204 protein-coding genes, 2 tRNA genes, 3 rRNA genes and 15 pseudogenes (2 of these 224 running past the window's edge) are annotated in these 230686 nt (G+C 69.8%); 124 read left to right on the top strand and 100 right to left on the bottom strand.

Annotation, left to right across the window (positions count from 1 at the left end):
- A pseudogene (locus OG819_RS12415) lies at positions 1-244 on the top strand (molybdopterin-dependent oxidoreductase) (it extends 232 nt beyond the left edge of the window).
- Between the two features lie 393 nt (positions 245-637).
- On the opposite strand, the gene OG819_RS12410 reads toward OG819_RS12415, so the two are convergent.
- The 6 genes from OG819_RS12410 to OG819_RS12385 all read right to left on the bottom strand — a co-directional run bounded on the left by OG819_RS12410 (position 638) and on the right by OG819_RS12385 (position 7395).
- On the bottom strand, positions 638-1033 hold the full coding sequence (locus OG819_RS12410) for a molybdopterin-binding protein (protein WP_266432296.1): 396 nt from the start codon (positions 1031-1033) through the stop codon (positions 638-640).
- 55 nt (positions 1034-1088) lie between these two features.
- On the bottom strand, positions 1089-1508 hold the full coding sequence (locus OG819_RS12405; RefSeq protein WP_266432294.1) for an XRE family transcriptional regulator: 420 nt from the start codon (positions 1506-1508) through the stop codon (positions 1089-1091).
- A 356-nt stretch (positions 1509-1864) separates the two neighbouring features.
- Positions 1865-2584: an RES domain-containing protein gene (locus OG819_RS12400; protein ID WP_266626687.1), complete on the bottom strand. Its 720-nt coding sequence runs from the start codon at positions 2582-2584 to the stop codon at positions 1865-1867.
- 259 nt (positions 2585-2843) lie between these two features.
- Positions 2844-3734 (bottom strand): hypothetical protein, encoded by an 891-nt coding sequence (locus tag OG819_RS12395; protein WP_266649400.1) that lies wholly within the window; start codon positions 3732-3734, stop codon positions 2844-2846.
- Between the two features lie 5 nt (positions 3735-3739).
- Positions 3740-5215 carry a WD40 repeat domain-containing protein gene (locus OG819_RS12390; protein ID WP_266649398.1) on the bottom strand — a complete coding sequence of 492 codons (1476 nt, stop codon included), beginning with the start codon at positions 5213-5215 and terminating at the stop codon, positions 3740-3742.
- Positions 5212-7395, bottom strand: coding sequence for an ATP-binding protein (locus OG819_RS12385; RefSeq protein WP_266649397.1), 2184 nt, complete (start codon positions 7393-7395; stop codon positions 5212-5214). Before OG819_RS12385 ends, OG819_RS12390 begins: the two co-directional genes overlap by 4 nt.
- A 115-nt stretch (positions 7396-7510) precedes the next feature.
- Here OG819_RS12385 and OG819_RS12380 point away from each other — a divergent pair, with 115 nt between their 5' ends.
- Together OG819_RS12380 and OG819_RS12375 are read left to right on the top strand one after the other, a co-directional pair.
- Positions 7511-8884, top strand: a complete 1374-nt coding sequence (locus OG819_RS12380) for a hypothetical protein (RefSeq protein ID WP_266652679.1) — start codon at positions 7511-7513, stop codon at positions 8882-8884.
- A 108-nt stretch (positions 8885-8992) separates the two neighbouring features.
- A complete protein-coding gene (locus OG819_RS12375; RefSeq protein WP_266649396.1) occupies positions 8993-10546 on the top strand; it encodes a serine/threonine-protein kinase in 1554 nt (517 codons plus the stop codon).
- Positions 10547-10582: 36 nt separating this feature from the next.
- Here the strand turns inward: OG819_RS12375 and OG819_RS12370 are convergent, their stop codons facing one another.
- The 4 genes from OG819_RS12370 to OG819_RS12355 form a co-directional block, all read right to left on the bottom strand.
- Positions 10583-11119 carry a universal stress protein gene (locus OG819_RS12370; protein ID WP_266626695.1) on the bottom strand — a complete coding sequence of 179 codons (537 nt, stop codon included), beginning with the start codon at positions 11117-11119 and terminating at the stop codon, positions 10583-10585.
- A 243-nt stretch (positions 11120-11362) separates the two neighbouring features.
- Positions 11363-11872 carry a hypothetical protein gene (locus OG819_RS12365; protein ID WP_266649395.1) on the bottom strand — a complete coding sequence of 170 codons (510 nt, stop codon included), beginning with the start codon at positions 11870-11872 and terminating at the stop codon, positions 11363-11365.
- Positions 11869-12381 (bottom strand): SigE family RNA polymerase sigma factor, encoded by a 513-nt coding sequence (locus OG819_RS12360; protein ID WP_323139384.1) that lies wholly within the window; start codon positions 12379-12381, stop codon positions 11869-11871. The genes OG819_RS12365 and OG819_RS12360 overlap by 4 nt, the downstream gene beginning before the upstream one ends.
- Before the next feature lie 370 nt (positions 12382-12751).
- A complete protein-coding gene (locus OG819_RS12355; protein ID WP_266649391.1) occupies positions 12752-13648 on the bottom strand; it encodes a Cof-type HAD-IIB family hydrolase in 897 nt (298 codons plus the stop codon).
- 335 nt (positions 13649-13983) lie between these two features.
- On the opposite strand from OG819_RS12355, the gene OG819_RS12350 reads away from it, so the two are divergent.
- Positions 13984-14784: a L,D-transpeptidase family protein gene (locus OG819_RS12350; RefSeq protein ID WP_266626708.1), complete on the top strand. Its 801-nt coding sequence runs from the start codon at positions 13984-13986 to the stop codon at positions 14782-14784.
- Between the two features lie 25 nt (positions 14785-14809).
- On the opposite strand, the gene OG819_RS12345 is transcribed toward OG819_RS12350, so the two are convergent.
- Both OG819_RS12345 and OG819_RS12340 read right to left on the bottom strand, forming a co-directional pair.
- Positions 14810-15346 carry a hypothetical protein gene (locus tag OG819_RS12345; RefSeq protein WP_266649390.1) on the bottom strand — a complete coding sequence of 179 codons (537 nt, stop codon included), beginning with the start codon at positions 15344-15346 and terminating at the stop codon, positions 14810-14812.
- Between the two features lie 234 nt (positions 15347-15580).
- Positions 15581-16900 (bottom strand): hypothetical protein, encoded by a 1320-nt coding sequence (locus OG819_RS12340; protein WP_266634519.1) that lies wholly within the window; start codon positions 16898-16900, stop codon positions 15581-15583.
- 242 nt (positions 16901-17142) lie between these two features.
- Between OG819_RS12340 and OG819_RS12335 the strand changes: the two genes are divergently transcribed.
- Complete coding sequence (locus tag OG819_RS12335; RefSeq protein ID WP_266649389.1) at positions 17143-18381, top strand: molybdopterin-dependent oxidoreductase; 1239 nt, start codon at positions 17143-17145, stop codon at positions 18379-18381.
- A 382-nt stretch (positions 18382-18763) separates the two neighbouring features.
- Here OG819_RS12335 and OG819_RS12330 read toward each other — a convergent pair whose 3' ends face one another.
- Genes OG819_RS12330 through OG819_RS12320 form a run of 3 tightly spaced genes read right to left on the bottom strand, consistent with a single transcriptional unit; the run spans position 18764 to position 21002 of the window.
- Positions 18764-19639 (bottom strand): methyltransferase domain-containing protein, encoded by an 876-nt coding sequence (locus tag OG819_RS12330; RefSeq protein WP_266649388.1) that lies wholly within the window; start codon positions 19637-19639, stop codon positions 18764-18766.
- Positions 19636-20256, bottom strand: a complete 621-nt coding sequence (locus OG819_RS12325) for a DUF2064 domain-containing protein (RefSeq protein WP_266584106.1) — start codon at positions 20254-20256, stop codon at positions 19636-19638. The genes OG819_RS12330 and OG819_RS12325 overlap by 4 nt, the downstream gene beginning before the upstream one ends.
- The gene (locus OG819_RS12320; RefSeq protein WP_266652677.1) at positions 20253-21002 is read right to left on the bottom strand and encodes a glycosyltransferase family 2 protein; all 750 of its coding nucleotides are present in this window, start codon (positions 21000-21002) and stop codon (positions 20253-20255) included. The genes OG819_RS12325 and OG819_RS12320 overlap by 4 nt, the downstream gene beginning before the upstream one ends.
- A gap of 229 nt (positions 21003-21231) precedes the next feature.
- On the opposite strand from OG819_RS12320, the gene OG819_RS12315 reads away from it, so the two are divergent.
- Positions 21232-22002 (top strand): response regulator transcription factor, encoded by a 771-nt coding sequence (locus tag OG819_RS12315; RefSeq protein WP_266649387.1) that lies wholly within the window; start codon positions 21232-21234, stop codon positions 22000-22002.
- A 56-nt stretch (positions 22003-22058) separates the two neighbouring features.
- Complete coding sequence (locus OG819_RS12310) at positions 22059-23189, top strand: sensor histidine kinase KdpD (RefSeq protein ID WP_266634523.1); 1131 nt, start codon at positions 22059-22061, stop codon at positions 23187-23189.
- Positions 23190-23206: 17 nt separating this feature from the next.
- Here OG819_RS12310 and OG819_RS12305 read toward each other — a convergent pair whose 3' ends face one another.
- From OG819_RS12305 to OG819_RS12295, 3 genes are all read right to left on the bottom strand, one after another.
- Positions 23207-24202 carry an NAD-dependent epimerase/dehydratase family protein gene (locus OG819_RS12305; protein ID WP_266649385.1) on the bottom strand — a complete coding sequence of 332 codons (996 nt, stop codon included), beginning with the start codon at positions 24200-24202 and terminating at the stop codon, positions 23207-23209.
- Between the two features lie 185 nt (positions 24203-24387).
- Positions 24388-25125 carry a TIGR03943 family protein gene (locus OG819_RS12300; protein ID WP_266626719.1) on the bottom strand — a complete coding sequence of 246 codons (738 nt, stop codon included), beginning with the start codon at positions 25123-25125 and terminating at the stop codon, positions 24388-24390.
- Positions 25122-26195, bottom strand: a complete 1074-nt coding sequence (locus OG819_RS12295; protein ID WP_266626721.1) for a permease — start codon at positions 26193-26195, stop codon at positions 25122-25124. Before OG819_RS12295 ends, OG819_RS12300 begins: the two co-directional genes overlap by 4 nt.
- A gap of 281 nt (positions 26196-26476) precedes the next feature.
- Here OG819_RS12295 and OG819_RS12290 point away from each other — a divergent pair, with 281 nt between their 5' ends.
- From OG819_RS12290 to OG819_RS12270, 5 genes and pseudogenes are all read left to right on the top strand, one after another.
- Positions 26477-28216, top strand: coding sequence for an LCP family protein (locus tag OG819_RS12290; protein ID WP_266626723.1), 1740 nt, complete (start codon positions 26477-26479; stop codon positions 28214-28216).
- 154 nt (positions 28217-28370) lie between these two features.
- On the top strand, positions 28371-28916 hold the full coding sequence (locus tag OG819_RS12285; protein WP_266626725.1) for a hypothetical protein: 546 nt from the start codon (positions 28371-28373) through the stop codon (positions 28914-28916).
- A 155-nt stretch (positions 28917-29071) separates the two neighbouring features.
- Positions 29072-29434, top strand: coding sequence for a metalloregulator ArsR/SmtB family transcription factor (locus tag OG819_RS12280; RefSeq protein WP_266626727.1), 363 nt, complete (start codon positions 29072-29074; stop codon positions 29432-29434).
- Positions 29427-30308 (top strand): annotated as a pseudogene (locus OG819_RS12275) (cation-transporting P-type ATPase); the annotation flags it as partial. The gene OG819_RS12280 and the pseudogene OG819_RS12275, both read left to right, overlap by 8 nt.
- 234 nt (positions 30309-30542) lie before the next feature.
- Complete coding sequence (locus OG819_RS12270; protein ID WP_266649383.1) at positions 30543-30764, top strand: hypothetical protein; 222 nt, start codon at positions 30543-30545, stop codon at positions 30762-30764.
- Positions 30765-30814: 50 nt separating this feature from the next.
- Here OG819_RS12270 and OG819_RS12265 read toward each other — a convergent pair whose 3' ends face one another.
- From OG819_RS12265 to OG819_RS12255, 3 genes are all read right to left on the bottom strand, one after another.
- Positions 30815-31282, bottom strand: coding sequence for a DUF5990 family protein (locus OG819_RS12265; protein WP_266649382.1), 468 nt, complete (start codon positions 31280-31282; stop codon positions 30815-30817).
- Positions 31283-31335: 53 nt separating this feature from the next.
- Positions 31336-31890 (bottom strand): hypothetical protein, encoded by a 555-nt coding sequence (locus tag OG819_RS12260; protein WP_266649380.1) that lies wholly within the window; start codon positions 31888-31890, stop codon positions 31336-31338.
- 89 nt (positions 31891-31979) lie between these two features.
- Entirely contained in the window at positions 31980-32573 is a 594-nt protein-coding gene (locus OG819_RS12255; RefSeq protein WP_266626743.1) for an ATP-binding protein, read from the bottom strand.
- A 222-nt stretch (positions 32574-32795) separates the two neighbouring features.
- On the opposite strand from OG819_RS12255, the gene OG819_RS12250 reads away from it, so the two are divergent.
- The 3 genes from OG819_RS12250 (at position 32796) to OG819_RS12240 (ending at position 34838) form a co-directional block, all read left to right on the top strand.
- Positions 32796-33392 carry a TetR/AcrR family transcriptional regulator gene (locus OG819_RS12250; RefSeq protein WP_266649379.1) on the top strand — a complete coding sequence of 199 codons (597 nt, stop codon included), beginning with the start codon at positions 32796-32798 and terminating at the stop codon, positions 33390-33392.
- Positions 33393-33560: 168 nt separating this feature from the next.
- Positions 33561-34034, top strand: coding sequence for a VOC family protein (locus OG819_RS12245; RefSeq protein ID WP_266626747.1), 474 nt, complete (start codon positions 33561-33563; stop codon positions 34032-34034).
- A 48-nt stretch (positions 34035-34082) separates the two neighbouring features.
- Complete coding sequence (locus OG819_RS12240) at positions 34083-34838, top strand: SDR family oxidoreductase (RefSeq protein WP_266626749.1); 756 nt, start codon at positions 34083-34085, stop codon at positions 34836-34838.
- 17 nt (positions 34839-34855) lie between these two features.
- On the opposite strand, the gene OG819_RS12235 is transcribed toward OG819_RS12240, so the two are convergent.
- The gene (locus OG819_RS12235; protein WP_266649378.1) at positions 34856-35113 is read right to left on the bottom strand and encodes a hypothetical protein; all 258 of its coding nucleotides are present in this window, start codon (positions 35111-35113) and stop codon (positions 34856-34858) included.
- Between OG819_RS12235 and OG819_RS12230 the strand changes: the two genes are divergently transcribed.
- Entirely contained in the window at positions 34994-35245 is a 252-nt protein-coding gene (locus OG819_RS12230) for an aldo/keto reductase (RefSeq protein ID WP_266652675.1), read from the top strand. The two genes, OG819_RS12235 and OG819_RS12230, sit on opposite strands and share 120 nt — an antisense overlap.
- Positions 35246-35353: 108 nt before the next feature.
- On the opposite strand, the gene OG819_RS12225 is transcribed toward OG819_RS12230, so the two are convergent.
- Entirely contained in the window at positions 35354-36742 is a 1389-nt protein-coding gene (locus OG819_RS12225) for a hypothetical protein (protein WP_266634527.1), read from the bottom strand.
- 381 nt (positions 36743-37123) lie between these two features.
- On the opposite strand from OG819_RS12225, the gene OG819_RS12220 reads away from it, so the two are divergent.
- From OG819_RS12220 to OG819_RS12190, 7 genes are all read left to right on the top strand, one after another.
- On the top strand, positions 37124-38329 hold the full coding sequence (locus OG819_RS12220) for an Ig-like domain-containing protein (protein WP_266626753.1): 1206 nt from the start codon (positions 37124-37126) through the stop codon (positions 38327-38329).
- A 315-nt stretch (positions 38330-38644) separates the two neighbouring features.
- On the top strand, positions 38645-41023 hold the full coding sequence (locus OG819_RS12215; protein WP_266649376.1) for a nitrate- and nitrite sensing domain-containing protein: 2379 nt from the start codon (positions 38645-38647) through the stop codon (positions 41021-41023).
- The gene (locus OG819_RS12210; RefSeq protein WP_266432218.1) at positions 41020-41490 is read left to right on the top strand and encodes a roadblock/LC7 domain-containing protein; all 471 of its coding nucleotides are present in this window, start codon (positions 41020-41022) and stop codon (positions 41488-41490) included. Before OG819_RS12215 ends, OG819_RS12210 begins: the two co-directional genes overlap by 4 nt.
- Positions 41487-41879, top strand: coding sequence for a DUF742 domain-containing protein (locus OG819_RS12205; RefSeq protein WP_266626757.1), 393 nt, complete (start codon positions 41487-41489; stop codon positions 41877-41879). Before OG819_RS12210 ends, OG819_RS12205 begins: the two co-directional genes overlap by 4 nt.
- Positions 41860-42498, top strand: a complete 639-nt coding sequence (locus OG819_RS12200) for an ATP/GTP-binding protein (RefSeq protein ID WP_266626759.1) — start codon at positions 41860-41862, stop codon at positions 42496-42498. The genes OG819_RS12205 and OG819_RS12200 overlap by 20 nt, the downstream gene beginning before the upstream one ends.
- A gap of 90 nt (positions 42499-42588) precedes the next feature.
- The gene (locus tag OG819_RS12195) at positions 42589-43557 is read left to right on the top strand and encodes an ATP-binding cassette domain-containing protein (RefSeq protein ID WP_266626761.1); all 969 of its coding nucleotides are present in this window, start codon (positions 42589-42591) and stop codon (positions 43555-43557) included.
- Positions 43554-44348 (top strand): ABC transporter permease, encoded by a 795-nt coding sequence (locus OG819_RS12190; RefSeq protein ID WP_266626763.1) that lies wholly within the window; start codon positions 43554-43556, stop codon positions 44346-44348. The genes OG819_RS12195 and OG819_RS12190 overlap by 4 nt, the downstream gene beginning before the upstream one ends.
- Here the strand turns inward: OG819_RS12190 and OG819_RS12185 are convergent.
- Both OG819_RS12185 and OG819_RS12180 read right to left on the bottom strand, forming a co-directional pair.
- Positions 44326-47580, bottom strand: a complete 3255-nt coding sequence (locus OG819_RS12185; RefSeq protein ID WP_266649375.1) for a BTAD domain-containing putative transcriptional regulator — start codon at positions 47578-47580, stop codon at positions 44326-44328. The genes OG819_RS12190 and OG819_RS12185 overlap by 23 nt on opposite strands.
- Positions 47581-47589: 9 nt before the next feature.
- On the bottom strand, positions 47590-48174 hold the full coding sequence (locus OG819_RS12180; RefSeq protein ID WP_266649374.1) for a FlgD immunoglobulin-like domain containing protein: 585 nt from the start codon (positions 48172-48174) through the stop codon (positions 47590-47592).
- A 149-nt stretch (positions 48175-48323) separates the two neighbouring features.
- On the opposite strand from OG819_RS12180, the gene OG819_RS12175 reads away from it, so the two are divergent.
- Positions 48324-49109 carry a hypothetical protein gene (locus OG819_RS12175; protein WP_266649373.1) on the top strand — a complete coding sequence of 262 codons (786 nt, stop codon included), beginning with the start codon at positions 48324-48326 and terminating at the stop codon, positions 49107-49109.
- A 127-nt stretch (positions 49110-49236) separates the two neighbouring features.
- Here OG819_RS12175 and OG819_RS12170 read toward each other — a convergent pair whose 3' ends face one another.
- Positions 49237-50337, bottom strand: coding sequence for a nuclear transport factor 2 family protein (locus OG819_RS12170; RefSeq protein WP_266626771.1), 1101 nt, complete (start codon positions 50335-50337; stop codon positions 49237-49239).
- A 150-nt stretch (positions 50338-50487) separates the two neighbouring features.
- Between OG819_RS12170 and sigJ the strand changes: the two genes are divergently transcribed.
- The 9 genes and pseudogenes from sigJ (at position 50488) to rrf (ending at position 63852) form a co-directional block, all read left to right on the top strand.
- Positions 50488-51426 (top strand): RNA polymerase sigma factor SigJ, encoded by a 939-nt coding sequence (gene sigJ / locus OG819_RS12165; protein WP_266626773.1) that lies wholly within the window; start codon positions 50488-50490, stop codon positions 51424-51426.
- Between the two features lie 156 nt (positions 51427-51582).
- Positions 51583-52452: a PP2C family protein-serine/threonine phosphatase gene (locus OG819_RS12160; RefSeq protein ID WP_266649371.1), complete on the top strand. Its 870-nt coding sequence runs from the start codon at positions 51583-51585 to the stop codon at positions 52450-52452.
- Positions 52453-52522: 70 nt separating this feature from the next.
- Positions 52523-53539, top strand: a complete 1017-nt coding sequence (locus OG819_RS12155; RefSeq protein WP_266626776.1) for an MASE1 domain-containing protein — start codon at positions 52523-52525, stop codon at positions 53537-53539.
- Between the two features lie 136 nt (positions 53540-53675).
- A complete protein-coding gene (locus OG819_RS12150) occupies positions 53676-55370 on the top strand; it encodes a hypothetical protein (protein ID WP_266626778.1) in 1695 nt (564 codons plus the stop codon).
- 679 nt (positions 55371-56049) lie between these two features.
- Positions 56050-56679, top strand: a pseudogene (locus tag OG819_RS58565) (trypsin-like serine protease); the annotation flags it as partial.
- Positions 56680-57714: 1035 nt separating this feature from the next.
- A pseudogene (locus OG819_RS58560) lies at positions 57715-58012 on the top strand (DNA-binding response regulator); the annotation flags it as partial.
- Between the two features lie 665 nt (positions 58013-58677).
- Positions 58678-60203: ribosomal RNA gene (locus OG819_RS12140) — 16S ribosomal RNA — on the top strand.
- A gap of 317 nt (positions 60204-60520) precedes the next feature.
- Positions 60521-63643, top strand: a 23S ribosomal RNA gene (locus OG819_RS12135).
- Positions 63644-63735: 92 nt separating this feature from the next.
- Positions 63736-63852 (top strand): 5S ribosomal RNA (gene rrf, locus OG819_RS12130).
- Together the 16S, 23S and 5S rRNA genes form the textbook arrangement of a ribosomal RNA operon.
- Before the next feature lie 172 nt (positions 63853-64024).
- On the opposite strand, the gene OG819_RS12125 is transcribed toward rrf, so the two are convergent.
- The 3 genes from OG819_RS12125 to OG819_RS12115 form a co-directional block, all read right to left on the bottom strand.
- Positions 64025-64786 (bottom strand): hypothetical protein, encoded by a 762-nt coding sequence (locus OG819_RS12125; protein ID WP_266649367.1) that lies wholly within the window; start codon positions 64784-64786, stop codon positions 64025-64027.
- Between the two features lie 87 nt (positions 64787-64873).
- Positions 64874-65506, bottom strand: coding sequence for an RNA polymerase sigma factor (locus tag OG819_RS12120; protein ID WP_266626790.1), 633 nt, complete (start codon positions 65504-65506; stop codon positions 64874-64876).
- A 250-nt stretch (positions 65507-65756) separates the two neighbouring features.
- On the bottom strand, positions 65757-66170 hold the full coding sequence (locus tag OG819_RS12115; protein ID WP_266649365.1) for a hypothetical protein: 414 nt from the start codon (positions 66168-66170) through the stop codon (positions 65757-65759).
- A 170-nt stretch (positions 66171-66340) separates the two neighbouring features.
- Between OG819_RS12115 and OG819_RS12110 the strand changes: the two genes are divergently transcribed.
- From OG819_RS12110 to OG819_RS12095, 4 genes are all read left to right on the top strand, one after another.
- Entirely contained in the window at positions 66341-66835 is a 495-nt protein-coding gene (locus OG819_RS12110) for a DUF1877 family protein (RefSeq protein WP_266626794.1), read from the top strand.
- A gap of 299 nt (positions 66836-67134) precedes the next feature.
- Complete coding sequence (locus OG819_RS12105) at positions 67135-69438, top strand: transglycosylase domain-containing protein (protein ID WP_266649363.1); 2304 nt, start codon at positions 67135-67137, stop codon at positions 69436-69438.
- Positions 69439-69754: 316 nt separating this feature from the next.
- The gene (locus OG819_RS12100) at positions 69755-70333 is read left to right on the top strand and encodes a TetR/AcrR family transcriptional regulator (protein WP_266626806.1); all 579 of its coding nucleotides are present in this window, start codon (positions 69755-69757) and stop codon (positions 70331-70333) included.
- 415 nt (positions 70334-70748) lie between these two features.
- Positions 70749-73838 carry an FG-GAP-like repeat-containing protein gene (locus OG819_RS12095; protein WP_266649361.1) on the top strand — a complete coding sequence of 1030 codons (3090 nt, stop codon included), beginning with the start codon at positions 70749-70751 and terminating at the stop codon, positions 73836-73838.
- Positions 73839-74000: 162 nt separating this feature from the next.
- Here the strand turns inward: OG819_RS12095 and OG819_RS12090 are convergent, their stop codons facing one another.
- Together OG819_RS12090 and OG819_RS12085 are read right to left on the bottom strand one after the other, a co-directional pair.
- On the bottom strand, positions 74001-74759 hold the full coding sequence (locus OG819_RS12090) for a polysaccharide deacetylase family protein (RefSeq protein ID WP_266626810.1): 759 nt from the start codon (positions 74757-74759) through the stop codon (positions 74001-74003).
- Positions 74760-75050: 291 nt separating this feature from the next.
- Complete coding sequence (locus OG819_RS12085; protein ID WP_266649359.1) at positions 75051-77204, bottom strand: serine/threonine-protein kinase; 2154 nt, start codon at positions 77202-77204, stop codon at positions 75051-75053.
- A 388-nt stretch (positions 77205-77592) separates the two neighbouring features.
- Between OG819_RS12085 and OG819_RS12080 the strand changes: the two genes are divergently transcribed.
- The gene (locus OG819_RS12080) at positions 77593-78966 is read left to right on the top strand and encodes a phosphatase PAP2 family protein (RefSeq protein ID WP_266649357.1); all 1374 of its coding nucleotides are present in this window, start codon (positions 77593-77595) and stop codon (positions 78964-78966) included.
- A gap of 260 nt (positions 78967-79226) precedes the next feature.
- Here OG819_RS12080 and OG819_RS12075 read toward each other — a convergent pair whose 3' ends face one another.
- Positions 79227-79505, bottom strand: a complete 279-nt coding sequence (locus OG819_RS12075; RefSeq protein WP_266652944.1) for a VCBS repeat-containing protein — start codon at positions 79503-79505, stop codon at positions 79227-79229.
- On the opposite strand from OG819_RS12075, the pseudogene OG819_RS12070 reads away from it, so the two are divergent.
- Positions 79455-80063 (top strand): annotated as a pseudogene (locus OG819_RS12070) (alpha/beta fold hydrolase); the annotation flags it as partial. The gene OG819_RS12075 and the pseudogene OG819_RS12070 sit on opposite strands and share 51 nt — an antisense overlap.
- Positions 80056-80619 carry a TetR/AcrR family transcriptional regulator gene (locus OG819_RS12065; protein ID WP_266649355.1) on the top strand — a complete coding sequence of 188 codons (564 nt, stop codon included), beginning with the start codon at positions 80056-80058 and terminating at the stop codon, positions 80617-80619. The pseudogene OG819_RS12070 and the gene OG819_RS12065, both read left to right, overlap by 8 nt.
- Before the next feature lie 626 nt (positions 80620-81245).
- Here the strand turns inward: OG819_RS12065 and OG819_RS12060 are convergent.
- From OG819_RS12060 to OG819_RS12050, 3 genes are all read right to left on the bottom strand, one after another.
- A complete protein-coding gene (locus OG819_RS12060) occupies positions 81246-81668 on the bottom strand; it encodes a PIN domain nuclease (RefSeq protein WP_266626822.1) in 423 nt (140 codons plus the stop codon).
- On the bottom strand, positions 81665-81880 hold the full coding sequence (locus OG819_RS12055; protein WP_102932945.1) for a type II toxin-antitoxin system VapB family antitoxin: 216 nt from the start codon (positions 81878-81880) through the stop codon (positions 81665-81667). The genes OG819_RS12060 and OG819_RS12055 overlap by 4 nt, the downstream gene beginning before the upstream one ends.
- A gap of 118 nt (positions 81881-81998) precedes the next feature.
- Entirely contained in the window at positions 81999-82409 is a 411-nt protein-coding gene (locus OG819_RS12050; RefSeq protein WP_266626825.1) for a hypothetical protein, read from the bottom strand.
- A gap of 752 nt (positions 82410-83161) precedes the next feature.
- Here OG819_RS12050 and OG819_RS12045 point away from each other — a divergent pair.
- Positions 83162-87313 carry a CHAT domain-containing protein gene (locus OG819_RS12045; protein ID WP_266649353.1) on the top strand — a complete coding sequence of 1384 codons (4152 nt, stop codon included), beginning with the start codon at positions 83162-83164 and terminating at the stop codon, positions 87311-87313.
- Complete coding sequence (locus OG819_RS12040; RefSeq protein WP_266649351.1) at positions 87310-88053, top strand: hypothetical protein; 744 nt, start codon at positions 87310-87312, stop codon at positions 88051-88053. Before OG819_RS12045 ends, OG819_RS12040 begins: the two co-directional genes overlap by 4 nt.
- 292 nt (positions 88054-88345) lie before the next feature.
- Here OG819_RS12040 and OG819_RS12035 read toward each other — a convergent pair whose 3' ends face one another.
- The 6 genes from OG819_RS12035 to OG819_RS12010 form a co-directional block, all read right to left on the bottom strand.
- Positions 88346-88810: a hypothetical protein gene (locus tag OG819_RS12035; protein WP_266649349.1), complete on the bottom strand. Its 465-nt coding sequence runs from the start codon at positions 88808-88810 to the stop codon at positions 88346-88348.
- 1052 nt (positions 88811-89862) lie between these two features.
- Complete coding sequence (locus OG819_RS12030; RefSeq protein WP_266649348.1) at positions 89863-91167, bottom strand: hypothetical protein; 1305 nt, start codon at positions 91165-91167, stop codon at positions 89863-89865.
- 302 nt (positions 91168-91469) lie between these two features.
- Positions 91470-91847 carry a hypothetical protein gene (locus OG819_RS12025; RefSeq protein ID WP_266649344.1) on the bottom strand — a complete coding sequence of 126 codons (378 nt, stop codon included), beginning with the start codon at positions 91845-91847 and terminating at the stop codon, positions 91470-91472.
- The gene (locus tag OG819_RS12020; protein ID WP_266649342.1) at positions 91844-92191 is read right to left on the bottom strand and encodes a hypothetical protein; all 348 of its coding nucleotides are present in this window, start codon (positions 92189-92191) and stop codon (positions 91844-91846) included. Before OG819_RS12020 ends, OG819_RS12025 begins: the two co-directional genes overlap by 4 nt.
- Positions 92185-92613, bottom strand: a complete 429-nt coding sequence (locus OG819_RS12015) for an ATP-binding protein (RefSeq protein ID WP_266649337.1) — start codon at positions 92611-92613, stop codon at positions 92185-92187. The genes OG819_RS12020 and OG819_RS12015 overlap by 7 nt, the downstream gene beginning before the upstream one ends.
- A gap of 46 nt (positions 92614-92659) precedes the next feature.
- Positions 92660-93067, bottom strand: coding sequence for an NUDIX hydrolase (locus tag OG819_RS12010; protein ID WP_095854126.1), 408 nt, complete (start codon positions 93065-93067; stop codon positions 92660-92662).
- Between the two features lie 107 nt (positions 93068-93174).
- Here OG819_RS12010 and OG819_RS12005 point away from each other — a divergent pair, with 107 nt between their 5' ends.
- From OG819_RS12005 to OG819_RS11955, 11 genes are all read left to right on the top strand, one after another.
- Entirely contained in the window at positions 93175-93963 is a 789-nt protein-coding gene (locus OG819_RS12005) for a GntR family transcriptional regulator (RefSeq protein ID WP_010985167.1), read from the top strand.
- Positions 93964-94140: 177 nt separating this feature from the next.
- Positions 94141-94497, top strand: coding sequence for a hypothetical protein (locus OG819_RS12000; RefSeq protein WP_266649334.1), 357 nt, complete (start codon positions 94141-94143; stop codon positions 94495-94497).
- Complete coding sequence (locus OG819_RS11995) at positions 94497-95876, top strand: FtsK/SpoIIIE domain-containing protein (protein ID WP_266649333.1); 1380 nt, start codon at positions 94497-94499, stop codon at positions 95874-95876. The genes OG819_RS12000 and OG819_RS11995 overlap by 1 nt, the downstream gene beginning before the upstream one ends.
- Positions 95877-95970: 94 nt before the next feature.
- A complete protein-coding gene (locus tag OG819_RS11990) occupies positions 95971-96591 on the top strand; it encodes a DUF2637 domain-containing protein (protein ID WP_266649332.1) in 621 nt (206 codons plus the stop codon).
- Positions 96592-96603: 12 nt separating this feature from the next.
- A complete protein-coding gene (locus tag OG819_RS11985) occupies positions 96604-96795 on the top strand; it encodes a mobile element transfer protein (protein WP_266649330.1) in 192 nt (63 codons plus the stop codon).
- Positions 96796-96811: 16 nt separating this feature from the next.
- The gene (locus OG819_RS11980) at positions 96812-96997 is read left to right on the top strand and encodes a hypothetical protein (RefSeq protein ID WP_266649329.1); all 186 of its coding nucleotides are present in this window, start codon (positions 96812-96814) and stop codon (positions 96995-96997) included.
- Positions 96998-97027: 30 nt separating this feature from the next.
- On the top strand, positions 97028-97273 hold the full coding sequence (locus tag OG819_RS11975; protein ID WP_266649328.1) for a SpdD protein: 246 nt from the start codon (positions 97028-97030) through the stop codon (positions 97271-97273).
- A 148-nt stretch (positions 97274-97421) separates the two neighbouring features.
- On the top strand, positions 97422-98735 hold the full coding sequence (locus OG819_RS11970; RefSeq protein WP_266652673.1) for a replication initiator: 1314 nt from the start codon (positions 97422-97424) through the stop codon (positions 98733-98735).
- Positions 98728-98940: an excisionase family DNA-binding protein gene (locus tag OG819_RS11965; protein WP_099921537.1), complete on the top strand. Its 213-nt coding sequence runs from the start codon at positions 98728-98730 to the stop codon at positions 98938-98940. Before OG819_RS11970 ends, OG819_RS11965 begins: the two co-directional genes overlap by 8 nt.
- Positions 98940-100079, top strand: coding sequence for a tyrosine-type recombinase/integrase (locus OG819_RS11960; protein WP_266649326.1), 1140 nt, complete (start codon positions 98940-98942; stop codon positions 100077-100079). The genes OG819_RS11965 and OG819_RS11960 overlap by 1 nt, the downstream gene beginning before the upstream one ends.
- A gap of 162 nt (positions 100080-100241) precedes the next feature.
- Complete coding sequence (locus OG819_RS11955) at positions 100242-100961, top strand: DUF5677 domain-containing protein (protein ID WP_266649324.1); 720 nt, start codon at positions 100242-100244, stop codon at positions 100959-100961.
- A 102-nt stretch (positions 100962-101063) separates the two neighbouring features.
- Here OG819_RS11955 and OG819_RS11950 read toward each other — a convergent pair.
- Positions 101064-101137, bottom strand: a tRNA-Gly gene (locus OG819_RS11950).
- Positions 101138-101638: 501 nt separating this feature from the next.
- On the opposite strand from OG819_RS11950, the gene dcd reads away from it, so the two are divergent.
- Complete coding sequence (gene dcd, locus OG819_RS11945) at positions 101639-102214, top strand: dCTP deaminase (protein WP_266432096.1); 576 nt, start codon at positions 101639-101641, stop codon at positions 102212-102214.
- 31 nt (positions 102215-102245) lie between these two features.
- The gene (locus OG819_RS11940; protein ID WP_266626831.1) at positions 102246-102761 is read left to right on the top strand and encodes a phosphoribosyltransferase; all 516 of its coding nucleotides are present in this window, start codon (positions 102246-102248) and stop codon (positions 102759-102761) included.
- Between the two features lie 100 nt (positions 102762-102861).
- Here OG819_RS11940 and OG819_RS11935 read toward each other — a convergent pair whose 3' ends face one another.
- The 3 genes and pseudogenes from OG819_RS11935 to OG819_RS11925 form a co-directional block, all read right to left on the bottom strand.
- Positions 102862-103770 (bottom strand): Yip1 family protein, encoded by a 909-nt coding sequence (locus tag OG819_RS11935; protein WP_266649322.1) that lies wholly within the window; start codon positions 103768-103770, stop codon positions 102862-102864.
- Between the two features lie 190 nt (positions 103771-103960).
- Complete coding sequence (locus OG819_RS11930) at positions 103961-105463, bottom strand: VCBS repeat-containing protein (RefSeq protein WP_266649320.1); 1503 nt, start codon at positions 105461-105463, stop codon at positions 103961-103963.
- Positions 105464-105752: 289 nt separating this feature from the next.
- Positions 105753-106837: pseudogene (locus OG819_RS11925) on the bottom strand (FG-GAP repeat domain-containing protein); the annotation flags it as partial.
- Between OG819_RS11925 and OG819_RS11920 the strand changes: the two are divergent.
- Entirely contained in the window at positions 106818-107222 is a 405-nt protein-coding gene (locus tag OG819_RS11920; RefSeq protein ID WP_323139338.1) for a hypothetical protein, read from the top strand. The pseudogene OG819_RS11925 and the gene OG819_RS11920 sit on opposite strands and share 20 nt — an antisense overlap.
- Before the next feature lie 353 nt (positions 107223-107575).
- Here OG819_RS11920 and OG819_RS11915 read toward each other — a convergent pair whose 3' ends face one another.
- Positions 107576-109843 carry a (Fe-S)-binding protein gene (locus tag OG819_RS11915; protein ID WP_266649318.1) on the bottom strand — a complete coding sequence of 756 codons (2268 nt, stop codon included), beginning with the start codon at positions 109841-109843 and terminating at the stop codon, positions 107576-107578.
- Between the two features lie 280 nt (positions 109844-110123).
- Between OG819_RS11915 and OG819_RS11910 the strand changes: the two genes are divergently transcribed.
- The 5 genes from OG819_RS11910 (at position 110124) to OG819_RS11890 (ending at position 115456) form a co-directional block, all read left to right on the top strand.
- Positions 110124-111191, top strand: coding sequence for an MraY family glycosyltransferase (locus tag OG819_RS11910; RefSeq protein WP_266626839.1), 1068 nt, complete (start codon positions 110124-110126; stop codon positions 111189-111191).
- Positions 111192-111286: 95 nt separating this feature from the next.
- Entirely contained in the window at positions 111287-113137 is a 1851-nt protein-coding gene (dnaK, locus tag OG819_RS11905; protein ID WP_266432088.1) for a molecular chaperone DnaK, read from the top strand.
- Positions 113134-113787, top strand: coding sequence for a nucleotide exchange factor GrpE (gene grpE, locus OG819_RS11900; protein ID WP_266649316.1), 654 nt, complete (start codon positions 113134-113136; stop codon positions 113785-113787). The genes dnaK and grpE overlap by 4 nt, the downstream gene beginning before the upstream one ends.
- Positions 113788-113820: 33 nt before the next feature.
- Positions 113821-115005 carry a molecular chaperone DnaJ gene (dnaJ, locus tag OG819_RS11895; protein ID WP_266584230.1) on the top strand — a complete coding sequence of 395 codons (1185 nt, stop codon included), beginning with the start codon at positions 113821-113823 and terminating at the stop codon, positions 115003-115005.
- A 4-nt stretch (positions 115006-115009) separates the two neighbouring features.
- Complete coding sequence (locus OG819_RS11890; protein ID WP_266432085.1) at positions 115010-115456, top strand: helix-turn-helix domain-containing protein; 447 nt, start codon at positions 115010-115012, stop codon at positions 115454-115456.
- A 64-nt stretch (positions 115457-115520) separates the two neighbouring features.
- Here OG819_RS11890 and OG819_RS11885 read toward each other — a convergent pair whose 3' ends face one another.
- A complete protein-coding gene (locus tag OG819_RS11885) occupies positions 115521-117248 on the bottom strand; it encodes a PA14 domain-containing protein (protein WP_266649314.1) in 1728 nt (575 codons plus the stop codon).
- A 274-nt stretch (positions 117249-117522) separates the two neighbouring features.
- On the opposite strand from OG819_RS11885, the gene OG819_RS11880 reads away from it, so the two are divergent.
- Positions 117523-118650, top strand: a complete 1128-nt coding sequence (locus OG819_RS11880) for a substrate-binding domain-containing protein (RefSeq protein WP_266649312.1) — start codon at positions 117523-117525, stop codon at positions 118648-118650.
- 97 nt (positions 118651-118747) lie between these two features.
- Here OG819_RS11880 and OG819_RS11875 read toward each other — a convergent pair whose 3' ends face one another.
- The 6 genes from OG819_RS11875 to OG819_RS11850 are packed head-to-tail and all read right to left on the bottom strand — an operon-like array spanning position 118748 to position 122877.
- Complete coding sequence (locus OG819_RS11875; protein WP_266649311.1) at positions 118748-119002, bottom strand: hypothetical protein; 255 nt, start codon at positions 119000-119002, stop codon at positions 118748-118750.
- Positions 118989-119225 carry a hypothetical protein gene (locus OG819_RS11870; protein ID WP_097225262.1) on the bottom strand — a complete coding sequence of 79 codons (237 nt, stop codon included), beginning with the start codon at positions 119223-119225 and terminating at the stop codon, positions 118989-118991. The genes OG819_RS11875 and OG819_RS11870 overlap by 14 nt, the downstream gene beginning before the upstream one ends.
- Positions 119222-120115, bottom strand: coding sequence for a peptidoglycan-binding protein (locus OG819_RS11865; RefSeq protein ID WP_266649310.1), 894 nt, complete (start codon positions 120113-120115; stop codon positions 119222-119224). The genes OG819_RS11870 and OG819_RS11865 overlap by 4 nt, the downstream gene beginning before the upstream one ends.
- A gap of 10 nt (positions 120116-120125) precedes the next feature.
- Positions 120126-120770, bottom strand: a complete 645-nt coding sequence (locus OG819_RS11860; RefSeq protein WP_266649308.1) for a hypothetical protein — start codon at positions 120768-120770, stop codon at positions 120126-120128.
- A 47-nt stretch (positions 120771-120817) separates the two neighbouring features.
- A complete protein-coding gene (locus OG819_RS11855; protein ID WP_266432078.1) occupies positions 120818-120961 on the bottom strand; it encodes a hypothetical protein in 144 nt (47 codons plus the stop codon).
- Complete coding sequence (locus OG819_RS11850; RefSeq protein ID WP_266649305.1) at positions 120958-122877, bottom strand: hypothetical protein; 1920 nt, start codon at positions 122875-122877, stop codon at positions 120958-120960. The genes OG819_RS11855 and OG819_RS11850 overlap by 4 nt, the downstream gene beginning before the upstream one ends.
- A gap of 32 nt (positions 122878-122909) precedes the next feature.
- Here OG819_RS11850 and OG819_RS11845 point away from each other — a divergent pair, with 32 nt between their 5' ends.
- On the top strand, positions 122910-123365 hold the full coding sequence (locus OG819_RS11845) for a hypothetical protein (RefSeq protein ID WP_266649304.1): 456 nt from the start codon (positions 122910-122912) through the stop codon (positions 123363-123365).
- Here the strand turns inward: OG819_RS11845 and OG819_RS11840 are convergent.
- The 3 genes from OG819_RS11840 to OG819_RS11830 are packed head-to-tail and all read right to left on the bottom strand — an operon-like array spanning position 123325 to position 125885.
- Positions 123325-124167, bottom strand: a complete 843-nt coding sequence (locus OG819_RS11840; RefSeq protein WP_266649302.1) for a hypothetical protein — start codon at positions 124165-124167, stop codon at positions 123325-123327. The two genes, OG819_RS11845 and OG819_RS11840, sit on opposite strands and share 41 nt — an antisense overlap.
- A 10-nt stretch (positions 124168-124177) precedes the next feature.
- Positions 124178-125155, bottom strand: a complete 978-nt coding sequence (locus OG819_RS11835; RefSeq protein ID WP_266649301.1) for a hypothetical protein — start codon at positions 125153-125155, stop codon at positions 124178-124180.
- Between the two features lie 34 nt (positions 125156-125189).
- On the bottom strand, positions 125190-125885 hold the full coding sequence (locus OG819_RS11830) for a hypothetical protein (protein ID WP_266649300.1): 696 nt from the start codon (positions 125883-125885) through the stop codon (positions 125190-125192).
- A 942-nt stretch (positions 125886-126827) separates the two neighbouring features.
- Between OG819_RS11830 and OG819_RS11825 the strand changes: the two genes are divergently transcribed.
- Positions 126828-127223 carry a DUF3592 domain-containing protein gene (locus tag OG819_RS11825; RefSeq protein WP_266649299.1) on the top strand — a complete coding sequence of 132 codons (396 nt, stop codon included), beginning with the start codon at positions 126828-126830 and terminating at the stop codon, positions 127221-127223.
- Positions 127224-127378: 155 nt separating this feature from the next.
- Here the strand turns inward: OG819_RS11825 and OG819_RS11820 are convergent, their stop codons facing one another.
- From OG819_RS11820 to OG819_RS11790, 7 genes are all read right to left on the bottom strand, one after another.
- Positions 127379-127714, bottom strand: coding sequence for a hypothetical protein (locus OG819_RS11820; RefSeq protein WP_266652671.1), 336 nt, complete (start codon positions 127712-127714; stop codon positions 127379-127381).
- Between the two features lie 65 nt (positions 127715-127779).
- On the bottom strand, positions 127780-128070 hold the full coding sequence (locus OG819_RS11815; protein ID WP_266649297.1) for a hypothetical protein: 291 nt from the start codon (positions 128068-128070) through the stop codon (positions 127780-127782).
- Between the two features lie 96 nt (positions 128071-128166).
- Positions 128167-128760: a phage tail protein gene (locus OG819_RS11810; RefSeq protein WP_266649295.1), complete on the bottom strand. Its 594-nt coding sequence runs from the start codon at positions 128758-128760 to the stop codon at positions 128167-128169.
- A 38-nt stretch (positions 128761-128798) separates the two neighbouring features.
- Positions 128799-129200 carry a hypothetical protein gene (locus OG819_RS11805; protein WP_266626868.1) on the bottom strand — a complete coding sequence of 134 codons (402 nt, stop codon included), beginning with the start codon at positions 129198-129200 and terminating at the stop codon, positions 128799-128801.
- A 248-nt stretch (positions 129201-129448) separates the two neighbouring features.
- Entirely contained in the window at positions 129449-129643 is a 195-nt protein-coding gene (locus OG819_RS11800) for a helix-turn-helix domain-containing protein (protein ID WP_266634535.1), read from the bottom strand.
- On the bottom strand, positions 129637-130179 hold the full coding sequence (locus OG819_RS11795) for a hypothetical protein (RefSeq protein WP_266626870.1): 543 nt from the start codon (positions 130177-130179) through the stop codon (positions 129637-129639). Before OG819_RS11795 ends, OG819_RS11800 begins: the two co-directional genes overlap by 7 nt.
- Complete coding sequence (locus OG819_RS11790; RefSeq protein ID WP_266649293.1) at positions 130176-130373, bottom strand: hypothetical protein; 198 nt, start codon at positions 130371-130373, stop codon at positions 130176-130178. Before OG819_RS11790 ends, OG819_RS11795 begins: the two co-directional genes overlap by 4 nt.
- 524 nt (positions 130374-130897) lie before the next feature.
- Here OG819_RS11790 and OG819_RS11785 point away from each other — a divergent pair.
- Positions 130898-131266, top strand: coding sequence for a helix-turn-helix domain-containing protein (locus OG819_RS11785; protein WP_266652669.1), 369 nt, complete (start codon positions 130898-130900; stop codon positions 131264-131266).
- A gap of 202 nt (positions 131267-131468) precedes the next feature.
- A complete protein-coding gene (locus tag OG819_RS11780; protein ID WP_266626874.1) occupies positions 131469-131945 on the top strand; it encodes a hypothetical protein in 477 nt (158 codons plus the stop codon).
- Positions 131946-132076: 131 nt separating this feature from the next.
- Here the strand turns inward: OG819_RS11780 and OG819_RS11775 are convergent, their stop codons facing one another.
- The gene (locus OG819_RS11775; RefSeq protein WP_266626878.1) at positions 132077-132928 is read right to left on the bottom strand and encodes a hypothetical protein; all 852 of its coding nucleotides are present in this window, start codon (positions 132926-132928) and stop codon (positions 132077-132079) included.
- 107 nt (positions 132929-133035) lie between these two features.
- On the opposite strand from OG819_RS11775, the gene OG819_RS11770 reads away from it, so the two are divergent.
- The gene (locus OG819_RS11770; RefSeq protein ID WP_266649291.1) at positions 133036-133566 is read left to right on the top strand and encodes a hypothetical protein; all 531 of its coding nucleotides are present in this window, start codon (positions 133036-133038) and stop codon (positions 133564-133566) included.
- Here the strand turns inward: OG819_RS11770 and OG819_RS11765 are convergent.
- Positions 133544-133732, bottom strand: coding sequence for a DUF397 domain-containing protein (locus OG819_RS11765; RefSeq protein ID WP_266649289.1), 189 nt, complete (start codon positions 133730-133732; stop codon positions 133544-133546). The two genes, OG819_RS11770 and OG819_RS11765, sit on opposite strands and share 23 nt — an antisense overlap.
- A 9-nt stretch (positions 133733-133741) precedes the next feature.
- Positions 133742-134617 (bottom strand): helix-turn-helix transcriptional regulator, encoded by an 876-nt coding sequence (locus OG819_RS11760; protein ID WP_266649287.1) that lies wholly within the window; start codon positions 134615-134617, stop codon positions 133742-133744.
- A 250-nt stretch (positions 134618-134867) separates the two neighbouring features.
- Here OG819_RS11760 and OG819_RS11755 point away from each other — a divergent pair, with 250 nt between their 5' ends.
- Positions 134868-135329, top strand: a complete 462-nt coding sequence (locus OG819_RS11755; RefSeq protein ID WP_266649285.1) for an ATP-binding protein — start codon at positions 134868-134870, stop codon at positions 135327-135329.
- Between the two features lie 102 nt (positions 135330-135431).
- Complete coding sequence (locus OG819_RS11750) at positions 135432-136091, top strand: Uma2 family endonuclease (protein WP_266649283.1); 660 nt, start codon at positions 135432-135434, stop codon at positions 136089-136091.
- A gap of 279 nt (positions 136092-136370) precedes the next feature.
- Here the strand turns inward: OG819_RS11750 and OG819_RS11745 are convergent, their stop codons facing one another.
- A complete protein-coding gene (locus OG819_RS11745; protein ID WP_266649281.1) occupies positions 136371-136646 on the bottom strand; it encodes a hypothetical protein in 276 nt (91 codons plus the stop codon).
- Positions 136647-136675: 29 nt separating this feature from the next.
- On the opposite strand from OG819_RS11745, the gene OG819_RS11740 reads away from it, so the two are divergent.
- Complete coding sequence (locus tag OG819_RS11740) at positions 136676-137707, top strand: LuxR C-terminal-related transcriptional regulator (RefSeq protein WP_266626888.1); 1032 nt, start codon at positions 136676-136678, stop codon at positions 137705-137707.
- Here OG819_RS11740 and OG819_RS11735 read toward each other — a convergent pair.
- Both OG819_RS11735 and OG819_RS11730 read right to left on the bottom strand, forming a co-directional pair.
- Positions 137670-138659: a helix-turn-helix transcriptional regulator gene (locus OG819_RS11735; RefSeq protein WP_266649279.1), complete on the bottom strand. Its 990-nt coding sequence runs from the start codon at positions 138657-138659 to the stop codon at positions 137670-137672. The genes OG819_RS11740 and OG819_RS11735 overlap by 38 nt on opposite strands.
- A complete protein-coding gene (locus OG819_RS11730) occupies positions 138656-139648 on the bottom strand; it encodes a helix-turn-helix transcriptional regulator (RefSeq protein WP_266649277.1) in 993 nt (330 codons plus the stop codon). Before OG819_RS11730 ends, OG819_RS11735 begins: the two co-directional genes overlap by 4 nt.
- A gap of 143 nt (positions 139649-139791) precedes the next feature.
- Between OG819_RS11730 and OG819_RS11725 the strand changes: the two genes are divergently transcribed.
- Both OG819_RS11725 and OG819_RS11720 read left to right on the top strand, forming a co-directional pair.
- On the top strand, positions 139792-139974 hold the full coding sequence (locus OG819_RS11725) for a hypothetical protein (protein ID WP_266634537.1): 183 nt from the start codon (positions 139792-139794) through the stop codon (positions 139972-139974).
- A gap of 40 nt (positions 139975-140014) precedes the next feature.
- Positions 140015-140311 carry a (2Fe-2S)-binding protein gene (locus tag OG819_RS11720; protein ID WP_266433989.1) on the top strand — a complete coding sequence of 99 codons (297 nt, stop codon included), beginning with the start codon at positions 140015-140017 and terminating at the stop codon, positions 140309-140311.
- Between the two features lie 200 nt (positions 140312-140511).
- Here the strand turns inward: OG819_RS11720 and OG819_RS11715 are convergent, their stop codons facing one another.
- Positions 140512-140925 carry a TIGR03618 family F420-dependent PPOX class oxidoreductase gene (locus tag OG819_RS11715; protein ID WP_266649275.1) on the bottom strand — a complete coding sequence of 138 codons (414 nt, stop codon included), beginning with the start codon at positions 140923-140925 and terminating at the stop codon, positions 140512-140514.
- Positions 140926-141057: 132 nt separating this feature from the next.
- On the opposite strand from OG819_RS11715, the gene clpB reads away from it, so the two are divergent.
- Positions 141058-143643 (top strand): ATP-dependent chaperone ClpB, encoded by a 2586-nt coding sequence (clpB, locus tag OG819_RS11710; protein WP_266626894.1) that lies wholly within the window; start codon positions 141058-141060, stop codon positions 143641-143643.
- Positions 143644-143816: 173 nt separating this feature from the next.
- Positions 143817-144350 (top strand): YbjN domain-containing protein, encoded by a 534-nt coding sequence (locus tag OG819_RS11705; RefSeq protein WP_266432058.1) that lies wholly within the window; start codon positions 143817-143819, stop codon positions 144348-144350.
- A gap of 15 nt (positions 144351-144365) precedes the next feature.
- On the opposite strand, the gene OG819_RS11700 is transcribed toward OG819_RS11705, so the two are convergent.
- Positions 144366-145565, bottom strand: coding sequence for a hypothetical protein (locus tag OG819_RS11700; protein WP_266626895.1), 1200 nt, complete (start codon positions 145563-145565; stop codon positions 144366-144368).
- Between the two features lie 105 nt (positions 145566-145670).
- Positions 145671-146885, bottom strand: coding sequence for a pyridoxal phosphate-dependent aminotransferase (locus tag OG819_RS11695; protein ID WP_266626896.1), 1215 nt, complete (start codon positions 146883-146885; stop codon positions 145671-145673).
- A gap of 128 nt (positions 146886-147013) precedes the next feature.
- Here OG819_RS11695 and OG819_RS11690 point away from each other — a divergent pair, with 128 nt between their 5' ends.
- The 8 genes from OG819_RS11690 to OG819_RS11655 all read left to right on the top strand — a co-directional run bounded on the left by OG819_RS11690 (position 147014) and on the right by OG819_RS11655 (position 155217).
- A complete protein-coding gene (locus OG819_RS11690) occupies positions 147014-147334 on the top strand; it encodes a hypothetical protein (protein ID WP_266432056.1) in 321 nt (106 codons plus the stop codon).
- Between the two features lie 408 nt (positions 147335-147742).
- The gene (locus tag OG819_RS11685; protein WP_266626898.1) at positions 147743-148264 is read left to right on the top strand and encodes a DUF2617 family protein; all 522 of its coding nucleotides are present in this window, start codon (positions 147743-147745) and stop codon (positions 148262-148264) included.
- 95 nt (positions 148265-148359) lie between these two features.
- On the top strand, positions 148360-150003 hold the full coding sequence (locus OG819_RS11680) for a polyamine aminopropyltransferase (RefSeq protein WP_266649273.1): 1644 nt from the start codon (positions 148360-148362) through the stop codon (positions 150001-150003).
- A gap of 68 nt (positions 150004-150071) precedes the next feature.
- Positions 150072-150899: an SRPBCC family protein gene (locus OG819_RS11675; RefSeq protein WP_266649271.1), complete on the top strand. Its 828-nt coding sequence runs from the start codon at positions 150072-150074 to the stop codon at positions 150897-150899.
- Between the two features lie 50 nt (positions 150900-150949).
- Complete coding sequence (locus OG819_RS11670) at positions 150950-151762, top strand: aldose 1-epimerase (RefSeq protein ID WP_266649269.1); 813 nt, start codon at positions 150950-150952, stop codon at positions 151760-151762.
- Between the two features lie 10 nt (positions 151763-151772).
- Positions 151773-152321: an orotate phosphoribosyltransferase gene (pyrE, locus tag OG819_RS11665; protein ID WP_266626904.1), complete on the top strand. Its 549-nt coding sequence runs from the start codon at positions 151773-151775 to the stop codon at positions 152319-152321.
- A gap of 185 nt (positions 152322-152506) precedes the next feature.
- A complete protein-coding gene (gene fbaA, locus OG819_RS11660; protein ID WP_266432050.1) occupies positions 152507-153529 on the top strand; it encodes a class II fructose-bisphosphate aldolase in 1023 nt (340 codons plus the stop codon).
- An 80-nt stretch (positions 153530-153609) separates the two neighbouring features.
- Positions 153610-155217 carry an MFS transporter gene (locus OG819_RS11655; RefSeq protein WP_266649267.1) on the top strand — a complete coding sequence of 536 codons (1608 nt, stop codon included), beginning with the start codon at positions 153610-153612 and terminating at the stop codon, positions 155215-155217.
- A 162-nt stretch (positions 155218-155379) separates the two neighbouring features.
- On the opposite strand, the gene OG819_RS11650 is transcribed toward OG819_RS11655, so the two are convergent.
- On the bottom strand, positions 155380-155799 hold the full coding sequence (locus OG819_RS11650; protein ID WP_266626906.1) for a DUF3151 domain-containing protein: 420 nt from the start codon (positions 155797-155799) through the stop codon (positions 155380-155382).
- 77 nt (positions 155800-155876) lie between these two features.
- Positions 155877-156392 carry a DUF2231 domain-containing protein gene (locus OG819_RS11645; protein ID WP_266649265.1) on the bottom strand — a complete coding sequence of 172 codons (516 nt, stop codon included), beginning with the start codon at positions 156390-156392 and terminating at the stop codon, positions 155877-155879.
- Between the two features lie 710 nt (positions 156393-157102).
- Here OG819_RS11645 and OG819_RS11640 point away from each other — a divergent pair.
- The 15 genes and pseudogenes from OG819_RS11640 to OG819_RS11570 all read left to right on the top strand — a co-directional run bounded on the left by OG819_RS11640 (position 157103) and on the right by OG819_RS11570 (position 172031).
- A complete protein-coding gene (locus OG819_RS11640; RefSeq protein WP_266647383.1) occupies positions 157103-158452 on the top strand; it encodes an ISL3 family transposase in 1350 nt (449 codons plus the stop codon).
- A gap of 268 nt (positions 158453-158720) precedes the next feature.
- A complete protein-coding gene (locus OG819_RS11635) occupies positions 158721-159281 on the top strand; it encodes a ferric reductase-like transmembrane domain-containing protein (protein ID WP_266626910.1) in 561 nt (186 codons plus the stop codon).
- Between the two features lie 65 nt (positions 159282-159346).
- Positions 159347-160987 (top strand): FAD-dependent oxidoreductase, encoded by a 1641-nt coding sequence (locus OG819_RS11630; protein ID WP_266649263.1) that lies wholly within the window; start codon positions 159347-159349, stop codon positions 160985-160987.
- Positions 160984-161247 (top strand): hypothetical protein, encoded by a 264-nt coding sequence (locus OG819_RS11625; protein ID WP_266649261.1) that lies wholly within the window; start codon positions 160984-160986, stop codon positions 161245-161247. Before OG819_RS11630 ends, OG819_RS11625 begins: the two co-directional genes overlap by 4 nt.
- A gap of 1 nt (position 161248) precedes the next feature.
- Positions 161249-161392 (top strand): annotated as a pseudogene (locus tag OG819_RS11620) (DUF3151 family protein); the annotation flags it as partial.
- Positions 161393-161573: 181 nt separating this feature from the next.
- A complete protein-coding gene (locus OG819_RS11615; protein WP_266626916.1) occupies positions 161574-162422 on the top strand; it encodes a tryptophan 2,3-dioxygenase family protein in 849 nt (282 codons plus the stop codon).
- Complete coding sequence (gene kynU, locus OG819_RS11610; RefSeq protein ID WP_266649259.1) at positions 162415-163689, top strand: kynureninase; 1275 nt, start codon at positions 162415-162417, stop codon at positions 163687-163689. Before OG819_RS11615 ends, kynU begins: the two co-directional genes overlap by 8 nt.
- A 279-nt stretch (positions 163690-163968) precedes the next feature.
- Positions 163969-164847: an alpha/beta hydrolase gene (locus tag OG819_RS11605; protein ID WP_266626920.1), complete on the top strand. Its 879-nt coding sequence runs from the start codon at positions 163969-163971 to the stop codon at positions 164845-164847.
- A gap of 302 nt (positions 164848-165149) precedes the next feature.
- Positions 165150-165701: pseudogene (locus OG819_RS11600) on the top strand (alpha/beta hydrolase); the annotation flags it as partial.
- Positions 165702-165898: 197 nt separating this feature from the next.
- Positions 165899-167530 (top strand): annotated as a pseudogene (locus tag OG819_RS11595) (IS200/IS605 family accessory protein TnpB-related protein).
- Between the two features lie 6 nt (positions 167531-167536).
- A pseudogene (locus tag OG819_RS11590) lies at positions 167537-167728 on the top strand (alpha/beta hydrolase); the annotation flags it as partial.
- Between the two features lie 116 nt (positions 167729-167844).
- The gene (locus tag OG819_RS11585) at positions 167845-168519 is read left to right on the top strand and encodes a response regulator transcription factor (protein ID WP_266432045.1); all 675 of its coding nucleotides are present in this window, start codon (positions 167845-167847) and stop codon (positions 168517-168519) included.
- Between the two features lie 111 nt (positions 168520-168630).
- The gene (locus OG819_RS11580; RefSeq protein ID WP_266649255.1) at positions 168631-169980 is read left to right on the top strand and encodes a histidine kinase; all 1350 of its coding nucleotides are present in this window, start codon (positions 168631-168633) and stop codon (positions 169978-169980) included.
- The gene (locus OG819_RS11575; protein ID WP_266649253.1) at positions 169977-170651 is read left to right on the top strand and encodes a response regulator transcription factor; all 675 of its coding nucleotides are present in this window, start codon (positions 169977-169979) and stop codon (positions 170649-170651) included. The genes OG819_RS11580 and OG819_RS11575 overlap by 4 nt, the downstream gene beginning before the upstream one ends.
- 105 nt (positions 170652-170756) lie before the next feature.
- Positions 170757-172031, top strand: coding sequence for a cytochrome P450 (locus tag OG819_RS11570; RefSeq protein ID WP_266649251.1), 1275 nt, complete (start codon positions 170757-170759; stop codon positions 172029-172031).
- Between the two features lie 39 nt (positions 172032-172070).
- On the opposite strand, the gene OG819_RS11565 is transcribed toward OG819_RS11570, so the two are convergent.
- Positions 172071-173687 (bottom strand): ABC transporter permease, encoded by a 1617-nt coding sequence (locus tag OG819_RS11565; protein WP_266649249.1) that lies wholly within the window; start codon positions 173685-173687, stop codon positions 172071-172073.
- Positions 173684-174637 carry an ABC transporter ATP-binding protein gene (locus OG819_RS11560; protein WP_323138155.1) on the bottom strand — a complete coding sequence of 318 codons (954 nt, stop codon included), beginning with the start codon at positions 174635-174637 and terminating at the stop codon, positions 173684-173686. Before OG819_RS11560 ends, OG819_RS11565 begins: the two co-directional genes overlap by 4 nt.
- 74 nt (positions 174638-174711) lie before the next feature.
- Here OG819_RS11560 and OG819_RS11555 point away from each other — a divergent pair, with 74 nt between their 5' ends.
- Positions 174712-175227 carry a GbsR/MarR family transcriptional regulator gene (locus tag OG819_RS11555; RefSeq protein WP_266626931.1) on the top strand — a complete coding sequence of 172 codons (516 nt, stop codon included), beginning with the start codon at positions 174712-174714 and terminating at the stop codon, positions 175225-175227.
- A 32-nt stretch (positions 175228-175259) separates the two neighbouring features.
- Here the strand turns inward: OG819_RS11555 and OG819_RS11550 are convergent, their stop codons facing one another.
- Positions 175260-176780 (bottom strand): APC family permease, encoded by a 1521-nt coding sequence (locus tag OG819_RS11550; RefSeq protein WP_266626933.1) that lies wholly within the window; start codon positions 176778-176780, stop codon positions 175260-175262.
- Positions 176781-176996: 216 nt separating this feature from the next.
- On the opposite strand from OG819_RS11550, the gene eutB reads away from it, so the two are divergent.
- Positions 176997-178391: an ethanolamine ammonia-lyase subunit EutB gene (gene eutB, locus OG819_RS11545; protein ID WP_266432037.1), complete on the top strand. Its 1395-nt coding sequence runs from the start codon at positions 176997-176999 to the stop codon at positions 178389-178391.
- Entirely contained in the window at positions 178388-179152 is a 765-nt protein-coding gene (gene eutC / locus OG819_RS11540) for an ethanolamine ammonia-lyase subunit EutC (protein ID WP_266649247.1), read from the top strand. The genes eutB and eutC overlap by 4 nt, the downstream gene beginning before the upstream one ends.
- Before the next feature lie 137 nt (positions 179153-179289).
- On the opposite strand, the gene OG819_RS11535 is transcribed toward eutC, so the two are convergent.
- A complete protein-coding gene (locus tag OG819_RS11535; protein ID WP_266626937.1) occupies positions 179290-180204 on the bottom strand; it encodes a diacylglycerol kinase in 915 nt (304 codons plus the stop codon).
- A gap of 191 nt (positions 180205-180395) precedes the next feature.
- On the opposite strand from OG819_RS11535, the gene OG819_RS11530 reads away from it, so the two are divergent.
- On the top strand, positions 180396-181679 hold the full coding sequence (locus OG819_RS11530; protein ID WP_266432034.1) for an adenylosuccinate synthase: 1284 nt from the start codon (positions 180396-180398) through the stop codon (positions 181677-181679).
- Between the two features lie 80 nt (positions 181680-181759).
- Here the strand turns inward: OG819_RS11530 and OG819_RS11525 are convergent, their stop codons facing one another.
- The 4 genes from OG819_RS11525 to OG819_RS11510 form a co-directional block, all read right to left on the bottom strand.
- Entirely contained in the window at positions 181760-181981 is a 222-nt protein-coding gene (locus OG819_RS11525) for a Uma2 family endonuclease (RefSeq protein WP_266652666.1), read from the bottom strand.
- Positions 181982-182227: 246 nt separating this feature from the next.
- Positions 182228-182533 carry a hypothetical protein gene (locus OG819_RS11520; protein ID WP_266649245.1) on the bottom strand — a complete coding sequence of 102 codons (306 nt, stop codon included), beginning with the start codon at positions 182531-182533 and terminating at the stop codon, positions 182228-182230.
- 21 nt (positions 182534-182554) lie between these two features.
- Entirely contained in the window at positions 182555-182803 is a 249-nt protein-coding gene (locus OG819_RS11515) for a DUF397 domain-containing protein (RefSeq protein ID WP_266649243.1), read from the bottom strand.
- Positions 182800-183639, bottom strand: coding sequence for a helix-turn-helix transcriptional regulator (locus tag OG819_RS11510; protein WP_266652664.1), 840 nt, complete (start codon positions 183637-183639; stop codon positions 182800-182802). Before OG819_RS11510 ends, OG819_RS11515 begins: the two co-directional genes overlap by 4 nt.
- Positions 183640-183763: 124 nt before the next feature.
- Here OG819_RS11510 and OG819_RS11505 point away from each other — a divergent pair, with 124 nt between their 5' ends.
- The 5 genes from OG819_RS11505 to OG819_RS11485 all read left to right on the top strand — a co-directional run bounded on the left by OG819_RS11505 (position 183764) and on the right by OG819_RS11485 (position 188089).
- Positions 183764-184189 carry a hypothetical protein gene (locus OG819_RS11505; protein ID WP_266649241.1) on the top strand — a complete coding sequence of 142 codons (426 nt, stop codon included), beginning with the start codon at positions 183764-183766 and terminating at the stop codon, positions 184187-184189.
- Between the two features lie 136 nt (positions 184190-184325).
- On the top strand, positions 184326-185189 hold the full coding sequence (locus OG819_RS11500; RefSeq protein ID WP_266649239.1) for a hypothetical protein: 864 nt from the start codon (positions 184326-184328) through the stop codon (positions 185187-185189).
- Positions 185190-185315: 126 nt separating this feature from the next.
- Positions 185316-185582 (top strand): hypothetical protein, encoded by a 267-nt coding sequence (locus tag OG819_RS11495; protein ID WP_266584321.1) that lies wholly within the window; start codon positions 185316-185318, stop codon positions 185580-185582.
- A complete protein-coding gene (locus tag OG819_RS11490; RefSeq protein WP_266649237.1) occupies positions 185579-186025 on the top strand; it encodes a hypothetical protein in 447 nt (148 codons plus the stop codon). The genes OG819_RS11495 and OG819_RS11490 overlap by 4 nt, the downstream gene beginning before the upstream one ends.
- A 240-nt stretch (positions 186026-186265) precedes the next feature.
- Complete coding sequence (locus tag OG819_RS11485; RefSeq protein ID WP_266649235.1) at positions 186266-188089, top strand: 5'-nucleotidase C-terminal domain-containing protein; 1824 nt, start codon at positions 186266-186268, stop codon at positions 188087-188089.
- Between the two features lie 96 nt (positions 188090-188185).
- On the opposite strand, the gene OG819_RS11480 is transcribed toward OG819_RS11485, so the two are convergent.
- From OG819_RS11480 to OG819_RS11470, 3 genes are all read right to left on the bottom strand, one after another.
- Positions 188186-188836 (bottom strand): hypothetical protein, encoded by a 651-nt coding sequence (locus tag OG819_RS11480; protein WP_266584327.1) that lies wholly within the window; start codon positions 188834-188836, stop codon positions 188186-188188.
- A 159-nt stretch (positions 188837-188995) separates the two neighbouring features.
- Complete coding sequence (locus OG819_RS11475) at positions 188996-189691, bottom strand: GntR family transcriptional regulator (protein ID WP_266649233.1); 696 nt, start codon at positions 189689-189691, stop codon at positions 188996-188998.
- A 308-nt stretch (positions 189692-189999) separates the two neighbouring features.
- Entirely contained in the window at positions 190000-191355 is a 1356-nt protein-coding gene (locus tag OG819_RS11470) for an aspartate aminotransferase family protein (RefSeq protein ID WP_266626955.1), read from the bottom strand.
- A 258-nt stretch (positions 191356-191613) separates the two neighbouring features.
- Here OG819_RS11470 and OG819_RS11465 point away from each other — a divergent pair, with 258 nt between their 5' ends.
- Positions 191614-193545, top strand: coding sequence for a serine/threonine-protein kinase (locus tag OG819_RS11465; protein ID WP_266649231.1), 1932 nt, complete (start codon positions 191614-191616; stop codon positions 193543-193545).
- Positions 193546-193655: 110 nt separating this feature from the next.
- A pseudogene (locus tag OG819_RS11460) lies at positions 193656-195220 on the top strand (substrate-binding domain-containing protein).
- Between the two features lie 179 nt (positions 195221-195399).
- On the opposite strand, the gene OG819_RS11455 reads toward OG819_RS11460, so the two are convergent.
- A complete protein-coding gene (locus OG819_RS11455; protein WP_266649229.1) occupies positions 195400-196140 on the bottom strand; it encodes an SLATT domain-containing protein in 741 nt (246 codons plus the stop codon).
- 315 nt (positions 196141-196455) lie between these two features.
- Between OG819_RS11455 and OG819_RS11450 the strand changes: the two genes are divergently transcribed.
- From OG819_RS11450 to OG819_RS11440, 3 genes are read left to right on the top strand one after another with little or no spacing between them, the layout of a single operon-like run.
- Complete coding sequence (locus OG819_RS11450) at positions 196456-196797, top strand: YbaB/EbfC family nucleoid-associated protein (RefSeq protein WP_266432024.1); 342 nt, start codon at positions 196456-196458, stop codon at positions 196795-196797.
- A gap of 57 nt (positions 196798-196854) precedes the next feature.
- Complete coding sequence (gene recR / locus OG819_RS11445) at positions 196855-197454, top strand: recombination mediator RecR (RefSeq protein ID WP_266432022.1); 600 nt, start codon at positions 196855-196857, stop codon at positions 197452-197454.
- Entirely contained in the window at positions 197447-198106 is a 660-nt protein-coding gene (locus tag OG819_RS11440; protein ID WP_266432021.1) for a DUF5063 domain-containing protein, read from the top strand. The genes recR and OG819_RS11440 overlap by 8 nt, the downstream gene beginning before the upstream one ends.
- Positions 198107-198531: 425 nt before the next feature.
- Here the strand turns inward: OG819_RS11440 and OG819_RS11435 are convergent, their stop codons facing one another.
- Positions 198532-199239, bottom strand: a complete 708-nt coding sequence (locus OG819_RS11435) for a sulfite exporter TauE/SafE family protein (RefSeq protein ID WP_266652662.1) — start codon at positions 199237-199239, stop codon at positions 198532-198534.
- Positions 199240-199630: 391 nt separating this feature from the next.
- On the opposite strand from OG819_RS11435, the gene OG819_RS11430 reads away from it, so the two are divergent.
- The 4 genes from OG819_RS11430 (at position 199631) to OG819_RS11415 (ending at position 204471) form a co-directional block, all read left to right on the top strand.
- Positions 199631-200908, top strand: coding sequence for an aspartate kinase (locus OG819_RS11430; protein ID WP_101399547.1), 1278 nt, complete (start codon positions 199631-199633; stop codon positions 200906-200908).
- 34 nt (positions 200909-200942) lie between these two features.
- Positions 200943-201998: an aspartate-semialdehyde dehydrogenase gene (locus OG819_RS11425; protein ID WP_266626961.1), complete on the top strand. Its 1056-nt coding sequence runs from the start codon at positions 200943-200945 to the stop codon at positions 201996-201998.
- Between the two features lie 593 nt (positions 201999-202591).
- Positions 202592-203260 (top strand): SigE family RNA polymerase sigma factor, encoded by a 669-nt coding sequence (locus tag OG819_RS11420; RefSeq protein WP_266649227.1) that lies wholly within the window; start codon positions 202592-202594, stop codon positions 203258-203260.
- A 116-nt stretch (positions 203261-203376) separates the two neighbouring features.
- A complete protein-coding gene (locus OG819_RS11415) occupies positions 203377-204471 on the top strand; it encodes a hypothetical protein (RefSeq protein ID WP_323139337.1) in 1095 nt (364 codons plus the stop codon).
- 6 nt (positions 204472-204477) lie between these two features.
- On the opposite strand, the gene OG819_RS11410 is transcribed toward OG819_RS11415, so the two are convergent.
- Positions 204478-205320, bottom strand: a complete 843-nt coding sequence (locus OG819_RS11410) for an SURF1 family protein (protein ID WP_266649224.1) — start codon at positions 205318-205320, stop codon at positions 204478-204480.
- A gap of 132 nt (positions 205321-205452) precedes the next feature.
- Here OG819_RS11410 and OG819_RS11405 point away from each other — a divergent pair, with 132 nt between their 5' ends.
- A complete protein-coding gene (locus OG819_RS11405; protein WP_266649222.1) occupies positions 205453-207300 on the top strand; it encodes a prolyl oligopeptidase family serine peptidase in 1848 nt (615 codons plus the stop codon).
- A gap of 300 nt (positions 207301-207600) precedes the next feature.
- Here the strand turns inward: OG819_RS11405 and OG819_RS11400 are convergent, their stop codons facing one another.
- The gene (locus OG819_RS11400; RefSeq protein WP_266652660.1) at positions 207601-209556 is read right to left on the bottom strand and encodes an NAD(P)-binding protein; all 1956 of its coding nucleotides are present in this window, start codon (positions 209554-209556) and stop codon (positions 207601-207603) included.
- 654 nt (positions 209557-210210) lie between these two features.
- Here OG819_RS11400 and OG819_RS11390 point away from each other — a divergent pair.
- The 3 genes from OG819_RS11390 to OG819_RS11380 all read left to right on the top strand — a co-directional run bounded on the left by OG819_RS11390 (position 210211) and on the right by OG819_RS11380 (position 214195).
- The gene (locus OG819_RS11390) at positions 210211-210738 is read left to right on the top strand and encodes a hypothetical protein (RefSeq protein WP_266649220.1); all 528 of its coding nucleotides are present in this window, start codon (positions 210211-210213) and stop codon (positions 210736-210738) included.
- Between the two features lie 449 nt (positions 210739-211187).
- Positions 211188-211814 (top strand): hypothetical protein, encoded by a 627-nt coding sequence (locus OG819_RS11385; RefSeq protein WP_266649218.1) that lies wholly within the window; start codon positions 211188-211190, stop codon positions 211812-211814.
- A 386-nt stretch (positions 211815-212200) separates the two neighbouring features.
- Entirely contained in the window at positions 212201-214195 is a 1995-nt protein-coding gene (locus OG819_RS11380; RefSeq protein WP_266649216.1) for an Ig-like domain repeat protein, read from the top strand.
- Positions 214196-214580: 385 nt separating this feature from the next.
- Here OG819_RS11380 and OG819_RS11375 read toward each other — a convergent pair.
- Positions 214581-214865, bottom strand: a pseudogene (locus OG819_RS11375) (hypothetical protein); the annotation flags it as partial.
- A gap of 62 nt (positions 214866-214927) precedes the next feature.
- On the opposite strand from OG819_RS11375, the gene OG819_RS11370 reads away from it, so the two are divergent.
- Both OG819_RS11370 and OG819_RS11365 read left to right on the top strand, forming a co-directional pair.
- Positions 214928-215503, top strand: a complete 576-nt coding sequence (locus tag OG819_RS11370) for a sigma-70 family RNA polymerase sigma factor (protein WP_266649215.1) — start codon at positions 214928-214930, stop codon at positions 215501-215503.
- Complete coding sequence (locus tag OG819_RS11365; protein ID WP_266649213.1) at positions 215500-216105, top strand: hypothetical protein; 606 nt, start codon at positions 215500-215502, stop codon at positions 216103-216105. The genes OG819_RS11370 and OG819_RS11365 overlap by 4 nt, the downstream gene beginning before the upstream one ends.
- Positions 216106-216210: 105 nt before the next feature.
- On the opposite strand, the pseudogene OG819_RS11360 reads toward OG819_RS11365, so the two are convergent.
- The 4 genes and pseudogenes from OG819_RS11360 to OG819_RS11345 all read right to left on the bottom strand — a co-directional run.
- Positions 216211-216362, bottom strand: a pseudogene (locus tag OG819_RS11360) (IS3 family transposase); the annotation flags it as partial.
- Between the two features lie 310 nt (positions 216363-216672).
- Positions 216673-216822, bottom strand: a complete 150-nt coding sequence (locus OG819_RS11355; protein WP_266626977.1) for a DUF4291 family protein — start codon at positions 216820-216822, stop codon at positions 216673-216675.
- 504 nt (positions 216823-217326) lie between these two features.
- Positions 217327-217811: pseudogene (locus OG819_RS11350) on the bottom strand (RHS domain-containing protein); the annotation flags it as partial.
- Positions 217812-217873: 62 nt separating this feature from the next.
- Positions 217874-218255: pseudogene (locus tag OG819_RS11345) on the bottom strand (hypothetical protein); the annotation flags it as partial.
- A 199-nt stretch (positions 218256-218454) separates the two neighbouring features.
- Here OG819_RS11345 and OG819_RS11340 point away from each other — a divergent pair.
- Positions 218455-221538 carry an FG-GAP-like repeat-containing protein gene (locus tag OG819_RS11340; RefSeq protein WP_266649211.1) on the top strand — a complete coding sequence of 1028 codons (3084 nt, stop codon included), beginning with the start codon at positions 218455-218457 and terminating at the stop codon, positions 221536-221538.
- Between the two features lie 672 nt (positions 221539-222210).
- Here OG819_RS11340 and OG819_RS11335 read toward each other — a convergent pair.
- From OG819_RS11335 to OG819_RS11325, 3 genes are all read right to left on the bottom strand, one after another.
- Positions 222211-222284 (bottom strand) — tRNA-Pro (locus OG819_RS11335).
- A gap of 28 nt (positions 222285-222312) precedes the next feature.
- Positions 222313-223113: a Pr6Pr family membrane protein gene (locus OG819_RS11330; protein WP_323138158.1), complete on the bottom strand. Its 801-nt coding sequence runs from the start codon at positions 223111-223113 to the stop codon at positions 222313-222315.
- A 252-nt stretch (positions 223114-223365) separates the two neighbouring features.
- Positions 223366-224292: a metallophosphoesterase gene (locus OG819_RS11325; RefSeq protein WP_266627061.1), complete on the bottom strand. Its 927-nt coding sequence runs from the start codon at positions 224290-224292 to the stop codon at positions 223366-223368.
- A 153-nt stretch (positions 224293-224445) separates the two neighbouring features.
- On the opposite strand from OG819_RS11325, the gene OG819_RS11320 reads away from it, so the two are divergent.
- Positions 224446-224910, top strand: a complete 465-nt coding sequence (locus OG819_RS11320) for a GatB/YqeY domain-containing protein (protein ID WP_266627063.1) — start codon at positions 224446-224448, stop codon at positions 224908-224910.
- A gap of 207 nt (positions 224911-225117) precedes the next feature.
- On the opposite strand, the gene OG819_RS11315 is transcribed toward OG819_RS11320, so the two are convergent.
- Positions 225118-227415 (bottom strand): transglycosylase domain-containing protein, encoded by a 2298-nt coding sequence (locus tag OG819_RS11315; protein ID WP_266649209.1) that lies wholly within the window; start codon positions 227413-227415, stop codon positions 225118-225120.
- A 407-nt stretch (positions 227416-227822) separates the two neighbouring features.
- Between OG819_RS11315 and wblA the strand changes: the two genes are divergently transcribed.
- A complete protein-coding gene (wblA, locus tag OG819_RS11310; RefSeq protein WP_028799159.1) occupies positions 227823-228161 on the top strand; it encodes a transcriptional regulator WblA in 339 nt (112 codons plus the stop codon).
- A gap of 193 nt (positions 228162-228354) precedes the next feature.
- Here wblA and OG819_RS11305 read toward each other — a convergent pair whose 3' ends face one another.
- Both OG819_RS11305 and OG819_RS11300 read right to left on the bottom strand, forming a co-directional pair.
- The gene (locus OG819_RS11305; RefSeq protein ID WP_266649207.1) at positions 228355-229764 is read right to left on the bottom strand and encodes an ArsA family ATPase; all 1410 of its coding nucleotides are present in this window, start codon (positions 229762-229764) and stop codon (positions 228355-228357) included.
- Positions 229761-230686, bottom strand: partial view of an ArsA-related P-loop ATPase gene (locus OG819_RS11300; protein ID WP_266627069.1) — the 3' portion only. The gene runs 52 nt beyond the window's last position; the window shows 926 of its 978 coding nt (coding positions 53-978); its start codon lies beyond the right edge, outside the window; it ends in the stop codon at positions 229761-229763. Before OG819_RS11300 ends, OG819_RS11305 begins: the two co-directional genes overlap by 4 nt.

The following is a 230686-nucleotide window of genomic DNA, read 5'->3' as shown; positions in this document are numbered from 1 at the left end:
GCAAGGACCGGCTGCGCTTCCTCATCGCGGTGACCGGGGCGGACGGCCATCACGCGCTCCTCACCTGGGCCGAGATCGACCCGGACTTCGCGCACGCTCCGGTCCTTCTCGCGGTCGGCATCGACGACACCCCGCTGGACCGGGCGGGCCCCGGCTCGTACTGCCCCAGGACCGCTGCGGTGCCCGGCACATCAGCGGCATCAACGCGATCCGGGTGGACGGGCGTTACCCGTCATGGAAGTAGCAGCCGCGGAAGGAGCGGACATGGCTGCGGAAGCTGTGGAGGGCATGGATGTGACGTCCGGGCGCCTGCGAACCTGACCCGGTCGAACGGGAGCTGTGCAGTGGGCAGTTGGTGGGGTGCGCGGGTGACGTCCGGTATCCGCGGCCCGCGCCGGCCGACCACCCCTGGCGCACCGTGCCGTGGCAGGCAACGTTTGCCCGTCAAGGAGCGGCGTCCGGTGCGTGCTCTGGGGGTCCCCCGGCCGAAGGCTGGGGGAGTGCCGGCCGGAAGTCCTTGTACTGGACGTACTTGGGCTTTCGGCCGGTGCGGCGAGTGGGGGCACCTCCCACGCCCTTGAGGCAGTGGGGGAGCGTGCCGGGCGTCGCGACGGGGCGAACGTTGCCTGTCGGGGCACTAGGCCCGGTCGATGTGCACGTTCGTCGACTTCACGCGGGCGGTGGCCTCCATGCCGACCTCGAGGCCGAGTTCCTCGACGGCCTCCCGGGTCAGCAGGGAGACCAGTCGGTGCGGTCCGGCCTGGATCTCCACCTGGGCCGCCACGTCGCCGAGCTTGACGGCGGTGACGATGCCCGGGAACGCGTTGCGTACGGAGGTGTAGGAGGCGTCCTCCTCACCGCTGCCGCTCTTGGCGAGCTCGACGGAGAACGCGGCCAGATCCCGCCCGTCGATCAGCCGCCGCCCGCCCTCGTCCCGGTGCGTCGCCACCCGCCCGGCGTCCGCCCACCGCCGTGCGGTGTCCGGGCTCACGCCGAGCAGCCGGGCCGCCTGACCGATGGTGTAGGACTGCATACGCGCCAAGATAGGCGCGAAATCCTTGCATATGCAAGCAAGCTCGTGGGGCGCGTCAGAGATCGCCCTTGACGTACGAGCGGGCCGCCGCCATGACGTCCTTGTGCCGGTCCTCGGCGATGGCCTGCAGCGGTGAGTCGTCCTCCAGCTGCGGATTCATGCCGATCATCCAGGCGCGTGCCGTGTGGCAGTTCTCCTGGAGCTCGATGATCTGGAACACCTGGTAGGCCGCCCGCAGGCGCAGCTCGGAGTCGATTCTCGGGCTGTTCTGGGCGCTGGACCACTTGCCGACCTGCTTCGGGTCCTCGATACCGGCGATGAACGCGGTGAGTTTCTGCCCGAAGTTGTCCTGGAGGAAGCGCGCTATGTCGGCGATCGACTTCTGGACCGTGTTGGCGTGCGCGGTGGTCTCGGTGACCGCGTCGACGGCGCTCCTGGTGACCGTATTGGTCGCGGGCTCTCGCAGTGGCTGCATGATTCCTCGCTTCCTGACGGTCATGAAACGGGTAAGACGCGGGATGGCGCGAGGGGTGACAGACAGGGTGTCAACATGGCGTCTCCTCAGTTGTGTTGAGGGAAGTCTACCCGTCGGAGGGTCTCTCACTCCACCGTTTTCCCCCCTTGAATCCCCTGCGAAATCCCACCTCGAAAGTGGTGTGGGGGACCTGACCAGGGGTTTTCTCCGGTGCCGCCGGTGGGTGCGGGAGGGAGCACCGCTCGATCGGGCGACGCGGGTGCGGCCGAACGCCCGGGGGCGGGCGCCGTTCGGCGGACCCGAAGGCCCCGTCCAGGAGATCCGAAGGCCCCGTTCAGGAGATCCGCAGGCCCCGTTCAGAAGATCCGAAGGCCGTACTCCGCCGCGACCGCGCGCAGTTCGGGGGACTCCGGCTGGATGGGGCGCCGCTCGGCCTCGACGAGATCGACGTCGTGGAAGATGGCCCAGCAGGTGCGTCCGCCGTATCCGGAGCGGTAGGCGATGCCCTGGGCCAGCCGGTGGCCGGCGTGGTTGCGCTGGGCGACCGTCCAGGCCGCGATCTGCCGGGCGAGCCTGCGGTCGCGTCCGTGGATGTGGGGGTCGGTGAGCGGGGGTTCGATGGCCCACGCGGCCAGCTCGCCTCGGAGTTCGCGGGCGAGGACGGCCCGGGTGGACTCGGCGTCGACGTCGAGGAACTGGGCGTCCTTGGCGGGTTCGAGCCGGACCAGGATGTGGTCCTCGCGCCAGCCCGAGGCCAGGTGGCCGAGCCTCATGTGGCTGGGTCGCTCGTCCCACTCGTCGCCGATGAGCCCGCGCAGCTTGGGATGGACGCGGAAGGGCGCGAGTGCCTCGGCGTAACAGCCGGCCGGATCGCTGGCGCAGTACAGCATTCCGTAGGTGGCGAGGCTGAAGCGGCCCGCGCTGGAGCTCTGGCTGGAGCCTTGGCTGGTCTCGGGGTCGAGCCGGTTGTACTCCTTGGGGTGATCCCTCTTGCCCAGCCGCCACACTCCGCGTTCCGGAGCGGGGACGAGGGACGGTAAGTGGGCTGTGGTCACCGCCGAAGGGCTGTTGTTCATCGTGGTCCTCGCTGCTGAGCCGATGGTTCGCGGCCGCTGCCGCGCGGTCCGCACGGGGCACGCGATCCCTGTGTCCCGCAGGTTCCCGAGCCCGTACGCGCCCCGAGCCCGTATGTTCCGCCGGAACATGCGGGCGATCATTCTCCCGTAGCGGGCGCCCGGGGATGTCCGCTTCCACGCCGTGGCGGGGGCGCGCGTGGGGGGCGCTGGGGCACACAGGAGGCGCACACGCGCGTTCGGCGGCCCGGCGGGCGCCGGATCAGCGGCCCTCCATTCGAACGTCGAACACGCATACGCCAGCGACCCCGGCCGCGAGGAGGACGGGGTGTCGCGGGTGCGGGCCGCCCGGCTGCCGGGCGCCGAGCGCGTCGAGGGTGCCGAGCGGGCTGCCGGTCACGATCCGCAGCAGGTGCGAGCCGGTGTCGATGTCCCACAGGTGGATGGTTCCGGCGGGGCCCGTCGCCGCGAGGCACGGGCGGCCGGCCGCGGTCCGGAAGAACGCCAGCGCGGCCACCGGCCCGTCGCCGATGTCCAGCCGCCGCCCGGCCGGCTGTCCGGTGTCGGGATCCCAGAGCCGGATCGTGCCGTCCTCCCCGCCGGACGCGACGAGCACGGCACGGTCGGGCTCGTCGACGGGCACGGCGGCGACGGCGTTGACGACCCGCTGCCCGCAGTGGAGCGGCGGCCCCACGGGTCGAAGGGTGGCCGGATCCCAGAGCCGTACGGTCCCGTCGGTGCCCGCGGAGACGATCCGCGGACCTCGTACCGTGTCGAGCACGGCGACGTCCCGGACGCTGAGCAGATGGTCCTCCCGGCAGGCCAGTGCGCGCGGCCGGTCGAGGTCCCAGAGGCGTACGGTGCCGTCCTCGCCCCCGGTGACCAGCAGGGTCCGTCCGTCGCGGGGGAAGGCGGCCATCGACCGCACCGGCAGGCTGTGGCCGAGGAGCCCGGCCAGTCGTGCGGGGGCGGCGTGGGCGCCCCGGTCCAGGGACCACAGCTGAATCCCGGCGTCGCTGTGCGCGGTCACCAGCAGGGGCTCGCCCCGGACGAGCGCCGAGGTGAAGGCGGTCACGGTGGCGTGGCCCGCCGGGAGGACGGCCGAGCGGCCGGTCCCGGTGTCCCACAGCGCCGTACCGGACTCGTCGGCCACCGCGATCAGCGGCGCCCCGGCGGAGGATCCGGGACCGGCGAGCGCGGCCGCGGTGACGGGCCGCCGTACGGGCGGTCCGGCTTCCAGCGCCGCAGGGTGTGGTCGGCGCCGGCCGAGACGAGGAGCGGCTGCGGGGTGCCCGGCAGCGTGGTCAGAGCCACCGGAGCAGCGGTGTGCCCCTCCAGGGCGCCGCCGATCGCCGCGCCCGTCCGCGCGTCCCAGACCCGCAGGGTGTGGTCGCTGCCCCCGGACACCACCGCCGCCCGGCCCGCCACGGTCAGGGCGGTGAGGGCGATGGCGGGCCCCGCGGGCGGAGCCGGTGCGGCGGCCGTCTCCCGGCCCGTCGAGGCGTCCCGGAAACCGACGTACCCCGAGTCGTCGCAAAGCGCGTACCGCCCCGGCGCCGCGAGGTCCACCAGGGCCCGCACCGCCCCCTCGTGCTCGTGCTCGTGCGCGTACCCGCCGCCCTGCCGCGGATCCCAGACGCGCACCCGCCTGCCCTGGGCCACGGCCAGCGCCATCCCCTCCGTCCCGCCCAGACCGACCCCGCTCAGCAGGGCCGGCGCGCGATCGAGGGAGGGCAGCGGGGTGTCGACGGGCCGGAGGGTGACGGGATCCAGCGCGCCGAGACGGCCGTCGCTGTGGGCGACGAGGACGACCTCCGGGGCGTCCTTCGCCGCGAAGAGCGTGAGGGCGCTGACCCAGGTGCCGGGGCGGTGGACGGGTTCGGCGAGCAGCTGGCCCCGGGTGAGGTGCCAGACACGCACCGAACCGTCGGTGCCCGCGGAGAGCAGCAGGTCGCCCGGGAGCGGCAGCAGATGCTGGACCGCGCCGCCGTACGTGTGCAGCGGTGCCATCGCCGGTACGCCGTGCGGCTCCCAGGTGCGGATCGTGCCGTGGCTGTCGCCGGTGACCAGCAGGCAACGGCCGTCGGCGGTCGTGGTGCGGGTCAGCGATTCGAGGCGGGTCTCGGAGACGGCCAGTACGTTGTCCTGCGCCGTCCAGTCGCTCCACAGCGGGGTGACGCGTGAACCGGACACGCGCGTGGCGGACGTGTCGAGCGGAGCGCGGGGGCGGGTCGCGGCGTGATGGGCCAGATGCAGGCTCGTCAGCCGGGAGTCCGGACCGGCGCCGCCGATGAACGGCTCGACGCGGGCCCACGCCTCCAGCCACTCCTGGCGCCGCGCGGCGCTCGCGGCGCCGCTCTGCCGCAGCAGCGTGCGCACGTTCGCGCTGGACTCCCAGGGCAGCACGGCGAGCGGCACATGGGCGTCGTCGAGGACGTCGCCCCGGGCCGCGTGGTGGGCCAGATGGCGGCTGAGATACGGGTGGGGCGGGATCGTCGGATCGGTGGCGACGAGCCGGGCCAGCGCCTCGGCGATGAGCCGGTGCGCGTCCTTCGTGTCGGCCCACGTCTTCGCGTCGCTCGTGTCGGAGCGGCCCGGACGGGGCGCGCGGTACGGGTTGTCCGCGTCGCTCATACGGCGTCGCTCCCGACGCCGGCCAGCAGGTCCTGCCGGGGATCGCGCAGGAGCTCGGCCAGGGCTTCGTGGGCCGGCCGGTACACCAGCCGGTCGTCCTCGTCGTCGTGGGCCAGATATCCGGCGAGTCTGCTCTTCAGCAGGCTCTCGATCATCCGGTCCGGCTCCTCGAGGGGCCGGCCGAGCAGTGCCCCGGCGACCGCCGGCCACACGTCCGACCAGGGGATGCCCGCGCCCAGCGCGAACGCGGCGGCCCGCAGCAGCGCGAGGGCGACCTCCGCGGGCAGCCCCTCGTCCTCGACGAGCGCCAGATCGCGCCGGAGCAGACCGATGGTGCCCGCCTGCAACAGGTCGAGCCAGTCGGGGTTGTCCGCGAGCGCGCCCGGGTCGGACGCGTGGTGCAGCTGCTCGCCGGCCAGCCGGGCGTCCAGGAACGAGGGCCAGACCCGCTTGGCGACGGTCTCGGCCGCCTGCCGGGTGCTGTCGCCGCCGGACGTCTCGGCGCCGACCAGCGCCTGGACGTAATCCGCGATGTCGCTCTCGCTGTCCGTCTCGTCGGTGCGCAGCACGGACGCCGCGGGGAAGACCTCCCGGAGCGCGCCGAGCAGCCCCGCCTCCCGCCCCGCCGCCCCGGCGGGGGCGGCGCGCTCCGTGCGGGGACGGCTGCTGCGTACGCCGATCAGCAGCCGCAGGGACCGCTGCCGCTCCGCCCTGCGGGGGCCGGGCAGGGCGGGGGTGATGCCGCAGTGGGCGGTCAGCGGGGCAAGTACGTCCCTGACCACGCGGAAGGGTTCGACGGACTCGTCCAGGCCGTCGAGGACGAGCGTGACCGGGTCGCCCGGCTCGTCCAGGTGGGCCAGCAGCTGGGCGCGGCGCAGTTCCACCGGGTCCTCGCTCGGCCCGGCCGGGCGCGGTCGCAGTTCCAGGGCGCGCAGCAGGTCGCCGAGCACGTCGGAGGCGGTGCGGTGGCGGGCCAGTACGGCGGCGGTGACGGAGCCCTCGGACGGGACGGTCTCGGGTGCGGCCGAGCGCAGCGCGGGGCCGTAGCGTGGGTCGTCGCGGAACAGCGGGTCGCTGAGCGTCACGGCCCGCGCCAGCACGGCCGACTTGCCGCTGCCGGCGGTTCCGGTCAGCAGCAGGACACCGCGGGGACGGCCGAGGAACGCGGTGACCGCACGGCCCAGCCCTTCGCGACCGCTGAAGTACCAGCCGGGGTCGGTCTCATGGCGTCGGCCGCTGGCGCGGTCGAGCCAGTGGTCGACCTCGTCGGCCGGGGTGGCGACCTGGCGGCGCGCGGGCCCCACCAGTTCCCGCACCGGCCGGTAGCCGGGGTTCGGCAGACAGGGCGTCAGGGCGGTCTGGCCGCCGCCGTCCAGGACCCGCTTGAGCCGGTGCTTGCGCCGCTCGGTGTCGGTGCCGAGCTCGCTCTCGAACTCCGTCATCAGATGCGCGACGCTCAGCCAGGGCGTGGTGATCTGCGCGGTGGTGCGCAGCCGCTCCAGCACGCGGCGCATCACCGAGGGGAACCGGCGTACCTGGACCAGCTGGTCGTGGGCGCAGGTGGCGACGACGTCCAGGCTGCCGCCGGTGCGCCGGCTCGGCAGGATCTCCTGGTGCAGCTTCTCCAGCTCCTCGGCGATCCCGGCCGCGTAGCAGGTGTTGATGACGACCAGGACGTGTTCGGCGCGGGAGTCGAGGGCCGCGGCCACGATCTCGCTGGTGCGGATGGCCGTGGCCAGCTGGCGCCGGGGTTCGGTCCTCGGCAGCTGGAGGAAGTGGGTGCGGGAGGCGCCCAGTTGGCCGTGGCCCGTGATGAAGACGACCAGGGCGCGGCCGCGCGTCTCGCGCACCTTGCTCTCGTGCAGGAAGCGCTCGACGTCGTAGCGCTCGCGCAGTTCCGGCGCGGGGAGGTGCGTGAAGGGCTCCGGTGCTCCCGGGGCGCACCACCAGTCGGACACGACGGAGAGCTGTTCGTCGATGCCGGCGGTGAACTCCGCGTCCCCGTCGTCGTAGTCGCGGACGGCGAGGGTCAACAGCGTGCGCCGCTCGGCGTCCTCGGCCACGGCGTTCACCGGCGCACGGCCCGCCGTGGCCCGCCCCGTATCACCGGCGTCCCCCGGCTCCCCGATCCTGACAAGCCCGCCCGCCCGCCCTCGCATGCTCTCTATTCTTCCCGCCATGACCGAGCCGTCGCAGCCCGATACCGCAGGCCGCCGCCTGGCCGAGCGGCCCCACCGCCTCCCCGGCCTCTCCCCGAACACGACGCAGGACGCCGTCGTCGTCGTTCCCGGCATCATGGGGAGCGAGTTGTACGACACCGAGTCCGGCGACGTCGTCTGGGGCCTCGCGAGCGCCGGATGGCTGCTGAAGGCGTGGACGGCGCCCCGGGGCTTACGCGCCCTGCACCTCACGCCCGACGAACGCGAGGGCCGCCTCGGCCGCATCCGGGCCCGGCGCCTGCTGCGCACCCCCGCCTGGAGTCCCTTCCTGCGCGGCATCGAGCCCTACAACGACCTGGTCGCGACGGTCACCCGGAGCGTGGCCGACCCGGCGGCCGTGCTGCCCTTCGCCTACGACTGGCGGCTGTCCGTCGCCACGAACGCCCGGTTCCTCGCCGAGGCGGCGCGCGAACACCTGGAGCGGTGGCGGCTCCACCCCGCACACGTGCTCGCCCGCAAGCACCGGGTCGACGAACGGGAGGGGCGGCTCGTCTTCGTCGCGCACTCCATGGGCGGACTGCTCACCCTCGCCGCTCTCACCGACGGCCCCGACGGCGACCTCGCGGCGGACACCCGTGGGGTGCTCACCCTCGGTACGCCCTTCCAGGGGGCGGTGGCCGCCGCCGCGATCCTCAACACCGGGCAGGGCACGCCGGTTCCGCTGCCGCACGGCAGGCTGAGGAGACTCGCGTACACCATGCCGGGCCTGCACGACCTGCTCCCGACGTTCCCCTGTCTCGACGAGGGCCTGAACATCCGCAGGCTCAGCCCCCCGGACATCGCCGACCTGGGCGGCGACAAGGATCTGGCCGTCGACTCCCAGACCCTGCACGACACCCTGCGCGGGCGGGCGCTGCCCGGGCACCGGGCGCTGGTGGGCATCAGCCAGCCGACCCTCCAGTCCCTGACCATCCGTCAGGGCGTCGTGACCGCCTCCGAGCACTGCTACCGCGAGCACAGCGACGGCGAGCTGATGCGCGACGAGACCGGCGCCCCGCGCCGCTTCGACGTGGGCGGCGACGGCACCGTACACAAGGAGTCCGCATCCCCGATCCGCGCCACCGTGCCCCTCGCGCTGCAGCACGGCGCGCTGGCCAAGGGGGAGGCCGCGTTGGAGGCGGTGACCTCGTTCCTGGAGGAGGACGAGCACCTCGGGCCCGCGCAGGCCGGGGCACGGGTCGGCCTGGAGATCCCGGACCTCGTCGCCCCCGGCACGCCCTGGACGGTCCGGGTGCGTGGCGTCGACAGCCCCGCGGGAGTGGACCTCGCCGTCGAGGAGGTGGGCGGAGCCTTCGCCGGACCCGCCCGGCTGTACGGCGACGACGACCAGCTCGCGGCCCGTGTCACCGTGCCCGCGCCCGGCCTCTACCGGGTCACCCTGGACACGGGCGATCCGACCCCGCTGACCCAACTCGTCCTCGCGGCCCCGGACGAGCGCGACGACGGCTGAGATTCCTCCGCAACCTGCGCCGACTATGGTGTCGACACGAATCGAACGCGCAAGGGTTCGAACCCGGTCCGGAGCGGGCGGTCCGGAAAGAACGGCAAGGGGCACGCGGTGGCGGACGAGGGGCGGCTGGTCGCCGGGCGTTATCGGCTGATCGAACAGATCGGCCGGGGCGGCATGGGCACGGTGTGGCGTGCCGAGGACGAGGTCCTCAGCCGCGAGGTCGCGGTCAAACGGCTGCACATCCAGCGGCACCTGACCGACGACGAGCTCGCCACCCTCCACGAACGCACCCGCCGCGAGGCGCGCAGCGCCGCCCGGATCGCCCATCCCCATGTGGTCGGCGTGCACGACGTGGTGGACGACGAGGGGCTGCCCTGCATCGTCATGGAGTACGTGCCCTCCACCACCCTCGCCGCACTGCTCACGGACGGCGGCGCGGTGTGGCCCACCGAGGCGGCCCGGATCGGCCTCGGCATGGTCGCCGCGCTGCGGGCCGCGCACGCCGCCGGGGTGCTGCACCGTGACGTCAAGCCGGGCAACGTCCTGCTGGGCGCCGACGGCCGCGTCGTCCTCACCGACTTCGGCATCGCCATGGCGACCGGCACTTCGACGCTGACCAAGACCGGCGAGATCATCGGCTCGATCGACTACATCGCGCCCGAGCGGATGCGGGGCAAGAAGCCCGGGCCCGCCGCGGACCTGTGGGCGCTCGGGGCGACCCTCTACCAGTCCGTCGAGGGGCGGCCCCCGTTCCGCAAGGCCACGGCCGTGGAGACGGCGTACGCCATCGCCGTCGACCCGGTCGACCCCATGAAGCAGGCCGGGCCGCTGGAACCCCTCATCGAGGCGCTGCTCGCGAAGGAGCCGGAGGAGCGGCCGTCGGCGGAGGAGGTGGAGCGGGTCCTGAGGGACGTGGTGTCGGGGGCACCGACGCAGCTGACGCCCACGCGCCCCGTACCGGCGCCGATACCGGCATCGATACCAGGACCAGTACCGACACCAGCACAGTCTTCGCTGACCGCGACGACGGTGGCACCGGCGCGGGATGCGGCACCGCCCCGGGCCCGTGGGCGGCGGCGCGTGGCCGTCTGGGGCGCGCTGGCCGTGGTGGTGGCCGCCGCGACGGTGGCGGGCGGGTGGTTCATGACCCGGGGCGACAAGAGCGGCGGCACGCACCACAAAGCCGCCACTTCCGCTTCCGCCTCCGTGCCCCCGGCCGTCCCCGCGGGCTACCACCTGGTCACGGAGAAGGAACTGGGCGTCTCCTTCCCGGTCCCGGACGGCTGGAAGCGCGGCGAGGCGAGCTCCGAACAGGTCACCTACGCCGACGAGACCGGTCTCGCGGGCCTCACGATCGGCATGGTCGAGCCGGCGGGCGCGAACCCCGAGTCGCACTTCACGAACATCGAGGCGAACACCAAGGTCAACTACCCCGACTCGTACCGGAAACTGCGTATGCAGCGCACCACGTTCCAGGAGAAGCCCGCCGCCGTGTGGGAGTTCACCTTCGAGGGCCGGGTCCGGGCGTTCCGCGCCATCGACCTGGGCTTCGGCCGGGAGGGCGGCAGGGAGTACGACATCTACCTCTCGGCCCCGGACGCCCAGTGGGACACCTTCCGCCCGGTCTTCGACACGGTCTCGGCGGGCTTCCGGGTCGGCTGAGTCCGGACGGCGGGGCCAGGACGGCGCAGCGGCAGGTCAGGACCTGCCGTCCGTCAGTTCGCTGGCGTCGAGCGGCAGGCGCAGGCTGACCCGGCGGCGTACGGAGGCGAGTTCGCGGTGCAGGGGTGAGCGCGGTACGGCCAGCACCGGGCAGGCGGCGTGCGCGAGGCAGTAGCGCGCGACGGACGGGAACAGCACCCGGCGCATCCGCCCGCGCCGCCCCCCGCCGATCACCAGGAGGTCGCCGATCCGGTCGGCGGTCCGCACCAGGGCGCGCCCCGGCCGGTCCCACACGATCACCACCCGGCACGGCACCCCGGGTCCGCCGTCGCCGAAGGCCGTACCGAGCGCGGTGAGCAGCCGGTCGTCCGCCATCTGCCGGAACTCGGCCATCGGCGGCGCGAGCATCGAACTCGGGTGGGCGAGCGCGCCGCGCGGCGGTTCCCACGCACCCACGGCCAGCAGCACGGCGCCGGTGCGGCGCGCCTCGAACGCGCCCCGGTGCAGCGCCGCCAGACTCCCCGGCGAACCGCTCACCCCCACGACGACCCGCCGCCGCTCTCCCTCGCCCATCGCTCGCTCACCCCTCGGCGTACGTCGACACGGGTATCCGCGTTCCATCGAACGCGGGGGGAGGGCGGCGGGCCAGGGGGTTGGCGTCGACCTGACGCGGTCCCGACCGTTCATGACACTTCGGCACACTCCTCTGTCCTTGGCGGCTTTCGCGCAGTCGCTCGAGAACGAAGCCCGCCCCGGTCGTGGGGGATCTCCGGAGATCCCCCACGACCGGGGCGGGAACGGCAGGGGCGGCTCGGATCAGCCGGCGCAGAGGGTCAGGTTGATCGTGTCGCCGATGGACACCGTCTTCGGGCTGTGCGGGTCGACCGAGTGGACCGAGCCCGGCTTGCCGTTCTTGCCGCAGTCCACCTTGCTGACCGTGCCGAGCTTGAGCTGGGACTTCATCAGCAACTGCTTGGCGAAGTCCAGGTCGAGGCCCGCGAAATCGCGCTTGATTTTGCTGCCGTTGACCAGAACGGTGGTGGCGTCGTCGTCGTCGGTCACGGTGGTCGCGGCGGCGGGCCTCGGGGCGTTGGAACCGTGGGAGACGGCGGTGGCGAGGGCGGTGCCGCCGCCGGCCACGATCAGGGCGGCGGCGAGACCCGCGATGGCCGTGACGCGCTTGCGGCGGGTCTTGCGCAGGATGCCGACGGTGTCGACGGACGGCGCGTCGGCGGAGTTCGCGAAGTCGTTCATGGCGTTCACCAGTTCCTCTTCGAAGGGTGTGTAACCGGTGCGGCCGGAAGGCCGTGCATCGTGTGAGGTCATCGGTTTCCTTCCGCGGGCCGCTGCGGAGAAGGGGCGGAGAGCGTGGGGAACTGGCTTCTCAGCTTCTCGATCCCACGAGCGAGCTGGGACCGCACGGTACTCGCCGAGATCTTCAGATCGGCCGCGATCTCCGCGTCCGACAGATCGTGGAAGTACCGCAGGACCACGACCGTGCGCATCCGCATCGGCAGCTGCTGAAGAGCGCGAACGAGCTGGTCCCTGCTGTCTATCTGCCCGTACTCGTCCCCCGGAGCGGCCCGGTCGCCGCCGCTGTCGGGGTGCGGGGTCGTGCGACGGAATCTTCGCCAACGGTCGTTCGCCAGGTTCACCATGATCCGCCGCACATAGGCGTCGGGGGCGTCCTTGGCGGCGATCGTGCGCCACTTGCGGCAGGCCCGTTCCAGGGTTTCCTGGAGCAGGTCCTCCGCGGCTTCGCGGTTTCCCGTCAAGACGAGGGCGCCACGGAACAGGGCGGCCGACCGGGCGGCGACGAAAGCGGGAAAGTCCATGTCCAGCGACTCGCTCCCGCCGCGCTCGGCGCCCAGCTTCCACTCGGTTGCCAGATCCACACGCTCCTCCCTTCCTGTCACCCCTCCTCGACGGGGAAGCCCCCTCATCTGCTGCACGACGGGGATGAGAGCTGGGTCACAGGGAGGGGGGCGGGCTTGACGGTGGAGGCCGTCCTTCGTCAAAGGGCGACCAGGATCCGGCCAAGCGGGCGTATCCTCGCCGGCCGCGTCCTCTTCCTTGTCGCGGCGCCCGTCCTGCCCGCTCTGCTCGCGTGCACCGTCGGCTGGTTGGCCGCGTGGCTCACCGTCCGCGAGTACCCCAGCGAGGTCGGCGCGCGGCGGGTGGTGGAGGCTGGTCGGGCGGGTGCGGTCACATGGGTGGCAGGTCGAGGACGCGGGTGATCGTGCGGAGGACGCCGTTGTCGTTGTTGGACGGGGCGATGTGGCGGGCCCGGTCGATGATGGCGGGGTGGGCGTTGGCCATGGCGAACGACCACTCGGCGGTGTCGAGCATCTCGAGGTCGTTGAGGTAGTCGCCGAACACCATCGTCTGGGCGGGTGTGATGCCCAGGTCGTGCTGGAGACGGCGTACGGCCGTGCCCTTGTCGGCGGTGACGTTCATGATGTCGACCCAGTGTTCGCCGGAGACGACGACCTGGTGGGTCGAGGTGAAGGGGTGCAGGGCCGGGGCGGTGGTCCGCTCCACCGGTCCGAAGTCGAAGAGCGCGACCTTGAGGATCTCGTCGTCGTCGACGGCGGTCGCGTCGGGGACGGGCTGGAGCCGGGTGTAGTACTTCCGGACCTCGGCCAGAAACGCCTCGTCGGTCCGTTCGACGTACGCGGACCGCTTGCCGCAGACCACCGCGCCGACGTCCACGCCCTCGGCCCGCAGTCCCCGTGTCGTGGTGACGATCCGCGCGGCGACGGACGGGTCCAGCGGGTCGGAGCTGAGCTCCACGCCGTCCCGTACGACGTATGTGCCGTTCTCGGCGATGAACACCATGCCCTGCCCCGCGTCGGCGAACTCCTTGGCCAGGGTCGCGTACTGGCGGCCGCTCGCGGGGCAGAAGAGCACGTCCCGGTGGCGCAGCTCGGTCAGGAGCGACCACAGACCGTCGGGTATGCGCTTGGCGTCGTCGAGGAGTGTGCCGTCCATGTCGGTGACGATGAGCCTGATGTCGGCGACGGCTTCCTCCGAGGGCCGGGGCGCGGAGACGGTCAGGGGGGTGGTCGCGGCGGTGGCGGTCGCGGGGTGAGGAAGGGGCATGTTCTTTCCTGTGGCGGGGGTTGCGGGGGCGACGGGCAGTGGTGCGGCGTCGCCCAGCGCCCCGGCCTCGACCGGCGGCGGCAGTGGGACCGGCGTGTTCACGGCTTGCGGAACGGCGTCGTGCAGGGCAGGGCGGCGCCGGCCGTCGCTTGGCGGATGTCCATTTCCGCCACCCTACCTGGGGCATGAGTGAGGGCTTTTGCCCTGCCGAAAAGGGGTATTTCAGGATTGTTTGTGCTCGCTTCGGGCTCGCCCGGGGTTCGGTTTCTGAAGCGGGAACGGTCCGTGGAGCGGAGCTGACCAGTTCCTCACAAGTCACCCCCAGGCTGACGATCATGGCTTTCTTCACCCGTCGCCCGGCCTCTCCCCGACGGCGTCCGCGTACGCCGTCGATCGCCGCCGGGGCCCTGGTCCTGTCCGTCGCACTCGCCGGATGCGGGGGCACCGGCGCCGAACGGCTCGCCGACGCTCCTGATACGACTGATACGACGCAGGCCAGGCCCGGGCAGCCCGCACCGGACCCCACGGAGTCCGCCACGCCGGTCGCGCCGGCGCGGCTGGCGGGCGTCGGCCCCGCGACGCTGGCCGGGATACCCAAGAACGCGCGGCAGGTCGTCCTGGTCACCGGCCGGGGCAAGGACTCCCCGGTGTCACAGGTGGTGCTGTACCGGCGTACGAGCGCGGGCTGGGAGCCGGGAGCGACCTGGCCGGCCCACAACGCCCTCAAGGGCTGGACGGACGACCATCACGCCGGTGATCTCCACTCGCCCATCGGCGTGTTCACCCTCACGGACGCGGGCGGGCTCAGGCCCGACCCCGGTACCAAGCTGCCGTACGACCGCTCGCGCGGGTTCACCATCGCCGGCACGGGCTTCGAGGGGGAGCCGCTGGCCGGCTCCTTCGACTACGTCGTCGCGATCAACTACAACCACCAGCCCGGCACTTCACCCCTGGACTGGACCCGCCCGCTCGGCGCGGGCAAGGGCGGCGGCATCTGGCTGCACGTCGACCACGGAGGCCCCACGCACGGCTGCGTGAGCCTGCCCCAGGAGCACATGAAGGAACTGCTGCGCGCGCTGGACCCCGCCCAGCACCCGGTGATCGTCATGGGCGACGCCAAGTCCCTCGCCCGCTGACGCCTCCGCGGCCCCGGGGCGCTTGTCAGCGCGGGGGTGTCGCCGGACTTCCGGCGGTGGGCAGGGCCGGAAGCGTGGACAGGCCGCCGCCGAGGAGCCCCGTGACCACTCCGACCACCGGCGACAGCAGGCCGGTCACCGTGCCGAGCGTCCCTGTCAGGGCCTTGACCAGCCCGTCGACCGTCGACTGGAGTTGGGCCAGGAGATCCGAGACCGGATCGACGACCGAGACCGAGACCGAGACCGCGACCGCGACCGGGACCGGGACCGGGACCGTGACCCCGGCCTCGGTCCGCTCCTTCCGTCGCCGTTCGAGGGACGCGTTCGCCGTCTCCAGGGCCCGCGCGTACCCGGCCGCCTCGGCCGCGTCGAGACGGCCGCCCCGTGCGGCGACGGCGGACAGCACGTCCAGCAGGGGGCGGAGTACGGCGTCCCGCTCGGAGGAGGCCTCCTGGCGTACGTCCACGGCCGCCGCGGCCGTGCCGACCGGACCGCGGACCGGCGCGGCGCCGGCCGGGGGAGGCAGGAGGAGTGGGCGAGAGCTGGATATGAGGGCGGGCATGCGCGGTCCTTTCGACGGGTGCTTCTTCCTGGGCCCACCGTGAGATCCACCCACCTCCACCGCAACCCGCCCCACGCCCCCGCCGCGCGCCTCGATCCCTCCCCGGCACAACGCTGAACAGCGCCTTTCTCCCGATGCGCGGCCACCGCCCCGGCCCGCCGCCGTTCGGCTGTCAGGGGAGTCCGTGAGGAGTCCGTACTCCTGAGTCCGTACTCCTGACCCGTACCCCTGGCGTCACCAGCCGGTCAGCAGGAGGTGGTTGAGGAGCAGGGCCAGGGTGGCCTGGGCGGTGAGCCAGGCGCGGGGGCGGGGCAGGAACGCGCAGGCCGGCAGGAGCCACATCGCGAACGGCAGCCAGATCCGTTCCGTCTCCGCCTTGCTCATCCCCGAGAGGTCGGCGGCCAGGAGGGCGAGCAGGGCGGCGAGGGCGAGGAGGGCGAGGCGGGACTCGGGGGAGAGGGAGCGGGGGCGGCGGAGGGCGCGGGGCTTTATGTGCACGGCCGTCGCGGCCGTCCGGCGCAGGCCCGCCACCGTCGCCGGGCCGACGATCAGCGCCGTACAGGCGAGGTTCGCCCAGATCCAGTAGCCGTACGGCCGTACGCCGCCGACCCCTTCGTAGTAGCGCGTGACCAACAGGCCGTACGCCTCCCACCAGTTGAAGCCGAGCAGCGTGAACAGAAGGGGGAAGACGGCCAGCCCGGCGAGGACGTACGGGAGGGGGCGGAGTCGGCGGGAGCCGAGCGGCAGGACGGCGGCGACGATCACGGCGAACAGCGTCAGGCCGTAGGAGAGGTACGCGGTGAGGCCGAGGAGGAGCCCGGCGGCGAGGCCCGTCGCCCGGGGCCGGGGTCCGGTCACCGCGAGGGCGAGGAAGGCGACGGCCCAGGCGGCGACCGCGGCGAAGTAGCCGTCCGCTGAGGCGCCCACCCACACGGCGGCCGGGGCGAGGGCCAGGAAGGGGGCGGCGCGGCGCGCCAGTTCCTCCGCGGCGAGCGCCCGTACGGCGAGCAGGACCGCGGCCGGTGCCGCCGCCCCGACCACGATGCACCACACGCCCGCCCAGCCGCCGCCCCCCAGCCCGACCCGGTCGAGGAGCACGAAGGTGACGGTGGCCCCGGGCGGGTGGCCGGCGATGTGCGCGGGCCAGGGCGCCGGGGAGTGGCTCACGATGTGGTGGGTGAAGTCCCGCAGGGCGGCGGGGATGTCGTGGAAGCGGTCGATGACCTGGAGGTACTCGTTCGTGGCCGTCAGCCGCCCGGCGATCCCCCGCTGCCACCCGTCGACCAGCGCGAGGGAGAACGTCCAGGCGGTGGCGGTTCCCCAGGACGTCCACAGCAGCGTCCGCCACGGCAGACGCGAGGCGAGGGGCGGCCCGTACGCGACGACGGCGACGGCCACGGCGAGCGCGGCCGGGGTGCCGGGGCCGAGGTGCGGCTCCCACTGGGCGAACAGGGGAGGCCACCGGACGAAGAGCGTGTGGTGGCGGCGTTCGATCGACGTGCCGACCAGTGCGGCCGCCGTGACGAGCAGGGCGGCCGCCAGGACGGCGGACAGGTCGAGAAGCGGAGCGTGGCGCCGGTCGTGGAGAGGGTCGTGGATCCGGTCGTGGGGAGGGTCGGGGAGATCGCGGGGACCGTCGTGGGGAAGGCCCGGGGGAGAGCCCGGGGGAAGATCGTGGTTCACATCGGCACGCTAGGCCGCGGACCGGTCTCCGGAGCCGACGCAGGGGCGGACGTCAGAGTTTCGTCATGGTTCGCGGACCCGTTCGGGGGGTGTTCCGGTCCTACGGTCGGGGCATGCCATGGTCCCCCTCCTCCCCCGCGTTCTGGCGCAGCCCCCTGCGCGGCCCCTGGTTCACCTCGGTGCTCGGCGTCGTCCTGCTCGGCGGGATCACCGTGTTGTTCGTGACGGGTCTCGTGTCGTACGCCGCCTACAACCCGAACCTGTCGCCGGTCAACGACATGACCCCGGACAAGGGTCTGCTCGGCTTCTACCTCTTCTCCTGGCCCACCACCCCATCGTGGTTGTACCGCCTCACGCAGGGCGTCCACGTCACGCTCGGGATCGCGCTGATCCCCGTGCTGCTGGCGAAGCTGTGGTCGGTCGTGCCGAAGCTGTTCACACTGCCGCCCGCCCGGTCGCTCACGCACGCGCTGGAGCGGATCTCGCTGCTCCTACTGGTCGGGGGCGCCCTGTTCGAGTTCACGACAGGTGTGCTGAACGTCCAGCTCGACTACCTCTTCCCGGGCTCCTTCTATCCGCTGCACTTCTACGGGGCCTGGGTGTTCTTCGCCGCGTTCGTGGCGCACGCCGTGCTGCGAGTACCGGCGGCGATCCGCAATCTGCGCCACCTCCGGGACGAAAACACCACGGAGGAAGGGGAGTTGGTCTCGCCGGACCCCACCCCGCCCACCGTCTCGCGGCGCGGCGCACTCGGGTTCGTGGGCGGCGGATCGCTGGTGCTGCTCGCCACCACGGCGGGCCGCAGCTTCGACGCGCCGCTGCGGGAGACGGCCGTCCTCGCGCCCCACGGCGGCTCCGAACCGGGCTCCGGCCCCGGCGGCTTCCAGATCAACAAGACGGCCGCGGCGGTCGGCATCGACATGCGGGAGACGAGCGAGGAGGCATGGCGGCTGGTCGTCGAAGGGCGCGGGCGCACGGTCCGGCTGAGCCGGGACGAGTTGCTGAAACTCCCGCTCCGCAGCGCCGCGTTGCCCATCGCCTGCGTGGAGGGCTGGTCGACCTCCGACCAGTGGTGGCGGGGCGTACCGCTGCGGGACCTGGCGCGGCTCGTCGGATACGAGGAGGGCGCGGCGCCTGACGTACTGGTGGAGTCGTTGCAGCGGCACGGGGCGTTCCGGCACGCGGCCCTGCGCTACAACCAGGTGCGCGACCCGCGCTCGCTGCTGGCCCTGTTCGTCAACGGCGAGGATCTGACCCCCGACCACGGTTACCCCGCGCGGATCATCGTCCCCGCGGCGCCCGGCGTGCTCAACACCAAGTGGGTGGCCCGGATGACGTTCGGAGACCTGTGATGCGACGACCTGTGATGCGACGACCTGTGACGCGACGACCCGTGACGCGACGACCTGTGACGCGTCGGCCGTTCGGGAAGCCCGTTCTGGGCAGTCCGTTCCAGATCCTGCTGCTGGCCTGTTCGTTCGCGCTCGCCGGGTACGCCGGGGTGCGGCTGCTCGCCGGGGACCGGTTCGGGGTGGTGCTGTGGTTCGTGGGCGCGGCGGTCCTCCACGACCTGGTGCTCGTCCCGCTGTACGCGGGGGCGGACCGGGCCGCGGCGAGGGCGCTGGGCGCGGTCGGCCACCGGGAGTGGACGGTGTACGTCCGTGTCCCGGCGGCGTTCTCGGCGCTTCTGCTGCTGATGTGGTTTCCGCTGATCAGTGGGCAGATGGCGGAGCACTACCGGTTGGCCACCGGGCTTTCGGGCGACGGCTTCCTGGCCCGCTGGCTGCTGATCACGGCGGTGCTGTTCGGGGGCTCGACGGCGCTGCTCGTCCTGCGGCTTTCCCGGTCGTCGCGGTCGTCCCGAACGTCGCCGTCGTCCCGAACATCGCCGCCGCCGCCGTCGCCGTCGTCACGGTCGTCGCTGTTGCGCAGGGCGACGAACGAGCGGCCCCCAGCCGACCACTGACCCTCCCGGCACCAGCCCGCGTGTGCCGCGTGCCGGAGCAGCGCCGGGGTGCCGAGGCGGGCCCACGGGAAGACCGGCCCGGCCGTGCCCCGGGGGTCGGTGACCCGGACGATATCGACGCTGACCCGCTCGTCGACGTCCACGTCCGCGAGGGTCTCGACGATCAACAGCCCGGCGGGAGCGAGGAGTTGGGACACCCGGCGGAGCAGGGCGGCCGGATCGCCGCCGATGCCGACATTGCCGTCCAGGAGGAGGGCGGTGTCCCAGCGGCCCTCACCGGGGAGCGGCTCGAAGACGGAGCGCCGCAGGGCCTGGCCGCCGAGTCGGGCGGTGTGCTCGACGGCGGCCTCGCTGACGTCGATGCCCAGCGCGGGCCGGCCCCGGGCGGCGAGTTCGGCGACGAGCCGCCCGGGCCCGCAGCCCACGTCGAGCACGGTCCCCTCGCAGCGCGCGAGCACGGTCAGGTCCACCGCGTCGGCCCGTGCGCACCAGCGCTCCACCTCCAGGGGCAGCAGCCAGCCGTCGGTGCGCCGGAGGAAGAGCGGGCCCCGGCCGGTGACCAGGGCGTCCGCGTAGGGGTCGGTGGACCAGGGGCGCGGACCGGGCACCCCTGGCGGGGTCGTCGTGTCGTGCGCGGTGCTCATCGTCCGGTGGCCGTCCGCAGACGTCCGAGCTCGGCGGCGAAGCGGCTGCCGGGCGGCGCGACGGCGGCGACCGCCTCCGCGTCGGCGGCCGTGTCGACGTCCCGGAGGCGGGGCAGATCCCGCACGCGCAGCCCGGCGGCGACGAGCCGCTCCCGCTGCACCGCGCCCGTCGTGGGCGTCGACATGGGCACGCCCCGCAGCAGCTCCGGATCGGGGGCGGCGAGCCCGAGGGCCCAGAAACCGCCGTCCTCGGCCGGCCCGAAGTACGCGTCGCAGCCGTCGAATTCCACGGTGAGCAGCGCGGGTGTCACCTGCGGTGTGTCCATGCCGATGAGCAGGGCGGGTCCGGCGCAGCCCGCGAAGGCGGCGGCCAGCCGTTCGTCGAGGCCGCCCGCGCACTGCGGTACGACGTCGAAGCCGGGCGGCAGCCAGTCGCCCGCCGCTCCGTCGAGCACCAGCACCCGGCGCCGTGCCGGGGTCGCCGCCACCGCGCGCAGGGTGTCCGCGAGGGACGCCTCGGCGAGCAGCGCCGCCTCCCGGGGTGTGAACGGCGGGGTGAGACGGGTCTTGACCCGTCCGGGGCGCGGTTCCTTGGCGATGACGAGGAGCGTCGTCACTGGGTGGTTCCTCCCTGGGAACGGGAATCCGTGGAGATGCGGGAAGCGGTGAGGGCGACGTGGGCGTGGTGCGAGGGCACGGGCGGTTCGGCGAGGACGCGGCGCATGTCCCGTACCGCCTGCCAGGTGCCGCGCCAGGTGCCGGTGACCTTGGAGGCTCCGGTGCGCGGCAGATACGGCACGTCGTGCTCGGTGACGCGCCAGCCGGCGTCGGCGGCGCGCACGACCATCTGGAGCGGGTAGCCGCTGCGGCGGTCGGTGAGGCCGAGGGCGAGCAGCGGTTCGCGGCGGGCGGCACGCAGGGGGCCGAGGTCGTGCAGGCGCAGGCCGGTGCGGCGGTGGAGCATCCGGGCGAGGGCGAGGTTGCCCGCCCGGGCGTGCGCGGGCCAGGCGCCCCGGCCCTGCGGGCGGCGCCGCCCGAGCACGAGGTCGGCCTCGCCGCCTCGCACCTCGTCGACGAAGGGCAGCAGTCGGGCCGGGTCCAGCGAGGCGTCGCAGTCGCAGAAGCACACGATGTCCGCGGTGGCGGCCCGCAGGCCGGCGTGGCAGGCGGCGCCGAACCCGCGGCGCGTCTCGCGCACGACGGTGGCGCCGAGGCCGCGGGCCAGTTCCGCCGAGCCGTCCGTGGAGCCGTTGTCCACGACGAGCGCGCGCCAGCCGGCGGGGATGCGGGCGAGGACCCAGGGGAGGGCCTCGGCCTCGTTCAGACAGGGGAGGATCACGTCGACCGGACAGGGCAGGACCACGTCGACGGGCGCCGGGTCCGGGGCGGCGGCCGCGGCCGTGTTCCGGGCCGGGTCCGGGGCCTTGTGCGGTGCTGGGTCCGGGGCCTTGTCCGGTTCCGGTGCGGGAGAGGTCGTCACGGCTTTCACCCTACGAACGCGAAAGGGAGATATCGGACTTCAGGTCCTTACGAAACACGGACGTCGCGGCGGGATCGCGGCACACGGGTGCGGCCGGTGGGACGCTGGATCCATGCAGCAGCCGTACGAATCCGCAGGTGCCGGACCTGCCCCGGGCGGGCCCGGACAGAGGGCCCGCGTCCTTGTCGTCGACGACGATCCCACCGTCGCCGAGGTGGTCTCCGGCTACCTCGACCGCGCCGGGTATGTCGTGGACCGTGCCGGGGACGGACCCGCCGCGCTCGCCCGTGCCGCCGCGCACTGGCCGGACCTGGTGGTGCTGGACCTGATGCTGCCCGGGATGGACGGCCTGGAGGTGTGCCGCAGGATGCGCGGGCACGGGCCCGTGCCGGTCATCATGCTCACCGCGCGCGGTGACGAGGACGACCGGATCCTCGGCCTGGAGGTGGGCGCCGACGACTACGTCACCAAGCCCTTCAGCCCCCGCGAACTGGTCCTCAGGGTGGAGTCGGTACTGCGCCGCACCCGCCCCGCCGCAGGCGCCCGCCCCCTCCGGCTGGCCGGTCTCGTCGTGGACCCCGAGGCCCGCCGCGCCACCAGGAACGGCGAGGAGCTCGCCCTCACCATCCGCGAGTTCGACCTGCTCGCCTTCTTCCTGCGCAACCCCGGCCGGGCGTACTGCCGCGAGGACCTGATGCGCGAGGTGTGGGGCTGGGACTTCGGCGACCTGTCGACGGTCACGGTCCACGTGCGCCGGCTGCGGGGCAAGGTCGAGGAGGATCCGGGCAGACCGCGGCTGATCCAGACGGTGTGGGGGGTCGGTTACCGCTTCGAGGAGCCCGCGCCCCGCGAGGCCCCGACTCTCCGCGAGGAGGCGGTCTGACCATGCGAGCCATGCCCCTCACGTACGCCGTGCGGGCCACGCACACCGTCCACGCCATGCAGACCGTGCACTCCACGCGCGACACGCTGCTCATCGCCCTGTACTCCTTCCTCGGCGCCGCAGCGGCCGGGCTGCTCGGCGCTGTGGCGCTGCGGCTGATCCGGCGGCGGTCGCTGACCGTGTCCCTCGCCGTCGTCGCCGCCGTGGCGGTCACCGCGATGCTCGCGGGAACGCTGGCCGTCGCCTGGGCGATGTTCCTGTCCGCGCATGACCTGGGCGTCGTCACGACCGTCGTGGCCATGGCGGCAGTGGTCTCCCTGGCGACGGCCCTGTTGCTGGGCCGTTGGGTGGTGGCGCGCAGCAAAGCCCTCACGCTCGCCGCGCGTTCCTTCGGCGACGGCGGTGACTTCGCGGCCCCCGACGGCCCGGCGACCGCCGAACTCGCCGCACTGAGCCGGGAGTTGCAGGCGACCAGCGCGAAGCTCGCCGAGTCCCGCGATCGTGAACGCGCGCTGGAGGCCTCCCGCCGCGAACTCGTCGCCTGGATCTCGCACGACCTGCGCACCCCGCTCGCCGGACTGCGGGCGATGTCGGAGGCGCTGGAGGACGGGGTGGCCGCCGACCCGGACCGCTACCTCCGGCAGATCCGGGCCGAGGTGGAACGCCTCAACGACATGGTCGGCGACCTCTTCGAACTCTCCCGCATACACGCCGGGACCCTCGCCCTGTCCCCCTCCCGCATCTCCCTCTACGACCTCGTCGGCGACGCCCTCGCGGGCGCGGACCCGCTCGCCCGCGAGCACGGCGTACGCCTGGTCGGGGGCCGGGTCGAGCCGGTGCCGGTCGAGGTGGACGGCAAGGAGATGAGCCGCGTGCTGGGCAATCTCCTCGTCAACGCGATCCGCCGGACACCGGCCGACGGCACGGTCGCGGTCGCCGCCGAGCGGTCGGACGAGGGGGTCGTCCTGTCCGTCACCGACGGCTGCGGGGGCATCCCGGAGGAGGACCTCCCGCGCGTCTTCGACACCGGCTGGCGCGGCACCCACGCCCGTACGCCCCCCGCCGGAGCGGGCCTGGGCCTCGCCATCGTCCGGGGCATCGTCGAGGCCCACCAGGGGCAGGCCGCCGTCCACAACGTCCCCGGCGGCTGCCGCTTCGAGGTCACGCTGCCCACGGCGGGGGTGTGACGCGCGGGCCCGGCTCGCTACTCCCCGCGCAGCCCGGCCGCCGCGAACTCCCGCATTCCCTCGGTGAAGCCGGTCTCGGGCTTCCAGTCCAGCTCGGCGCGCAGCCGTGCGGAGTCGGCCGTGATGTGGCGTACGTCGCCCAGCCGGTACTCCCCGGTCACCACGGGCTCGGGGCCGCCGTGGGCGGTGGCCAGGGCCCGGGCCATCTCGCCGACGGTGTGCGGCTCGCCGCTTCCGGTGTTGTAGGCGGTGAGGACTCCGCCGCGCGAACCCGCCTCGAGGGCGGCGACGTTGGCCGCGGCCACATCCCGTACGTGGACGAAGTCCCGTCGCTGTCCGCCGTCCTCGAAGACACGCGGCGCCTCGCCACGGGCCAGCGCGGACCGGAAGAACGAGGCGACCCCCGCGTACGGGGTGTCGCGGGGCGTCCCAGGCCCGTACACGTTGTGGTAGCGCAGCGACACCGCCGAACCGTCCGTCGACCGGGCCCAGGCCGCCGCCAGATGTTCCTGGGCGAGCTTGGTCGTCGCGTACACGTTCCGGGGGTCGGCAGGGGCGTCCTCGCGCACCAGACCGGGTGTCAGTTCCTCGCCGCACCGCGGGCACCGGGGCTCGAAGCGACCCGCGTCGAGGTCGGCGACGGTCCGGGGCCCGGGGCGTACCGGCCCGTGCCACTCACACGCGTACGCGCCCTCGCCGTACACGACCATCGACCCGGCGAGCACGAGGTGGCGCACCCCCGCGTCGGCCATCTCGGCGAGCAGCACCGCCGTACCGAGGTCGTTGCGCGACACGTACTCGACCGCGTCGCCGAACCCCTTCCCCAGCCCCACCATCGCCGCCTGATGGCACACGGCGTCCACGCCCGCCAGCGCGCCGCCGACCGCTGTGGCGTCCCGTACGTCCAGGCCGTCGCGCAGGTCGAACACGACCGCCTCGTGTCCCCGCGCGGTCAGCGCCTCGACGACATGGGACCCGATGAACCCGGCACCGCCGGTGACCAGTACTCGCATACGCCGAACGCTAGGACCACGACCGCACCGCGGGGCAGCACCGCGCCCGTCACGTCACGGGTCCGTAAGACCCGCCGTACACCGGCCGGACGTACTCGACCCCGGGGCAGCGACACGCATCCCGGCGTACGGGACCGGGTCCAGGCGGTGATCTTCGCCTATGACGTGGGTCTGGTACGGCCGGCCTAGAACAACGGAAGGGCGTCCGTGTAGGCGTTCACCGGCTTGGCGACCTTCTTGACGGTACGGGCGTCGAGCGCGGCCGGGGCGGAGCTCGTGCCCAGCGTCCCGCCGGGATGCCACGTTCCCGTGACGGCCACCCAGGTGTCGGCGGGCAGGGCCGCCGCCCCGTGGATCCGTACCTTGACGGACTGGGCGTCCGCCGCACAGCAGGTGAAGATGATCCGGGTCAGGTACCAGCCGTCGCCCCCCTTGTCGGGTGTGACGAAACCGGTCATCCGGATGCTGCGGTCCCTGATGTCCCGCTTGTGGTCCTGCTGCACCCGGCTGGTGAACTGGGTGAGCGTCAGCGGGACGGGCGAGGTCGCGGGCAGCGGCTCGAAGTACCGCTGCTCGGTGACGGCCTTGGGCGCCTCGCGCGCGGCGGTGTACGCGCCGAGGGCCGGCGGGGCGTAGAAGAGCAGACTCAACGCGGGGAGGAACAGCAGCCATGCGATGCGCGGCACGGTGGAGTGGTCGTGTCCGTGTCCGTGACCGTGGCTGTCGGCGGCTTCGCCGCTGTCCGGCTGCTGGTTCGACCACGCCTCCGCCACGCCCAGCACGAGCAGCAGCACCCCCGACGCGACCAGCATCGGACGCATCCCCTCCTTGACGAACCTGAGGCTCAGGTCGGTGAAGAGCGAGGCGTGCAGCAGGCCGAGGCCGCTGAGGACGAGCAGGGTCACCTGGAAGGGGCGTCTCACAGCAGGACTCCTCCGATGAGCGCGCTGCACAGGATCGCGACGACCGTCGTGGCCGTGGAGAAACGGACCGCGAAGGCCCGGCCGAAGGTGCCTGCCTGAAGGGCGATCAGTTTCAGGTCGACCATCGGTCCGACGACCATGAACGTCAGCCGGGCGACGGGCGAGAAGCCGGTGAGCGAGGCCGCGACGAACGCGTCGGCCTCGGAGCACACCGCGAGCAGGACGGCGAGTGCCGCCAGGAACAGCACCGACAGCCAGGGCGAGCCGGAGAACGCGTCGAGCACGGTGCGCGGGACCGCCACGTTGAACGTGGCCGCCGCCATGGCCCCGAGGACCAGGAAGCCGCCCGCGTGCAGGAAGTCGTGCTGGAAACCGCGTCGGAACTCCCGCAGACGGCTCTGCTCGGGCTGGTGCCCGGTGTGCCGTACGGCAGGCTTGAGCCACTTCTCGCGGCCCAGGAAGAGCCACAGCCAGCCCATCACCGCGGCGGTGGCGAGCGAGGCGAGGAGCCGGGCCAGCACCATCTCGGGGTGGCCGGGGAAGGCGATGGCGGTGGCGGTCAGCACGACCGGGTTGATGGCGGGCGCCGAGAGCAGGAACGCGAACGCGGCGGCCGGGGTGACTCCCCGGCCGATCAGGCTGCTCGCCACCGGAACCGACGCGCATTCGCAGCCGGGCAGGACGACTCCGGCGACTCCGGCGACCGGGACGGCGAGCACGGGTCGCCGGGGCAGCACCCGGGTGAACACCCGCGCCGGTACGAACGCGTTGATCGCGCCGGACAGCGCCGTGCCGAGCAGCAGGAACGGCAGCGCCTGCACGGTGACGGCGAGGCAGACGGTCCGCCAGGCCTGCATGGCCGGCTGGTCCATCCACCGGCTGAGGACGTAGAGCACCGGCCCGGACAGGGCGCACGCTCCGAGCAGAAGGGGCCAGTGGCGGGGCCAGTCGCGCCGGGTGCCGGTGGCACTCGTCTCCGCCGCGGGAACCGCGACAGCCGCCTCCGCCTCCGTTTCCGCTTCCGTGGAGGGTACGTCCGCCCCCACGGCCCGTTCATCTGTCTTCTGCACGCCCGCTCCGAATCTCGGATGATCGCACCGAACATAGCGGGCCTCGGCCCCACGGCTCACCACGACTTCACCACTTCTCAGTCATGAGTGGGACCACTGCGGCGAACGGCGACTCAGGACGTCGGAACGCCCGTGCGTCCGGAGCCCTCTCTAGGGGTGGTGGGCGGGAGCCGCGCCGGGTCTCGGGCCGGGTTGTTATATTGCGCAACCATGCAAGCGAGGCGTCCCCGCAACGCCTGACATATGCCTGAACGGCCCGACCGTTTCGTGGGAGTGCGAACATGACTGACCCTGGGGACGGCCCCGCCGGAAACGCCACACGCATCCACGCACGCGGGGTGCCCCGGCAGCGCCACACCTCCGGTTCCGTGACCTCCGGTTCCGGGGCCTCCCGTTCCGCGCCCTCCCGGACGGGGTCCCGTGCGCGGCCCAAGGTCGGTGCCGGCGGGCGCCGGGCCCGGCCCGCACGCCGGGGCGGGCGGATACTGCGGACGGCCGCGATAACGCTGTCGGTGCTGGTGTTGGCCACCTCGGGCGTGGGGTGGTGGTTCTACGAGCATCTGAACGGCAACCTCCACAGCGTCCCGTTGACCGACGGCACGGGCAGCGACAGCGCCGGCAAGGAGAAGCCCGACGCCTTCGGCAGGACCCCGATCAACCTGCTGGTGATGGGCAGCGACGGCCGTACCGACGCGAGCGACTGCAAGCTCGGCGGCGGCTGTTCGAAGACCGGTGTGCAGTCCGGGTCCAACGCGGACGTGGAGATGGTGATGCACATATCCGCCGACCGCTCCAACGCCACCGTGATGAGCATCCCCCGCGACACCATGACCACCGTCCCCGCCTGCAAGGACTCCGAGACCGGCATGTCCACCAAGGGCTACACCGGCATGGTCAACAGCGCCCTGGAGTATGGGCCCGCCTGCCAGGTGGCCACCGTCCACCGGCTCACCGGCATCCCCATCGACCACTTCGTCAAGCTCGACTTCTCCGGCGTGGTGAAGATGTCCGACGCGGTGGGCGGGGTGTCCGCCTGCGTCGACAAGGACGTCTACGACACCTACTCGCACCTGAAGCTCGCCGAGGGCACGCACACCCTCAAGGGGGTCGCCGCCCTGGAGTTCGTCCGCTCCCGGCACGGCTTCGGCGACGGCAGCGACCTGGGGCGCACCTACTCCCAGCACATCTTCCTCAGTTCGATGATCCGCAAGTTCAAGAGCGCCGGGACCCTCACCGACCCCACCGCCGTGTACCACCTGGCCGACGCCGCCACCAAGGCCCTCACCGTCGACACCGGCCTGGGCAGCGTCAGGAAGCTGATCGGGCTCGCCGCCGACGTGGACAAGGTCCCGGCGAAGCGCATCACCTTCACCACCATGCAGACGGCGCCGGACCCGGGCGACAGCAACCGGCTCGTGCCCGCCGCCACCGCCCAGAGCCTGTTCGCCACCATCGCGGACGACCGGTCCCTGACCGGCGCGTCCGGCGAGAAGACGGCCGCTGCCTCCGCGACGGCCAAAGACACGCCCACGGCCACCGCCTCCGCGATCCCCGCCGCACGGATCGCGCTGACCGTGGAGAACGGCACCACCGTCGCCGGCCGGGCCTCCGCCGTCGCCACCGCCCTGATCGACAAGGGCTTCAGCTCCGGCACGACCACGGGCAACGCCGCCGGCACCACGTCCAGGACCACCCTCACCTACGGCAGCGGGCACAAGGCCGAGGCCCAGACCGCCGCCAAGGCCCTGGGCCTGCCCTCCTCCCATCTCGACCAGAGCGGCGCCGCCGGCACCGGCCTGACCCTGGTCATCGGGACCGACTGGACGAGCGGCACCACCTACCCCGCCACCGCCCCGGCCGACACCAAGGCCGCCACCGCCGACGCCCATGCCGAGACCGCCGACCAGTCCAAAACCTGCGCCAAGGTCAGCCCCTACAGGACCGTCGAACTCAACGGCGTCGCCATGACCCCCAGCCAGGCCTACCGAGCGGCCACCGGCACCAAGGACTCGGCACCCTGAGCCGGTGCTCAAAACCTTTGGAGGCCGCGCAATCCGGGAATCACCACACTGGCACGCCGGCCACCCCGTGTTCTGGTCCCTCGACCGGTCACTGGCTCGAGCCTTCTAAGGAGACGGTGTGACCTATGCGCCCGGCCTCCGGCAGGAGGATCGAGTGGAGTTCGAACGAGTGCTGCAGTGCGCGCTCGACGTCACCGACATCCGTTCCGCACTGCTCCGCGACCCCACCGGAAGAGCCGCGAGACGGCTGCGGGACCTGGCGCTGGAAGCCACGGAGGAGATCGCGGCCGCCGTCGGCGACGAGTACCGCGACTACCTCGCCGCCCTCGAGACCCGGGACGCCCGTGAGGCAGCCGGGGGCGAACTGTGGCCCGTTCTCGCCGTGCTCACCCCCCTGGTGGCGGCCGCCGCGTCGGCGGTGCTCCTGCTGATGGGGTACGGACTGCGTCTCATCGAGGCGGCCCCCCGTTTCGCCGCGTCGGTGATCACGGCGGGCTGGGTACTCGCACTCACCGCGGCGGTGACCGTGAGCATCGGTCTGTGGGCCCTGTTGCGCACGGCCCTGCGCCGACGCGAGAGCACGTGCGACGGCCGGGGGTCTGCCGGTGGAACCGATGTGGACCGGGCCCGGGAGAGATGGCGGCAGGCCCTGCTGGAGCGGGGTTTGCTGCCCTACCTGCGAAGCCACCTGCCCGAGTAGCCGGCCGGACGACGGGAGCAGCCGGTTCGAGGGCGGGAGCGGCGGGTTCGACGACGGGAGCGGCAGATTCGACGGCGGCGCCCTGGTGACCCACGCCTAAACTGGGTCGGCGCGAACGTGGGCACGGATGCCCGGGGCGGGACGGGAGAAAGACTGTGACGGCAGACGTCGGTGGCTTCGAGGATCCGCCCGCCGAGGTGCTGGCGGACGCGGCCGCCGCGTTCGGACTGCTGGCCTCCTCGCCCCGACTGCACATCATGTGGGCCCTCGCACAGGGGGAGAGCGACGTGACCCACCTCGCGGAGCGCGTGGGCGGGGCCCTGCCCGCCGTCAGCCAGCACCTGTCGAAGCTGAAGCTCGCGGGCCTCGTCCGCTCCCGCCGCGAGGGCCGCCGGCAGGTCTACTACGTCGACGATGCCGACGTCGTGACCGTGGTGCGCGTGATGGTCGGACAGTTGGCCGCCCGGACCGAGGAGGCATCGGCACCGGTACGCACGCTGCGCGGGATCGGTGGCTGAGACGTCCACGACCGCGGGAGGGGGCACCGAGTGCCCCGCTTCCGCGGACGCCCCGGCGGCGGGGAAACCCCGGGCCGTCCCACCCGCTTCGGGCGGGGGACTCGGCGACCCGACCGCGCTCCAGCTGCTCCGGCGGCTGGACAGCGGTCCGCGGGGGCTGACGGAGACGCAGGCCGAGGAACGCCTCGCCCGGTTCGGGGAGAACACCCTGCCCGCCCGGCGGCCCGTGCCCTGGGCGTGGCGGTTCCTGCGCAGTCTGCGGGATCCGTTCACCGCCGTACTGCTCTGCCTCGGCCTGGTCTCGGCGCTCGTGGCCTCCTGGGGCACCGCGAGCGTGATCACCGTACTGGTGGTGGTCAGTTGTGTGCTGCGGTCGTCCGGTGAGCACCGGGCGGACCGTTCGATCACGGCGCTGCGCGAACTGGTCGCCGGCACCGCCACCGTGCTGCGCAGGACCGATGCGGACGCGGTGCCCACGGACCGGGACCTCCCGGTCGACCAGCTGGTGCCGGGGGATGTGATCCGGCTCGGTCCGGGCGACCTGGTCCCCGCCGACGTACGACTGCTGCGGGCCAGTGGGCTGACCGTCTACCAGGCCGCGCTCACCGGCGAGTCGGCGCCGGTCGCCAAGTACCCCGTCGACGCGCCGGGCGCCGGCGCGGGTCAGCTGTTCGAACAGCCACAACTGTGCTTCCAGGGCAGCGGCGTCGCCTCCGGCAGCGGCACCGCCCTGGTCGTGGCGACCGGCGCGCACACACGGTTCGCGGCGAGCCACCGGGACCTGGGGCGGCGGGAGGCGAGCGCCTTCGACCGGTCCGTGCACGGCATCTCCTGGATCCTCGTCCGGTTCACGCTGCTCCCGCTGCTCGCCGCCGTCCTCGGCCTGTACGCGGCCGGACTGGTGGTCACGCGGTCACGTTACGAACGCCGTCGCGCCGAGGACGAGGCCGAGGACGGCCGCGGGTACGGGTTCGAGCATGAGTTCACGCACAGTGATCGGGGTCGGCGCGGCGAGCGCAACCACGACGGAGGGTGACGCTGGCTTACTCTTCCCTCCATCGATTCGCCTCGGCGCACCGGTGAACGGGCGGAAGAGAGAAGGCGGGACATGGCCGCATCCTGGACGCGGTGGCGGTGGCTCACTCTGCTGGTTTTCGGCCTGGCCCTCTACGTCATCGTGCGGGCGGCCAACACCCCGCAGGCCACTCCTTCGCACGTCCCCCCTCCGCACGCCACTCCTTCGCTCGCCACCACGCCGTCCGGGAACGCGCCGTCCGGGACCACTCCGCCCGGGACCACTCGGACTCCGGCAGATGTGGTCTATCCGTAGGACAGGGCGGAGTGTGGTGAGAACGAGGCCGAGGCCCGCATCCCGGCCGTCTACGAGGCGGGTTCGGCGGTCCACGTGATGTGCGGGGGTTCGACCCGCGCGCACAGGGGGTTGCCGTACGCGTCGGTCAGACCGAGGCGTCCGACCAGAAGGCCCGTGTGCGCGGCGGCGGCCAGCACCTCGGCGGGGATGACGTCGAGCATGAGCTTGGCGCGGCGGAACATGCTGAAGACGCCCGACCCGTCGACCGTGCCCCACGACAGGTAGATGAACCGGCGGCCCAGACGGTCCTGCACGTAAGGCCCTTTGACCTCCGTGCCGGCCGGCGAGGTGACCGCGGTGCACTCCAGGGTCCAGGTCGCGGACGCGGCGTCACCGGGCTGCGGTTCGAGGAGCTCGGCCGGACGGTCCCGGCGTTGTACGGCGACGTGGATGTTGCCGTACGTCGGCACGCCGCGGTCGGCGGGGGCCGGACAGGTGCGGCCGGGCAGGTCCACGGCGTCGATACGGATGCGCATGCCGACCATCATCCCGCCCTCCCGTCGGTGTCGTTGATGGAGTCGACCTCCGTTCAGCAGCCGGTGGCGGTCGGGGTGAACTCCATGCGGGTGTGCTCGTCCGCGCCGCGGGCTTCGTCGTAGGTGGCCGGGGTGACCTGGTACCAGACGTCGTCCTTGGCGGTGTCGCCGTCGACGTTGTCCAGACTCACGCACCACCGTTGCGACCGAACGGTTCGTGTGTACGTCTCGGTGCCGCTGCGGACCTTCTTGCAGGTCCGGTACCGCTCCGTCGTGTACCAGGTGCGGGTCGTCCTGCGGGTGCCCGTGCCCGTGCGTTCCGTGTGCCTGACCCGCCTGGTGGCGGACGTGCACTTCTTGACCAGGTGCGGGCGGGTGGCCCTGGTGGTCTTCTTGGCGAGGCGGCGGACCGAGTCCCTGAGCCCGGAGACGGTGTCAGGGCTCGGCGCGGCCTGCCGGACGGTGCCCGTATCGCTTCGGCCGACGTCGGTCACGGCTCCCGGGTCCTCGCCGCCTGTACCGCCCCCACCGCCCTCACCGCCGCAGGCGCCCAGCCCCGCTATGAGAACCGCGGTCGCCGCGGCCACTATCAGTCGCTTGCCGAACATGTCTCCCCTTGAGGTCAGCGGCGGTCAGCGTAACGGATCATGCCGAATCCCATCGGTCCCGGAGACCAGTGCCCAGTGCCCGCACCGGCTCAGTCAAAGGCGGGTGACGCCTCCGGCGAGGATGCCTTCGCCGGCAGTTGGAACCACATGGTCTTGCCGGTCGCCGTACGGGTGCTGCCCCAGGCCTCGGCGAGCAGATCGAGCAGGTCGATGCCACGTCCGCCCTCCGCGTCGGCGTCGACGAGGCGCCGTACGGGCCCGGTGGGGTCGGTGTCCTCGACCTCGCACCGCAGCCGGGAGTCGCGCGCCTGCAGGTTGAGCCGCAGCGGGCCGCGCGTGTGGCACAGGGCGTTGGTGACCAGTTCGCTGACCAGGAGCTCGGCCGTGTCGGTCAGGTCCCGCAGACCCCAGTCGTCCAGCTGTGCGGTCACCAGGCGTCGGGCCCGGCGGGCCGAGGTCAGGTCGCGCGGCAGGGGCCAGGACGCGTCCCGGTCGGTGGCGCGGCCGCGCGGGGCGTCAAGGGGCCGTACGGGGGCCAGCGCGCGCGACCAGAGAGCCTGGTGCCGGGTGATCCACGAGCTCGGTGCGGCCTTGTGCCCCGGCTCTGCCTGTCGGCGGCGGTACAGCCGGGCAACGAATCCCCCGCGGGAGGTCACGGTGAGGCCGATGGCCTGGAAGGCCATGGAGAATCAGTCCCTTCTGGAGTGTCGGCGGCCATGGTTGCCGCGGCGGCGGAGGTCCGCCGGTGACCGGGCCGTGCGTGCCAGGTCCCGCATTCATTCACGTAGCACTCGCTACATTTCAAATATACGTGTAGCGGGCGCTACAGTAAATACCCGAGCTAAGGCAAACAAAATGGACATGCCGGTCCCGACCGGCAACCCCGACCGCACTTGGGAGCCCCCATGCCGCGCCCGCCCGACCCGGCCAAACGGCGCGACCTGCTGGACCAGGTCCGCGAGTACATGATCCGCAACGGCCTGGCGGACCTGTCCCTCCGCCCGCTGGCCCGGGCCCTGGGCACCAGCGACCGCATGCTCCTGTACTACTTCGGCACCAAGGAACGCATGGTCGCCGAGGCACTCGCCCTGGACGAGCGACGACCGCTCCTGCGTGCCCGGAGCCTGCTCGACGCCGTCGACGGTCCCAGGGGCCCGGAGTGGCTCCGCGGCTTCTTGGAGGACGTCTGGCAGCAGTTCGACGACCCCTACCTGCGCGCCGCGTTTCCCCTCTACGTCGAGATCCTGACCGCGAGCCTGTTTCACCCCGACCGGTACGGGCCCGTCATGCGCGACGTGCTCACCGAGTGGACGGACCGGCTCACCTCCGTCTTCCGGGACATGGGCCTGCCGGAGGCGCGAGCCCGCACGGAGGCCGTCCTTCTGGTCGACTCGGCCTTCGGTCTGCTCGTCGCACCCCTGACCGGCGGCGACTGGGACGAAGCCGACGCGGCCTTCCATGCCCTCCTCGACCGCCTCGAACCCGGCTGGCGAATCGCATAGCGAACGCCGCCGTGCCGTTCGTGACGCCGCGCGAGGGGTCGTACGAGCCGGTATGTTGTGAATGAAGGGCATATGTCCGCCCCCTGCGGGAGACCCACCACGCGCAGGATCACTGCTTCCGCACATCGGAGTGGGCGATGCGTCGACGTCGAGAAGAAAGACATCCGCATGGACCTGAAACTCGAAGTCATCGTGTTGCCCGTCTCCGACGTCGACCGGGCCAGGAGTTTCTACGAGGCGGCGGGATTTCGGATGGACGCCGACCACGCCGCCAATGACGAATACCGCGTGGTGCAGTTCACGCCGCCCGGCTCCGAATGCGCCATCATCTTCGGCAAGGGGGTCACCTCCGCCGAGCCCGGCTCGGTCCGAGGCCTGTACCTCATCGTCCCGGACATCGAGAAGGCCCACGCGGAACTCAGCGGCCGAGGCGTCGAGATGAGCGAGGTGTTCCACGACGCCGGAGGTATCTTCCAGCACGGCCACGGCGCCCAGGGGGTCACCTACCAGGGTGGCGAGGCGGAACGGGTGCCCGGCCCGCACCCCGACCGCGCCGACTACGGCTCCTACGCCACCTTCAGCGACCCGGACGGCAACGGCTGGGTGCTCCAGGAAGTGAGGAAGCGGGCCCCCGGCCGCTGACAGCACGTGCCCATGACAGGAGAACAGGGCTGATACCCGGAGGCGGAGATGACGGGCAGCGAACCCGACCACGGCCACGGCCATGACCTCGCCGGCCGGACGGTCGTGGTCATCGGCGCCAGCGCGGGAATCGGACTCGAGACCGCCCGCCAGGTACGTGCGGAGGGCGGCGCGGTGGTCCTGGTCGGCCGCAACCCCGAACGGCTGCGGCAGGCCGCGCTGGAGCTGGACCCCGTGGGCGCGGCCGCGTTCGACGCCACCGACACCGACCGCCTCCAGGAGTTCTTCCAGGATCTGCCCGGCCCGGTCGACCATGTGCTGGTCACCGCCGGCCGCCCCTACTACATGCCGTTGGAGAGCATGGACCTCGCCGCCGCCCGCCGCGCCTTCGACGAGCGCATCGGCATGACCCTCGGGGTCGCCCTCCACAGCCGTGACAGGATCCGGGCCGGCGGCACCCTGCTGTTCATCGGCGGCACCGGCGGCCGACGCCCCGGTGTCGGCCTGGCCATCGCCTCGGCCGCCACCGCGGCCCTGCCCGCCCTCGTCGCCAACCTCGCGCTCGAAATGGCGCCGGTCCGGGTGAATCTCATCGCCGCCGGATTCGTCGACACCCCCCTGTCGGCCTCGCTGCTGGGGGACGAGGTCGACGCCCGGCGCGAGGAACTGCGGACCACGCTTCCCATCCGACGGGTGGTCGGCCCGGCCGACGTCGCCGCTCTCGCCGTACACATCATGTGCAACGGCGCGCTGACCGGCGCGACGTACGACATCGACGGCGGCCAGCAACTCCTCTCTCACTGACACAGGGTCGGGTACCGCTACGACGGTGCGCGCAGCGCGTCGACCGGTTCCATGCGGGCGGCGCGCAGTGAGGGGTAGAGGCCCGCGAGCAGTCCGACGAGGGCTCCGGCGAGCGGGGCCCCGAGCGCGAGCCGCAGGTCGAGCACCGGCGTCCACTGCTTGACGACGGCGACGCTCACCACGACCGCGATGCCCAGGGCCGCGACGTCGCCGACCGGATCGGCGCCACCCCCGCGCGGGTCGCCCTCGCCTGGCTCGTCGCCCAGGGCCCGCACGTCGTCCCCATCCCCGGCACCAAGACCCCGAAGTACCTCGCCGACAACGCGGGCGCCGCGGACGTCCAGCTGTCCGCGGCCGACCTCGCCGACCTCAACGCCATCCCGGCCCCCGTCGGCGCCCGGTACTGACCGGCCCACGCGGGCGGCGGGCGGTCGGCCGACTCCGACCGGCGACGACCCCGAGGGCACGGTGACGTCGCGCCCTCGGGGTCGTGTCCGCCCAGCCGGGTCCAGGGTTCAGTCCACCGTGAAGTAGTAGTCGTATGCCGCCAGTTGGATGCCGGAGCGGGTCGTGGCGTACACCGTGAGGTAGTGGTAGCCGTCCGAGGCCGGGGTCCAGTCGACGCTCGCGGCGTGGTGGGCGCCCGCGGGGACCGTGACCTCCGGGTCCCCGTCGAAGGAGTACGTGTAGCTCGCGACGCCCTTCACCTTCGGCGTGAACGTGAAGGTGCCCGGGACGCCCACACCACCGCCGGAACCGTTCTCGGGGTAGATGTCCGAAGCGACGGTGGGAGTGGTGTCGTAGCTGATGCCCCACGATGCCGCGTCGGTGACCCAGCCGTTCGCGCTCTTGCTGGTCACCCGGAGATGCTCGCCGTAGATGCCGTCCAGCGCGAGTTTGATCTTCGCCGTGCCATCGGCCGCCGCCGCGACGTCGATGGTCTTGTCGCCGCCCTGACCGCCGATGGTCTGCACGGAGTAACTGACGACCGGGCTCTTCGACTGGAGCGCGGCGTCGGGCCGGAGCGTGAACGTGGTCGGCTTGCCGTACTCGGGCGACGCGACGGCCGGGGTGACGGTGGGCGCCGTGGAGCCGACGCGGAACGAGTAGCTGGTGATCGCGGACCCGTTGAAGGCGCGGTCCAGGCTTCGGACCCACAGGGTCATCAGACCTGCGCCGCTCGGCGGGACCAGACTGAGCGTGGCCGAACCGCCGGGGGCGTCGGCGCGCGTGAAGTATCTGGGGTCCGAGTAGGGGTCTTCGGGCTGCGGAATGCCGTGGTCGCCGATGTTGGTGCCGATGACCGGGAGGTCCTGCTGCCAGGAGTACTCGAACCCGGTGACATCGTCGGCGCCGTTGGCGTTCAGCGTGAACGTGACCGGCTCGCCGCCCTGGTTCCACACGTCCGGCGGGTAGTTCGGCGAGGAGATGGTGGGCGTGCTCGCCGGACGGGTGTTGTCGATCGTGACGTAGCAGGGAGCGGACCAGTCCGAGGCCGCGGTCCCGGCCACCGTCTGCGCCCGCCACGCGTAGCTCTGCCCGTCGGTGAGCGCGTCGGCGGGCAGGTTCGCGACGGCCTCGAACCCGGGGGTGGCGTAGGTACGGGTGACCGTCGTGGTCTGCGTCGGGTCGGTGACCGGCCACACCTGATACCGCACGCTGACCGGGGAGTTGCCGGTGGTGTCGGTGGTCCCGGGGATGCCCTCGACGTCAAGGCCGTTGCGTGCCCAGAGGTAGGTGGGTCGGTCCGCGTCGGTCGAGCAGTTCCGGTAGCCGTTGAAGAGCTGGGTGGGTGTGGTGGGCGTTGCGTCGGCCGCGCTCGCGGGCGACACGGCGGCGGCCAGTGACAGGCCGAGGGTTCCCAGAGAAGCGAGGACGACGCGCGAGCGCGCGCCGAAGGACATGGTCAAGTGATCCCTCCCGTTTGGATGCCCGCACACGGCGCCTGGATACGCACTGGCGTACGGGCGGCGGGGGGATCGTATGGGGTGGCGCAGGCCGAACGCATGAGAATTTAAGGGGCAGTTGAGGGAACAGCGCGAGCCTTGCCGAGCGGGCACGCCGGACAGGCCCCGTCCGCTGCTGTCGGACAGGCCCAGTCCGCTGTCGCCGGGATCCGCACTCTGACAACTTCCTGATATCCGCGATCCAGGCTGGGTCCATGCCCCTGGGCGCTTCGGCGCCGGCGTCACGCCGGGCCGCGTCGACACCGCGCCGCTTCTCCCCGGGGCCGACTTCCCACGACTCGGTGGCAGACACCACCCGACGCGAACGACGGAGATCCCATGCACCGCACCCGCCCGGCCGTCGCCCTTGTCGCCCTGTCCGTCGCGGCCTGCCTTCTGGCCGGCTGCAGCACCGGACCAGGCGACGAGAGCGACCGTACGAAGGCGTCCACCGCCGCGGCCCGAGCGGCGAGCGCACCGCACATACGACTGAACGCGACCGACGGGCAGCAGCACGTCTCCGTCCGGCGCGGTGGCCGTGTCACGGTCGAGGCCGGGAAGATCACCCAAGTGTCCCTGGCCACGGCGAACGGCGGGGTCGTACCCGGCGCCGTGTCCTCGGACGGCAGGACCTGGGCACCGGATGCCGTCCTCGACCACGGCACCGCCTACCGGCTGACCGTGGTGGCCGCGGGCGCCGAGGGACGCAAGGAGACGAAGAAGATCGCCTTCACGACCGTCGCCGAGACCGACCGTTTCACCGGCGCGTTCACCCCGGACAACGGATCCACGGTCGGTGTGGGGATGCCGGTCTCGTTCACCTTCGACAAGGCGATCACCGACAAGAAGTCGGTCGAGTCGGCCATCGAGGTCAGCTCCAGCAGCGGACAGGCCGTCGTCGGCCACTGGTTCGGCGCGCAGCGCCTCGACTTCCGTCCGCAGCAGTACTGGAAGGCCCGCTCCACCATCACCGTCAAGATCCGTCTCGACGGGGTGAAGGGCGCCAAGGGCGCCTATGGCGAACAGGACAGGACGGTCCGCTTCACCGTCGGCCGCGGTCAGGTCTCCACCGTGGACGCCTCCACGCACCGGATGACGGTCGTCCGCGACGGCAAGACCCTGAAGACGCTGCCCATCACGGCGGGCGCCCCCGACTCGACCACCTGGAACGGCCAGATGGTGATTTCCGAGAAGCTGATCAGCACCCGGATGAACGGAGCCACGGTGGGCTACGCCGGTCAGTACGACATCCCCGACGTCCCGCACGCCATGCGTCTGTCCACCTCGGGCACGTTCGTCCACGGCAACTACTGGGCCCCCGACTCGGCGTTCGGGCGCTCCAACCTCAGCCACGGCTGTGTGGGCCTCAACGACGCCAAGGGCGGCAACGACTCCCAGCAGGACGCCGCCTGGTTCTACGACAACTCCCTCATCGGTGACGTGGTCGTGGTGCGCAACTCCGACGACCGGACGATCGCCCCCGACAACGGCCTCAACGGCTGGAACATGCCGTGGGATCAGTGGAAGGCGGGCTCCGCCGGCTGAGGCGAACTTACCTTTCTCATAGGCGACTTGGCTGAATCGAGGCGGCAGAACGGCCGCTTCTGAACGCCTTCGGTGCGGTGCGTGCGCGAATGATTGCTCAAAGTGTTGTGGTCAATTTGAACGATCAAACTATTGAGATCATTTGTGTGATGAGTAGGTTTCCCCTGACATCGCGCGGACCTCATATCGGACCAGTCCGCCATTGCTAGCATGGCGGGAACTTTCGTGGCACTTCACGCGCGAGCGGCAGAACAGCAGACAAGCCGCGAAACGGAACCGCGGCAAGGCGGCCAGGAGACGGTTTCGAAGCGCGGGTTGTCGCTGCGTACGACCCTGCTCGTCCTGGCCCTGGTTCCCACCATCGCCCTGGTCGCCCTGTGGGCGATGAACTCGGCCCAGCTCTACGGCAACTGGAAGACCGTCCACGACCGCAACGAAGCGGGCAAGCAGGTCGGGCAGCCGATCGCCGTCGTCTTGTACCAATTGCAGGCGGAGCGGCAACTGAGCGCTGCGGCGCTCGCCGACCCCAAGGCCTACCAGTCGAGACTGGCGAAGCAGCGTGCGCTCACCGACCGGTCCGTCCAGGGTCTCAAAGCACTCTCCGACGCCATGCCGGCCGCTCTCGCCGAGGGTTACCAGCGGGTCGGCCGGGGCCTGGACCGACTGCCCGCGTACCGTCAGGCGGTGGACGAGCGGGACGCCACCCAGGAGCAGACGTTCGACCACTACACCGATGTCATCGCCTCGGACATGCAACTGTTCGAGGACTTCACCAACGTGGGCTTCGGCGAGGTCACCGTCCTCACCAAGCCGCTGATCGACTCGCAGTGGGGCGCGGAGATGCTCTCGCGCGAGAACACGATCTTCACCGCCGCAACGGTGAGCGGCCACTTCACCAGTGCGCAGCGCTCCCAACTCGCCCAGGCGATCGGCGGTCAGCAGCACATCTACGACAACAAGGTCGTACCGCGGCTGCCGAGCGGGCCCGCCAAGACGTACCAGGGCATCCTGTCCGGCGCGGCCTGGAAGCAGAAGACCCGGATCGAGCAGACGGTCCTGACCGCCGAGAACCCCGGGGAGGACGGCCGGACCCCGGTATCGGCACGGCTGGGCAAGGAGTGGCAGCAGAGCTACGGGGCGATAACACCCCAGCTGACACAGGCAAGCGGCTCCTACGCCGAGTACCTCGTCAGCGCCACCGAGGACCAGCTCGACGGCATGATGACGGACCTGATCGTCAACAGCGCCGTGGGCGGCGCGGCCGTACTGCTGGTGTTCCTGGTCTCGCTGCGGCTCACCGGAGTTCTGCGCCGCCGCATCTTCGGGCTCCGCTCCGCGGCGCTGGAGCTGCAGACCCGGCTGCCCGACATGGTGGAGCGGCTGCGGCAGGGCGAGACGGTGGACACGGACGCCGAACTGCCCGAGATCCGCTACGGCAACGACGAACTGGGCATGCTCGGCCAGGCTCTCAACGAGGCCCGCGGCAGTGCCCTGGAGACGGCCGTGCGGCAGGTCGAGCAGTACCGCGGCTTCGAGCGTCTGCTGCAGCGCATCGCCCGACGCACCCAGTTGCTGATCGGCATGCAGATGAAACGTCTCGGCGAGATGCAGCGGCAGCACGAGGACCCCGAGGTCCTGGAAGGACTCTTCGACGTCGACCACCTGGCCGCCCGGCTGCGGCGCTACGAGGAGAACCTGGTCATCCTCGGTGGCGGTACGCCCCAGCGGCGCTGGCGCAATCCCGTGCCGCTGCTGGACGTGCTGCGCGCCGCGCAGGGCGAGGTGCAGGACTACCGGCGCATCCGGATCGACACCGAGGGCGAGACCTGGCTGTCCGAGCGCGCGGTCGGCGCCATGGTGCACGTACTGGCCGAACTGATGGAGAACGCGGTGTCGTTCTCCAAACCGCCGACTCCGGTGGAGGTGTCCGCGTCCCGGGTGGGCCGTGGCGTCGCGGTCGAGATCGAGGACCGGGGCATGGGCATGGACCCCGAGCAGTACGCCGAGGCCAACCGCCTGATGGCCGACCCGCCCCGCATGGACGTGATGTCCCGCGCCGACGACGCCCGCCTCGGCCTGTACGTCGTGGCGCGGCTGTCCGCCAACCTGGGGCTGAACGTCGAGCTGCGGCCCTCCTCCTTCGGCGGCACCCGGGTGGTCGTCCTGGTGCCGGCAGAGCTGATCTCCGACGGGAGGCCGGCCTCGGAGTCACCGGACGGCGCTGCCCCGGCCCAGCTCTCGGTCATCGGCGCACCCCGCTCCGGACAGGACGACGATCCCCGGGATCCGCGGCCGGAGCCCCAGCCGCAACCGCACTCCGGTGACCAGGAGACGTTCACGCGCCAACTCATCGGATCCTTGGCCAGACCGACGGCCCGCACCACCGCCGAGCCCCCCACGACGAGTTCGGAACCGCTGCCCCGCCGGGTACGACAGGCCAGTCTGGCCGCCGAACTTCGCGATCCTCCCCGTGTATACGCCGAGGCGCCGCACGTCGAGACATCGGAAACGAAGACGGAAACGGAAACAGAGACGGAGCCGTTGCCGCGCCGGAGCGCGCCGCGCCGCTCCGGCGCCACCATCGGCGCCTTCCAGCGCCAGTCCCGGATAGCCCGGCTCGGGCCCGACTCCGATCAACAGCCCACTCACCCCTCACCGGGCCACGACGGGGCCCGCAAGGAAGACAGACGATGACTCTGCGCACCACTGCCACCAACTCCGACCTCGACTGGTTGCTCGACCGCTTGGTCGACCAGGTTCCGGGCACCAGGAACGCCATCGTGCTGTCCGACGACGGCCTGGTGGTCAGCCAGTCCAGCAGCATCGAACGGGTCGACGCGGAACGCCTGGCCGCCATCGCCACCGGCCAGCAGAGCCTGGCCCGCGGAGTCGGTGACGTCTTCGGCGGCGGGCCGGTCCACCAGGTCATCATCGAGCTCCGTGAACTCTGGCTCTTCGTCAGCTCCGCCGGCCGGGGCACGCACCTGGCGGTCGTGGCGGACCAGGAGGTGGACGCCGAGGTGATGTCCGTGGCGATGCACACCCTCGTCCAGCAGGTCGGGCAACGCCTGGGCACCGAGGCCCGTGTGGCGCGGGATGACGCCGAGGGAACGGGGTCCCGCCGCTCCAGCGACGGCGAGAGTGGGGGAGGACGTGGGTGAGCCACTGGGCGGACGCGGCACCGGACGACGAGTACGCGGAGGAGAGCTTCATCAGGCCGTACACGATCACCCAGGGACGCACGACCTCGGCTCGGGACGACCTCACCCTCATCACCGTGATCGCGACGGTCGTCGCGCCCGGTGAGCAGGTCTCGACCCGTGGCCTGCAACCCGAACACAGGCTGATCCTCCAGCTGTGCCGCACCCCGGTGGCTCTCGCCGAGGTCGCCGCCGAGCTGAACCTGCCCGTGGCGGTGACGAAGATCCTTGTCTCCGACCTGATCACGCTCGGCGGGGTGACGGCCCGGCCACCGCTGGCGGTCGCGGTGGGCCAGGGACTGGACATGACACTTCTTCAGGCGGTGAAAGATGGCCTACTCAGACTCTGACGACCGGGTCGGGACAGACCCGACCCACTCCACCGCGGCCCAGGCTCCGGCGGCGGTGAAGATACTCATCGCGGGCGGATTCGGCGTGGGCAAGACCACGATGGTCGGTGCCGTGAGCGAGGTCGTGCCCCTGAACACCGAGGAGCATCTGACGGCCGCGGGCATCGGCGTGGACGACATCGACGGGGTGGACCAGAAGGCCACCACGACGGTGGCCCTGGACTTCGGCCGGATCACCGTGAACTCCCAACTCGTGCTGTACCTCTTCGGCACACCCGGCCAGGAACGCTTCTGGTTCATGTGGAACGACCTGGTGCACGGGGCGCTCGGCGCCGTCGTCCTCGTGGACACCCGGCGGCTGAAGAGCAGTTTCGCGTCGATCGACTTCTTCGAGAGCCGCGGCATCCCGTTCGTCGTCGGCGTCAACTGCTTCGACGGACGCCGGGACCGCACCGAGTCCGAGGTCCGGGAGGCACTCGACCTCGACCCGCACACCCCCATCGTCATGGGCGACCTCCGGCAGCGCCGGGCAAGCCGCGACCTGTTGCTGACCCTGATCGAGCTTCTGATGTCCGGCCGGGCGCAGGGCCACGACGTCGCGGTCGACCGGCTGGCCTGAACTGCGGGTTTCAACGCCCTGGAGCTCCTCTCCAGGGACTGAAACCGGGTTGAAGCCGTTCTGAAGCGCCCCGCCCGCAAGCTCTGCGGCATGACGACGAACCAAGAACCCGCGATCGCGGCCACCGGGCTGCGGAAGTCCTACGGGGACAAGACAGTCCTCGACGGCATTGACATCCAGGTGCCCGCCGGCACGATCTTCTCGCTCCTCGGGCCGAACGGCGCCGGCAAGACCACGGTGGTCAACATCCTGTCGACGCTGATCTCCGCCGACGGCGGGCAGGCGCGGATCGCCGGGCACGACGTCACCGCCGAGGCCCAGGCCGTTCGGGACGCGATCGGCGTCACCGGCCAGTTCTCCGCCGTGGACGGGCTGATCACCGGCGAGGAGAACATGCTCCTGATGGCGGACCTGCACCACCTCTCCCGCGCCGAGGGACGGCGGGTGACCGCCGAACTGCTGGAGCGCTTCGACCTGGTCGAGGCCGCCAAGAAGCCCGCCTCCACCTACTCCGGCGGCATGAAGCGCCGCCTGGACATCGCCATGACGCTGGTCGGCAGCCCGCGGATCATCTTCCTCGACGAGCCGACCACCGGCCTCGACCCGCGTTCCCGGCACACCATGTGGGGGATCATCCGCGAGCTGGTCTCCGGCGGCACGACCGTCTTCCTCACCACCCAGTACCTGGACGAGGCCGACGAACTCGCCGACCGCATCGCGGTGCTCAACGGCGGCAGGCTCGTCGCCGAGGGCAGCGCCGAGGAACTCAAGCGGCTCGTCCCCGGCGGCCACGTACGGCTGCGGTTCTCCGACCCGGTGGCGTATGAGCAGGCGGCGACCGCACTGCGCGAGGTCACCCGGGACGACGAGGCACTGGCGCTGCAGATCCCCAGCGACGGCAGCCAGCGCGAGCTGCGCGCCATCCTCGACTGGCTGGACACCGCCGGCATCGAGGCCGACGAGCTGTCCGTGCACAGCCCGGACCTGGACGACGTGTTCTTCGCTCTGACCGCCAGCCCCGTACCTTCGCAGCCCGCCGACAAGGAGACCGTCCGATGAGCACCGCGACCTACGCGTTCCGCGACAACCTCACCATGCTGCGGCGCAACCTCCTGCACGCCCGCCGCTACCCCTCCCTCACCCTGAACCTCCTGCTCACCCCGGTCATCCTGCTGCTGCTGTTCGTCTACGTCTTCGGCAACGTGATGAGCGCCGGCATCACCGGCGGTCCCGCGAACCGCGCCGACTACGTCGCCTACATCGTCCCCGGCATCCTCGCCCTGACCGTGGCCATGACCTCGCTGGGCACCGCGGTGGCCGTGTGCACCGACATGACCGAGGGCATCATGGCCCGGTTCCGCACCATGGCGATCTCCCGCGCCTCCGTGCTGATCGGCCACGTGATCGGCAGCGTGATCCAGACGATGATGGCCCTGGCGCTGGTCCTGGGCATCGGACTGGCCATCGGCTTCAGGCCCGACGCGTCGCCGGTGGAGTGGATCGCGGCGGCCGGGCTGATGGCTCTGGTCAGCCTCGCCCTGACCTGGCTCGCGGTCGGCATCGGTCTGATCAGCCCCAACCCCGAGGGGGCCAGCAACATCGGAACGCCGCTGGTGATGCTGCCGTTCCTGTCCAGCGCGTTCGTTCCGGTGGACGCCATGCCGGGCTGGTTCCGCTGGTTCGCCGAGTACCAGCCGTTCTCGCCCTTCATCGAGACCCTGCGCGGGCTGCTGCTGGGCAGCGAGATCGGCGTCAGGAACGCGGTGCTGGCCGTCGCCTGGGGCCTGGGGCTGACGGTGCTGGGCTACCTGTGGTCCAAGGCGAAGTTCAACCGCGAACCGCGGAGTTGAGTTCCTGCCGGGCCGCGGCCCGCAGTTCCTCCCGCCCCAGGGCGGCGTACGTCGACCTCGCGTCGTCGTAGGCCGCCCTGTCGGCGTTCTCGGCGGCCTGCCGGGACCGGGCCCAGGACAGGGTGGGGAACTCCTGCACCGTCGGCATCCGCTCCGCCAGCGCCAACAGCCGTACGCCCGCCGGGTCGCCCCCGGCCAGCCCGGCGAAGCCGAGAGCCAGCAACACCGCGCCGTACACCGGCAGTTCCACCGGAGACCTGTCACCCGAAGAACCCGATGAACCCGAAGAACCCGATGAACCCGATGAACCCGATGAACCCGATGAACCCGATGAACCCGAAGAACCCGAAGAACCGGAGGAGCCGGAAGAACCGGAGGAGCCGGACAGCATCCCGAGGAGCCGCTCCCGCAGCTGCCCGGCCAGCGCGGCCGCCGGTTCGAGCCGGCCGTGCTGCGCGTGCGCCGCCAGCGCGGCCGACTGCACCTGCAGCGCCCAGGGATCCACGAACGGATCGCCGGCGAGCAGCACGCTGTCCTGCCGGATCCGCTCCACCGCCCGGCGCCACAGCCCGAGCCCGACCTCGGTCAGCCCCCGGGCCAGCGCGATCTCCGCCCGGGCCGCCAGATCGGGAGCGTAGATCCGGGCGGACTCCGGCTGCTGGTCCAGGGCCGCGAGTCCCAGCCAGTACTCCGCCTCGTCGACCTCCCCGCGTTGCAGACTGGCAAACACCAGCCCCCAGCGGACGCCGATCGAGTCCGGCCAGCCGTCGAACTCCTCGAGCGTGCGCAGCGCGGCCCGCAGATGGTCGTACGCTTCCGTGCCCCGCCCGGACTGGATGCACAGTTCGCTGATCCGCCCGTGGCTGAGCAGCCGCATGGCCGGATTGCCCAGTGACCCCAAGGTGTCAGGCATCCGGCGGGCGCACTCCAGCGCCCGCTCCGGCTCGTGCTCGGCCTCCCACACGTAACTGAGGACGGCCCACGCCGTGCCGGCCAGCAGGGGCGCGTCGGATGAGGAGAGCTCCCGTAGCCGCGTGTACTGCGGCGGGCGCACGTCAGGGATGGCACACAGCACCGCGGCCATCGCCCGCACGACCGTGTCCGGCGGGGCGGGCGGCAGCCGGCGCAGGGTGACCAGTTGCCGTGCGGCGTGCGGGCCGAGGCCCACGAAGAGGCTCCCCGTGCACACCGCCGCCGCGCTGCGGGCCGCCTCGATGTCCTCGGGGTTCTCGGGGCCGGGCCGGAAACGGGACAGCGGCCCGCCGGTCTCGACGCACAGGGCGACGAGCCGGGCGTAGTTGGAGTCGGTGACCCACAGGGAGGCCAGCACGGCGGTGAGCGCCGCGGTGGTGGGACCGTCGGCGCGGGCCAGCGCGTACCGCAGGGCCAGGACGAGGTTGTCCTGCTCGGCCCGCATACGGAACCACGCGGGCACCGGGTCGGCGCGGAACAGCGCGTCGTGGTGCGCCCGCCCGAAGTCCCGGGCCCAGAGCAGGAACCGGTCGGTCACCGCTTCCTCCTCGCCGGCCTCGGCGCGCCGGGCGGCACTGAACTCCCGCAGCGTCTCCAGCATGTGGAAGCGCACCCCGGCGGGACTGTCCCCCACCTTGACCAGGGACTGACCGGCCAACTGCTCCAGCAGCGTCAGCGCGTCCTCGTTCTCACCGAGCACGCGCTGGGCCGCGTCCTCGGTGAAGCCCCCGGGGAACACCGACAGCGCGCGCAGCGCGGCCCGCCCATCCGGCTCCAGCAGATTCCAGCTCCACTCGACCACGGCCTGCAGCGTGCGATGCCGCTCGGGCGCGTCGCGGGCGCCGCCGCGCAGCAGCGCGAAGCGGTCCCGGAGCCGGCGCGAGATGTCCACCACGGACAGCACCCGCACCCGGGCCGCGGCGAGTTCGACGGCCAGCGGGAGCCCGTCCAGGTGGCGGCAGATCTCCGCCACCTTGTCGGCGGGCAGTTCCACGCCGGGCCTCGCGGCCCGCGCCCGCTGCTCGAAGAGCTCGACCGACGTCGCCGGCGAAAGCTCCGGCAGGGCGTACACGGACTCCGAGGTCAGCCCCAGTGGAGCGCGGCTGGTGGCCAGCACCCGCAGCTCCTTCGACCGCGACACCAGCGCCTGTACGAGATCCGCCGCGCCGGTGATCACCTGCTCGCAGTTGTCCAGCACCAGCAGCGCGGGCCCGGCGCCCAGCGCGGCGACGATGCCGCTCACCACGTCCCCGCCCCCGCTGAACCGCCCGCCCTCCCCGGCACCGACGGCCGAGGCCACTTCGGCGGCGACGTCGTCGTCGGCGAGGACACCGGCCAGGGGGACGAAATGCACCACCGGCTGCTCGGCCGCCCGGCTCACCGCGTAGGAGAGACGGGTCTTGCCCAGCCCGCCGGGACCGACGAGCGTGACCACCCGGACCTCGCGCAACAACCCGGCCACGGCGGCGACATCGGCGTCCCGCCCCAGCAGGGGATTCGGTTCGTGCGGTACACCGTGCCGGACATGCGGCACGTCCGCCCGCACCAACTCCTGGTACACGGACCTGAGTCGGGGCCCCGGGTCGGTCCCCAGTTCGTCCCGCAGCCGACGGCGATAGGCGTCGTACCGGGTCAGCGCCGCGGCCCGGCCCGCGGTCGCGGCCTCACACCGCAGGAGCTCCGCCAGCACCTCCTCGTCGCGCAGCAGCTCCCGGGCCAGCTCGGCCAGTGGTGCCGCCGCCTCCTCCCGCCGTCCGACCCGGGCGAGCGCGAGCGCCCGCGACCGTACGAGGGAACGGTGTACCGGGACCCGTTCGACGCGCAGCGCCACCACCGGATCGTGCAGGTCCTCTCCCGCGCCGGCGCCCACGCTCCCGTCCCACAGAGCCAGGCCCGCCTCGGCCTGCGTCAAGGCGCCCATGTGATCCCCGGCCCGTGCCCGCTCGGCGCTCGCCGCCTCGTACAGCGGCAGCGCGCAACTGTCGACCCGTGCCTCGTCCAGCGCCAGCCGGTACCCCGTCGGCGTACTGACGACCAGCTCGGCCCCCAACTGCGCCCTGAGCCGCGACACCAGGACCTGCACCGCCTTGCCCGGCCGCTCCGGCAGCTCGTCCGCCCACAGCCCCTCCACCAGCCGGCCGGCGCTGCACCCGCCGCGCAGATCCCCGGCGAGCAACGCCAGCAGCCCGCGCAGCCGGGGCGCGGTGACCTCCTGTCCGCGATAGGCGACACGGGACAGCAGAGCCAACTCGGTGGTCATACCTGAAGATTAACCAGCGGAATGCCGGGCGGACTCGTCGGCGTGGACCTCACCGCCTTCGTGAAGCAGCGCGTGGATGGAGGCGGTGAGGTCCACGGTGAGGCGTTCCGCGCTCATCTCCGCCAGGTCGCCGGGAGCCTTGCCGCAGGCAGGGCGGTAGGCGCGCAGCGCGCCGCTGCTCAGCCGGACCAGGATGTCGTTGCAACGGTCGCTGCTCAGGTGGCCGTACGGCACGAACTTCGCGCTCGTCGGCCAGCCGCTGCCGGACACCTTGCTGCCCAACGTGCCGTTGCCGCTGCCGCGTTGGACGGTGAGAGCGTCGGAGGAGTTGAGGGTGAAGAGGTCACCGACGCCGTCGTTGCCCGCGTAGTCGCGCGGTGCCGCCGCTCCGGCCATCACCGTGAGGCTGCCGGAGCGGTTGAGGGCGGCGCCCTGGCCGTCGGCGGGCTGGGCGGTGAGCGTCCAGGTGTAGGTGCCGTTGGCGACGAGGCGGCCCGCGGAGTCCTTGCCGTCCCAGTCGGCCGTCTGCAGACCGCGGGCGTCGGAGCCGGACAGGGTACGCACGGTGGCCCCGGCCGTGTTACGGACCGTCACCTTCCAGGCTGCGACGGGCTTCGACAGCCACCAAGTGCCGGAGAAACCAGCCCGCTCTGTCCTTCGGCGGCAAGCTCAGCGACGCCCCGTACGGCAGCGGCCAGACGGTCACCGTCTCCCGCACGGACGCCGCCCACACCACGACGCCGGTGAAGTGGACCGTGCCCGTGGGAGTCGACGGCACGATCACCGTGAAGGACACGCCGTCCATCGGCGGCGCCAACACCTACACGGTGAGCCACCCGGGGGACGCCTCCCACCAGGCGGCCACCACGTCCGCGATCGTCCAGATGTCCCGCGCGGCGACGGCCGTGTCCGTCACCACCAACGCGTCTTCGTACGCGTACGGCGCGACAGCCACCGTCACCGCGCACCTCGGCACGACGTACAACAGCCGTACGGTCTCGGTCTACGCCACGCCCTACGGCGGCACGAAGACACTGGTCAAGACGGGGACCGTGGACGCCGAGGGCAACCTGACGGCCACGTACAAACTCGCCCGCAACACGACGTTCTCGGTGTCCTTCGCGGGCGACTACCGCTACGCGCCCGCGACGGTCACCCGCACCGCGGGCGCCCATGTGAAGGTCGCGACGACGCTCGGCGGCTCCTACACAAGCACCACGTACAGCGGCATCACCTACCGCGTCTACCACCGCACGGTGAAGCCGACGGTGACCGCGACTGTCACGCCGAACAAGGCGGGGCAGTGCCAGCGCTTCCAGGTCCAGCAGTACTACAGCGGAGCCTGGCACACGCGCACCACGTCGGGCTGCTTCGCCCTGGCCGCGAACAGCATCGCGAAGACCCAGCTGAGCCTCACCAACGCGCTCAACCAGAAGTTCCGGGTCCGCTCCGAGTACGAGCGCAGCACGAAGGACAACACCAACCTGAGCACGTGGGGCGGCTGGCTCTACTTCACGGTCAGGGCCTGAGGCGTCGGTCCGACCCTATGTGTGCCGGAAGCCGTGAACACTTAAGCGCTTAAGTGTTCACGGTTGCCGAGGAGAGTGTCCCTGCCGGACGATTCGCCAACAGCATGGGAAGGCCGCGGGGGCCGGGTCAGTATCCGATGGCCTCTCGCAGAAGCAGCACGGTGCCGCGCCCAGGATGGGGTTCCGCGTTGAGGATGAGCAGGCGGTTGACGGCGCTGGGCATCCCGTACACCGCCTGGGCGCGGGCGTTCTCCAGCGGGAGGGCGTGCTCCTCGACGCGGCGCAGCGCTGTGCTCAGGTCAGGCACCACCTTCTGCGCGCCGACGATCCAGACCGCGTGGGCGGCGCCGCCCGCGTTGGCAGGGAGTTGGCTGCCGCTGCCCGAGGCAAGGACGAGCGAGCCGGTCTCGGTGACCGCGGCGACGCTGTTGACGACGAATTCGGGGCCGGCGACCAGCCTTCGGATCTCGTCGGCGCCGGTGGCACGGTCGATGGCCAGGACGCGCGGCCTGATGGCGTCGTACCGGCCGCCGGCGTTGATGTCCTCGTCGATGCCGGACAGCCGGAGGGTCTCGCTGGCTCCGGTGAGCACGCTGGCGCCCTCGGGGACCAGGTCCTTGACGCGGGCGCGCGCGGCCGCGGCGTCGTCGAGGATCTCGGCGGCGAAGCCGCCCGCCCGCAGCGCGGCGGCTACCCGCTCCAGTCGTTCGGCCGATGCCGGGTCGGCGAAGGACGCGGCCGGAGCCGGGGTGGCCGTGGCGTCTTCCGGGTCGGTCCCAGAACCCCGCGCCGCGTGGGGCGCCGTGCCCGCCAGCGGGGAGGTGTCGAGATACCTGACCTCGTACACCCGCTCGGCGAACTTCCAGCCCTCCGCGGTGCGCTGGTAGCGGTCGTGGTAGACGGCGTAGTTCAGACCCTGGCGTCCGTCGAGGGTGCGCGCGAGTTCTTGGATGTAGGCGCGGCCGGTCGCGGTGTCGCCGTCGAGCAGGATCGTGCCGGGGTGTGTGGTCTGTACGAAGAAGTCCCACTGGCTCTGCAGCCGCTCGCCCCCGGCACGGATCTCCTCGCGGCCGACCTGCTCGGCGGGGATGTCGGGCATGCGCAGGGCACCGTCCGGTGTGAACAGCGACGCCAGGCGGGGTCGGTCGCGCATCATCGCCGCGTCGGTGAACTCGCCGCGCAGTGCCTCGATCTCGACGCGGTCCGCGATGGCCCGGAAGTCGTTCATCAAAGTCACCTCTCCGTCTTGTTGTCGTCCTCACCGGTACGACAACGCGGCCCTTCGGAATGTGAGGCGGCGCGTCGGCCTCACATTCCGATGCGCTGTCTTGTCGTACCGGGTAGAGGCACAGAGGCGAGCGAGGGAGACGGCCAGACCATGACCACCAGAGCCGAGCCCGGCGACGATCAGAGCGATCCGGGCCTCAGCGCGATCATGAGCGAGCGGCGCCGGCTGATCAACCTCGGCTATCGGCTCCTCGGGTCCCTTGCCGACGCCGAGGACGTCGTGCAGGAGACCTACGCCCGCTGGTACGCCATGTCCGCACGGGAGCAGCAGGCCGTCGAGTCGCCCGGCGCCTGGCTGGTGACGGTCGCCAGCCGCATCTGCCTGAACCTGCTCGGCTCGGCGCGGGCCAGGCGGGAGACGTATGTGGGCGACTGGATCCCGGAGCCGCTGCCCGAGCCCACGGAATGGATCACCGGGCGTTCCGGCGCCGGCGGGATCGACCCGGCCGATCGGGTCACCCTCGACGAGTCGGTGACGATGGCCTTCCTGGTCGTCCTCGATTCGATGACCCCGGCCGAGCGCGTCGCGTTCGTCCTGCACGACGTCTTCCGCTACCCCTTCGGCGAGGTCGCCGAGATCGTCGGCCGCACTCCGGCGGCGTGCCGCCAACTGGCCACGTCCGCCCGCCGTCGTATCCGCACCGCGCAGACCCCGGCGGGTCCGAGTGCCGGGCAGGCCGGCCTCGTCAGGCAGTTCAAAACGGCGTGGGAGGTCAAGGACATCGACGCCCTGATCAGCCTGCTCGACCCCGATGCCACCGCGACCGCCGACGGCGGCGGGCTGGCCGTCACCCACCAGCACCCGCTCGTGGGCGGTGAGCGGATCGCACGTGCCTATGCCGAGATCGCCCGGGTGTCGGGCGACCGCACGACGTTCGTGGAATGCACGGTCAACGGCCTGCCCGGCTTGGTGGCGCAGCAGGACGGCAACATCGCGACCGTGTTCGCGTTCGAGATCGCGGGCGACCGGATCAGGCATATCTGGGCGGTGCGAAACCCCGAGAAGCTCCGTCCCTGGCGGATCAGCTGAGGAGCGATCCCAAACACCGCAGCAGTTCCCGCAGTCTGTTTTCGCTGGTCGTAGCGGCGGCAGTGCCGTGTGCCAGCAGGATGAGCTGCCTGTAACAGGGGTACCGTGAATATGTGACCCACGTCGCACATCCGAAAAAGCCCGAAGTGTGATGCCATGCCTCGCCGCCGCACCGGTTCACCCAGTGGGACCGCAGAGCTGCTGGACACGCTTGGTGATCTCACCGGCCGGATACTGGATCGGATCAAGGTCCAGCAGGCGCGCGTGGAACTGGCTGCCGCGCTGCAGCGCCAGGTCCTCGCCGCCGAGCTGCCGGCCCTGCCGCGCCTGCACGTGGCGGGACGGTACGCGCCCGCACGGGCCGGGCTGGACATAGGAGGCGACTGGTACGACGGCTTCCTCATGCCGGACGGCTCGGTGGGATTCGTGATCGGAGACGTACAGGGCCACGATGTCGAAGCCGCGGCTCTCATGGGGCAGGTGCGCACCTGTCTGCGCGCCGTCGCCACCGCCACCACGGACCCGGCGGAGGTGCTCCGGCGCACCAATGACCTGCTCGTCGCCATGGACTGCGGGCTGTTCGTGACCTGTTCGTTCCTGCGCTTCGACCCGGTCACGAGCGAGCTTTCCGACGCCCGCGCCGGGCATGTCCCCGCCGTCTGGGCCACGGCAGACGACTGCTGCTACACGGTCCTGAGCGACGGCGGTCTGCCGCTGGGCATCCATGCGGGCGAGAACTACCGGTCGACCCGCCGGCTGCTCACCGGCGTGGGCGCGTTCGTGCTGCTCACCGACGGCGTGGTGGAAGGCCCCAAGTACCCGATCGAGGAAGGCCTCGAGCGGGTGGCCGAACTGGTCGGCGGCGCCTGTCGCACCGACCCCGATGAGCTGGCCGCGCAGGTGATCAAGGTGGCGGATCTCACCGGCCACAGCGACGACGCCGCGGTCCTTGTCCTTCGTTACGGAGGGCTCGGGGACGAGCAGCGTCACGGAGGGTTCCAAGAGCAGCGGCAGGGCGAGAAATGAGCGACATCCGCGGCATGTGCGACCCCGGTGCGGCACGCCTCGTCCGGTGTGACCGCTGGGGTGAGCGAGGATGAGCAGTGCCGCGCGCGGTGAGCGGCTCCGGCGGTACACCGCCGGGGGCCTGCAGGTGGCCGCCGTCACGGCCGCTTACTACGTCAGTGCCAAGATCGGGCTGCAGCAGCAACTGGTGCGAGGGCAGGTCACGCCGCTCTGGCCGCCGACCGGCCTCGCTCTCGTCGTCCTGATGCTGTGGGGCCTTCGCATGTGGCCAGGCATCGCTCTCGGGGCGTTCGTGGTGAACGTGATGCTCGGGCCGTCGATCCTCCCCGTGCTCGCCATCGCGGCCAGCAACACGCTCGCCCCGATCTGCGCCTATCTCCTCCTGCGGCGTGTGGGATTCCGTACCGCGCTCGACCGACTGCGGGACGCTCTGGCGCTGGTCTTCCTCGGGGCCCTGGGCGGGATGCTGATCAGCGCGACGCTCGGCACCGCAGTCCTGGTGGCCTCCAGCGCGCTGGCAGCCCGGGATTTCTGGCCGACCTGGTCGGTGTGGTGGACGGGCGACGCGATGGGGGTCCTGGTCATCGCGCCCTTGCTGCTGGCCGCGCGCACCGCCCGATGGCCACGCGGCACACCTGTGCTCCGCTGGGCCGAGGCGGTGGCCCTGCTGGGCGGCACGGCCGCGGTCGCCGTGGTGGCCACGCACAGCTCGGTCGAGCTTCTCTTCCTTGTCGTCCCCTTCCTGATCTGGGCTGCCTTCCGCTTCCAGCTGGTCGGCGCCGCGCCCTGTGTGCTGATCGCTTCCGTGATCGCGATCGACGCGGGTGCCGACGGGGCGGGTCCGTTCTCCGGTCACGATCTCCTCGCCAAGATGGTCGTCCTGCAGGCTTTCAACGGCACCGTGTCACTGACGGCCCTCCTGCTCTCGGCGGTCATCACCGAGCACAACCGCACCCTCTGGGAGATCGAAGAGGCCTGCGAGCGCCTGACGGAAGCGCTGTATCGGCTCGCGCCGGACGAGACGTTCGATCACTGGCCGTCCTCCCGCCGGGAAAGACCGGATCACCAGAAGGGGCACCGCTCTTGAAACGAGCGGGCTCGTCGCCCATGGCGGAATGACTTCGGGCCCCGGTGTCCCCGGGGCCAGGGAACGTTTGTACGGTATGGCTCTTCCAGTGACCCGGAGTGGCTGAAACCGCTCCCTCTTCATCGGAGTCGCCACGGTGCGGTCTTCCCTGCGCGCGACCACAGCCTTGGGTGTGGTCCTCTTCTTCTCCGCCTCCGCGGCCGGGCCCGCCCTGGCTGACGACGGCCCCTCCAGTGCCGGTGTGGTCGGTGACGTGAGTGTCCTCGAGCAGACGGACTCGGTCACCGGCGCTCAGGAGACCCAGGACGCCTCGGGCGCCTACCGGGGCGATGTCCTCGTCCGCTTCACGCCGGTGGCCGACACGGGCTTCCACCTCGAGGCCGGCACGGGCAAGGCGACGTACTCCACGCGCGCCGGATCGGACGACTACAGCTCCGTGACGGTCAGCCCCGTCGGCACGGGTTACTTCAGGCTGGACACACGGAAGCTGCCGGACGGCCAGAACACCCTGGACGTCACAGTCACTGAAACCCCGGACGACACCGGCTCCGGGGCCACCGCCCAGACCGTCAGCGGCACCGTCGGCCTCACGGTCACCAACCCGTCGGCGGTGTTCACCTCCCCGCAGGCGCACACGCTCGTCTGGGGGGCCACCACGTACACCGTGGACGCCCAGCCGGCGACAGACGGCTCCGCGATCGACCACGTCGACTTCTACGAGACGGCCCTGTTCACCAAGAGCAACAAGCCCCGCGCGACGGACGACACCGCTCCGTACACCTACACCAGTACGTACTCGGCCATGGCCTACCACCCGGTCGTCCAGGCCGTCACCGTCGACAAGGACGGCTACCGCTCGGCCCCGGTCTCGCTGCAGCTCACGGCGACCCCCGGCCCGACCGTCACGGCCACCACGAGCGCCCCGCGACTCGCGTACGGCGGTGCGGACTCGATGGACATCGCGTGGACGGCCGCCGTGCCGTACGGCTGGAACAGGACGGTCTCCGACCCCAAGCACTACGAGGTGTGGCTGACCAAGGAGGAGGTCGCGGTCGACGGTACGACCGTACGGTCCTACGCCGACGGCGACACGCAGTTCTCACCGCTCCAGGTGCAGAACGGCGGCGTCCACCACATCGACACCAGCTGGGGCGACGGCCTGGACACCTCGGCCTGGTCGGTCGGCACCCACACCGTCACGGTGACGGTGACCGACAGCACGGGTGCGGTCGGTACGGCATCCGTGAAGGCGGTCGTGACCGCCGACAAGCTGACCGCGACCGCTCCGGGCAGCGTGGTGCTCGGCAAGAACGTGACGGTGTCCGGCCTGCTCACCGCAGGCACCGGGAACCCGCTGGCCTACCGTACGGTCTCGCTTCAGGCCCGGCCGGCGGGCAGCACCGCCTGGAAGACGGTGGCCACCGGCACGACGAACGGCAACGGCACCATCGCGCTGACCACCAAGCCCGCCCGGAACGAGAGCCTGCGCCTGGTCGCCGCCGCCGGGACCAAACCTGTTTCGGCCGCCCTCAAGGCGTCGGTGTCGCCGCAGGTGACGCTGAAGGCGTCCGCCACCACCGTCAGACGCGGCGCCACGGTCAAGTTCAGCGGCGCCGTCGCCTCGAAGGAGACCGGTGCCACGGTGAAGCTGCAGGTGTACCGCAGCGGTGGCTGGACGACCATCGCCTCCAAGCCCCAGTCCAGCACGGGCCAAGTCACCTTCAGCGTCAGCGAGAAGACCAAGGGCACCTTCACCTACCGGCTGCTCACCGTGGCGACGACCGGCTTCGCCGCCGCGCACAGCCCCTCGGTGAAGATCACCGTGAGCTGACCGATCCGCTCCGTCGGCGTCCGGGCAGAGATCAAGTAACGGCGGTCCCCAGCGACGCTGACTTCGGCGACTTTGCGAATTCATGTGCGGTTGTTCCGCGTTCGTTTCCTGGCTGGCCCCGGGGCCAATTCCTGATCGATCATACGATCGGGCGGCCGCCGGGCGGGGAACAAACTTTCGGGAACGTGTTGGTCCCGAACCAGTTGGCGGTAGCCGCGAGCTGCCGTCGGCCGGCGGCTTTCTCCCTGTCCGCGTGCGAGAAAACCCCTTTCACGGACGGGAGACCTGAGTGTTCTCTACCCACAGGCCCAACGGGGGCGTAAGACGCAGGCGACGGGCGCGGAGAGTCGTTCCCGCCGCCGTGGCGCTTGCCGCCGCCCTCGCCGGCGCCCTCACCTTGGCGTCCGCCCACGCTTCCCCCGCCCCCGCTGCCGCTCCCTCGCCGGCAAGGGCGGCGGTCCCCTCACAGGCCCAGCTGACGGCCCGTGTGAAGGGCGCACTGCGGACCGACCAGGCCTCGCAGACGCGGTCCAAGCCGTCCGCGACCTCCGCGACGCCGACCACCGCGACGCCGACCGCCACGCCCTCCGCCTCAGCCACCTCCTCCGCCTCCACGACGTCCACCGTCGACCCGAAGATCATCGGTGGTACGGAGACCACGATCGCCAAGGCTCCGTGGATGGCGCAGCTCTGGTACTACGACGACAAGGGCACCAGCGACACCTCGGACGACACCGGCTTCTTCTGCGGCGGCTCGGTCGTGTCGCCGACGAAGATCCTCACCGCCGCGCACTGCGTCAAGGGCTACGACTGGAACGCCAACGGCACCATCGTCACCGGCACCGACCAGCTGCCGACCGACAACAGCGACGGTTCGGTCGACCTGCACGGAGGCACCGTCTCCGGCGCATGGCGACAGTGGAACCACCCGTCGTTCAACACGACCACGGTCGACAACGACATCGCGGTCCTGACGCTGCCGAACCCGGTCAGCGCCAAGCCCATCAACATCACCACGTCGAACGACACCTCCTCCTACACGGCGGGCACCAACGCCACCCTGTACGGCTGGGGCCGCACCAGCTCCACCAGCGGCGACATCGCGCAGACGCTGCGCACCGCGACCCTGCCCATGGTCGCGGACGCCACCTGCTCCAGCACCTACACCACCGACTTCGTCGCCGGCCACATGGTCTGCGCGGGCACCCCGGGCACCGGCTCGGACAGCGGCACCGTCGCCGCCTGCAACGGTGACTCGGGCGGCCCGCTGATCGTCGACGGCAAGATCGTCGGCGTGGTCTCCTGGGGTGTCGAGGACTGCGTGGCCTCCGGCTCGTACAGCGTCTTCACGAAGGTCAGCACGTACGCCGGCGCGACCTCCCCGCGCCTCGACGACACCAATCTGAGCGGTGACGCCATGGCTGACCTGTTCGTGCGCCGCGCGTCCGACAACACTGGCTTCGAGTACGACTCCAAGGGCACGTCCTTCGCCACGCGGATCTCCTGGGGCTCCTACACCGACAAGAACGTCGTCCTGCAGACCGACCTCAACCGGGACGGCTACCAGGACCAGATCATCCGCCGCGCCTCCACCGGCGCCGTCTACTGGCGGCACTACATCCCGGCGAGCGACAGCTGGACCACCACCCTGGTCTTCGGCGACTGGTCAACCCGTACGAAGATCGTCGCACCGGGCGATGTCACCGGCGACGCCCTGCCCGACCTGCTCTCGGTGACGGCGAGCGGAATCCTCTACGTCTACCCGGGCCTCGGCAACGGCACCTTCGGCTCGCCGGTCGCGGTCGGCAGCGGCTGGAACCAGTACAACCAGTTGCTCGGCCACGGCGACTTCACCGGCGACGGCAAGGCCGACCTGATCGCCCGCAGCAGCAGCAACTCCTACGTCTACCTCTACCCGGGCACCGGCAAGTCCGGTTCGGCGGCGTTCGGCGCCCGGATCCAGGTCCGTACGTGGGGCCAGTTCAACGCGTTCGACGCCGTCGGCGACATCACCGGGGACGGCAGGGGGCCGACCTCGTCGCCCGCACCCCCCGCTGTAGCCGACGCCGCCGCTCAGCGGCTCACCCCACCCGCCCACCAAGGAGGGACACCACCGCTCGCGGTGAACCAGACCACCTGGGATGACGGCGGACACCAGTTGTCCTTCGACGGCGGAGTCAGTCGTGTGCAGCCCGCTGATCTGGGCCGACCAGGTTGGATGTCGACGAGTCTGCTCGGCACAGCAGACCGGAGACCACACGGATGCCGAACTCTCTCCGGCGCACGATCTCCGCTGACCAGTCTCCACATCCGGTGTGCACGCCGCGTCGGCTCAGTCAAAGAGCGGGCCGCGCTGGTCATCAAGCGACAGTGGCCGAAGACCGCGGTACTGCTGCTCTCGCGTATGTGGAGGAGCGGTACGCGGCGGACCCGCCGTCCGCGAACACCTCGGGGATCGGCTACCTGCTCGAGCAACGGGTCGCAGATGTCGAGGAGTACGCCGACTGCCTGCGGCGGGTGGCCGCGGGCGGCACCGCGCCAGACCCGCAGGGGACGCGCAGCTGCCGGCGCGTCGCCACAGCGATCCGCTGGACCGGCTCACCCCGCGAGAGCGCGAGGCCCTGGAGCTGATGGCGGCCGGTTCGCCTGAGTACGGCGGGTCGTGGACCGTGCCGGTTCGAACCGATGAGCCGGCCGTCAGCGACGGCAAGTCCCCGGCGTGACCTGCGCGCTCCACGGCCCGGAGAGAAGCTTGACGCCAGCCAGGGAGATCCGTAACATGAACAAGTTGCCTCGAGCCGTGACGATTCTGTAGTGGAACTCACCGCCACTCAGGCGACAGGACAAACCACTGGCACGGTCTCCCAACGGGACTGAATTCAGGCATGCCTGCATGCGTGAATTCAGCTCCATCCGCCTCGATTATGAGCGGCCGGGAGAATCCGCTAGAGTTTGAGACGCCGGAACGGCCCAACGGCCGGGAAGGCACCCCCTCCGACGGGAAAGTCAGACATCGAAAGAGTCTGATAGAGTCGGAAACGCAAGACCGAAGGGAAGCGCCCGGAGGAAAGCCCGAGAGGGTGAGTACAAAGGAAGCGTCCGTTCCTTGAGAACTCAACAGCGTGCCAAAAATCAACGCCAGGTATGTTGATACCCCGTCTCCAGCCGATCGGCTGGAGCGAGGTTCCTTTGAAAAAGTCCTGCCGGGCACTGCCTGGTAGGCGCACAGCGAGGACGCTGTGAACCGGGAGGATTATTCCTCTTCCTGGTTCCGCTCTCGTGGTGTCGTCCCGATTACGGGAAAACATTCACGGAGAGTTTGATCCTGGCTCAGGACGAACGCTGGCGGCGTGCTTAACACATGCAAGTCGAACGATGAAGCCCTTCGGGGTGGATTAGTGGCGAACGGGTGAGTAACACGTGGGCAATCTGCCCTTCACTCTGGGACAAGCCCTGGAAACGGGGTCTAATACCGGATAACACCTGCCTGGGCATCTGGGTGGGTTAAAAGCTCCGGCGGTGAAGGATGAGCCCGCGGCCTATCAGCTTGTTGGTGAGGTAGTGGCTCACCAAGGCGACGACGGGTAGCCGGCCTGAGAGGGCGACCGGCCACACTGGGACTGAGACACGGCCCAGACTCCTACGGGAGGCAGCAGTGGGGAATATTGCACAATGGGCGAAAGCCTGATGCAGCGACGCCGCGTGAGGGATGACGGCCTTCGGGTTGTAAACCTCTTTCAGCAGGGAAGAAGCGAGAGTGACGGTACCTGCAGAAGAAGCGCCGGCTAACTACGTGCCAGCAGCCGCGGTAATACGTAGGGCGCAAGCGTTGTCCGGAATTATTGGGCGTAAAGAGCTCGTAGGCGGCTTGTCACGTCGGGTGTGAAAGCCCGGGGCTTAACCCCGGGTCTGCATTCGATACGGGCTAGCTAGAGTGTGGTAGGGGAGATCGGAATTCCTGGTGTAGCGGTGAAATGCGCAGATATCAGGAGGAACACCGGTGGCGAAGGCGGATCTCTGGGCCATTACTGACGCTGAGGAGCGAAAGCGTGGGGAGCGAACAGGATTAGATACCCTGGTAGTCCACGCCGTAAACGGTGGGAACTAGGTGTTGGCGACATTCCACGTCGTCGGTGCCGCAGCTAACGCATTAAGTTCCCCGCCTGGGGAGTACGGCCGCAAGGCTAAAACTCAAAGGAATTGACGGGGGCCCGCACAAGCAGCGGAGCATGTGGCTTAATTCGACGCAACGCGAAGAACCTTACCAAGGCTTGACATACACCGGAAACGGCCAGAGATGGTCGCCCCCTTGTGGTCGGTGTACAGGTGGTGCATGGCTGTCGTCAGCTCGTGTCGTGAGATGTTGGGTTAAGTCCCGCAACGAGCGCAACCCTTGTTCTGTGTTGCCAGCATGCCCTTCGGGGTGATGGGGACTCACAGGAGACTGCCGGGGTCAACTCGGAGGAAGGTGGGGACGACGTCAAGTCATCATGCCCCTTATGTCTTGGGCTGCACACGTGCTACAATGGCAGGTACAATGAGCTGCGAAGCCGTGAGGCGGAGCGAATCTCAAAAAGCCTGTCTCAGTTCGGATTGGGGTCTGCAACTCGACCCCATGAAGTCGGAGTTGCTAGTAATCGCAGATCAGCATTGCTGCGGTGAATACGTTCCCGGGCCTTGTACACACCGCCCGTCACGTCACGAAAGTCGGTAACACCCGAAGCCGGTGGCCCAACCCCTTGTGGGAGGGAGCTGTCGAAGGTGGGACTGGCGATTGGGACGAAGTCGTAACAAGGTAGCCGTACCGGAAGGTGCGGCTGGATCACCTCCTTTCTAAGGAGCATCTAGGCTGCCGGGCTTGCCCGGTGGTCCAGGGCCATTACGTCGGCAAATGTTCGACGGTGGTTGCTCATGGGTGGAACGTTGATTATTCGGCACTCTTGACTGTCTTCTCCTTCCAGTACTGCTCTTCGGGGCGTGGAACGAATGAGGGAAGCGGTGGGGGTGCCGGGCACGCTGTTGGGTGTCTGAGGGTTCGGCCGATTGTTGGCTGCCTTCAGTGCCGGCCCCAGTGCACTCGAACCGGAAGGTTCGGGGTGATGGGTGGTTGGTCGTTGTTTGAGAACTGCACAGTGGACGCGAGCATCTGTGGCCAAGTTTTTAAGGGCGCACGGTGGATGCCTTGGCACCAGGAACCGATGAAGGACGTGGGAGGCCACGATAGTCCCCGGGGAGTCGTCAACCAGGCTTTGATCCGGGGGTTTCCGAATGGGGAAACCCGGCAGTCGTCATGGGCTGTCACCCTTGCCTGAACACATAGGGCAAGTGGAGGGAACGCGGGGAAGTGAAACATCTCAGTACCCGCAGGAAGAGAAAACAACCGTGATTCCGGGAGTAGTGGCGAGCGAAACTGGATGAGGCCAAACCATATGCGTGTGAGACCCGGCAGGGGTTGCGTATGTGGGGTTGTGGGATTTCTCTTTCACGGTCTGCCGGCCGTGAGACGAGTCAGAAACCGTTGATGTAGGCGAAGGACATGCGAAAGGTCCGGCGTAGAGGGTAAGACCCCCGTAGTCGAAACGTCAACGGCTCGTTTGAGAAACACCCAAGTAGCACGGGGCCCGAGAAATCCCGTGTGAATCTGGCGGGACCACCCGCTAAGCCTAAATATTCCCTGGTGACCGATAGCGGATAGTACCGTGAGGGAATGGTGAAAAGTACCGCGGGAGCGGAGTGAAATAGTACCTGAAACCGTGTGCCTACAAGCCGTGGGAGCGTCGCGCATTGAGTTTACTCAGTGCGTCGTGACTGCGTGCCTTTTGAAGAATGAGCCTGCGAGTTTGCGGTGTGTTGCGAGGTTAACCCGTGTGGGGAAGCCGTAGCGAAAGCGAGTCCGAATAGGGCGATTTAGTAGCGCGCTCAAGACCCGAAGCGGAGTGATCTAGCCATGGGCAGGTTGAAGCGGCTGTAAGAGGTCGTGGAGGACCGAACCCACCAGGGTTGAAAACCTGGGGGATGACCTGTGGTTAGGGGTGAAAGGCCAATCAAACTCCGTGATAGCTGGTTCTCCCCGAAATGCATTTAGGTGCAGCGTCGTGTGTTTCTTGCCGGAGGTAGAGCACTGGATAGGCGATGGGCCCTACCGGGTTACTGACCTTAGCCAAACTCCGAATGCCGGTAAGTGAGAGCGCGGCAGTGAGACTGTGGGGGATAAGCTCCATGGTCGAGAGGGAAACAGCCCAGAGCATCGACTAAGGCCCCTAAGCGTACGCTAAGTGGGAAAGGATGTGGAGTCGCAGAGACAACCAGGAGGTTGGCTTAGAAGCAGCCACCCTTGAAAGAGTGCGTAATAGCTCACTGGTCTAGTGATTCCGCGCCGACAATGTAGCGGGGCTCAAGCGTACCGCCGAAGTCGTGTCATTGCAGCAATACGCCCAACGGCGGCTGTGATGGGTAGGGGAGCGTCGTGTGCCGGGTGAAGCCGCGCCGGAAGGCAGTGGTGGACGGTTCACGAGTGAGAATGCAGGCATGAGTAGCGATACACACGTGAGAAACGTGTGCGCCGATTGACTAAGGGTTCCTGGGTCAAGCTGATCTGCCCAGGGTAAGTCGGGACCTAAGGCGAGGCCGACAGGCGTAGTCGATGGATAACCGGTTGATATTCCGGTACCCGCTGTGAAGCGTCAAACATCGAACCAGGCGATGCTAAGTCCGTGAAGCCGCCCCGGAGCCTTCGGGCAAAGGGGAGTGGTGGAGCCGACGGACCAGACCTGTAGTAGGTGAGTGATGGGGTGACGCAGGAAGGTAGTCCATCCCGGGCGGTGGTTGTCCCGGGGTAAGGGTGTAGGACGTCAGGTAGGTAAATCCGCCTGGCATATAGTCTGAGACCTGATGCCGAGCCGATTGTGGTGAAGTGGATGATCCTATGCTGTCGAGAAAAGCCTCTAGCGAGTTTCATGGCGGCCCGTACCCTAAACCGACTCAGGTGGTCAGGTAGAGAATACCGAGGCGTTCGGGTGAACTATGGTTAAGGAACTCGGCAAAATGCCCCCGTAACTTCGGGAGAAGGGGGGCCATCACCGGTGATGAGTCTTGCACTCTGAGCTGGGGGTGGCCGCAGAGACCAGCGAGAAGCGACTGTTTACTAAAAACACAGGTCCGTGCGAAGCCGTAAGGCGATGTATACGGACTGACGCCTGCCCGGTGCTGGAACGTTAAGGGGACCGGTTAGTCACTCTTCGGGGTGGCGAAGCTGAGAACTTAAGCGCCAGTAAACGGCGGTGGTAACTATAACCATCCTAAGGTAGCGAAATTCCTTGTCGGGTAAGTTCCGACCTGCACGAATGGCGTAACGACTTCTCGACTGTCTCAACCATAGGCCCGGTGAAATTGCACTACGAGTAAAGATGCTCGTTTCGCGCAGCAGGACGGAAAGACCCCGGGACCTTTACTACAGTTTGATATTGGTGTTCGGTTCGGCTTGTGTAGGATAGGTGGGAGACTGTGAAGTGCGGGCGCCAGCCCGTGTGGAGTCGTCGTTGAAATACCACTCTGGTCGTGCTGGATGTCTAACCTGGGTCCGTGATCCGGATCAGGGACAGTGTCTGATGGGTAGTTTAACTGGGGCGGTTGCCTCCTAAAGAGTAACGGAGGCGCCCAAAGGTTCCCTCAGCCTGGTTGGTAATCAGGTGTTGAGTGTAAGTGCACAAGGGAGCTTGACTGTGAGACCGACGGGTCGAGCAGGGACGAAAGTCGGGACTAGTGATCCGGCGGTGGCTTGTGGAAGCGCCGTCGCTCAACGGATAAAAGGTACCCCGGGGATAACAGGCTGATCTTCCCCAAGAGTCCATATCGACGGGATGGTTTGGCACCTCGATGTCGGCTCGTCGCATCCTGGGGCTGGAGTCGGTCCCAAGGGTTGGGCTGTTCGCCCATTAAAGCGGTACGCGAGCTGGGTTTAGAACGTCGTGAGACAGTTCGGTCCCTATCCGCTGTGCGCGTAGGAGTCTTGAGAAGGGCTGTCCCTAGTACGAGAGGACCGGGACGGACGAACCTCTGGTGTGCCAGTTGTCCTGCCAAGGGCATGGCTGGTTGGCTACGTTCGGGAGGGATAACCGCTGAAAGCATCTAAGCGGGAAGCCTGCTTCGAGATGAGGACTCCCACCCCCTTGAGGGGTTAAGGCTCCCAGTAGACGACTGGGTTGATAGGCCGGATCTGGAAGGCGGGTAACCGCTGGAGGTGACCGGTACTAATAGGCCGAGGGCTTGTCCTCAGTTGCTCGCGTCCACTGTGTTGGTTCTGAAACCACGAACAACCCCGTTGTCGGGCCACGGCAATGGTGCGGTAGTTACAGTTTCATAGTGTTTCGGTGGTCATAGCGTGAGGGAAACGCCCGGTTACATTCCGAACCCGGAAGCTAAGCCTCACAGCGCCGATGGTACTGCAGGGGGGACCCTGTGGGAGAGTAGGACGCCGCCGAACAAATTTTGAAAAAGGCCCACACCGTTTCGGTGTGGGCCTTTTTGTATTTCACGACGGCTTCCTCGCGGCACCTTGAAGAGCAGCGCGGTGGCATGGGCGGCAGTGGGGCAGGAACACCCGCTGTTGACCATGGTTGTCCGCCCTTACGGGCCCGGGGTTGGGCACGGCGGGGCTACTTGTGCTTCCCGCTGCCCTTCTCGCCGCTTGCCTGGCCGTTTCCGCCCGCGTTGCCCGTGCCGCCGGGGTTCTTGCCGGAGGCGCCGGCGCCCCCCGCTTTGCCGTTGCCGGCGGGCTTGCTCGGCGCAGCGGTCGCCCGCGCCAGCTGCGCCGAGCAGTACGCGGCGACCTTGTCCTTCCCGCCGGCGGCCGTGATGAGTCGCTGCCAGGCCCGCGCGTCGAGCGCTTTGCCGTGATCCTTGACCTGCTCGTAGGCGCGGCAGTGGGCTTCGATGTCCTGGGCGGTGGCCGGGCGGTCCGTCGGTCCGGGGCCGCCGGAGGACGCCGACGAGGCTTCGCCGCCCGGCTGGTCAGGGGCGACCGCCGACGGGTGCGCGGTCCCCCGCCCGGCACCGTCACCGTCCGTGGACGAGCCGACGGAGCCGATGGCCGCGACCGCGACTCCACCCAGCGTGAGGCTGGCGAACACCACGCCGAGCGTCATCTTCACGGGACGCCTGGCACGCCGCTCCGCGAGCGGTCGCCAGTCGTCCCGGCGCCGGTGACGCGCCCGGTGCGCGCCTGCGTCGTGGGCGGCCCGGAAGGCGGTCAGGGCCCGCTGCTCGGCCTCGGGGTCGAGATGGCCTTCGCGTAGGAGAGTGCCCAGCTCCGTTTCCAGCGTGGCGGCGTCACGCACCTCCCACGGGTCGGACGCGGCGCCGCCGGGCTGCACACGTCGACGGCCCGGAACTCCGTCGCCGCCCAGCCGTTTACTCATGTCCGCTTCCGTTCCTGTTCGACCGGTTCGATTCGTTCGGCGTTCCGGGCTTGATGCCTGTCAGTCGGTCACTGTCGCCGTCGTGGTTCATTTCGACTTCCCCAGCGTTGGGGAGGCCTCATTCGTCACACCCTTGTCCGCTTCGGCGGCGACGCCCAGTTGGCGGGCGAGGCGCTTCAGGCCCCGGTGGGCGGCAGTGCGCACCGCTCCCGGGCGCTTGCCGAGGACGCGCGCGGCGGCGGGACCGTCCAGGCCGATGACGACCCGCAGGAGCACGGCCTCGGCCTGGTCCCGCGGCAGCCCGCGGACCAGTTCCAGCGCCCGCTCGGTGGACAGGGACTCCAGGGCCTCTTCATGGGTGCTGTACCGGCTGGGCAGGTCCAGTACGTCCTGCTCGGTCCCTCCTGCCCGGGGCCGTACGCGCTGGCGGCGCAGATGGTCCAGCGCCCGGTGCCGGGCTATGGTCGAGGTCCAGCCGCGGAACCCGGCCCCGTCCCCCTTGAAACGGCGGAGGTCACGGGCGATCTCCAGCCAGGCGTCGGAGGCCACGTCCTCCGCGTCGTCGCCGACCAGGCCGCGCAGATAGCCGAGCAGGCCCGGCTGCACGATCCGGTATGCGACCGCGAAAGCCGTCTCGTCGCCGTCCTGGGCCCGCGCGACCGCCGCGCCCAATTCCCCGTCGTACGCCTGTACACGCCGGGGTTGCCGTACCTGGCCCAAGACTGTCCTCGTTCGTACCGGGTTCATGGCGAGTGCATGCCGTCCGCCGTGCTCCGGTCGCATCGACGGCCCCATGGTGACCAGCGTCTGTCCGCACAGAAGTGTCACAACGCCTCGGGCGCCCCTCCACGTCGTCGCCGGCGCCTGCCACCCAGGACCTGTCCGGCCGATCATGGTGGAGGAAGGCAGCCACCCACCCCCGGGACCTCTCTCCGACCGGTAGCGGGCGGTCCGGTGCGGATCACGGACCTCACCGCGGCCGCCGATCCCGGGGTTCGGGTGCGCCCGCCGTCGCGTCGCGGCACAGCAGCCGCAGCGAGCCGTCTCCGGCGAAGCAGCGGCGGCCCTCGTCGATGGGATCCCACAGCCGTCCCTCGGCCGTGCGGATCCAGTGGTGGCCGTCCGCCTCCCACCACTCGGCGCCCGCCTGGCGGACGATCACCTCACCCGCATACGCCCCGAAGCCGCGCAGCACGCTCTCCACGGCGGCGTACGGTGTCTCCTCGCGCCGCAGGTCGTCGATGATCCGGTCGACGCGCCACAGGCTGGATGCCGAGTAGTCGAGGCGCAGCCGTGCCCCCTCCCGCATCGTCGCCACCACGTCCGCCGCCCACCGCACGGGCCTGGCCGCCGCATGGGGTCTCGTCTCCTGCTCTGTCGTCACATACGAAGAGAGCGAGGTCGGCGGTCGATCCGTTACGCGGTTCCGGGGAATTCCCGGCAACCGACGCGATACCGCCCCACCCCCGCGCGCACGACGGTCGAGGTGACTTCCCTCAATCCGCGTCCGTCGGGCCGCGTAATGCTTCGGCGCTCCCGTGCGCTCCCTCTGGCATGAGTACGTACCTCCGTCTGCGAGCGGTGCCGCCTCCCGCACTGCGCAACAGCACGACCTGGTTTGAACGACTCTTCGAGGACGACTCGGAGAGCGTCCGGCACCGGGTCGTCCGGCACCGTGAAGAGGCGCTGGACGAGCATTATCTGGACCAGGAACGCATCTACGCCGGCGCTGCCCCGCATCGCGGCGAAGACCGGCCCTGGACCCAGGTGGTGCTCGGTGGTCGGCCGGTGTTCCGCGCCGACCGGTACAAGCCGCCGTTCCTGGTGCTGACGGCGGCCCAGGCCCGCCAGGTGGCCCGATTCCTGACGATGGCCGACTTCGACGCGCTGTGGGATTTCGCCCGCGCCGAACTGCTGCCACGCTACGGCGGCGTGACCGCGGAGCCCGAGACGTGGCACGCGTTCGCGGCGGCGCACCAGGAGTTGAGAGCGTTCTACGCGCAGACAGCCGAGTGCGGGGACGCGGTGGTGAAGTGGCTGCCGGCCTGAGGCGAGCGAAGGGCGCGGGTCAGGAGTCCGCGGCCGACAGAGACACCGGGTGTCCGCCTCGCCGAGGACCGTTTCCCGCTGCTGCGACTGATGATCGGCAGGCCCGGGTGGGCCCAGAGGTGCCCGGCAAGGACTTCCCTCCGCGGGACCCCGGCTTTGCGCGGTCGGCGCCGTACGACGGCTTTCCGCGGCAGGTGCCGCGCAACGGCCTTCCGTAGCCGCCCATTCCCCCCGGGCTTCCGGCAGCCCGGACCGTACGAGACACGGCAGTCGTCCTGAGAGGACAGTGAGCAGAGCCCATGAGTGGACACCGGCGCCGACCGCGCCAGCGCTCCGTCGGCGGCACGCGTGCCGGGGGCGACCGCGCCACCGGCCGCCGGGCCGCACATCGTGACCAGGCAGGACAGGACCTGTCGGGCCTTGCCAGGAGAAGGGCGCCACAGGGGAAACGTCGGATCGACTACCCGCGCGGAGGCAGGACGGGCCCGCGCCGCTGGCTGCCGTCGGTGCGCCAACTGCTGGCGCTCTTGTTGCTTTTCATCGGCGGCACGGCAGCGGCCGTCGGCTACGCCTACGCCACGGTCACCATCCCCGACCCCAATCCCACGGCACTGCTGCAGAACAACGTCTACTACTGGTCGGACGGCACGGTCCTGGCGACCGACGGCAGCGTCAACCGGCAGAACGTGTCGCTCTCGCAGGTACCCGCCGACGTGCGGTGGGACTTCATCGCCGCGGAGAACGCCTCCTTCTACACCGACCCGGGCATCGACCCGCAAGGAATTGCCCGCGCCGTCGTCCACATGGCCGAGGGGGGCTCGGTGCAGTCCGGATCGACGATCACCCAGCAGTTCGTCAAGAACACCTACCTGGATCAGGCGCAGACGGTCTCACGAAAGTTCAAGGAACTGCTGATCTCCACCAAGATCGGCGCCGCCATGACCAAGGAGCAGATCCTCCAGGGGTATCTGAACACCTGCTTCTTCGGCCGTCAGGCCAACGGCATCCAGGCCGCGGCCCGCATGTACTACAACCTCCCGGTGGACAGGCTCGACGTGAGCCAGGGGGCCTTCCTCGCCGCGGCGGTCAACGAGCCGAGTCTCTTCCAGCACGCGGACTCCGATCCTGCGGCCAGAGCACAGGCGGAAGCTCGCTGGTCCTGGGTGCTCGACCGGATGGTGAGGACCGGCAAGCTGACGCCTGGGCAGCGGGCACGGTACAAGGCCGCCGGATTTCCCGCACCCAGGAAGTGGACGCCCGGTTCAGGGCTCACGGGTGAGACCGGCTACCTGGTCCAACTCGCCAGGTCCTATGCCGAGGCACACGACCGGACCATCACCGACAGCAGCCTGAGCAGGGGTGGCTACCAGATCCACACCACCTTCGACAGGAAGAGGACCGCGGCACTGGCCAGGGCCGTCGCCAAGGTGCGGGGGCAACGCCTCGACCCCGCCCGCCGGTCGGTCGACCGGGACGTTCAGGTCGGAGCTGCATCGGTGGAACCCACGACCGGCAGGATCCTTGCCGTCTACGGCGGTCCCGGCTTCGACCACGCCCATTACTCGGACAACGCCGACACCTCCGGCGTCCCGGTGGGGTCGACCTTCAAACCCGTCGTCCTCGCCGCCGCGCTCCAGCACGGAGCCGTGCTGCGGCCAGGCGAGTCCCCGGAGCCGATCACCCCGGCCAGTAAGTTCAACGGTGACGACGGCATCGAGATCAAGGACCGGCAGGGCAACCGCGTCGCCGACCCCAAGGACCCCACCGGGCTTCTCCACCAGCACAACGACACCCCTCGGCGTTGGGGGTACATCCCTCTGCGCAAGGCGATGGAGCAGTCGGTCAACACGCCGTACGTGCAGCTGGGAGAGGACGTCGGCTACGGGAGCGTGGCGAGGACGGCCGAAACCCTCGGCCTACGCCCGAGCAGCCTCGCCGCCCCCAGCGCCGGCTTCTACATCGGCACCTCGACACCGAGCGCCATTCGGATGGCGGGTGTCTACGCGACCTTCGCCGCCGAGGGGATGCAGACATCCCCGTACTCGGTGACCAAGGTGACCCACAACGGCTCCGTGCTGTCCGGGTTCACCGCCCCCGCCACCGTGCGGGCTCTGCCGGCGGCGGTCGCCGGCAACGTGACCGACGTGCTCCGGGGCGTCATCGCCCGGGGCACCGGCACCAAGGCCCAGGCTCTCGGCAGGACCGCGGCGGGCAAGACCGGAACCACCGACGACTACCGGTCGGCCTGGTTCATCGGCTACACCCCCCAACTCGCCACCTCTGTCGTCCTCTTCCGAGAGGACTCGAACCACCCACAGCTGCAGTCCCTGGTAGGCGTCGGTGGCCTCCAGAAGGTGTTCGGCGGCGACATCCCCACCGAAATCTGGACCCAGTACATGCGCGACGCCCTCGCCGGCCTGCCCGACGCCTCCTTCCCTGTGCCCGACTCCCTCGGCCGCGGCACCGACGAGCCCGGCGCTCCCACGCCCTCCCCGTCCGCGGCCCCCGCCAAGCGGAGCGGCAAGAGGGCGGCCACCACAGTCGCCCCCACACCGAACGCCCCGACAAAACGCCCCAAGTGCCGCCACCACAAGTGCGGTTGACCACAGCAGCGGCGGCCCCCGGGGGGCATCGGGCGAGCGGGGCGCACCCGGTGCCGCAGCGCCGCCCGGTTCGTTGTCCGTGGTCGTCATCGCGGTGAGACACCTCTCGCACGGGGAGTCGGGATCGTGGGTCGAGCACGCCATGGCGGACTGCGTCACCGCATTGCTTTACTTGCCGACAGGTAAAACAATGGGGATGTGAGCACCATAGCCTCATTGCCTGTCGATCGGCAAGTGATAAAGGGTGGGGCCGGATCGGCCGGACGCGACGGGACCGGCCGTAGGGTTGAAGGCCACGCGGGGAAAGAGGACATCCATGGCCGGACGCCGTACCGACACCCGTCAGCGCGCCCAGCGCGTGGCGTTGGGACTCTTCGCCGAGTACGGCTACGAGGGCACCTCGTTGCGGATGATCGCGGAGGGGCTGAACATCACCAAGGCCGCCCTCTACTACCACTACAAGTCCAAGGAGGAGATCCTCGCGGCCGTCCTGTCGGACTTCTCCGGCGCGGTCGCTGACTTGATCGAGTGGGGCAAGCAGCAGCCCTCGGGGCCCGAAACCCAGCGTGAACTGCTCCGCAGATACGGCGAGTTGACCGTCGACGGAGTCACGGCCGCAGCACGCCTCATCCAGGTGAACGAGCCCGCGCTGCGTGAACAGCCGCTGGCCGCAGAGGTCCAGGCCCAGATCATCGCCCTGTTCGACCTGCTGGCGGGTCCGGGCCTACTCACGGGGGCGGACGGCCCTGTCGCGGCACTCAGGGTCAAGCTGGCCATCTCCGCATTGCACCTGGCAGGCGAGGAAGCCGAGAGCGGTGGCCGGGACGTCATGGACGCGGCCCTGGACATCGCCTGCGGCCTCCTCGACCCGCAGTGGGCCGGTTCGGCACCCTGAAACCTCACCGACGGTGTGGGCGCCACGGTGGTGGGCGCGTCGTGGGAGAAGCGTCCCGGTATTGAGGCGGTGGCGAGGACGGCAGCGTGAAGTGCCCGCAGGACTCGACGGGATGGCACGCAAGTACCGGCGTACGAACAGGGCCCGGTCGGTCTTCCCGAACGCCCCACACCCGGTGGCGGATGCCGGGGTGAGTGCGGCGCCGATCGCACCCTGGTCTCCGTGGAACTGTGGGCCACTCCGCGATCTCTTTCCCCGGTGCTCCTGATGGGCCTGGGCCTGCTGTTACTCTCGTGCCGCTGTGCGTGGGGGGCAGCTCGGGGGCTGGACATTTTCGCAGCACCGTCGACGCGCGCTTGATCGGCCGCCGCCGTCCCGTCACGCCTTTCTCTGTTGAGAGGTCCAGGAGACGATGATGGTCCCTCGTACCACCGCCCGTACGACCGCCCGGGGCGTCGTCGCCGCGCTGGCAGTCCTCGCCGTGACCGTCGGATCCGGCCCGCTCGCCGTCACGGCCGACGCGGACAACGGTGTCGGGGGCACCGCCCTCGCGACGGAGAAGGTCTTCCAGGCGGACCGTTACCTACCGCGGGGGGACCGGATCCACACCGCCGGCCCCAGTGGCTATCTGCATGTCCAGGAGGGCCGTTCCGGCTACCTGTGGACGTCGTACGACACCGGTACGACGACCGAGCTGGGCGAACTGGCCCGACTCGAAACCGGCGCGTACCTGGGATCGTCGTCCGACGTCGTGGCCGATGTCGTCTCGCCCACCCAGAAGGTCGTCCTCAGGGACCTCTCCGCCGGTACCGCCACGGACATCGCGCTCACCCACGGCACGTACTGGGGCACCTTCGGCACCCATGTGCTGACCCAGGCCCGGGATGCCGACGGCAACCGCGTCCTGTGGCTCTACGGCGACGGCGCCCCCGCCGACGGCACCCTCGTCGACGGGTGGCCGACCGGAATCACGACCAACTTCACCGTCCTGGGCGGTGACGGCGGCACCGCCGTCATCGGCTACGCGTCGGCGAACGGCGAGCGGCACCTGGCGCTGGTGGACCTGGCCACCGCGAGAGTCACCGGCGACGTGGCCGTGTCCGCCGCTCCGACGGCCGTCGCGCTGAGCGCGGACCGGCTGGTCTGGTACCGGTCCGACAACCCGGTGGCACACGTCCTGAACCGCGCTGACCTCTCCGCCGCCGAGACGAAGGTGACGCTGCCCGACGCGGAGGGCACCCCGTCCGTGGGCATCGCCGGACGCTGGCTGGTGGTGTCCCGTTCCATGACGTTGACCCCGAACAACCTGGTCGACAAGTCCGGGCAGCGGCTCATGGCCGTCCCGCTCATGGGCGGTGACCCGCTCACCCTGCTCCGGCACGCGAACAGTTCCCTCGTCACGGCACCGGACGGCAGTCTGCTGGCAGTCGGCGGCACCGACGCCGGGCACTGGGCGGTACGCAGGGTCACCGACACGGGGGCGGACACCCCGACCCTGACGGAGCTGACCGCCGTACCGCCGATGGCCGCGAAGATCGACCGGCTGTCGCTGCAGAACGGCACCCTGGCCACCGACGAGACCAACAGCAGCTTCCTGGGCGCCTACTACACCCGGCGCATCGCCGCCGACGGAACGCCGAGCGCGCCGACCTGGCGGGACTGGGACGGTTTCGACGTGGGCCCGTACGCCACCGGGGACGGCCGCGCGGTGACGTTCACCGCCGACTCCGACCCCACCGCCGACTCGTACGTCCGGACCCTCGACCGGACCGACGAGGCGGGCTTCTTCTATGTGCCCTCGACCTCCGGAACCGTCCTCGACATCACCGGCCGCTACGCGATCGTCAACGGCACGTCCCCCGCCAAGCAGTACGTCGGCGACCTCGGCGTCTACACCGACCTGAAGCCCATCGTCACCCGCTCCGTCACGGCCGCCTCCGTCTGGGGGACCAGCCTGTGGACGCCGGGTTCCGGCACCGGTGTCGTCACCGCGAAGGACCTGAAGACCGGCAAGACCACCGACACCGTCAGCACCGGCGCCCCATGCGTGCCCAAGGAGCTCCAGGTGGTGGGCCGCTGGATCTACTGGTCCTGCGGCCCGACCGCGACGTCGGGTGTCTGGGACCGGACGGCGAAGAAGAACATCGCCGTCCCGTCCGGCGAGGCGCTGCTCAGCGACGGCTACCTCGTCCGGCACGACACCTCGGCCGGGGCGCTCCTCCTCACCGCGTTCGCCGATGGCACCGCGACCACCCGAAAGATCGGCGACCTCGCGGCGGGCACGACCAGCCTGCGCGGGGTGACGTGGACCGTGGACAAGTTCGGCGGTCCCGCGGCCTACGTGGACGCGGACAAGCGGATCCACCTTGTGCCGAGCGAGGTCGCCACCCAGCGGCTCGCCGTCATCGAGTCCGAGGCGACCGACAACGCGTGGGAGAGCAGCTCGGCCGGCAGCCCGTGGTGGCAGTGGCGCGGACTGCTCTCCAAGCCCGCCACCTCCTGGACGGCCACGCTCACCAGCAAGGCCACCGGCGCGGTGGTGCGCACGCTCTCCGGCGGAGAGGTCGACGGCACGCTGGCCACGAGCTGGGACACGCGCGACAGCAGGGGCGCGTTCGTCCCCAACGGCACGTACACCTTCAAGCTGACAGCCCCGCCCGCTGACGGTTCAGGACCGGCGCTGACGGTGTCGCAGACGGTGAAGGTGTCCGACGGAGCCACCGTACGCCACGACTTCACCAACAGCGGCACCTGGGCGCCCGACGGAACCGGCGACGTCCTGACCCTCACCTCGTCCGGCGTCATCAGCTACCGGCCGGGCAACGGGACGGGAGCCTTCGGCGGGGCCATGCCGGCCTCGGGCTGGCCCTCCTCCGTGACGCCGGTTCCGTTCGGCGACCTCAACGGCGACCGCCGCAACGACATCCTCGTCCGGTTCAGCAGCGGCGAACTGCGGGTGTACCGGACCATGCGCGGGCAGGCCTTCCTCACGAGCACCCCGCACACCTCGCTCGGCAAGGGCTGGAACCAGTACAACGTGCTGACCTCGCCCGGGGACGTCACCGGCGACGGCCGCCCCGACCTCATCGCACGCAACAGCTCAACCGGGGCCGTCTACCTCTACAAGGGGACGAGTTCCGGAAAGCTCTCGGCACGCGTGAAGCTCTACGACAACTGGAAGACGTACAAGAAGATCGTGGGCGTCGGCGACCTCAACGGCGACGGCGTTGGCGACCTGATCGCCCAGGACAACTCCAACAACCTGTACCGGTACTTCGGCACGGACACAGGCACCTTCAAGGCGCGCGTGAAGCTGTTCTCGGCCTGGGGAGGTTCCTACAACGCCATCGTCGGCGTCGGCGACATCACCGGCGACGGCAAGGCGGACATCATCTCCCGCGACACGTCCGGCAGCCTGTGGCGCAACAGCGGGAACGGAAAGGGGTCGTTCGGGCCCCGCACGAAGATCGCCTCGGGATGGCAGGCGTACAAGGGCGTGTTCTGACGGCCCGGCGCAACGCCCGCGGCCCCGGCGGCAGCAGGAAGCCGTTGATGAGCCCGTTTCGGATGTGCGTGATGTCCGGCAGCGAACGTTCGAACTGCCTTTGGGCGACGCATGGTAGAGAAAGTTGTCTCTTTGAACCTCGGGATCGGCCAGGGCCGGGGCTCAGTGCACCGGGAAGCCGAAGGAGTAGCCCTGCTCCTTGATCCGGGGGAGGATCCGGCGCAGGGCCTCGACGGTCTGGGAGCGGTCGCCTCCAGCGTCGTGGAAGAGGAGCGTCGGCCCGCCCGGCAGCTCCCGTTCGACGGTGGCGACGATGGCGTCCGTGCCCGGCCGCTCGAAGTCCTTGGTGTCCACGTTCCAGCCCAGCGGGCGCATGCCGCGCGAGGCGGCGAGCGTGCGGCTGTACGGGGTGAAGGCCCCGCCGGGCGCCCGGTAGTACATCGGCCGTACGCCCCCGGACGCCTCGGTGATCATGCGTTCGGCGTCAAGGATCTGCTGCGACTGGTAGGCCTGGGACTTCTTGTCCATGGTGGTGTCGTGCGACACCGAGTGGTCGCACAGCCGGTGCCCGGCCGCGACCACCTTCTTCACGAGGTCCGGGTGGGCCTGCGCCTGCGTCCCCACCATGCAGAACGTGGCCTTCACCCCGTACTCCCGCAGCACGTCGAGCACTTGAGGGGTCCACACGGGGTCGGGGCCGTCGTCGATGGTGATGTTGACGCCGCGCGCCCCCTTGTCCGAGGCGTGCGCGATGGTCACCGCGACCGGCGGCGTGGCCGACGCGGTCGCCTTCGGCGACAAGCCGCCCACGGCACCGGCCTGCGCGGTCCAGATTGAGGCACCGGAGGCGAGCAACGTCACCCCGAGCGCCGCGCCGAGCACCTTGCCGTACCAGCCCCGCCCGCCGCCGTGCCGTGCCATATCCGCCCCGCCTTCGCCCAGTTCCGTACCGATCCTCGGTCGACTTGCGACCTTCTGGCAGGACGAGGGACGGCGGCCACTGGATGCGTCCGTTACTGATCACGGACAATCCTGGGGGAGTTCACGGACAACCCGGCCAGCAGCGGCCGGGGTTGGGCCGGTTGGCCCGGTCCCGCCGGCATGGACAGTCCGATGCCCTCGACGTCTCCTCTCTCGCAGCCCGCGTCGCCTGCTCGGGCCGAGTTCCTGCGGTTGCTTGCCAAAGGTGGTGGATGCGGACCTGTCGGCCGGTCAGGTGGGCCCGTCCGGGCTCCGGGAGAAGGCCGTGTCGCCGGCTGTCGCCACGATCGCGTCCTTGACGAGCAGCACTCGCGGAGGGGTGTCCTGCGCCTTGTCCCCGGGGTCGTTCAGTGCGGAGGTGCGCCATACCTCCGCTCCGGTGCGGCTGTCCAGTGCCAACAGGCGGCCGAATCGGTTGGAGAAATAGACCCGCTTGTACGTCGCTGACACCGCGGGCGCGGACAGAGCCTCCACGTCCGTCGTCTTCTGCCAGAGTTGTTTGCCGCTGTCCGCCGACACCGCGGTGACCGACCCGTTGGACCGGACGAAGTAGACGACGCCGTCCACAAGGGTGGCCGCGCCGGTCAGCGGACGTGCCAGCGGTATCCGTCTGACCTGCCCGGTTTCCGGGTCCACTCGCAGCAGCGCGTTGTACGGCCGTTCGTACCCGGCTTCGTACACGTCCTTCGCGGTCTGGGGGGCGAGGAACACGGGTTGCCCGCCGACAGCACCGAGCGCTTCCGCCTTCCGGGGCAGTGCGGCGGTTTCAGTCAGGCTGTCGGGTTTGAGCTTCATGAGGTCGACCGGGGCCTGGCCGGGCTCGGTGCCGGCCGAGCACAGGGCGTAAGGGACGCCTCCCAGCGCCGACGGGGTGCAGGACCCGTCCAGCGAGGGCGCCCGCCACAGTTCCTTGCCGGAATGCCCGTATGCGACGAACGATGAGGAATCGGGAGACAGGGTCAGCAGTCCGCCGTCGTAGAGGACCGGGTTCGCGGCCTTGTTGATGTCGCGCTGCCACCGCCGGTGCCCGGTACCGGCGTCGAGGGCCACCACACGCCTGGTCGTATCGTCCGGATCCTCGTACACGTAGACCAGCCCGTCGTGAACGCCGATCGGCTGCACCCCCTGAGGACGGGTGCCGGTCCGCCACAGGGTACGGCCGGAGGCCGTGTCGATCCTGGCGACCGTGAAGCCCGTACCGCCGCAGAACAGGGCGCCTCCGTCCGCCAGGCACCCGGGGGCCTGGTAGTCGAGAGGGACACCCTTCACGTCGTACCGCAGGGCCGTGCGCCACGGCCGCCAGCCGTCGGGCAGGGACGCGGCACGGGCGGTGGTCGTGGCGCCGGCGGTGGAGTTGGAGGCGGTGGTCGTGTCCCGGCCCGACACGAAGACACCCACCCCGATACTCAGCCCCATGATGGCCAGCGTCGCGCCGAGGCCGGTGAGCAGCATCCGGGCTCGGCGTCCCTTGTCGGTGCCGGTCGCGGCGCCCGGAGGGGTGGTGGACGCGCCCTGGGGAGTAGGTCGGGGCCGGGGTTTCGCGGACTCCCTGGCCTTCGGGGGCGCGGTGGCGTCGGACTCCGGCAACGCCTGGAGCATGCGATGCAGATCCGCCAGTTCCGGCCGTGCGGCCGGGTCCTTGTCGAGGCAGCGCTCGACAATGCGCAGGAGCGCTTCGGGCACCCCGTCGAGGTCCGGGGGTTCGTACATCACCTGAAAGCCGGTCATGTATGGGCTGTTGGCGTCGAACGGTCCTGTGCCCACGGCCGCGAACACCATCAGTGACCCCAGCGAGAACACGTCCGAGGCCGGGGTGACGTCTCGGGGAGAGGCGAGCTGTTCCGGCGACATGAAGGGCGGAGTGCCGATCACCCGCCCCGTCATGGTGAGGCTCTGGTTGTCGGCAGCGCGCGATATACCGAAGTCGATGACGCGCGGTCCGTCCTCGGTCATCAGGACGTTGGCCGGTTTGAGGTCCCGGTGCACCAGGCCCGCCCTGTGGATGTCGCGCAGCGCCTCGGTGAGCCCCAGTCCCAGCGCGCGCAGTTCCCGCCGGCTCAGCGGGCCGTCCTTCTTCACGACTTCGGCAAGGCTGAGCCCTGGCACGTAGAGCGTCGCCATCCACGGCCGGTCGGCGTCCGGGTCGGCGTCCACGACGGGTGCGGTAAAGGCGCCGCTCACCCTGCGCGCTGCCGCGATCTCCTGCCGGAAGCGCGTTCGGAACTCCTCCTCCTGGGCGTACGACCCGTGCACGAGCTTGACCGCGACCTGCCGTCCCGAGGCGGAGACTCCCAGATAGACGACTCCCATGCCGCCTGCCCCGAGCCGACCGAGAAGGGTATACCCGCCTATGGACTCCGGGTCCCCGGTGCTCAGGGACGTCATCGCCGATCATCCTTCCCAGCGCCTGCCTGCCTCACGGGGATCACAGTAGGGCCTGCCGCCCCGGAGGCGGAGCCGCGCGTACCACGGATCGTCGAACGACCTCGCGGGACGGCACCGCCGCGGCCGACGTCATTGAGGCTCCTGGTGTATGCGTTCCAGGTCAGGTGCCGGCGGGTGATGCGCGGGGCGACGACGGGCCTGCCGTCCAGCACGAGGCCGGAACCCGGACTGTGAACTTTCCGTCTTCCCCCGTCGGGCGGGCTGTTTTTCGTGAGGTAGAAAATGGCCCCGACCGGAAGGCGACGAGCGAAACCCATCCCGACCTTTGACTAAAATTTAGCAAATAGGCCAAGAATTGAGACATATACCATCGCGGTCTTCTTCGCGAATGAACTGCAGAATCGCGTTCTCCGTGTGGCGTCAACCGCGGGCGAGACTCTGGGCCGTAGCGGCTGTCGCGGCCCTCGGATTCCACATTGCGCTGGAGATCGTCGCACGTCGCTACGGCCTGCCCGGGCCGATCACCAACGAGGTGCGAGATGCGGTATTCGCCCCCAAATCAGGCTTCTTGTTGTGCGCCGGTATGGCGTTGATGATGGTGGTGCTCACCTGGCGGCAACGGTTCATCGCGGCTGGTGCCGCGATCGGTATCGACGTCGCCTTCTTGGTGGTCCGGTGGGCGGTCGGCGCCAAGACGACCGACGGCGACCCCGTCGGCACCGGCGCGTTGTGGGTGCTTCTGGGCTGTGCGGTCATCGCTGTCACGCGTCGCACCGGCCGGGAACGTGCCCTGCTGCTGAAGGGCGTCGGGCTGGGCCTGCTGCTGGTGGTCGGCCGCACGATTGGCGACACCTGGCTGTTCGTCACCGCCAAGACCCGCCCAGCGGTGCTCGACCAGTACGTGGCGACCGCCGATCACGCGCTGGGCAACCCGTCGTGGCTGGTAGGCCGGATTGTCACGGCCACCGGCCCGATCGGCTTCAACATGCTCCATATCGTTTACGGTCAACTCGCGTTGGCCGCGGTCATCGTCGCGCTGTACCAACTGCGTAACGTGGCGGTCGAGCGTCGCTTCCCGGGCCATCATCTGTTGCGCACCTTTCTGGTGATCGGCCTCCTCGGGCCGGCCTTCTACATGATCTTTCCGGTGGTCGGACCGGTCTTCGCCTACGGGACCGGCGTCGAGCACTGGACGACGGTCAGCCTGTGGTCGGAAACACCGCCCAGCGAGCACTGGGCGGTGGCCGACCTGTGGCCGGAAACGCCGCCGCCGATCAATACCCCGCACCACATGCCATTCGACGAGATCACCCCGCGGAACTGCATGCCCAGCCTGCACACAGCGTGGGCAACAGCGATTTTCATTCACTCCCGGAAAGGCCCACGGATTCTGCGATTCGCAGGCACGTTGTGGCTGATTGCCACGCTCGGCGCAACGCTGGGCTTCGGCTACCACTACGGCGCGGATCTCATTGCCGGCGTGGTGTTCACGCTCACGATCGAGGCAGCTCTGCGCTCGCTCGACCGCGGCTGGGATCGATCAGGGATCCGGCTGGTCGCTTACGGTGCAACGGTCTTCGCTGCGCTCTTGGTGTCTTATCGCTATCTGCCGTTGGAGATGGCCGAGCATCCGTGGGTGTCCGGACCATTTCTCATGCTGGCGATGACCTCAGTGGTCTACGGCTACGTACGGACCACCAAACTGTGGGAACCGAAGCCCGCACCAGCGTGGCAACCGGGACCACAACCCGAACTGATTTGAATCATGTTGCCTCAGGTCGTGTGCCGAGCGCTGCCCGGATGGGGCGGGATGCTGAACGTGTGCAGGCGAAGACCTTCACCGTGCCGCGGGCGCTGGAGGTCTTCTCCTCATCGAGAACGGCTCCACGGCTGCCCCGGGCGCCATCAAGGAGGCCCTGGACGGCCTCGCAGACGGTGGCCGGGGTGTCTTGGGCATGTGGCATGGATCGGGCCCGGACGAACCACGTCGTCCGGGCCCGCGGGGCAGTGGCGAAGGCCGGCTCAGAACAGGCCGTACCCCTGCCAGCCAGTGGCGATCCTCGTACGGCCGCCGAAGGAGCCCTTGCCGTTGCCGTTGTTGCGCCAGACGGTGCCGGAGGTGTCGCGGGAGACGATGTCAGCCCTGCCGTCGCCGGTGATGTCGCCCACCCCCACGATCACGTTGTACGACGGGCCCCAGTCGTTGAAGACCTTCACGCGGCTCTTGAACTTGCCGGTCGCGGTGCCGTCCTGCTCGCCGTGATCCGCCACCTGGGCGGCCCGGCCGTACTCGTCGGCCACTCGATCTCCGGCGGCGCCGCCACCATCGCCGCTGCACAGGAGCCCTCGCTGATCACCGCGGTTGTCGAACTGGCGCCGTTCACCCGCAAGCAGTCGATCCGCCTCGGCGACCTGCGGGTCAAGCGCTTCCGGCGGGGCATGCTGCGGCTGCTCGGCGCGGGCGCGTTCGGCAGCGTGCCGCTCTGGCGTGCGTACCTCGACGTCGCCTACCCCGGCGTGAAGCCGGCCGACTGGGCCGAGCGGCTCGGCCGCATCGACTCCCTGCTGCGCGAGCCGGGCCGGATGAAGGCCCTGCAGGGCATGGGCCGCAGCGCCCCGACCGACGCCGGCGCGCAGCTCGGCAACGTCCGCTGCCCGGTTCTGGTCGTCATGGGCACGCTCGACCCCGACTGGGCCGACCCGCACGCCGAGGGGGCGGCGATCATCGACGCCCTGCCGTCCGGCCTCGGACGCCTTGAGATGATCGAGGGTACCGGGCACTACCCGCACGACCAGTTCCCCGACCGGATGGTTTCACTCATGCTCGCCTTCCTCCGAACGGACGCCGCTCGTGCCTAGGGTCGGCCTGGACCCGGCGGCCGTCGTCGCGGCCGGTGCCGCCCTCGCCGACGAGGTGGGCTTCGCCAACCTGACGATGGGCTTGCTGGCCGAGCGGGTGGGAGTGCGCACCCCGTCCCTGTACAAGCACGTGGGCAACCAGGAAGACCTCAACCGGCGCATCGCGGCCCTGGCATTGAACGAGGCCGCCGACGCCGTCGGCGGAGCGATCCAGGGGCACGCGGGCCGCGACGCCCTGGCGGCCGCTGCGCGCGCCTTCCGTGCCTTCGTCCTGGAGCACCCCGGCCGGTACGCCGCGACGATCGGCATGGAACCGTCCGGCCCGGACGATCCGCTGGCCACCGCCGGTCAGCGGCTGCTCGGCGCGTTCATGGCGGTCCTGCGCGGCTACGAGATCCCGGAGTCCGACGTGGACCACGCCCTGCGCATGCTCCGCAGCCTCTGCCACGGCTTCGCGACCTTGCAGGCGGACAACGGCTTCCAGTGGAGCGCCGACATCGACGAGAGCTTCGAGTGGCTGATCGCCTTCGCCGACCGGGGCCTGCGCGCCATGTGAGAGATGCTGCCGCCATCGACGAGCGCGGGCAGTGTGCTGCATCCGGATCGACGGAGAGCTCGATCAGCAGGTCCAGCTTCCGGCCCGCTCACCGACCTTGGTGTAAAGCCCGGCACATGACAGCCACGACGCACGGCGCGAACTACCGCTTTGCGTAAGGGACTTCGCAGAAGTCATCCGCGATAGTGGCGCAGGTCACGCAACATGTGTATCGCTATTTGAGGACAGTCCGGGGCAGGGATGACCAGAGTGACGCCAGGGCACCCCTGAATTGGACTAGACAACAAACAAACCCCAGGCCACTGACCTGGGGTTTCAATATGGAGCGGGTGATGAGAATCGAACTCGCACTCTCAGCTTGGGAAGCGACGGCGCTTGGAAGGTCATGTGATCGTTGACCTGCACTTATGTGGCGTAGAGACCGCCTCGCGAGAACTGGTTCGCTCCGCTGTTGACCGTGGTTGTCCGCTCTTACGGGCACGCTGTGGGCACGGCTCGAAGCGCGCGGCGGGCCGAGCGCCAGAGTGAACGGGCTCCGCTCTCGGCTCGACTGGTTCGCATGTCCAGCTCAGGGAGCACTTCGCGAGTGCAGCGCCGTCCGGCGAAGTGTCCCACCTGCAACTGGCTCACTTGCCGACTTCGGGGCCGTACCACTGGAGTGCCTGGCCAGTGACGGCGGCGATGCACTCGAAGTCCCGGTCGCGGTGCAGCAGAGTGAGCCCCTGCAACTCGGCCGTGGCGGCCACCACCAAATCGACGGCCCCGGCACTGCGGTGCTGTCCGCGCTGAGTGAGAAGCTCCTGGACCCGCCAGGCGCGGTCGTAAGCGCGGTCGTCGACCGGCACCCAGCCGAAGAGCATGCGCATGGCTTCGATGCCTTGTGCGCGGTCGGCAGGGGAACGTGCACTGTAGAAGAACTCCAGCTCGGTGATGGGGCAGGTGGCGATGAGCCCGGCGGCTGCCGCCTGGTCCCACCCGTGCTGCTCGGCGTCGCCGCGAAGCAGTCGGGCGAGCGCACTGGTGTCGATCAGGTATTGCGCGGCGTTCACCGGCGGTAGTTCCCCTTGTCCTCGAAGAGGCCGAGATCGAAGGCGCCCTCTTCCGCCGACGCCCGTAGGCGGGTAAGCGCCAGGGCCCGCCGTCGGTTCTCCAGCACCTCGCGCAGCGCGGTATTCACCGTCTCCTTCTTGGTGCTGGTTCCGAGGGCCTTGGCCACGTCGGCGACCAGCTGATCGTCCAGGTCGATCACGGTCCGACTCATGATTGCACCTCCACGGATATCATCGACACCATCGATTATATCTCGATGGGCGCAAGGATGAGTTCGGGGAATCGACGCCTGACTGCTGGCAACCCGTTTCAGCAACAGGAGCGACAGATCAGCCGCAATCGTCGCCCCGGCCACTGTGCGCGGCACGCACCTCGGCCAGGCTGACGGTGATCGCCTGCGCGAAGTCGGCGAGGCGGGTCGTCACGCTGCTCAGCTGTTCCGAGAGGCGGTCGTACTCAGCCATTTCGGCGGAGTACCAAGGACCGTCGTCGTCCTCCATCTCCGAAATGCGCGGTCCCGCCAAGGCCGCTTGGATCACTGCCTCGGCAGTGATCCGCAGGCGTTCCGCGGCATGTTCCGGCGTATGGGCGAGCAGCAGGTCCAACTCCTGCGGCTCGGGGAGAGCTGGGATGCGGTGCTCGATCCAGAAATCGCTCCAGAGGCGTCGCCGTCTGGCCTCCGGCTCGTCGTCGGGGAGGACCGGGGTCTCGCCCATCGCATCCGGTACGCCCAGGAACACGCTCAGCTCCCCCGAGCTGACGTGTGTGCTCGTCCCCCGCAGGCAAGAGAGCCAGTTCTTCCTTGGTCATCAGAGTGCCCGGCGCCGCCCCTCCCACGCGTGCGCGCACGATGGGCGTGCCGAGGACCGAGGATTTCCATGCCACCATCGCCACATCCGTCCACCAGCCGACGAACTCGCGCGCGGCATCCCGGTACATCTTCGCGGAGTCGGTGGCCAGTTGGAGACGCAACGACAGCAGTACACGTTCCGGGCGGTAGGGCAGGCTCGGTTGCCCTGCGCGGTCCCGGATCTCGGCTTCGCTGAGGTCGTTCCATTCCTCCATGCGCTGTTGCGCAGCCTCGCACTCCTGAAGAAGGTCGGTCGCGGCGCGGGCCATGGCGGACAGCGTCTCGTCGATCTCGTCCGCTGTCGTCTAGGCCGCGGCCTCGTATGCCTCGGACTCTGCTTCGGGCGAAAGTGGTCGGTCGTCCAAACCGAACTCCCATGACGAGGAAAACGGGGCTACGCAGTGCCGCTGCGCTCGGACCCTAGTTGCCCAGGTGGTGGTAGACACCGGAAACAGCGGAAGACGCGAAATGCCGGACGCCGACCTGTTAGGGACGAGGCCGCTCTCGGTGATGTCGGTGGACGTTCGGGAGTGAGCGGACTCCCAGAACGGTTGTGCGGCCCCTGTGTGGATCGACAGTTCGTCCGGGCCTCTCGTGTCGCCCTTACTACCATGAGTGGGCCAACGGGGGACGGGAGTATTCGTGGAAGACGCACGGCTCAGTGAGCTGGCCGCCCGTGTACGGGAGTTCGGTGACGGTGGAGAACCGCAGCGCGTACTCGACGACGATGCCTTAGCTCTCGCGGTGGATCTCTTCGCCTCGGTCGACGGACGCCCCGAAGAGACCGACCCCGATGTCCTTCACACCGTTGCCGCGTTCTATTGGGCCCGCTCCGTGGCGCACGGGAACAGCGCCCTTGCCGCCAAAGACCTCGACATAGCCATCGGTGTGTTCGGCCTGCTCTACCTGGTCGATCACCGGCGAGTGCCAGGTGAGCTGTGGCCCCGGTTCGTCGCTGAGACCGGGTACGACCCGTGGAGCGACCCGCTGGAACATGCGGCAGATCTGGTCGTCGATGCCGAGGAGACGGGTGACGTCGCTGCCCTCGACCAGGCCATCAGTCTGATCAGGACCGTCGCGGACAGCGATGACAACTCGTACCGGGACACCCTCCACGGCCTCGCGCTCCGACACCGCGCGGCTCTTCCCGACCGTCCTGCCGTGGAACGGACCGCCGACGCCGATGCCGCGGTGCAGCTGCTGAGCAGGGTAGCCGCTCTCCCGGAGCCGTCCGCTGCGCGGCGCGCGATCCGATGGACGTCTCTCGCCGATGCCCTCGTACGGCGCTTCGAGGCCGCAGGGGACATCGGGGATCTCGTTCAGGCCGAGGAAGTCTGCCGGGCTGCCCTCGTGCACGCTGCCGGGGACGCCTCAGCGTATGCGCGTGCGGCCGGCGGACTCGGTTCGGCTCTCGGCCTTCGGGGGGAAGCAGGGAACGCGACAGCCGGCGACGACGATGCCGTAGCCCTGCTCCGCGAAGCGGCAGGGTGGCTGCGTCAGGCGGTCGACCTCACGGACGGCGCCCAGCGCGAGGCGTATCTGGCTGCCCTGGACAGAGCCATGAGGCTCCTTCTTGAGCGGACGTCCCGAGCCCGGAGGGCCGGGGAGGCCAGGAAGGACAGGGAGGCCAAGGCGGCCGACGGGGTTCCCCAGTCAGACAACGCTCCTACTGCGCCCGAGGACGGCCGCGCGCCCCGCCCGGGCGGTCCCGAGGTCCGGCGTCAGGCCCAGACCCTGGTCACCCTCGCCGGACAGCTCGCGGCGCGGGTGGTGACCGAGAACGAGGCCGTACGCCGGGCGAAGGACCCGTCGCTCGTGCTCTCGGAGGCCGCCGTGGTCTCCGTGGTGTTGGGCGCCTTACGACTCGTAGCGGCCGGTGAGGCGCGCGACGCGGTGCCGGTACTGACCCTGGCGCTGGAGGCTGCGCGCGCCCGTTGGCCCGCCGGACAGGGAACGCCCTGGTGGTGGGCGGCCGATGCCTACGTCGAGGCAGGACGGCTCGCGCTGATCGAGATGGCCGACGGGCTGCTCTTCCGCCGTGTCTGCGCCGTGGCGGACGAACAGATCGCCGTACTGCGCGACAGCGGCCGCGCCGAGGACGTCGCCGAACTCGCGGAGACACTGTTCGCCGCGGGGCTGGTGCGCACCAGCCCGTATCTGGGAAGCATGTCGGGACTGACCTTCGAGTCGGCCCACGACCTGTGGCGCGAACGCCAGGCTCGGCAGCGCTCGATCCACCCCGACGACTCCGTCCCACCGGAAATCGCGGAAATGCCCGCCCCACTGGTCGCCGGCGAGGAAGCGGTCCGGTACCTGCGCGAGGCGGCGGACCTGTCGCACGGGCACAAGCGGGGGCGTGTCCTCAAAGCGCTGGCCGAGGCCCTGTCCTTGGTGGCCGGTCTCCGGCAGGTGTCGCACGACGAGGAGATCCGGGCGGTTGCCCGTGAGGCGTTCGACGTGCTGGACCCGGTCGAGGATCCCCTCGGCCATCTGTACCTGCTCAGAATCCTATGTCTCCTGGGTGAGCTGGCGCTGCCCGGCGATGTTCAGGACGTGCTGCCTCTACCGCTGGCCGCTGTCCTGGACCGGCAGGGGATGCGGGACGCCGCGGGGGTCTTCGCCGAGGCGCTGGCCCTCGCCGAGGAGGCCCGCCGGCCCGATCTGGAGTTCCAGCTGATCGAGGCTGCCGACCGCGAACTGCCGGACCTGCCCGGGGACTCCTACCGTCGGCGCCGCTGGGCCAGTGAGGTGCACTGCCTGGCGGACAACCGTCTGCGCTGCTCCCCGGGGCCGTTCCGGCTGGAGGAGGCCGCAGGAGAGTTCCGCACCATCGCCGACCGGGACGGCTGGCCTCCCGAGCAGCGCGCGGCGACCCTCGTCCACCTCGCGGCGCACGTCCGCGGAGACGACGAGGAGCGCATCGGCCGCGCTCTCATCGCAGAGGCACGGGAACTGGCTCCGGAGCTGTGCGGCCGGCATCGCCCGGCACTCGACTACCTCGACGGCACGCTCGCGTACGACATGGGCCTGCGCACGTCGGAGGCGGGACAACATGCCCTCGCCGCACGCCACTTCGCCGACGCAGTCGCCGCCCATGCCTTGTGCGGCCAGATGGACATGGCGCTGAACAGCCTTGATGCCGCACTGCGCGGTGTGCTGGAGGCCGACGAGAGCAGCGCAGCCACGGCCGTGGCCGCGTTGATTCCCGCCGCCGTGTGGCTGCGGGGCGGCGTCGACGAGGTCATCGGCTGGAAGCTCCGGGACCTGTACCAACAGTTGGTCGTCAGACTCAGCGGTCCGACCATCTCGTACGGCCTGATGCTGGCAATCCACCAGGCCGCCAAGGGAGTGGACTTCACGCTCATCACCGGACGGCCCGGCCCGTTCACGCCCTCCGCTCGGCTCTCGCGGCTTCTGGCGCGTGTCAGGGCGGACGAGACGCGGCTGCCGGGACCGCTCAGCCAGCCCGAACTGCCCGGCGCCCACGATGCGATGCTCTTCTACGTGGGCACCGGCGAGTCCGAGCCCGGCGGCGACGCCGAGACGGAGCACCGCAACATGCAGCGTGCCGTGGATCGGTGGATCAGTCAGGAACTCCTTGCCTCCGGCCGCACGGACCGTATGCCGATGATGTTCCCCGACGAGTTGCAGGCGCTGCTGCCCGAGGACACAGTGCTGCTCTCGCTGTATCTCGGCCATGCCCGACGGGACGGCGCCGAGGCGCCGGTGACCTCGCTGTCCGGCATGGCGGTGACCCGCGACGACATGGAACACCGCACCGTGCTCCTGCCGAACTTCGAAGCCGGGCTCATCCGCCTCACGCGTGCGGGGCACTCTCTCTCCCTGCACCCAGTGGCCCTTCATGTCGCCGCCTTACGACAGGCCGTCGTCGCGGACCCGCTGCACCGACCGGTCAGCCGTGACGCACAAGGGCAGCTCAGGGACGACAGCGTCCCCTATCTGGCGGCTTTCGCCACTTCGCTGGACGGCTGGCGGGCCCAGGGCAAGCGGCACCTGTGCATCTGGCCCAACGGCCCACTGCACTACCTCCCTTACCACCTCCTGGAGGTCGACGGCCGTCCGATCGCCGAGGACTGGACCGTCACCCAGGTGCCGAGCCTGGGCTTCCTGCGCACGCAGGCACCCGGCCTCCACCGTCCGTCCGGGCGTGGGCTCGTGGCCTTAGCGTCCGCGGCCGGGGGTGCCCGCCACGGTCTCCTCGCGCAGGACACCCTGGAGGTGCACGCCGCCCAGGTCGCCGCGGCCATGGGCGGTCACGCGGTGCTGGGAGCCGCGGCGACACCGCGGCGGCTGCTCGGCGAACTCGCCGACGCGCGGTACGTCCACGTCGCCGCGCACGGGGCGCACAACGAGTGGGCACCGTGGTATCAGTGCCTGTTCCTCTCGCCGGACGCGGACAATGACGGTCGTGTCTTCGCCCACGACATCCTCCAGGCCGACTTGCGGGGCGTCGAACTCGTGACGATGAGTTCCTGCGAATCCGCCCTCGGCAGGTTCGACGTCAACGACAACCTGCGCGGCCTGCCCGCCGCGTTCCTCTCTGCCGGCGCCTCGGCCGTCATCGGCTGCCTGTGGCCGGTCCACCCGGAGGTGGCCACGGAGTTCTTCGGGACGCTCTACGAGCACCTCGCGCGGACATCGGACCGACGGGCCGCGTTCCGCGCCGCGCAGTCGGCCGTCCGCGACCGTCATCCGGCGTACCGGGACTGGGGCTCGTTCTGCTTCATCGGCGACTGGCGTCAATCGGATTCGAACCACGGAGCTGCCTTGTGAGCCAACTGGACCTGCCTCCGACCCCGCTCCACGAGATCGACCTGGTGGAGGTGCCTCGGCTGCAGTCGCCCGCCCCGCAGCAGCGCATTGAGGGGCGGGTGTCGCTCAGCACCGCCGTCGTCCACCCGCTGACGGCGGAGGAGGCGGCCGCGGGTGACGCGGAATGGCTCGGCTTCCTGACCGCGGAGGCGGCGCACAGCGACTATCTCCTCCTCAGCCTCACGTGCGCCTTCCGCCCACCGGCGAACGGTGATCCCTTCGCCGACGCCGCCGTCGGGGTGCTCCTGAAGTCCCCGGACGAACCCGCGGATCTACAGCCGATCGCCTGGTCGATCTCTCCCAAGAGGCGGTCCCATCCGGTGGAGCGGGCCACCACCATCGCGCTCAGCGCCAAGCTGGCGATCGTCGAATCCACGCTCGAAGTCACCCCCGGCCAAGGCCGGGAGGAACTCTTCGTCATCGGAATGGGCGAGCGCGACAGCGACCCGGAGTGGCGCGTCCAGGCGACGAACCGGCACCCCCTGATCGGCGACGAGACCTTCACGCTGATCGTCAAGGCCACCGCAGGCGCGCCTGTGCAGGCCCACGTGACGGTGGCAGCCACGATCAAGCACCGTCGCTTCGGCCTTGTCCCCTACCGAGGGGACCTCCCCGCCGCGTTGCGCACCATCGACCTGCGCCGCCGGACCGACTCGCAGAACGGAGACACGAGGGCTGCCTCGCGTACGACCGGCGCCTGAGGCAGAGCGCGATCACCGCATCGACGTGGACCGGACAACAACAAATCCCAGGCCACTGACCTGGGGCTTCAACATGGAGCGGGTGACGAGAATCGAACTCGCACTCTCAGCTTGGGAAGCTGCGAGCTTTTGCGGCCGGTTTCGGCGCTGACCTGGACGAACGGTTTGCTCGGGGCCTCGATGGGTGCTGCCCCCTTCTCCGTGGTTCCCCGCTGTTCCCCGCTCGATCTGGTGCGGTTGTGGTGCGGTCCGGTCGACGTTTGGAATCAGCCCAGGGACCTGTGCAAGTACCTCAGAGGTGCTGCTTCGCTGAGACGACGAGTCGGCTGATGTCGTCACGGGTCCGTGCTCTCAGCTCGTCCAGCTCGGCCCTGGCGTCCGCCTTGGGTAGCTCCGTGATGTTCGCCAGCACGTCTTCCGCGGTCCGACTCAGCCTCCGGTCATCCGTCAGCATCTGGACCCGGAATAGGGCCTCCTGGGCGCTGGAGCGCAAGTCGTAGGCGCGGATACGCACCGCGTCGGGGTCCTCCGGTGGCGGCTGCTCATGCTCACAGAACCACAGATGGACCAGACAGCGGCGATAGTTGACCAACGCGCCGGCGTAGGCGGAGTAGGCATCGAGTCGCTCCTGCCGAAGCTTCTCGCGGCGGGTGAACTGATGGCTCCTGTCGGTGGTGCGCTGTTGAAACGCCAGAGTGATCCCCGACCCAAGCAGGGTTCCAAGAACGGCTATGGCGCTGGCGATGATGGACTCCACGCCTCAAGCTGATCACGCTTCGCCGTCGCCGGTGGGCTGCTGGCCCAACTTCGCTGCCAAGTTGGCGATGCCCTCGGCCCACGCTGAGACCGAGGGCACGACCTTCTGATCCGTAGCTCTAGCCAGTTCGGTCAACGACGGTCATTCCGGTCGCTCCGAGGCCCCTGAGGAGCACAGATGGGCGGGGTAGTCGCTGGGGTTGCGGTACCGCGCTGCTGTACGGCTTGCTTCGCTGCCAGATTCCGGGCGTGAGCTTCTCGTCGTAGCCGCCGTTCGTAGTCGGCGATTTGACGCGTGACGGGGACGCTGGTGGCAGTTCGAATCAACCGCTCGTTTTCACGATCCACTAGAAAGGGACCGTTGCCTCCCAACCGAGGCCGCGGTCCGTTCGGACCATCCCAGACTGCCCCCCAGTAGAAGATCCACCCGAACGGCAAGGCCTCCACACGCAGGATCTGAAGGTCGTACTCGACGCAGCCCTGTGCGGCGTCGATTTCCGCAAGCACCAGTCGGCGCGCGTCCTCCTCAGTCAGCATCCCCCGATGATGACACGGCGCCTTCACACGCCTGGGCGTATTACGCCTGGCGTACACCCGCTTTAGGAGAGAGGCTGGGTGATCTGCGGGCTGACCTGCGGCTTCGATGGCCGAGAAAGTGAGCGGCTACTCGACTGCGGGACACCGGTGTTGACCGTGGCTGACCTGACCCCTGCATCTGGCACGGTTGTGGCACGAACCTCAGCCGACGACAGTCAGCCACGATGGCGGGTGCGTCGACCGACGAGGCGCGCGTGTGTCTCGCTGCACCCCTACCGGCCTCCACCACGCTGCCAGTGCCGTCGACCAGAGAAACCCAGGACGGCCGGCACGTGATGACGGTGCCTGAGCCCTCAGCTCGGGAAGCTTGGGTCCTCGGCGGCGGTTGCTGCGCTGACCTGCGGCGAATCGGCAAGGGGGCTTGCCGTACCACCGACCTCGTCCCCGCCATTCCCCGTGGTTCCTCGCACGATCTGGAACCCATCCTCTATGTGCGACTTCCCGCCACCAAGATGGCTACATAACTTTACCGTGGGCGATGATTATCTGCTCGGCGCAGAAGCGTAGGAGAGGGGTCTCCTTGGAAAGCTCAGTATCATCCACGAACGGGAAATACTTCGGCCTTGCGCCATCCTTGGCGTGGACAAGGGAGTTTCTCGTCTGATAGATGCGTTTCGCTAGTGCTGCCTTTACTTCTGCATCTCGGTCGACTTCAAGGTTAACGGGGACATTCTCAGAGAACGACGGCGAATTGGTCTTATAGTAGTCAATCAGGTCCGGATCATGGGCTCTCAAGTCGTCGAGTAGGCGATCCAACCTGACAAAGTTCTCCAGCACCAGAGCGAGTGCGCGCTGTTCGTCGACGCCGCCTTCATCTCGCACGCGGCGCTGAGTCGCTGTCACTAGCTTAATCACGCCCTGAATGTCCTTTGATCGCTTGAGAGAGAAAGCCGGATCTGCAATTTTTCTGCGGACCTGCTCGACGAAGTCATCGTTGAAGACTTTCTCGAAGAAGTGTTCAGCGATGTGATAGTAAGACAGATACTGCAGCATGGGGCTTTCGGCCGATACTGCCAACTGATAATGGTGCACGAGATCTGAGTTATACGTCATCCTTGGTGCGTCCATAGCGGCCTCGGCTGCCCGGCCGCGCCTCCTGACTCTACCCGCACCGAATAGATGTTCGATGTCGCTAGTAACGCGGAACGACACGTCGTAATTGAATGCCAACTGAAAAAGGAAAGCCTCGGCAGCGTCCTTGAAATCCGACCGAGGTCGCGCCGACTCGATGCGCAGGGTCATGAGGGGCATGACCTCGCCCATGAGGCCGCCGAGGGAAATATTCGATTCAGTCGACGATGGATCGAAATACCTCACTCTGCGATCCCGGATCCTCCTACGAGCATTCTGGATGAAGAACGGGGTTCTCGGTATCGAGGGTGTAGGAGTTTTCGCTTGGAGGAGCAGGTTGAGCGAGTACTCCAGAGAAGGATTTCCAACCGAGTACTTCAGTCCGGTCTCATCGGATGATGCGATCTCCTCAAGATCTCTTGGCATAATCCCAGCGGGGCCGAGTGCGCCGTTTCGGACGATTAGGAATTCGCAGCGATTGTTCCATTTGAGTTGGGCAGCATTTTCTCTGTTTGCCTTATTTAGCTCGCCGATTGCGATTTTTAGGTCCGCATTTTCAAGGCGGCCCACTTGGGTGTGCGAGTCGAGGTTAATTGGATTTTCCAGGATTAGGTGATTCTCGGTCCACGCGTCGATGTCAAGTACGAGTTTGAGTGCCTCAATGGCCTCCTCGTGGGTTACTTCAGTCATCGCCCAGCTCCTTTGGTCATCGATGGATGTGATGGTCAGTTATATCTGAACTGATGGAATCGTGTGATGGATTCGCGTAGTCCGATGCTGGCGGAGTGGGTTCGACCGGTGGCTAAGACCGTGGAACCAACCCGGCTTGACGTATCCCTCGTCTGGCAGCAAGCGGCGGATCGCCTCAGCCCGCGGCACGGGCGCCGGCCGGGCTGGAGCGGGACGGAGGCAGGAGCGCAGGCCCGGCCGGGGGCCGGGCCGCGCGCGGTGAGCGGAGCGAGCCGCCTTGAACCAGTAGAGAAAGTTGTAACTCAGTACTTGGTGTAGGGCTTGAAGTCGTATGCGCAGGATGGAAGTTCAAGGCTTCGCCGGTGTGCCAGGGGTAGGAAGAGCGCTGGTCGGGCCGTCCAAGTGATGCGAGTACTGCCCTGGTTGATCGTGACTGTGCAGGGTTCCGAGCACAGGAGGGCTCTTCTCGTCTTGATGCGGCCCTCGTACAGCCATTCCCAGGCTTCGTCGAAGGCTCTGGTGTCCAGTGCTGGCGTGATGGTGCGCAGTGCGATCGCTATCCAGCGGTCTGCTTGTCCGGCCGAGTAGGCGTCGAAGGAGCTGTGAAAGGTCGGCTGTTGCGCCTCGGTGAGGTCTTCGGTCCAGCATTCGCACCAGAAGCCGCGGGTGTATCCGTTCACGAGGCCGCTCCCGGCGGGCAGGCCACGAGGACGTAGCGCGTGTTCTCGTCGTGCAGGGTGAGTTGGTAGGCCGTGCCTGTGGTCAGGTAGGCGAGGGCTCGTTCGTGTTCGGTCTCGTCCCTCAGCCAGTAGCGGCCCGGCTGGGCGTATGCCATGTCGAGTTGGTCCGTGACGTTCCTCGTGCGTTCGCGAAGCCATCGCAGGGCTAGGCGGGGGCTCGTTGCATCGCGTGATCCCAGGGGGATGGAGCTGGTCTCGTGCAGCGGGTAGGCCGTGGCCCAGCAGCGGTACGCGCCGCTCTGCCCCGCCGCGGCTAAGTCCTCGGGAGTGGTCGACGTCAGCACGGGTGGCCTCCCGGGTGGGCGCTCGTGAAGAGTTCTGCGGTGATCGTGTGGCCGGCCTGGCTGTCGTGGATCACGACTCGGTGGGCGATTGCGCTGACCATGCCGAGGCCTCGCCCGTGTGTGGCGTTCTGGTCGGCGCTCTCGGCCTTCGGTGCCGTCCCGGTGCCGCCGTCGTCCGTGACCGACAGGGCGACCACCTGCGACGAGATCGCGAGTGCCAGATGGAAGCTGCCCGACTGCTGTCCGCTGGCCGTGTGGAGGATCGCGTTCGCGCTCAGCTCGCTCACGATCAGTTCCGCGTCCTCCGCTAAGGGCGAGCCGCGCAGGATGTCCCGGGTCCAGCGGCGGGCCCTGCTGACCTCTTCTGGGAAACCTGGGCAAGTGAGGCCCCAGACCCGCGCAGTGCTCGTATACTCGTGCATACAAGTTCCTTCGTGCTGGTAGGCCGCCATGTGCAGCGGGTTCGGGCTAGACGAGTTTCACGCCGTCGTGGGCGCGGATGGCCGGCGGGGATGCCGCGTCGAGTGCGTCCAGGACGCGGATCGCGTATGCCTCGTCGGCGAGGTCGGTGACTTCTTCGCGGGTGGCCCAGCGCAGTGCGTAGGTCTCGTCCCCGGTGGTGGGTGTGCCGTCGGCGGCTTCGCAGCGGAAGACCAGCGAGACGATCAGGCCCGTCATGTTCTTGTAGACGCCGGTGAGAGTCGCGGGAAGCGCGATCTTGATGCCGGTTTCTTCGAGGACTTCGCGTTGGAGGGCCTCGGGGATGGTTTCCTCGCGTTCGAGGACTCCGCCCGGGGGTTCCCAGTGACCGTTGTCGCGACGCTTGATCAGCAGGGCTCGGCCCTGGTCGTCGACAATGACTCCGGCAACGCTCACGGAGTGCGGGCGGTCAGTGGTCACGTTCCTCGGCCTTCTCGGATGGCTAGGCTCTCCACCGTAGCAACAACACTCGCCCACTCGTCTAGATACCTAAAGGAGTACTCGTGACCTCACTCCCGACCAGCCTTCTCGGCGACCTGGACCCCACGAGCGATCGTGCGGTGTTCCGGCAGATCGCCGACCAGCTGCGCGAGGCCATCGACCGTGGGCGATTCAAGGAGGGCGAAAAGCTCCCCTCGGAAGCTGAGCTCGTCGAGCACTACGGAGTGTCCCGGATGACCGTCCGGAACTCCTTCTCCATCCTCCAGGGCGAGGGGCTCGTCCATGCCGAGCACGGGAAGGGCGTCTTCGTGCGACCACGCCCGCCCGTGCGGCGGCTCGCCTCCGACCGGTTCGCCCGGCGCCACCGTGAACAGGGAAAGTCCGCGTTCATCGTCGAGGCCGACGCCGCCGGAAGTCACCCGCAGGTGGACAGTCTGGAGGTCAAGGAGGAGAAGGCCAGTCAGGACATCTCCACGCGGCTCGGCTCCGTGCGGCGCGTGCTCGCCCGCCGGCGCCGGTATCTCCTCGACGGGCGTCCGGTCGAGTTCGCCACCTCGTATCTCCCGCTCGACATCGCCCGCGACACCCCGATCGCCGAGCCCAATCCCGGTCCCGGCGGCATCTACGCCCGTCTTGAGGAGCTCGGTCACCGCCTCGACCACTTCGAGGAGGAGATCCGGGCCCGGATGCCCTCGCCGTCCGAGGTCAAGACGCTCCGGCTGGCTTCCGGTGTGCCCGTGATCCACCTGATCCGCACCGCGTACGACACCGAGGGGCGGGCCGTGGAGGTCTGCGACACGGTCATGGCGGCGGATGCGTACGTCCTGTCGTACCAGCTCCCGGCGACGTGATCGGCGTGAGGAGCGGGTGATCCGCGGTGGTGCGCGAGGCCGCTTCCCGGAACTCGTACACGCCAACAGGCATACTCGTATAGACGAGTGGGCAAGTTGTGTGGCAGGGTGGTCGTCGTTCCCGGAGATCGGGTTCGAAGGCTGCATCTTGTATAGACGAGTAGATAGGAAGAACTCTTGCGCACCATCCGTGTGGAGACCTCGGCCGCGACGATCCTGCTGACCGAGGCGCCCGAGCCCAAGGTCCGCGACCGGCAGACCGGCGAGATCGCCAAGGACGTCAACAGCGGCGAGGCCCTGATGACGATCGGCGTCGTCTACATCGAGGAAGGGGAGTCCTCCCTGATCAAGGTCACGGTTCCGGAGAGCGGGGTGTCCGAGGGGCTCGCGCTCGGTGCTCCGGTCTCGCTGCCGGGGCTCGTGGCCCGTCCGTGGGAGAGCGTGTTCAACGGGCAGCAGCGGCACGGCATCGCCTACCGCTCCGCCGCCGTCACTCCGGCCGCGTTCCCCGCGGCCGTGGGGGCCACGGCCTGATGACCGATCTGGCAACGCTTCTGGAGGTGGGTGGTCCTGTCGCCGCGCTCGGCGGCGGGGCTGCCTACACCCGGGCCAAGCACCCCGGCGTCTACTGGTCCACGGTCGGCCTCCCGATATCCACGGCCCGGCTGCTCAGCTCCTACAGCTCCGTCATGGAGGCCTGCGGCCTGACCGTGGCTCCCTCCCGGCTGCGGGTCCTGGCGGTCAAGGCCACCACCCGACGGGAGATACGCCCCGTACCGCCGCGTCGGGGAATCATCCGGCCCACTTCGACCGGGTTACGGCTTCGTCTGCGGCTCGCTCCGGGGCAGGAACCCGCCGACGTAGCCGCCTCGGCCGAACGGCTGCGGCATGCCTGGGGCGTCCACGCCGTGTACGTCACGACCGTCAAGCCTGGTGTGGTCGAACTGCGGCTCGTCGGCTTCGACGTGCTGAGGCGGGTCCGGATGCCGCGCAAGGTTGATGGCGGGTTCCTCAAGGTGCCTGTGGCGCTGCGGGAGGACGCCACCCCGTTCGTACGGGACTACCGGACCGTGCCTCATCAACTGACCCTCGGTGCCACGCTGTCAGGCAAGTCCATGTACTTGCGGCATCTCGTCGCTGGACTCGCCCCGCAGCCCGTCGCCCTGGTCGGCATCGACTGCAAGCGCGGTGTGGAGCTGGCGCCGTTCGCCGACCGGCTCTCGGCACTGGCCACCGACCCCGAGCAGGCGGCCGAGCTGCTGCCGGTGCTCGTCAAGGAAATGGAGGACCGATACGACCTGATCAAGGCCCGGCAGGGGATCGCGCCGGACGCCCCCGACGAGGAGATCACCTCGGACATCTGGGGCCTGCCCGAGCACGAACGTCCCGTGCCCATCGTGCTGTTCGTCGACGAGGTGGCCGAACTCTTCCTCGTCGCCACGCGCAAGGACGAGGACCGGCGCGACGAGATGGTCACCCAGCTCATCCGTCTCGCTCAGCTCGGCCGTGCCGCCGGTATCTACCTGGAGGTCTGCGGGCAGCGCTTCGGCGCCGAACTGGGCAAGGGCGCCACCATGCTCCGGGCCCAGTTGACCGGCCGTGTCTGCCACCGCGTCAACGACGAAGCCTCCGCCAAGATGGCGCTCGGCGACATCGCCCCCGAGGCCGTCTCCGCCGCGTGCGCCATCGCTCCCGAACGGCCTGGCCTGGCCGTGGCCGGTGACACCTCCGGTGGCTGGTCCCGCATCCGCACCCCGTATCTCTCCCTCGGCGACGCCGCCGAGATCTGCCGCGAGTCGGCCCACCTGGTGCCCGACCTGCCCGCGCTCAAGCGCTTCCGGCCCGACGTGCCCGTACGGCCCGTCGAGACTGCGACGGCCTCGGTACTCCAGCCGCGCCCCGTGACCGACTGACACTCGCCCCTCCCCACCCCGGTCGGCGTGACCGCCTCGCGCCAACTCCCTACCCCTCCCATGCCTGAATCCTAAATCCGGAAGGAGCCGTAGCATGCGCGCCCAACTGGCCCGTGTCGACGCGGTACTCGTCCAGGCGCTCATCGCCGCAGCACTGTCCTTCGCCCACCTGCACGACGTCGCCTCGGCGGCCGGTCAGGACGGATGGAAGGCCTGGGCGTATCCCGTCTCCGTCGACCTGCTGCTCGTCGCCGCCTGGCGCCGGCTGCGGACCGGTGAGGAGAAAGCGGCTGGGTGGTGCTGGTTCGTCATCGCGCTCACCGCCTCCCTCGGGGCCAACGTCGCCACCGCCGGACTCCTCGACCTGGACCAGGTGCCGGCATGGCTGCGCATCCTCGTCGCGGGCTGGCCCGCGGTCGCCTTCCTCGGCGGAACCCTCCTCGCCCACTCGGCCCCGGCCCCGCACGAGGGCACCGAGGACCAGCAGGACCAGGAGGACGCGCCCGATCCCACCCCGGAGCTCCCCGCGCAACCGGCACCCAAGCCGACCCCCGCGCCGCCTGCCGTCGCCGTACCGGCCGCCCTGGTCGAGCACGCCCGAAAGGTCGCCGCCGAGCACCGGAACCGTACGGGAGCGGCCATCGACACCCCGACTCTCCGCGCCCGACTCGGCGTCCCCGCCCCCATGGCCGACGCCATCGTCGCTCAGCTCTGAAAGGAGATCCGCGTGACCGCCAACCGCCGCTTCCGTGACGTCACCCGCATCGGCCCCGTCCAGGTCGGCACCGCCTACGACAAACGGGGCCGTGAGAAGCACACCGCCGCCTGCACCGCCCCGCGCTGCGGCTTCTCCGCCGACTACGACAGCCGCGCCGCCGCCGAACTCGCCGCCCGCACCCACCGCTGCCCCGTCCGCTGAAAGGACCCGCACCCCCGTGACCGTCAGCCTCCCGCTCGTCCTCGTCCTCGGCTTCATCGCCTGGGGAGCGGTCAAGTTCCTCGGCGTCCGCACCTGGATCGTCGTCGTGATCACCCTGTTCGGCTTCCTGCTCTCGCACACCTTCATGGCCCCCGCCATCGACTCCGGCACACGTTCCGGCGTGGGCATTGTCAACGGCTGACATGACTAGACGAGTAGATAAGGAGACGCTGTGTTCCTGCCCAAGTACCCCGACAACCCGACGCCGCCGCCCGCGCACACCCACGCCCCGGCCGATCCGGCCCCCGTACGACGCACGCTCCCGCAGATCTCCATCAGCCCCGGAGCGGTCGCAACAGTCCTCGTCGGCGGAGTCGTCCTGACCGCGCTCCTGGCCGCCGTCGCCGTCACGGCCATATCGGTCACCATCGCCGCCGTGGTCCTGCGCTCGATGCTCCGCGACCACCACCGGCGCTGAACGGCGCCTGATGCCCCGGGGCGGTTCGACACGGCCAAGCATCCGCCGCCCCGGGGCTCATCCCTCCTGACCAGCGCAGCAAGCCAGCCAGAAGGAGAACGCCATCTTCACCCGCCCCACCCCGCCCCCACTGCCCGAACTCGCCAAGCTGGCCCAGCACGGCACCCTGCCCGGTATCCTCCGCCAGCTCTCCGGCCTCGGCGGCTGCACCCACCCGATCCGCCTCGACGGCCACCGCACCGAATACGACGTCAACACCCGCACCGGAGAGATCGGCAACATCCTCCACCGCCTCGACTCCACCACCCTCCCGGCCGGTCACCTCCTGGTCCGCTGCAACAACCGCCGCACCACCCGATGCCCGGCCTGCGCCGAGGTCTACCGCCGCGACACCTTCCACCTGATCACCTCCGGCCTGCGCGGAGGCAAGGGCATCCCGGAACGCGTCGCCGCACACCCCCGCGTCTTCGCCACCTTCACCGCACCCAGCTTCGGCCCCGTCCACAACCGCCCCACCGGCCCGGCCGGTTCAGTCCGTCGCTGCCGCTGCGGCGTCCACCACGACCAAGACGACGCCGAGCTCGGCACCCCGCTCAACCCGGACACCTACGACTACGAAGCCGCCGTCCTCTGGAACGCACACGCCGGTCCTCTATGGCGCCGCCTCTCCACCTACCTGCGCCGCGAGGTCGCCAAGCGGGCCGGACTCTCACAACGCACCTTCCGCGAGCACGCCCGGGTGTCATTCGCCAAGGTCGCCGAGTACCAGAAGCGCGGCGCCGTCCACTTCCACGCCGTCATCCGCATCGACGGCCCCGGGGGCGGCGACACCCCGCCCCCGGCCTGGGCCACCGCCGAGCTGCTCACCGACGCCATCGGTGCCGCCGCTGCCCACGTCCGCGTGGACGGCCCGCTCATCAACGGACGCGCCCACATCTTCACGTTCGGCCGTCAGCTCGACGTCCGCACGATCCGATCCGCCGACTTCGACGGCGGCCAGGAGCTGACCGAGCGGGCCGTCGCCTCGTACATCGCCAAGTACGCCACCAAGGGCGCCGAGACCGCCACGGGAGCTCTCGACCGCCCCCTCAAGTTCCTCGCCGAACTCGCCCAGCTCGACATCACCGACCACGCCCGCCGAATGATCCGTACCGCCTGGACCCTCGGCGCACGCAAGGACCTGGAAGACCTCCGACTCCGCGCCTGGGCCCACATGCTCGGCTTCCGCGGCCACTTCTCCACCAAATCCCGCCGCTACTCCACCACCCTCGGCGCACTCCGCGACGCCCGCGCCGAATGGCGCCGAGCTCAAGCCACAACAGCCACCGAGACCGGGACCGACACGACATACGTCCTCGCCCACTGGGCCTTCGCCGGAACCGGCCTGTCCTCCGCCGAAGCCTGGCTCGCCGCATCCCTCGACCCCGCCCCCGGAACGGAAGGAGAACCGACCCGTGGCTGAGCACTATCTCTCGGTCGACCAAGTCGCCGATTTGCTCGGCACGACCGTCCGCTTCCCTCGGCGGCTGATCGAGGAGCGGCGCATCCGGTACGTGAAGGTCGGCCGGCATGTCCGCATCCCCGAGAGCGCGGTCGAGGAGTTCATCGCAGCGCGCACCGTAGAGCCGATCCGGCTTCGTCGCGTCGGCCTGCGGAGGGCCGCCTGATGGCCAACAAGAAGGGCAGGCGTCGCCGCTTCGGCGCGGTGCGGCAGTACCGATCGGGGAGTTGGACAGCGTCCTACCTGGCGCCCGACGGTGAACGTGTCCGGGCGGACGAGACCTTCGCGACCAAGAAGGACGCGGAGATCTGGCTCTCCCAGGTTGAGGCAGATCTCAGCCGAGGGGACTGGCGCGCTCCTGACGCCGGGTCGGTCAACTTCCGCGTCTACGCCGAGAAGTGGGTCGAGGAGCGGGAGTTGGCCGTTCGCACCGAGGATCTGTACAAGCACCTCCTCCGACTGCACCTCCTTCCGACCTTCGGCGCGCTCGATTTGGACGAGATCACCGCTCCTCGCGTCCGTGAATGGCGGTCTGAGCGGCTCCGCACCACCGGAGCCAAGACCACCGTCGCCAAGGCATACCGCCTCCTCAAGGGCATCTTCGAGACGGCCGTAGATGATGATCTGGTGAGCCGCAACCCGTGCCGGATCAAGGGCGGGGGCAAGGAGTCCGCCGCTGAACGCCCCGTCGCCACCGTCGCCCAGGTCGACGCCCTCGCCGATGCGATCGGTATCCGCTGGCGCCTCATGGTCTACCTCGGCGCGTACGGTCCGATGCGGCCCGAGGAACTGGCCGGCCTGCGCCGTCGTGACGTCGACCCCGACAACCTGGTGATCCGTGTCCGCGTCGCCGAGCCGGAGCGGACGAACGGCAAGCGTGCTCCCGGTGAGACCAAGTCGGACGCGGGCGTCCGTGCCGTCGTGCTTCCGGGTTTCCTGCACAAGGAGGTGAGGCAACACCTCGCCTGGTTCGCCGAGAAGGGCCCGGACGGTCTGCTTTTCGTCGGCGAGAAGGGAGCTCCTTTCCGGCGAACCTCCTTCGGCCGGAAGTGGCGCCGGGCCCGTGCAGCCGTGGGCCTCCCGGACGGCTTCCGTTTCTACGACCTTCGTCACACCGGACACACGCTCTCGACTCGTTCGGGCGCCACCCTTAAGGACACGATGGTCCGGGCCGGTCAGTCTTCCGAGAAGGCCGCGCTGATCTATCAGCACTCCGACGAGGAGCGGCAACGGGACGTGGCGGCCGGGCTCGACGACATGGTGCGCGCCGAGCGTGCCAAGCAGGACGGGGGCTCTGATTCGTAGCTAGCAAGTCCCGATGTTGATCTTGAAGGGTGGGCGCTGAAGCGCTCGCCCTTCTCTTGCGTAACTCCCTTATTGCTCGGCGCGATCTGGGCGGACAAAAATATGTGAACCAGTCCGATCGTGCTCAAGTACCCTTCCGCTCATCCGACATGAGGAACGAGCATGAGTAACGTCACGCGCCAGCAGTACCGCGAAACTGTCGAGAAGCTGGTCGCCGACTACCGGGCGGCTGGGCCTGTTGAGGCGAAGCACCGCAACTATCGGCCCGTTCTCATCGGGCACGGGTGGTGCGCCGAGGTGCACCGCCTCGCAGAGTCGGCTCTGCATCTCGTCGATCTCGGGTATGGCCATGAGGCACTGATCTTGCTTCGGACCATGTTCGAGACGACTATCAGCCTGCACTGGCTCTCACAGAAGGGTGACGCCGGTGCCCGCGGTGTTTTGGCGGAGGGTGGTCGGACGAACCGGGCTGCTCTGACGGACATGCAGAAGGCGTTCAAGCTGCCGCAGGACCTCGTCGACACCATCAAGAACGAGCCTGCCGAGAAGAGCGACGAGAGTGAGATCTTTCGCAAGTTCCAGGCCCAGTGCGACGAGATCGATCCGAAGCGGGAGCTGTATTCCGTCTACCGTCATCTCTGCGGCTACGCACACCCCAGCACGGTCGGCGCCTTCGCCTTCATCGAGCCGACGACCGAGCCCCCCAGCCTCCGCAGTGAGCCTAGGGTGGGGACCTCCGTGGTGGAGGTGACGGCTGCCATGTGCCTCATCTGGGCAGGACGGGCCTTCGATGAGATGGTCAGTGGGAAGCCGCGCAAGCAGTTCCTGCGCTCGGCTGCCAGGGAACTGGAGCTGCCCCCGATTCTGCCGCGAGTCAGCTGACCGAGTGGTGTGCCTTGGCCTAATGGTGCGGTTATGGTGCGCGCCCCGCCTACAGGTCTAGACAACAAAGAACCCCCGGGTCATCGACCTGGGGGTTTCATATGGAGCGGGTGACGAGAATCGAACTCGCACTCTCAGCTTGGGAAGCTGATGTTCTACCACTAAACTACACCCGCGTAAGACGCCGGTTTACCCGGTGTCGAATGCTCGCTCACTCTACCTCATACCCGCTCCCTGGCGCTGACGCCGTGGGGCCGGTGCGCGTTTCGGGGGGTGGACGTGGGTGCGGGGGGCCGGAGTTGGGGCGTACGGTGGAGGGGTCGAAGAGGGTCTGGGCGGGACTGGAGTGCCGCCTGGAGGGCCGTCCCTTTCATCCCGTAATGTGGCTTTCGTCGTCAGTTAGACGCGGCTCTTGGGGAAGGGACTCTGAGGACTTGATGGAGCGCACCGTCGTCCGTTGTGCCGAGGGGCACGTGTTCAGCACCGCTTCGTTCCCGATGCAGCAGGCCGAGCGGCTCGGCCCCGGTCGATTGATCCGGTGTCCGCGGTGTGCGCGGCTCCGGAGCGTCGTTCCGGTCATGCTCGAGAAGCGGTAGGACTCAGCGGTAGAACCAGCGGTAGGACCTGGGGCGCGGGGACTGTGCGAAATGCTGACAGTCCCCGCGTATCCTCGGGGCGTGCTTCTCTCAGACAAGGACATCCGCGCCGAGATCGACGCCGGCCGGGTGCGTATCGACCCGTACGACGAATCCATGGTGCAGCCCTCGAGCGTCGACGTGCGGCTCGACCGCTACTTCCGGGTGTTCGAGAATCACCGTTATCCCCATATCGACCCTTCCGTCGAGCAGGCCGATCTGACTCGGCTCGTCGAGCCCGAGGGGGACGAGCCGTTCATCCTGCATCCCGGGGAGTTCGTGCTCGCGAGCACGTACGAGGTGATCTCGCTTCCAGTGGACCTCGCCTCGCGGCTGGAGGGCAAGAGTTCGCTGGGGCGGCTGGGGCTCGTCACGCACTCCACCGCCGGGTTCATCGACCCCGGCTTCTCCGGGCACGTGACCCTGGAGCTGTCCAATCTCGCGACGCTTCCGATCAAGCTCTGGCCGGGCATGAAGATCGGGCAGCTGTGCCTGTTCCGGTTGAGCTCGCCGGCCGAGTTCCCGTACGGCAGCGACCGGTACGGCTCCCGCTACCAGGGCCAGCGCGGGCCGACCGCCTCCCGGTCCTTCCTCAACTTCCATCGGACCCAGGTGTGAGCGGAAGTGGGGAGAGTAAGGGAGTGAGGATATGAGCTTGTCCGACGCCCGGGAGAACCTCACCTACGAGCGGTTCGGGGCCGCGGTCCGTGAGCTCGCCCAGACCATCGCCGACGACGGCTACCAGCCCGACATCGTGCTCAGCATCGCCCGCGGGGGTGTGTTCGTCGCGGGTGGACTGGCGTACGCCCTCGACTGCAAGAACATCCACCTGGTCAACGTGGAGTTCTATACCGGTGTGGGTACGACGCTCGACATGCCCGTCATGCTCGCTCCCGTTCCCAACGCCATCGACTTCTCCGACAAGAAGGTCCTGATCACCGACGACGTCGCCGACACCGGCAAGACGCTCAAGCTCGTGCACGACTTCTGCGTCGACACCGTCGCCGAGGTCCGCAGCGCCGTGATCTATGAGAAGTCCCACTCGCTGGTGAAGTGCGAGTACGTGTGGAAGCGGACCGACGACTGGATCAACTTCCCCTGGAGTGTGCTGCCTCCGGTGCGTAAGTCCGGAGAGCCGGTCACCCCGTCGAAAGAAGCGCTCTGACCTGGCCCAGGCAAGGGATGGAGAAGGCCCCCGGCAGTGGTTCGGTGCCGGGGGCCCTCTCGTACGTACTCGACGTTACGCGGCGTACCGCGCGTCCTTGCTAGAACGTGCCCAGCTTGATGATCGACAGGATCGCGATCAGCTGGATGGCCGACGCGGCCAGTGCCTTCGGCCACGGGAGGTCGTGGGACTTGCTGACCATGAGGGTCAACAGGGCGCCCGCCGCGACCCAGGTCACCCAGCCGAGGAGCTGTACGAAGGACGCGTCGCCGCCGAAGAACATGGCGACGACCAGACGCGGGGCGTCCGTGATGGACATGATCAGCATGGAGAGGCCGACCGTGGGCTGCCAGGCGCCGTCGCCGCCGAGCTGGCGGGCCAGGGTGTGGGTGACCACACCCAGGATGAACGTGCTGATGACGATCGCCACGGCCGTCGTCAGGACGATCGGGACGGCGTTGGAGAGGGTGGCCTCTATGGCGTCCTTGCGGGCGCCGTCGAAGCCGAAGACGGCCAGCAGGCCGTAGAGGAACGTCACGATCAGGGCCGGGGCCCACATCGTGTAGTCGCGCATCTGCAGGAAGGTCTGGTTGGGGGCCGTGACGATGCCCCTCAGCAGGTCCTTCCAGTGCAGCCGGGGGCCGATCGGCGGGGCCGCCACCTGGCCGGCGTGGTAGGTGCCGCCCTGGGTGTAGGGGTCCTCGCCGACCGAGAAGGACTGGGTGTGACCGGGGCTGTTCGCCGCGTACGGGTCGGGGCCCTGCTGCGGGTGACCGTCGCCGAAGTACTCCGGCTCGCCGTGGCCGCCGCCGTTCGCCTGGGGCCAGCCCTGCTGGCCGCCGCCGTACTGCTGACCCCCGTACGGCTGCTGCTGCGAGGGCGCGGGCGGGTAGCCGTACGGCTGCTGGCCTCCCTGCGGAGCCTGCTGTCCGTACGACGGTCGGTGTTGTTGCGGTCGCGCTTGCGGGGCCCGGTCGTCCCGGCCGCGTCCGATCCTGAATCCAGCCACGTAATCGAACGTACCTGGTCCCGCACGGTGACGTGCTGGGTGCGGGCCATCCGAGGGGGTTTGGGGCCGAGCTGTGACATCCCCTAAGGGGAGGAGTACGCGTCTCCCTTACGGGCTTTCGGGCTCCGGAAGAGGTAAGAGGGCGGAAGCCGGGCCCGTGGGTGCGGGCCCGGCTCGAGAGCAGGTGGGATCAGTCCGCGAAGTTGGCGCCGAACGCCGGAGTGCCCGTCGTCGAGACGCCCGCGTCGGCCGGCCAGATGGCGCGGGAGCCGGTCGTGGTGATCTTGGAGCCGTTGGAGGGCAGGTAGGTGACGCTGCCGTCGCCACCGTTCTCGTAGGAGCCCACGAGCAGGTCGGCCTTGCCGTCGCCGTTGACGTCGTCGAGCTTCGTGTCCAGGCCGAAGAAGTCGGACTTCTCGTCGCTGCCGGGGACGCCCGGCGTGCTCTGGGCGAAGGCCTGGGTGCCGGAGGAGGTGTTGACGCCGTTCGCGGAGCCGTACAGGACGGTGACCATGCCGGTGTCCGCGACACCGTTCAGGTCCTCGTACGCGGCGCTGATGACCAGGTCCTGGTAGCCGTCGCCGTTGATGTCGCCGAGGTCCAGCTCGTAGCCGAAGCTGTCGGCCTTCTCCGAGCTGCCGGGCACGTTGCCGGAGTCCTGGGTGATTCCGGTGGTACCGGCGGGGCCGGACGCGGAGCCGTAGGTGATGTTCACCTTCCCGCCGAGCGCGGAGTCCGGGACGGTCGTGCCGTCCTCGGTCTTGTTGTCCCAGAACGCGCCGCTGACGATGTCGCCGAAGCCGTCGTTGTTGATGTCGCCGATGGCGGTGATGATGCCGGGCTTGAGGGCCTTGGCGGCGGAGACGTTCAGGCCGTTCGCGGTGCCGGGCACGTAGTAGTTCGTGTTCCAGCCGTAGTCGGTCTTGGTCTCGAAGCCGTCGACCACCAGGTCGGTGCGGCCGTCGCCGTTGATGTCACCGGCGGTGAGGTTCCGTGGGCCGAGGGCGTTGCCGCCGGACTGGATCGGGGGCTTGATCGTGGTGCGGGCGAGGCCGGCCGCGCCGGTGGAGGTGATACCGCCCCGATAGACGTAGATCGTGCTGGAGGAGTTGCCGACGGCCAGGTCAGCCTTGCCGTCGCCGTCGAAGTCGCCCGCGGCGATGGTCTTGCCCCAGTAGTCGTGCGAGGAGCCGGCCGGGTCGGCGATGGCCACTCCCTTGCCGGTGAGGCCGCTCGGGGAGCCCCAGAGGACGGCGAGGCCACCGGCGTCGGTGTCGTTGCCGAACTTCTCGTGCGCGGAGGACACGGCGAGGTCGTCGTAACCGTCGCCGTTGAAGTCCGCGTACGCCGTGTCGGAGCCGAAGATGTCCCCGGCCTCGGCGGTGCCGGGGACACCGGCGGTGTTCTGGCTGAGGGTGGAGCGCTTGGCGCCGGACACGCCACTGTGGGTGCCGTAGAGGACGACGACCTGGCCGGCGGCCTTGAGGCCGCTCACGTAGGCGTCGGAGGCGGAGAAGGCGACGTCGCCGATTCCGTCGCCGTTGAAGTCGGCCTGCGGGACCTTCGTGGAGTCCGCGGCCGTCGCCGTCGCGGCCGAGAAGGTGAGCAGACCGCCCGTCAGCGCGACCGCGGTGGCCGTCGCGAGGGCGAGTCTGAAGGTGCGTGTGCGGTGCTGCGGGTACTGCTTGTGCATGCGGGGGTCTCCTGGGCATGCGGGGATGCCTGACGGGCATTCCCAGTCAATGGGGTGCGGACCGCCGTCGTTCACCGGGAGTTGTCCCGGGGTTCGGGGGCTGGTCGGCGAACAGAAGACCTTGAAAGGGGGCTGAGGGTTGTACGTGAGTTTGATTATTTTCCGTGATGCCTGAGGCGAGTGCTGCTGGTGGTGACTGGCGGTGACTGGTGGTGAGGTGATTGGTGGTGAGGTGATTGGTGGTGAGGTGACTTGTCGTGAGGCGTCTGGTGGTGAAGTGACTCGTGGTTCAGGAGTTCATTCGCAGGAACTCGGACGTGGAGAACGTGACCGTCGGCTTCGCCGCCACCAACGCCTCCTTGCTGCCCACGTACACCGCGACCGTGTCCTTCGTCTCCCCGTCGTACGTCCGCACGACCAGGTCCGCCCGCCCGTCCCCCGTGAAGTCGGCGACGGTCAGGACCCGGGTGGTACCCCGGGCCGGTGGCGGCACGGTCACCATCCCCGTCGTGGACAGTCCGGTCGTACGACCTCGCAGGATCCGCAACTCCGCTCCGCTGGATACGAGTTCACTCACGCCGTCCCCGTCGAAGTCCCCGGCGTCCAGCACCGAACCGGGGGTGCTGATGCTGCCGGGTACGGCGGTGGGGAGGTCGTAGCGCAGATACGTTCCGTCCATCGCGCCGACCGCCGCGTCGAGGGCGCGGCCCTTGCCGAAGCGGCCGAAGGCGACGTCGATGCCGGTCGGCAGGGTGGTGCCGGTGCGGGTGGGTCCGGCCGGGCCGCCGAGGACGAGCGCGGAGGTCGCGGGGCCTTCCGCCGTACGGACGAGAAGGTCGTCGTAGCCGTCGCGGTTCACGTCGAGGGCGGGGCCGGTGGGCACGTGCCGGGTGAGGGGAGGGGTCTGCCCGCCGCGCGGGGGGCGCCCTTCCTGGTGAACGGGCCGCGCAGATAGCTGAGTCGGCCGTCCGAGGCGTGCACGACCAGGTCCTCGGCGCCGTCGCCGTCGAAGTCGCCGCACACGGGCTGGTCGGGCCAGTCGTTGCCGGCGCGGGCCGCCGCCGGGATGACCAGCTCGACCGCCCTGCCGGTGAGGCCGGCCGGGGAGCCGAAGAGGATCTGGAGGGGGACGGGGGGCCGGCCCTGCCCGTCGTACGGCGGGTCCGTCGACACGACGAGATCGGTGAAGCCGTCCTTGTCCAGGTCGCAGCTCGCCTCCGCGTCGAAGACGGCGGGTGACCGGCCCTTCGTACCGGCTGCTTGGCGCGCCGGGTTCAGCAACTGCCGTGCGCCGGGCGCGAGTCCACGTGTGGCTCCGGCTCCCGTTCCGGCTCCGGTTCCGTAGACGATCCCGATGCCCGCGTCGTCGCCGTGGGCGAACAACGAGTTCGGCGCCGGTACCACCGAGGCGCGGCACTTCACGGCGTACGGGGCGAAGAACGACACCACCGGCCTCGCCACGAAGCGGGTCGCGAGCGACATCGCCGAGAAGCTCGACCTGATGAACCCGATGCACCACATCGGGGAGGAGAACCCCAGCCGGTCGAGGCACTGGTGGATCCGCCTCGGCACCAAGGACTCCGACACCTCGCTGACGGTCTCCGCCAACCTGGCTGCCGCGCTGGACAACCTGGGCGACGACGTCGACCACCTCTACTACTGGGACGAAGGTCACGGTTCGAACGTCGACCCGGGCGACTTCCTCAAGTGGGTCGCGAAGGTGACGGGCGACTCGGCGCGGCGCCGCTCCGCGAAGTAGCCGCGCCCCCGGGCGCGGTGTCCTGGGGCGGCTTCAGTCACCCCGGGACAGCCGGGCCCGCACAGAAACGGGCTCGGCATCGCGCTGCCCACGGCGTCTCACGCCCCCGCCGCCCGGGGGCGGCGGTCTTCGTCGTCAAGGGGCGGACGTCGGGCGCCGGGCGCCGGACGTTTGAGGGGCGCGGGGAACTGCGCGACCGGCCCCCACCCTCCCGCGGTCGAAGACACGGCCCTCGGGGTCTGGGGCGGAGCCCCAGGCGGGGATGGGTCGGGTAGGGGCGGCGGAGGCGAGAAACACGGACGCCGGCGGGGGCGAGAGTCTCGCCTCCACCGGCGTCCGGGGGAATCGGCCGGTTACTTGACCGGCTCGGGCTCCGGCTCGCTCTCCGCCTCCGCCGCCCCCGCCGGATCAACCGGCGTCCTGACGGAGTCGAGGAGAAGCTGAGCCACGTCCACGACCTGGACGGACTCCTTGGCCTGGCCGTCGTTCTTCTTGCCGTTGACCGAGTCGGTCAACATCACGAGGCAGAACGGACAGGCCGTGGACACGATGTCCGGGTTGAGGGAAAGAGCTTCGTCGACGCGCTCGTTGTTGATGCGCTTGCCGATCCGCTCCTCCATCCACATCCGCGCACCACCGGCACCGCAGCAGAAACCGCGCTCCTTGTGCCGGTGCATCTCCTGCTGACGCAGGCCCGGAACGGCCGACATGATCTCGCGCGGGGGCGTGTAGATCTTGTTGTGGCGGCCCAGGTAGCAGGGGTCGTGGTAGGTGATGAGGCCGTCCACCGGGGTCACCGGGAGCAGCTTGCCCTCGTCGATGAGGTGCTGGAGCAGCTGGGTGTGGTGGATGACCTCGTAGTCGCCGCCGAGCTGCGGGTACTCGTTGCCGATCGTGTTGAGGCAGTGCGGGCAGGTGGCGACGATCTTCTTCGCCGACTTCGGCTTCTTCGTCGACTCGTCCTCGTCATCCTCACCGAAGGCCATGTTCAGCGCGGCGACGTTCTCCATGCCGAGCTCCTGGAAGAGGGGCTCGTTGCCGAGGCGGCGGGCGGAGTCACCGGTGCACTTCTCGTCGCCGCCCATGATGGCGAACTTGACGCCCGCCATGTGGAGGAGCTCCGCGAAGGCCTTCGTGGTCTTCTTGGCGCGGTCCTCGAGGGCGCCGGCGCAGCCGACCCAGTACAGGTACTCGACCTCGGACAGGTCCTCGATGTCGCGTCCGACGACCGGGATCTCGAAGTCGACTTCCTTCGTCCACTCGAGGCGCTGCTTCTTGGCCAGGCCCCAGGGGTTGCCCTTCTTCTCCAGGTTCTTGAGCATGGTGCCCGCCTCGGACGGGAACGCGCTCTCGATCATCACCTGGTAGCGGCGCATGTCGACGATGTGGTCGATGTGCTCGATGTCGACCGGGCACTGCTCGACACACGCGCCGCACGTGGTGCAGGACCACAGCACGTCGGGGTCGATGACGCCGTTCTCCTCGAACGTGCCGATGAGGGGGCGCTCGGCCTCGGCGAGCGCGGCGGCCGGCACGTCGGCCAGCTGCTCCGCCGACGCCTTCTCCTCGCCCTCCATGTTCTTGCCGCCGCCCGCGAGCAGGTAGGGCGCCTTGGCGTGGGCGTGGTCCCGGAGGGACATGATGAGGAGCTTGGGGGAGAGCGGCTTGCCCGTGTTCCAGGCGGGGCACTGCGACTGGCAGCGGCCGCACTCGGTGCAGGTGGAGAAGTCCAGCAGGCCCTTCCAGGAGAACTGCTCGACCTGGGAGACACCGAAGACGTCGTCCTCGCCGGGGTCGGTGAAGTCGATGGCCTTGCCGCCGCTCGTCATCGGCAGCAGCGCGCCGAGGGCGGTCTCGCCCTTCGCGTTCCGCTTGAACCAGATGTTCGGGAAGGCGAGGAAGCGGTGCCAGGCGACACCCATGTCGGTCTTCAGGGCGACCGTGATCATCCAGATGAAGGAGGTCGCGATCTTCAGGCCCGCGAAGAAGTAGGTGAGGTTCTGGAGCGTGGAGACGTCCAGGCTCTCCAGCCACGACACCACCGGGTACGAGATGAAGAACGAGGACTCGTAGCCGTCCACGTGGTGCTGGGCACCCTCCAGCGCGTGCAGCATGAAGATGCAGACGCCGACGATGAGGATGACGGCCTCGACGAAGTACGCCTGGCCGAAGTTGGAGCCGGCGAAGCGGGACTTGCGGCCCGGCCTGTCCGGCCTGCTCAGCTGGCGGATCACGATCAGCGTCAGGATGCCGAGCACGGTCATCGTCCCGATGAACTCGACGAAGACGTTGTACGGCGCCCAGTCGCCGATGACCGGCAGGATCCAGTCGGCCTCGAACAGCTGGCCGACGGCGTTGACGATCGTCAGCAGCAGCGAGAAGAAGCCCACCGCCACGAACCAGTGCGCGACACCGACGATGCCCCAGCGGTTCATCCGGGTGTGGCCGAGGAACTCCCTGACCACGGTGACGGTGCGCTGGACGGGCTCGTCGGTGCGGGTGCCCGCGGGCACGTCCTGGCCGAGCCGCATGAAGTTGTAGATCTGCAGGAGGGCGCGGGTGAACAGGGCCACGCCGACCACGATCAGAACCAGCGACACAATGATCGCGGCGAGTTGCATTCGGGGGCTCCTCGGGCCTGCGAGGGGGAGCTGAAGGCCGACCTTCAGCCGATTACTAAGCGGTAACTTATGCAGTCCGTCTGAGACTACCCATATCTTCCGCCGCACTGTAGTCAGCGGTGCGGTGATCTGCGTCGCTGAGGTCCACCTGAGTCGCCGAACTCACGGACCGCCAGTCACGGAAGTCGCCGACCGCCAGTCGCCCAGGTCACCGACCGACACGTAAACCCGATCGTGTTATCTGCGGCGTATTTGCGACATTTAATACTAAATTGGCGGCGTGCTGTACGGAATCGCCGCCGCCACCTCTGCCCTGCTCCTCGCCGCCGTGCTCGCCGCCCTGCTGCGGCTCCTCGCCCTGCGCTTCGGCGTGGTCGAGCGGCGGCGGGCGCGCGCGGTGCCGCTGCTCGGCGGGGTAGCGGTGGTGGCGGTGACGGCGTTCGTCGCCGGGGTCGGGGACTGGACGGACGTGGCGCCGCTGGGACCCGCGAGCGGGCGGCTGCTGGTCGCCGGGATCGGTGTCGGCGCCTTCGGGCTGGTCGTCGACCTGTGGTCCCGCTCGGCTCGCCTGCGGCTCGCGCTGCAGGCGGCCGTCGTGACCGGTGCCGCCGCGCTGACCGTGCCGTACGGCGAACTCGGTCCCGTGGTCGGGGTGGTGGCTGTCGGCTGGATCGTCATCGTCACCCACGCCTTCACCTCCCTCGACCACGCCGACGGAGTGATGGGGACGGTCGCGGTGGTGACCGCCTTCGCGCTGAGCGGATGTGCGGCCGCCGAGGTCATGGACGGGCTCGCGGCGCTGCTGAGCGTGCTGGCCGCCGCGCTGACCGGGTTCCTGATGCACAACTGGCCGCCGGCCCGGATCGTCCCGGGGCGCTGCGGCGCGCTCTTCACCGGGTTCGTACTGGCCTCGGCGGCGGTGCTGGTGCATACCGGGCGGGAGGCCGGGTCGAGCGCGGGTGCCGGGTTCGCGCTGACGGCGGTGGCGACCGTCGACGCCGTACTGGTGCTGGTGTCGCGGCGGCGGGCCGGGCGTCCGCTGCTGCGCGGCGCCCCCGACCATCTCGTCCACCGGTTGCGCCGCCTGGGTGTCACGCCCCAGGGTGCCGCGGTCGTCGTGGGGATCACCGGCTTCGCGGATGCACTCGTCGGGATGCTGATCGACATGGGATGGGTGAGCGCGACGGCGGCGTTGTGGTTGGCGGGCGGCGCCGGTGTCGCCGTACTGGCGCTGCTTCGGATCCCCACCTACGGGGGACGGCATGTCGCCGCGTACGGGACTCAGTTGACCGCGAAACAGCAGGTCGGACCACGTGTGCGAGCGCACCTGCGTGTAAGCAAGAGATAAGACTTGAGCCCCCTCGACTCATGTCTGTTGACCCAGCGGTGCGTGTCGTGCACACTTGAGTCCGTTCCACTCAAGTCATTGCTGGAGGAATTGAAATGGCACGTGCGGTCGGCATCGACCTGGGCACGACTAACTCCGTCGTCAGCGTTCTTGAAGGCGGCGAGCCCACCGTCATCACCAACGCAGAGGGCGCCAGGACCACGCCGTCCGTCGTCGCCTTCGCCAAGAACGGCGAGGTGCTCGTCGGCGAGGTCGCCAAGCGCCAGGCGGTCACGAACGTGGACCGGACGATCCGGTCCGTCAAGCGTCACATGGGCACGGACTGGAAGATCGAGCTCGACGGGAAGAACTTCAACCCGCAGCAGATGAGCGCCTTCATCCTGCAGAAGCTGAAGCGCGACGCCGAGGCCTACCTGGGTGAGAAGGTCACGGACGCGGTCATCACCGTCCCGGCGTACTTCAACGACTCCGAGCGCCAGGCGACGAAGGAGGCCGGCGAGATCGCGGGCCTGAACGTCCTGCGCATCGTGAACGAGCCCACGGCCGCCGCCCTCGCGTACGGCCTGGACAAGGACGACCAGACGATCCTCGTCTTCGACCTCGGTGGCGGCACCTTCGACGTGTCCCTCCTGGAGATCGGCGACGGCGTCGTCGAGGTGAAGGCCACCAACGGTGACAACCACCTCGGTGGCGACGACTGGGACCAGCGCGTCGTCGACTACCTGGTGCAGCAGTTCCGCTCCGGTCACGGCGTGGACCTCGCCAAGGACAAGATGGCGCTCCAGCGTCTGCGCGAAGCCGCCGAGAAGGCGAAGATCGAGCTGTCCTCGTCCACCGAGACCTCGATCAACCTGCCCTACATCACGGCGTCCGCCGAGGGCCCGCTGCACCTGGACGAGAAGCTCACCCGCGCCCAGTTCCAGCAGCTCACCGCCGACCTTCTGGAGCGCTGCAAGACGCCGTTCCACAACGTCATCAAGGACGCGGGCATCAACCTCTCCGAGATCGACCACGTCGTTCTCGTCGGTGGCTCCACCCGCATGCCCGCCGTCGCCGAGCTCGTCAAGGAGCTGACCGGCGGCCAGGACGCCAACAAGGGCGTCAACCCGGACGAGGTCGTCGCCATCGGTGCCGCCCTGCAGGCCGGTGTCCTCAAGGGCGAGGTCAAGGACGTCCTGCTCCTCGACGTCACCCCGCTGTCCCTCGGTATCGAGACCAAGGGCGGCATCATGACGAAGCTCATCGAGCGGAACACGACGATCCCGACCAAGCGGTCCGAGATCTTCACCACCGCCGAGGACAACCAGCCGTCCGTCCAGATCCAGGTCTACCAGGGCGAGCGCGAGATCGCGGCGTACAACAAGAAGCTCGGGATGTTCGAGCTGACCGGTCTGCCGCCGGCCCCGCGCGGTGTCCCGCAGATCGAGGTCGCCTTCGACATCGACGCCAACGGCATCATGCACGTGACCGCGAAGGACCTGGGCACGGGCAAGGAGCAGAAGATGACCGTCACCGGCGGCTCCTCGCTGCCGAAGGACGAGGTCGACCGGATGCGCCAGGAGGCCGAGCAGTACGCGGACGAGGACCACAAGCGCCGCGAGGCCGCCGAGACCCGCAACCAGGGCGAGCAGCTCGTCTACCAGACCGAGAAGTTCCTCGCGGACAACGAGGACAAGGTCCCGGGTGACGTCAAGACCGAGGTCGAGGCCTCCATCGCCGAGCTGAAGGAGAAGCTCAAGGGCGAGGACACCGCCGAGATCCGCACCGCCACGGAGAAGGTCGCCGCGGTCTCGCAGAAGCTCGGCCAGGCCATGTACGCCGACGCCCAGGCCGCGCAGGCGGCCGGTGGCGCCGAGGGTGCGCCCGGTGCCGAGCAGGCCAAGGCCGATGACGACGTCGTCGACGCCGAGATCGTCGACGAGGACCGCAAGGACGGTGCCGCGTGACGGAGGAGACCCCGGGCTTCGAGGAGAAGCCCGACGTCCCCTCCGGCGCCACCCCTGACGACGCCGAGCCGCAGGCCGCCGCCGCCTCCACGGAGGAGGCGGCGGCCCCGGCCGGGGACGCATCAGCAGCAGCACAGCTGACCGGCCTGACCGCACAGCTGGACCAGGTCCGTACGGCGCTCGGTGAGCGCACGATGGACCTCCAGCGGCTCCAGGCCGAGTACCAGAACTACCGCCGCCGGGTCGAGCGTGACCGGATCGCGGTCAAGGAGATCGCCATCGCGAACCTCCTGACCGAACTCCTGCCCGTGCTCGACAACATCGCCCGCGCGCGGGATCACGGCGAACTGGTCGGCGGCTTCAAGTCGGTGGCCGAGTCGCTTGAGACCGTCGCGGCGAAGATGGGCCTGCAGCAGTTCGGCAAGGAGGGCGAGCCCTTCGACCCGATGATCCACGAGGCCCTGATGCACTCGTACGCGCCGGACGTCACGGAGACGACGTGCGTGGCGATTCTGCAGCCGGGGTATCGCATCGGCGAGCGCACCATCCGCCCCGCGCGGGTGGCGGTCGCCGAACCGCAGCCGGGGGCGCAGACCGTCAAGGCCGAGGCGGCCGACGACAAGGAGAGCGGTGGCCCGGACGAGGGCTGACGTTGACACGATGAGGAAGGAGGGACGTCGAGGATGAGCACCAAGGACTTCATCGAGAAGGACTTCTACAAGGTCCTCGGCGTCCCCAAGGACGCCACCGAGGCAGAGATCAAGAAGGCGTACCGGAAGCTCGCCCGCGAGTTCCACCCGGACGCCAACAAGGGCAACGTCAAGGCCGAGGAGCGCTTCAAGGAGATCTCCGAGGCGAACGACGTGCTCGGTGACCCCAAGAAGCGCAAGGAGTACGACGAGGCACGCGCCCTCTTCGGCAACGGCGGCTTCCGTCCGGGTCCCGGCGCGGGCGGCGGCAACTTCAACTTCGACCTGGGCGACCTCTTCGGAGGCGGCGCCCAGGGCGGAGCGGGCGGTGCCGGCGGCTTCGGCGGCGGCATCGGAGACGTCTTCGGGGGCCTGTTCAACCGCGGCGGCGCGGGCACCGGTACGCGGACCCAGCCCCGGCGCGGCCAGGACATCGACACCGAGGTGACGCTCAGCTTCACCGAGGCGGTGGACGGCGCGACGGTCCCGCTGCGGATGACGTCCCAGGCGCCCTGCAAGGCCTGTTCGGGCACCGGCGACGCGAACGGCACACCGCGTGTGTGCCCGACGTGCGTCGGCACCGGCCAGGTCGCGCGCGGCTCCGGCGGCGGCTTCTCGCTCACGGACCCCTGCCCGGACTGCAAGGGCCGCGGTCTGATCGCGGAGAACCCCTGCGAGATATGCCACGGCAGCGGCCGCGCCAAGTCCTCACGCACGATGCAGGTCCGCATCCCGGCGGGGGTCAGCGACAGCCAGCGCATCCGTCTCCGGGGCAAGGGCGCACCCGGCGAACGGGGCGGCCCGGCGGGTGACCTGTATGTCACGGTCCACGTGGACGCCCACCCGGTCTTCGGCCGCAAGGGCGACAACCTCACCGTCACCGTGCCCGTCACCTTCGCGGAGGCGGCACTCGGCGGCGAGGTGCGCGTACCGACCCTGGGCGGTCCCCCGGTCACCCTGAAACTGCCCCCGGGCACGCCCAACGGCCGTACGATGCGGGCCCGCGGCAAGGGCGCCGTCCGCAAGGACGGCACGCGCGGCGACCTCCTCGTCACCGTGGAGGTCGCGGTCCCCACGGACGTGTCGGGCAAGGCTCGCGACGCCCTGGAGGCGTATCGCGAGGCAACCGCGGGCGAGGACCCACGGGCGGAGCTGTTCCAGGCCGCGAAGGGAGCATGAGCAGATGGACGGCCGTCGTCGGAACCCCTATGAACTGACCGAGGAGACCCCGGTCTACGTCATCTCGGTGGCGGCCCAACTCTCCGGCCTGCACCCGCAGACCCTGCGCCAGTACGACCGCCTCGGCCTGGTCTCCCCCGACCGCACGGCCGGGCGCGGCCGGCGTTACTCGGCCCGCGACATCGAACTGCTGCGCACCGTCCAGCAGTTGTCGCAGGACGAGGGCATCAACCTGGCCGGCATCAAGCGCATCATCGAGCTGGAGAACCAGGTCGCCGCCCTCCAGTCCCGCGTCGCGGAACTGGAGTCGGCCCTGGACGGCGCCGCTGTCGCGATGCAGCAGCGCGAGGCCGCGGTGCACGCCTCGTACCGCCGCGACCTGGTCCCGTACCAGGAGGTCCAGCAGACGAGCGCGCTGGTGGTCTGGCGCCCGAAGAGGCAGTCGGACTAGCTCCCGCGTAGCGAAGGGGGTGGGGAGGTCGTCGACCTCCCCACCCCCTTCGGCGTTCCTCAGGTCACCGCGCCGGTCCGGTGACCGTCCAGTCGCCGGCGGGCAGGGTCTCGGTGCCGTCGGCCTTCACACCGGTCACCCAGTAGTAGGACGTGGTGCCGCGCTTCGCGCCGGTGTCGAAGTACACGAACGCTCCGGCGGAGGTCTCGTGGATCTTCTCGTACGCGGCGGTGGCGGGATTCCACCGGTAGATGCGAAAGCCCTGCGCGGGCTCCGCGGACTCCTCGTCGCCCGCTCCGAGCCCGGACCAGAACAGCTGGTTGCCCTCGTCGCCCTCCGTCGCGGACGCCTCCAGGCGGAGCGGCGAGCCCTCGGGCGTCGGCACGCTCGGCGTCGTGTCGAGCTCGGTCGCGACCACGGCCTCGGCCGTCCGGGTCCACTTGAACGAGGAGTTCCAGGACGTGTCGATGGCGTCGACGAAGAAGCAGACGCGGTCGCCGTCCGGTCGGGTGGTGTACGAGTACGAGGTGGTGTCGGCCGGGAGGTACTCCGTCAGCGTTCCGGCGCACACCTGCTCGTCGCCCTCGTCGCCCCAGAGTTCACCCCGGTAGACGGTGTACCTGCCGAGGTCGGTGGCCGGGTTCTTGTCCCACTCCAGCTCGAAGCCGTACTCGGTCGGGGTGACCGTCAGTCCGGTGACGGCGGGCGGCGGGGTGAGGTCCTCGCGCTCGCCGGCGGCGGCCGTGGAACGCGCGGACTCGTTGCCCGCCGCGTCGAGAACGGTCACCCGGTAGTAGTAGGTGACGCTCTCGACGGCCGAGGTGTCCAGGTACGACAGCTTGTCCGTACGGCCCACCTCGCCGTACACGCCGTTCTCGCTCGTCGCCCGGTAGACGCGGTAGGACACCGCTCCCGTGACCCCGTTCCAGTCCAGTTGCAGCCCGCGCGGCAGTGAGGTGGCGATCAGCCCGGCGGGCGCGGCGAGCGCCGTCCGGTCGACGGTGGTCACGGCCTGGTCGGTGGTGCCCGTCGACTCGTTGCCCGCCTTGTCGTAGGCGCGGACCTCGTAGTAGTAGGTGTCGCCGGTCGCCGGAGGTGTGTCGGTGTACGAGGTGGCGGTCGTCGTGGCCGTTCTCGACCAGGTGGTACTGCCCTTGAGGCGGCGGTAGAGGCGGTAGCCGGCGAGGTCCATCTCGTTGTTCTTCGCCCAGGTCGGCCTGGCCTTGCCGGTGGCTTTGTCGTACGCCACGAAGATGCCCGTCGGCGTGAGGGGCTTGACCTTGTCGACGGTGGCGGTGGTGCGGGGGGTGTAGCCGAAGCTGACGTTGGCGGCGCCGGTCCAGTTGGCGTAGTCGACGCGGAGGGTGTGTTTGCCGGAAGGAATCGTGACGTTGACGGTCTTTTTGACCGTGGAGGAGACGTTCTTCCAGAGGTCGATCTTGCGGGTGCCGTCGAGGTAGACGCGCAGGCCGTCCTGTGCGGCGACGGGAAGGGCGAAGGGTCCGCCGGAGCCGAAGTCCCTGGTCACGGTCCAGCGGACGCCGAAGTTGTCCTTGGGGAGGCCGGAGGCGGGGGCCTTCGTGCCCCAGTTCTCGTTGACCGTCGTGTCGCAGTCCGTTTTCTTCGGTGTGCCGGAGAAGGTGGTGTTCGCGTAGAACTGCCGCTTGTACGCCGGTGACGCGCAGCTGCTCGTGGCGGAGGCGGGTACCTCCGACACGGCGAGCAGGCCCCCGGCGGTGGCGACCGTCAGTGTCGCGGCGAGTGCCGGTCCACCCCGTCGAACTGGTCTCATGCTTCCCCTGCCCCGTGCTGCGATGTGCGTGGCCACGTTGAAGACTCCCGGGCGCGCGGGCGGGTTGTACGCCGCCGGGGAGCGAGTGACGCAAGTCAATCAGAGGGTTCTGTGGAAGTGGAACCGCACCCCCTTCCCATCGTGTTCACTTGGGGAACACAGACCGCTGTTGCCATCTCGTTAAGTGGTTACTCCTTGACGCTGAGGTGATCGCCGCGTTGGCTTTCAGCCACCTGGGTCGCAAAGCAGCTACCTCGCCCGGAAGGCACCTGATGTGAACACTCGTAACACCTGGCTTCGTCGTACGGCCATAGCCCTGGCTTCCTCCGCGGCGGCCGTCTCCCTCGCTGCCTGCGGTGTCGTGGACGGAATCGGCGGCAGCAACACCAAGGCGAGCCCGACCAAGGGTGACGACATCACGGTTGGCCTGCTCCTCCCGGAGAAGGCCAACACCCGTTACGAGAAGTTCGACTACCCGATCATCAAGGAGCAGGTCGCCAAGCTCACCAACAACAAGGGCAAGGTCGACTACGCCAACGCGGGTCAGAGCGCGCCCAAGCAGCTCGAGCAGCTCCAGCAGATGGTGAACGACAAGGTCGATGTGATCCTCGTCGACGCGGTGGACTCCAAGTCCATCGCGAGCGGTGTCCAGAAGGCCAAGGACGCGGGCATCCCCGTCATCGCCTACGACCGCCTGGCACAGGGCCCGATCGACGCGTACATCTCCTTCGACAACGAGCTCGTCGGCCAGGTACAGGGCAAGGCCCTCCTGGAGGCGCTGGGCACCAACGCCTCGTCGAAGAAGATCGTCATGATGAACGGCTCGCCCACTGACCCGAACGCGGCGCAGTTCAAGTCGGGCGCCATGGGCGAACTCACCGGCAAGGTCGTCATCTCCAAGTCGTACGACACCAAGGACTGGGACCCGGTCGTCGGCAAGGCCAACATGGAGAAGGCCATCTCGGCCATCGGCCTCAGCAACATCGCCGGTGTCTACTCCGCCAACGACGGTCTCGCGGGCGCCGTCATCGACGCCATGAAGACCATGGGCGTCAGCAAGGTGCCGCCGGTCACCGGTCAGGACGCCGAGCTGGACGCGGTGCAGCGGATCGTCCGGGGCGAGCAGTACATGAGCGTCTACAAGTCCTACCCCGACGAGGCCTCCGCGGCCGCCGAGATGGCGGTGGCGAAGATCCAGGGACGCAGCATCGAGTTCGACGCGCTCACCCGCGACAAGGTCGACAGTCCCACCAACAAGAACATCCCCTCCCAGCTGATGCCCGTGGTCGCCCTGACCAAGGACAACATCAAGGACACGGTGATCCAGGACAGCATCTACACCGTCAAGCAGATCTGCACGGCGGCCAACAAGTCGGCCTGCGCGGCGGTCGGCCTCAAGTAGTCGTGCTCCTGCACCGACGACCTGCACTGACGAATTTCCCTGACGAACGCGCGGGAGCCCTGGGCGAGGGGTTCCCGCGCGTTCGGCGGATCAGGGGTCAGCGCCCCATCGACTGCCAGATCGTCAGCGCCAGCGCCGTGCACGAGGTGGCGGCCGCGAGGGAGGGCAGGGGCCAGCGGGTGCGTTCCAGGGCGTCGAGGTGGGACTCGTGCTCGTCGAGTGTCTTGTCGGTCTGGTCCGCGCGTTGCAGGAGGAGGGCGAGGTCGCCGCGGGTGGTGGCGAACCCGACGTCGACCGAGCGGCGCAGCCGCTCCAGTTCCAGGGCGACGCTCTCGGCCTCAGTCGTCGGCATCGGCGGTTTCTCCGCGGGAGGGCCCGCGCAGCCACCCCGGCAGCAGCCGGTCCACCGCGGGCATCGCCATCACCCGGCTGAGCAGCGCGGCGCCGCCCACCACGGCCGTGAGCGCGGGTACGTCCCGGATCAGCGGGTCGTCGGCGACCAGCGGCAGGACGGTGATCAGGGCGAACAGGGTCTGGAGTGTCGTACGCAGGGTTCTGCGGCCGGCGTCGCTCATCTCCGGGCTCCTTTCGGGTGCTCCAGTGCTTCTCGGGTACGTCCGGCCCCCCATGTGCGCGGGACGCGCAGCTTGTCCCAGCTGGTGCGGCCCGGGGTGCCGTCGGCGTCCTTGCCGACGTAGCCGAGCCCGCGCTGCCAGGCCGCGTACGACAGGACGTCGGCCTGCGTCCACACCGGGCCGGGGCCGGTCGAGTAGCGCCCGCACCCCTCCGCGACCAGTCGCTCGCCGACGGCTGTGATCAGCGGACTGCGGCGGCCGAGCGCGAAGAACGCGGCGCCGGGGAAGGGTTCGTACGAGACCGGGCGGGAGCCGAGCCGGGCCGCCACCCGTTGCCGCATCCCGGACATCGAGAACGACGGGTCGATCTTGCGGCGGGTCCACTCCTTGTGCGCGATCACGCTGGACGCGGACCAGTCGTGGGCGCGGCAGATCGCGGCGGAAAGCCGTTCCACGGCGGAGAGTTGGGCGGCCGGGTAGGGGTCCCGCCCGTTGCCCAGGTTCTCGATCTCGAAGCCGTAGAAGCGGGCGTTGCCGTCCACGGCGTCCGGTCCGGGGGCGGGCAGTGGGGCCTGCTCGGCCCGTACGGCCTCCAGGACCGCGGTCGAGCCCGAACCGGCGTGGTTGGTGCGGCCGTAGCCGACCAGGTGGACGGTGCCGTCCTTGGTGATCAGGCCGATGCAGAGCGGGCCCGGCAGGTCCGCGGTGCCCTCGCGGCACAGGCGGAGGCTGTCGGTGCCGGCTGTGTGGTGGAGCATGACGCCGTGGACCGGGCCCCAGGCGCCTCGGCTGTTGCGGTTGTGGGTGCGCCAGTTGCCGCTCTCGGAAAGGTCGACGCCCTCGTCGCGCAGGGCGCGGGCGAGGGCGTCGGCGGTCAGGGGTGTGGCCATGGTGGAGTCCTCAGTTGACTGGGGTGACGGTCACGAAGCGGTAGGCGCCGGTGGCGGTGGCGGTGGCGGCCGACGACTTGTAGGCGGCGGTTGCCGTGTACACGCTGTTCGGGGTGAGCCCGGTGACCTGGAACTGGGTGCTCACGGAGCACTGGTCGGTTCCGGTGGAGATCGCCGAACGGGCGTCGGCGGCGGCCAGCACGACGGTGGTGGCCTGCCGGACGTTCGCCGACATGAAGCAGGATGTGGCGGTGGCGCTGCTGCTCAGGCGGGCGCCCAGCGCGACGAGCACCGCGCCGGAGGCTGGGGCGGTGAAGGTCACGGCGGTCGGATCACCGGTGGAACCGGTGAGCGACTCCACGTACGACGCCGAAGTCGTGTTTCCCGCGGTTGAGTTGGCCTTGTGGACGGGGCCGGGCGCCAGCTGTGTCCAGACGCTGCCGGTGTAGAACCAGTACTGCTTCGGTGTGCTGAGCCAGCACAGCATGCCCGCTACCGGGGCGGTCACCTTGGTGTCGCGTGTGGCGGCGTCGGCGAAACGCAGCACGGTGCGTCCGTCGACGGCTTCGGCGAGGGACTGCATGTGCACGGGGATGTTCGCGGTGTCGGCCGGCTGCGGGTAGGGCAGGCTGCCGAGCGGGGTGAGCAGGGCCATGAGGGCTTCCTTCCGGATCTCACGTAGGGGGACGACGGACGGCGCGGTCAGCCGCCGAGCGCCGGCGGGAACAGGTCGGCGGGTGTGCCGCTGTCGCCCTCCTGGGCCGAGGAGCTGTCGATCGGCACGGGGTGTGCCACGTTCCCGTCGTCGTCGGCCGACACAGCGTCCTCGGGGGGCAGTTCGCTCATGCCGCGTTTCCCGGAGCCTTGAGCAGGTCGCGATAGGTGATCTTGCTGGTGGTCAGGGCGTCGAGCGTCGCGTTCTGCGCGTCGATCAGGGCGTACGTGCGCTGGGTGCCGTACTCCGGATCGACCGGCGCGTCCGGGGTGAGCCCGGAGTCGGCCGGGGCGCCGTTGTACGAGGTGCCGCGCAGCGTCAGCGTCTGCTGGGGTGCGGTGCCCGCCTGGCAGGTGGTGCGGATGCCGACGACCCAGGCGAGCGTGTCGAGCACGGCCCCGCTGCGGTCCACCACCCGTACGACGTCCCCGAGTTGGATGCGCGGGTCGTGCAGCACCTCCACCTCGCCGAGCACCGGCACCGGGTAGCGGCCGGCGTCGAGCATGGCGTGCGAGAGGTCCGAGGCCACCTGCTGCTGTTGCACCCAGTCGGTCGCGGGCGCCTGGTAGACCTGTTTGCCGTAGAAGGACTGGCTGGTGGTGTTGTACCAGGCGAACGAGCGCTGTCTGGGGTCCCGCGCGCGCTTCTGCGGGATGATCTGCACGGACGGTTTGCCGTCCTTGGTGACCGTCCACACGCTCGCCGTACCGTAGTTGGTGAACCGGACGATGTAGTTCGGGCCGTCGCGCCGCGAGCTGACCGTCACGCTGCCCTTGACCGAGCTGCCGCCCGTCGCAGCGCTGCCGAAGCGGACGCGGTGTCCGCCGACGGGTGCCACGTCGTCCTCGATCTGCAGCGGGCCGATGTCGAGCTCGTCCTCGGCGACGGCGTAGGCGACGTCCACCGAGGCGCCCGGCTTGATCTCCCGGATCACGGTGTCGGTGACCGTGTCGCTGTACGTGCTCGTGACGCCGGTCCAGTCCTGATAGGGCTGTTCGCAGTGGTTGCGGCAGGCGTCGATCTCCTCCGAGACGGTGAGCGCGGCGATGTCGCGCCGGGTGGTGACCGTGAGGTCGGGGCGGGCGGGCACCGACTGGAAGCGGCCGGGACCGCGCCAGTGGAAGACACCCTGCTCGTCGAACTCGGCGGTGGACATGGTGGCCTTGGCGATCTCGGTGACGGCGTCCCACTGGGAGCCGGAGACCTGCGGCACGTGGTAGAGCGGCACCGTCGCGTCGTCGAGCACCGCGCCCTTGACCCAACGGCCCTTCTGTTCCCACTCGTCGGCGGTGTACGAGGAGAGGTCGGGCCACGACCGGTCGGTGACCTGGAGGCACTCGACGGCCACGTCCGTCTTCAGGTTGATCTGGAACAACTCCGAGGGCGGCTGCAGTGCGGATGTCTCGGTGAACGTGTAGGGCCCGGTCGACGGGACGACGTACTCCCCGTCGGGCGCGGTGAGCCGCGGATACACGGTCGCCTGGGTGTTCGCGCCGACGGTGCCCGAACGGCTGTCGACGGTGAACCCGAGGTGCCACACGCCCTTCAAGGAGGCGAGCTTGGGGATCGTCCAGCTCGCGACCGTGCCCGACCCGTCGACCGTTCCAGAGGTGATCTTCACGACGCCCGTGGCGAAGTACACGTTCAGGGCGTAGTTCCCGTACGCGCCCGCGCTGCGGTCGAAGATCAGCTTGAATTCGAGCTCGTTGCCGACGGACAGAGCGGTGTTGACGTGCACCTCGGCCTGGAACACCTTGCCCGCGACGACGAAGCGGGACCGCGGCATCCAGGAGACCGCGAGCCCGGCCGCCTTCGGCATCAGCGCCATCTCGAACGGCGCCCCGTCCCGGACCCAGGAGTACGTCGACGGGGCCGGCAGCGTCTCGGGCTGCCCGTACGAGGCGTTGAAGCCGCCGTGCAGTGAGGCATAGAGCGCGGTGAACGGCCTGGAGACGTCGGCGTCGACGGAGGGGGCGCGGGGCGGCGGGCAACTGTGGACGCCGGCCTGGCGCAGGAGTTCGTCCGCGCACCAGGTCGCGGTCGCCACGGGCTGGGCGCGCAGCAGCCCGTGGTACGGCCGTGGCAGCTGCGCGGGCCCCGCAGCCGCTCCGCGCCGTCCAGCGCCTGGACGGTGACGGTGTCGCTGCCGGAGGCGGCTGTACGGGACCGTACGGTGCCGCGGAAGGCGGGCACCGTACGGCCGCTCGCGCCCGCCTCGTGCACCACGGACTGCCCGGGGCGTACGACGTCGCCGGTGGTGCGACCCGCCCAGGCGGAGTACAGCCGGGGCGCGGGCTCGCCGGTTCCGCCGAGCGACAGCTCCAGCTGGGCCGCCGCGCTCCCGGAGAACGCCCGCAGCGCCTCGGGCACATCGGTGCTGTACGCCCGTTCCACCCGCCAGGACTGCACCTGCCCGCCCATCTCACGGCCGCCGAGCCGGGTGGAGTGGGCCGGGACCCGTTCGGGGGCGGCGAGGGCGTCGGCGAGTACCTCGTCAGAGTTCCGCACCGTGCACCTCCACCAGGTCGACGCTGACGCTGCGGTAGGGCAGCCGGGCGGACGGGACGTCGCTGTACGCCGTCACGGACATCGCCGGGCAGCCCTCGCCGAGCGCGTGCGCGACGGGGCTCTCGCCGATGGTCAGGCAGGCTCCGGCGAGACCCCGCAGACCGGCCGCGCCGGGCCCGCCGACCGGGGTGACGAAGGCGGCCCCGGCGGGTGCGGTGCCGGTGATGCTCGCCCCGTTCACGGCCGTCGTGCTCGGATACGAGCCGTCGGCGGCCTTCCAGTCCAACTGCGCGACGGCGAGGGCCGGATCCCAGTCGGCCGGAACCAGCCAGGACACCTGCATGCCGGGCGTCACCGGCCAGCCCGTCCACACGCCGTGCCGCCAGCCGATCCGGGTGGTGTCCTGGAAGTCGGCGACGACCGTGTCGTTCACGGACGGGCTGACGACCATGGTGCCGGTGACGGTGAACCAGTGGTCGCTGCCGCCGGGCTCGCTGCTCTGGGCGGCGGCCTGGTACGGGTCGAGCAGATTCACGGAGGCCGGGTCGAGCACGGCGAGTGGCCCGTACGACGTCAGCGAACTTCCCTGGACGCCAGGTCCGTTGACGCGGCGGGCCAGCCCGGAGAGATGCTGGGCGTCACCGGGTGCGAGCGACTCCCAGGAGAGCTTGAGCCGACGGATCGTGCGGGCCGGGGCGACGGTGGTGACCCGCCCTTCGAGGGACTTGAACTCGGTGACGTTCAACTCGGCCGTACGGTCCCAGTTCCTGGCGGCCTGGTCGATTTCCCGCAGCAGACCGGGCTTGCCGATCCAGAGATTCCTGGCCATGGTCCTTGCCTCACCTCCGGGCGAGCTTGCGCTGTCCGAGCAGGACGGCGCGCGCGATGGTCTGGGAGTCGACATCGATCTGGACGGGCCGCTCGGCGAGCGCCTCGACGGCGGCGGCCAGCCGGCGCATGCCGCCGCCCGAGCCGAGCATCCGCTCCAGCCTGGACAGCGGGATGACCGCCTCGGACTCGCCCGCCTCGCCGACGAGGGCGAGGGTGCCGCCGGTGCGGGCGGGCACGATGCCGCCCTGGGCGAGGGTGGGAATGTTGGGCAGCATCGGCAGGTGGATGCCGAACTCGCGGCCTCCGAAGTGGGGGACCCAGCCGGGGATCTTCACATGGATGCGGTTCAGGGCGCCGATCATCGCGTTGAGGCCGCTGATGTAGGCGCGGGGCAGGGCGGTGAAGGCGTTGATGATGCCCTTCATGACGGACTTGATCGGCCCGGCGCGGTTCTTGACGGCCCCGTAGATGGCGTTCCAGGCCCACTTCACGCCCTTGGCGAGGGCGGCGGAGACCTTGTCCATGTTGATGAACTGGGAGATGAGCGGCGCGAGCAGACTCATGATCAGCCCGAAGGCGTTCGCCTTCATGGCGGTGTTGAGCCCCTTCTGCGCGAGCGACGCCCCCTTGAGCCCCTTCCCGAAGCCGCCCATGGACGTCCCGCCCTGCCCCGCCTGCTTGCCCGCCCTTCCGACGGACTTCTCCACGGCGTCGGACTGGCTCTTGACGTCACGAAGGGCGTTCTTGGCCTGCCCCGAGGAGGACTTGAGGTGGTCGAGGGAGGTTTTGAACTTGTCGGTGGCGCCCTTGGACTTGCCGAGGGTCGTGTCCGTGGTGCGCAGACCGTCGCGCAGCTTGTCCACCGCTGAGCCGGCCTGGCCGGTCCGGTTCCTGATGGTGGTCAGCGCGCCGCCGGTGGAGCCGGCCGCGGAACGAAGGCGGTTGAGCGCCGTGGTGGCACTGGAGAGAGAACGAACGAGTGACACGGGATCCTCCGATCAGATGGATGGCCGCCTTGGGTCAGCTCGCACTGCCACCGCCGCCATCGGCGACGACCCGGGACAGCGCGGTGAACCGCTGCTCGAGCGTGTGCGCCGCCCGGGCGAGCTGGTCGACCTGCGCGTGCTGCTCGGCGGCCCGCGTCAGCCGTCCGGCGGCCGAGGCCAGTTGGCGCATGGACCGGGGGGATGGCAGGTTCCGGGCCTGGGTGGAGTAGGTGTGCACCACCCGGTTCAGGTCGTGAATGGCGTCCTTGACGGCGTTGACGCTGTCGACGGAGGGGAGAGGGTTGGGGGACTGGGGTTGTTCGGGGGTGGCTAGGGAGATGCGGCCGCGGTCGTTGGTGGTGAACTCCTTGCCTCCGGCCAGCGAGCGGGTAATGGCCTGAAATGCCTTTTGGAGGTCCAGGAATTTCACGCCGATGGTGGTGAGCAGAGCCTTGATTACCACGATCGCCAGGATGAGGGTCGCGGCGGTGCCGTTCGCCTTGAAAATCCCGATTACTTCCTTCAGGACGGGAAGCTCGCTGATGGCGCCTATCAGGTCCGTGGGCTTGTCCTTCGGGCCTTCCTCGATCGCCTTCTTCAGGGAGGCTATTTTCTTGTCGAGCTCTGCGGAGGTGATGGCTTTCGAGTCGCCCTCCTTGGGGAGGGTATCGACTGATTTCTCCAACGACGTCAACTTCTCGTAGACGTCTTCGTTCGTGTGCTGTGCCACGGGATGCACCGCCTTGTATGCTGCGTGCGGGTTTGGTTTCCCAGTTCGGGTGATCAAGAGGGGGTTCGATGTACGAAGCTGCTTCCGAGGTGAGTCGCTCCGAGGTGTTGGCCAGAATGGCGGGCACTGCTTTGGCCTCGATCGGTGGAGTTTCTCTGCTCCTCGCTGTCGCGTGCTATGTATCAATTCGTCAAGATAGGCAAAAGGGCGACTTGTCGAATGTGTCTCGGGTTCGTCGAAACGGCATCATCTGCGCGATTGTCGGAGTCCTGCTGATAGCCAGCGATTTCTTCATTTGGTCTCTCAGTGGCGCCTACGGCTAAGAAAGAGGGGGGCGATGTACCGCCTTTCTCTGTCGCTCCTTGATCCCCCTGCGAGCCCTTGCGGTGGGTGAATGGATAGAGTTCGTGACCGCTGAGGCGCAGGTGAGGCCGGAGGGTGGGAAAGTGCTGGAGGTGCTGCGAGGCAACAGGCCGGGTGTGCTGATCTTCGGAATCCCTGTGCTGGCCGGGTCGCTTCTCTTCATCTGGCGCGATGGAAATCTCGGGGCGGAATCGTGTCATGGATCGTCGGAGGAATCGCGGCCGCTCTGCTCCTCGTGACCGGTATCTCCTGCCTCTGACCCTGTCCCGCCCTCAGGAAAGGAACCGCTGGATTTCCTGCAGCGAGGGCAGGGAATCACCGGACGTTCCTCGGGGGCGCTCGCTGCGCATGTTCTTCAGGCGGTCCACGTCGATGTCGGTGACCAGCGCAGCCGGTGGGGCGTGCTCGGTTCGGTCTTCTTGCGTGGGATTCCGAACTCGTTGTGCTCGTATCCGCGCTTCCGCAGCAATTCGGTGACCAGGGTGTCCTTGTCGATGAGATTGCCGGCCGCGGAAGCGGCCAGCGCCGCACCGACCGTGCACGTTAAAAGGTGAGCAGGTTTCTGTGGGGAGGGTGGGAATGAGCGGATCGGCGATTCCGATTGCCGTTATTGCCGTTATTGTTCTTTGGTTTTCCGTAGGGATCTACAGGCGGGGACGGGTGCTGCGGACGCGGGGTGTCCATACCCAGGCCACCTGTGTGAACGAAGCACGGGAAAAGAGCGGAGCGGTCACTCTGCTGGTGCGGTTCCAGGCCCAGTCGGGGGCCGCTCTGCAGACCAGCGTCGGGCCGTTCAGATATCCACCCGCTCGTCCGGGCGGTGTGCTGGACGTGATCTACGACCCGCAGGACCCCGGCAACATCGAGACTCCCGACAAGGTGACCAACGGCAGGACCGCACTCGCCTTCACGTTGGGATCCACGACGGTTCTTGCCGTCTGTCTCGTTCTGATTGTTCTCGGTTTCCTCGGCTGAAATTGCAAGAGAGGGAATCTGCGACTCCAGAGTCCCCAGCTATTCAGAAGTGGTGTCGCAAAGGGGCCGCGGAATCGTGTCATGGATCGTCGGAGGAATCGCGGCCGCTTTGCTGCTCGTGACCGGTATCTCCTGCCTCTGACCCTGTCCCGCCCTCAGGAAAGGAACCCCTGAATTTCCTGCAGCGAGGGCAGGGAATCACCGGACGTTCCGTGCGGGCTCTCGCCCGGGTCCGAAGGCTGCCCCGGCCGGGGTACCGGTTCCGGGTAGTCGAGCGGTTCGCTGTCCTCGTCGCGGTTGACCATGGCGAACATCCAGTTGGCTTCGGCGAGTCGGTCGATGACGTTCGCCAGGAGGTAGTCGGTGAGCGACCACTCGGCGGCCTCGCCATGAAGTTCCTTCAGCAGGGCGCTGTCCCGCGGCAGGTGCCGGACCAGCACCGCGAGCCGGCGGGAGGAGAGCCGGCCGTGGTGCCAGTCCAGGAGGTCGATGCCGTAGTGGCGGAGCAGGTCCGCCTCCAGGGCCTCGGCGTGCTCTTCGACGAGCTCGCCGAGGCTCAGTCTTCCCCCAGGCCCAGCCCCGTCTCCTTGCCGTAGGCCTCCAGGATCGCGGCGATGTCCTGCATGGTGACGTCGAGCTTCTCGAAGCGGGCGAACTGCTGCTCGCCGAGGAGGAGTCGGAGCAGTCCGTCCACGTCGTTGTCGTCGAGGTCGCGCAGCTTGTGCGCGGTGGCACGGGTGAGTTCGGTCGGCAGCTCGAAGCTGTCGCCGTCCAGCTCGAAGGTCCATTCGCGGCCGAGCGCTTCGAGGCGCTGGGCCCGGGCGGCGTTGACGTCGAATCCGGCCATCGGGGCTCCTTGTGTCGGTTGCAGGCGTGCTGAAGGGGCGGCCCCGGCGCCCGCGGAAGGGGGGGCGGGCGCCGGGGCCGGGGAAGGCGGCGTGGACTAGGCCAGCGCCGCCGGGTCGTTGACCAGCCACGTGGCCAGCGGCTTGGTGGCGTCGTCACCGGACAGCGCGGTGAAGGTGACGCCGAGCTTGACCGCGCCGGTGCGGGTCAGTGACAGCTCCTCCACCTCGGACACCGCGCCGTACGGGATCACCAGCCGGTACCGCAGGTCCTTGGTGCCGTTGTTGTCCGCGAAGTCGATGGCGAGGGCCCGCTGGTCCTGGCCGCCCGGCGCACCGGTGATGTCGATCTTCTGCGCGGTGGTCTCCGTCTGGGAGCCGGACGCGACGACCGAGGACGACGGAAGCCCCAGGTAGAACGGGAACGTGTCCTTGTTGATCTGGAGCAGCTGGAACTTCAGGGTCAGGTCCCGGTCCGAGAGCATGAAGCGCGCCGGGGCCATGGACTGCCAGGTGTCGACCGGGTCGTTCTTGTCCTTCTTGTTGAGCTTGACGCCGTCGGACGAGGTGAAGCCGAGGTTCACCCACGGGGAGGCCAGCGCGGCGGTGTCCTTGGTGGTGGTCCCGGCCGGGGCCCACCAGACGTTGCCGGTTCCGGCGATGCGGATCTCGGTGTTCTTGAAGCCTGCCATGTGTACTCCTCAGTGAGGGACGTGCGAACGGGTGGTGCTCACGCGGGCCTGATGGACAGCCGGAGCGTGGCCAGGTAGCGGTTGCCCGCCGGCCGGTTGTAGTCCGGCAGCCAGCGCGGCCCGTCCGCCTCGTCGACGTCCGTGACGAGCGCTGTGCCGTAGCGCGTGCCGGTCAGTTCCAGGACACAGGCGCGGGCCGCGTGGGCGACGCCGAGTGCGGTGGTCTTGTCCGGCCCGTACACCTCTAGGTCGACCAGCGGCCTGTCGAGGTGGAGGTCGTCGATCCAGGCGCCGCCGGCGCGGGAGACGAGAACGACCTGCTGGGTGCCGTCGAATCCGGCGGGCGGCCTGTTGTCGACCGTGGTCCCGGCCAGTTCGGTCCGGTTCTTGAGGAAGTCGACGACGAGCCGCTCGACGTCGGGGAAGTTCAGGATCGCCACATGGACGCTCCCTTCGGGGAGACGGGAGGCGGGAGGGGCCCGAGATTGCGGGCAGCGAAAAGCGGCAGGTCCGCCGCCCTTCGAAGGGGGCGCAGCTCTGCCGCTGCTTCGAGTGTGACGGTGGTCGGGGAATCCCGCAACTCGCCGCCTTTCAGGGGGTGTTGGGGCCCCGGGTGCACGAGAGGGGCCCCGCCGCATGGTGCGCGACGGGACCCCGGTGACGTACGAACGAGGGAGCGGCGGGGAGATCAGCGGGTGCAGCCGCGGGCGCGATACGTCGCGCGCTCGGCCGCGAACACGTCCTCCAGGCGGTACAGCTGCCTCCGCCCCTGCGCGCCCGCGGCCCGCAGGTGCCCGCGCTGTACCCACTTGCGGATGGTCGCGGCCGTGACGCCCGCCTCGTCGGCGGCCAACTCGGCGGTGATCAAGGGGGTGTTCACGATCGTGCGTCCTCCTCGGGTACCGGTACGTCCGCCGGTGCCGCCCGTACGGCCCCGCAGGCGGGGTTCACACACCGCACCTCGGCCCGCTCGGGAAACGCCCGCAGTGAGACCGAGTCGCAGGCCGGGCAACGGCCGGGCAGGCGGACCAGCTGCTCGGGCTCGCCGAGCGTGCGGGCGCACCGTGCGGCCATGCGCCGGGTCTCGTCCTCGACGTGTGCGGCGAGGACGGGGTCGGCGGCGATCCGCTCCAGCAGCCCGGCGATCCGGCGCAGCCGCACCGGGACGGGGGCGGGCGGCACGGCCCGCAGCCCGAGCCGTTCGCGTACGGCCTCCTCCAGTTCGACGACCCCGTCGGTGATGTCCCGTACGGCGTCCGAGACGTGCAGCCGTACGGGCAGCGTCGTCCCCGCGACAGGCCCGCCCCCGCGGCGCTCCCGCAGCCCCCCGTGGGCAGCGGGCGCCAACTCGTCGACGAGGTCGGGGAAGCGGCGGACGAGCGAGGCGATCCAGACGGCGCCGGGCAGTTCGCGGCTCATCGTGCGGCTCCCTCCGGGGTGTCCTGCGGCATCCCACGAGACACCTCGCGCCCGTTGCGCCACAGCCGTCCCCCGCTCACTCCGTCGAACCACGTGTGCGAGGGGTCGACGACGGCCTCGCATTCGTGACGGATCGGGCACTGATTGCAGGCGCGCAATACCGGCTCGGCCTCGGAGAGGATGCGGGTGAACACGGAGTGTTCGGGAAGATCGGCGCAGGCTGCGGCGCGGCGCCAGTCCAGTCTTCGCGTGCAGAGGGAAAGCGCCAGGTCATGGCAGTGGTGGATGCGGTCGGCTGGTTGAGCACGTGCAACCCCTCCCCAGATGTGGGAACATGTGTTCGACAGTTGCGAACGCGCGATCAGAGTCGCATGGTGCGAGCGCGTGCGCAAGTTACTACGCTCCGGAGTCGCGCTCGATCGGAATCAGAGTCGGAGTCGGGGCCGAGGTCCGCTCGGGAGGTGTCGACAGCGCCTGTACCAGCCGCATATGCCGCGACGAGAGCGCTCGCGCAGGTCGGAACTTTACGAATGCGTGCGAGCGCGCACTCCCAGAGGTGCGCGCGCTCGGTACTCTTCCCTCGCGACGAGGGGAGAGCCACCACATGGGTGCAAGCTCGTGGGCCAACGCCTACAACGACCAGGGCCATCGCGCCGACAGTGGCCGAACGGCCAGGGCCGACGGGCTGGAGGAGTTCGCGGTCTGGATAGAAGGACTGATGCGCACGCGCGGCTACGACATCGACAGCCCGCGGGGCGGTGGCAAGTCCAAGCTCGCCGACGACGCGGGGGTCCACCGGGCCGCGGTCAGCCGGCTGTTGCAGCGGCAAAGCATGCCGGATCTGGAGACGATGCGCCGGTTGGCGACGGTTCTGGCCGTTCCCTTGCGGGACATGTTGATCCGGTCCGGCCGGCTGTCGGAGGACGATCTTCCGCTCGACACGCGGATCGGCGAAACCGCCGGGAGCCCGGCTGCGTCACTCAGCCCGGCGGAGGCGGCACGGCTGCTCGGGGTGCCGTCGGAGCTGCAAGAACTTTTCGTGAAGGTGGTTGGCCAGTTCCTGCCGGAGGAACGCAGACGAGAGTGACGCTTCGGCAGGGGGATTCGGAGCAGCGGTGAAGAGGGGTGTGCAGGTGGGGCACGGGCACGAGGGGGGAGACCCGCATGCGCGCGACCCGCGTGCGCGCGGTTCGCACGACTCACATGGCTCACACGACTCGCACGCACGTGATCCACGCCCGCCGGAGGAGGAAGCGGACGGACCGGCCACCGCGCCGGATCCGGACGCCGTGGCGTACACCGTGGGCGGCCTGCTGATCGAGCTGGGGGAGAAGATCCGGCGGGCCGGTACGGAGGGCGTGCGCATCCTCACCGATGACGAGGTGCAGCGGGACCAGCTGGCCTGGTTCCGCGCGGGCTGGACCGAGCATGCCCGAGCGACGTCCCCCGACCGGCCCGACGGCCCCGAGCCCTCGGGCGGCCCCGGCCAGCACCCGGACAGCGAGGGCTTCCCCGTGCCGCCGGCACGACTGCTCCGCTTCCCCGAGCGGCAGCCGGAGAATCACGATCACCAGGACGAGCGGCGCTCCCGTTACGCCGAAGGCCCTCGGGAACACCACAAGACCGATGAGTTACGGCTGCCCGTGGTGGGCGTGGGCGAGTCCCGCATACGTGACCTGATGCCGCACCGGCCGCGCTTGAGGCGGTTACGGGAGGGCGAGGACGAGGGCGACCGGGACACGCCGCCGGACGGAGACTCGGAGTGAAGACAGCCCCATTGGAAGTGGGTGACGAGCTCGTCGCCACCGCTTGACTCCAGCGGCCGGCTGTCGGCCTCGCGGCTTGTGGCCGGCGGTGCATGCGCGTTCGGAGGCCTGGTTCTCGCTGACGACAGGACCTAGAGCGCGGACAGCAGGACGATGAGGGAGACGGGTGGGTACGCGGCGGTCGCCGCTGTGACGGGCAGGCCCAGGAGCACATACGCCAGGACGGAGAGCGTGCGTACGGCGGGCCCCTTGCGCGTGGTCATCCGCTTCGGGGCGCAAGGGTCGTAGGTCACCTCGATCCGCTCCGGATCAGTCGCCACGAGCCGGCCGCTTCCGCGGAACGTCCGCTCCTCGCCTGCCGCGTCGGTGAACGAGTACGTCTTGACGAGCACTTCGCCGACGTAGTCGCTGTCTTTGTAGACGGCGAGGACGGTGATGCCGCGGCGGCGCAGCAGCCACCAGTCCACCGTGACCCGGTACACGATGTGCGTGAGCGCGCACCCGACGAGGAACGGTGTGTAAGAGGCGGCCCAGAGGACGACGAACACCCACTCCCCGGTGGCCGCGGCGAGGGCCGTCCCCAGCGCGAACAGCGCGCCGAACGCCCATTGCACCCTCCGCTCGCGGGATGTCGTCCAGCGGTCCTTCGGTTCCGTACGCGGCGGCACGGGCACGGTGGTCACCAACGTCGCCCCGTCCGCGCGCGGTTCGACGGCGTCGCGGACGGGCAGCGCGGCGTTGACCGCGTCGGCGAACGCGGTCGCGGCGGTGGCGTTCGGTGGGCTCAGCGTGTGGACGACGGGGGTGGCGTCGGCGGAGGTCAGGACGATCTCGATGACGCGCCGCCTCGATCCTCCGCCCGTACGGACGGTCTCGATCGCGGTGAGGGGGATACGCAGTCGCATCCCTCCCCGGTCCAACAGCACGGCGTCCCGCTCGAAGAGGGCTGTGGTACGGCGGGCGCGCAACACCAGTTCCGTCACGAGGAGCAACATAAGGCACCTGTACGTGTGTTCGGCAGTCCTGACTCTCACATCCCGGCTGAACCAATCCGGGCCCGTCGGTGTCTCAGAGGGGGACCGTGCTTGTTGTGTTTGATGCGCTCGTTGCGCTGGAGGCGTCCGTGGCCATGATCGGCCTGTTCTGGATCACCAAGGAGAGCGTGTACGTGGGCGCCGAGCCCGAGGGGCACGGGCGCGGGGTGCGGCTCACCCCCGAGGGGCTTCAGGCCGTGGGTACGGGCCAGGAGGGGTTCTGGTCCTGGGCGGACGTCCGCGAGGTGACCGTCCACGACGTGCAGGTGCGCTCCAGTACCCGGTGGCTGGTGAACAACGTGATGGACACGGTCCTCGACATGGCGACGGGTGGCGGTGAGGCACCGCCCGCGTTCGAACTCCACGTACGGACGGACGAGGAGAAGGCCGAGCTGACGGTGTACACCGCGGCCGTCGGGGGCTACGTCCAGTCCGAGTACGAGCTGTCGGTGGCACTGCTGAACCGGTTCGTGGACGGTACGGCGGACGTGGGGCGGCTGCTGGAGTGGGGGAGCGTCGAGGGCGACGGCGTGACGCCCTGGCGGGCCGCCCGCGAGGCCCTGCTCACGAGCTGGGCCGCGGCCTGAGATGTTCGAGGAGGGCGGCGAGCCCCTCCGGGGTGGTGGCGAGTACGGTGCGGGGTTCGTCGCTCTCGCGTAGGCGGATCGTTCCGTCGGGGGCGGTGGCGAGGTAGAGGCAGTTGCTCTCCGGGCCACCGCTGAAGGATGACTTCTGCCAGTTCAGGCGGGACATGTTGGGCTCCTAGAGCGTGTAGAGCAGGTGCTGGATCAGGGCCAGTGAGTCCTTGGTCGCAAGCTCCTCAGGAGACGTGCGCACGCCGATCGGTGCGAGTGCACTCTCCGTGAGCCGGTCGAACATAGTGTCGTACAGAGCGAGGTGTTCGTCGTCGCTCAGGTACAAGGAGCCTGCGGGATGGTCCAGCACGATCGTGCTCAGCTCCGGCACGGGGGTGATGGTGTGCAGGAATGTCCCGCTGAGTGCGGCGTCCAGATCCGCGCCGAACGGGAAGATCTGGACGGTGATGTTGGGCAGTTGGGCCACTTCGATGAGGTGCAGCAGCTGCTCCCGTAGGACGGTTGGGCCGCCGAACCGCATGTGCAGCGCCGCTTCGTGAATCACCGCATGGAAGGCCGGAGCGCTCTCAGAGGTGAGGATCGCCTGGCGTTCCAGGCGGAAAGCGGTGGCCTCGTCGATGTCACGCACGTTCAGCTTGGGGCTGGAGAAGATGGTGCGGATGTACGCCTCGGTCTGGAGCAGGCCCGGAATGAACAGCGCCTCGTGTGTGCGCAGTGATGCGGCGCCGGCTTCCAGTTCGGCGAGGTTCATCGCAGCCGAACCGATGTTGCCCTTGTAGGCGCTCCACCAACCTTTGCCGCTGGCCTCCGACATGGCGACGAGCGCTTCCATGTGGGGCACGCTTTCGCATCCCAGTACGTGGCAGAGATGCCGCAGTCGGTCCGAGAGGATCGACGTACGCCCGGCTTCGATGTGACTCAGTTGGCCGCGCCCCATGCCGATGCGGTCGGCGGCTTCCCCGGCGGACAAGCCCGCTTGCTCGCGCAGCTTCTTGAGCTCGTGTCCGAGTCGGCGCTGGCGCTCGCTGATGATGGTGCGCATTCCCAAGGGGGTGTCTCCTCAGTCGTCAGTCGAGAGTCTGCCTCGACAGGGGGAGCTGGTCCACCAATTCACCGAAGCAGGTTGCGAATGCGTTCCCTAACTCCCTACCTTGAGTGTGTCATCAGTGACGCTCCGGAACCGTACCGGAGTCGTCCAACTCCCCTGTCCACAAGCGAAAGCGCACCCGGACCGTCGTCCAGCCGGACTTGGGCAATGCCATCGCGGGCGTACGACAGGAGCCGAACTCCCCATGGAAGCTGCCCGCAGGGCGCCCCACCGGCCTGCCCTACTCGCCTACGACTACAGCCTCTTCGCTCCCGCCGACGCCACCGCTCCCAAGGTCTGCCGGGACTTCGTACGCGCCGTGCTCCTCACCCTCGATCGCGCACCCCTCGTCCTGCCCGCGACCCTGTGCACCTCGGAACTCGTCACCAACGTCCACCTGCACACCAAGGGCGCGACCATGCTCCGCGTGCAGCTCACCCCGGCGCGCCTGCGGGTCAGCGTGTACGACGAGAGCCACGACCCCCCGCGCATGCCGGAGGCGACTCCCACCGCCTGCCGGGGCCGCGGCCTCGCCCTGGTCGCCGAGGTCGCGGACCTGTGGGGCGTGGCCGCCGACCGGGCGGGGCGGTTCGGGAAAGGGGTGTGGTTCGAGCTTCTGGGGGAGGGGGAGCCGGGCGGATCGTTCCGTCCTCACCGCATTGGGTGACCCGGAGCCGGTTCCCCTGGTCGGCCCTGTCGCCGTACCTACCGTGATCGCGTTGCTTGTGCCCCATGGACGCCAAGCCCACACTTGAGAGGAGGTGTCGCCATGACCGCTCTTGCGCACGAGAGGCCCGAGACCATGCCTGAGACCAGGACCGAGTCCGTGTCCCCGGCCGAGAACGGCCCCGACCTGGACGAGGTCGTCTGGCAAGCATGGAAGGCCATGGAACTCCCCGAGGGCTACCGCGCTGAGATCATCGAGGGAGCCATCGAGGTGTCACCCACCGGCCGCTATTCGCACGGCCAGATCATCAATCTCCTTCGGGACGATCTGGCGGTCTTCCTGAAGGACGGGGACTTCGTCGCCCGCAACGACATGAACGTCATCCGCGAGGGCAGCGCTTGGGTACCGGATCTCTTCATCGTCCCCAGGGACACGGACCGTTACGTGACGGCTGATGGCCTGGGGGTCACAGCCGCTGCCGTCCGCCTGGTGATCGAGGTGGCCTCCCCCGGCAAGCGCAGTCAGGACCGCGACCGCGTGAAGAAGCGCCGCGAGTACGCCCGCGCGGGCATCCCCGTCTATGTGATCATCGACGACCACGACACTCAGGGCACCGTCACCGTCCTCACTCAGCCCCAGCCGGAGAAGGCCGACTGGGTGGGAGTCCACCGAGTCCCCTACGGCACCGACGTCACCATCCCTGAAGGCCCCGCCAAGGGTTTCGTGATCGGAGAGGCGATCACCGGGCCCAAGCGGAGCTGAGCCCGCGACCGACCCCCGGGGGGATACCGACTACGACGACGTGACCCCGCACAAGGGGATCTACCGTGGGGTGGCCGGGGGGCGCCGGGGCGCCGGATAACCCGGTTTCGATCGGCTGCAGGGCGGCCAGTACCGACTCATGGGCGGTCCTGACTTCACCCTGCCGCTCAAACTTCTCGTCCCCCGCATCGGCCAACGCGTACGCGTCAAACATGTCCGCCATGGCCTGACGGTAGGTGCGGTACGTAACGTACCGATCACTCGACGATTTCCGGCAGCTCACGCGATCCGGACGAGGGCGGGAGGTGCCCTGGCCGGACGAGGAGTGTCCGGCCAGGGCGGGTCGGGGCGCCGTGTCGCCCCGGTGGAGCGGGTCCACGATGGCAGCGGGTCGCACACCCCCACCACCGTCATCTTGTTGTAGAGCGCCGTGCGGAGGTGGGGATATTTCCGTACGTACAGGGGTGATTGGGGGCGCGCGAAGGACGCAGCCGTGTTGCGATGGCGGTCGGGGCCGCGCATAGTTGCGCTGCGGACGGCGCGGAGGCGTCGCATCGCGAGGATGCTGGAGCCAGGGGTGGAAGATGGCCGGGCACAGGAGGGACAGGCATCCGCACGGCGCTGACCGACTGTGCGAGGCCGGGGACCGGGTCTACTCCCGGGCCGTGCGGCGCGGACGCGTGCCGCGCGAGGACGCCGAAACGGTGCCCTGTCTGGTCGAGTTGGCGTTGCTGCATCCGGACCCCGACGACATGGGGTGGCTGGTGCCGACTTCGCCGCAGGAGGTCATGACACGGCTGCTGCGGGGCGTGTACGAGGAGATCAGCTCCAGCCAGGCGCGCGTGGGCGACGCGGTGGCGGCGTTCGAGTGGTACGTCGGGCTCGGCGGGCGCGTCCAGGCGCCGGGCGAGGGCGTGGCGATCCGCGTCCTGGACGGGCTGCCCCGGATCCGGGCCGCGATGGACGAGGCGACCGAGGCCTGTACGACCGAGGTGCTGACCGTGCAGCCCGGCGGCATCCGGCGCGAGGACGAGCTCTCGGAGGGGCTGCACCGGGCGCTGGAGATGCGCCGGCGCGGAGTGCGGATGCGCGACCTGTACACGCACGTGGCCCGGCACGGTCAGGGCCTGCACAACTACATGGAGTTGATGGGGGGAGCCGCGGAGGCCCGTACCCTCGACGAGGTCGTGGAGCGGCTCATCCTCTTCGACCGCAAGGTGGCGTTCATCCCGGCCAACTCCGACCGCACGATCGCGCTGGAGCTGCGGCACCCCGCACTGGTCGACTACCTGGTCACGGTCTTCGAGAGGCTGTGGCGCCTCGCGATCCCGCTCGCCGCGCCGCTCCCGGACACCGGCATCGACGGCATCACCCATCGCGAGCGGTCCATCGCGGCTCTGCTCGCCGAGGGACACCAGGACGCGGTGGTCGCGGAGCGGCTGGGGATCAGCGTCCGTACCTGCCGGGCGCACATCGCGCGCCTCTCGGAGACCCTGGGCGCCGCGAGCCGCACTCAGTTGGGCGTGCGGATCGCCCAGGCCGGCCTGGACGGACCGCCGCGCGCCGCGGAACTGCTGCTCAGTGATCCTGGTCGAGAATCCCCGACCGCCCGATGAGGTAGCCGAGCTGGGCCCGGCTCTCGCTGCCGAGGGTGACGGCGAGTTTGGCGATGTGGACGCGGGCCGTGCGGACGTTCATGCCGAGGCGGTCGGCGATCTCGGCGTCCGTGTGACCTTCGACGAGCAGGGCGGCTATGGCGCGTTGGCGGGGGGTGACGCCGTTGTGGGACGGGCGCTGGACGGCTTCGGGGTACATGGGGGTGGCCAGGCGCCAGAGCCGGTCGAAGGTGGTCACGAAGTAGGAGACCAGGGCCGGGTGGCGGACTTCCAGGGCGAGGAAGCCGTCTTTGTCGGCGGGGATGAAGGCGACGGTGCGGTCGACGGCGATGAGCCGGTCGGTGATCTCGTCCAGGCTCCGAGCCTCGACGTCGCCGTTCAGCTGTTCGTAGCGGGCGAGAGTCATGGGTGAGTGGCGGAGCGTGTGCTGGTAGAGGGTGCGGATGCGGGCGCCTCGGTCGAGCAGGGCCTGGTCGCGGCTCAGGGCGGTGGCCTCGGCCGCCGCGTAGCGCTGGCCGATGTGGCCGGCGTGGGGCTGGATGGTGAGGAGTTCCCAGGATGCGGCGGCCATGGCCTCAGTGATGGCCCCGTTGATCCGCTCCGTACCGCTGAGGACCCGGATGGTCGGGGTGTCCGTGGCTGCCGTGCGCCGGCCGTCGATCCGCATCAGTGGCTCGAACACCGCGGTCAGTCTGGCCTCGCGCCGTCGTTCCTCCGCGACGCGTTCCTCGGAGGTCCGTAATAACCGGTGGAGGGCGACAGCCGGGGCGACGGGCTCCAACCAGTTCAGATCCTCGATGGCCGGGTGCACCAGTCCGAAGTCGACGAGGCAGGGCGCTTCGGCGGCGTCCGTGCTGCGTACGCGCCCTTCGCGCAGGGCCCGTTCGTACAGCTCCGATCCCGCCGCGCACAGTTCTTCCACGCCGTGGGTCGGGTGCGGCACGTTGGTCACCCCGCCGTTCCCTCCTGCTTGAGGATTCCCGATTCCGCTATGAGATAGCCGAGTTGGGCGCGGCTGCCGCTGCCGAGAGCGGTGGCCAGCTTGGCTATGTGGGAGCGGCAGGTGCGGACGTTCATGCCGAGACGGCGGGCGATGGCCTCGTCGACGTGGCCCTCCACCAGGAGTTTGGCGATGGAGTGCTGGATGTCCGTGATGCCGGCGGGGTCGGTTTCGTAGGGAGCGCCGGCGCTCAGCGGGACGGCTCGGCCCCACATGAACTCGAAGACCTTGGTCAGGTAGCGGACGAGGCCCGGATGGCGAAGCTCCAGGGCGACCTGCTGGTCGTCGCGGGTGGGGATGAAGGCGACCGTCTCGTCGCAGACGATGAGGCGCTCCACCAGTTCGTCGATGGTGCGGTACTCCACCTTGCCGTTGGAGAACTGGTCCACGTAGGCGAGCTTCTCGGGGCTGTACCGGGCCGTGTGCTGGTAAAGGGTCCGGATCCGCACACCACGTTCGATCAGCGGCCTGTCGCGCTCCAGGCCCTGAATGATGCTCCGGTCGGAGAACCGGTTGCTCGGCTGGACCGTAAGCACTTCGGTCTGGCACTGGGCCGTGGCCAGATCGAGTGCCGCGTTGATGCGGTCGCCACCCTCCAGTACCGAGATCGAGTGCGTGGTCGCCGTCGTCTGAGTGCTGAGGTCCATGAACGGCTCGAATGCGTCGGACAGTTCGATCGACAGCCGTCTGCGCTCGGTGATCTCGCGTTCTATGGGGTTGAGTCGCTGAGCCAGGGCGATCGACGGGGCCACGGGGCGCAACCAGTTCGCGTCATCAGGATCAGGGTGAAGGAGAGCGAACTCCATCAAGCAGGGAGCGGATTCCACGTCCTCGCGTGCGATGCGTCCTGCGCGGAGAGCGTTCGCGTAAAGACGGCCGCCGTCGTCGCACAGCTCGGTCATCGCATGGGGATGTGTGGCTTTTGTTCGATTCGTTGTCAAATCTCCACCCCCCAGGGTCCTGAACGTGCAGGAACATGATGCATCGATTATGTGGCCATGACGTGCCCGAATGAGCCATCGTCGTATCCGACGGGGGAAGAGGGGACCTTCAAGTGAGGACGAAGCCGATTATGCGTAACAAAATGCTTCGCTCGGTGCTTGTCGCCGCCTTCTCCGCCGTTGTGGCCTTCGGTGCGCTGGGTGGCCTCTCCGATGCGAAGGGTGACGCACGGGCGGACACCAGGTGGCCGGCGGTGGCTGTGTCGGATGCACCTGTCAGTGACGGTGCCATGTCGGTCGGCACGGACAACAGCATCGGGAGCTGACGTGACGACACCCCCGGACGACCGATCCTTCCGCCGAGAAATGGCCACCGCCTACCGCTCCGGATGGCACTTCATCGACCTGGCGACCGCCATTCCCCACAGTGGCGACTCGTTGATGGTGACGGTGTTCGGAGAGCCGGTCGTGGTCACCCGGGACGATGACGAGGACGTCCGGGCGTACCGGTGTCTGCGGCGCCCGCGCGGCGCGCCGCAGCCTGTGCGATGTGCCATTCGGTACGGAATGATCTTTGTGAACCTCGACCAGCGTGACCATCAGCTGGCCGAGCCGGAAGCCCCGGATGTAAGGACCGTCTCAGCCACCCCCCGCAGTGCCTGACGCGATTCCCCCGTCGTAGTAGATCGCGCAGGTACTTCCCCCCGCAGCGGCGTCACCGTGACCTGAACACGGTGACGCCGCTGCAGTTTTGGGCGAAAGATCCAGGTATCCGCCCATCTTCTTGCCATCTCCACAACGGCTGAAATCAGCCGTGCCGCATGGCCGGGGCCGGTCGGCCGGACCCCCACGCCCGTGACCGGTCAGCCGCGCCCCATCGCCGAGGTCAGTGTGATCTCGATCGCCACCCGGTCGGGGTTCGGGGAGGGCGCCCTCCCATACCGCTCCGCGTAGCGCCGCTCCGCCTCCGCGACACGCGCGGGGTCCGCGGAGATCCTCGCGCGCCCCTCCAGCGTCGCCCACCGGCGCCCGTCCACCTGGCAGACCGAGACACGCGCCCCCTGCGCCCCCGCGGCCAGCGCATGGCCCACCTTCGCGCTGGACTTGTTGGTGATCACCCGAGCCAGACCCGCCTCGGGGTCGTATGTAACCCCAACGGGCACGACGTGCGGGCTGCCGTCCGCCCGGAGGGTGGTGAGGGTGCACAGATGGCGTTCCCGCCAGAAGGTGAGGTACGCGGGGTCGGGATCGTGTGGGTCCACCGGGTATGCGCTCATGGTCGGAAATGTATCCCCACCCGTGAGTGCCATGGCTTCCCCGGCCTTCCTTGAGTGGAATAGACTCAACTTTGTGTACGTTAGGTGAGTCAGTCCGTACATCAGGGTCGTATTGAGGAGGAGAACGCGAACGTGGACGCCGAGCTGACCAACAGGAGCCGGGACGCGATCAACGCGGCCACCAGCCGGGCCGTGTCCGAGGGGCATCCCGACCTCACCCCTGCCCACCTGCTGCTCGCGCTGCTCGGTGGTCAGGAGAACGAGAACATCACCGACCTGCTGGCCGCGGTCGACGCCGACCAGGCCGCCGTACGGGCCGCGGCCGAGCGTGTCCTCGCCGGCCTGCCCAGCGTGACCGGATCCACCGTCGCGCCCCCGCAGCCCAACCGCGAACTGCTCGCCGTCATCGCCGAGGCGGCCGACAAGGCCAAGGAGCTCGGGGACGAGTACCTCTCCACCGAGCACCTCCTCATCGGGATCGCCGCGAAGGGCGGCCCGAGCGGCGACGTACTCTCCCAGCAGGGCGCCAGTGCGAAGAAGCTGCTTGAGGCGTTCCAGAAGAGCAGGGGAGGACGCCGGGTGACGACCCCGGATCCCGAGGGCCAGTACAAGGCGCTCGAAAAGTTCGGTACGGACTTCACCGCCGCCGCGCGCGACGGGAAGCTCGACCCGGTCATCGGCCGGGACCAGGAGATCCGTCGGGTCGTGCAGGTGCTGTCCCGGCGCACCAAGAACAACCCCGTCCTCATCGGTGAGCCCGGCGTCGGCAAGACCGCCGTCGTGGAGGGGCTCGCCCAGCGGATCGTGAAGGGCGACGTGCCCGAGTCGCTCAAGAACAAGCGGCTGGTCGCGCTCGACCTCGGCGCCATGGTGGCCGGGGCGAAGTACCGGGGTGAGTTCGAGGAGCGGCTGAAGACCGTCCTCGCCGAGATCAAGGACTCCGACGGGCAGATCATCACCTTCATCGACGAGCTGCACACGGTCGTCGGCGCGGGCGCGGGCGGCGACTCCGCCATGGACGCCGGCAACATGCTCAAGCCGATGCTCGCCCGCGGTGAGCTGCGGATGGTCGGCGCCACCACCCTCGACGAGTACCGCGAGCGGATCGAGAAGGACCCCGCCCTGGAGCGCCGCTTCCAGCAGGTCCTGGTCGCCGAGCCGTCCGTCGAGGACACCATCGCGATCCTGCGCGGACTCAAGGGCCGCTACGAGGCCCACCACAAGGTCGTGATCGCGGACAGCGCGCTGGTCGCCGCGGCCACTCTCTCCGACCGCTACATCACCTCCCGCTTCCTGCCCGACAAGGCCATCGACCTCGTCGACGAGGCCGCCTCCCGGCTGCGCATGGAGATCGACTCGTCCCCCGTCGAGATCGACGAACTCCAGCGCGCGGTGGACCGGCTGCGCATGGAGGAGCTGGCCCTCGACAAGGAGACCGATCCCGCCTCCCGGCAGCGTCTGGAGAAGCTGCGCCGCGACCTCGCCGACAAGGAGGAGGAGCTGCGGGGCCTGACCGCCCGCTGGGAGAAGGAGAAGCAGTCCCTTAACCGCGTCGGTGAGCTGAAGGAGAAGCTCGACGGGCTGCGCGGTCAGGCCGAACGCGCCCAGCGCGACGGCGACTTCGACACCGCCTCCAAGCTGCTCTACGGCGAGATCCCCACCCTGGAGCGGGACTTGGAGGAGGCCTCCGAGGCGGAGGAGGAAGCGGCCAGGGACACCATGGTCAAGGAGGAGGTCGGCCCCGACGACATCGCGGACGTGGTCGGCTCCTGGACGGGCATCCCGGCCGGGCGCCTCCTGGAGGGCGAGACCCAGAAGCTCCTGCGCATGGAGGAGGAGCTGGGCCGCCGCCTCATCGGCCAGAGCGAGGCCGTCCAGGCCGTGTCCGACGCCGTACGGCGCACCCGCGCCGGCATCGCCGACCCGGACCGCCCCACCGGATCCTTCCTCTTCCTCGGCCCGACCGGCGTCGGCAAGACCGAGCTCGCGAAGGCCCTCGCGGACTTCCTCTTCGACGACGAGCGGGCCATGGTCCGCATCGACATGAGCGAGTACGGCGAGAAGCACAGCGTCGCCCGGCTGGTCGGCGCCCCGCCCGGGTACATCGGCTACGAGGAGGGCGGCCAGCTCACGGAGGCCGTGCGCCGGCGCCCGTACAGCGTCGTGCTGCTCGACGAGGTCGAGAAGGCGCACCCGGAGGTCTTCGACATCCTGCTCCAGGTGCTGGACGACGGACGGCTCACCGACGGACAGGGCCGCACGGTCGACTTCCGCAACACCATCCTCATCCTGACCTCCAACCTGGGCAGTCAGTTCCTGGTGGAGCCGCTGACCTCCGAGGAGGAGAAGAAGCAGCAGGTCCTGGAAGTCGTACGGGCCTCCTTCAAGCCGGAGTTCCTCAACCGCCTCGACGACCTCGTGGTCTTCTCGGCGCTGAACAAGGAGGAACTGGAGCGCATCGCCGGACTTCAGATCGGCCGCCTCGCCAAGCGGCTGGCCGAGCGCAGGCTCACGCTGGAGGTCAGCGACGCGGCCCTGGCCTGGCTCGCGGACGAGGGCAACGATCCGGCGTACGGGGCCCGGCCGCTGCGCCGCCTCGTGCAGACCGCGATCGGCGACCGGCTCGCCAAGGAGATCCTGGCGGGCGAGGTCAAGGACGGCGACACGGTCCGGGTGGACGCCTTCGGGGACGGCCTGATCGTGGGAGCCGCGCAGTAGTCCGGGCGGTCCGATCCCCCGCGTTCGACGGCGCCGGTCCCTCCGGCGCCGTCGTCACTGACCGCATCGGATACACACTCCCGGTGGCGGTGTCCGTGCCTTTGCCTGTGGGGTTGCCACTGACCGCCCGTGATGGGGGAGGATGGCAGCATCCGTACGAAGGGAAATACACGGTGAGCATCGACCCGTCCTCGATTCCGAATTTCGGGGGCCAGCCCGAGCCGCAGCCCGGCGGACCGGCGGGCCCCGTCGTCCCGGATCAGGACCTCGTGAAGCAGCTCCTGGATCAGATGGAGCTGAAGTACGTCGTCGACGACGAGGGTGACCTCGCGGCGCCGTGGGAGGAGTTCCGTACGTATTTCATGTTCCGCGGCGAAGGGGACCAGCAGGTCTTCTCGGTGCGGACGTTCTACGACCGGCCGCACCAGATCGACGAGAAGCCGACTCTGCTGGAGTCCATCGACGACTGGAACCGCCGCACGCTGTGGCCGAAGGTCTACAGCCACACGCATGACGACGGCACTGTCCGCCTGATCGGCGAGGCACAGATGCTGATCGGCACCGGCGTCGCCCTCGAGCACTTCGTTTCGTCGACGGTCAGCTGGGTGCGGGCCGCCATCGAGTTCGACAAGTGGCTCGTCGAGCAGCTCGGCCTCGAGCAGGAAGTCAACGAGGCGGAGGAGAAGCCGGAGGACGACGAGGAGTAGTCCTCCCACCAGGATTTACAGCGGCGTGTGGGCGATGACGACCAGATACGCGCCGTAGGCGAACGAGAGCCCGGCCAGGGCGCCGACCACCAGGGCGGCGTGCCAGGGCCGGGCTCTTGCCGTGCGGACCAGCGCCCGCGCGAGCGGCAGCAGCAGCGGGAACGCGGGCAGCAGGAAGCGCGGCTTGCACTCGAAGAACCCCGACCCGCCGAGCGCGATCAGCAGCAGTACGCCGCTGTGCACGAGCAGCGGCAGCGGGGCACGGTCCGCGATCAGCAGCCCGTACAGCAGCACGGCCGCCGCCACGACCACCATCGTCATCGGGAACACGAAACGGTCCCCGTGCGTCAGCAGATGCCGGACGAAGCGCAGCGAGCCGACGCCGAAGTCGAAGCGTGAGCCCCACAGCCGCTGCACCTCGAAATAGCCGCCGAACGGATCGCCCTCGCGGCGGCCCACCCACAGCACATAGCCGCCCCAGCCGACCGGCGCGAGCGCGGCGCCCGTCCACAGCCTGTGGGTAACCCGCCCGCGCCGCCGCCAGATCTCGCACGCCGCCGCGGCCAGCACCGCCGCGGCCACCGCGAGCCCGTTCGGCCGCGACACGCCCGCGAGCGCGGCCAGCGCGCCCGCCCACAGCCAGCGCTCGGTGAGCACGGCGTACAGCGACCAGGCGGCGAAGGCGGTGAGGACGGGCTCGGTGTACGCCAGGGACAGCACGATCGAGTGCGGGAGCAGGCCCCAGAGCAGGACCAGGGCGGTGGCGACGGCGCGGCCGTGCAGCCGGGCCCCGATCGCGTAGATCCCGCAGGCGGCGACCGCGGCGGCGGTCCAGGCGACCAGCAGGCCCGCCGCGCCGCCGCTCAGCGGGGTCAGTGTGGTGACGGCGCGGATCAGCCCCGGGTAGAGCGGGAAGAAGGCCAGGTCGCTGTGGACGACGGTGGGCCTGAAATACAGGGTGCGTGCGTAGCCGTGTGCCGCGATCCCCAGGTACCAGAGGGAGTCCCAGGACCGTCCGAGCAGGGCGAGGGGCCGTTTGCCGCCCGCCCAGGCGGTTCCGGCGAGCACGAGAACGCCGACGACGCGCGCCGCCGCGAACAGCGCCAGTGCCTGCGCGACAGGGGGCAGGCCGTGCGCGGGGCGCGCGGGGCGGCCGTGCCCCTCGTCACCGGGCTTCGGGGCGGCGGGGGCCGGAAGGGTACTGGCGTGGGTCACACCCGAACTGTGCGTCCCTTACGGGGTATTTGCGAGCTTTACACGCCTGGGTGAGCGCGCTTTCCCCCACTTCGGCGCGCCATGCCCGCCGCCCGGGGCCCCGTGCTACCAGGCCGCCTTGAGCCGCTTCGCCGCCTCTTCCAGCACGTCGGTCCGTTTGCAGAACGCGAACCGCACGAAGGGCGCGCCCGCCTCCCGGTGGTCGTAGAAGACCGCGTTCGGGATGGCGACGACCCCGGCGCGCTCGGGGAGCGCGCGGCAGAAGGCGAAGCCGTCCGACTCGCCGAGCGGCCGGATGTCGGTGGTGATGAAGTACGTGCCCGCCGGCTGGAAGACCTTGAACCCCGCCTCCGTGAGCCCGGCCGCCAGCACGTCCCGCTTGGCCAGCATGTCCGCGCGGAACGCCTCGAAGTACGTGTCCGGCAGCGCCAGCGCCTCGGCTACGGCGTACTGGAACGGCCCCGACGCCACGTACGTCAGGAACTGCTTGGCCGACCGTACGGCGGTGACGAGGTCCGGCGTGCCCGTCACCCAGCCCACCTTCCACCCCGTGAAGGAGAAGGTCTTCCCGGCGCTGCCGATGGTGACCGTCCGCTCCCGCATCCCTGGGAAGGAGGCCAGCGGCACGTGCTCGGCGTCGTCGAAGACCAGGTGCTCGTACACCTCGTCCGTGATGACGAGGAGATCCCGCTCGACGGCGAGCTTCGCGATCTCCCCGAGCTCCTCGCGGGTCAGGACGGTGCCGGTCGGGTTGTGCGGGGTGTTGACGAGCAGCAGCCGCGTGTTGTCGGTGACCGCGTCGCGCAGCTCGTCGAGGTCGAGCCGGAAGCGCCGGTGGGTGACTCCGTCGAGGGTCTCCTCGTGCGGGCGCAGGGTGACCGGGATCCTGGTCCCGCCCGCCATCGCGATGCTGGCCGCGTAGGAGTCGTAGTACGGCTCCAGGGCGATGACCTCGTCGCCGGGCTCGACCAGTGCGAGCAGCGCCGCCGCGATGGCCTCCGTCGCACCGGCCGTGACCAGCACCTCACGGTCCGGGTCGTACGACAGTCCGTACCGGTGCTTCTGGTGCGCGGCGATTGCCGTACGCAGCTCGGGCACGCCCGGGCCCGGCGGGTACTGGTTGCCGCGCCCGTCGCGCAGCGCCCGTACGGCGGCCTCCCGGATCTCCTCGGGCCCGTCCGTGTCCGGGAAGCCCTGACCGAGGTTGATCGATCCGGTGCTCAGGGCCAGGGCCGACATCTCGGCGAAGATCGTCGTGCCGAACTCGGCGAGTCGACGGTTGAGGAAGGGGCGGCGGCCGTGGGAGTTCATGCCGGTCATCCTGCGCCGAAGCTCTGGACTTCCTCAACTCTGCTTTGCCTGGTGAGACGCGAGGGCATCCCCCTGGCACGCAAGAAGCGAGGCGCCCACGGGGGGTCGCTTCGGGGGAACGAAAGGAGGGTGACGCCATGTTCATCGGCTTCATCCTGGCGGTCGTCTTCATCCTGTTCGTCGTGTCGCTGCGTGCCGCCGTCCGCGGCCGCAAGAAGGTCGGGCTCTCGAAGAGCTCGTCGGGTTCGGCCGCCCGCCGCCGCTCGCGGGGCGGGTCGGACAGCTCCGGCAGCTGGTGGGCCGGCGGGGCCGGGGGAGCGTCGTCCTGCGGCGGCGGTTCGTCCGGTGGGCACCACGGGGGGCACTCGTGCGGCGGGCACTCGTCGTGCGGGGGAGGCTCGTCCTGCGGAGGCGGGTCGTCCTGCGGGGGCGGCGGGGGGTGCGGCGGAGGCAGCTGACACACAGCTGAACTTCGCCGGGGGCCCGGGGGCCCGGGGGCGTGGGGGTGCGGGGGTGCGGGGGCCGAGGGAGGGCCCTCGTGCGGCGGGCCGGTGGGGGCTGGTCGCGCCCGCGCGGCGGAGCCGCAGATGTCACTGCCGCGCCCCTTGTGGCGCGCGCCCGGCGCACGCCGTGGTTGAACAGTTGAACTGTGGAGCCCTCGGGGGGATGGAAACCCTACGAAGTTGGGTAAAAACGCTGTGGTGGCGCCACAGTTCATGATTCCCTCTAATTCACCAAAGCAGCCCTCGGATCGTCCCTTCCTCACAGGGCAGACCGGGCTGACCGGGCCGATCCCCCGGTACCGAGGTACCGACCGGGTGCGCCGGACCCCCACCTCCCTTTTTGCGTGCTAGCGGAGCCGACCCATGCTCACGACCCTGAACACCTCGTACACCGACACGCGCGCGGCCGATCTCGCCTGGGCCCTGGGGCGCGAACCGCTCCCCGCGCTCGCCACCCTCGACCTCGAACTCGACGGGGCGAGACTGCAGTTGCGGCTCCTCGGCGCGTCCCACCAGGTCCTCCTGGAGGAGGAGCGGGGCAGCTGTTCGGAAACCGTCGCGTGCATCGCCGGCAGCAGCATGCCGCTTCCGCTCGGGGTGGCCAAGCGGGTCGGTGACTGGGAGTACGAGTTCGCGGCGCGCGTCGAGACGCTCTCCTGCGGGTCCTTCGCGGGGCGGGCGCAGGAGTTACTGGCCCTGGTCTCCGACCACCCCAACGGACTGGCCGGCGTCTTCCCCGGCAGCCCGCACGCCTTCACCGCGCTGCTCGCCCAGCGCCACGAAGGGCAGGTCCACTGGCGTACGTGGCATGCCTACCCGCAGGAGGGCCAACTGGTGGCGACGCGCACGAGGGTGGGGGCACGGGTGACGGCGAGGGCGCGTTGAGGGGGCGCTTCGGCCGCGGACGCCACCCATCGGGACGGCATTTCCACACGTGTGGGTGACGAAGCGTCGTGGTGGCGTGACGTAGCGTTCCCAGCGTGATCGAACCGCACGCGCCTGCTCCCCCCGGCGCGCCGCCGCCCTGGGGCGTCCAGGGCCAGGCGCGGCTGCCCGTCCGCCCGGGCACCGGGCGGTTCCTGGTCCTCGCGGGCGTGTTCGTCTGTGCCGCCTGCGGACTCGTGTACGAACTCGAACTCGTCGCCCTCGCCTCGTACCTGATCGGCGACTCGGTCACCCAGGCCTCCGTGATCCTCTCCGTGATGGTCTTCGCCATGGGCGTCGGCTCTCTCGCCGCGAAACGCCTGCGCCCCCGTGCCGCGGCCGGCTTCGGCGCCGTCGAGGCGGCGCTCGCCCTGGTCGGCGGCTGCAGCGCGATGGCCCTGTACGCGGCGTTCGCGTGGACCGGAGACTGGGGCGGGGTCTGGTCGAGCGGCTCGCGCTACCTCCTGGCGGCCTTCTCCCTCGCCATCGGCCTTCTCATCGGCGCCGAAGTCCCCCTCCTCATGGAGCTGATACAGCGCATCCGCCGCCAGGACCCCGGCGGGGCGGTGGCGGACCTCTTCGCGGCGGACTACGTCGGCGCCCTCGTCGGGGGACTCGCCTTCCCCTTCCTCCTGCTCCCCCTCCTCGGGCAACTGGAGGGCGCGCTGCTCACCGGAACCGTGAACGCGCTGGCCGGCGGAGCCCTCGTACTGGGCCTGTTCCGCCGGGACTTGAGCCGACGCGGACGCTGGTTCCTGCTGATCGCCAACCTCCTGGTCCTCGGTCTGCTCGCCACGGCCGCCGCCCACGTCGACGACTTCGAACGCGCGGCCCGGCGCGCCGTCTACGGCAAGGACGTACGGGTCGCCCTGCGGACCGGCGTCCAGGAGGTCGTGCTCACCGGTGGCACGCACGGCCGCCCGCTCGGCCTCTTCCTCGACGGACGCCTGCGGGTCAGCGGCCGCGACGAGCACCGCTACCACGAGGCGCTGGTCCACCCCGCGATGAACGGTCCCCACGCGCGCGTGCTCGTCCTCGGCGGCGGCGACGGACTCGCCACCCGCGAGGTGCTGCGCGATCCGGGCGTACGCAGCGTCGACGTCGTCGAACTCGACCCAGGGGTGGTGCGGTTGGCGCGCACCGACCCGGCCCTGTCGGCGCTCAACGCTCACGCGTTCGGCGACCGGCGCGTGCACGTGTTCACCGCCGACGCCTTCGGCTGGCTGCGCGGGGCCGAGTCGACGTACGACGTGGTCGTCTCGGACCTGCCCGACCCCGGGATCACGGCGAGCACCAAGCTGTACTCGCAGGAGTTCTACGGCCTGGCGCGCCGCGTCCTCGCCCCCGGCGGCCGGCTGGCCGTCCACGCGGGCCCCGTCTCCTCCCGTCCCCGCGTCTTCTGGACGGTGGTGTCCACGCTCCGGGCGGCCGGCCTGCGCACCACCCCCTACCTCGTCGGCGGCCGGGACGCCGGCTTCGCGGCCGGCCCCGACCGCATGGCGGGCGCGTCGCGCGCCCCCCGCGACTGGGGCTTCGTCCTGGCCTCCGTCACGCGCACGCCCCTGCGACTCGACCCGCACGGCCCGCACCTGCGCACGCTCACACAGTCGTCCCTCACCGCCGACGCGCACGCCGCGTGGCGTACCCGCGTACCTGGCCTGGCGCCCTCCACCCTGGTCCATCCGCGCTACGCCGACTGAGACGACGGACGGACGAATCCCCGGATACGAGGGTGCGGTGCGGGCCGTCCTGGGTAGGCTCGGCCGACATGGAGCATGAGGTGTTCGTTCCGGTTCAGGCCGAGCGGCTGAGGGAGGCGCTGGCCGATCCCGTACGGGTGGCCCGGGCGGTCCCCGGACTCCAGCAGGACGCCGGGACGCCGCCCGTCTCCGGGCGCCTGAGAGTCCGCGTCGGCGGCCACACCATCACCTACCGGGGGACGGTCCGGGTCACCGCCCGGGACGACGGCTCGTACGCCGTCGAGGGCGACGCCACCGAGGCGCGCGGCCCCGGCACCGTGAAACTCGCCCTCACCCTCACCTTCTCTCCCTCCGACGGCGGCACGACCGTCACCATCACCGGAACCGCCACCGCGGACGGCCGCGTGGCGGAACTCTCCCCGGACGCGGTGTCCGCGGCCACGGGCCGTCTGCTGAACCGGTTCGTCGAGAACTTGGCGGGGCTGAGGCAGACGCCACCGGTCGGCGCCGGGCGAGAGCCGGAACGGGAGACCGAGCCGGAACGGGAGCCGGGGACGGATACCGAGCCGGAGGTCGAGCGGGAGCCGGAGGCCGAGATCGAGCCCGCCCCGGAGCCCGAGCCCTCCCCCCTCTTCGAGGAGGAGGAACCGGCCCCGACCACCCCGAGCCGTGTGAACAGGGAGGATGCCGTGGCCGAGGCGGCGCACGCGCGGCGGACGATGATCGGCCGCAGCGCGGAGGAGGTGGACCACGCCCCGCCGCGTGGCCGCTACGCCCCCGTCCCGGCGCCGGAGACCGCCACCGCCCGCGCCACGCTCCGCTGGGCGGCCCCCGCCGCGGCCGTCGCCCTGGCCTCGGCCATCGCCGTCACCCGAGCCCTGCGCAAACGCCGCTGACCGCACCCGTCAGGGGCGGACAAAGAATCAGGCCCAGTAGGGTCAACTCCGTGAGTAACGAAGACATCACGCTGACCGCGGGCGACGCGGAAGTGACCGTCACACCCGGCAACGGCGGACGGATCGGCAGTCTACGAATCGGCGGCGCCGAACTACTGCGGCAGGGCCAGAAGTTCGGCTGCTTCCCGATGGTCCCGTGGTGCGGAAGGATCCGCGACGGCCGCTTCCTGGACGGCGCCACGGTCCGGCAGATGCCGCTCAACGCCCCACCGCACGCCATCCACGGCACCGCCCGGGACGGCGCCTGGAGCACCGCCCGGGACGGCGCCTGGAGCACCGCCCGCACCAGCGAGTCCGAGGCCGTGATCACGTACGACCTCGTGGACCCCTGGCCCCACCCCGGTCGCGTCACCCAGGCCTTCACCCTGACCGAGGACGCCTTCTCGGTCACCATGTCCGTGGAGACGTACGAGGACTCGTTCCCCGCCCAGGTCGGCTGGCACCCGTGGTTCAACAGGAACCTGGGCCAGGAGGACGTCCGGGTCGACTTCACCCCGGCCTGGCAGGAGGAGCGCGGTGAGGACCACCTGCCCACCGGCCGCCGCATCGAACCGAAGCCCAGCCCCTGGGACGACTGCTTCGGCATGCCCGGCGGCGTCGACGTCACGCTCACCTGGCCGGGGCAGTTGGAGTTGAAGGTCGCCGGCAGGGAGGAGTGGGTGGTGGTGTACGACGAACAGGAGGCCGCCGTGTGCGTCGAACCGCAGACCGGCCCGCCCAACGGGCTGAACACCCACCCGCGCCTGGTCACCCCCATCGAGCCCCTGGAGGCGACCATGACCTGGAGCTGGCGGCGCCTCTAAGCTGGCGGACATGAGTGACGTACGCGGCGCGCTGCTGCAGCAGATCAAGGACAAGGCCGTGGTGCACGGCAAGGTGACCCTTTCGTCGGGCAAGGAAGCCGACTACTACATCGACCTTCGCCGGATCACGCTCGACGGTGTGGCCGCTCCGCTGGTCGGTCAGGTCATGCTCGACCTGACCGCCGAACTCGACTACGAGGCCGTCGGCGGTCTGACCCTCGGAGCGGACCCGGTCGCGACCTCGATGCTGCATGCCTCCGCCGCGCGCGGGAAGACGCTGGACGCCTTTGTCGTGCGCAAGGCCGGCAAGGCCCACGGCCTCCAGCGTCGCATCGAGGGTGCCGAGGTCAAGGGACGCCGTGTTCTGGCGGTCGAGGACACCTCCACCACCGGTGGCTCGGTGCTGACCGCGGTGGAGGCGCTGCGCGAGGCCGGTGCCGAGGTCGTCGCCGTGGCCACGATCGTGGACCGGGACACCGGTGCCGCCGAGGCCGTCGCCGAGAAGGCCGGAGTGCCGTACTTCTTCGCCTACTCGAAGACCGATCTCGGCCTGGACTAGCGCCCGGCACGGGACCCCGCGGAAATCGGGGTCCCGTATGCCGGACAGGGTGTCTGGAGCATCCGGTCAAGTCTGGAAAGATGGGGACGACGATGACGTCGCCCCCCCCAGGTCAGGGCCGAAAGCACCAGTCCCGTCGTACCGCATCAGCGGTACGCAGACCCGCACATACAAGGAGCGGACAGATGCCCATCGCAACCCCCGAGGTCTACAACGAGATGCTCGACCGGGCGAAGGCAGGCAAGTTCGCCTACCCGGCCATCAACGTGACCTCCTCCCAGACCCTGCACGCTGCACTGCGCGGCTTCGCGGAGGCGGAGAGCGACGGCATCATCCAGATGTCCACCGGTGGTGCGGAGTTCCTCGGCGGCCAGCACAAGAAGGACATGGTGATCGGCGCCGTCGCGCTCGCCGAGTTCGCGCACATCGTCGCCGCCAAGTACGACATCACCGTCGCGCTGCACACGGACCACTGTCCCAAGGACAAGCTGGACACGTACGTGCGTCCGCTGCTCGACATCTCCGCCGAGCGCGTCGCCAAGGGCGAGAACCCGCTGTTCCAGTCGCACATGTGGGACGGCTCCGCCGAGACCCTCGCCGACAACCTGGCCATCGCCCAGGAGCTGCTCGCCAAGGCCGCCGCCGCGAAGATCATCCTCGAGGTCGAGATCACCCCGACCGGCGGTGAGGAGGACGGCGTCAGCCACGAGATCAACGACTCCCTCTACACCACCGTCGACGACGCGCTGCGCACCGCCGAGGCCCTCGGCCTGGGCGAGAAGGGCCGCTACCTGCTCGCCGCGTCCTTCGGCAACGTGCACGGCGTCTACAAGCCGGGCAACGTCGTGCTGCGCCCCGACCTCCTGAAGGAGCTGAGCGAGGGCGTCGCCGCCAAGTACGGCAAGCCGTCCCCGTTCGACTTCGTCTTCCACGGCGGCTCCGGTTCCACGGCCGAGGAGATCGCCACCGCGCTGGAGAACGGCGTCGTGAAGATGAACCTCGACACCGACACCCAGTACGCGTTCACGCGCCCCGTCGCGGACCACATGTTCAAGAACTACGACGGTGTCCTGAAGGTCGACGGCGAGGTCGGTTCCAAGAAGACCTACGACCCGCGCACCTGGGGCAAGCTCGCCGAGGCGGGCATGGCGGGGCGTGTCGCCGAGGCGTGCGAGATGCTGCGCTCCGCGGGCAACAAGCTCAAGTAGTCACCCGGGTTCTCCCCGGACCGTACGAGTAAGGGCTCGGCACCCCCCGCGGTGCCGAGCCTTTCCGTATGCTCCGAGGTATGGCCGCGCTTCCGCAGGAGAATCCAGGCGAGGGTCCGGGAACGGGTCCGGGGCCGGGAACATGTCCAGGAACGGATCCGGGACCGGGTCCGGGACCGAGGCCGAGGCCGGGATCAGGCCCAGGATCAGGTCCGGGAACGGGGCCCGGTGTACGGATCGCCAGCCCCACCGGCAAGTGGGTCCTGCTGACCACCGTCCTCGGCTCCAGCATGGCCATGCTGGACTCGACGGTCGTCAACGTCGCGCTGCCCACGATCGGCCGTGACCTGGGCACGGGCCTCGCCGCCCTCCAGTGGACCGTGAACGCGTACATGCTGACCCTCGCGGGCCTGATCCTGCTCGGCGGGTCACTCGGCGACCGCTTCGGGCGGCGCAAGATCTTCGTCCTCGGTGTGGTGTGGTTCGCCTCCGCCTCGCTGCTGTGCGGCCTCGCGCCGACCGGGGGCGTACTGATCGCGGCCCGCGCCCTGCAGGGGATCGGCGGGGCGCTCCTGACCCCCGGATCGCTCGCGCTCATCCAGGCCTCCTTCCACCCCGACGACCGGGCCAGGGCCGTCGGCCTGTGGTCGGGCTTCGGCGGCGTCGGCGCGGCGGTCGGCCCGTTCCTGGGCGGCTGGCTGGTGGACGGCCCCGGCTGGCGCTGGGTCTTCCTGATCAACCTGCCGGTGGCGCTGATCTGCGTCCCCGTCGCCCTGCGCCACGTCCCCGAGTCGGCGGACGGCCGCACACACCGCCGTGGCTTCGACGTGCTCGGCGCCGCCCTCGGCGCCCTGGCGCTCGCGCTGGTGACATATGCCCTGATCGAGGCCACGAGCGGTTCCGTACTGGTGTGGGTGTCGGCGGCCGGGGGCGTGGCGGCCGGCGTGGCGTTCGTGTACGTCGAGCGGGGCCGCCCCGATCCGATGATGCCGCCGGACATCTTCGCGTCGCGCCAGTTCACGGCCGTCAACCTCGTCACGCTGTGCGTGTACGCGGCCTTCGGTGGCTTCTTCTTCCTGACCGCGCTCCAGCTCCAGGTCGTGGCGGGCTACTCGGCCCTGGGCGCCGGTACGGCGCTGCTGCCGACGACCGTCCTGATGCTGCTCTTCTCCGCCCGCTCCGGCGAGCTCGCCCAGCGCATCGGCCCGCGCATCCCGCTCACCGTCGGCCCCCTGCTGTGCGCGACGGGCATGCTGCTCATGCTGCGGGTGGGCCCGCACGCCTCGTACGTCAGCGATGTGCTCCCCGCGCTGCTGGTGATGGGCGCGGGCATGGTGACCCTGGTCGCGCCCCTGACCGCGACCGTCCTCGCCTCCGTGGACGCCGGGCGGGCGGGCCTGGCCAGCGGGATCAACAACGCGGCGGCCCGGGCTGCCGGACTGATCGCGGTGGCCGCGCTGCCGCTGCTGACCGGGATGGGCCCGGAGGCGTACCGCTCGGCGGACGCCTTCGACGCCGCCTTCCGGCGCGCGATGCCGCTGTGCGCCGGGGTGCTGGTCGTCGGGGCGGTACTTGCCTTCGCCACCGTGCGCCGCCCGGCTCCCGACTGCCGGTGCCCCCAGTGCCGTACGCACGGCTGTGTGACGGCCCCGCCACTGGAACCCGCGAGGCCGCGGCCGTCCGCGTGAGGCCATGGTCCGTGTCCGTGTCCGTGTCCGTGTCCGTGTTTGTGTCCGGCTCCGCGGCCGGGCGCGGAGCCGGACCGGGCGGGTACCCCGGGCGGCCGGGTACCCCGTGCGGCCGTCGCTGTCTGAGTGACGGCGGCACAGACGTCTCAACTGCGGTGATTGTTACCGCTTCAGCTCGGTGTACGCCTCGGCGCTGCTGTCCTTGAGGAACTGCCAGCAACGCTCCGACTCGTCCTTCTCGTCGATCTCGCCCGCGGCACGAGCGAGGGCGGCGAGGCAACGCAGGAAGCCGCGATTGGCCCGGTGGTCCCAAGGGATGGGGCCGTGGCCCTTCCATCCGGCCCGGCGCAGTGCGTCCAGACCGCGGTGATAGCCGGTCCGTGCGTACGCGTACGACTCGACCACTCGCCCCGCCTCGAAGGCGTCGTCGGCGAGCATCGCCCAGGCGAGTGAGAACGTGGGGTGCTTCGCCGCGACCTCGACCGGAGGCTGGGACTCCGCGCCCAGCAGGCGGTACGCGTCTTCGTTCTCCGGCAGGTACGTCGGCTCCGGGCCGCCGAGCAGGTTCTGGTGCGTAGTCATGGCAGCAGTCTGCCACTTGCCGGTCTGTGCCTCGATCGTCGATCTGGAGGAACTGGGCCCACCGTCGACTTCGTCCGTCAGCCGTCGTGCTCCGTGGCCGTCTTCGAGTAGTTGTCGTGCCAGGCCGCCTTGGCGCCCGAGTCGCCGATGCGGTAGACGTCCACCACGGCGCCGACCGCGACAGCGAGGGAGAGGATCACGACCGCGCTCCGCAGCAGTACCGAGGGTGACCACGAGGCGCCCGACGTGCCGTCCGGGGCGGGCGCCGAGCGGCGGGCCGTCCACCAGACGACGGCCGAGATCACGAAGAGGCCGAGAGCCCACGGCAGCAGGCCGTCGCCGAGTTCGGCGTGCCTGCGCACCAGCGGGTCGCTGCCGACGTGCTGTTCCAGCCACTCTCCCGCGTGTGTGGCCAACGGGACGCTCGCCAGCGTCACGAGTGCGAGGACGGGCAGCAGCAGGCCGAGCCGCCGGGCGCCGTCGGGCCAGGCCGCGCACACCACGAGTGCGAGTGCGCTCAGAGGCACGAGCACGATGACGGCGTGCACGAACAGGACGTGTGCGGGCAGTCCGCTGACAACAGTGAGACTCATGTGGGTTTTCTCCATGGTGGTGGCCGGACCGTACGCGCGTGGACTGGATCCCCAGCCGATACGGGGCAACCGCGGCACTTTTTCACAGGGACCTCTCAGTTGCCTCTGAAGCCCATCGGGATTATTGACCCCATGGATCCCAGGCGGTACGGCTCAGGGAACGAGTGAGAAGTGGTGTCGCACGGATGCCGATCCGCATTGACGACGGTTCGGCCCCAGTGTGAGGCATCGCGTCGGGGGATATTTGTCACTGATGAGTCAGCGGCAAGGGATGAGAGGACTTTCACAAGTGCGGTTCGTCTCCGTTCGCCGGAATCGGTCGATATTGAGGAATCGCCCCACGTGCCGAACTCAGAGGGAATTCATAGGCAACCCGCGCGGGATGATTTTCCCCCATTCAAAAAATGGACATACAGGGACATAACCTCCTTGATCTCCTCACTCACGGGCACTTTTCGGCCTGTGAGGGTCATGTAGCCTCTGTGGCCAAGCTGTGTCCCTCCAAGGGGAACGTGCAGAGGGAGGCAGGGCTTCGGGGCGTGGGTGTCATTCCGGGTCTTCGAATTTAGTGGGGGTGCGGCGGTGACGGCCTGACGTTCAGTCACCGAGCGTGATGGGCCTGGGGTGTGGGTGGCCTGGACGCAAGGAGCCCGCGGGTCTTCGTGATCATGGTTGTTGTCTAGGCAACCGATCATGAAGAACCCACGGGCTTGAGCATCGACGATACCGGGACCAACGAGGCTGCGACGCGACTGCTTGGGCTGGAGGGGGTGAGTGTGACGCAGGTCAAGGACGACAAGGCAGGCGGATCGACGGTATACGTCGTGACGAACGAGGAGTCCGCGAGGGCCTGCCCCTCGTGCGGGGTTTTCTCCACCCGGCTGAAGGACTACCGCACCACCGCCCCCAGACACCTGTCCTGCGGCGGGCGCCCGGTGAGTATCCGGTGGCGCAAGGCACGCTGGCACTGCACCGAACTCGACTGCGACCGCCGCTCGTTCACCGAGTCCATAGGCCAGGTACCCGCGCGGATGCGTACGACCGGGGCGCTTCGGCGGGCGGCCGGGGCCGCGGTGTGTGACGGCGGGCGATCGGTGGTGCAGGCCGGCCGGGATCTGGGCCTGTCCTGGCCGATCGTGCAGCACTGCTTCGAGGACTACGCCGCGAAGGTCCTGCCCGAGGAGCCGCCGGTGACCGAGGCGATCGGGATCGACGAGACCCGGCGGGGTAAGCCGGTGTGGGAGCAGAACCCGGACACGGAGAAGTGGGAGCTGGTCGCGGACGCCTGGCACATCGGCTTCGTCGACGCGATCGGCGGGCGCGGCCTGTTCGGCCAGGTCGAGGGCCGCAACTCCGCCTCCGTCGCCGACTGGCTGACGGCCCGGCCCGCCGCCTGGCGCGAGCAGGTCCGCTACGTCGCCATCGACCTGTGCTCCACCTTCCGCGCCGCCGTCCACCGTGCCCTGCCGCACGCGGCGGTGGTCGTGGACTGCTTCCACATCGTGCAACTCGCCCAGCGCCACCTCGCCGACCTGCGCCGACGCCTCACCTGGAAACAGCACGGCCGCCGGGCCCGCAAGGGCGACAGCATCTACAGCGTCCGCAAGCTCCTGCGCCGCAACAAGGAAGACCTCACCGACGAACAACGCGAGCTCCTCAAGACCGAGTTGGAGTACATGGGGACCTACGGCCGACAGATCTATGCGGCCTGGCAGGGCAAGGAACTCCTGCGCGACCTCCTGGGCCTGACCGTCACCCGCAGGCACGTCACCCCCGACCACTCCGCGATCTCCACCGCCCGCCACCGCTTCTTCGCCCACGTCGCCGACCACGCTCACCTGCCCGAACTCGTCACCCTCGCCGAGACCATCGAGCAGTGGTGGGACGGCATCGAGACCTACCTGACCACCGGGATCACCAACGCCGCCTCGGAGGGCAACAACCGCCTCATCAAGCTCGAAGCGCGTAACGCCTTCGGCTTCCGCAACCGAGCGAACCAACGCCTCCGCTCACGCTGCGCAACCACCCGGCGAAGCCGACGGGAGGCACACCCCCACTAAATTCGAAGACCCGTCATTCCCTGCGGAACGTGCTTTTCGAGATCGCGCATTCCGCAGGAACGTCAATACGAGGGGCTCGTTACATGGTCGCGAAAAGGTGCCGGTCAGATGCGGACCTACCGCTGTCGCGCCTGCCGGAGAACTGGCGGTCGCGCTCATGACGGTCGGCGTCTTCGTACTCCTGAGCTCCGGAGCCTCCGCAGCGACGCAACCGATACCCGGGTCGTCGCTGGACGCGTACAACCACCACATTTCATACGACCCGGGCGTGCACCAGATCGCGCGGTTGGCCGCACTCGTCGCCTATGTGCTGATGGTCTCCACGGTGGTCCTGGGGGTGACGCTCCGGCTGCGGTTCATGCAGCGTGCCGTCAACCGGGCCACCTTCTACGGAGCCCACATGACGCTGGCGCTGTCAGCGATGATCTTCGGGGGTATCCACGGCCTGACCTTCCTCTACCAGCCGATCTGGCGGATCGGCTGGCCGGAGCTGACCGTACCGTTCGTCGGAGGCGTCCAGCGTGTACCGGTGGGCCTCGGCATCCTGGGGACGGAACTGGCCATCGCCGTCGCCTGCTCGGTCTGGCTGCAACACCGCCTGGGCTACCACCGCTGGCTCAGGACACACCAGCTCGCCTACGCGTCCTTCGCTCTGATCTGGCTGCACATCTTCCTGGTCCATCCAGAACCGCGCCATCTGAACCTGGTCGCGGTCGGCGTCGCCGCAGGCGCCGGAACGGTGCTGGTGGCTTTCCTGATACGCCTCTTCCCCTCGGCTTCCAGGCTGCGTCAGCGTGCCTTCCCGAGTGAGGTCGGAGGGGCTCGGTGACACACCCCCATCCCGGCCCCCCGGAGGTCCATACCTGGCCCACGGCCCCGAACCACAGCCATGGGATGGTGCCCTCGGTACCGCGCCAGGCGCAGCACATCACGCCGCTGGACCAGCAACGCGCGGTCGTACACCAGTCACCCGCGATCTCGGCCGAGTCGTTCAGCCTGCCGCGGCCGGCGCTCGTCCCGGAGGACGAGCCGGTCCGGATCAGCGTGGACAACAACCGGTGCCACATCTACGGCATCTGTCAGCAGGAGGCGCCCGAGGTCTTCCGGATCTCCGAGGGCGGATCGCTGCACTACACCCGCGGTGTCCCCGCGGAGCTCGCGGCCAAGGCGCGCCAGGCCGCGCGCTGCTGCCCCATGCAGGCCGTCGCGATCGAGGGCGGACAGAGGCCCGGCCCAGGGTCCTCCGGCGACCGGCGGGGCACGCGTCCTGTGCGCAGCGGGACAGGAGCCCGGACAAGCAGCAGGCGCATCGTCGTCGCCGGGGCCGGGCTGGCCGGGCTGAGCGCGGCGGCCCGGCTCAGAGAGCGAGGCTTCGACGGGGAACTCGTCATCGTGGGGGAGGAGCCGCACCGCCCCTACAGCCGCCCACCCCTTTCCAAGCAGTACCTGTCGGGTGAACTGAGCGAAGAGCAGCTCATGTTCAGGGCGGACGCCGAGCTGGATGCCCATTGGCTGCTGAACACCCGACTGGTCGGCCTCGACCTCTATGGATCGGCCCTCGAAATGCCGGGTGGCGAGCGACTGCCCTTCGAGGGGCTGGTCGTGGCCACGGGGGTGGGCGCCAAGCGCCTTCCCGAGGCCCCGCTCTTCAGTGAGCGGGTGCGCACCATTCGCACGCTGCGGGACGCGGCCGCGGTACGACAGGCGATGGACGCCGCACGGGCCCGTCACGTGGTGATCCTCGGCGGGGGATTCGTCGGATGCGAACTGGCGTGCACGGCCCGGGACAGTGGTTTGGATGTCACCCTTGTCGTGCACAGTGCCCCCTTGCTACGGCGGGTACTCGGCGAGCGCCTCGGTGCCGTGGTCGGCGACATCCAGCGCAGGGCCGGCGTCGACGTGCGGCTCGGCACGCAGGTCGTCGACTGGCAGGACCACGGTGACGTGCTGAGGCTGCGACTGGACGACGACGAGATCATCGACTGTGACTTCGTCGTCCTCGGCCTGGGCGGCGAACCGCGCACCGAATGGCTGCGCGGCAGCGGACTGGACATCTCCGACGGCGTGCTCTGCGCCGCCACCTGTCACGCGATCGACGCGTGGGGCCGCCCCACTCCGCACATCGTCGCCGCAGGTGACGTGGCTCGCTGGCCCAACCTTCGCTTCGACTCCGAGCCGCGGCGCATCGAGCACCTCATTCACGCCGTGGAGATGGGCCAGCAGGCCGCCGACGCGCTGCTGCGCGGGCCTGAACGTGCCGCGCGCTTCGCCCCGGTCCCGCGCTTCTGGTCCGAGCAGCACGGCACCCGGATACAGGCTGTGGGCATTCCGGCCCTCGGCACCGAGGTCGAGATCACTGAGGGGTCTCTCCGCTCCGAGCGCTTCGTCGCCCGCTATACCCGGGACACCCCTCATGGTCCTCAGATCGTGGGCGCCGTCGCCTTCGACATGCCGTCGGAACTCCTCGATCACCGCGACCAGATAGGCCGAACCCGTCCGCGCTCGCGGACCACGAACAGAAGGAGGCGACGATGAGCCGGGGTAGACGCAACCGTGCCCGCCGTGCCGGACGTCCGGCGTCCGGCGGGCCGCTGACCTGGGTGATCAGCCTGCCCGCCCGCCTGCACCTGCGCTGGCTGGTGATCCTCGTCGTGACGGCGGCGGTGATGGGCGCCTACGGAAGGGTGCTGGTCACCGCGTTGCCGATGCCGCCGGGCAAGGCTCCGGCCGTCGACGCTCAGCAGGGGCGCAGCGGCCCCACCCCACACGTCGGGAAGGCATCGCGAGCCAGGTAGGGAGCAGGAGCGGAACCGCGGCTTCCTGCGCGCCCTGCACGGCCTCGCCCGCGCCGCGCAGGCGATCGGCGAGCAGGAGGAGTACGAGCGCTGCAGCCAGTTCCTGAAGGACTCCTCGCCGACGGCGGCGCAGACGCTGGGCTGAGTCCCAGGGAGTACCCGTCAGGGTGTACTCGCAGGTCGTACGGGTCCGCCTGGTCGATGTGACCGGGCGGACCTTGCGGTTTCGGGTGACGATTGTGGAGGATGCCCGGTGGGGACCGGGGCCCCCGTGTCGGTAACGGCAGGGGCGGACCGCTACCCGGAGTACGCATCAGGAGACAGCGATGTCGTCCCAGCAGGCTCAGCCCGTCGAGGCCCAGGAGCCCGAGACCCCGCATCTCGACTTCCAAGGAACGACTCCGTACGAGGACTATGTCCAGGCGGACGTTCTGACCCACCTCCAGCACACCCTCTCCGACGACCCCGGAGAGATGGTCTTCCTGGTCACCACCCAGGTCATGGAGCTGTGGTTCACGGTCATCGTCCACGAGTGGGAGACCGCCGCGGACGCGCTCCGGGAGGACCGGGTGCCGGTCGCGGTGGCCGCGCTGAAGCGGTCCCTACGGGAGCTGGAGGCGCTGAACGCCTCCTGGCGGCCCCTCGCCCAGCTCACCCCCGCCCAGTTCAACTCCTACCGCTCGGCCCTCGGCGAGGGCTCCGGCTTCCAGTCCGCGATGTACCGCCGGATGGAGTTCCTGCTCGGCGAGAAGTCCGCGTCCATGCTGGTCCCGCACCGGGGCGCGCCGCGCGTGCACGCCGAGCTGGAGAAGGCACTGCACGAACCGAGCCTGTACGACGAGGTCCTGAGGCTGCTCGCGCGCCGCGGCCACGCGATCCCGGCGTCCGTACTGGACCGGGACGTGTCCCGGCGCTACGAGTCCTCGCCGGAGGTGGAGGCGGTGTGGACGACCCTGTACGCGGGCGACGAGCACGACGAACTCGCCCGCCTCGGCGAGGTGCTGACGGACGTCGCCGAACTGGTGTGGCGATGGCGCAACGACCATCTCGTCGCGACACGCCGTGCGATGGGCGCGAAGACGGGCACGGGGGGTTCCGCCGGGGTGGCCTGGCTGGAGAAGCGGGCGCAGAAGAACGTGTTCCCCGAGCTGTGGACGGCGAGGTCCCATGTCTGAGCGGTTTGAAAGGCCTGAGCGGTTTGAAAGGCCTGAGCGGCTCGAAAGGTCTGAGCGGTTCGAAAGGTCTGAGCGGTCTGACCTGGGTGTCAGGGCCGCCGAGCTGGACGCCTCCGACGAACTCGCCAAACTGCGCGCGCAGTTCGTCCTGGACGACGTGGTGTACCTGGACGGGAACTCGCTCGGCGCGCTCCCGGCGGCGGTCCCCGGCCGGGTCGACGACGTCGTACGCCGCCAGTGGGGCGAACTGCGCATCCGCTCCTGGGAGGAGAGCGGCTGGTGGACGGCGCCGGAACGGATCGGCGACCGGATCGCGCCGCTGGTCGGAGCGGCCCCGGGCCAGATCGTGGTGGGCGACTCCACCAGCGTGAATGTCTTCAAGGCCCTGGTGGGAGCGGTCCGCCTGGCCGCTCTGTCCTCCGCCGGGCGTAACGAGATCATCGTCGACGCGACGACGTTCCCGACGGACGGCTACATCGCGGCGTCGGCGGCCCGCATGACGGGCTGCGAACTGCGCCCCATGGATCCGTCGGAGGTCCCCTCCGCACTCGGCCCCCGCACGGCGGCGGTGTTGCTGAACCACGTCGACTACCGCACCGGCCGCCTGTACGACCTTCCGGCCCTCACGTCCGCGATCCACGACGCGGGCGCCCTGGCGGTCTGGGACCTGTGCCACAGCGCCGGGGCCCTGCCGGTGGACCTCGACCGCCACGGGGTCGACCTCGCGGTCGGCTGCACATACAAGTACCTGAACGGAGGCCCGGGCTCCCCGGCGTATTTCTACGTCCGCGCCGATCTCCAGCCCCGCTTCGACTCCCCGCTCCCCGGCTGGAACTCCCACGCCGACCCCTTCGGCATGAGCCCGGCCTACGAACCGGCCCCGGGCGCCCTGCGGGGCCGCGTCGGCACCCCGGACATCCTCTCCATGCTGGCCCTGGAGGCCGCGCTGGAGGTGTGGGAAGGCGTCTCGATCGACTCCGTCCGCACCAAGTCCCTCGCCCTGACCGACTTCTTCCTGGAATGCGTCACGGCGTACGTCCCCCAGGGCCGAGTGGAGTCCCTCACCCCCTCCGCCCACGCCGAACGCGGCAGCCAGGTCGCCCTGCGCTGCGCGGACGCGGGCGAGGTCATGAAGCGGCTGATCGAACAAGACGTCGTGGGCGACTTCCGCCACCCCGACGTCCTCCGCTTCGGCTTCACCCCCCTGTATGTGGGCTTCGGTGACGTGGAGCGGGCGGCACGGGTGTTGGGGGAGACGGTGGGATAGCGGGCTCAGCCCGGGTGTGTTCTTCGGCCGCGGGCGGGTGGGGGTTGGCGGCGCGGTTCCCCGCGGCCCTGAAAGCCCCTGCCCGCCCGCTGTCCGAGGACGGCTCCCACGCTCCCCGCCCCGTGCCGCGCCCATCCTGACGAAACACCAGAACCCTTTCCCCCTCACCGTGTGTGACATCCGGGTGTAGACGCACGTCACGGGCCTGATACCGTCCCCGCCAACGGCCGAAATCACTCCTGGTCCGCCAAATCCGTTTCACCGCTGAGAGGTTGGAGCATGCCGGACGACGCCGCAGCACGGGACGCCGCCGAGGAGGCCTCGGCCTTCTCCCACCCGCCGGTCGACCCCGACGTCACCGCCACGTACGGCGACCATCCCGACCAGGTGATCGACTTCTACACCCCGCGCGAACCCGACCCCGAGGTCCCCGCCCCGCTGGTGATCGTTCTGCACGGCGGCGCCTGGCGCGCCCCGTACGACCGTCGCCACATCACCCCGTTCGCGGACTTCCTGGCCCGTCGGGGCTTCGCCGTGGCCAACGTGGAGTACCGCCGGGGCGCCGCGATCCCCGCGCAGGGTGGTGAGGGCCCGGTCGCGGGCCGCTGGCCGGACACCTTCGACGACATCGCGGCGGCTCTCGACGCGCTGCCGGCGCTCGCCGGTGAGCACCTGCCGCAGGCGGACCTCCGCCGTACGGTGATCACCGGCCACTCGGCCGGCGGCCACCTCGCGCTGTGGGCCGCCGCCCGCCACGTCCTGCCCGCCGACTCCGCCTGGCGCACCGACCGCCCCGCCCCGCTGCGCGGGGTCGTCGCGCTCGCCCCGATCGCGGACTTCACGGTCGCCGAGAAGCTGAACGTCTGCTCCGGAGCCTCCCGCCAGCTCCTGGGCGGCGAGGCGAGGTTCGCGGAGCGTCAGCCGTATGCCGACCCGGCGTTCCTGCTGCCCACCGGCATCGCCACGGCCCTCGTGCAGGGCCGCACCGACGTCGTCGTCCCGGAGGCGGTCGCCGAGTCGTACGCGGAGGCGGCGGCCAGGGCGGGCGAGGTGGTCGGCCTGACACTTCTGGAGGATGTGGGCCACTTCCCGCTGATCGACCCGGCGGCGGACGCGTGCGCGGTGGTGGCCGAGGAGATCGCCCAACTGGCCTGGTAACAGGCGGAGTTGCGGGGGTGTCGGCGATCCTCGCTCAGGCCCCGAGCGTTCCGCTCAGGGTTTCCCGGTCATACCCGTAATACCTGAGAGCTACCTCGCAGGTGAGCTCCCTGGCGGGACGCGAGCGACACGTGACGATCCGTAACTTCCCATCCAGAGGCGCCCGATGAGCGGGCGGACTGGACGGGAAGGACGCCATGGAGCTCCGGGGGAAGCCGAACGCGGCGGGGAGGGCGACACCAGTCGCACAGGCGCCACCGCCTGATCCAGACCTTGAGCCGTCCAGTCCACCCGTCCGATTCCTGCGGCGCCTGTGCCGCACCCTGCTCGCCGCGCTGATCACGGCGGCCGTGGTCGTCCCCGTCTCCGCCGCGGCCCGCCCCCGGATCCCGGCCCCGGCCCCGGCCGCACTGGCCCCGCCGACGACAGCGACGCTGGACAGGGCCTACGCGGCGAACCGGGCGAACGCCGACGAGGCGTCCCGTATGGCCGCCGGCCACGGCGACCGCACCCGCGCCGCCGCGGACCGCGCCATGGCCGCACCCTCCCGCCACTTCCTCTCCTTCGACGGACGCGGCCAGGGCCTGGCCGTCGAGGTCCTCGGCGACCTCGCCCACGCCGACCGCGTCGCGGTCCTGGTCCCGGGTTCCGACACGACCTTGGAGACCTACGGCCGCTTCCGAGCGGGAGCCGGGGCCCTGCAAGACCGCCTCAACAGCGCCGAACGCCGCCATGGATCCGCCCCCCGTACGGCGGTCATCGCCTGGCTCGGCTACGAGACACCGGGCACGGTCAGCACCACGGTCCTGACGACCGGCCGCGCCGAGGACGCGGCCTCGCGTCTGAAGGGGTTGAGAACTGCTGGCGTTTGACTGAGTACGAGCGTGTTCTGGCGTGCACGAGTGAGCGCTGACGCTTCCGGGCGGCAGGAAGGGGCGGGGTGCTGCTCTTCCAGGACGGGAAGGAGAGTTCGTCCGTCGAATGTGTGACCTTTTCCTGTGTTGTTCGTTGGGTGTGGTGACCGGGTTTTCAAGGGCTGTATGGGGGCGGGATGGGTGGGCTGCGGAAGCTGGCAGTGCCGTTTGTCGCGTCCGGTCCTTCGGGGGTGGCGGTCCGTACCCGGCTCAAGCAGCTCGCGCCTGCTGATGAGAAGGTGTTGCGGCTGGTGGGCGCGCATCTGGGCGCGCTGGCCTCCCGTGATCTGAAGGCGCGCTGCGCGGATGCTCTGGCGCACGACGGCGAGGCGTGGGCGGCGCGCAAGCGGGAACTGACGCCCCTGTCCTCCTCGCGGTGGGCGGGAGCGATCACCAAGGCCAGCCACGACCAGTGGGCGCTGTCCCGCCGCTGTCAGCTCGCCCACATCCAGAGTTTGGAAGCCGGTATCAGCACGATCAGGCACCGGCTGTCCCTGCCTCTGCGGGAGAAGGGCGGCAGGCGGGCGCCGGGCGGATACCACAGCAAGTGGGAGTGGCACGCCAAGACCCGCCGCCTGTACGTCCTTCAAGGCCGGCTGGAGCAGGCTCGCACGGACCGTGATGTCGGGGTCGTGCACGTCGTACGGGGCGGCAAGCACCTGGCCCGCACCCGCCACCACCTGTCCGCCGCACAGCTCACCGAGGCCGAGTGGCGACAGCGGTGGGAGGCCGAGCGGTGGTTCCTGAAGGCCGACGGTGAGTCCGGGAAGCGGTTCGGTAACGAGACCATCCGCGTCGGTGCGGACGGTGAGGTGAGCATCAAGCTCCCAGCCCCTCTCAAGGAGTTGGCCAATGCCCCGCACGGCCGGTACGTCCTCGCCTGCCAGGTGCGGTTCCCGCACCGAGGGGAGGAGTGGGCGGACCGGGTGGAGGCGAACCGGGCCGTCGCCTACCGCATCCACTACGACACGACCCGCGGGCGCTGGTACCTGACCGCCTCCTGGCAGATCCCGGTGTCCCGGACCGTCCCCCTGGCCGCGGCTCTGGCGGATGGCGTGATCGGGGTCGACATGAACGCCGACCATCTCGCCGCCTGGCGCCTGGACGTCCACGGCAACCCGACCGGAAACCCACGCCGCTTCCCCTTCGACCTGTCCGGACTGGCCGGCCACCGTGACGCCCAGGTCCGCCACGCCCTCATCCGGCTGCTGAACTGGGCCAAGGCCTGCGGCGTCAAAGCGATCGCCGTCGAAGACCTCGACTTCACAGCAGAGAAGACCCGCGAGAAACACGGCCGCAAACGCCGATTCCGGCAGCTCGTCTCCGGCATGCCCACCAGCAGACTGCGCGCCCGCCTGGCCTCCATGGCCGACCGGACCGGCATCGCGGTCATCGCGGTCGACCCGGCCTATACCTCGAAGTGGGGCGCCCAGCACTGGCAGAAGCCCCTCACCCACGAAACCAGGAAGACGACCCGCCACGAGGCTGCCGCCGTGGCGATCGGACGGCGCGCCCAAGGGCATCCGATCCGGCGACGGGCGACACCGCCCCCTGCACACCAGAGCGATGTACAGGGGCATCGGACCGTCCAGGCCGGACCAGGCACCCCTGGGCGTGAGGGACCCCGCCCCCGCATTCCCGGACCACGCACACGATGCGTGCCGCCGGACTGTGGAGCGAACGCGGGCAACCAGAGCGCCCAACACCGTTCGAGGCGCTCGGCTGAGCATGAGTACTGGCAACAGGACTCACTCCCGCTCAGTCCATAGGAACGGTTCCTACGCGAACTGCGGGGCGTCGTCGGCGAGAAGGCGCACGTCTCCCTGCTGTGTCACTCGTACGGCACGGTCGTCTGCGGCCGTGCGGCACGCGGGCTCGACGTGGACGACATCGCCCTCATCGGCAGCCCGGGCACCGGCGCGGACTCCGTGCCGGCCCTGCGCACCTCCGGCTTCGTGGTGGCGGCCTTCCTGCCCCGCGACGGCGCGGCCACCGGCGACACCCCTTCCACCGCCCCTTCCACCGCCCCATCTACCGACGTCGATCGCACAGGTCGTACAGGTCGCACAGGAGACGAGAGCCCATGACGAGCAGCACCATCCGCGTACTGATCGCCGACGACCAGCAGATGGTCCGCCAGGGTTTCACCGTGCTGCTCAACACCCAGCCCGACATCGAGGTGGTCGGCCAGGCGGTCGACGGCCTGGACGCGGTCGCCAAGGTCGCCGAACTCGCCCCGGACGTCGTGCTGATGGACATCCGCATGCCCGAGCTCGGTGGTATCGACGCGACCAGACGCATCACCGGCGAGACCCCCCACATCAAGGTGCTGGTACTCACCACCTTCGACCTCGACGAGTACGTGTACGAGGCGCTGCGTGCCGGCGCCTCCGGGTTCCTGCTCAAGGACGCGTCCGCCGACCAGCTGGCCGAGGCGGTACGGGTGGTGGCGGCGGGCGACGCGCTGCTCGCCCCCGGGATCACCCGTCGTCTCATCGCCGAGTTCTCCCGCCTGGACTCCACACCCCGCGCCCCGCTCAAGCAGCGCGTGGGCGAGCTGACCGAGCGTGAGACGGAGGTACTGGCACTCATCGCGCAGGGTCTGTCGAACGCGGAGATCGCCGAGCGCCTGGTGGTCGCCGAGCAGACCGTGAAAACCCACGTGGGCCGCATCCTGGTGAAGTTGGGCCTGCGCGACCGCACGCAGGCCGCGGTCTTCGCCTACGAGTCGGGTCTGGTACGCCCGTCCGGCTACTGAGCCCGCCACCCGTTCCCTCCCGGGGGATACCCGTAGTACTTGAGACGGATTCCGCAGGACCCTTCTCACTGGTGACGACCGCGACCCGGCAGGCGGCCTACCGTTTTGAACGTGACCGAGACGACCCAGATGCAGATGACGCCGCCCGGCGGAGCCAAGCCACGCAGCCCGGAGTTCCGGCTGGCCGCGGACGCCCTGCGCGGGCTGCGGCAGGACCTGTTCCACGATGCCTTCGCCTACCGTCCGTTGCCGCGGATGCGGGTGGACGGTCCGCTCGCCCGACGCCTCCCCGAGCGCGTCAGGGAGTACGCGGTCTGGACTCCGCACGCCGTGATCGCGGCGTGCGGACTGCTCGCGATGGCCGTCGCGAGCACCGCGAACGAAGGCGCCCCCGGCATCGGGAGTCTGGTGCCCGGCCTCCTCGCGCTGCTCCCGGTCCTGCTGACGCTCGTCCGGCCGGTCGGAGCCTTCTGGTTCTCCATGGCGGCGACACCGTTCGCGGCCGTGTTCAGCGGCAGCTGGGGCAACTGGCCCTGGCCGCCGGGTGCCTTCATCACCCACCTGGTGGTGCTGACGATCGTGGCGCTGCGGACCGGGCCGCGCACCGCCGCCTGGATGTGGGCGCTGACCGCGGGGTACGGGTTCATGTCCGAGTCCCTCTTCGGCGCCGGGCACATCGGGACCAACACGGCGCCGCTGCTGTTCCTCTCCGCCCTGGTCCTCCTGGTCGTCACCGTCCTGCACATACGCCGCGCGGCGGAGCAGGAGGTGACCGCCCACCAGTCGGAGACGGCGCAGGAGCGCTCCAAGCGCACCCTCCTGGAGGAGCGCACCACGATCGCCCGCGAGCTGCACGACGTGGTCGCCCACCACATGTCGGTGGTCGCCATCCAGGCGGAGGCCGCCCCCTACCGGGTGGAGAACCCGCCGCCCGAGTTGGAGCAGGCCTTCGTCACCATCCGGGAGAACGCGGTGGCGGCGCTCACCGAGCTGCGCCGTGTCCTCGGTGTCGTGAGGGCCGCGGACTACGAGGCTCCGGACGCCCCGCAGCCCACCCTCGCCGACCTGGGCGCGCTCCTCGCCAATGTGCGGGAGGCGGGCCTGAGCGTGGAGAAGACGGTCACGGGTGCGGTGCGTGAACTCCCGCAGGGCGTGGAGCTGTCGGCGTACCGCATCGTTCAGGAGGCGCTGAGCAACACCCTGCGGCACGCACCCGGCGCGACGGCCCGCGTCGAGATCGGCTACGTTCTCGGCGGTCTCGGCCTGCGGATAGTCAACGGCCCCGCGCGGAGCACCACCCTGGTGAAGTCCACCCATGGCGCGGGGCACGGCATCACCGGGATGCGCGAGCGGGTCACGATGCTGGACGGTGAGATGACGACGGGAGAGACGGGCGACGGGGGATACGAGGTGACGGTCTTCCTGCCGGTGCCACTGAGGGCTGCGGAGGAATCCGGATGACGAACGGCACCATCCGCGTCCTGATAGCGGACGACCAGGTGATGGTCCGCGAGGGCTTCTCGGTGCTGCTCGGCGCGATGCCGGACATCGAGGTGGTCGGCGAGGCGGTCAACGGCCGGGACGCGGTCGAGCGGGTCCGTGAGCTCGCTCCGGACGTCGTGCTGATGGACATCCGCATGCCGGAGATGAACGGCATCGAGGCGACCCGGGAGATCGTCGCCGCGGACAGCGCCGCGAAGGTGCTGGTGCTGACCACCTTCGACCTCGACGAGTACGTGTACCAGGCGCTGCGCGCGGGAGCCTCCGGCTTTCTGCTCAAGGACGCCTCGGCGCGCCAACTCGCCGACGGGGTGCGGGTGGTGGCGGCCGGGGAGGCGTTGCTCGCGCCCTCGGTCACCAAGCGGCTGATCACCGAGTTCTCCAAGCTCGCGGACGCCCCACGGCTCTCGGCCACGGCGCAGGCGGCCTACGGCGACCTGGCCGAGCGGGAGACGGAGGTGCTGGTCCTGATCGCCCAGGGACTGTCGAACGCGGAGATCGCCTCGCGGCTGTTCGTGGCCGAGTCCACGATCAAGACCCATGTGAGCCGGATCCTGGTGAAGCTGGGTCTGCGGGACCGCACCCAGGCCGCGGTGTTCGCGTACGAGGCGCGGCTGATCACACCCAGGTGACCCGGGTGACTCACATGCCGACGGCGGGGTACGGGGGTCCCCGCCGTCGGTCCGCTCGCCGGGACACCCCTGTTCAGCGGGGCGGAGTCGGGTTAGCGTCCGCCCATGGCAGCCTCGCACACCCCGCAGTCCTCGCAGTCCCCGCAGTCCCCGCGGTCTTCGCAGTCCCCGCAGACACCGTCGGCCTTCGATCCCTGGAACCCGGAGTTCGTGGCGAACCCGTACCCCGCGTACGCGGAGCTGCGCGAGCGCGGCCGGGTGCATTACTACGAGCCCACCGACCAGTGGCTGGTCCCGCACCACGCGGACGTGTCGGCGCTGCTGCGGGACCGGCGCCTGGGACGGACCTACCAGCACCGTTTCACTCACGAGGACTTCGGGCGGACGGCGCCTCCGCCCGAGCACGAGCCGTTCCATGTCCTCAACGACCACGGAATGCTGGACCTGGAGCCGCCGGACCACACGCGGATCCGACGGCTGGTCTCCAAGGCGTTCACGCCGCGCACGGTCGAACAGCTCAGGCCGTATGTGGACCGGCTGGCGAACGAGCTGGTCGCCGAGCTGGTGGCGGCCGGCGGCGGTGATCTGCTCACCGATGTCGCCGAGCCGCTCCCGGTGGCCGTGATCGCCGAGATGCTGGGCATCCCGGAGTCCGACCGGGCGCCGCTCAGGCCGTGGTCGGCGGACATCTGCGGGATGTACGAGCTGAACCCTTCCGAGGAGACGGCGACGAAGGCGGTCCGGGCGTCGGTGGAGTTCACGGAGTACCTCCGGGAGCTGATCGCGACGCGCCGCGAGGAGCCCGGCGACGACCTGATCTCGGGGCTCATCGCCGCGCACGACGAGGGGGACCGCCTGACCGAGCAGGAGATGATCTCCACCTGCGTCCTGCTGCTGAACGCGGGGCACGAGGCGACGGTGAACGCCACGGTGAACGGGTGGTGGGCGTTGTTCCGTAACCCCGGTCAGCTGGCGGCCCTGCGCGGTGACCGCTCGCTGATCCCCACGGCGGTGGAGGAGCTGATGCGCTACGACACCCCGCTCCAGCTCTTCGAGCGGTGGGTTCTGGACGACATCGAGATCGACGGCACGACCGTTCCCCGGGGCGCGGAGATCGCCCTGCTCTTCGGTTCCGCCAACCACGACCCGAAGGTCTTCGCGTCCCCGGAGAAGCTGGACCTCTCCCGCTCGGACAACCCCCACATCTCCTTCAGCGCCGGTATCCACTACTGCATCGGCGCCCCGCTGGCCCGTCTCGAGCTGACGGCGTCCATGGGCGCTTTGTTGGAGAAGGCGCCGACGCTCGCCCTCGCCGCGGAGCCGGAGCGCAAGCCGAACTTCGTGATCCGGGGGCTCGAGGGGCTCAGCGTCGTGCTCTGACCCGTTGGCCGAGGGCCCACAGTCCCGGTGCGGCGGCCGTCAGGTGCTCATGTCCCGGCGTCGCAACGCCGCCAGCCCTGTGGCGGTCAGGGCCACGGCGATCGCCGTCAGGGTCAGTACCGGCGTCCACGTCATCTCCCCGCCCGGGAGCTTGGGGAGGTGGCCGAAGGGGGAGAGGTCCATGGCGGCCTGGGGGACGTTCAGAGCGGGGCCGATCCAGCCCAGCAACAGGGCCACCCCGGCCGCGCCCCAGGCCCCCGGGGCCAGCCGCGGCGAGAGCCCGTACAGAAGGACCGCCAGCCCGCCCAGTGTCCAGACCGCCGCGAGCTGGACGAGGCAGGCGCCGAGCACGGGCCCGAGCTCATGGCCGTATCCGAGTCCGAGTCCGAGCCCGCCCAGCGACATGATGAGCGCCGCGCCGCCGAAGGCGACGACCAGGTGGCCGCAGGCCCACCGCAGCCGCCCCACCGCGTTCGCCAGCACCGGTTCCGCCCGCTGCGAGGTCTCCTCACCGTGCAAACGCAGCACCGACGAGACGACGTAGAGCGCGGCGACCATCCCGAGCATGCCGACCATCGCCGCGAGGAACGCGTCCGTGAGCCCGGACTGCCCGCCCATCCGCTCGATGATCTGCCGAGTCTTGTCGTTGCTCCCGACGAGATCGGCGGCCCCCTTCGTCATCCCGCCGAACGCGGCCCCCGCGGCGAGGAACCCCAGGCTCCACCCGAGCACGGCGCCCCGCTGCAGCCGCCAGGCCAGCGCCCCGGCCGACCCGAGCCGCCCCTGCGCGGGCCCCGGCCGGGTCGGCAGGAAGCTCATCCCGACATCGCGCCGCCCGGCGAGCGCGTAGGCGACCGCGCCCTGGATCACCACGGCCGCGACGAACAGCGGCAGCACCCACCACCGCTCCTGCGCGAACGGGCGTTCGTTCTCCAGCCACCCCAGCGGCGACACCCAGGTCAACACGGACGAACCGTCGTTCGTCGACGAGTCGCCCGCCGCCCGCAGCACGAACGCGGCGCCGAGCAGCCCGCCCGTCAGCCCCTTGGCGAGCCGCGCGCTCTCGGTGAGCTGGGCCACGATCGCCGCCATGGTGGCGAAGACCATGCCGACACCCCCGACGCCGAGCCCGAGAGCCAGCGCACCGGAACCGCCCTGCCCGGCCAGCCCGCCCGCGATGAGCAGCGCGAGCACGCCGTTGGCGACGAGGGCGGCCAGCAGCGCCGCCGTCAGGGGAGCCCGGCGCCCCACCATCGCCGACGAGAGGAGTTCCTGCCGCCCGCTCTCCTCCTCCTCGCGGGTGTGCCGTACGACGACCAGCAGGCTCATGATCCCGGCGAACAGCCCGGCGTAGCCGCCGATGCGCCAGGCGGTGAGTCCGCCGAGCGAGTCGTCGAACACCGGCCCGTACGTGGCGCGCAGGGAGCTGTTGGTGAGCATCTGGCGGGCGAGGTCGGCGCGTTCGGCGGGGGTGGCGTAGACGGACTTCAGGGAGTTCGGCATGGACAGCACCAGCAGGCCGATCACGCCGACCCACAGCGGCATCATCAGCCGGTCGCGGCGCAGGGAGAACCTCAACAGCGCGCCCGTTCCGGCGAGTTGGCGGGAACCACGGGCTCGTACTCCGCCCCGTACGGCAGTGGTCGCGGCCGTCATCGCGCCATCGCCCCATCGCCGTTCACCCGGACGTCGTCCTGGTAGTGCCGCAGGAACAGCTCCTCCAGGGTCGGCGGCGTCGAGGTCAGCGACCGTACGCCCGACTCGGTGAGCGAGCGCAGTACGGCGTCGAGCTTGTCGGTCTCGACCTGGAGCCTGACCCGGTGGCCCTGGACGTCGAGGCCGTGCACGCCGGGCAGGTGCGCCAGCCCGTTGGGCGGGCCCGCGAGTTCGGCGGTGACGCTGGTACGGGTCAGATGGCGCAGGTCCGCGAGGGTGCCGCTCTCGACGGTGCGGCCCTTGCGGATGATGCTGACGCGGTCGCACAGCTCCTCCACCTCGCTGAGGATGTGCGAGGAGAGCAGGACGGTCCGGCCGCGGTCGCGTTCCTCCTCGACACACCGCTGGAAGACCCCCTCCATCAGCGGGTCGAGACCGGACGTGGGCTCGTCGAGGATCAGCAGGTCGACGTCCGAGGCGAAGGCGGCGACAAGGGCGACCTTCTGCCGGTTGCCCTTGGAGTAGGTGCGGCCCTTCTTGGTGGGGTCGAGTTCGAAGCGCTCGATCAGTTCCGTCCGCCGCGCCCGGTCGAGCCCCCCGCGCAGGCGCCCGTACAGGTCGATGACCTCGCCGCCGGAGAGGTTGCGCCACAGGGTGACGTCACCGGGTACGTAGGCGACCCGGCGGTGCAGTTCCACCGCGTCCGCCCAGGGGTCCCGACCCAGCACCTGCGCCGCGCCCGAGTCGCCGCGCAGCAGGCCCAGCAGGACCCGGATGGTGGTGGACTTCCCGGAGCCGTTCGGACCGAGGAAGCCGTGCACCTCACCGGCCTCGACGTCCAGGTCGAGACCGTCCAGCGCGTGCGTCCCGCCGAACGACTTGTGCAGCCCGGAGACGGTGATCGCCTTCGTCGTGGCCTTCGTCATTCCCTTGGCCCTGCCCTTCGTCATGCTTCAGAACGTACGCTTCTTTCAGAAATTTGTGAAGTTAACGAATTGTATAAACGCTCGGATACAATCGAGGGATGGCAGAGCCGGAGGCGGTGGGAGCGGTAGGGGCGATGGGTCGGGACGCGGAGGCGGTCTCGCGGTTCGTCGAGCACTTCGCGGCGCAACTCGTGGAGGCCGGGATGCCCCGGATGCCGTCCCGGGTCTTCGGGGCGCTGCTCGCCTCGGACACCGGCGCTCTGACCTCGGTCGAACTGGGCGAGCAACTGCGGATCAGCCCCGCGGCGGTCTCCGGCGCGGTGCGCTATCTGGCACAGGTGCACATGGTGTCGCGCGAGCGGGAGCCCGGTTCGAGGCGTGAGCGGTACCGCGTGCACAGCGACCAGTGGTATGAGGCGCTCACCAATCGTGAGGCGATCATCAAGCGCTGGGAGGACGCGCTGCGCGAAGGCGTCGCCAGCCTGGGCGCGGACACCCCGGCGGGCGGTCGGCTCGCGGAGACCCTTGCCTTCTTCGAGTTCATGGAGGGCGAGCTGGAGTCGATGATGGACCGCTGGCGGATCCACCGGGAGCAGCACTTCGGCGAGGGCTGAGAGCCCTCGCCGAAGAGAGAAGCGGCGTTTTCCTACCTCTCCTTGGTCTCCTCCAGGACCGTCCGCCCGAGCAGGGCGTACCGCTGCGGTGCACGGCGCTTGAGGTACGTCGCGTAGGCCACGCCGCCCACCGCGATCAGGGCGACGATCCAGGGGGTCGCCTTGAGAACGAGGGAGCCGGACTCGGTGCCGGCCGCGGCGCCCATGTTGGACACCAGCAGGACGACCACGCCGAGCATCGCGAGGCCGCCGACGAGCGGGGCGGTGAAGGTCCTGAACCAGTGCCTGCTCTCGGGGTGGTTCCTGCGGAAGTAAGCCAGCACCGCGAAGGAGCAGACCGCCTGCACCACCAGGATGGCCATCGTGCCGAGGATGGCGAGCAGGACGTACGTGCCGGTGTACGGGTCCTTCCCGGCGATCCAGAACGCGGCGATGAGGACGGCGCTGACGACCGTCTGGACAAGGCCCGCGATGTGCGGGGAGCCGTGCTGGGGGTGGGTGCGTCCGATCGTGCGCTGGAGCGAGGGGAGGACGCCCTCACGGCCCAGCGCGTACATGTAACGGGCGGCGCAGTTGTGGAAGGCCATGCCACAGGCCAGCGAGCCGGTGATCATCAGCCACTGCATGACGTCGACGGCCCAGTGGCCGACGTAGCGCTCGGTGGGGTTGAAGAACAGGGCGAGCGGGTTCGAGGAGGAGGCGGCCGTGACGGCCTCGCTCTCGCCGTTGCCGATGATGGCCATCCAGGAGACGAAGACGTAGAAGACGCCGACGCCCAGGACGGAGATCATCGTCGCCTTGGGGATGATCTTCTTCGGGTCGCGGGACTCCTCGCCGTACATCGCCGTCGACTCGAAGCCGACCCACGACCAGAAGGCGAAGAAGAGGCCGAGGCCCGCCGAGGTCCCCTTGAAGGCGTTGACCGGGTTGACCGGGCCGAAGGTGAAACCGTGCGGGCCGCCGCCGTGCAGGGCGACGGAGACGGCCATGGCGGCCAGGACCGTCACCTCGGTGGCCAGCAGGACGACGAGCAGCTTCTCGGCGACGGACACCCCGAACCACGTGCCCGTCGCGTTGACGGCGAGCATCAGGATCGCGAACGCCCACCAGGGCACGTCAAGTCCCGTCTGGTCCTTGAGGGTTCCGGTGGCGAAGGTCGAGAAGATACCGATCAGGGCCGGTTCGAAGACGACGTAGGCGAAGGTGGCCAGCAGTCCCGAGGCGAGTCCCGCGGTGCGGCCGAGGCCGTAGGAGATGAAGCCGTAGAAGGCGCCGGTGGAGGTGATGTGCTTCGCCATCGAGGTGAAGCCGACCGCAAAGATTGCCAGGACGACCATTGCGACGAGATAGCTCGCCGGGGCGCCGATGCCGTTGCCCGCGGAGACCATGAAGGGCACGTTGCCCGTCATGGCGGTGATCGGGGCGGCGGTCGCGACGGCCATGAAGACCACGCCCAGCAGCCCGATCGCGTTCGGCTTGAGCCGGTGAACTGTGCCGCCGGGGGCCTCCGGTGTGCCCGCCGCCTCAGGGACGACGCCCTCTTGCACTGCCATCGAGTGGCCACTTCCCGTGTCGCTCGCCGGCCGCACCCTGGGTGCGGCGGAGTGGATTACGAACCGGAATGCTGCATGAGAAATGAGTCCTGTCACGGGTCGGGGCGTTAAATATATGTCAACCAGACCTTTAGGAGTCCGGGTGGAGCGAACGTCCTTGTTAACTCTCCGCCGGACCGTGGACCGCGCCCGACACCCCTCCGTACGGTCCCTGGCATGAGCACCTACTCCGCCACCCTCGGCGGCCGGACGCACTCCTTCGCCGGTCTCGCACGGCTGCTCGCCGCCGCGAGCCCCGAGCGTTCCGGCGACCGCCTCGCCGGGCTCGCCGCCGACTCCGCGCAGACACGCGTCGCCGCGCGGTGGGCGCTGGCCGAGGTCCCGCTCGCACGGTTCCTCGCCGAGCCGGTGATCCCGTACGAGACCGACGACGTGACCCGCCTCATCATGGACAGCCATGACGCGGCGGCCTTCGCCCCCGTCCGCGGACTCACCGTGGGAGAGTTCCGCGAATGGCTGCTGTCGGACGCGGCGGACGCGCCGGCGCTCGCCGCACTCGCCCCCGGACTGACTCCGGAGATGGTCGCCGCGGTGTCGAAACTGATGGGCAACGCGGATCTGGTGGCGGTCGCCCGCAAGGTCCGGGTCGTCACCGCCTTCCGCTCCACGATCGGCCTCCCGGGCCGCCTGGCCACCCGCCTCCAGCCCAACCACCCCACCGACGACCCCGCGGGCGTGGCGGCGGCCCTGCTGGACGGCCTGCTCCTCGGCTCCGGCGACGCGGTGATCGGCATCAACCCGGCGACGGACAGCCCCCAGGCGGTACGGGACCTGCTGGACCTCCTGGACGGGGTGATCGGCCGTTACTCCATCCCCACCCAGTCGTGCGTCCTGTGCCACGTCACCACCAGCATCGACCTGATGGAACGCGGCGCCCCGGTGGACCTCGTCTTCCAGTCCATCGCCGGTACCCAGGCCGCGAACGCCTCGTTCGGGGTCACGCTGGGGCTCCTGGACGAGGCGCACGAGGCGGCCCGCTCGCTGGACAGGGGCACGGTCGGCTCCAACGCCCTGTACTTCGAGACGGGGCAGGGCAGCGCGCTCTCCGCCGACGCGCACCACGGCGTGGACCAGCAGACGGTGGAGGCACGGGCGTACGCGGTCGCCCGCCGCTACGAACCGTTGCTCGTGAACACGGTGGTCGGCTTCATCGGCCCGGAGTACCTCTACGACGGCCGCCAGATCCTCCGCGCGGCCCTGGAGGACCACTTCTGCGGCAAGCTGCTCGGCCTGCCCATGGGCCTCGACATCTGCTACACCAACCACGCCGACGCCGATGACGACGACATCGCCACGATGCTCACCATGCTCGGCGTCGCCGGCGCCTCCTTCGTGATCTGCACCCCCGGAGGCGACGACATCATGCTCAACTACCAGTCGGCCTCGTACCACGACGCGTTGTACCTGCGCGAGGTACTCGGGCTGCGCCCGGCGCCGGAGTTCGAGGCGTGGCTGGAGCGGATCGGTCTGCTCGACGACGGTGGCGGGATACGGGACGTGGCGGGTACGGGCCATCCGCTGACGGCGATCGGACGGGGGCTGGCGGCATGACGGAACGTCAAGTAATCGCACCGGAGTCGGACACCGCCCTCTGGAACTCCCTGCGCCGGCACACCCAGGCCCGGATCGGGCTGGGGCGGGCGGGCTCGGCGTTGCCCACGCGGCACCGGCTCGAACTGCAGGCCGCGCACGCCGCCGCGCGGGACGCGGTGCACTCGCCGTTCGACCCGGACGTGGTGGCGTCCGCGCTGACGGGTGTGGCGACGATACGGGTGCGCAGTGCCGCCCCCGACCGGCTCACCTATCTCCAGCGCCCCGACCTCGGACGCAGGCTCCACGACGTGGACCGGGCGCACCTGCCCCGCGACGGCTGGGACGTGGTGTTCGTCGTCGCCGACGGGCTGTCCAGCCGGGCGGTGCACGAACATGCGGCGGCCGTGCTGCGCGCGACGACGCAGCGGCTGCCCTCCGACTGGCGCGTCGCTCCCGTCGTGCTCGCCGAGCAGGCGCGGGTGGCTCTCGGCGACGACATCGCGCACACGTTGGGGGCCGGGATGGCGGTCGTCCTCATCGGGGAGCGGCCCGGGATGTCCGCCGCGGATTCGCTCGGCGCGTACCTCACCCACGACCCGCGCCCCGGCCACACCACCGACGCCGACCGCAACTGCCTCTCCAACATCCGTCCGCCCCTCGGCCTGTCCCACGCCGCCGCGGCCACGAAGCTGGCGACGCTGATGCGAAGGGCCCGCGAGCTCGGCCGCACCGGCGTATCCCTGAAGGACGAGTCCGCCCCGGTCCTGCCCCGGCCATAGCCCCGCTTTCAGGGGCGCGGGGAACTGCGCGACCAGCCCCCACCCACCCGCAGCCGACCCACACGCCCGGGGTCGAAGGGGCGGAGCCCCCGGGATGGGACGGGTAGGGGCGGCGGGGGCGAGAACCCCCCGGGAGCTCAGCTCGGCAGCGTAAGCCCCCACCCCCCTTCCCGAACCGTCCACGTCCGCGTCCGCACAGGCCCGGACACCACGGAATCCGCCCGATACCGAAAGTCCGCCCCGGACACGGTCACCCGCCGCCCCACCACCCGCAGTGGCGAAGCCTCCGCCCCCACGGAAACCGGCCGAACCTCCACCTCCGCACCCCCGGAAGCGCCGGGCGTCACGGACACCGTCTCCACCGGCTGGTCCAGATCGACCAGCGTGACCCCGTCGACCTCGACCCGCAGCCGCGAAGGCCCGGGCCCCGGCACGGACGCCACGCGCGTGGGCCGCGCCGCGAGCGTACGGACCAGCGACTGACAGGTCCGCAGCCACGCATGCCCCCCGAGCCCGGAAACCCCACCCCCGAAACCACCGACTCCACCGATACCGCCGATACCGCCGACACCCTCCATGTCGGCCTCGTCGGCGCCCCCCGTCGCCCCGCCCGCCCCCACCGGCGGAATCCGCAAGGCTCCCAACACCACCCCGTCACTCTCGTCGACCAGCAGATCGAGCCGCCGCTCGACCCCGTCGAGCACGGCCCGGGCCGCCGCGACGGCCCCCGTCGGCACCCCCAACGCCCGCGCGAGCGACAACACACCCCCGACCGGCACCAACGACACCCCACATCCGGCCAGGTCCCGCTGTCGGTGCAAAAGGGACACAGCACGCAGGAGGGCCCGGTCGTCACCGACCACGACCGGCCGCCGGGACCCTCTGCGGGCCAGCGCCCGGGCAAATTCCTCGGGCCCTTCCGGCAGGCACACTTTCGTCGTCGCACCCGCGCTGAGCACGTCTTTTGCGATCCGTACTGACTCGCCGTCCGTCCGGCGGGCGACCGGGTCGATGACCACCAGGAGCTGGTCGGAAGCCGCCACCTCGGTCATGCCTCGCTTCCTCGGGTAGCATCTTGGTGCAAGAGCCCCTTGCGCTATTGCGCCAGGGGCTTCGTCTATTCCGGGGCATCCGGTCCGACGGTCGCGGCCAAAGGAGGTCGCCGGCGTACGCAGCCGTATCGAAAACCAGCCGCGTACGTCCCCGACCTTGGACATGCCCCGCCCGGAAGGGGTGTACGCCTGTGCCCGCACTTGTGCTGCTCGGTGCTCAGTGGGGTGACGAAGGCAAGGGAAAGGCCACCGACCTGCTCGGTGGATCCGTGGACTATGTGGTGCGCTACCAGGGCGGCAACAACGCCGGCCACACGGTAGTCGTGGGCGATCAGAAGTACGCCCTCCACCTCCTCCCTTCCGGAATCCTCACACCGGAGTGCACTCCGGTGATCGGAAACGGAGTCGTCGTCGACCCGTCGGTCCTGTTCTCCGAGCTGAACGGACTGAACGAGCGCGGCGTCGACACCTCCAAGCTCCTGATCAGCGGAAACGCTCACATCATCACGCCGTACAACGTCACCGTCGACAAGGTGACGGAACGCTTCCTCGGGAAGCGGAAGATCGGTACGACCGGGCGTGGCATCGGGCCCACCTACGCGGACAAGATCAACCGCGTCGGCATCCGTATCCAGGACCTCTACGACGAGTCGATCCTGACCCAGAAGGTCGAGGCGGCGCTGGAGGTCAAGAACCAGCTGCTGACCAAGCTCTACAACCGCCGTGCCATCGAGGCGGGCCAGGTCGTCGAGGAGCTGCTGGGCTACGCGGACCGGCTCAAGCCGTACGTCGCGGACACCGTCCTGATCCTGAACCAGGCGCTGGAGCAGGACAAGGTCGTGCTCTTCGAGGGTGGCCAGGGCACGCTCCTCGACATCGACCACGGCACGTACCCCTTCGTGACGTCGTCGAACCCGACCGCCGGCGGTGCCTGCACCGGTGCGGGTGTCGGCCCGACGAAGATCAGCCGGGTCATCGGCATCCTCAAGGCGTACACGACCCGTGTCGGCTCGGGCCCGTTCCCGACCGAGCTCTTCGACGAGGACGGCGACGCGCTGCGCCGTATCGGTGGCGAGCGCGGTGTCACCACCGGTCGTGACCGGCGCTGCGGCTGGTTCGACGCGGTCATCGCCCGTTACGCGACCCGTGTGAACGGTCTGACCGACTTCTTCCTCACCAAGTTGGACGTCCTGACCGGCTGGGAGGAGATCCCGGTCTGCGTGGCGTACGAGATCGACGGCAAGCGCGTCGAGGAACTCCCGTACTCGCAGACCGACTTCCACCACGCGAAGCCGGTCTACGAGAACCTCCCGGGCTGGTCCGAGGACATCACCAAGGCGAAGTCCTTCTCCGACCTCCCGAAGAACGCCCAGGCGTACGTCAAGGCGCTGGAGGACATGTCGGGCGCCCCGATCTCCGCGATCGGCGTCGGCCCGGGCCGGACCGAGACGATCGAGATCAACTCGTTCATCTAGTACCGGGTGTGGTGCGCGTGCAGCGCACGCGTTCAGTGCAGGGAGGGGCGTCCGGCCGGGCGCCCCTCTTGCCGTGCGAGTCAGCTCTCTTCGGGCTCTTCCGGTGCCAGGAAGCCCGAGGTGTCGAGCGTGCAGTCGAATGGCGCCGGGATCTGCAGTTTCTCGCCGAACGGCACCGTGAGGCGGGACTCGTACCCCTTGGCGGACGGAGTCCACAGGGCGGTGGCCTGCTCCTCCTGCATGTCGAGGATCAGGTAGACGGGGACGCCTGCCCTGCCGTACGTCTCGACCTTGTCGGTCAGGTCGTCGTCCCGCGTCGAGACGGAGGTCAGCTCCAGCCGTTGGGCACGTTCAGCTCGTCGAGGAGGTCCAGCAACGCCTCGAAGCCGGGGGGCTCAGTGCCGCCTATCGTCGGTCGCTCCAGCATCAGGGTCAGGATGCGCCTTTCTCGTGATGCAGGCCAGTCGCCACTCAACGTATCCATGTCAACACGGCACGTCACGAGATTGGCTATTTCCGTGGCTGCGCAACGAGCGCGGCCCGTCCGGTCAGTGGCGGATCGTCTCGACCCACGCGTACGTGAGGTCGTCCGACGAGATGGTCTCCTTGCCGGATGCCGGATGCCGGATGCCGGATGCCGTGATCGTGCCGGAGCATGCGCAGGCAGACTGTTCCAGGAGTGCGAGGGCGTGGTCCGCCGGGGCGGCGGCGACCGTACGCCGGACGAGTCGTTGTTCTCCATCGACGTGGCGCCGGGCGATGAACGGCTCAGCAAGGTCGTGGCGAAGATCCGCGGTTGGGTCTACATGCCCGGCAAGGGCCCCGGTGTCCTCGTCGACACCCTTGAGCCGCAACGCCGCGAAGCGGTTGGCCAGTCAGCAGGCCTGACCCACGAGAAACACGGCCCAGGCTTCGCCGCTGACGGTGAGGCTTGGGCCGCCGGGGTTCTTGGAGTCGCGGATGTGGATGGAGCGGGGGCCGTGGGGGCAGGCGGCGACTTCGACACAGGCACCGCCACTGTCGTTGCTGTACGACGACTTGCGCCAGGTATAGGCGACTTCGAGGCACTCGCCACCACTGGCGTTGCTGTAGCTGGACTTGAACCACCGCAGTGTGCTGCTCATCGTTGCTCTTCTCCCGCCAACTTCTTGATGAGGCTCAGAGAGTCGTCCGGGCCCAGAGCCTGTGAGCGGATCTTCGCATAGCGGTGCGAGAGTTGGGACGCCTTCGAGGGATCGCTGACCAGGATGCTCTCGTCCTCAATCTCCATGTAGACCACGTGGTGGTGCTCCTTCGTCTCCACCAGAATCATGTCGCCGCGCGCTCCTGCGTGCCCGCCGCGCAACCCACGCTCCAGTGACATCACTTGGATGCTGACATTGTCCCGCTCGGCATCCTTGACGAGCGAGCGCAGTTGATCGCGGTGGATGTCCCAGCTTACGAACGGTCGCCTCAGCACTGCCTCGTCGAGGACCATCTCGATCATCGCGGTCGGGTCCCGATCGAAGAGCGCCTTGCGTGCGATACGGGCCTCGACCAGTTCCTCCACCTTCTCCTCGGACAGCTTTGGATAGCCGCCGCCGATTAGGGCACGGGCGTACTCCTCGGTCTGGAAGAGCCCGTTGACCACGTACGTCTCGTACGCAGAGAGCGTCACGGCACCCGCCTCCATCAACGCGAAGTTCTTGAACTGTGGCGGGTACTTGTCCAGCAGTACGAACCTGCGCGCCTTCTCGAACAGTCCCAGCCCGCCCCCGATCACCTCCTCCAGCTTGACCAGCATCTTGTCGCTCGCGGGCTGCGCGCACGTCTCCATCGCGCTGACCGCCGACGCCGTGTAGCCGATCTGCTGGCCCAACTCCTCCTGTGAAAGCTGGTGTTGCTCTCGGAACGCCTTCGAGATGGCGGCGACCATATGCGCCGTTCCACCCGCCTCGATCTTGTTCTCCGCCCGCGCCATTGCGGTCACCCCCGGACTCAACCGAACTCAACCGGTCACCAGTAGCCCACGCCGACCCCCGACCGTTACCGAGAGTCGACGCAGAGTCATGGAAACGCTAGCCCCGCCTGCGGAAACTGTCCCCATGGATACACAAAGTCACGAAACAAACCTCGCTGAACCCCCATTCATCCCTGACTGGATCCCCGTCACCGGCATTCAACTCCGCAAGGCCGGTGTTCAGTTCGACGCCGTACGCGTGGACGGCGACACCGGTCGCCAAGTCGCCGACGCCCTCGCGAAGATGACGGGCGGTGATCCCGGCCCGGTCGTCGAGGAGGCGAACGGGCGCCGCGCGGTGTACTTCCTGGTCCCGGCCGGCAGCACCTCGCACCACACCTGGCCCGACGGAGTCACGAGACTCACCGCAGGCCCGCAGCACATCTCCTACGTCCCCGTCCCGGCCCTGGGCGGCCAGACCTGGCCCCTGAGCTGGCGCTATCGCCCCCGCGCCGACGGCGGCCTGGTCCACGCCCTGCTCCTGCGCTCGGCGCTTCACTCCCAGGGGTGAAGAACGCGAAGGTCTGCCGGGGAAAAGGGAGTTCGGCTTGCGTTGGTCGCTCTGAGTGCCCATAGAGTCACGCCAACGAAACGCCCCCGCGGTGCGCCAACACCCGGGGGCTCGACACCAGGAGAAGCACCTCCAGATGCGTATTCATCGTACGACGCCCACGCGCGCTTTTTCGGTCTTCAGCAACGCCCTCCTCCGCGACCGGAGCCTCTCCTGGTGCGCGGTTGGCGTACTGACGTACCTCCTGAGCCTCCCGAACGGCGCCCGTGCCACCATTCGCACGCTCGCCGAGCAGCGCAAGGAGGGGCGGGCGCGGATCGCGGCCGCCTTGCGGGAGCTGGAGGAATCCCGGTATCTGCGGCGGGTGGTCCGCAAGGATGGGGAGTCGGGTCAACTCTTCACCGTGTACGAGGTGTTCGATACCCCGTACGGCAACGAGCCCCCTGCGGGTGAACCCGAAAAAGTCGAGAACCTGGCCTCCGGTGAGTCGGACGTCGCCGGGGCGGGCGATCTCCCTTCGGGAGAAAAAACCCGGGAACAAGAACCTCCCTCCCCGCCACCCGAGCCCGAGCCCGAGGGCAAGGGCAAGGGTGAGCGCGAGGTCGCGCCGACCGCGCGCACGGCGCTCGCCGCGAAGCTGCTCGGCTCGCTCGGCCGCGCGGAACCCCGGCTCGCCCTCGGTGGTGCCGAGGCGCTGCGGCTCGCGCCGCTGGTGGAGGACTGGTGGGAGCGGGGTGCGACGAGCGCCCAGGTGCGGTCCGCGTTGACACAGGGGCTGCCGTCCCCGGTGTACTCGGCCCGCGCCCTCGTCGAGGACCGCCTGCGCCGCAAGCGCCCGGCGGCCCCTGAGTCGGCTGAACCGACAGCCGCTCCGGCCACGACCGTCGAGATCCGCACCCTCGACTTCCGTAAGCCCGGCGCATCCGCCTACCGGGAAGCCGCCCGGCGCGGCGGCGCACTGGCCCGCGCGCTGCTGACTGGGCGACCGGAGCCGGCGTAGGGCCCGAGAAGACTCCCGGTGCGCAACCGCGCGGCCGGGTCCCCGAGAGAAACCAAGAGAAACGGACTGCCGATGACCGTCACACTCGCACGCCCAGAGGCGGTATACCGTCGGTATACTGGCGCCATGGCTGACACCACGATCAAGGTCGACCCCGCCGTCCGGGACCGCCTCCTGGAGCTGGCTCGGGAGCGAGGCATCACCATGCGTGACCTCGTGGCCGAGTTGGCCGGGGCCACGCCCACCAAGGAAGAGCTGCGGAAGCGGTACGAGGAGACCAGGGCGTACGTCGAGGACCACTTCCTGGGCAGGCCGTACACGGAGGAGGACGAGAAGGCCGGTGAGAAGCTGTGGGCCGACCTCGAGGCCGGACGCATCGGAGAGGTCCAGTGACGGAGAAGGAGCGGTACCCGCTGCCGCGTGCCGTCATCCTCGACGACACCGCCGCGCTCGCGCTCGGTGCGGGGAACAGCATGGCCTCCCGGCTCGTCGTCGAGGCTGAGAAGGATCCGGCCCTGCGGGTCTACGTCCCGGCGCTCAGCCTGGCCGTCGCCGAACGCGAGCGGGCGGGAGTGGCCGAACACGTCGGTGCGCTGCCGTCCGTCCACATCGAGGGCCTCGACTTCGCGGCGGCGGCCGCAGTGGGCAAGCGCCTGAGGACCGCTGCCTCCGGGGGCGAGGAGCAGAGCGACAAGGGTGAGCCGGACTGGAGCGGTGCCCATGTGCTGCACCTCGCTCTGCCCACCGTCGACTGGCCTCGTGGCCGCCCCGTCCTGACAAGGACCCCCACCCGATACCGGGGTACGGGCATCCGCACGATCCGCATCGTCGAGTAGGGCCGACGGCGCGACGGCGCCCCCGGCGAAGCTTCGGCCGACCCTAGGGCGCCGCCCGCGCCATGCCCATCCTTGACCTGGACATGGCCTGTTCCTGGTTCCCGGCGGCCCGGGACGCGGCGACGATCTACGCGTGTAGTGCACGTAGCACCAGTAGTGCACATGTAGTGCCCGAAGTCCCCGCACGGCTCGCGCAGTTGCTCCCGTCAGCCAAGTCCCAGCCAGTCCCAGGAGACACGTATGCCCGTCAATCCCATGAACCGCCGGGAGTTCGTGAAGAAGTCGGCCGTCACCGGGGCGGCCGTCACGGTCGCGGGGGCCGTCGCCGCGACCCCGGCCCAGGCTCAGGCCCCGAACCACAAGCCCGAAAAGGCGCCCCGTACCTGGTCGTTCTCCATCCTGGGCACCACCGACCTGCACAGCCACGTCTTCGACTGGGACTACTACACGGACGCGGCGTACAAGGACAGCAAGGGCAACTCCGTGGGCGTCGCCCGCGTCGCCACCCTCATCAAGCAGCAGCGCGCCGCCAAGGGCGAGGAGCGCGTCCTGCTCGTCGACGCCGGCGACATCATCCAGGGCACCTCGCTGGCGTACTACTACGCGCGCGTGGACCCGATCGTCCCCGCCACCGGCAAGCACGGGCCCAAGCACCCGATGGCCGTCGCCATGAACGCCATGCGCTACGACGCCGCCGCGCTCGGCAACCACGAGTTCAACTACGGCATCGAGACCCTGCGCAAGTTCGAGAAGCAGTGTCACTTCCCGCTGCTCGGCGCCAACGCGCTGGACGCCAAGACCCTGCGCCCGGCCTTCCAGCCGTACACCGTGAAGCGCGTCCGCGTCCCCGGCGCCCCGGACATCAAGGTCGGCATCCTCGGCCTCACCAACCCGGGCATCGCCCTGTGGGACAAGGACAACGTCTCCGGGAAGATGGCGTTCACCGGGCTCGTCGAGCAGGCGAAGAAGTACGTACCGCGGATGCGCGCCCTCGGCTGCGACGTCGTGTTCCTCACCGACCACTCGGGCCTGGACGGCAGTTCGTCGTACGGCGACGAGCTGCCGTACGTCGAGAACGCCTCGAACCTCGTCGCCCAGCAGGTTCCCGGCATCGACGCGATCCTCGTCGGTCACACGCACGTCGAGGTCTCGTCGTACACGGTGAAGAACGAGCAGACCGGCAAGGACGTCGTCCTCTCCGAGCCGTACTGCTGGGGCATGCGCCTGACCGTCTTCGACTTCGAGCTCGAACTCCACCACGGACAGTGGAAGGTGACGAGCACCAAGGCGCAGACCCTCAACAGCAACACGGTCGAGGAGGACCCGGAGATCGCCAGGCTCCTCAAGGCCGACCACGACCTGGTCGTGAAGTACGTGAACACGCCGGTGGGCACCTGTACCGCGGACCTCTCCGCGGCCGAGGCCTGCTGGAAGGACGTCCCGGTGATGGACTTCATCCACCAGGTCCAGATGGCGACGGTCGCCTCCGGCCTGTCCACCGCCGATGCCGCCCTCCCCCTGATCTCCGTCGCCGCGCCCTTCAGCCGCACCGCCGACATCCCGGCGGGCAACGTCACCATCCGCGACGTGGCAGGGCTCTACATCTACGACAACACCCTGTACGGCAAGAAGCTCACGGGCGCCCAGCTCAAGGACTACCTGGAGTACGCGGCGAAGTACTACTACCGGGTCCCGTCCGGCACGAAGGTGGACACCGCCACCCTCACCAACGCCAACAGCTTCTGGGACTACATGTACGACACCGCCGCCGGGGTCGAGTACGACATCGACATCGCGCAGGCCGAAGGTTCGCGCATCAAGAATCTCACCTGCAAGGGCGCGGCCGTCGCCGACGACCAGGTCTTCGTCGTCGCCGTCAACAACTACCGCGCCAACGGGGGCAGCGGCTACCCGCACATCGCGGCCGCCGACATCGCCTACAGCTCCACCAACGAGATCCGCCAGCTGATGATCGACTACGTCACGTCCAAGGGCAGCCTCGGCCCGGCGGACTTCGCGGTCACCAACTGGAAGCTGACACAGGACGGGACGCCGGTGTTCTAAGCCGTAGCGCCCCCTCTCTTTTGAGGCCGGGGCCGCCGACCGGATCACCCGGCCGACGGCCCCACCCCTAGGACCTGTCCGGCCGGGGTGTGCGCCTCAGCTGAAGATGATCATCGATCCTTGGGCGAGGCTGCGGGTCGCCGCCGCGTGCAGGCCGAGCCACACATGCCGCTCGCGCGCGAACGGGCTCGCGTCGTACGGGGCGGGCGCGGCCGGCTCCTCCAGATCGGTGGGAGCCATGGGCGGCTGCGGGGCGGCCGGCGGGTTCGCCGGGTCGATGCCGATCGACGGGGCCACGAACTCCAGCTCGCGCAGCAGTGTCTGGGAGGAGCCCAGGGGGCCGCCTCCGGCGAGGAGTTCGTCGTTGGCGAGCGGGTGCGGGAAGTCGACCGGGACGTACGCGCCCGCGTGGTCGTAGTGCCACACGAGGTGGGACTGCTGGGCGTTCGTCTCGAACATCTCCAGCAACTGCTCGTAGTCACCCCCCAGTTCGTCCACCGGGGTCACCGCGAGGCCGCACATCTGGAGCAGATACGCCCGGCGCAGGAAGTGCAGCGCGTCGTAGTCGAAACCGGCGACCGGGGCCACGTCGCCGGACAGCCCCGGCATGTACGCGTACACCGGGACCGGCGGAAGTCCGGCCTCGCCCAGCGCCTTGTCGTAGAGCGCCAGTTCCTCGGCGAAGGGGTTGTCAGGGGTGTGGCACAACACGTCGACGAGCGGGACCAGCCACAGGTCACAGGCCAACAGACGGCTCCTCTAGCTCCTTGGGAAGCACGGTGGTCAGGGAAGCGTAATGGGTGGGACCCGTCCTCAGTCCCCCCTCGTGCCGATCCCTTCCCCACACCTCGTGTGCCCACCTGTCGCACCGGCGCACACCTCTCCCGCCACGACCGCACGTCGCGCTCATCCGGCGGCCAGGCGTTCGAGGAGCGCGAGGGAGTGCTCGTTGTACGCGGCGATGATCGCGTGCGCCCCGTCCGGATCGCGACGGGCCAGCGCGTCCACGAGCTCCGTGTGGCCTGCCCACAGGTGGCCCTTCAGATCCTCCACCCGGCGCAGGTGCTGCACCGTGCACACCCAGGACTGGACGCGCAGGCGGTGCAGGAAGTCGGCGAGGTAGAGGTTGCCGAAGAGGGCGCTCAGTTCGCGCCAGAAGCGCAGGTCGTAGCCGATGAGGATGTTCAGGTCGCCGGCCGTCGCGGCGCGCTGGGCCTCCTCGCCGCGGCGGCGGACGCCGACGAGGGCCGCGACGGTGCGCGGATCGTCGGCCTGCGCCATGCCTCCGCGGAGGAGACTCTGGAACATCCCGTCGGTGACCAGACTCCGGGCCTCGATCATGCCGCGGTAGTCGGCCAGCGAGTACTCGTGCACGCGGAAGCCACGGTGCTGGTCCGCCTCCAGGAGGCCCTGGGCCGACAGATCGACGAGAGCCTCGCGAACGGGGGTCGCGGAGACGCCGTACTGCTCGGCGATCTCCTTCACCGTGAACGCCTGCCCGGGCCGGAGTCGGCCTGCCAGCACCTCGTCGCGAAGCGCGTCCGCGATCTGCTGCCGCAGGGTGCTACGGGTCACGGCGCCGTTGCCGCCGATGCCGGGCATGGTCTCTCGCTCCCTCATCACGTACGGGCGCACCTACGCGCGCTCTCTCTATGAGCACGCCACCTTACGCGGACCCGAGCACCCTGGGGGCGCGGGGAACTGCGCGACCAACCCCCACCGGCCGTCAGCCGAAGAACTTCGGCGGGCGGGGGATGTGGGGCGAAGCCCCACCCCTGGGGGCGCGGGGAACTACGCGACCAACCCCCGCCCGCCCGCAATCGAAGGAACCACCTCGGGGGTCTGGGGGCGGAGCCCCCAGGTACGGATGTGACGGGTAGGGGCGGCGGGGGTGAGAAGCCCCCGCACGGTCACGCGGTGTACTCGTCCGCCACCGACAACGCCTCGTCCAGCACCGCAAGCCCCTCCTTCGCCTCCCCCTCGGAGACATTGCACGGCGGCACGACATGAGTCCGGTTCATGTTGATGAACGGCCACAGCCCCCGCGCCTTCGCCGCCGCCCCGAACGCGACCATCGGCCCATTGGCCTCCCCGGCGGCGTTGTAGGGCACCAGCGGCTCCCGCGTCTCCCGGTCCTTGACCAGCTCCAGCGCCCAGAACACCCCCGTACCGCGCACCTCACCCACACTGGGATGCCGGGAGGCGAGCTCCCGCAGCCCGGGCCCGAGCACCGTCTCCCCGATCCGCGCGGCCTGCTCGACGATGCCCTCCTCCTCCATCACGTTGATGGTGGCGACGGCGGCGGCACAGGCCAGCGGATGCCCGGAGTACGTGAGCCCCCCGGGGTAGGGCCGCCGGGCGAAGGTCTCCGCGATCGCCGAGGAGATCGCGACGCCGCCCAGCGGGACGTAGCCCGAGTTCACGCCCTTCGCGAAGGTCATGAGGTCCGGCGTCACCTCGTAGTGGTCCGCCGCGAACCACTTCCCGGTACGCCCGAACCCCGCCATGACCTCGTCCAGGATGAAGACGATCCCGTACTGGTCGCAGAGCGCGCGGACCCCCGCGAGATAGCCCGGCGGCGGCGTCATGATCCCCGCCGTCCCCGGAATCGTCTCGAGGATGATGGCCGCGACGGTCCCCGGCCCCTCGAAGACGATGGTGTCCTCCAGGTGCTGCAGCGCCCGCTCGCACTCCTGCCGCTCACTGTCGGAGTGGAAGGGGGAGCGGTAGAGGAACGGCGCCCAGAAGTGGACGACCCCCGCCGCGCCGCTGTCGTTCGGCCAGCGCCGCGGGTCACCGGTGAGGTTGATCGCGGTGGAGGTGGCCCCGTGGTACGAGCGGTACGCGGAGAGCACCTTCGGACGGCCGGTGTGCAGCCGGGCCATACGCGTGGCGTTCTCGACGGCCTCCGCGCCACCGTTGGTGAAGAAGATCTTGTCCAGGTCGCCCGGGGTCCGCTCGGCGATCAGCCGGGCCGCCTCCGAACGGGCCTCCACGGCGAAGGCGGGCGCGAACGTGGACAGGGTCGCCGCCTGTTCCTGGATCGCGGCGACGACCTTCGGGTGCTGGTAGCCGATGTTGGTGAAGACGAGCCCGCTGGTGAAGTCCAGATACCGCTTGCCTTCGTAGTCCCAGAAATACGACCCCTCCGCGCCGGCCACGGCGAGCGGGTCGATGAGCTCCTGCGCGGACCAGGAGTGGAACACGTGCGCGCGGTCCGCGGCCTTCACAGCGGCGCCGACCTGGGGGTTGGGCTGAGGAGTCATGCGCCGAAGCGTAAATGTCCACGGAGGGGGCGCGATATCGACGTCCTGTCTGTCACCGGGGGCTTTCCACGACAGTCTGTCGGGCTTGGGCGCCGGCAGGGCGCTGGGCGAGACGAGATCGACGGGGCCGCGACGGACGTCACGAAAACGCCGGGTGCTGTTACTGAACCGTAGACAGCGCCCCACCCACCGCCCCGTAGGGCCGCACTATCCTCGGGCTCGGGCGGTTGCACAGGCACGGGGGAGGGCGACACGACGATGGAGAAACTGGGGGCGGGGGAGCCGCAGCAGATCGGGGCGTACCGACTGCTCGCGCGGCTCGGTGCCGGCGGCATGGGGCGCGTCTATCTGGCCCGCTCCGACCGGGGCCGCACCGTCGCCGTGAAGCTGGTGCGCGAGGAGCTCGCCGCGCAGGAGGAGTTCCGGGCCCGCTTCCGCCAGGAGGTGCAGGCCGCGCGCCGGGTCGGCGGCCACTGGACCGCGCCCGTCCTCGACGCGGACACCGAGGCCGCTGTCCCGTGGGTGGCGACCGGATATGTCGCAGGACCGTCCCTCCAGACCGTCGTGGGCCACGACCACGGAGCGCTACCGGAACGTTCCGCCCGCATCCTCGCGGCCGGACTCGCCCACGCCCTCAAGGACATCCACGCCGCCGGGCTCATCCACCGCGACCTCAAGCCCTCCAACGTCCTCGTGACCATCGACGGCCCGCGCGTCATCGACTTCGGTATCGCGCGCGCCCTGGAGACCGTCACCGACGGCGGCCTCACCCGCACCGGCGCCCTCGTCGGCTCGCCTGGGTTCATGGCGCCCGAGCAGGTCCGCGGCGACCGTGTCACGCCCGCGTGCGACATCTTCTGCCTGGGCTCGGTCCTCTCCTACGCCGCCACCGGCGCCCTGCCCTTCGGGGCGGCGGGCAGCGGAGTGCACGCGATGATGTTCCGCATCGCGCAGGAGGATCCCGACCTGGACGGCGTACCGGAGGGCCTCGCCGACCTCGTACGGCACTGTCTGCGCAAGGACCCCGCCGCCCGCCCCGGCCTCGACGAGATCCTGGAGCGCATCGGAGCGCAGGACACCGTCGTGGACGGGCGGTCCCGCGACCCGTGGCTGCCGAGCGCGCTCGTGGCCCAACTCGGGCGGCACGCCGTGCGGTTGCTGGACACGGAGAACCCGGACGAGCGCCCCGCACCGGCCCCGGCGCCGCCCGCGCACCAGGGCGCCGTCCCCGCTCCGGAACCGGCCCAGGGATCCGCCCCGGCGGCCCTGGACCTGTCCAAGCCCTCGGCCGCACCCACCCCCGCTCCCGCCCCCGAGGTCGCTCCGGAGCACGCCGCCACCCCGCCCCCGCCCGGAGGACCGGCCTCGACGGACCACTTTCCGACGCTGATCGCGGGCGCCGGCCAGGCGCCCCCACCGGCCGCGCCGCCCGCCGCGCACCCCGCGTACGGCCATCCCCAGCAGCACCCGAACCCCACGGGCCCGCCCGCGTACGGCTATCCGCAGGGGGGCTGGGGCGCTCCCGGCTCGTACGGCCCGACGCCGCCGTACGGACCGGGCATGCCCACGACGCCGTACGGCCCCACGGGCGTCCCCGAGCCCGAGCCGCCGCGCAGAAGCGGCCGCTCCACCGCCGCCCTGATCGCCGTGGCGCTGGTCGTCGCGCTCGGCGCGGGCGGTTCCGTCTACGCGCTGATGCAGGGCGGCACGGCCAAGGGCACCGACGACGCGAAGGCGTCCTCGCCCGCGTCCACGACCCCGAACGCCCCCAACTCACCTTCTTCCCTTCCCTCCTCTCCCTCCGATTCCGCCTCGCCCCGGACATCCCAGGGCGGCACGATCCCGGAGGGGTTCCTCGGCACCTGGGATGCCTCCATCGACAACGCGACGGGCCACAACACCCGCCAACTCACCATCCAGCAGGGCGGGGTGGGTGACACGGTCCTCTCGCTCGTCGCGGACGGCCCGTCCGGCAGCAGCACCTACCACTGCGTCTTCCGAGCCAGACTGACGGCAGCTCCCGGCGCCGGCGGTCCTCTGGTGATCGGCCCTTCCGAAGTCACCGGCGGCGCACCGATCTCCTCCTGTTCTCCGGGTGCCGCCTCCGAGATCACTCTCCTGTCGGACGGCCGGTTGCGCCGGGTGAACACGGGCTCGGGCGAGTCGTTGACGTACACGAAGAGCGGCTGACGAGTCGTCAGTTCGGCTGAACGGTCGCCGAACTTCACCTGGCGTACGCCGGGCGTTCCCGCCCCGAGCCGTACGGTGACCGCACCTTGGGCTCGGGGGAGTGGCTCGCGATGGAGTGGCTGAGCGCGGAGAACATTGTGGCCGTGGGGACCGCCGTGATCGGCGTCGCCGCCTCCGCGGTGATGGTCTGGTACGAACGCCGGGTGCCGCGGCGCTGGGGGCACCGCCCACGCCCTTAAGGCAGTGAGGGAGGATCGGCTACCGGGTGCAGATGGACAACCCGATTGGCGACGACGTGCGTTCGGGGCGCGCCAACGTACGGCTCGGGCTGTTCGACGAGACGCCGGGCATGATGGACGCCACCCTCGTGCTGCTGCGGATCGAGAACGACGGTTCGCAGAGCATCGCCGGCGACGACTACACGAGCCGTGAACGTCACGGTCTGACGGCCGTGTTCACCGACCGCACCATCCGCGGTGTGTCGGTCACCCAGCCGCCCGGCACCGACCACCTCATGGACCACTTCACCCCCGCCGCGGGCCTCAGTTACGAGAACGGCGTCCTGCGCATCCCGCGCGTCCCGCTCAACCGGGGCGAGCACTTCAAGCTCCTCGTACTGCTGTCGGGCGGGGACGTGGGGCGCGAGATACGGCTCATCGGCGGGCTGCGGGACGGCGAGGTCAGCCCCAACCGCAGTACGACACCGGACGACCAGCCGCCCCTCTTCAGCCGGGCGGCCCGGCTGATCACCGTGCTGCTGACCGCGTGTGTCGTCACGCTCGCGCTGATCGTCGTGCTGCGGGACGACTCCTGGCCGCCGATCGGCTGCGAGAAGGGCACGCTCACCGTTACCGGATCGACCGCCTTCGCGCCCGTGATGAGCGAGCTGGCGAAGAAGTACGAGCAGGACTGCGAGGGCGCCGACATCGTGGTCGACGCGCACGGGAGCACGGCGGGCGTGGGTGAACTCGGCGAAGCCGGCGCCAAGTCGGCGAAGGGCGCGCCGCCCGTCGACGCCCTCTCCGACGGGCCCAAGCCGAGCGGGTTCCCGCAACTGCGTGAGAACCGGGTCGCGGTCTCGGTCTTCACCCTGATCGTGAACGACGACCTGCCCGTCCGGAACCTGTCGCTCGCCGACGTACGCCGCCTCTACCGCGGCGAGATCAAGAACTGGAAGCAGCTGGGCGGCCCCGACCGCCCGGTGCTCCTCATCAGCCGGGACGCCAACTCCGGCACCCGCCAGGTCTTCCAGCGCCGGGTCCTGGGCCGCGGGGAAATCGCCAACTCCTCCCTGGACTGCGTCCACAAGGACGACGCGACGGCGCCGGTCGTGCGGTGCGAACTCGACTCCACGGAGCGGGTGCTGAGCACGGTGGCCGGGTTGCCCGGGGCGATCGGCTACAGCGAACTGAACCTCGCCACCGGCTACAAGGGCCTGCACCAGCTCACCCTCGACGGTCACACCGCGTCCGTGGAGGACCTGGAACACGGCACGTCCTCCTACCCGTACCGCGAGATCGAGTACGCCTACACCTACGGCCAGCCGCCCGCCGACTCCCTCGCCTCCAGCTTCCTCACCTACATCAGCCGCGGCAACGGCCAGGACGTCATCCGCACCCACGGCCACCTGCCGTGCGGTACCCCGGTGGGCCTGAAGATCTGCGGTACGAACTGATCCCACGGACGATCGCCCCGCATCTTCAGCCCGTCCGGCGTTTGAGGACGAGCCCTTCGGGCGATGCGGGGGTCCGGGGGTGGAGCCCCTGGCGGGGTGCAGGGGTGGAGCCCCTGGCGGGGTGCAGAGGTGGAGCCCCTGGGGATGGGACGGGTAGGGGCGGCGGGGGCGGGAAACCGCTAGCGCGGCTCAGGGGGACGCTGGCGGGGCATGTTCGGGCGCGTACCCGGCGGCAGCGGCAGCCGTCCGGCCGGTGCGCCCTCCGACCGAGGCGCCCCGGCCAGGGACGACTGGATACCCAGCGGCGCAGGCCCCGTCCGGAACTCCACCATCCAGTCCGCCGTCTCCACGCGCACCAACTCGGTCACATCCTCCGAAAACCTGCGCAACACCCCCAGACACCGATCCGCCGCCTCACTGGCGGTCCCCTCCGTCGGCCCCAGAACCTCCCGCACACTCTCCGACGCCCAGTCGAACTGCAACGCCTGCAACCGCCGCTGTACGGCCTGCGCGGTCGCCACGTCCCTTATCCACCCGGAGGTCACCCCGAAGAACCGGTCCCCGGCGACGCACGCGACCCCGAGCAGCAGCGCGAGATACCCCCAGGGGGCGACCCCGCCGACCACTCCCGTGAGGTCCAGCAGGGGAAGCGCGGCCCCGGCCACCGCCCCCGTCGCCGCCCCGCCCCGCAGCGCACGCGCCCCCCGCCGCTTCCACACGCGGTCCTCGAGATACCAGGACGCCGTGTCGAGCGCCCCCCGTTCCACCCACCGGTACAACTCATGGAGCCGCTCGGCCGGCTCCCCCCAGTCCCCGAGCGGAAACGTCCGGCCGGTCAGATCACCCGGCCGGGTCCCCGCGGCCCCGTCGTCCCGCCCGTCCTGGGGCGGCCCCTCGGGCTGCATCTCCGGCTGGCTCACCCGGCACTCCCTACTGGAGAAGGACGACGAAGGACGAAGCTGTTGCTGTTGATGTCGCTGATGACGTTGTGTCTGGTGACGTTGTGTGATGTCAAGTGACGCGTGGTGCCGAAGCGCCGCCCCCTTCCTACCGCCCAATGGGTGGCGATGGCCCGAGTTTCGCCGCTTTTCCGCCCGGAAGAGGGTCTTGATCAGGTATGGGCTTCGGGGTCGTCTCACTCGAAAGAGTGCTTGGGCGACGGCCCCGCCAACCACGTAGGCTCTGTCTGAACGGGAAAAGCCCGTCCAGACAGCCGTACGAACCAGGAGCTGATCGTGATTCCCGGTGGTGGCCAGCCCAACATGCAGCAGCTGCTCCAGCAGGCCCAGAAGATGCAGCAGGACCTCGCCAACGCGCAGGAGGAACTCGCGCGCACCGAGGTCGAAGGACAGGCGGGCGGCGGTCTGGTGAGGGCGACGGTGACGGGCTCGGGCGAGCTGCGTGCCCTGGTCATCGACCCGAAGGCCGTGGACCCCGAGGACACCGAGACCCTCGCCGACCTGGTCGTCGCGGCGGTCCAGGCGGCCAACGAGAACGCCCAGGCGCTCCAGCAGCAGAAGCTCGGCCCCCTCGCCCAGGGCCTCGGCGGCAGCGGCATTCCCGGCCTGCCCTTCTAAGACCGGCGGTGGCCAACTACCGTACGTACTGAAAGATTCCAGGAAGGGCGGCAGTCCGTGTACGAAGGCGTGGTCCAGGACCTCATCGACGAGTTGGGGCGGCTGCCCGGCGTCGGTCCCAAGAGCGCGCAGCGGATCGCCTTCCACATCCTGCAGGCCGAGCCGACGGACGTCCGCCGGCTCGCGCAGTGCCTCATGGAGGTCAAGGCGAAGGTCCGGTTCTGTGCGACCTGCGGCAATGTGGCGCAGGAGGAACTGTGCAACATCTGCCGCGACCCGCGCCGGGATCTGACCGTCATCTGTGTGGTCGAGGAGCCCAAGGACGTCGTCGCGATCGAGCGGACGCGTGAGTTCCGGGGCAAGTACCACGTGCTGGGCGGCGCGATCAGCCCGATCGAGGGCGTCGGCCCCGACGACCTCCGGATAAGGGAACTCCTCGCCCGTCTCGCCGACGGCGCGGTCACGGAGCTCATCCTCGCCACGGACCCGAACCTGGAGGGCGAGGCGACGGCCACGTACCTCGCCCGCATGATCAAGCCCATGGGCCTCAGGGTCACCCGCCTGGCCAGCGGCCTCCCGGTGGGTGGCGACCTGGAATACGCGGACGAGGTCACACTCGGGCGCGCCTTCGAGGGGAGACGACTCCTAGATGTCTGACGCCACGCTGCACGCGACCAGTCAGGACCCCGACGACTTCGTGGTCCAGATCGCGGACCAGGTCGAGAGCTTCATCGTCGCTGTCACCGAAGTGGCGAAGGGCGACGAGCCGGACTCGGCCGTGCCCTTCCTCCTCCTGGAGGTCTCCCAGCTGCTGCTGGCGGGCGGCCGTCTCGGCGCGCACGAGGACATCGTCCCCGACGAGCGCTACGAGCCGGACCTCGGTCCGGAGCCGGACGTCGACGACCTGCGCGAGCGCCTCGCGGTCATGCTGGACCCGATCGACGTCTACTCCGAGGTCTTCGACCCGTACGAACCGCGCAAGGCCCCGGTGGCCTGCCGCATCTCGGACGACCTCGCGGACGTCATCACCGATCTGCGGCACGGCATGGCCCACTACCGCGCGGGCCGCACCACCGAGGCCCTGTGGTGGTGGCAGTTCTCCTACTTCTCCAACTGGGGGTCCACGGCCTCGGCGGCCCTGCGAGCCCTGCAGTCCCTGGTGGCCCACGTCCGCCTGAACCAGCCCCTGGACGATCTCAACGGCCTCGACACCGACCAGGACCTCGGCGAGGAGGTCCTCGCGGAGGAGGCGGGCCGGGTCATGGCCGAGGAGATCGGCGAGCAGCTCGGCATCAGGTCGTCCAAATAGCCCCGGTCCGGGGTCGGGTCAGTCGGCGGAGACCAGCGCGGCGAAACCCTGGAAGACGTGGGGTACTTGGGGCCAGCCCCATAACTCGACCGTCACGTCGCCGAGTTCACCCCGATGTCGAACGCAGCGCCAACGTCACCGCCACCCCACAGGGCCGGGAGGTCCCGCAGCCACCGACGACCCGCGGCCGCCGTGCGACGCGAGGGGCCGCGCCGGTGCGTCGCAAGCCCGTCGCTTACGTCCGGATCGAGCAGCGGCTCGCTTGCCCGGCCCACGTCTGATCCAGCGGCGACGGGCTCGACGTACCGGTACGGCCCCGCCCCACCCTCCGACACCCTCCGACACCCACCGCACCCGGCACCCGACCCGGCGCACCCGGCACCCGACCCGGCGCACCCAAACCGCACCCGGCGCCTCGCGCGCAGTCACCCCAGCCCCCACAACCCCTTCCCCAACGTGGTGAGCCCCCCGGTCAACGCCAGCAACAGAACCAGCATCCGGGCCCGCTGCTCGGGCACCCGTTCGGCCAGCACCTTCCCGACCGAGGCCCCCACCACCATCCCCGCCAGCACGACCTCCCAGCGCGACACCCCAAGGCGCGGAACGCCATTCGCGGCCACCGAGAAGGCGTTCACCACCACCCCGTAGAACAGCGCGTTCGGCGCGAACTCCCGCACCGTCCACCCCGCGTTGAGGGCGTACAGCGAGACCGGCGGACCCCCCACCCCGGCGGCGGAGTTCATGAACCCGCCCGCCGCTCCCGCGGCCACCGCACCCCGCGTGCCGCGCAGCGCGGGCAGCCGGGTGCCCCGCATGACCACGACCACGGCCACCGTCACCAGTGCGCCCATGAACGCGAGCAGCGCGGCCGGCGGCAACCGCCGGGCCACCCAGCTGCCCATCGGGACGGTCAGCGCCGCCGCCACGCACAACGGCACCATGGCGCGCGGTCGCACCCGCCGCCATCCACCGGCCAGCCCCACGACACAGATGGCCCCGGCGGCGCAGTTCGCGAGGACGACACCCTGGGCCGGCCCGAGCAGCAGCACCAGCGCCGGCACGGCGACGAGCGCGAAGCCCATCCCGGTCAGCCATTGCACACAGGACCCCAACAGCACGATCCCGCCCAGCATCAACTCGCCCGTCACCCACGCCCCCTACCCCACCACCTCGTCCGGCACCCCCGCGCGCCCGTCGTCGTGCCCGAGAGTCAAGGCACGGCGGCCTCGTGGGACACACCTCGAGTCCACCTCTCTTACGGCGTCTCGTGTGACACGGGGCACTTTCCGGAGTGGCGGGGCGTGTGGGCGGGCAGGTGCCGCTCGGAGCGGCCGGAGGAACCCTGCCGAAACCGGTGGATCTGACGACTCCGGTGGACTTCCGATGGACCCTGACGGTCCGGAGTGATCACGTCGTGAGCGGGACATCTCACGATGCGAGACTCCGGAAGGGAAATCCGGCCGCTCGTTAGACTGAGCCGACCGCAGTTGTGCGGTGCAGAGACGGATTGAGCGAGGAGCGCACGTGGGCCTTGTCGTGCAGAAGTACGGAGGCTCCTCCGTAGCCGATGCCGAGGGCATCAAGCGCGTCGCCAAGCGAATCGTGGAAGCGAAGAAGAACGGCCACCAGGTGGTCGTGGTCGTTTCCGCGATGGGCGACACGACGGACGAGCTGATCGATCTCGCCGAGCAGGTATCTCCGATGCCCAGCGGACGAGAGTTCGACATGCTGCTGACCGCCGGAGAGCGGATCTCCATGGCCCTGCTGGCGATGGCGATCAAAAACCTGGGCCACAGCGCCCAGAGCTTCACCGGCAGCCAGGCAGGCGTCATCACCGACTCGGTCCACAACAAAGCGCGGATCATCGATGTCACGCCGGGCCGTATCCGGACGGCGCTCGACGAGGGCAACATCGCCATCGTCGCCGGCTTCCAGGGCGTCTCGCAGGACAAGAAGGACATCACCACGCTCGGGCGCGGCGGGTCCGACACCACGGCCGTCGCGCTCGCCGCGGCGCTGGACGCCGAGGTCTGCGAGATCTACACCGACGTGGACGGCGTGTTCACCGCCGACCCGCGGGTGGTGAAGAAGGCGAAGAAGATCGACTGGATCGCCTTCGAGGACATGCTGGAGCTCGCCGCCTCCGGCTCCAAGGTGCTGCTCCACCGCTGTGTGGAGTACGCCCGCCGCTACAACATCCCGATCCACGTGCGCTCGTCCTTCAGCGGGCTGCAGGGCACCTGGGTCAGCAGCGCACCGATCAAGCAAGGGGACCAGAAGGTGGAGCAGGCCATCATTTCCGGTGTCGCTCACGACACCTCCGAGGCCAAGGTCACGGTCGTCGGTGTCCCGGACAAGCCGGGCGAGGCCGCCTCGATCTTCCGCGCCATCGCCGATGCCGAGATCAACATCGACATGGTCGTGCAGAACGTGTCCGCCGCCTCCACCGGCCTGACGGACATCTCCTTCACCCTCCCCAAGACCGAGGGCCGCAAGGCCATCGACGCCCTGGAGAAGGCGAAGAACGTGATCGGCTTCGACTCGCTGCGCTACGACGACCAGATCGGCAAGATCTCGCTCGTCGGCGCGGGCATGAAGACGAACCCGGGTGTCACGGCCGGCTTCTTCGAGGCGCTGTCCGACGCGGGGGTGAACATCGAGCTGATCTCCACCTCCGAGATCCGTATCTCGGTGGTCACGCGTGCCGACGACGTCCCCGAGGCCGTCCGCGCGGTGCACACCGCCTTCGGACTCGACTCCGACAGCGACGAGGCCGTCGTCTACGGAGGCACCGGACGATGACCGTCCTCTCGTACGGCGGCACTGGCCGCCGCTGATGGCCGGGACCGCAGGACCGACGCTGGCGGTCGTGGGCGCCACCGGGGCCGTCGGCACCGTCATGCTCCAGATCCTGTCCCAGCACGCGGACATCTGGGGCGAGATCCGTCTGCTCGCCTCGCCGCGCTCGGCCGGCCGCAAGCTGGCCGTGCGCGGCGAGGAGGTCGAGGTGCTGGCGCTCAGCGAAGCCGCCTTCGACGGGGTCGACGTGGCGATGTTCGACGTCCCCGACGAGGTGGCCGCGCAGTGGGCGCCGATCGCCGCGGCCAAGGGTGCCGTCGTGGTCGACAACTCGGGTGCGTTCCGGATGGACGCGGACGTGCCCCTGGTCGTCCCCGAGGTGAATCCGCACGCGGCGCGCGTGCGCCCGCGCGGGATCATCTCCAACCCGAACTGCACCACTCTCTCCATGATCGTGGCGCTCGGCGCGCTGCACGCCGAGTTCGGCCTGCGCGAGCTGGTGGTCTCCTCGTACCAGGCGGTGAGCGGCGCCGGGCGCGCCGGCGTCGAAACCCTGCGCCAGCAGCTGTCCCTCGTCGCCGGTACGGAACTGGGGACCAGCCCCGGTGACGTACGCCGGGCCGTGGGCGACAACACGGGCCCCTTTCCGGAGCCGGTGGCGCTGAACGTCGTCCCGTGGGCCGGGTCGCTGCGCGAGGACGGCTGGTCCTCGGAGGAGATGAAGGTACGGGACGAGACCCGCAAGATCCTCGGGCTGCCGGACCTGCCCGTGGCCGTGACCTGCGTCCGCGTCCCGGTCGTGACCACGCACTCCCTCACCGTGCACGCTCGCTTCGAGGGCAAGGTCACCGTGACCAAGGCCCGCGAGATCCTGGCCACCGCACCCGGGGTCGTCCTGTTCGACAACCCGGCCGCCGGTGAGTTCCCCACCCCCGCGGACGTCGTCGGCACCGACCCGACCTGGGTGGGCCGCGTACGCCGGGCCCTCGACGACCCGACCGCGCTCGAGCTCTTCGTCTGCGGCGACAACCTCCGCAAGGGCGCCGCCCTCAACACGGCCCAGATCGCGGAACTGGTGGCGGCGCACCTCTGAGCGTCGGGCGGCTCGCCCGGGAGGGACGGGCACGACGGTCCCCGAGCGCCGACTTGCCTGGCCGGTAAGTTTCCCTGCCCAGGGTGGCCAGGGAGCAAAATCTCCCTGGCCATCCCGGGATTCGTTTGTAGGATCTGTGTCAGCTGTGTGGCCGAAATAATGGTCCGGACCACTTGTACGGGACCCGCTTGGCGTTCGAAGATTTCCCTCCCCGTTCTCCGCAACCGCGCGGAGGGCGGGGAGCGTCTTTGCGGTCGCCCTGACGGGTGTCCGGGGGCGGCACGGCATAACGGGGCGTAGGGGGATGAGCTAGTACGCATGAGGGCATTCAATGCACCGCCGGACGCGCCACCGGTCGCGTCGGCAGGCGTTGCGGCACATGGTCCGGCGGGTGTTGCGGGGTGCGTGAGGGCGGGTCTTGTGGAGCGCGTGGGGACGGGCGTTGTGGGGCGCGTGGGGGCAGGCGTTGTGCGGTGCGGGGGAGCGGGCGTTGTGGGGCGTGTGGGAGCGGGCGGTCCGGTCGGTGTGAATCCTGAAGCGAATGTGATGCCTGTCGCGTACAACCCTCACGGGGGGAAGCGTGTCCAACTGGCGTGGCAGAGGTTCTCGAATTCACTGCGGTACAGACCAGGGGCGCGCCCCTGCGTCCACCCCGCCGACTCCGCAGCCCCGGCGTGCCCGGCGGCATGCCGGTGATCGCGCCCATGCCTGCAGCGCGGCCCGCCCGCATACCGAGTCAGCGCGACGGCGCTGAGGACAGCATGGCCGCCGGCACCACGGTGGACCATCTCACCGAGACCTACCGCGCCCATTACCGGTCGCTGCTGGGCCTCGCGGCACTCCTGCTCGACGACACCGCCTCCTGCGAGGACGTCGTCCAGGAGGCCTTCATCCGGGTGCACTCGGCGCGCAAACGCGTCCGTGACCCCGAGAAGACGCTCGCGTATCTGCGTCAGACCGTCGTCAACCTCTCGCGTTCCGCCCTGCGCCGGCGCATCATCGGCCTCAAGCTCCTCTCGAAGCCGATGCCCGACATGGCGAGCGCGGAGGAGGGCGCGTACGACCAGCTGGAGCGCGACGCCCTGATCAAGGCGATGAAGGGCCTCCAGCGCCGCCAGCGCGAGGTCCTCGTCCTGCGCTACTTCGCGGACATGACCGAGGCCCAGGTCGCCGAGACCCTCGGGATATCGCTCGGGTCGGTCAAGGCGTACGGCTCGCGTGGCATTGCCGCGCTCCGTGTCGCCATGGAGGCCCCGGCATGAGCCAGCGACGCGACAACCACGACCGACACGAGCCCTATGAATGGCATGAGCCGACAGACCGGCCCACGGCCGCTGAAGACGAGCAAGAGCACGAGCAGCAAGCTGGGAACGGAACTGTGAACCACGGACCCGACGCAAACGGCCCCCACCCCCAGGGCCCGGACGCGCTGGGCCCGGACGCGCTGGGTCCCGACGCGCTGGGTCCCGACGCGCTGGGTGCCGACGGATTCGGCTCGGACGAGCTGGCACTGCGGCGGCTGCTGCACCAGGCCGTCGAGGAGATCGAACCCACCGACGGCACGCTGGAGCACCTTCGTCGCGCGGTCCCCGCACGACGGGCCCGCAAGCGCCAGGCCATCGTCGGTATGGCCGCCGCCGCGCTCTTCATCGGCACCGCCGTCCCCGCCCTCGTGCACGTCTCGAACGCCTCCGGGGCGAACGCCGACCCGTCCATAGCGGGCAACAGCTCCCAGGCCCAGGGCGGCACCAGCCAGGGCAAGGACCCCGACGGCGGCGAGAGCTCCGCGGGTGGCACCTCCGGCACCTCCAAGGATGCGGACAAGGGCGGCAAGCCCGGCAAGCCAGACAAGGGCAAGGGGACGAGCACCGGCTCGGCCACCGGCGGCCCCGATCCGTCGGCCTCGGCCGTGATCGCGCCCCCGTGTGGGCCGGCCCAGCTCGGCGGGGCCACCAGCACCGTCGGCTCCCCGGACGCCACCGGCGCGGTCTACGGCTCCTTCACTCTCTCGAACATCTCCGCCACCAGCTGCACCGTCAGCGGCGCGGGCACGGTCGGCACCCTCGCGCAGGGCGCCGCGGACTCGGCCAAGATCAGCGTGGTGACGCATGTGGCGGGCGACGCGGCCACCGGGCTGCCCGACCCCTCCACGGAGGTCGCCTCGGTGGTGCTGAAGCCGAGTACCTCGTACGTCGTCAAGTTCGCCTGGGTGCCCTCGGAGACCTGTCCGACCATCGGCGGACAACCCTCGCCGACCCCGACCGCCACGGAGAGTGCCACCCCCGGCAGCACCGTCGGGGACGCCGGTGGCACGGGCACCTCGACCCAGCTCATGACGGAGGACGGTGGCGTGGCCGACGGCAGCGTCTCCGTGTCCTACACGGCGGGGACGGGCTCGGCGACGGCCTCGACGACCGTGCCCAACGCGTGCGCCGGGACGGTCTACCGGACGGGGATGCTGTCGGCGTCCTGAGGCGTCCTACCGGACGGGAACGCTGTCGGCGTCCTGAGGGGCGTCGGCGGCGGCTTCGGCGACCGTGGCTTCTTCCTCGTCATGATCCGGGACGAGACCCAGCTCCGCGTCCCGCGCGAACTCCGCCTCGCGGCGCAGCAGCCGGAACCACATGAAGACCACGAAGCCCGCGAAGACGAACCACTCACCGGTGTAACCGAGGTTCTGGAACGCCTTCAGATCCAGGCCGGTGCCCTGCGGGGCGCTCGCGGGCACCGCGCGCATCCCGCCGTCGGCCTTCGTGAGGGTGATCCAGGCGTCGTACACCTTGTACGGCACCAGGTTCACCAGTGACGCCGAGCTGATCGCGCCGGTCTGTCCGGCGGGCAGACCTCCGGCGGCGGTGACGCCGTCCGACCCCGGGCTCTCGGACGCCTGGAGCGCACCCGTGACGGTGACCTCACCGGTCGGGGCGGGCGGCGCCTTCGCCGGGTCGGCGTCTCCGGGCAGCCAGCCCCGCACGACGGGCAGTGCCTTGCCACCGGCGCCGTCGACGCGCAGCAGTGTCAGTACGTAGAACCCGTGCCTGCCGTCGAGCTCGCGGCCCGGTACGAGGAGCTGCTTGCCGTACCGGCCGGTCGCGGTGGCCTGCTTTCCGGACGTCTCCGTGCTCACGGGCAGCAGCCGGTCGAGCGGACGGGCCGCCTCCGTCCTGGCCGCGGTGATCTGCTCACCGGCCGCGCGGTGGTCCTGCACCCGCGCCTCGAACCGGCTCAACTGCCACGACCCCATGAAGATGCAGAAGGGGATGGCCAACAGCACGAAGACGTTGATCCCCCACCAGCGGGGCGTCAGCAGGAACCGGTACACGACTTCAAAGGTACGGTGCCGCCGCACCGGACCCGGCTTCGGGGCCCTTTCCGGGGGCGCGGGTCGGGGAAGTTATCCACAGGCTGGGGGCCTCGCCGACGCGGGGCCGGTCGGGCCAGGCACTATGGGGCCATGACTGAGAGCAACGGGTCCATCGAGCAGCAGCAGGCAGCCATGCCCGACTGGGAGAAGCGCTTCAGGGCGCCGCGGGTGTCGCTGCCCGACTGGGCGGAGGACGCCCCGCACCGCGCGCTGTTCGTCTCCAACGCGACGGGGACGTACGAGCTGTACGCGTGGGACCGCGCGACGGGGGAGCAGCGCCAGGTCACGAACCGGGTGAACGGTACGACGGACGGGGTGCTCTCCCCGGACGGCGAGTGGATCTGGTGGTTCGACGACAAGGACGGGGACGAGTTCGGCATCTGGCGCCGCCGGCGCTTCACCGCCCCCGAGGCCACGGACACGGTGAACTCCGTCGACCGTGCCGACGAACCCGCCGCTCCGGGCCTGGAGCCTTCCTACCCTGGCGGCCTGGCCATCGGCAGGGACGGCCGTACCGCGGTCGTGGGCCGCTCCACGGACGAGGACGGCTCGACGATCCACGTGGCTCGCTCCGGTGAGGAGCCGGTGGAGATCTACCGCCACCGGGAGTCGGCGGGCGTCGGCGACCTCTCGCACGACGGCTCGCTGATCGCCGTCGAGCACACCGAGCACGGCGACGCGATGCACTCGGCGCTGCGGGTGCTGCGCCCGGACGGCTCGACGGTCGCCGAGCTCGACGACACCAAGGACGGCACGGTCGAGCTGGGCCTGGAAGTGCTCGGCTTCGCCCCCGTCGACGGCGACACCCGCCTCCTCATCGGCCATCAGCGGCGCGGCCGTTGGGAGCCCCTGGTGTGGGACGTGGTGACGGGGGAGGAGACGGACCTCGCCCTGGACCTCCCGGGCGACGTGGCGGCCGAGTGGTATCCCGACGGTTCGGCCCTTCTCATCGCCCACAGCTTCGAGGCCCGAAGCGACCTGTGGCGCTACGACCTGGCGACCCGCGAGCTGGTCCAGGTGCCGACCCCGCAGGGCACGGTCTCCGGGGCGACGGCCCGCCCCGACGGAACCGTGGAGTACCTGTGGTCCTCGGCGGCCGAGCCGTCCGTGGTCCGCTCGACGACGGGCGAGATCGTCCTCGATCCCCCCGGCCTGAAGTCCCCGGGCTCGGTCCCGGTGGAGGACGTGTGGGTGGAGGGCCCCGGCGGCCGCATCCACGCCCTCATCCAGAAGCCGGCGGGCACGACGGGCCCCCTGCCCACGGTCTTCGACATCCACGGCGGCCCGACCTGGCACGACAGCGACTCCTTCGCGGCGGGCCCGGCGGCCTGGGTGGACCACGGGTACGCGGTGGTCCGGATCAACTACCGAGGCTCCACGGGCTACGGCCGTGAGTGGACGGACGCCCTCAAGCACCGAGTCGGCCTGATCGAGCTGGAGGACATCGCGGCGGTCCGGGAATGGGCGGTGACGTCCGGCCTCGCCGACCCCACCCGCCTGATCCTCACCGGCGGCTCCTGGGGCGGCTACCTCACCCTCCTCGGCCTCGGCACGCAACCGGAGGCGTGGACCCTCGGCATCGCCGCCGTCCCGGTCGCCGACTACGTGACGGCGTACCACGACGAGATGGAAGCCCTGAAGGCGATGGACCGCACCCTCCTCGGCGGCACCCCCGAGGAGGTCCCCGAACGCTTCGAGGCATCCTCCCCCCTCACCTACGTCGACGCGGTCAAGGCCCCCGTATACATCTCGGCCGGCGTCAACGACCCCCGATGCCCCATCCGCCAGATCGACAACTACGTGGACCGCCTCACCGCCCGCAGCGCCACCCACGAGGTCTACCGCTACGACGCGGGCCACGGCTCCCTGGTCGTGGACGAACGTATCAAACAGGTAAAACTGGAACTCGACTTCGCAAACAGGCACCTGCCCCAGTAGGCGGGGCGGGGGCGTCTTTTGGCTGCCCGCAGGGGCGCAGCCCGAGGGGGTCTGGGGGGGGCGACGTCCGTCTGCGGTGCGCAGGGGCGCAGCCCCGAGGGAATCAGGGGCGGCGGCATCCTTCGACGGGGTGCAGGGGCGGAGCCCCGCGGGGGTCGGGGTGCGGAGCCCCCTGGTGGGGGCTGGGGCGGAGCCCCAGAGGGATGGGACGGGTAGGGGCGGCGGGGGCGAAGAAAATCCCCCCACCCCACTCCCCGCACCAGAACCAGAGCCCTCGAACCGCCCCCGAGACCCAAAAACCTACGTGCCCGCCGACTCCCGCCGCCGCCTCCCCAACAACTCCGCCAGCCCCCTCCGAGTCGCAGCCAACACCACCCGATCCTCCGCCCGAAGCACATACGTCGACGGAAGATCCCAGACCAGCCCGGACCCACCCCGCTCACTCCCACCGCCCCCCACGGCGGACACCGCTTCACCACCCCGCCGTCCTCTCGACGCGGCCGTATCCAGCGCGAGCACCCGCCACGCCCCCGCCCGAAACGCCTCCCCCACAGTCCGCCCCTCCAACTGCGGATGACCACCCACCACGATCGCCGCGAACAGCAACACCCGCCGCTCCACCGGAATCGCCCCGAGGATCTGCCGCCCCATCATCGCCCCGGCAAACGCGGGCGCGGCGAGATGCGACACGCTACGACTCCGGGTCAGCGCCTGCGGATGCGCGGCCCGCAGGGTGCGGTACACGGCGGTGGCGAAGTCGTCGTCGTACAACCGCAGCACGACCCGCAGATCGGGCCGCACGGTACGGGCGTACAACGCGGCTTCCAGGTTCGTCGTGTCCGCGCTGGTCAGCGCGAGCAACGCATGCGCCCGATGAATCTTCGCGGCCTCCAGCACACCTTCCTGCGTCACATCGCCCAACACCACCGGCACCCGCAACCGCCGCGCCAGCGCCAGCCCCCGCGCCTCCGGATCGGCCTCGACGCACACCACCGGAATCTGCAGCTCACGCAGGCGCGCCAGCACGCGCGTCCCGATCTTCCCGACCCCGAGCAGCACCACATGCCCGGACAGCCCCCGCGGCGGCTTGCGCAACGCGGACCCGCTCCGGAACGTACCGAGCGCCTCCAGCACCGCGGCGAGCAGCACAGGCAGCAGCAACAACCCGACGAGCCCGGACAAGAGCTGAAGGATCTGCCGCCCGAGGGGCTGCCCGATCGCGGGGTTGTTGATGGCGAAGAGATCGAGCAAGGTCAGATAGGTCGCCCCCAGCGGGGGCTCCCCGGTGACGACCATCGACGCGACCGCCAGCCCGACCACACACCCCACCAGCCCGGCGAACGACCAGCGCAACCGCCGCGACAGCAGCGAGCCGAAGGGCACGACGCTGCGCCCGGCGGACGGCGCGGACGCGGCGTACGACACCGTCTCCAGGACGACGGTCCCGCGCCCGGTGGCCGCGGCCACGGCCCGCTCGTCGGGCAGCAGCCGAGGCCCCTGCGGCCCGCTGCTCTCGGAACCGTCCGCGCCGGCGGGGTCGTTGGTGGTGGCGGACAGCAGCGCGAGCGTGCACAGCCCGGGATCGGCGACCTCGCCGGGCCCCGGCGGCGGCCGCTCCACCGCCCGCAGCATCAACCCGTCGGTCTGGACGACCTTGCTGGTCCCGGCGACGGCGGTCGCGGCGAGCGCGGGAGCGGCGGTGTCGGCATCGGACAACACGGTGGTGGACGCATCGAAGCCAAGCCCCCCGCTGCCTCCGCCACCGGCTCCCTCGCCATCAGTCACCGCCATGGCCAACGCCGAGGCCTGATCGAGGAGTTCCTCGATGTGCTGCCCGAGGCGCCGGTTGTAGAGCCGTATGACGAGCCGCAGCCGCGGATTGAGACGGCGCGCGGTGAGCGCGGCCCGGATGTTGGTCTCGTCGTCGTCATGGACGAGCGCGAGGGCGGCGGCCCGTTCCACACCGGCCTCGGCGAGTACGGCCTCAGTGAGTTCGGTGGCTTCCAAGACCCGTTCGGCACCGGCGGGTTCGGCCGTCCGGTTGGGCGGCCCCTGCGGCCCCTCCCCGTTGCCCGCGGCCCGGTTCATCGCCGCGGACATCCGGTCGAACAGTGTCGAGGCCCGCGCCCGCCCGACCACCGGCGGCCGCACACTGCGCTGGGTGGGCGGTACGACGAGGGTCACCCGCTCGCCGTACACACCACGCAGTTCGGCGGCCAGCCGGTGCGCCAGGGCGTCGTCCCCGGCCACCACCATGTGCGCGGTCGTGTCGGTCGACGGGCTTTGATACGGAAGGGTCGCCACGAGGGAGAAGAGTGCCGCACCGGGATGTGTGGTTCCAGAGGGCGGCGGTAGGCCGCCACCGCCTCAGCGACGCGTACGGGCCCGTGCCGCACGCGGCGGCCGGACGAACTGTAACCCCAGCGCGACCGGCGGTTCGGCGATTCCCGACCCTCCGGCGGACGCCCAACTCGCCAGCTCCTCGGTGCAGTCGTCCCCCATCGCGAACCCGATCCAGGCCGCCGAGCCGCCGACCTGGGAGCCGCCCCCCCAGGCGATCAACACCGGGGCCGACCCACTGGGCGTGGCCCCACCCGCCTGGACCCGGCGAGCCTCGCTGACCTCGAAGCCGAGACGTCTGCGGCGAACCGGTGTTGACCCTGGTCAAGGGATGCTCGTGCACGTCTCTGTCCGGGGGCGTTGATCAGCGACAGATGCCGGGACCGCCTTTGGTGGTGATCGTCGCCATAACCGCGTCAGTGGCCCCCCAGCGCGGCCGTACGAGTGGATTGAGCCTCCACGCAATGGAGTTCCGGGCACTTCTTGATCATGCTCCCTTAGCGTGCAATTGCGCATCGGCTCCTGCCGTGCCGCCCCAGCCTCCCCCGGTCGCCAAGTGAGGTCGCACCCATGAGAATTCGTAGCGTCATCAGCTCCTTGATTGCCGGAGCGGCGGTGGCAGTACTGGCATCCCCGATGCCGGCTTCGGCGGCGGATACGCCGGTGACCGTCCAGGTCTCGTCAGGCACGCTCGACATCAGCGTCCCGGCGGGGCCCGTGAACCTCGGCACCGTCGCCGTCAGCGGCAGTCCGCAACAGGTCTCCAGCCTGCTGGGCAACGTCACGGTGACAGACGGTCGAGGCGGCACCGCGGGCTGGACCGCCACGGCAAGCGCAGTCGACTTCACCGGCCCCCAGAGCATCTCCGTATCCGCTCCGGGCTCCAGCAGTTACACCACACCGTCGGCCTCGGTCAGCGGCACCGCCACTGTCACCGCCAGCGACTTGAACCCGCTCTATCCCCCTGGCCCCGTCCAGGTGGCCACCGGCGTGAGCGGCATCAACTCGGCCACCTGGAACCCGACGATCCATCTCACCATCCCCGGGAACGCGCTGGCGGGCACGTACAGCTCGACGATCACCCACTCCGTCGCCTGAGACCTCGTACGTCCGTACCGCAAAAAAGGAAACCGTAAAGCCCTGTGCCCAGGTTCTCTTCCCTCGCGGTGCTGGTGGCCACGGCGTTTGCCGTGGCCACCAGCACCGCTTCGGCCACATCCCTCGTATCGGATCCGGTACAGCGACCGAACCCTCCGGACGCGGTGGGCATTCGGCTCGTCGATGTCCCCGCCGACCTCATCAAAGACCCACGGGCCAGGCAGTACATCGTCGACAGTCTGAGACCCGGTGTCACCGTGAAGCGGCGTATCGAGGTGTCGAACAAGTCGGACGACTCCTTGCATGTCGCGGTCTACCCCGGCGCCGCCGACATCCGCCGGGGTTCCTTCGTCGGCGCTGCAGGAAGCACCGGTAACGAGCTCACCTCCTGGGTCAAGCCCCGTCAGCTGAGCCTGGACATCCCCGCTCACTCCAGAGCCCGTGACACCGTGACCATCGCCATTCCGAAGGATGCTGCCCCCGGCGAGCGATACGGCGTGGTGTGGGCGCAGGTCAGCGGTCGCGACCTGGGCAGCGGCATCACCTTGGTCAGCCGCACCGGAATCCGGCTCTACCTCGCAGTGGGCGGAGACAATCCGCCGCGTGCCCGATTCACGGTGGACAACATGACGGCTGAACGTGATGCCAGTGGGCGCGCCCTCGTACACGCCAAGGTCCACAACACCGGTGGCCGCGCTCTGGACCTGACCGGCACGATGAAGATGTCCCAGGTGTCCGGAAGCATCAGCGCCGGGCCCTACCCGGTGGACTCCGGAAAGAGCTTGGCGCCCGGCCAATCCGCGTCGGTGAACGTCATCGTGACCGACCAGGTCACGGACGGCCCATGGGACGTCTCCCTCAAGCTGAAAAGCGGGCTGTTGGAGGTGACGCAAGGCGCTCGCATCACCTTCCCGAAGGGGCCAGGCATGGCCGAGGCAGTCCTTTCAGGCCGTGATCGGCAAAGCCCGCTGAACTGGAGTCTCATCTCAGCGGCGGCGGGTCTGATCCTCCTGATTTTGGGGACGCTCGCGATGATCCGTTCTCATCGGCGAGGAGCCGGAGGCAACGAGCCCTGATTCGGAACGGACCCCTGCGGTCGCAGCCACGCACGACCTCGCTCAAGCCGGCCATGGCGCGGGACAAGGCCAAGCGCAACGTCGTCGAGCTTTGATCCGCGCCCCGGGGACAGGCGGGGCTCCGCGGGGAGCGGGTCGGCTTCCGGCCGGCTCCCAGGCGCCCTCCGGCGTATGAGGCGCTGACGACGGCGTTGGGCGTGGCCTGTCCCAGCGGATTCGTAAAGCGGTCCCAGTGGATACGTAAGCGGAATGGCCGAATCTCTCCCACTTCTTTGATCATCGTTGACCCGCGTTTGCCTCTGCTGTCACTGGCGTGACCTAGGCTCCGGTTACTTCCCCAGTTCAACAACAGGGGCTCTTTTCGTTCCGGGGGGTTCGAAACCACCGTGCGCATACGCACTCTCCCGGCCGCGACGGCGCTCGCGGTCCTCTTCAGCTCGGCCGCGCTCGCGGTCACCTCGGCCGCGCCCGCGCTGGCCGACTCCAGCACCACCCTGCCGGTCAAGTCGACCGGCGACGTCGTCGTGGACGGCGTCCACCAGCGGGTCTTCATCAGCGACCCGACCAGCGGAAAGGTCGTCGCAACCGACTACAGCGGCACGGTCGTCGGCACCGTCGACTCGTTGCCCGGCGTCCGCGGCCTGGAATTGTCCGCCGACTCCGGCACCCTGTACGCGGCCGTCGAGGACGCCGACGCGATCGTCGCCATCGACACGGCGACCGCCACCGAGGCCCATCGCTACCCGACGGGCGACGGCACCCAGCCCGAGTATCCGGCCCTCGCCGGCGGCAAGCTCTGGTTCGGCTACCGCGGTGCCGGCAGCGGCAACATCGGCTCGCTCGACCTGAGCGGCAGCGACCCGGTCGTGGCCCTCCACCAGGACACCACCCGTACCTGGAACGACGCCCCGATCCTCGGCTCCTCGGCCGGCGCCCCGGGCACCATCGTGGCGGGTGCCCCTGGGCAGAGCCCGGTCGAACTCGCCGTGTTCGACGTGTCGTCGGGCTCGGCGAACCGCACCGCGTACGCCTGGGATCCGGGCAGCAGCAGCAACCTCACCGACCTCGCCGTCACTCCGGACGGCAAGGACGTCGTCACGGCCAGCGGCGCCCCCTACAAGCAGGAGGTGTTCAAGCTCTCGGACCTGTCGGAGGACGGCAGCTACGCCACCAACCCCTACCCGAACGCGGTCGACATCGCCCCGAACGGAGCCGTCGCCGCGGGCACCTTCTCCTGGTACGACCCCGACGTCCACATCTTCGAGCCGGGCGTCTCCGAGCCGGTACGGCAGTACGACTTCCCGAACACCGGCGGCAGCAGCGGCTCCGACACCCTCGCGGCCTCGGGTCTCGCCTGGGCGCCGGACGCCAGCAAGCTGTTCGCGGTGTCGTACAACGACTCGAATGTGTACTCGCTGCGGGTTCTCGACGACCCGACCAAGGCGGGCACCACCCTCGTGGCGACGGCCCCGGCCACCGCCACGCGCGCCAAGTCCCTCACCGTCACGGGCAAACTGACGTCGGACACCGTGCTCCCGTCCGGCACCACGGTCTCCGTCACCCGCACCGACGACGAGTCCCCGGCCGGCAAGGCGCTCGGCAAGGCGACGGTCGGTGCCGACGGCTCGTACACCTTCGCCGACACCCCGCCGGCCGGCGGCAAGGTCACGTACACCGTCACCTACGCGGGCGACGAATACCACGCGGGCGCCACCGCCACGAGCGCGGTGAACGTCACCCGCACGGCGACCACGGTGACGCTCAACAACAACGGCAAGGTGTACGCGTACAACAGCGCGGTGAAGTTCACGGCGCACCTGGGGACGACGTACAAGAACCGCACCGTCGCGATCTACGCCAACCCCTACGGCGCCGACAAGCCCGAGAAGCTGGTCAAGTCCGGCACGGTGGACTCCTCCGGCAACGTGTCCGTCACTCTCTCCGTGACCCGCGACACCAAGCTCACCGCCAAGTTCACCGGCGACACCCGGTACGCGCCGGCGACGGCCACCAGCACGGTCGGCGCGCAGGTCAAGGTGTCGACCGCGCTCAGCGGCTACTACACGAGCAAGACGGCGTGGAGCCAGACGTACCGCTACTTCCACAAGTCCAAGGACCCGGTCTACGACACGACGATGACGCCGTACCCGGGCCGCAAGTACAAGGTGGAGATGCAGGGCTACTACCAGGGTGCCTGGCGCACCACGCACTCCGAGTACCTCGTACTCGGCTCGGGCGGCAAGGACACGCTCGAGCTCACGGGCACCCCGCCGACGGGCGTCCGCTTCCGGATCCGGTCGTCGTACGTCGACACGAAGTCGGGCGACAACGTGAACTCGACGACGTACGGGACCTGGAAGTACCTCATCTTCACCAGCTGACGTCCGGTACTCCTTACCGAAGACTGACGTGACGGGCGCGGGTCTGCTGCTGAAGCGGGCCCGCGCCCTCGGCATGCGCCACGCCGAGCAGGCACAGGACCGCCGGCACCGGGCGACGGTCGGGCCCCGAGGGGGCTGCGGCAGGAGAACGCGCCGTGGACGGACACGACGCGCTCGGCGAGCCCGGTACCCGAGGCCGCGGCAAGGGGTCAGCGGTCACCCACGGCCGACGCAGTGTCCAGAGCTCCCGACGCGCCAGCTCGCTCATGAGCTGCCGTTCAAACGCGTCGTCGTCCAAGACTTGGAGATCGGTGAGTCGGTCCAGCGCGGGCACGCCGGACAGGATCTGCGCGTGGATCGCGGCGCGGGTCGACTCACGGGTGTCCGAGTGAGGCAACCCCCCGTCCCGCGACAGTAGGACCCGATCATTGGGCCAGGCCGGAGTGACGACCTCCAGGATCCAACTGTCCCCGGTAACGGTATGAAATCCTCCCCCGAAGAGCCGGGCTATACGCACCCTGCTGCCGGTGACCGGACCCAACCCAGGGCATGACAGGTCGGGGGACGCGTCGGGAGTGTCCTCGTCCGGATCGGGGTCGCGGTCCCGGTCAATCTTCTCTCCCGTGACGGGGTCGAAGAGGCCGTGACCATCGCGGGAAACGACCATCAGTGTCCGTAAGCCCTCGCCTGAAAGGATCCGGCCGGTACCGAACAGGACGGGTTGTGGAATCCATGACGGAAGAGGAGCCGCGCCAGAGGCAGCGGGCGCGCTTCGAAAGACTGGCGCACGTGGTGGTGGAACCGTTGCACCGGTATCTGCTGCGACGGACGAGCGCCGACATGGTCGACGACATCCTGGCGGAGGCGATGCTGGTGCTGTGGCGCCGTATTGACGACGTCCCCGGCCTGGGGTCGGCGCCAGGTTCCCTGCCCGACCCCGATGACGTGCTGCCGTGGTGCTACGGGGTGGCGCGGGGCTGCCTGGCGAATGCCCGCCGTGCCGACGGGCGCCGGCTCCGGCTGGTGGAGCGGTTGATCCGGACGCAGGAGCAGCAGCCGGCCGGGGTCGCCGATCACAGCGATCTGCACGCCGCGCTCGCCGCCCTCGGGGCGCTGGACCGTGAGGTGGTGCGGCTGTGGGCGTGGGAGGGGCTGGCGCCCCGGCAGATCGCGGAGGCGACCGGGCTGACGTCCAACGCCGTGAGCATCCGGCTGCACCGGGCGAAAAAGAAACTCGCCGAACAGTTGAGGCGAAAGCGTGACGAACCGTCCGGACACAAGAGAGATGAAGGAAGGAGCGGTCAGTGAATGACGACGAGTTGCTGGCCCGGCTGAAGTCCGCGGACCCGGCGCTGACCCCACATGCTCCGCTGCCCGACATCGAACGACTTGTGGAGGACATCTTGACCACCGACACCGCGCTCCAGGCCGGCAATACGGTCCCCGCGAAGACCGCTGCGCGACGGAGCCGCCGTCAGCTCCTCGGACTCGCGGCGGCTGCCGGTCTGCTTCTGCTCGGCGGCGGCATCGCCGGAGGCGTCATGGCGAACAATGACAACGGGCACTCGGCCTCGACCGGCCCACTGACACTCACCACCCACAGCGGCTTCGGCAGCCAGAAGTGTGTGACACCCAGTCCCGACACCCTGCGTGGGTACCCGACCCTCTTCGTGGGAACGGTCACCTCCATCAAGGGTTCCACGGTCACCTTCCGTGTCGACTACTGGTTGAAGGGCGGCGACACAAAGACGGTCGTGCTCGACAGCGACGCGAGCCGGCCGGAGGCGCTGACGTTCTCGGAAGGTGAGCGCTACATCGTGGCCGCCGAGAACGGCGTCGTCCCCGTGTGCGGTGTGAACGGGGCCTCGGACAAGATCGTCGACGAGTTCCGCCAGGCATTCGGGAAGTAACGGAAACCATCTGCACGGACGATCCGAGCCCACCGACGGCCGCGGTGGGCTCGGGCCGGTTCGGGAAGGCAGCGCTTCTCTTGTTATGACCGTGTTCGCGCCGCGATGATCCTCAACGAACGCGAAACGGCCCACCAGTTGGTCTCGCCGGCGAAGTACTTCGCGACCCTCCGCAGGATCTCCCGCTCCGTCTCCAGCTCCCTGATCCGGGCCCTGATCTGCTTGTTCTCCTCTTTCAGCACATCGTCGGAGGCTAGAGCGGCGTGCCACCCGCGGACTCGCACAGCGTGACGGGACGTGTGGAGTGGGCCACCGACGAAGTGATGTGCACATACGAACCGTTGACTGTCGGTGCTGTCCTGGGACCGGAAACGCACTGGCCACATGTCTTCGCCGTGATGAAGGCTCTGGCAGGCCGCTTCGGTGATGACGGCGTTCGCCTGGTCGTGGCGTTCGACTGACCGCACAGAGCCCCTCGTCTCGCGCAACGCCGACCCAAACCTCGGCCAACCTTCTCGGGCAGGCCATCGGGAGCATGGACGGTGCCTGTGTACGCGGCTTGATGACTCACGTCATGCGTTCGCGCTTGAACGGCGCCACGAACGCCCGGGCGCGCAGCGCCGGTTCGGCGATGTCCTGCGGATACGCCTGATACGCAGAGACCGTTGAATCGGTGTGGGCGGCTCGTACGACGCGACCGTGCTCCGCGTCCGTCACCGACCGCGCGCCTCGGACGCCCACATGCTCGCCTTGCGGTTCTCCGGACCCTCGGCGTGTGCGGCACCGGCCGTGTACAGCAGCCACAGCAGGTCGAGGGATCCGAAGAAGGATTCGCCCCAACTGTCGACCCAGACGTGGACCTGCGACGGGCCGACCGGGACGACGTCCCAGAACTCCCAGCCTCGAGAATCCTCGTCCGGGTCGAACCGGTAGATCCAGTTCTGCAGGGACCAGGGATTTCCACCACTCCGGTTGGTGTACGCGGTGCGGCCGTCCCGGGCGAATTCCTGGTGCGTCTCACCGTCCCGGGCACTGATTGCCGTGAACCAGTCCGGGAATTCGTCGGCCGGCAGATCCTCGTCGTCGAACTCCGCCGTACCGGCCAGATGGAGCGCGGCCGAGAGGACGTGACGTACCCGCTGCGCGTACGCCGCGGGGGAGCCCTCGGCGACATCAACAGTGAAGGCGGCCAGAACCGGCGGAGCCGACTCGGCGGGGGCTGTACTGGCCGGGGAAGCGGAGCGGGGTGTAGGCGGTGGCGCCCCAGAGGGCGGTGGGGGGGGGCGCCAGGCGATGTCGCCGTGTTCGTCGACGAGCTCGCGGGGGGAGCCGACGAGGTCGGTGACGATCGCGAAAAAGCGGGAGTCGATCTCCTTCTGGGGCGCGTCGGCCGCGGTGGTGCGCTCGGTCTGGGCGATGGGCTTCAGGCCTTGGTGGTCCCAGGTGAGGGTGACCGGGTTCGGCAGGCCGGCGGCCCGCGTCGTCTGCTCGCACAGCGTCGTGCCGTCCCAGGTGAAGTCGACGCGTTCGACGAACGTGTCGCCGTCGGCGCCGAGGGGGAGCTTCGCGGTGCGGCGGCCCAGCGGGTCGTAGGTGTAGCGCCAGCGGGTTCCGTCCGGGGTGGTGACCTGGACGAGCCGGTCCTCTGTGTCCCACTCGTAGCGCCAGGTATCCGGCTTGCGCGACAGCCGGGTCTTCTGGCACACCTCGCGATTTGTGGGGGTTTGGTTCAAGTTCCGAGAGATGGCTGCGTGTTGTAGTTGCCGATCTCGCGCAGTTCTCTACTCACCCGGACGCCTAGCAGGCAACAACTGACCGCGGAAGCCGGTTTCGTGACGGTCAGGCCGCGTCCCTCGGGCCATTCCACGAGATCCAGCGCGGCACGCTGTCGTGCGGTCCCGGGGGCCCGCAGACCGCACACCTCGTGCAGTTCGGCATGAGCTTGAATGCGACCGCCGCCGTTCCGAGGATGCCCGCGGCCGGCTCCGCGGGCATGACGGGGGGCGTGGCCGGGGGCGCGGGCAGCGCCGCGGCCGACCCCACGCCCGCTCCTACGGCCTCGGTCTTCGCGCCGCACCGGTGACCAGGTGGTCGGCGATCTCCTCCGGGCCCAGGCCGGGGAACTGCCGACGCAACGTGTGCAGATCCCTCGGGCACTGGCTGGACCGAGCCTTCGCTGCCTGAGGCGGACGCGGTTGGGTCGGTTGTGCGCGGGAGAATGTTAAGATCACGCGCTTACCCGGGGGGGGGCGGGCCTGGTGTTATCGCCGGTTCGTGACGTGCGGCGCGTGGCCGCGTCGCAGGGACATCTCCTGGGGCCTTCGCCTTATGTCTTCCGAGAGGTCCTGCGTGGCCAGACGTTCCCTCATACGCGGCGCTGTCGCCGCCGCCGTGTCAATGACGCTCGCCTCGGGCCTGGCACCGCTGACGGCTGGTACCGCGTACGGTGAAGCGGTCCCCGGGGAGGTGGTCGTCCCTGCCACCACGGCCATGGTCCCCCGGACGAGCCTGCTGAGCGCAGGGCCCTCGGGGTTCCTCCGCTACGAGTCCGACGGCGGCTATCTGTGGACGAGCTACGCCGGTGCGGACACGGTCGTCGACGCCTCCGGCACGGACCCTTTCGGCACCCCCGACTTCGGTGCCGGCTCGGATGTCGTCGCCCGCTACGACGACACCTCCAGGACCGTGACACTGCGGGACATGTCGACCGGTGAGTCGCGTACGGTCACGCTTCCCAGCGGACACCGGTACTGGAACACCCTCGGGTCGACGGTCGTGACGATCGCCGGATCCCTGGGCACCGACGCCGCCTTGCATCTGCTCGACCCGCAGGACGACGGCTCTCTCACGGACCGTGCGGTGGAGGGCCTCCCCGACGTCATCGACGACATGTACGAGGTCAACGCGGCGCTGGGCGATGCGCACGGTCAGGTCGTGCAGTACCGGAGGGGCATGGTGAGCCACGCCGGCTGGCTCGATGCCGACCAGGGACGGTGGATCCCGCTGCCCTACAACGTGGATCTGACTCCGGGGCATATCGCGGTCACTCCCACCCATCTGATGTGGTGGCAGGACGGGACCGTCTCCATCTCCTCCCGCCAGGACCTGACCGCAGCCCCACGGACGGTGCCGCTCGCCGGCGACGGGCAGCTGCACGGCATGATCGGTGACACCCTCATCGTGTCCCGTTACGACTCCTCCCTGGGCCGCTACGACTACTTCCTTCCGGTCTGGCGGGTCGAAGCCGTTGCCCTCGACGGCTCCACGACAAAGACGCTGCTGGCCAGGTCGCGCGGGCTCGCCCTGCCCACTCCCGACGGCCGTCTCCTGGTACCGGGCGGGTCCGACACGGACCACTGGGGCGTCTCCGTCATCGAGGCCGCCGACGGTGGCGGAGTGACCCTCCACGGGATCGCCGACGCCCACCCCCAGCAGACCGTCCACCAGGTCTCCCAGCTGACCCTGACCCAGGGGCGGCTGAACACTCTGGAGCGGGACCCCGCGCAGGAGAGGACCTTCCTCTACACCCGCGACGCCGGCGTGGCCGGCTCCCTCACGGTCGGGACGCGCACCGTCCGTGGCCCGGTGCCCGCGGACTACGACAACTGCTGGAACGGGGAGTGCCCGAGCCTCCAGGACACCGGTGACGGCCGAACGGTCGTCACCGGCCTCAACCGCGGCGGCCCCACCGCCGACCTGCAGCCCCAGCTCCTGGGGCCGACCCAGTCCCTGCCCGGCACCCGGATCGACAGCTCCCGCACCTACATGCGGACCGCGGCCGCCACCGGTCGTTTCGCCGCCCTGATGGGACCGTACAAGGGCACCGGGCACGAGATCCGGGTCATCGACGTCGACAGCGGGCGCACGGTGTTCACCACGATGGAGAGCGTCGTGGCGATGTGGGGCACCACCCTGTGGGTGCGGGACAGCAACAACAGCGTGGTCCCCGTCGACGTCCTGACCGGGCAGCGCGGCACTCAGGTGTGGTTCGGGAACGGGTGCCTCTTGGAGGACCTCCAGGCCGTCGGGCGGTGGCTGCTGTGGACCTGTGTGGGCTCCGCGGAGGGCCAGGGCGTCTACGACACCGTCAAGGGGACGAACCTGCGGCTGATCGACGGGCCTGACTGGGGGCGCGCAGGGCTCGGTGACGGCTTCGTCGTGACCGAGGAGGACGGGCACCTGAAGGTGACCGATGTCCGCAGCGGGACACCGGTGTCGCACACTGCCGGGGAGTTCGAGCGTTGGCGTCCCTGGGACGTCGACCCGTACACCGGCGTGATCGCCCACGTCGGCGGGGACAGCGGCATCCACCTAGTCCCCAGCGGCGTCCCCGTCTCCGTCCTCTCCCAGCTCGACGCCACCGTCGTCACGTCGGTGGACGTCAAGGGAGGAACCGGGCAGTGGAGCCCTAAGTGGTGGCTGAACAAGCCGGCCGCCTCCTGGAAGCTCGTGATCACGAACAAGGCGACCGGCAGGGCCGTCCGCACCCTCTCCGGCGGCCTGGCGCGCGGCCTGGTGAGCACGGCGTGGAACGGCAAGGACGGATCGGGCCGGCTGGTGCCGAACGGGGCCTACACCTGGACGCTGACCGCCACGCCTGCTGACGGGCAGGGCGCCGGTCTTACCAAGTCCGGGACGGTGAAGCTCAGCGGCGGCGCCGCCGTGCCCCGGGACTTCATCGGCTCGGACGGCTTCGGCGAGCTGCTGACGCTGAACGGCTCGGGTGCCCTGACCTACCACCGGGGCGACGGCGCCGGGAAGTTCTCCACCAAGACCACCGGTTCCGGCTGGCCGACGACCGTCAAGGCGGTGCCGTACGGCGATCTGAACGGCGACCGGTGCAACGACGTGCTGGTGCGGTTCAGCAGCGGCGCCCTGCGCGCGTACAAGCCGGGCTGCGGCAAGGCGCTGACGCCGTCGACGCCGTACACCTCGCTCGGTACCTCGGGCTGGAACCAGTACGACATCCTGACCTCGCCGGGGGACATCACGGGTGACGGACGTGCGGACCTGATCGCGCGCCAGTCCTCGACCGGAGACGTCTACCTTTTCAAGGCGACGAGCACCGGCAAGCTTTCGGCGCGCACCAAGCTCTACTCCCGGTGGACCGGATACAAGAAGATCGTGGGCGCGGGCGACCTGAACGGTGACGGTCGCGGCGATCTGCTCGCCCAGGACAAGTCCAACGAGCTCTGGCGCTACGAGGGCACCAGCTCGGGCACGTTCAAGGCCCGGGTGAAGGTGTTCAACGACTGGGGAGCGTCCTACAACGCCGTCGTCGGTGTCGGAGACATCACCGGTGACGGCAGGGCGGACCTGGTCTCCCGCGACACCTCGGGCAACCTGTGGCGCAGCACCGGCAACGGTAAGGGCTCCTTCGGGGCGCGCTCGAAGATCGCCACCGGCTGGCAGGGGTACAAGGCCCTGTCCTGAGCCCGCTGGACGACCAAGCCGTGGACAGGGCCTCCTCAGCATTTGAGGAGGCCCTGTCCACGAGCAGGTGGTGCGGCGGCCTGGCGGGCGGCTTCGGCCTGCGGGCGTGCCGGCGCTTGGCGTGCCAGCGCCCGGCGGCGGTGGTGAGGAAGAACAGGGTGTCGATCAGCATCGCCGTGGTCGCGCCATCCTCGCCTCCACCCCAGCGCCGGCCACCGCTTGGCGGACGGTCTCGTGTAGCTCTTCGCGCGCGGTGCGTTCGCGGCCTTGGCGTTTCGCCTTGTGGCGCTCGGCGCTGGAGGGGCGCTTGGCAGCCCGAACGCCCGGTGCGCCCGGCCTCCCACCGGCCGCTCCGCCCCTGGGCGTGACGTGGCGCAGCCGGTTCTACGACGATGGCCTGATGGTCGGGAGGCGGGTTCCGATTACCTCGAACGCAGCCCGTCTTCTCCGATCTCGGCGGCAGGCACGAGAAGGGAGTTCGGTCGCTACGCATGCGATGGGGCGGAGCGGAGGAAGGCGGTGTCGTATGAGCCCAAGCTCGCGGCTGCCCTTTCCGGCGCCACGCGGCGACAGCTGTCCGCCTACGCTCTCGTCGCAGGGCCACGGTCTCCAGAAACCTGTCAGGGGCCTGATCCACTCGGTGGATCAGGCCCCTGACCTGGTACTTCACTGTCGGGGTGGCGGGATTTGAACCCACGACCTCTTCGTCCCGAACGAAGCGCGCTGCCAAGCTGCGCTACACCCCGATTGTCGCTGCTCTCGCGGCGACGTCGTTTACTTTAGCCCACTGGTGGCCGGAGACGAAATCCGGTTTTCGGGGCGTCGGCTGCGGTGGCGGAACGGGTCGGGGCGGACGTGGTCCAGGGCGATGACGACGAGGGCGAGGGCGTAGAAGGCGACGCCGAGGATCGCGGTGTTGCCGAGGATGCCCACGTAGCCGTGCCGGTCGACGTCCACGAAGGGGTAGAGGTAGCGCGTCGGCGTACCCGGCGGCAGCATCGCTCCGCGGGTGAGGGAAAAGGCCAGGTAGGCGAGGGGGTAGAGAAGCCACGTGGTCGCATGCCGCAGGGCGAACGGCGCCGGGCGGGTCAGCAGGAGCCAGTCGATCACCGCGGCGATGGGGATCGCCGTGTTCAGGATCTGGTTCGACACCGTCTGCCAGGCAGTGAGCGGGGCGATGCCCCCGGTCATGGAGAAGCCACTGGACGGGTCCGTCAGGATCAGGTGGTAGACCAGGCCCGTGATCGAGATGTAGAGCAGCGTGCCGCCGGTGAGGACCGCGGGCAGCGGGCGACGTGCCGTCCATGCCTGCCGGGCCGAGGCAGCGAAGACCAAGGCCACCAGCAGGTTGGCCTGGATGGTGAAGTAGCTGAGCACGTGGAGCGGGCTGCCCAGGCGCATCTCGATGGCCACGCCCGCGGCCGCGACGAGGGCGACCAGGAGGCGGAAGGTGGCCGCCAGGGGGCGGCGCACGGGGGTCGTCACCGCCGTCGCCGGGACGACAGAGGGGACCGGCGGGGGGATGCCCGGTATCGCGGGCAGGTCGGGTATGTCCCTGGGGAGCGGGGCGATCATGTCCCCACGCTAAGCACGGGGGGCGAATCGGGCGATATGGGTCACCCGGGTGGGTGACGGCGGGGCGCTGACCTGCGCCCCATCAACATCGACAGTAACTTCCACTTCGACATCGACATCGACTTCGGCTTCGACGCCTTGATCGCTCCGCCCGGCGCCGCCGCCGACCACCCCTCACGCTCGACGGCCCTCACGCTCGACGGCCACACTCCGGCCGACCCGTTTCCGTTCGCCCTGCCGTCGTCGTCCGGCCTACTGCCGAGCGACCAGCGTCAGCAGTGACGCCTCCGGCGGGCACGCGAACCGTACCGGCGTATAGCGGTTCGTGCCGCAGCCCGCCGAGACGTGCAGGTATGACGTCCGCCCCTCCGCCGTATGCGTGGACAGGCCCTTCACGCGGTCCGTGTCCAGGTCGCAGTTGGTGACGAAGGCGCCGTAGAAGGGGAGGCACAGCTGGCCGCCGTGAGTGTGGCCGGCCAGGATCAGGGGATAGCCGTCCGCCGTGAACGCGTCGAGCGAACGCAGGTACGGGGCGTGGACCACGCCCATCGAGAAGTCGGCCGACTCCGACGGGCCGCCGGCCACGCGCGCGTAGCGGTCCCGCTTGATGTGCGGGTCGTCGAGGCCGGTCAGCTCGATCTCGGCGCCTTCTATCTTGAGCGTCCCCCGGGTGTTCGTCAGGTTCAGCCAGCCCGCCGTGTCGAAGCCGTCGCGCAGGTCCTCCCACGGGTTGTGGATGACACCCACGGCGGGCTTGTTGCCGTTCAGGCCGTGGTGGCCCTTGGACTTCTCCAGCAAGTACCGGGCGGGGTTGCGGAGTTTAGGGCCGTAGTAGTCGTTGGAACCGAAGACGTACGCACCCGGGAGCTCCATCAACGGGCCGAGCGCGTCCAGGACTTCGGGGACGCCCTCCGGGTCGGAGAGGTTGTCCCCGGTGTTGATGACGAAGTCGGGGCGCAACCCGGCCAGCGAGCGCAGCCAGCGCTGCTTCTTGCGCTGACCGCTCACCATGTGGATGTCGGAGACCTGCAGGACACGGAGCGGCCGCATGCCCGGGGGCAGGACCGGGACCGTCACCCGCCGGAGGCGGAACGAGCGGGCCTCGAAACCCGCCGCGTACAACAGTCCGGCGGCGCCCACCGCCGTGATTCCCAGGGGTACTCCGTATCGCGCGCGCATACGTCCATCGTGTCAGACCCCGTCACCCTCCCCGTGCACCCCTGTGGACAACCTCGAACCTGTGGACATTCTCGCGCCCGTCGACGGCGCGTCCCGGGCGCGGCGCTGAAATCAGCAGGCGACCGCCGCACCACACCTGCGACAATCGACGGCATGACCACGCTCAAGTCGAAGCTGCAGGAAGACCTCAACTCCGCCATCAAGGAGCGCGACGAGCTCCGCTCCTCGACGCTCCGGCTGACCCTCGCCGCGATCACCAAGGAAGAGGTCGCCGGCAAGACGAAGCGCGAGCTCTCCGACGACGAAGTACAGAAGGTGATCACCCGCGAGGCGAAGAAGCGCCGCGAGGCCGCGGACGCCTTCGCGCAGGGCGGGCGTCCCGAGTCGGCCGAGCGGGAGAAGGCGGAGGGGGAGATCCTCGCCACGTACCTGCCCAAGCAGCTGTCCGACGACGAGCTCCAGCAGATCGTCGCGCAGGCCGTCGAGGAGGCCAGGGCGGCGGGTGCCGAGGGGCCGCGTGCCATGGGTCAGGTCATGAAGATCGTGAACCCGAAGGTCGCGGGGCTCGCCGAGGGCGGCCGGGTCGCCGCCGTGGTCAAGAAGCTGCTCGCGGGCTGAGCCCCAGAGGGACCAGACCCAGCGCCAGTAAAGCAGCAGAAGCAGTAGTAAGCAGTAGTAGAACTCCGTACCTGTACCCGTACCCCGGTACCTGTACCCGTACCCGCTTGCTCACCGAACGCCGTCGGCCTCGGCGCTCCCCCGACTGGGGAAGCGCCGAGGCCGACGACTGTGCTGGGCCGTTCTCGGCCGGCGGTCGTCACGGGGTTACCCGTTACGCCCCCCGTTGCCGTTGCCGTTCTGTCCCTGGATGAAGCCCGAGGGGATCGAGAACGAAGGCGTCGGGAACCCGCCACCGTTCGTGTCACCGTTGGCGCCACTGATCGTGTTCCCGTTGATCGTGTTGCCGTTGGTGGTGTTCCCGCCGTTCGCGTTGCCCCTGTTGTCGCCGTTGTTGTCGCCGTCGGTCGGGCCCTGGCCGTCGTCCTTGGGCTTGTCGTCCGGAATGTCGACGAGGTTGAAGGACGGGGAGTTCTTGCCCGAGAGGGCGCCGGTCATGGCGTCCTTCCAGATGGGGCCGGGCACCTCACCGCCGTAGACGAGGGGGCGGAAGACGCCGCCGATGCGGATGTTCGTCATCTTGACGTTCTGCTTGGGGCTGCCGACCCAGACAGCGCCCGACAGGTTCGGCGTGTACCCGACGAACCAGGCGTTCTTGCGCTCGTCCGTCGTACCCGTCTTACCGGCGTTGTCGCGGTCGGAGAGACCGGCCTGCTGACCCGTACCGGAGTCGATCACGCCCTGGAGCAGTGTGTTGACGGTGTCCGCGGTCTTCTCGGACATGGCCCGGGAGCAGGTCGACTTCGGGACCTCGAGCGACTTCTCCTTGCCGTCGGCCTTCTGGGTGATCGACTCGATGGCGATCGGCGTGCAGTACATACCCCGGGAGGCGAAGGTGGCGTACGCGCTCGCCATGGTCAGCGGGGAGATGCCCTTGGAGCCGAGGGTGATGGCGGGCACCTCGGGCAGCTTGTCGCCGTTGCCCTGCACGACGTGCAGCTTGTCGGTCATCTTCACCACGGGGCAGATGCCGATGTCGGAGATCATCTGCACGAAGTAGGTGTTGACCGACTTGGCCATCGCCGTCTTCAGCGCGTACGGGCCCTTCTCCTCGGTGCTCTCGTTCGACAGCTTCTCGTTGATCAGGTTGGTCCAGGGCTTGCTGCTGCACGTCTGTACGGGGCTGGGGTAGAGCATCTCGTACGGCGACGAGTAGTGCTGGGTCGCCGGCCGCCCCTCCTCCAGCGCGGCCGCGGCCACGAACGGCTTGAAGGTCGAACCGGTCGGGAAGCCGAAGTTCGAACCGCCCATGTCACGGTCGACCGAGTAGTTGTACTCCGTCTCGTTCTTCCCGTAGCCGTACGGCCTCGACTGGCCCATGCCGACGATCTTCCCGGTGCCGGGCTCGACCAGGGTGGCCGCCGTGGCGACCGAGTCCGACTTGTTGACGTGGGACTTGATCGAGGACTGCACCGACTCCTGCGCCTGCGGGTCGAGCGTCGTACGGATGGTCAGGCCGCCCTGGTTCCAGACCTTCGCCCGGGCCTCCTTGGTCTTGCCGAAGACCGGGTCGGTGAGGAACACGTTCTCCACGTACTTGCAGAAGAAGCTCGCGCCCTTGACCGCCGTGATGCAGCCGTTCTTCGGCCGGCTGACCTTCAGGCCCAGCTTCGCTTCCTTGGCCTTGTCGGCATCCTGCTGGGAGATGTCGTGAACCTCGGCCATGCGCTGCAGCACGGTGTTGCGCCGCTTGGTGGCCTCCGCCTCGTCGTTCACCGGGTCGTACCGGCTGGGCGACTGGACGATGCCCGCGAGCAGCGCCGACTCTTGGAGGTTCAGGTCCTTGGCGGGCTTGGAGAAGTAACGTTGGGCGGCGGCCTCGACGCCGTAGGCCTGCTCGCCGAAGAACGTGATGTTCAGGTAGTTCTCGAGGATCTTCTTCTTGCCGAGCTTCTCTTCCAGCTGGATCGCGTACTTGAGCTCGCGGACCTTGCGGCCGAGGGTCTGCTGGGTGGCCTGGGCGACCTTCGTCGGGTCGTCGCCGGCCTCCTCCACGAAGTAGTTCTTCACCAGCTGCTGGGTGAGCGTGGAGGCGCCCTGGGCGACCCCGCCGTTCTGCGCGTTCTGGTTCACGGCGCGCAGGACGCCCTTCAGGTCGATCGCGCCGTGCTGGTAGAAGCGGGAGTCCTCGATCGCGACGATCGCCTTCTGCATGTACGGCGAGATGTCCTTGAGGTCGACCACCGTACGGTCGCGCGAGTACACCGTCGCGATCTGACCGCCCTTGCTGTCCAGGATGGTGGTGCGCTGACTCAGCGCGGGACTCTTCAGGTTGTCGGGGATCTCGTCGAACCCCTGGACGGAACCCTTGGCCGCGAGACCGAGCGCGCCCGCTGCGGGCAGCGCGATTCCGGCCATGACTGCTCCAGCGAGCACGCTGACACCGAGGAACTTGGCGGCCTGTTGCGTTGGCGACAGACCACCGCCCGAGCGCTTCTTTGGCATGGGGGCAGCCTACGTTCTCATTCGCCGGACACGCGTATATGCCTTGGCCTAAGCTGCTCTCAACTGTCACAGCAGTATGGCCACGTATCAATACGTCCGGCGACCCCGAATCGTTCCGGAGGTTCCCCAACTTTTTGGGGAGGTCGTGTCCGAATCAGCCTCATGCGTCACCAGGTGTCCGTTGTGACTCAACTGAACTGTCCCGGTTTGCCGGGATACTCACGTATGTCCGCCGCTCACTCCCCCGGGTGATCTGCCGCTTACGCATAGTCCGTTCGGGCCATTCAAGATTGGGCCCGCAGGGGGTGTTGCGCTGTGCCTGCCTTCCGTAACGTCCTCAACTGGCGGCGGTGAATATGCCGCTGCCGCCGTGGGGGAGCCTCGATTCGGGAGAGGACGGCGCCGGTATGGGCTGGGTAACCGACTGGAGTGCGCAGGCGGCCTGCCGCACTACCGATCCGGATGAACTGTTCGTTCAAGGAGCAGCGCAGAACAGGGCGAAGGCAGTGTGCACCGGATGTCCGGTACGCACGGAGTGCCTCGCCGATGCGCTCGACAATCGCGTCGAATTCGGCGTGTGGGGTGGCATGACGGAGCGGGAGCGTCGCGCACTGCTGCGCAGGCGTCCCACCGTCACCTCGTGGCGTCGCCTGCTGGAAACCGCGCGTACGGAGTACGAGCGCGGCGCGGGCCTGCTGCCCCTCGACGAGGAAGAGGTGTACGAGCGCTACGCGGCGGTGGGGTGACGGTGCCACGGAGGGCGTCCCGCGGGGCCACCTCGGCCCGCGTCGGACCCACCCGTCGCCTCGGACCCACCCGCCTCAGGCCATCTCAGGCTCAGCCATGAGCCCATGACTCAGGCCTGGCCGCGAGTTCATGACTCAGGTCTGATCACGAGCCCATGACTCAGGTCCGGCCCGGGCCCGTGGACGGCGCCGCTCAGGCGCCGGCTTCAGGCAGCTCCGGCCGGTTGGCCGCGAGCCGGTCTCCGATGTTCCGCAGTCCTGCGAGATCGTGTACGTCGCCGGGCAGCGCGGCCACTTCGGCAACCGCCACCTCCGGGTGGAGCGCGGCGAAGCGGTCACGCGTGTGCTGCTCGCGGGAGAGCAGCTGCATGCGCTCGGCGTGCAGCCTCAACAAACCTGCGGTGAGTTGTTCGACGGTCCGGTGTCCGTGCGGCGGCGTGTCGGTCGGCGCGTCGGCCCTGTCCGTGGCGTCTGTGCTGTCCGTGGCGGCGGGGGAGCCTTCATCGGAACCGTCGGAGCCGGCTGGACCTTCGGAGCCGTCGGGAGCTGATGTCTCGGAAGCGGGAGATTCTGAACTGCCGTACGTGTCGGGAGAGTTACGAAGTCCAGCTTTCCCGCCCGCCTGATCCACAATGCGGGCGTCGTCAAGATTTTCCGCGGCCTCGGCATCGAGATTCTCCGCCGCTGCGAGCGCCCGCTCGGCGGACAGCTGGGCGGCACCGCTGCCGTGCACCCGGTTGAGCACGAGGCCGGCGAACGGCATGTCCTCGGCCGCCAGCCGTTCCACGAAGTACGCGGCCTCGCGCAGCGCGTCCCGCTCGGGGGCCGCCACCACCAGGAACGCCGTCCCGGGCGCCTGGAGCAGCTTGTACGTGGCGTCCGCGCGCGTACGAAAGCCCCCGAACGTCGTGTCCATCGCCGCCACGAACGTCTGCACGTCCTTGAGGAGTTGTCCCCCCAGCAGCTTCCCCAGGGTGCCGGTCATCATCGACATCCCGACGTTCAGGAACTTCATCCCCGCACGCCCGCCCAGCTTCGCCGGGGCCGTGAGGAGCCGGATCAGCCGTCCGTCGAGGAAGGACCCGAGCCGCTTCGGCGCGTCCAGGAAGTCGAGCGCCGAGCGCGACGGCGGCGTGTCGACGACGATCAGGTCCCACTCGTCCCGGGCCCGGAGCTGGCCCAGCTTCTCCATCGCCATGTACTCCTGCGTGCCCGCGAAGCCCGCCGAAAGCGACTGGTAGAAGGGGTTGTTCAGGATCGCGGCCGCCCGCTCGCCGTCCGCGTGCGCCTCGACGATCTCGTCGAAGGTGCGCTTCATGTCGAGCATCATGGCGTGCAGCTCGCCGCCCGCGGAGTCGTCGATGCCCTTCACACGGCGTGGGACGTTGTCGAGGGAGTCGATGCCCATCGACTGCGCGAGCCTGCGCGCCGGGTCGATGGTGAGCACGACCACCTTGCGGCCCCGCTCGGCGGCGCGCAGCCCCAGGGCCGCCGCCGTGGTCGTCTTGCCGACGCCGCCCGAGCCGCAGCACACCACGATGCGGGTCCTGAGGTCGTCGAGCAGCGGGTCGACGTCGAGTACGCGGGCAGGGTCGAGACTCATGAGATCCCTTGAGTGCGCAGTTCCGTTGCGAGCTCGTACAGGCCCGCCAGGTCCATTCCCTCAACAAGCAGGGGGAGTTCGTGCAGCGGCAGGTCCTGCTCGGTCAGGACGGCGCGCTGCTCGCGCTCCAGGGTGTGCCGCTCGGCGTACTCCTCGGCCTGTTCCAGGAGGGGGCCGACGAGCCGCTCGGCGTTCCCGCCGCGACGGGCGCCGCCGAGTCCGGCCGCCGAGAGCGACTTGGCGATGGCGCTGCGTGCGACGGCGCCGGTGAGATCGAGGTCGACCTCGTCCAGGAGCGCGGGCCGCACCATGTTCACGATGATCCGCCCTACCGGGAGCTTCGCCGCCCGCAGCTCGGCGATGCCGTCCGCGGTCTCCTGGACGGGCATCTCCTCCAGCAGCGTCACCAAGTGCACGGCCGTCTCCGGCGATTTCAGGACGCGCATCACGGCCTGCGCCTGATTGTGTATCGGGCCGATCTTGGCGAGCCCCGCGACCTCCTTGTTGACGTTCAGGAAGCGCGTGATCCGCCCCGTGGGTGGCGCGTCCATGACGACGTAGTCGTACGCGAACCGCCCGCTCTTGTCCTTCCTGCGTACGGCCTCACACGCCTTGCCCGTGAGGAGCACGTCCCTGACGCCGGGGGCGATGGTGGTCGCGAAGTCGATGGCGCCGAGCTTCTTCAGGGCCCGGCCGGCGCTGCCCAGTTTGTAGAACATCTGGAGGTAGTCCAGAAGCGCCAGTTCGGGGTCGATGGCGAGGGCGTACACCTCCCCGCCCCCCGGAGCGACGGCGATCTTCCGCTCCTCGTAGGGCAGCGCTTCTGTCTCGAAGAGCTGCGCGATGCCCTGCCTGCCCTCGACCTCGACGAGGAGGGTGCGCTTCCCCTCGGTTGCGAGGGCGAGCGCGAGGGCTGCGGCTA

Origin of the sequence: Streptomyces sp. NBC_01549, from assembly GCF_026339955.1 — a bacterium.
GTDB lineage: Bacteria > Actinomycetota > Actinomycetes > Streptomycetales > Streptomycetaceae > Streptomyces.
Note: the sequence above shows the minus strand (reverse complement) of the source record. Positions and strands in the feature narration are given on the sequence as shown.

Excerpts from the sequence above, each read along its gene's own strand:
- OG819_RS12410 (WP_266432296.1), bottom strand. The coding sequence starts at position 1,033 with ATGCAGTCCTACACCATCGGTCAGGCGGCCCGGCTGCTCGGCGTGAGC.
- OG819_RS12405 (WP_266432294.1), bottom strand. The coding sequence starts at position 1,508 with ATGCAGCCACTGCGAGAGCCCGCGACCAATACGGTCACCAGGAGCGCC.
- OG819_RS12400 (WP_266626687.1), bottom strand. The coding sequence starts at position 2,584 with ATGAACAACAGCCCTTCGGCGGTGACCACAGCCCACTTACCGTCCCTC.
- OG819_RS12390 (WP_266649398.1), bottom strand. The coding sequence starts at position 5,215 with ATGAGCGACGCGGACAACCCGTACCGCGCGCCCCGTCCGGGCCGCTCC.
- OG819_RS12385 (WP_266649397.1), bottom strand. The coding sequence starts at position 7,395 with ATGGCGGGAAGAATAGAGAGCATGCGAGGGCGGGCGGGCGGGCTTGTC.
- OG819_RS12380 (WP_266652679.1), top strand. The coding sequence starts at position 7,511 with ATGGGGAGCGAGTTGTACGACACCGAGTCCGGCGACGTCGTCTGGGGC.
- OG819_RS12370 (WP_266626695.1), bottom strand. The coding sequence starts at position 11,119 with ATGGGCGAGGGAGAGCGGCGGCGGGTCGTCGTGGGGGTGAGCGGTTCG.
- OG819_RS12365 (WP_266649395.1), bottom strand. The coding sequence starts at position 11,872 with ATGACCTCACACGATGCACGGCCTTCCGGCCGCACCGGTTACACACCC.
- OG819_RS12360 (WP_323139384.1), bottom strand. The coding sequence starts at position 12,381 with ATGGACTTTCCCGCTTTCGTCGCCGCCCGGTCGGCCGCCCTGTTCCGT.
- OG819_RS12355 (WP_266649391.1), bottom strand. The coding sequence starts at position 13,648 with ATGCCCCTTCCTCACCCCGCGACCGCCACCGCCGCGACCACCCCCCTG.
- OG819_RS12350 (WP_266626708.1), top strand. The coding sequence starts at position 13,984 with ATGGCTTTCTTCACCCGTCGCCCGGCCTCTCCCCGACGGCGTCCGCGT.
- OG819_RS12345 (WP_266649390.1), bottom strand. The coding sequence starts at position 15,346 with ATGCCCGCCCTCATATCCAGCTCTCGCCCACTCCTCCTGCCTCCCCCG.
- OG819_RS12335 (WP_266649389.1), top strand. The coding sequence starts at position 17,143 with ATGCCATGGTCCCCCTCCTCCCCCGCGTTCTGGCGCAGCCCCCTGCGC.
- OG819_RS12330 (WP_266649388.1), bottom strand. The coding sequence starts at position 19,639 with ATGAGCACCGCGCACGACACGACGACCCCGCCAGGGGTGCCCGGTCCG.
- OG819_RS12315 (WP_266649387.1), top strand. The coding sequence starts at position 21,232 with ATGCAGCAGCCGTACGAATCCGCAGGTGCCGGACCTGCCCCGGGCGGG.
- OG819_RS12310 (WP_266634523.1), top strand. The coding sequence starts at position 22,059 with ATGCAGACCGTGCACTCCACGCGCGACACGCTGCTCATCGCCCTGTAC.
- OG819_RS12305 (WP_266649385.1), bottom strand. The coding sequence starts at position 24,202 with ATGCGAGTACTGGTCACCGGCGGTGCCGGGTTCATCGGGTCCCATGTC.
- OG819_RS12290 (WP_266626723.1), top strand. The coding sequence starts at position 26,477 with ATGACTGACCCTGGGGACGGCCCCGCCGGAAACGCCACACGCATCCAC.
- OG819_RS12270 (WP_266649383.1), top strand. The coding sequence starts at position 30,543 with ATGGCCGCATCCTGGACGCGGTGGCGGTGGCTCACTCTGCTGGTTTTC.
- OG819_RS12265 (WP_266649382.1), bottom strand. The coding sequence starts at position 31,282 with ATGCGCATCCGTATCGACGCCGTGGACCTGCCCGGCCGCACCTGTCCG.
- OG819_RS12260 (WP_266649380.1), bottom strand. The coding sequence starts at position 31,890 with ATGTTCGGCAAGCGACTGATAGTGGCCGCGGCGACCGCGGTTCTCATA.
- OG819_RS12255 (WP_266626743.1), bottom strand. The coding sequence starts at position 32,573 with ATGGCCTTCCAGGCCATCGGCCTCACCGTGACCTCCCGCGGGGGATTC.
- OG819_RS12250 (WP_266649379.1), top strand. The coding sequence starts at position 32,796 with ATGCCGCGCCCGCCCGACCCGGCCAAACGGCGCGACCTGCTGGACCAG.
- OG819_RS12245 (WP_266626747.1), top strand. The coding sequence starts at position 33,561 with ATGGACCTGAAACTCGAAGTCATCGTGTTGCCCGTCTCCGACGTCGAC.
- OG819_RS12240 (WP_266626749.1), top strand. The coding sequence starts at position 34,083 with ATGACGGGCAGCGAACCCGACCACGGCCACGGCCATGACCTCGCCGGC.
- OG819_RS12225 (WP_266634527.1), bottom strand. The coding sequence starts at position 36,742 with ATGTCCTTCGGCGCGCGCTCGCGCGTCGTCCTCGCTTCTCTGGGAACC.
- OG819_RS12220 (WP_266626753.1), top strand. The coding sequence starts at position 37,124 with ATGCACCGCACCCGCCCGGCCGTCGCCCTTGTCGCCCTGTCCGTCGCG.
- OG819_RS12210 (WP_266432218.1), top strand. The coding sequence starts at position 41,020 with ATGACTCTGCGCACCACTGCCACCAACTCCGACCTCGACTGGTTGCTC.
- OG819_RS12200 (WP_266626759.1), top strand. The coding sequence starts at position 41,860 with ATGGCCTACTCAGACTCTGACGACCGGGTCGGGACAGACCCGACCCAC.
- OG819_RS12195 (WP_266626761.1), top strand. The coding sequence starts at position 42,589 with ATGACGACGAACCAAGAACCCGCGATCGCGGCCACCGGGCTGCGGAAG.
- OG819_RS12190 (WP_266626763.1), top strand. The coding sequence starts at position 43,554 with ATGAGCACCGCGACCTACGCGTTCCGCGACAACCTCACCATGCTGCGG.
- OG819_RS12185 (WP_266649375.1), bottom strand. The coding sequence starts at position 47,580 with ATGACCACCGAGTTGGCTCTGCTGTCCCGTGTCGCCTATCGCGGACAG.
- OG819_RS12170 (WP_266626771.1), bottom strand. The coding sequence starts at position 50,337 with ATGAACGACTTCCGGGCCATCGCGGACCGCGTCGAGATCGAGGCACTG.
- sigJ (WP_266626773.1), top strand. The coding sequence starts at position 50,488 with ATGACCACCAGAGCCGAGCCCGGCGACGATCAGAGCGATCCGGGCCTC.
- OG819_RS12160 (WP_266649371.1), top strand. The coding sequence starts at position 51,583 with ATGCCTCGCCGCCGCACCGGTTCACCCAGTGGGACCGCAGAGCTGCTG.
- OG819_RS12155 (WP_266626776.1), top strand. The coding sequence starts at position 52,523 with ATGAGCAGTGCCGCGCGCGGTGAGCGGCTCCGGCGGTACACCGCCGGG.
- OG819_RS12125 (WP_266649367.1), bottom strand. The coding sequence starts at position 64,786 with ATGAGTAAACGGCTGGGCGGCGACGGAGTTCCGGGCCGTCGACGTGTG.
- OG819_RS12110 (WP_266626794.1), top strand. The coding sequence starts at position 66,341 with ATGAGTACGTACCTCCGTCTGCGAGCGGTGCCGCCTCCCGCACTGCGC.
- OG819_RS12105 (WP_266649363.1), top strand. The coding sequence starts at position 67,135 with ATGAGTGGACACCGGCGCCGACCGCGCCAGCGCTCCGTCGGCGGCACG.
- OG819_RS12100 (WP_266626806.1), top strand. The coding sequence starts at position 69,755 with ATGGCCGGACGCCGTACCGACACCCGTCAGCGCGCCCAGCGCGTGGCG.
- OG819_RS12095 (WP_266649361.1), top strand. The coding sequence starts at position 70,749 with ATGGTCCCTCGTACCACCGCCCGTACGACCGCCCGGGGCGTCGTCGCC.
- OG819_RS12090 (WP_266626810.1), bottom strand. The coding sequence starts at position 74,759 with ATGGCACGGCACGGCGGCGGGCGGGGCTGGTACGGCAAGGTGCTCGGC.
- OG819_RS12085 (WP_266649359.1), bottom strand. The coding sequence starts at position 77,204 with ATGACGTCCCTGAGCACCGGGGACCCGGAGTCCATAGGCGGGTATACC.
- OG819_RS12080 (WP_266649357.1), top strand. The coding sequence starts at position 77,593 with ATGAACTGCAGAATCGCGTTCTCCGTGTGGCGTCAACCGCGGGCGAGA.
- OG819_RS12055 (WP_102932945.1), bottom strand. The coding sequence starts at position 81,880 with ATGAGTCGGACCGTGATCGACCTGGACGATCAGCTGGTCGCCGACGTG.
- OG819_RS12030 (WP_266649348.1), bottom strand. The coding sequence starts at position 91,167 with ATGACTGAAGTAACCCACGAGGAGGCCATTGAGGCACTCAAACTCGTA.
- OG819_RS12015 (WP_266649337.1), bottom strand. The coding sequence starts at position 92,613 with ATGCACGAGTATACGAGCACTGCGCGGGTCTGGGGCCTCACTTGCCCA.
- OG819_RS11995 (WP_266649333.1), top strand. The coding sequence starts at position 94,497 with ATGACCGATCTGGCAACGCTTCTGGAGGTGGGTGGTCCTGTCGCCGCG.
- OG819_RS11990 (WP_266649332.1), top strand. The coding sequence starts at position 95,971 with ATGCGCGCCCAACTGGCCCGTGTCGACGCGGTACTCGTCCAGGCGCTC.
- OG819_RS11960 (WP_266649326.1), top strand. The coding sequence starts at position 98,940 with ATGGCCAACAAGAAGGGCAGGCGTCGCCGCTTCGGCGCGGTGCGGCAG.
- OG819_RS11955 (WP_266649324.1), top strand. The coding sequence starts at position 100,242 with ATGAGTAACGTCACGCGCCAGCAGTACCGCGAAACTGTCGAGAAGCTG.
- OG819_RS11940 (WP_266626831.1), top strand. The coding sequence starts at position 102,246 with ATGAGCTTGTCCGACGCCCGGGAGAACCTCACCTACGAGCGGTTCGGG.
- OG819_RS11930 (WP_266649320.1), bottom strand. The coding sequence starts at position 105,463 with ATGCACAAGCAGTACCCGCAGCACCGCACACGCACCTTCAGACTCGCC.
- OG819_RS11920 (WP_323139338.1), top strand. The coding sequence starts at position 106,818 with ATGCCCGCGTCGTCGCCGTGGGCGAACAACGAGTTCGGCGCCGGTACC.
- OG819_RS11915 (WP_266649318.1), bottom strand. The coding sequence starts at position 109,843 with ATGCAACTCGCCGCGATCATTGTGTCGCTGGTTCTGATCGTGGTCGGC.
- dnaK (WP_266432088.1), top strand. The coding sequence starts at position 111,287 with ATGGCACGTGCGGTCGGCATCGACCTGGGCACGACTAACTCCGTCGTC.
- dnaJ (WP_266584230.1), top strand. The coding sequence starts at position 113,821 with ATGAGCACCAAGGACTTCATCGAGAAGGACTTCTACAAGGTCCTCGGC.
- OG819_RS11890 (WP_266432085.1), top strand. The coding sequence starts at position 115,010 with ATGGACGGCCGTCGTCGGAACCCCTATGAACTGACCGAGGAGACCCCG.
- OG819_RS11885 (WP_266649314.1), bottom strand. The coding sequence starts at position 117,248 with ATGAGACCAGTTCGACGGGGTGGACCGGCACTCGCCGCGACACTGACG.
- OG819_RS11875 (WP_266649311.1), bottom strand. The coding sequence starts at position 119,002 with ATGCCGACGACTGAGGCCGAGAGCGTCGCCCTGGAACTGGAGCGGCTG.
- OG819_RS11870 (WP_097225262.1), bottom strand. The coding sequence starts at position 119,225 with ATGAGCGACGCCGGCCGCAGAACCCTGCGTACGACACTCCAGACCCTG.
- OG819_RS11865 (WP_266649310.1), bottom strand. The coding sequence starts at position 120,115 with ATGGCCACACCCCTGACCGCCGACGCCCTCGCCCGCGCCCTGCGCGAC.
- OG819_RS11860 (WP_266649308.1), bottom strand. The coding sequence starts at position 120,770 with ATGGCCCTGCTCACCCCGCTCGGCAGCCTGCCCTACCCGCAGCCGGCC.
- OG819_RS11855 (WP_266432078.1), bottom strand. The coding sequence starts at position 120,961 with ATGAGCGAACTGCCCCCCGAGGACGCTGTGTCGGCCGACGACGACGGG.
- OG819_RS11840 (WP_266649302.1), bottom strand. The coding sequence starts at position 124,167 with ATGGCCAGGAATCTCTGGATCGGCAAGCCCGGTCTGCTGCGGGAAATC.
- OG819_RS11825 (WP_266649299.1), top strand. The coding sequence starts at position 126,828 with ATGAGCGGATCGGCGATTCCGATTGCCGTTATTGCCGTTATTGTTCTT.
- OG819_RS11815 (WP_266649297.1), bottom strand. The coding sequence starts at position 128,070 with ATGGCCGGATTCGACGTCAACGCCGCCCGGGCCCAGCGCCTCGAAGCG.
- OG819_RS11810 (WP_266649295.1), bottom strand. The coding sequence starts at position 128,760 with ATGGCAGGCTTCAAGAACACCGAGATCCGCATCGCCGGAACCGGCAAC.
- OG819_RS11795 (WP_266626870.1), bottom strand. The coding sequence starts at position 130,179 with ATGAGCCGCGAACTGCCCGGCGCCGTCTGGATCGCCTCGCTCGTCCGC.
- OG819_RS11785 (WP_266652669.1), top strand. The coding sequence starts at position 130,898 with ATGCGCACGCGCGGCTACGACATCGACAGCCCGCGGGGCGGTGGCAAG.
- OG819_RS11765 (WP_266649289.1), bottom strand. The coding sequence starts at position 133,732 with ATGTCCCGCCTGAACTGGCAGAAGTCATCCTTCAGCGGTGGCCCGGAG.
- OG819_RS11760 (WP_266649287.1), bottom strand. The coding sequence starts at position 134,617 with ATGCGCACCATCATCAGCGAGCGCCAGCGCCGACTCGGACACGAGCTC.
- OG819_RS11755 (WP_266649285.1), top strand. The coding sequence starts at position 134,868 with ATGGAAGCTGCCCGCAGGGCGCCCCACCGGCCTGCCCTACTCGCCTAC.
- OG819_RS11750 (WP_266649283.1), top strand. The coding sequence starts at position 135,432 with ATGACCGCTCTTGCGCACGAGAGGCCCGAGACCATGCCTGAGACCAGG.
- OG819_RS11745 (WP_266649281.1), bottom strand. The coding sequence starts at position 136,646 with ATGCGACGCCTCCGCGCCGTCCGCAGCGCAACTATGCGCGGCCCCGAC.
- OG819_RS11740 (WP_266626888.1), top strand. The coding sequence starts at position 136,676 with ATGGCCGGGCACAGGAGGGACAGGCATCCGCACGGCGCTGACCGACTG.
- OG819_RS11725 (WP_266634537.1), top strand. The coding sequence starts at position 139,792 with ATGCTTCGCTCGGTGCTTGTCGCCGCCTTCTCCGCCGTTGTGGCCTTC.
- OG819_RS11720 (WP_266433989.1), top strand. The coding sequence starts at position 140,015 with ATGGCCACCGCCTACCGCTCCGGATGGCACTTCATCGACCTGGCGACC.
- OG819_RS11715 (WP_266649275.1), bottom strand. The coding sequence starts at position 140,925 with ATGAGCGCATACCCGGTGGACCCACACGATCCCGACCCCGCGTACCTC.
- OG819_RS11695 (WP_266626896.1), bottom strand. The coding sequence starts at position 146,885 with ATGACCGGCATGAACTCCCACGGCCGCCGCCCCTTCCTCAACCGTCGA.
- OG819_RS11690 (WP_266432056.1), top strand. The coding sequence starts at position 147,014 with ATGTTCATCGGCTTCATCCTGGCGGTCGTCTTCATCCTGTTCGTCGTG.
- OG819_RS11685 (WP_266626898.1), top strand. The coding sequence starts at position 147,743 with ATGCTCACGACCCTGAACACCTCGTACACCGACACGCGCGCGGCCGAT.
- OG819_RS11675 (WP_266649271.1), top strand. The coding sequence starts at position 150,072 with ATGGAGCATGAGGTGTTCGTTCCGGTTCAGGCCGAGCGGCTGAGGGAG.
- pyrE (WP_266626904.1), top strand. The coding sequence starts at position 151,773 with ATGAGTGACGTACGCGGCGCGCTGCTGCAGCAGATCAAGGACAAGGCC.
- fbaA (WP_266432050.1), top strand. The coding sequence starts at position 152,507 with ATGCCCATCGCAACCCCCGAGGTCTACAACGAGATGCTCGACCGGGCG.
- OG819_RS11655 (WP_266649267.1), top strand. The coding sequence starts at position 153,610 with ATGGCCGCGCTTCCGCAGGAGAATCCAGGCGAGGGTCCGGGAACGGGT.
- OG819_RS11650 (WP_266626906.1), bottom strand. The coding sequence starts at position 155,799 with ATGACTACGCACCAGAACCTGCTCGGCGGCCCGGAGCCGACGTACCTG.
- OG819_RS11645 (WP_266649265.1), bottom strand. The coding sequence starts at position 156,392 with ATGAGTCTCACTGTTGTCAGCGGACTGCCCGCACACGTCCTGTTCGTG.
- OG819_RS11630 (WP_266649263.1), top strand. The coding sequence starts at position 159,347 with ATGGTGCCCTCGGTACCGCGCCAGGCGCAGCACATCACGCCGCTGGAC.
- OG819_RS11625 (WP_266649261.1), top strand. The coding sequence starts at position 160,984 with ATGAGCCGGGGTAGACGCAACCGTGCCCGCCGTGCCGGACGTCCGGCG.
- OG819_RS11615 (WP_266626916.1), top strand. The coding sequence starts at position 161,574 with ATGTCGTCCCAGCAGGCTCAGCCCGTCGAGGCCCAGGAGCCCGAGACC.
- kynU (WP_266649259.1), top strand. The coding sequence starts at position 162,415 with ATGTCTGAGCGGTTTGAAAGGCCTGAGCGGTTTGAAAGGCCTGAGCGG.
- OG819_RS11605 (WP_266626920.1), top strand. The coding sequence starts at position 163,969 with ATGCCGGACGACGCCGCAGCACGGGACGCCGCCGAGGAGGCCTCGGCC.
- OG819_RS11585 (WP_266432045.1), top strand. The coding sequence starts at position 167,845 with ATGACGAGCAGCACCATCCGCGTACTGATCGCCGACGACCAGCAGATG.
- OG819_RS11575 (WP_266649253.1), top strand. The coding sequence starts at position 169,977 with ATGACGAACGGCACCATCCGCGTCCTGATAGCGGACGACCAGGTGATG.
- OG819_RS11570 (WP_266649251.1), top strand. The coding sequence starts at position 170,757 with ATGGCAGCCTCGCACACCCCGCAGTCCTCGCAGTCCCCGCAGTCCCCG.
- OG819_RS11565 (WP_266649249.1), bottom strand. The coding sequence starts at position 173,687 with ATGACGGCCGCGACCACTGCCGTACGGGGCGGAGTACGAGCCCGTGGT.
- OG819_RS11560 (WP_323138155.1), bottom strand. The coding sequence starts at position 174,637 with ATGACGAAGGGCAGGGCCAAGGGAATGACGAAGGCCACGACGAAGGCG.
- OG819_RS11555 (WP_266626931.1), top strand. The coding sequence starts at position 174,712 with ATGGCAGAGCCGGAGGCGGTGGGAGCGGTAGGGGCGATGGGTCGGGAC.
- OG819_RS11550 (WP_266626933.1), bottom strand. The coding sequence starts at position 176,780 with ATGGCAGTGCAAGAGGGCGTCGTCCCTGAGGCGGCGGGCACACCGGAG.
- eutB (WP_266432037.1), top strand. The coding sequence starts at position 176,997 with ATGAGCACCTACTCCGCCACCCTCGGCGGCCGGACGCACTCCTTCGCC.
- eutC (WP_266649247.1), top strand. The coding sequence starts at position 178,388 with ATGACGGAACGTCAAGTAATCGCACCGGAGTCGGACACCGCCCTCTGG.
- OG819_RS11535 (WP_266626937.1), bottom strand. The coding sequence starts at position 180,204 with ATGACCGAGGTGGCGGCTTCCGACCAGCTCCTGGTGGTCATCGACCCG.
- OG819_RS11515 (WP_266649243.1), bottom strand. The coding sequence starts at position 182,803 with ATGAGCAGCACACTGCGGTGGTTCAAGTCCAGCTACAGCAACGCCAGT.
- OG819_RS11510 (WP_266652664.1), bottom strand. The coding sequence starts at position 183,639 with ATGGCGCGGGCGGAGAACAAGATCGAGGCGGGTGGAACGGCGCATATG.
- OG819_RS11505 (WP_266649241.1), top strand. The coding sequence starts at position 183,764 with ATGGATACACAAAGTCACGAAACAAACCTCGCTGAACCCCCATTCATC.
- OG819_RS11500 (WP_266649239.1), top strand. The coding sequence starts at position 184,326 with ATGCGTATTCATCGTACGACGCCCACGCGCGCTTTTTCGGTCTTCAGC.
- OG819_RS11495 (WP_266584321.1), top strand. The coding sequence starts at position 185,316 with ATGGCTGACACCACGATCAAGGTCGACCCCGCCGTCCGGGACCGCCTC.
- OG819_RS11485 (WP_266649235.1), top strand. The coding sequence starts at position 186,266 with ATGCCCGTCAATCCCATGAACCGCCGGGAGTTCGTGAAGAAGTCGGCC.
- OG819_RS11475 (WP_266649233.1), bottom strand. The coding sequence starts at position 189,691 with ATGCCCGGCATCGGCGGCAACGGCGCCGTGACCCGTAGCACCCTGCGG.
- OG819_RS11470 (WP_266626955.1), bottom strand. The coding sequence starts at position 191,355 with ATGACTCCTCAGCCCAACCCCCAGGTCGGCGCCGCTGTGAAGGCCGCG.
- OG819_RS11465 (WP_266649231.1), top strand. The coding sequence starts at position 191,614 with ATGGAGAAACTGGGGGCGGGGGAGCCGCAGCAGATCGGGGCGTACCGA.
- OG819_RS11440 (WP_266432021.1), top strand. The coding sequence starts at position 197,447 with ATGTCTGACGCCACGCTGCACGCGACCAGTCAGGACCCCGACGACTTC.
- OG819_RS11435 (WP_266652662.1), bottom strand. The coding sequence starts at position 199,239 with ATGCTGGGCGGGATCGTGCTGTTGGGGTCCTGTGTGCAATGGCTGACC.
- OG819_RS11425 (WP_266626961.1), top strand. The coding sequence starts at position 200,943 with ATGGCCGGGACCGCAGGACCGACGCTGGCGGTCGTGGGCGCCACCGGG.
- OG819_RS11405 (WP_266649222.1), top strand. The coding sequence starts at position 205,453 with ATGACTGAGAGCAACGGGTCCATCGAGCAGCAGCAGGCAGCCATGCCC.
- OG819_RS11400 (WP_266652660.1), bottom strand. The coding sequence starts at position 209,556 with ATGGTGGTGGCCGGGGACGACGCCCTGGCGCACCGGCTGGCCGCCGAA.
- OG819_RS11390 (WP_266649220.1), top strand. The coding sequence starts at position 210,211 with ATGAGAATTCGTAGCGTCATCAGCTCCTTGATTGCCGGAGCGGCGGTG.
- OG819_RS11370 (WP_266649215.1), top strand. The coding sequence starts at position 214,928 with ATGACGGAAGAGGAGCCGCGCCAGAGGCAGCGGGCGCGCTTCGAAAGA.
- OG819_RS11330 (WP_323138158.1), bottom strand. The coding sequence starts at position 223,113 with ATGATCGCCCCGCTCCCCAGGGACATACCCGACCTGCCCGCGATACCG.
- OG819_RS11325 (WP_266627061.1), bottom strand. The coding sequence starts at position 224,292 with ATGCGCGCGCGATACGGAGTACCCCTGGGAATCACGGCGGTGGGCGCC.
- OG819_RS11320 (WP_266627063.1), top strand. The coding sequence starts at position 224,446 with ATGACCACGCTCAAGTCGAAGCTGCAGGAAGACCTCAACTCCGCCATC.
- OG819_RS11315 (WP_266649209.1), bottom strand. The coding sequence starts at position 227,415 with ATGCCAAAGAAGCGCTCGGGCGGTGGTCTGTCGCCAACGCAACAGGCC.
- wblA (WP_028799159.1), top strand. The coding sequence starts at position 227,823 with ATGGGCTGGGTAACCGACTGGAGTGCGCAGGCGGCCTGCCGCACTACC.
- OG819_RS11305 (WP_266649207.1), bottom strand. The coding sequence starts at position 229,764 with ATGAGTCTCGACCCTGCCCGCGTACTCGACGTCGACCCGCTGCTCGAC.